This is a genomic window from Amycolatopsis sp. NPDC031561, assembly GCF_055580625.1.
This window is the reverse complement of record NZ_JBVILA010000002.1, coordinates 246,708-472,791: the sequence shown is the minus strand read 5'-3', so window position 1 is coordinate 472,791 and position 226,084 is coordinate 246,708. Positions and strand designations below refer to the sequence as shown.

Here is a 226,084-nt window from a genome sequence, read left to right as displayed (position 1 = left end):
CGCACCAAATCCTCGAGAGCCTCACGGAGGGCGTCCGGATCCTTGGCCCAGGCGCGGACGAAGACCCCGTCATCGAGCTTCAGGCCGACCTCGCCGTGCTTCTTGGGGATCGTCCAGCCGCCGCCGAGGACCCGCGCCCCGACCGGGGCTTCTTCGTCACCGAGGACCTCGGTGATCCGGGCGGCCTCCAGGGTTTCGCGGCCCTGCCGGTAGCCGTCGGCGGTGACTTCGAGCGAGAGGTACCGGCGGCGGGCGTACACCCACGGCAGGGTGATCAGCACCAGTCCCGCCGCGACCAGGATCCAGGCCAGCCAGTGGACCGGTCCACCGGTCGCCAGTTCGGCGAGCAGCCCGGCGAGCGCGAACAGCGGTGCCCACAGCAGCGCCGTCCAGCCGACGCCGGGTTCACCGTAGAGAGCCGGCTCGGGCGTCATGGCAGCTCGCGCCCGACCTTCGGGAAGTAGTCGGCGACGCTGGGCAGGTACATCAGGATCAGCGCGATCGCCGCGATCAGCGTGGCGATGACCACGAAGAGCGCGCCACCGAGGAGGAAGACCCCGACGAGCGCCAGGAAGATCGCGAGGCCGGTCAGCACCGCCCTGGCCGAACGCGTGCCCTCGCGGGCCTTGTAAGCGAAAAGGCCGAACAACAGGGCGAAGGTGATCGCTCCGACGAAGAGGTTCCTGATCAGGACATCGACGCCCTCGACGATCCGCGCCGGGTCGACCTTCAGCGCAAGGTCGGGCTGCACGGCGTTCTGCCTGGAGTACTCGTCGATCACCTGTTGCCTGCCGATCTGCAGCCAGGCGGGTCCGGCGATCAGGGTGAGACCGGTCGCGATCCACAGCCAGAACGACAGGGCGACGGGCTTCGGCACGACCCGCTTCGGCGGCTCCTGACCCGGAAGGATCGGGTCGGGCGCCCTCCCCCGCTTGCGGCGCTCGTCGTCCGTTTCGCTGTCGCTCACGCGAGGCAGCCTAGTCCAGCCAAGCAGCGGCTTCGGCCGCCCAGTAGGTGAGGATCATGTCCGCGCCCGCGCGGCGGATCGACGTCAGCACCTCGAGGATCGTGCGCTCGCGTTCGAGCCAGCCGTTCGCGGCGGCGGCTTCGACCATCGCGTACTCACCCGAGATGTTGTACGCCGCCACGGGAACCGGCGACGCTTCGGCGGCGGCCCTGATGACGTCCAAATAGGACAGTGCGGGCTTGACCATGATCATGTCCGCGCCCTCGGCGATGTCCAGCTCGATCTCGCGCAGCGCTTCACGCACGTTGCCCGGATCCTGCTGGTAGGTCTTCCTGTCGCCCTTCAGCTGCGAGTCGACGGCCTCGCGGAAGGGGCCGTAGAACGCGCTGGCGAACTTCGCCGAGTAGGCGAGGATCCCGGTGTCGGTACGCCCGGCGCGGTCGAGCGCGGCGCGGATGACGCCGACCTGACCGTCCATCATCCCGCTGGGCCCGAGCAGATGCGCGCCCGATTCAGCCTGCGCGAGACCCATTTCCGCGTACAGGCGCAGGGTCGCGTCGTTGTCGACACCGCCATCGGCGTCGAGGACGCCGCAGTGACCGTGGTCAGTGAACTCGTCGAGGCAGGTGTCGGCCATCAGGACCGTCGAGTCGCCGAGCTCGGACTTCAGATCGCGCAAGGCGACGTTGAGAATGCCGTTCGGATCGACCGCGCCGGAACCCTCCGCGTCACGCGTCTTCGGGATGCCGAACAGCATCAGTCCGCCGACACCGGCGTTGACCGCCTCGACGGCGGCTTTGCGCAGCGTGTCGCGGGTGTGCTGGACGACCCCGGGCATGCTGGAGATCGGGCGGGGCGCGTCGATGCCCTCGGCCACGAACATCGGGAGGATCAGCTGGCGCGGGCGCAGCGTCGTCTCACCGACCAGCCTGCGCATGGCCGGAGTGGTACGGAGCCTGCGGGGACGATGTTCGGGAAACACCCCTACGACGGTACTCCGGCCCGCTTGAGAACCGGTCCGCAGGCGCGATGAAAGGCGCATTGGTCCAGTCGGGCGGCGTTCCCTAAGAGACGGTAAAGAGTCATCTTCGTCCGGTTTGTACCCGCTGTGACGCGGGTTACCTTCCACCGCATGTCGAGTTCAACGGTAACCGACCAACTGGAAGAACCGCCCGTCGGCTGGCGCGCACGGCTGCGCCAGGTCGGGCCGGGAATCATGGCCGCCGCGACCGGGGTCGGCGCGGGCGACCTCGTCGCGACCATGGTGGCCGGATCGCGCTTCGGGTACACGCTGCTGTGGGCGGTACTCGTCGGGACGATCTTCAAACTCGCGCTGGCCGAGGCCGTCGGCCGCTGGCATCTGACCTCGGGCCGGACGATCCTGTCCGGCTGGCGGACGCTGGGGATCTGGGCGCTGATCTACTTCGGGATCTACGCGGTGATCTGGGGGTTCGTCTACGGCGCGACCGCGATGTCGGCGTCCGGGCTGCCGCTCAACGCGCTCTTCCCCGCGCTCCCGGTGCGGTACTGGGCGATGATCTGCGGCCTGCTCGGCTTCGCGCTGGTGTGGTTCGGCCGGTACGCGATCATCGAGAAGCTGATGACGGTGCTCACCGGCGTGATGTTCGTGACCGTGGTCGGCACGGCGATCCTCGCCATGCCGAACTTCACCGCGCTGTTCGAAGGCGCCGTCCCGACCCTGCCCGACGGCTCGCTCGTCTACGTCCTCGGCCTGGTCGGCGGTGTCGGCGGCACGATCACCCTGGCGGCCTACGGCTACTGGACGCTCGCGAAGGGCTGGCGCTCGGCGAAGTGGCTGCCGATGATGCGCACCGACAACGCCGTCGGCTACCTCATGACCGGGATCTTCGTGATCGCGATGCTGATCGTCGGCGCGGAACTGCTGCTGGGCCAGAAGATCATCTCGGGCGACAAGGGCCTGCTGTTCCTCGGTGACACGCTCGCCGCGGACTACGGGCAATGGGCGCGGATCCCGTTCCTCATCGGCTTTTTCGCGGTTTCGTTCACGTCGGTGATCGGCGTCTGGCACGGCGTGAGCCTGCTCTTCGCGGACTGGTGGCGCATCCTGCGGCTGCCCGCGGACACGACGGAAAGCGTTGAGGCGTACGAGAAAAGGCCGGGGAGCGCAGTCTCGCCTATCGGGGTTACGTGCTGTGGCTGACTTTTCCGCCGATGGCGTTGCTGTTCCTCGACCAGCCCTTCCAGCTCACGGTGATCTACGGCGTGCTGGGCTCGTTGTTCATGCCGTTCCTGGCGGCGACGTTGCTGGTGATGCTGAATACGTCGCGGGTGCCGAGGTCGGGGCGGTCCGGCTGGGTTTCGAACGGGCTGCTGGGCATCTGCCTGGCGATGTTCGCGTACCTGGCCTACACGGAGGTCGTGAAGTTCTTCAGCTGACGTTCTCGTGAGTGGTAAAGACGGTTCTAACCGTCTTTACCACTCACGAGGCCTTACAGCGGAATGGTCTTGCTGTTGCAGCCCCCGCCCCCGCAGGCCGACACGGTCAGCTGGGTCGCACCGACCGGCAGCCGGAGCACGACCCGCCGCACCCCGTCGTCGACGACGATCTGGTTGATCACGCCCGGCGGGGACACGGCGAACCGCGCGATGAGAGCCGAACCCGGTGCGCTGTCGGTCACCGTGGCGAGCAGATCTCCCCGATCGACGGTGCCCCGGACGCTTTGCACCGCGCATCCGAGCGGACTGCAGACCTCGAACTGCTTGGGAGCCGCGGCCGCCGTGCCCGCGAATCCGGCGAAACCGAGCGCCAGCACACCCAGAGCGGTGGTGGCACGAGCAAGAGCCTTCATGATCACTCCCCAGTGATTGTCGGAACCACCGACGCTACGACCCACCGCTTCGCGCGCGGTGAAGTTTCACTAAGGACCGAAAAAGCCCCCTTCCCACGCGAAACGTGAGAAGGGGGCTTCAGCGGTGATCGTCAGGAGACCAGCGTCCTACGCAAGTAGTCGACTACTTGCGTAGGGCCCAAGTACGAACCGTCAGGAGCGGCGGGCCCGCTTCGCCTTGCGCGGCGGCGGGAGCGCACCTTCGGCGCGGAGCCGCGCGGCGTGCTCGGCGAGCGCGTCGACCAGGTGCGGGACGTCGGCCTTCTCAGGCTGGACATCGACCCGCAGCCCGAACTCCACGGCGGTTTCCGCGGTCTTCGGGCCGATGCACGCGACCAGCGTGCGGGTGTGCGGCTTGCCGGCGATGCCGACGAGGTTCCGCACGGTCGAGGACGAGGTGAAGCAGACCGCGTCGAAACCGCCGGTCTTGATCATCTCGCGGGTCTCGGCTGGCGGCGGCGCGGCGCGCACCGTGCGGTACGCGGTCACGTCGTCGATCTCCCAGCCGCGTTCCCGCAGGCCGGCCGAAAGGGTTTCGGTGGCGATGTCCGCCCGCGGCAGCAGCACGCGGTCGACCGGGTCGAGGACGTCGTCGTACGGCGGGAACTCGGCGAGGAGGCCTTCCGAAGACTGCTCACCTTCCGGGATCAGCTCGGGGATGATGCCGAACGAGCGCACCTTCGCGGCGGTCGATTCGCCGACGCAGGCGATCTTCACGCCGGAGAAGGCGCGGGCGTCGAGGCCGAACTCCTCGAACTTCTCCCACACCGCGCGGACGGCGTTGGTCGAGGTGAAGACGATCCACTGGTAGCGGCCGTCGACGAGACCCTTGACCGAACGCTCCATCTGCGCGGGGCTGCGCGGCGGCTCGACCGAGATGGTCGGGACCTCGTGCGAGGTGGCGCCGTGGCCGCGAAGCCGCTCCGCCATCTCACCGGCTTGCTCCTTGGTGCGCGGCACCAGGACCTTCCAGCCGTACAGCGCGCGCGACTCCCACCACGACAGCTTCGAGCGCTGGCCGACGGCCTGGCCGATGGTCACGATCAGCGGGCCGACGAGCTCGCCCGCTTCGTTCGCGACGGTGGCCAGCGTGGTGTCCAGGGTGCGCTGGGTGTTGATGGTGCCGTTGGACGTCACCGCGACCGGGGTGCTCGACGGCAGCCCGTGCTCGGTCAGCGCGGACGCGGCCTCGGCCAAGTGCGCCGAAGTCGCGTGCAGCACGATCGGGCCCGGGGTGGCGGCCAGCGCGGCCCACTCGACGTCACCGCGGACGTCGACCTCGGTGTGTGTACCGCCGAGCGCGACACCGGCGTACGCCGGGACGGCGGCGCCCGGCGAGACGCCCGGGATGATGTCGAAGACGGCGCTGGTCCGGGAAACGGCCTGCACCTCGGCGACGACGGCGGGCTGGGTCAGCGGGTCGCCGGCGATCAGCCGGAGCACCAGCCGTCCCGCCTTGGCCTCGTTCACCAGGTCCTTGGCGACCTCGGTGGCCTCGCCGACGGCGGGGCGCACTTCGGCGCCCTCGGCGGTGAGGGCCAGGACGCCCGAAGGGACGTCCGGGTCGGTCACCACGACCTCGGCCTTGGCGAGCAGCTCCTGAGCGCGGACGGTCAGCAGACCGGCGTCACCGGGGCCCGAGCCCACGAAGGCGACACGCCCGGTGGTCTTACGCGCGGGGGTCATCTGTGCGTTCTCCTCTTGAGCGGCCGCAGTCGATCGCGGCCCTACCTTCAACGTTCTGACTCACTGGGCGGGGCCGGACAGTGCGCCGGCCCCCAGATCGAGCAGCTCGGCGGCCAGTGTCCGGCCGAGTTGTTCGGCTTCGTGCTTGTCGGCGAGCGCGGAAGCGCGCACCATGTCGACCGCTTCCCCGTCAGCTTCGACGGCGGCGGTGCCCCGCAACGAGATCCGCTCGACGACCCGGCCATCGGCGTCCAGGTCTTCGACGATCTCCGCCAGCGCTCCGACCGGTGCGCTGCACCCGGCTTCCAGCGCCGCGAGCAACGCCCGCTCGGCGGTCGCCACGGCACGGGTGCCTTCATCGTCCACTGTGGACCCGAGCAGGTGCTCGATGTCCACGTCTCCGGCCCGGCACTCCACCGCCAGCGCGCCCTGTGCGGGCGCGGGCAGCATCTGGATCGGGTCGAGGGTCTCGGTGATCTCCTCCGCCCGGCCGATCCTGGCCAGTCCGGCACGCGCCAGGACGACGGCGTCGAGCTCTCCGTCGGTCACCTTGCGCATGCGGGTGTCGATATTGCCTCGGATCGGCACGATTTCCAAACCGAGACCGAGCGCGCGCAGTTGCGCGGTGCGCCGCGGCGAGCCGGTGCCGACGGTCGAACCGGGCGGCAGCTCGCCGAGAGTGAGCCCGTCACGGGCGATCAGCGCGTCACGCGGGTCCTCGCGGAGCGGCACGGCGGCGAGCACGATGCCCGGCTCCGGCTTCGTCGGCAGATCCTTGTAGGAGTGCACGACGACGTCGACTTCCTCGCGCAGCAAGGCTTCGCGCAGCGCGGAAGTGAACACGCCGACCCCGATCGTCGGGATCGGGGCGGACGATTTGTCGCCGGGGGTCGTCACGGTGACGAGCTCGACCTCGGCCCCGGTGGCGCGCAGGGCGTCGGCGATGGTGCCGGTCTGCGCGAGGGCGAGTTTGCTGCCGCGCGTCCCGATCCGGATGACTCTGCTCACTGATGATCACTGTCTTTCGGCGTTGACGTAGGACTCGCCACGGCGGCGGGCGCCTGCGGGTCGAGGCAGAACAGCTCGCGCAGCGCGTTGGCGTAATCGGTGTCGGCCGTCTCGGCGGCCAGCTGCTTGACCCGCACCGTCGGCGCGTGCAGCAGCTTGTCGACCACGCGGCGGACCGTGCGGCCGACCTCCTCGCGGACCCCGGCTTCGAGGTCCGGCAGGCGGTTGTCCAGCCGCAGCAGTTCGGCGTCGACCACCTCGGCCGCCCGGCGCCGCAGCGCCGTCACCGTCGGGGTGACCTCGGCGCTGCGCTGACCGGCGAGGTACTCGCGCACCTCGTCGAGCACGATGCCGGTGGCCTTCGCGGTCTGGCGTTCCGTGGTCGGGGTGCCCGCTTCGCGCATGCGGCGCTGGATGGTCTCGAGGTCGACAACGGTGACGTCGGCCAGTTCGGCGACCTCGTGCTCGACGTCGCGCGGGAGTCCGAGGTCGCAGACGACCAGCGGGCGACCGGCGCGGGCCGGGACGTGCCCGGTGGTGAACACCGCGGCGTTCGCGCCGGTGCAGCAGACGACGACGTCCGCCTCGGCGACCGCGTCCGCGATCCCGCTCATCTGGACGGCTTTCGCGGGCACTCCCTGCTCGACGCTCGCGGCGGCGAGGCGGGCGGCCCTGGCTTCGGTGCGGTTGGCGATGGTGATCTCGCCGATCCCGGACTTGCGCAGCTGGGACGCGGTCAGCGCGCCCATCGACCCGGCGCCGACGATCAGCGCGCGCTTGCCCGCGATGTCCCCGGCCGCGGCCAGCGCCTCGGAGACGACCGACGCGCCGAGCTTGTCCAGCCCGGTTTCGGTGTGGACGCGTTTGCCGACGCGCAGCGTGGTCTGGATCAGCTCGTGCAGCGTGCGGCCGACGGTGCCGGCGTCGCGCGCGGTGGCGTAGGACGACCGGATCTGGCCGAGGATCTGCGTCTCGCCGACGACCATCGAGTCCAGCCCGGAGGTGACCGAGAACAGGTGCTCGATCGCGGCGCCCGCGTAGTGCACGTACAGGGAGTCGTAGAGGTCCGCGGGCTCCATCCCGGCCTGGCGGGCGAGCACGTCGGAGACGTCGTTCAAACCGCCGTGGAAGGTCTCGACGACCGCGTAGACCTCGATGCGGTTGCAGGTGGAGACGAGGATCGCCTCGCTGACGTGCTCGGCCTGCTGCAGTTCGTGGAGCACCTTGGTCACGTCGGTCGCGGGGACCGCGACGCGCTCCAGGGTGTTCAGCTCGGCACTGCGGTGCGAAAGCCCGACAGCCAACACGCTCATCTTCAGCGCACCACCATTCCGTTGCCGTGGCCGTTCACGCTGCCATTCTCGGCGCCCTTGGGGGCGGCGTCTCCTCCGCCGTTGCCGTGAGCGGCCAAATCCGCGCGGCGAGCGACGTGGAACGACAGGATCTGCAACTCGACGGCGAGATCGACCTTGCGCACCTCGATATGTGCCGGAACCTGCAGCACCACCGGGGCGAAATTCAGGATGCACTGCACGCCACCTGCGACAAGCCGGTCGCAGACCGACTGCGCGGCGGTGGGCGGAGTGGCGATGACGCCGATGGAGATCTGCCGTTCGGCGCAGACTTTGGGGATCTCGTCGAGATGGGAGACCGGGAGGCCGCCGACCGGCACGCCGACCAGGTCCGGGTCGAGGTCGAACAGGGCCTCGACCGGGAACCCACGGCCGGGGAACCCGCCGTAGTTGGCCAGCGCGTGCCCGAGGTTACCGATCCCGACCACGGCGACCTTGTGCTTGCGGGTCAGGCCGAGGATCCGCTCGATCTGGCTGACCAGGACGCTGACTTCGTAGCCGACGCCGCGGGTGCCGTACGAGCCGAGGTAGGACAGGTCCTTGCGCAGTTTCGCGGAGTTGACGCCCGCGGCCTGCGAGAGCTCCTCGCTGGAGATCGTCGTCGCGCCCTGCTCGGCCAGCCCGGAAAGGACGCGGAGGTAGACGGCGAGGCGCGCGACGGCGGCCTCGGGGATCGACTTCGCGCGGACGGCTTCCGGCTCGGCGGTGGCCTCGACGGCGGGCATCTCCGCGGTGGGCGCGTTGTCGGCGTCCGGTGTCACCCGGGTGCGCCGGCCTCGTTGCGACACCACGCTTGTCCGCTCCTCTGGTCCTGCTGAGTACATGAGTCGCCCGAACCAGGAAATCGGCTCTTGACCCGCGGCGCTGAGTCCGGTTCGATGCCGGGCGCTTTCGGAGGCGACGTATCTACGGTAGCCACTTGTGAACGCAGGCACAAAGTCACTGGTAGAGGGGATGACGCACCCCACACCCGCACAATTTCCCGCGTGAAGGCCCCCTTCCCTCGGCTGAGCCGCGTGAAGGGGGCCTTCACGCGGGTCTAGCGCGCGTTGACCGACACCGTGTGGAGTCCGGTCGCCCCGTCCGGGACGGTTCCGACCCGCGTTTCGGTCTGCGTGTAGCCGGACTGATCTGTCGCCCGGACGGCGACCTGATGCTGACCAGCGGCGACGTCCACCTCGGCCCACCACATCCGCCAGGTGTCCTTCGAGGTCTCGGCCGACAGGACGGTCTCCCGCCACGGTCCCTGGTCGACGCGGACCTCGACCTTCGCGACGCCGGTGTGCTGCGCCCACGCGATCCCGGACACGACGACCTTGCCCGCGGTCACGGCCGAACCCGGCGCGTCGATCCGCGACTGCGTCTTCACCGGCCCTTCGCGGCCCCAGCCGCGGTTGAGCCAGTACGCCTCGCGGTCCTTCCACGTGGTGATCTCCAGCTCGGTCACCCATTTCGTGGCGGACACGTAGCCGTACAGCCCGGGGATCACGATCCGCGCGGGGAAGCCGTGCTCGATCGGCAGCGGCTCGCCGTCCATGCCGATGGCGAGCATCGCGCCGCGTCCGGGATCCAGCGCGGCTTCGACCGGGGTTCCGCAGGTCCAGCCGTCGACGCTGGTCGCGAACAGCTGCTCGGCGCCGGGTTTCACGCCCGCCTCGTTCAGCAGGTCTCGCAGGTCGATACCGATCCAGCGCGCGTTGGAGATGTACGGACCGCCGACCTCGTTGGAGACGCAGCACAGCGTGACGTCGCGTTCGAGCAGCGGCCGCGAGCGGATGTCGTCATACGTATAGGTGACTTCGCGATCCACCATCCCGTGGATCCGCAGGCTCCAGTCCTCGGTGCGGACCTGCGGGACGACCAGGGCCGTGTCGATCCGATAGAAATCCTTCGATGGAGTGAGATACGGCGGGGTGCCGAACTTCACGAAGTCCGCGTCGGGCGGGGTCGGCGGCGCTGTCCTCGCCGCGACGAGCCTGCCGACGGCGGCGCGAGACTCCTCGGCGTTCTTCCGCGTTCCGACGAACTGGCCGGTCAGCGCGGCGACGCCCGCGCCCGCCGCGACGGAAGCGCCGGTGATCAGCACCTTCCGCCGGTCCGGCCCCTCGCCCTCGCGGGCGTCGAAGAACACCGGCGGGCGGAAGAACGACTGCAACCAGGTGAAGACGACGAGCCCGGCGACCGTCGCGGCCACCGGCGCCAGCAACGAGACCTGCCCGAGGTCGGTGCGCACGTAGACGGCGGCGACGCCCGCCGCGCCGAGCAGGCCGACGATCACCTGGCCGGGCAGCGGCTTACGGCGCGAAAGTTGTCCCGCGAGCAGCGCGATCAGCACCAGCACCACGGCGAGACCGATCTTGAGGATCGGCTTGTCCCACGTCTCCAGCGTCCGCTCGGCCCAGGCCACGACGGCGTGCGGACTGTGGTCGATGACGAAGTTCGCGACGGCGACGAACGGCGAGGCCGTGTACCCGACGAAGCCCGCGACGAGATGTCCGACGCCGAGCGCGGCGGCGAGAGCCAGCAGCCCGGTCAGAGCTGCTTGCGGGAAGGTGAGCCTGCGTTCGTCGTCCACGTCTCCATCTTCGCCAGGGATATCCCCGAAGATCGGCCGTTCGCCCTTACGAGTGTGTTACGCCAGCGCCTTCCGGAGCCTGTCCTCTTCGACCCGCCAGTACCCGTGCTCGGCGTCGTCGATCAGGATCACCGGCACGCGGTCGCCGTATTCGGCCCGCCATTCGGGGTCGCTGTCGACGTCTTCCGCCGACCAGGCCACGCCGAGTTCGCCGCAGATCCGCTCGATGTCCTGTTCCGCGACCTCGCACAGGTGGCAACCCGTGCGGGTCATGACGGTCACGTGGTGCGCCATACGTCAATCCTTACCTGAGCCGAAGCCTGCGCAGTTTGCCGGTGGCCGAATGCGGCAAGGACTCGGCGAACTCGACGGTGTGCGGCACCTTGTACCCGGCCAGGTGCTCCGCACAGTGCTCGACGACCTGCTGCTCCGAGAGCGAAGCGCCGGGCGCGGGGACGACGACGGCCTTCACCGCTTCGCCGGTCCGCTCGTCGACGACACCGACGACACCCGCCTCGACGACCTCGTCCAGCATCGAGATCACGTTCTCGACCTCGTGCGGGAAGACGTTGAAGCCGTTGACGATGATCAGGTCGTTGGCCCGGTCCACCAGGTGCAGGTCGCCGTCGGTGTCGAGGTAGCCGACGTCGCCGGTGCGGAACCAGCCCTCCTCGTCGGGACCGTGCGAGCCGTCGGGCCAGTAGCCGGAGAACAGGTTCGCGCCGCGGATCGACACCAGGCCGGTGCCGCCGTCCTCGTCGAAGGCGTCTCCGAGTTCGTCCGGGTCCTGCGGGACGGGCGTCGCGTCGCCGTCGCTGTCGACCAGCCGGAGCTCGACACCGGGCAGCGGCCGTCCCACCGAACCCGGCTTCGGATAGCCGGTGACCAGCGTCGTGGTGACCACGGGCGCGCACTCGGTGAGGCCGTAGCCCTCGTAGACGTCCAGCCCGGTGGCGCCGCGGAGGGAGGTGAGGATCTTGGGGTGCAGCGGTGCCGCGCCCGACGTCATCCGGCGGACGGTGGAGAGGCCCTGCCCGAGCTCGTCGGGGTCCATCGCGGCGAATTCGGCGTACATCGCGGGCACGCCGGCGATCGAGGTCACCCGGTACTCGGCGCAGTCGGCCAGCGTCCGCTCGGCGAGGAAACGCTCGGACAGGATCGCCGTCGCGCCGACCGACGCGACCTGCAGCAGGCCGGGCCCCAGTCCGTAGACGTGGAACAACGGGATGGTGATGAGCACGCGGTCGCCGTGCACGAGCGGCGTCGGGACGATCCGGCTCAGCTGGTCGAGGTTCGCCAGCAGCGCCCGGTGCGACAGCATCACGCCGCGCGGCGGGCCGGTCGTTCCGGAGGTGTACGAAATGACCGCGATGTCCTCACCGGCCCCGGCCGCCTCGACCGGTTCGGCTGCTCCATCCGAGGTAACAGGTGGTGAGAGGCTCGTCACTCCGTCGAAGAGCTCTTCGGTCGTCTCACGTTCGAGGACGAGCCGCGCGCCGCTGTGCTCCAGCAGCCCGTTCAGCTCCGCCACCGGAGCCTGCGGCGAGATCGGGACGACCACCGCGCCCGCCCGGAGCGCCCCGAACAGCGAGACGGCGAAAGCGGCCGACGTCGGCAGCCGCAACGCCACCCTGTCGCCGCGCTCGATTCCCGCGTCGAGCAGGGCGCGGGCCAGCGCGTGGGCGGCGTTGTCGAGTTCCGCCCAGGTCAGCGCGACCCCTCCGCCGGTCTCGTGGACGGCGGCCTTGCCGGGCCACTGCCGGGCGGCCTCCGCGAGCAAGGTGGGCACGCTTCCTTCGGCAACCTGCTCCGCGCTCAACTGCGAACCTCTTCCCTCGGTGAACGGCGTTGCCAGTTTGTCATCTCGGCCACCGTCATGGGTGTCACTCGCTTTCGTCGCAGTTCCGTAACCCCGGCACCGCTACCTACTTCGCGGTAACTACACGTATGCTGCTGATCGTCGTCGAGTGGTGTTGATCACTCGATGGTGAGAAAGGGAGTCCGGACGTGCAGATCTTGCAGGCCCACGCGGCGGTGGGACATGCGGGCCGGTCTTCGGAGTCCGGAACGGGAGGTGCGCCATGACCCTTCCTGCGCCGAACCCCGTCTCCATGCTGGCGGGCCACATCCTCCGGCGGAGCGGATTCCCCGCGGTTCCGTCGTCCAGGGCCAAGTCCGGCGACACGACCGAGACCACCGACGCCGCCGCCGAGGCCGCGAAGGCCGAAGCCTGGGACCTGGTGAGTGCCGCGCAAGGCGGCGACACGTCCGCTTTCGGCAGGCTCTACGACCGCTATGTCGACGTCGTCTACCGCTACGTCCTGTTCCGCCTCGGCGACCGGGACCTCGCGGAGGACGTCACCAGCGAGACCTTCCTGCGCGCGCTGCGCCGCATCACGTCGGTGAGCTACCAGGGGCGTGACGTCGGCGCCTGGTTCGTCACCATCGCGCGCAACATCATCCTCGACCACGTGAAGTCGAGCCGGTTCCGCCTCGAGGTCGTCACCGACGAGGTCGCCGAGCCGAACGGGGCGCCGATCGGGAACGTCGGCGTGCAGGCCGTCGCGGGGCCCGAACAGCAGGCCATCAGCCGCGCCACCCGCGCCGAGCTGCTGCGTTGCGTCGCCGAACTCGGTGAAGACCAGCGTGAGTGCATCGTGCTGCGGTTCATGCAGGGACTTTCGGTCGCCGAGACCGCGGCGATCATGAAGCGCAACGAAGGCGCCATCAAAGCCCTTCAACACCGCGCGGTACGCCGTTTGGCACAACTTCTGCCCACCGGATTGCGTTAAAGTCCCATATTTACTCCTGACCGGGCCTTGCCGTAACCCTTGGGCGTCCCCGCTCGTTTTCCCAGCCAGACCGGTGTCAGGACCGGGCTGAGCAGATGGAGACTTCGCCGTGGGCGTGCCGGGATGGTTCGCACGGGAGCGAGCGGACGGTGACCGCTTCGCGGACCTTGTCGACGGCACCCCACCACAGGACGACGAATTCGAGCTGGAACTCGCGCTCGTCGGCGGCCTGCGCGAACTGGGCGCCGGTGGCGCCCCCGACGCCGAAACCCGGAAGCGGATCCGCGACGAGATCGCCGGACGCCTCGCCGAAGCCGAAGCCCCGTCGAAACGCCGTGGTCACGCCATCGCCAACCTTTCCGCGGCCGCCGTCGCCCTCGTCCTCGCACTGGGCGGCATCACCCTCCTGCTGTCCAGGGACGCGTTGCCGGGCGATCCGCTCTACGGCATCAAACGAGCGGGTGAATCGGCCGCGCTCGGGCTCACGTTCGACGAGCAGGACAAGGCGAAGAAGCATCTGGAATTCGCCACGAACCGCGTCGGCGAACTCGACGAACTGACCAGGCAGGGCGCGTCCACCGGCGCGTACTTCACCGGTCTCGCCGATTTCGAGACCGATCTGCGGGCGGGCGTGTCACAGCTGACGGCGATCGTCACCGACCAAGGCGGCCAGAGCAGGCTGTCCGAACTCCGCTCTTGGGCGCGGCAGCAGTCCGACCGGCTCGGCCTCCAGGTCGGGAACGCCCCCACCGAGGCCCGCGACAAGTTCGCCGCCGCCCGTGTCCTGCTCGACAAGGTCCAGACGCGGACGACGGATCTCGGCTCGCGACTGGTCTGCTACACCATCACCACGGGCTCTTCCGACGATCTGGGCGCGCTCCCGGCCGCCGGTGACTGCGTCCGCGATCCCGGCTCCCCCAACGCCGTCGTACCGCCGGTGATCTCGCCCGCACCGTCCTCGGCACCGGCCGGCTCACCGTCGCCGACCTCGCCTCCGCCGTCATCCGGCGTGGACACCGCCGTGCCGACCGGACCGCTCGTGCCGCCTTCCGGCGGGACGCCACCGCCCGTGGTGGCGACGCCCACCCAGACGAAGACGCCGCCCCCGCCGACGACCACGACACCCCCGCCGCCGCTGATTTCGATTCCGCCGCTCATCCCGGGGTTACCGCCGATCATCATCGGCTGACGCGCTAAGTGATGAGGCAGGCGCCACACCTGGTACGACTCGGTTGAGCTCTCGCTACGCTGTGCATAGGCACCTGGGATTCCGGAGGCGGTGTGCGTGTCAGTTTGGCGGGGCAAGGATAAGAGTCAAGAGCTCGAACGGCTGGCCGAGCTGGCGGGTGAAGCGTCGGCCGAGGCCGCGATGGCGACAGCGTCCGCCGAAGCACTCGAACCACCCGCGCCACCCGCACCGCCGGACCTGACAGCGGCCGCGTTCTTCGACGTCGACAACACCATGATGATGGGCGCGTCGATCTTCTACTTCGCCCGCGGCCTGGCCGCGCGCAAGTTCTTCACCTCCGCCGATCTGGCCGGATTCGTCTGGCAGCAGGTGAAATTCCGGCTCGGCGGCCGGGAGAACAAGGAAGACATCAAAACCCACCGCGAGCGCGCACTGTCCTTTGTGGCCGGTCGCACCGTGCAGGAACTGACCGACATCAGCGAAGAGATCTACGACGAGCTGATGGCGGACAAGATCTGGTCCGGCACCAGGGCGCTCGCGCAGATGCACCTCGACGCCGGGCAGCGCGTCTGGCTCGTCACCGCGACCCCGATCGAACTCGCGGCCATCATCTCGCGGCGCCTCGGCCTCACCGGCGCACTGGGCACGGTCGCCGAGACCAAGGACGGCGTCTACACCGGCCGTCTGGTCGGCGACCTGCTCCACGGCCGCGCGAAGGCCCACGCCGTCCGGGCGCTGGCGTCACGCGAAGGGCTGAATCTCAAGCGCTGCACGGCGTATTCGGACTCGCAGAACGACGTCCCGATGCTGTCGGTCGTCGGGACCGCGGTCGCGGTGAACCCCGACGGCGGTCTCCGGGACGTCGCGCGGGCACGCGGCTGGGAGATCCGCGATTTCCGGACCGGGCGGAAGGCCGCGAAGATCGGCGTGCCTTCGGTGCTCGGCGTCGGCGCCGTGGCCGGCGCTGTGGCGGCGGGCATGGCCTACCGGCGCCGCTGACGCTTCGCCCCCGCTCCGCCGCGTTTGGTCCTCTAGTTGCGGTACCCCCTCAATGCAATGAAAGGCCCGTTACTTGCAAATTTTGCAAGTAACGGGCCTTTCCTAGCGTCCGGAAGGCGGAGCAAACCGCAACTAGAGGACTAAACGCGTGGGTGGGGGCTCAGCCCTTGAAGACGCTCTTCCGCCGCGAAAGCCGTTTGTACAGCGACTGCTGGATCGACTCCCGCACCTGGTCGGTCAGCGTGAACACCAGCATCGGGTCGTCCACGGCGTCCGCGTCGTAGGTGTCCGTGCGGATGGGCTCGCCGAACTCGATGCTCCACTTCGTCGGCAGCGGGATCGCGCCGAGCGGGCCGAGCAGCGGGAAGAACGGCGTCACCGGGAAGTACGGCAGGCCGAGCACCCGTGCGAGCAGCTTGATGTCGCCCACCTTCGGGTAGATCTCCTCCGCGCCGATGACCGACACGGGAATGATCGGCACCCCGGTCCGCAGCGCGGCGGAAACGAAACCACCGCGGCCGAACCGCTGCAGTTTGTACCGCGACGAGAACGGTTTCCCGATGCCCTTGAACCCTTCCGGCCAAACGCCGACGAGTTCTCCCTTGCGCAGCAAGCGTTCCGCGTCGGCGTTGCAGGCGAGCGTCTGCCCGGACTTGCGGGCGAAGGAGCCGACGAGCGGGACCTGGAACACCAGATCCGCGCCGAGGCCGCGCAGGTGCCTGCCGCCGGGGACGTGGTCGTGCACGGCGACGGCGGTCATCAGCGCGTCGAGCGGCAACGTGCCGGAGTGGTTCGACACCAGCAGCGCGCCGCCGTCGGCCGGCAGGTTCTCGACGCCGAAGGTGTCGACGCGGAACCACTTCTCGTACAGCGCGCGCAGCGGCGGCAGCAGCAGGGTTTCGGTGAGCTCGGCGTCGAAGCCGAACTCGTCGACGGTGTAGTCACCGGTCAGCCGGTCCCGCAGGAACCCCAGCGCCGTCCTGAGCGAGGCCGGGAGGAGGTCCGCGTCGGCCGGGCTGGTCCGGGCGGGCGAGACCCGCGTCGCCCCGGGGAACTCGACGACGGGCGCGTCGGCCCGGCGCTCCTGCTTCAGCTGCTCTTGCGCCTCTTCGGACTCGCGAAGATCCCGATCCGCCTGAGCGGCCGAGTCCGGCTTCTCTCTGCCGGGGCCGTGCAACGGGATGACCTGCGCTTCAGCGCCGCTCACGTTTTCCGCCTCGCCTTCGTGAGAGTTTTCGGGGGTGTTCTCGCGCGGCCTGCTCACCGGTGCGCCGCCTGCCCGGTCGCCGCGGCCACCAGGACCTTGCCGGCGAACCCGGCCAGCCTGCCACCGTCCACCACGGGCCTGAGCCCGCGGCCGGTGATGTAGTCGTCGAACGCCTCGCGTGTCGTCCACCGCGGGATGTAGCCGAAGTCCTTTTTGAGCTTCGTGATGTCCACGACGCGGCCGAAGTTCAGCAACCGGACCTGATCGGCGGAGAAATCGACCACCCGGGCTCCGCGCAGGACCTTGCCGACCGACGGCACGACACCGCTGGGCATCGGCAGTTCGACCCGGCCGGCTCGCCGGATCGCCTGTGAAAGGGTGAGTACCCCCTCCGAGCCGACATTGAACACGCCGGGTTTGTCGTTCAGCGTCGCCTGTTCGAAGACGGCGAGCGCGTCGGTGGCGTGGAGCAGCTGGATCCGCGCGTCGTAGCCGAAGACGGTCGGGACCACCGGCAGCGCGAAGTAGCGCGAGAGCACGGTGTCGATCTCCGGGCTGATGATGTTGGCGAACCGGAGCAGCGTCGTCGTGATGTCGGGACGGCGGCGCATGAGCCCGCGGACGTATCCCTCCATCTCGACGGCGTCCTTCGCGTAGCCGCTGGTGGAGGTGGGGATGAGCTCGGAATCCTCGGTGAAGACGGCCTGGGAGCGCGCGCCCGCGCCGTAGACCGCGGCCGTCGACTTCACCACGAGCTTGCGCACGAGCGGCGAGCGCTGGCAGGCCGCCAGCAGCCGCATCGTGCCGATGACGTTGACCTCTTTGATCGCCGTGCGGCGAGCGGGACCGGCCGGATGCGCGGTGCACGAGGCGTGCACGACGGTGTCGACCTTGGCCGTGCTGATCACCTTGGCGATCAGCGGATTGCGGATGTCGGCACGGACGTACTCAGCGCGCCCCATGCGCTGCAGAACCGACTTCTGCGGGGGCGTGGTGTCCACGCCGATCACCCGCTCGAACTCCGGATTGTTGCCGAGTCTGGCGAGCAGCTTCCCGCCAAGGTCTCCCCCGACCCCGGTCACGAGCACGATGTTCGACGGCATAGGACTCCCTGCGGCTATGGGGCGGTTCTCGGACTTCGATCACGGGGTCCTGATGACCTTGAGCACGACTTTGATCCACCGAGTGTGCGCGAACCTGCACTCATGGGAAGCATCGCGCGGCTGCCCTTGAGATGTTACCGCTCATTAGGGGTAGTCGAGCCAGCGCTTACATGCTATTAACCCGACGCTCGCAGAGGGGATCCACGTCTCACTCGAATGGGCGGAAACCGTCCACCAAATGGGAATGGCCCGTCCAGAAGCTGGACGGGCCACTCACCGGCTGTGTCTTACTTGCCGGCCTTCCTACGCTGAACGCGCGTCCGGCGCAGCAACTTCCGGTGCTTCTTCTTCGACATGCGCTTACGGCGCTTCTTGATCACAGAGCCCATCGAGAGCGCTCCTTCCTTCGTCGTCGGTCACGCTGCCCGGCGCAGCGTCCAACGGGTGGAGCGCACAGGCACGAGCGGTCTTCCAGGGTACTCGCGCCCCGGAAGACGCCCTCGGGCGGGCACGCTGTGCTCCGCGAAGCGAGCCTCAGCCCACGTCGAAGTACGCGCCCTGCAGATATTCGTGAACGGCCTTTTCGGGCACTCTGAACGACTTCCCGACGCGCACCGCGGGCAACTCGCCCGAGTGAACCAGTCGGTAGACGGTCATCTTGGAGACCCGCATCAGCGTGGCCACCTCGGCGACCGTCAGAAACTGGACCTGACCCACTGAGGGCAGATCATCCTTCTTGTTCGACGGCATGAATCACCGTGCCCTTCGACACGTGTCGCGCCACGCGGCTTCCCCACCTGTGGTATCGACACGCACGTGCTCTCCTGAGAGTAGCGGGACACGTGTGGCTAAAGCGACGCGAGTCACCGAGATGGGCCTGTCCGACTCGCAATCAGTCGGCTACTTGCGCAGGCCCAGGACGTGCGCGAGCAGGTGCCCCCGCAAGTAGAGGACTAATTGCGGGGGTCGTGCGCACGGCCCAGCTCGGTCGAGCGGTCCTTCGCGGCCTCGATGGCGGCCAGCAGCGCGGCGCGGACGCCGTGCTTCTCCAGCTCCCGGATGGCGTTGATGGTCGTTCCGGCGGGTGAGGTGACGGCTTCGCGCAGCAGCACCGGGTGCTCGTCGGACTCCGCGAGCATCTTCGCCGCCCCGACCGCCGACTGGATGATCAGCTGCCCGGCGAGCGCACGGGGAAGGCCGAGCAGGATCCCGGCGTCGATCATGGCCTCGACCAGGTAGAAGAAGTACGCCGGCCCGGATCCCGAAAGCGCCGTGACGGCGTCCTGCTGCGACTCCGGCACCTCGACGACCTGCCCGACGTGGGAGAGCAGCTCCTTCACCACCGCGACGTGCTCGGCGGTCGCGTGCGCACCCGCGGAGACCGCGCTCATCGCCTCTCCGACGAGCATCGGGGTGTTCGGCATGACCCGCACCACCGGGACGCCCTCGGCCAGCCTGCGCTCGTACAGGGCGGTCGGCAGGCCCGCGCACAGCGAGACCACCAGCGACTCCTTGCCGAGCAGCGGCGCGAGCTCGGCCAGCACCGGGTCGATGTCCTGCGGTTTGACCGCGACGACCAGCACGTCGGCCCGGCGCGCGGCGTCGGCGACGGTGACCCCGTGCACGCCGTAGCGCTCGGTCAGCTCGGCAGCGCGCGCCGGATACCGCTCGGTGAACAGCAGGTCAGCGGGGCTGTGCCCGCCGTGCAGCAGGCCCGAGAGCAGGGCCTCCCCGATCTTCCCGGCACCCAGAACCGCGATCACAGTCATGCGGTTCAGCGTGCCAAACCACCGTCAGCCCCCGGGCGCCGGGGCGAGCGCCAGCTGACGCGACTGGCAGACCAGCCTGCCTTGCGAGTCCACCACGACGGCGTCCGAATCGAACCAGGCCTCGTGCACCGACTGGGCCTGCACGATCACCCGCAGCCAGCCCGGCGCCGGGCGGGTGCGCAGCAACGCGGTCAGCTGCACGGTCGGCGCCCAGCCGACGCGGCCGAGGTTGTAGACCACCGGCGGGTTCACGTCACCCGCGAGCAGGGCGAAGTAGGGATCCGGCAGACCGTGCCGCGGCCGGACCCACAGGCGGATCTTCGGCGGGTCGCCGATCCGGCCGTGCAGGTAGCCGACGCTCGCCGGATCCAGCCGGACTTCGCAGCCCTTCGCCAGGTTGAACATGCCTTCGGACGTCTCACCGGTCATGGGCACCGCGCCGGGCGGCGGCTCGGCGGGCATGGCCGGGACGTCGGTCCACTCCGGACGCCGCATCGGCAGCCGCCCGGTGGTCACCCTGGCCTCGACGCAACTGCGGCCCCGCTGCTCCAGCAGGACCGCGACGACCGAGGCGCGCCTTCCGACCTTCCGGACGTCGGTACGCAGCAACACCGGACCCACCGCCGGGGGGTGCAGGAACTCCGCGCTGATCGCCAGCGGCTCGGATGGCGGCTCGCCGCGTTCGTGGAGGAGCGAGAGGGCGGTCCGCGCCATCAGGGCCATCAGGAAGCCGCCGTGCGGATGGCCGCCGATCGACCATTCGGTGCGCAGTACCGCCGTGAACGTGCCGTCACCCAGTGATCGAGTCGCGCATGCCGCGTCGAAGGAGGTGCCCGTTTCGTCTGCCCCGTTCACCGAGCACTAACCCAGGCCACGAGCCGATCCATCGGGGTGCGGGAGATCAACAAGCGCAGCTGGTTCACGGTCGGAACTTTACGTGTACCAGCGCCTTGGGCGCAGGCAGGAATGAATCTCCGCACCTGGAGACGATCTTTGTCACTGACCGAGGTGAAACCTCGCGAACAAGAGTGACTCCGCGAGATCTCGCGACCGCTGTGCCGCGCTCGGCGACCGGCGGGTGTTGATCTCCAGAACGATCTGTCCGGAGAAATCGCTGTTCACGAGCTTTTCGAGGAGTTCGGCGCAGGGTTCGATCCCGCGTCCGGGCACCAGATGCTCGTCCTTCGGGAGGCCGGTGCCGTCCGCCAGATGGACGTGCGTGAGCCCTTTTCCCATTCGCTCGGCGAGCGCGAGAGCGTCCATTCCGGCTGCCGCTGTATGGGACAGGTCGAGCGTGTAGTGGCGAAACCCTACGTCCGTAGGGTCGATCGACGGCCGGAAGGCCGAAACGCGCGAGGTCCGCGATCCACCGGGCGGGCGGACCTTGAACATGTTCTCGACGGCGATCTCGATGCCGCTCTCTTCTTCGAGTTCGTCGACGAGGTCCCCGAACGCGTCGCCGTAGCGGCGCTGCCACCGGAACGGCGGATGCACCACGACCGTGCGCGCGCCCAGTTCCAGTGCCGCGTCCACGGACATCCGCAGGCGCACCTCGGGATCCGGCGACCACACGCGCTGGGTGATCAGCAGCGACGGCGAGTGGATCGACAGCACCGGCACCCCGGTGCGGCGCGACCATCGGCGCAGCGCGGAGACGTCCTGGCTGACCGGGTCGGCCCAGATCATCACCTCGACGCCGTCGTAGCCGAGGTCCGCGGCCATCTCGAAGGCCACGCCCGCCTTCAACGGCCAGACGGACGCGGTGGAGACGCCTACTGGAATATCTGTCGCGCCCTTCGCGATCTCGCTGCCAGGGCGCGAGTCTCCGGGTGAACTCACGCCGAGAGCCTAAGGCGCCCTGTCATCGAGATCGCGAGCCTCCGGCGAAAGAGGGGCGCGACGGTGAAGTCTCCGTCGCGCTGGCGCGCTTCGGAGACCGTGTGGTCACCTTCGAACCGGGCACCTTTGCCTGTGGTCGTGTTGGAGCTGGTCGCGTTGCGGCTAACGCGCGACCAGCAGGAGTGCGGCCGGTGAGACCGTCACCACCAGTCCGACCAGCACCGCGAGCACCGTGGTCTGCAGATCTTCCGCCCGGCGGATCTTGCGGACGATCCACACCAGCGCGACGATCACCAGCAGCGCGGCGACCAGCGCGGCGGCGGGGATGTTCACCCACAGCCAGTTGAAGCCCAGCCAGACCCCGGCGCCGCCGACCACGCCGAGGGCGAGCTGACCGGCGAGCGCCAGCCACTGCTTCCCCGGTGAAGCGTTCTCGGCGGGCTCCTCGACCTCTTCGACGACGTCCGCGTCCCGCTCGTCGTAGTCGTCTTCGTAGTCGTCGGCGCGATAGCCGTACTCCTCGCGGCCGAAGTCCGGGCCGCCGTCGGGGTACGCCGGGTCGGCGAACTCGCGCTCGTACTCGTCGAGGTCGTCCTGCCGCTCGCGATCGTCGAGCGAATGCGGCGGCACGAACGGCATCGGCGCGGGGTGGGGCTGGTGGGACGAAGCCTGGGTCGGCGGGCCCGCGTCGAACGGGTCCGGTTCGGGATCGGCGTCCGGTTCGACAGGTGCGACCGGGGGCGGCACGGCCGGGATCCCGCCGATCTCGGTGTCCTCGGACTGCACCTTCTGCCTGCGTTTGCGCCAACCCGCGAGACCGGCGGGCGGAGCCGCGGGCTCTACGGGCGCCTCGGCTTCGGGCGCGGTGTCGTCGCCGACCGCGGCGAACTGCTCGGTGCTCGGCTCGGCCTTGGGCTGGGCGGGACGAGCGGGTGGACGACGGCGCCGCGCCGGCTGGGCGGGCGGGGTCGCGAACGCGCCACTGGCCATCGGGCCGGGCGGGTCCTGGACGTCTTCGGGCGGAGCGTCGGCCCCGCCGTCGAGTCTCGCCGAAAGTCCTGCGGACGGCGGTCCGGCGGGGGGCTCGGGACGGCGGCGGACCGGCGGCACGGCGCCACGGGTCTCCTCCGGGCCCGCGGGCCTCGGACGGCCACGCGGGGGCAGGCCCTCGGAATCCGGCGGGCGCTGCTGATAGCCGGACTGTTCCTGCGGCGGGGTCGGCCGGACGAACTGGCCCGACTGCTGAGGCGGCTGCGGCGGACGCTGCTGGTAACCGCTCTGCTCCTGCGGCGGGGTCGGCCGGACGAACTGCCCCGACTGCTGAGGCGGCTGAGGCGGCTGCGGCGGACGCTGCTGATAGCCGCTCTGCTCCTGCGGCGGGCGCACCGGCGGCGTCTGCCGGGTCGGGGTGGACGCGACGTCCGGCGGCACCGGCAGCGGCGCGGCGTCCTGCTGCGGCGGAGGCGGAACCGGACGCGCTCCGGAGTCTTGGGGTCGCGAACGGCGCGGCGGGCGCGAAGGCGGCGGCGGGGTGTCGCCGGACACCCTGTCGATGATCGCCTGCGGCGCCGTGTCGCTCACCGAGGGCTCGCGTCGGCCGCGCGGCGGCTCGGGAGCCTCGTCCTCGTCGTCGGCCGCGCGGCGTCGCCTGCGGCGCCCGCCTTCGGGCTGGGCTCCGTGCTGCGCGAGCAGCTCCGCCACGGTCTTCTGCGGCGGGCCGCTCTCTGTTTCGTCCGTCATACCGTGCTGTCCAATGCGCGCTCCAGCCGTTGCGAACCGGCACGCGACGGGGCATCGGCGGCGTCGCGCGCGCTATCCACCGTCATCCGCATTTCCGTCACCTCTTCACCGTGCCCGTTCTCCTTCGACGAAGTCCAGTCGGGCGCTGCCGCCCCCAGTCTCGTCCGCACCGTTCGAATGGTCCAGCCGTCGCAGGATGACACCTTCTCGCAGCGCCCACGGACAGATCTCCAGTTCTTCCAGGGAAAGCGCCCGCATGGTGGCTTGTGCGACGAGCGCTCCCGCCACCAGCTGATGCGACCTGCTCGCGCTGACCCCTTCGAGTTGTGCCAGGTCATGGGCGGTCATCCGGGAGATGAACGCGATGAGCTGGCGCAACGCGGTGTCGGTCAGGGTACGGCGCACATGCGGTCCGCTGGTCGACGGCGCCGCTCCGGTCAGCCGGGCGAGTGACCGGAACGTCTTCGACGTCGCCACGACACGATCGGGTTCACCCAATTTGGCGACCTTCTTCGCGAGCGGGGCGAGTTGTTCTTCGAGCCACGCCGAAGTCGCGATGAGCTCGGAGCGGGTCGGCGGGTCGTGCTGGAACCGCGTCCGGGTGGTCCGGCCCGCGCCGAGCGGGAGGGATTCGGCGAGCTCGGGTTCCTCGTCGCGGCCCATCGCGACCTCCAGCGAGCCGCCGCCGATGTCGAGCACCAGCAGCTTGCCCGCCGACCAGCCGAACCAGCGGCGGACGGCGAGGAAGGTGAGCCGGGACTCGTCGACCCCGGAAAGCACCTTCAACTCGACGCCGGTCTCTTCTTGGACCTTCGCCAGTACCTTCGGGGCGTTCTTGGCTTCGCGGACCGCGGAGGTCGCGAACGCCATGACGTCTTCACAACCGAGCCGGAGGGCCGCCGCCTTCGCGGATTCGACCGCCCGCACGAGGCTGTCCGCGCCCGCGCGGCTCAGGTCACCGTTGCGGGTGATCTGCTCGGCGAGCCGCAGGACGGCCTTTTCGGAATGCATCGGGGTCGGGTGGGCGCCACGGTGGGCGTCGACCACGAGCAGGTGGACGGTGTTGGAACCGACGTCGAGTACCCCTAGGCGCACGAGCGTCTACGGTACCCGCCCGCACGTCAGGTCACGAAACCGTAACCGTGATCTGTATCGCAACAGCCGGTGGCTGAAGGGGACTTTCCCCGCATGCGATGAGGGGAAAGCTCCCTTCACCGCGTCTTATGCGGGGAAAGTCCCCTTCAGCTCACGTCTCGAACTTGTAGCCCAGACCACGCACCGTGACCAGGTGCCGGGGCGATCCCGGGTCCGGTTCGATCTTCGACCGCAGGCGCTTCACGTGGACGTCGAGCGTCTTCGTGTCGCCGACGTAGTCCGCGCCCCACACCCGGTCGATCAGCTGCCCGCGGGTGAGCACGCGGCCCACGTTGCGCAGCAGGTACTCGAGCAGGTCGAACTCCTTCAGCGGCAAGGAGACCTCCTGGCCGTCGACGGTCACCACATGCCGCTCGACGTCCATGCGCACCGGCCCGGCGGTCAGCACGAGGGGCGCGAGGTCGCCTTCCGACCCCGGCTCACCGCCACGCCGCAGCACCGCCCGGACCCGCGCGATGAGCTCGCGGGCCGAGTACGGCTTGGTGACGTAGTCGTCGGCGCCGAGTTCCAGTCCGACGACCTTGTCGATCTCGCTGTCGCGCGCGGTCACCATGATCACGGGCACCGCGGAACGCTGCCTGAGCTGCTTGCAGACGTCGGTGCCGCTCATACCGGGGAGCATGAGGTCGAGGAGCACGATGTCAGCACCGTTGCGGTCGAACTCCTCGAGTGCCTGCTGCCCCGTCACGGCGACGGCGGCGGTGAAGCCCTCTTTGCGGAGCAAGAACGCGAGCGGGTCGGCGAACGACTCTTCGTCCTCGACGATGAGAACCCTCGTCACAGGTTTCCTCCATGGTCGGGGCTTTCTTGCCCTGTTGCCACGAGACGGGGTGTCCGCTCGGGGGTCTTCTCCGGCCGGGATGCCGGCGGAGCCTGTTTCGCGGTCGCGGCCGGTTCGGCACCGATGTGCGCGGGGATCCGCAGGGTGAACGTCGACCCGGTGCCCGGACGGCTCCAGAGGCCGACCGAACCACCGTGGTTGGCGGCCACGTGCTTGACGATCGCCAGCCCCAGCCCGGTGCCGCCGGTCGACCGCGAACGCGCCTTGTCCGACCGGAAGAACCGCTCGAAAACGCGCTGCTGCTCGTCTTCGGCGATCCCGATGCCGCGGTCGGTCACCGCGATCTCGACCTTCCCGTCGACAAGCCGCCTGCTGATCGACACCGGGCTGCCCGCCGGCGAGTACGCGACGGCGTTCTCCAGCAGGTTCGACAGCGCGGTGACCATCAGCGTGCGGTCACCTTCGATCAGCAGCCCGCTGGCCGCGTCGGTGGTGATGGTGATCTCGGCGGATTCCGCCGACAGCGTGGTCCGGCCGAGCGCCTCGCGGACGACGGCGTCGACCTCGACGACGTTCAGGTCGGGCAGCCGTTCGGCGCCCTGCAGCCGCGAAAGCGCGATCAGCTCGGTGACGAGCTGGCCGAGCCTGGTCGACTCGCGGAGGATCTTGCCGCCGAACCGGCGGACCTCCTCGACGTCCTCTGCGGCGTCGAGGACGGCCTCGGTGAGCAGCGCGATCGCGCCCACCGGCGTCTTCAGTTCGTGGCTGACGTTCGCGACGAAGTCCCGCCGGACCGCTTCGAGGCGGATCGCCTCGGAGTGATCGACGGCCTCGACCACGGTGAACCCGTCGCCCAGCGGGCGGACCTCGCCGAGGACGGCTTCGGGCTGGCGGCCCCTCGCCTCCAGCGGGGACAGGTCGATCTCCATCGGGTCGTCGGTCTCGACCACCTGCTCGGCGGCCTTGCGGGCCCGCGGATCGGCCTGGTTGACCTTCACCAGGCCCAGCTCGTAGGCCCGCGGGTTGTGCAGGACCATGTCACCGAACTTGTTGAGGACGACGACGCCGTTGTTGCTGGAACGCACGAGGCGTTCCAGCAGTTCGGCCACGGTGGGTCCGGTCGGGCGACGCTCCTCGCGGCGGGCGCGGCCCCTCGCGATCAGGAAGCCGACGACCACACCGACGATCAGTCCGCCGACGGCCAGGGCGAGTGCAACAGGCGTGGTCACAAGGGAATCGTAAGCGTGCGGGTAGCCTTTTGGCCTAGTCCCGGCCGCGTACTCGTGATGCCTATGACACCTGGGGACACCCTGTTCGCCTGCAGGTCAGACGCCGTTCACGTGGTCGACCCCTGGCCGAGATCTCCTGGGTGAGGCGGGTCACCCGAAGTGGGGACATCGACGGCGCGATGCGCCCGGATCCCTACTTTCGTCTTGACTATCCGGGCAGCGTTGTTCCGGCGCGTGGGCAAATAGCGACGTTCCCGCACGGCGGCCGGGGAATGTTGGAAGACTGTCGCCGTGGAACTCGTCAGTGACATCTCCCTCATTCGCGGAGAAGAAGAGCTGTTCGACCGGACGGCTCATCTGTTCGTCGCGGCGACCGACATCGCGTGCGCGGCCGATGACCTCTACACCTGGGCACTTTCCCGGCCGTCGCTCACGCGGCAGGGCGAACGGCTGGTGCACGACAAGCGCATCCGGAAGCTGTACCGCCCCGGCGTCCTGCTGAACGAGCAGACCGCCCAGCATCTGCACCACCTCTCCGGCCTCGGCGCGCAGATCCGGATCGGCACCGAGGAGATCAACGAGACCATCCTGCTCGACCAGCGGGTCGCGATCATGGCCGGTGACGAGGGCAAGGCGGTGCGCTCGTACAGCGTCATCTCGCGCCCGGAGCTGGTTCAGGGCATCCTGTCGCTGTTCGAAAACGCCTGGCAGGCGGCCGCGACCCTGGAGACGTTCGACGCGCGGTTCGCCGACATCCGGATGGAGGCACCTCAGATCCTCGAGTTCCTGACCACCGGCTGCAAGGACGAAAAGGCGGCGAAGAGCCTCGGCATGGGCGTGCGCACCTATCAGCGGCGCGTCTCGGAACTGCTGGTCGCGCTCGGCGTGACGTCGCGGCTCCAGGTCGACGCGCGGGCGCGGGAGCTAGGCCTGCTGTGAAGCGCTGGGCCGGGTTCGCCGTACTGCTCGCGCTCGCGGGCTGCACCACCGCGATCCCCGGCACCGCCCGGCCCGAACCGGAAACCCCGCCCTCGAACCTCGCCCTCGTCGATCCGGCGCGGACGGCGTCGGTGCTGACGGCGGTGAAGACGGCCACCGAAACGGTGTTCTCCTACGACAGCGCCGCCCTGCCCGCCTACGACAAGGCGGCAGGCGAGAACCTGACGCCGAGCGCGCGCGACGAGCTGGCGAAGCTGTTCGCCGAGGTCCGGAACTCGGCGGAACCGATCAAACTGGTCACGCGGGTGATCGTCTCGGCCGCCGTCGAGCAGACGCCGGACAAGGCGCGGGTGCTGGCCGTGCTCGACCAGAGCAGCACCAGGGCCGGGGCCACGAGCAAGGGCATCGCGTCGGTGCTGCTCGCGACGGTGCGCGAGGGTGAACGCTGGCGCATCGGCGAGATCAAGGTGAACCCGGCGGGGTCGCCGGTCGCGCCGGAGAAACCGGGCGCGGGTGACCGGGCGATCGCGAGGGTGCGGGATTCCGCCCGCGACGGCGCTCTGAGGGCCGCGGAGGCCCTGCTGAGCTTGGACCCGGCCGATCCCGAGGGCAGCTACGCCCGCTACGAGTCCGTCTCGACCGGACAGCTGCTGACGGGGTTCCAAAAGGACAAGGCGGCGCAGGTCGCCCGGCTCCGGACCGCGGGCACGAAGTCGGCGATGGATCCGAACGCGGCCGCGGCGGTCATGGAGATCGTGGACGACAAGGCGAGCGTGCTGCTCTACGCGACGACGAGCGTCACGGACGCGTCGGGCCAGGCGACCAAGAAGTACCTGCCGGTCGTCCTGCGCCTGCAGCGCCTGCCCGAGGGCTGGAAGGCCGCCGGTATCGAGACGGTCCAGGCCCTCCCCTAACGCAATTCGTCCTCTAGTTGCGGTGGTTCGAGAGCGAACTACCGCGACTAGAGGACGAAACGCGAGGAGGAACTAGCGGCCCTGGTTCGCCACGGCGGCCGCGGCTTCCTTGGCGGCCTCCGGGTCCAGGTAGGTCCCGCCGGCGGTGACCGGCTTGAGGTCGTCCGTCAGGTCGTAGCGCAGCGGGATGCCGGTCGGGATGTTGAGCCCGGCGATGGCGTCGTCGGAGATGCCGTCGAGGTGCTTCACCAGCGCGCGCAGCGAGTTGCCGTGCGCGGCGACCAGCACGGTCTTGCCCGCGCGGAGGTCCGGCACGATCTCGGTCTCCCAGTACGGCAGCAGCCGCGCGACGACGTCCTTGAGGCATTCGGTCAGCGGGGCGGAGTCGCCGAGGTCGGCGTAGCGCGCGTCGCCCGCCTGGCTGAACTCGTCGGCCGGGTCGATCGGGGGCGGCGGGGTGTCGTACGAGCGGCGCCAGAGCATGAACTGCTCCTCGCCGAACTCGTCGAGCGTCTGCTTCTTGTTCTTGCCCTGCAGCGCGCCGTAGTGCCGCTCGTTGAGGCGCCAGTCGCGCTTCACCGGGATCCAGTGCCGGTCGGCGGCGTCGAGCGCCAGGTTGGCGGTCGAGATCGCCCGGCGCATCAGCGACGTGTGGACGACGTCCGGCAGCAGACCGGACTCGGCGAGCAGCTGCCCGCCTTTACGCGCCTCCTGCTCGCCCTGCTCCGACAGCGGCACGTCCACCCAGCCGGTGAACAGGTTTTCGGCGTTCCACGTGCTCTGCCCGTGACGCAGCAGCACCAGAGTCCCAAGCTCAGCCATGGGGTTCAGCCTGCCAGAGCCGGAAGAAGCGCCGGTCAGAGGGCCGGGATTGAACCACGTTCTACGGAGAGTGCGTTACCCGCGAGTAACACTTTCACCCGTCCAGAAGACGGGTTGCCAACAAGTCCGAATCTCCGGAAAACAAGCTGCACTCCGTTATCCCGGTTTTCGAAGTTCACTCGAACAGAGTAACCAGTAGTCTTGTGATTACAGGTGGAGATCTGACAGGTTGACTACGTCCCGCGCGGCCGGATTCCACGCACTCCCCGGCTCGACGCGGGTGACGACCGCGACTCGTCTCCCCCCTGCCGAGTCGCGGCGCCCGCCGGCCCCGTTGGCATCCCCCTCGTCACCGGGTCCACCTTGGCGGGAACTTCAGCGGGGCGGCTCGAGATCGCGACTCCCCCCTCCCTCGAGCCGTCCCGCCTAGTTTTTCCGGCTCACTCCAACGGCGGAGCCGACGGCAGATCGGGGCCCGCGGCCATCACGGCGGCCGCCGGACGGCGCCGCTTGCGCAGCCACCACACCAGGGCCGCCGCGGGGATACCGAAGACCAGCAGGAACGGCGCCATCGCGCCGATCACGGTCAGCAGTCCGCCACCGAAGGTCAGGAAAGCGTCCCAGCCGTCGGTCAGCCCGCCGAAGAACCCACCGCGGGATTCCTCCGCCGCCGCGACCGTTTCCGCCTTGATCTGCACCGAAATTGTCGACATGGCAACACTTCCGGCCAAACTCTCGCGGCGCTTCTGAAGCGACTCGAGCTCGGCTTCGCGGCTTGTGAGCTCACTCTCGACCGACGTGATCTCCGAGACCGAGGTCGCCCTGGCGAGCAGCGCACGGATGCGTTCGACGCTCGCCTTCTGAGTCGCCAGCCTCGAGTCGACGTCGACCAGCTGCTCGGTCACGTCCGTCGCGGTGACCTCTCGCCGAGTCTGCTTGCCCAGCTTCCCCAGCTGGTCCAGCACGCCGTCGAGGCGCTCGGAGGGGACGACGACGTTGATCGTCGCCCGCTTCTCCTGGGTGCTCTCCTGGCCGGTGTAGCCGGCGGCACCCTGGGTGATGACGCGTACCTGCGAGATCAGGTCGGCCACGTTCGGCGTGGTGAGCTCCAGGCTCGCCGTGCGCACCAGCTTGCGGTCGGTGATCCCCGGCTGACCGGCGGGCGCCGGCGTCTTGTTCGCACCCGCCTTGCCCGTGCCGCCGGGGCCTTCCTGACTCGGCGCGCCCTGGTTCGGCGCGGCCTGCTTGCCGTCGGCCGACATCGGCATCGCGGCGGATTCGCCGCCGGAATCGGTCGCCGAGCAGCCGGCCAGTGCCAGCACGATGCCGGCGGCGGCCACCCATCTCAATCGCTTGAACATCAATCCTTCTCCCTCCAGTGCTGCGGAGAGAGACGGAGCCGGATTCAGACCCGTTGCACCGTTCGGGTCACGAGTCGGTCAAGGCTCCGGGTTCGTGCCCGTTCGCGGGCTCGACGAGGTGCTTGAACGCCTCCAGGTTCGCGAGCGATTCGCCGCGCGAGACGCGCCAGTCCCATTCGCGCCTGATCGACTCGGCGAACCCGAGTTCCAGCAGCGTGTTGAAGTCGCCGTCGGCGGCCTCCAGCACCTGCCCGAGGATCTTGTCCAATTCGGACTCGGTCACCGTGTCCAGGCCGAACTTGCCGACCAGGTAGATGTCGCCGATCGCGTCGACGGTGTAGTGCACTCCGTACAGTTTCGCGTTGCGGCGCAGCAGGAAGCGGTAAACGTCCTCATGGGACTCATCGGGACGGCGGCAGACGAAGGCCTCGACGGCGAACGCGTGGTCCCCGGCGACCAGCCAGCAGTTCGTCTGCAGTTTCTTGGTACCGGGCAACGTGACGAAGTACTTTCCCTCGCCGCGCCTGTCGTACTCCAGGCCCGCACTGTCCAAAGAGGACTTCAGGGTCTCGTCGAGCGTCAAACCGCCACCTCCGCGCGCTGTTCGAGGGCACGCCGGAACGCGCCGGTCGCCTGAGCGTACGTGTCCAGCAGACGGTCCGTCGTACGGCGCCAGGAAAAGCGCTGCGCGTGGACGACGGCGTTGGCCGAGAGTTCCGCACGCCACCCAGGCCGCAGCGCGACGTTGGCGAGCGCGGCCGCCCACTCCTTCGGATCGTGCGAAGGCACCAGCAGCCCGGAAACCCCGTGCGGGACCGCGACCGGCAGACCGCCGACCTCGGCCGCGATCACCGGCGTCCCGCAGGCCTGCGCTTCGAGCGCGACCAGCCCGAACGACTCGTTGTAACTCGGCACGGCCACGATGTCGGCCGCACGGTAGACGTTGACCAGCGATCGGCCCGGTTGCGGCGGCATGAACCGGGTCTGCTCCTCGATGCCGAGGGAGGCGGCCAGCTCGCGCAGGGCCTGCGGCTGCTCCAGCCCGGTCCCGGACGGGCCGCCGACGATCAGCACGACCAGCCGCGACGCCAGCTCCGGCCGCTCGCGCAGCATTTCGGCCGCGGCCAGCAGGAGGACGTCCGGCGCCTTCAACGGCTGGATCCGCCCCGCGAACGCCAGCACGATCGCGTCCTGCGGCAGGCCCAGCGCCCGGCGCGCGGCCTGCCGCGAACCCGGCGTGAAGCGGTCGAGGTCGACGCCCGGCGGGATGGCGTGCACGGCATGCGGGTCGGCGTCGTACAGCTCGATCAGCTCGCGAGCCTCGACGCGGGTGTTCGCGACCAGGCAGTCCGCCTCGGTGACGACCTGCTCTTCGCCGATCACGCGGGTGCGCGGTTCGGGGGTGTCCCCCTCGGCCAGCGCCGCGTTCTTGACCTTCGCCAAGGTGTGCGCGGTGTGCACCAGCGGCACGCCCCAGCGGTCGCGGGCGAGCCAGCCCGCCTGGCCGGAGAGCCAGTAGTGCGAATGGATGAGGTCGTAGTAGCCCGGCTCGTGGAACGCCTCGGCCCGCAGCACCCCGGCGGTGAACGCGCACAGCTGCGCCGGCAGCTCGTGGCGTCCCAGCGGCTCGAACGGCCCGGCCGGGATGTGCCGCACCAGCACACCGGGCGCCAGTTCGGCGACCGGAGGCTGGTCCGAGGACGTCGCCCGGGTGAACACCTCGACCTCGACGCCCCTGCGGGCCATCTCGGTGGCCGTCTGGCTCACGTAGACGTTCATCCCGCCGGCGTCGCCGGTACCCGGCTGTTCCAGCGGAGAGGTGTGCAACGACAGCACCGCGACGCGCCTGGGCGCGGCATCGAACCCGTGCAGAGGGATCGTCACCTGGTCAACACTCCCGAAGTCCTACTGATCGGCGAACCCGCGCAGCAGATCACCGAACTCATCCGCTGCTTCGGCGAACGGCAGATGCCCCACCTCAGGTAACCAACGCATGACGGCACCCTGAATCTTCCCGGCCGCGTATTCCGCGCACGTCGGATCGATCACAGCGTCCGCGAGACCATGGACGATCAGTGCCGGTTTGTCCAGATCGCGAAGAACATCCTCGCTCCCGGCGTCACGCCGGAACAGCGCGGAACGCACCGAAGGCGGCGTCGAAAGGCAGGCGCCGAGCAGGGATTGGGTGAGCGTCCCGGACACCGGCGAGGCGGTCATCCGCGCGCTGAACTGCACCAACGCGGGAATCGCGACCGCGGGGTCGTCCGACAGCACCGCCGGAATGGCCTCGCGCATCGCCGGCCCGACCTTGCCGCCCGGCCGGTTCTTGCCGATTTCTGTGATAGCGCCCACAAAGACGACGCCCTTGAGCCGCGCGGAGCCGTGTACCCGGAGGTAGTCGGTGATGACCAGCCCGCCGTAGGACCAGCCGACGACGATCGCGTCGTCACCGGCGAAGTCGAGCACGGAGGCGAGGTCCTCGGCCCAGACCCGCGGATCGTCGTAGCCCGCGGAGGGGACCTCGGAGTCCCCGTGGCCGCGTAGATCCATCGCGACCAGGCGAAACCGCCCGGACAGCGCGGGATCGGCCATCTGGGGTGCCCAGGCCTTGGCGGACTGGGCCCAGCCGTGCACGAACACGATCGGACGGGTGTTCTCGGCGCCTTCGACCCACAAGCCGATGCGGGTCCCGCCGTAGCCGACTACCTCGGTCTTCATGCCCGCACTTTATGGGCTGTCGCGGGGTGATCCCTACCCGCCGGAAGTCCGACGCACTACTTGACAGCCGAGAGGGCCTTCCAGGACTTCCAGTCGTAGAACCAGTTCTTGACGTCCGATTTCATCGGGCTGGCCAGTTTCGAACCGGTGATCTCGACCGGGTCCCCGATCATCGCCGAGTCGAAGAACTTCTTCGCGTCCGCCTCGAGCAGGTTCACGCAGCCGTGCGAGGTGTTGGCCTTGCCGATGTTCGACGCGTTGTCCTGGTTCTCGTGGATGTACTCGCCGTTGTTCGAGATCCGGCAGGCCCACTTCTTGTTGACGTTGGTGTAGCCGTAGCGCGCGTTGTCGAAGCGGGCCGTCGGCTCCTTCGTCATCACGATGAACGTGCCGTTGGGGGTGTTCCGCTGGACGTCGCCGTCGAGCCCGTTCGAGCAGGGGTAGCTCGCCGACTCCGACCCGCCGCGGTAGACCTTCATCGAGTGGTCCGGGGTGTTGACCTTGACCACCTGGTTGCGGCCGATCTTGAACTTGGTGGTGACGTCGGCCTTGCCGTACGCGCCGCCGCCGAGCGCGACGCCGTACAGCTTCGCCTCGACGTTGACCGTGATGTTCGCGGGCCAGTACTCCTTCGGCCGCCAGTCGACCTGCGTCTCCGACAGCCAGCCCCAGGAGCCCTCGACGTCCTTGTCGGTCGTCACCTTGAGCGCCTTCTCGACGGTGGCCTTGTCCTTGACCGGGGACGCGAACTTCACGCTGATCGGCATCGCGACGCCGACCTCGGCGTCGTCGGCCGGGTTCAGCGTGGCGCGAACCTCCTTGGCGGGCTTGACCGTGGTGAAGGTGCCCTTGAACTCGGCGGGCTTGTTGTCGCTGCCGGTGGCCTTCGCGGCGTAGGTGTAGGTCTTGCCGTAGCCGAGGACCTCGGAGGCCGTCCAGGTGAGACCGTCGGGCGAAAGCTCACCCTTGACGTCTTTGCCGGAATCCCCGGTGACCTTGACCTCGGTGAGCTTGCCGTCGGCGACCTTCACCACGACCGGCGTGACCACGGACGCGTCCTTGGCGTCGGCGGCGGGCTCGGCGGTGATCTTGGCCACCGGCGGCGCGGAGTTCTCCCCTTGGCCACCACTGCCTTCCGGCTTGGCGTTGCCGCCTGATTCGCTGGAGCAGGCAGCGGCCACCATGGCCGCACCCGCGGCGAGCGCGGCCTTGAACACCGTGCGCCGTTCGATCACCGTGTACCTCCCATTGGCCCCCGCGAGCTTCTACCCGCTCAGCGCTGAGGACCTCTCCGACGTTACCCGCGGCGATGGAACTCACCCTCGCCCCTCAAGGGGATAGACGCACGGGACCGGCGTGGGGTTGTTCACCACCCGCAATTCGTCCTCTAGTTGCGGTAGTTCGTGGCACAAACGACCGCAACTAGAGGACGAAACGCGGGAGAGGGCTAGAGCGAGCAGTTGATGAGCAGGGGCTCTGGGTGCAGCGAAACGCCGAAGCGAGCCTCGACGCCGTCGCGCACTTCGCGGGCCAGGGCGAGGAGATCCGCTGTCGACGCCTTACCCCGGTTGGTGAGCGCCAGCGTGTGCTTCGTCGACAGCGACACCCGGCCGCCCGGCCCCTCGTGCCCCTTCGCGAACCCGGCGCGCTCGATCAGCCAGGCCGCGGACAGCTTCGTGCCGCCGGGCGCCGGGTACCGCGGCACGCGCACGTCCTCGCCGACGACCTCCACGATCCCCGCCAGCACCTTCGCGACCTGCGCTTCCCCGATGATCGGGTTGGTGAAGAACGAGCCCGCGCTCCACGTGTCGTGGTCGTCCGCGTCCAGGACCATGCCCTTGCCGCGACGCAGTCCGAGGACCGCTTCGCGCGCTTTGTCCGCCGAGACCCGGTCACCGATCTCGACGCCGAGCGTGCGGGCGAGTTCGGCGTAGCGGATCGGGGCCGAGAGGCCGTCTTCGGTGACCTTGAAGCGCACTGTGAGCACGACGCCCGCGTCGGTCCCCTTCAGGATCGACGTGCGGTAGCCGAAGCCGAGTTCCTCCGCGGTCAGCGTGCGGAGCTCGCGAGTGGCCCGGTCGTAGAGGTCGACAGAGACCAGTGACTCGGCCACCTCGCAGCCGTACGCGCCGACGTTCTGGATCGGGGTCGCGCCGACCGAACCGGGGATGCCGGAGAGGCATTCGAGCCCGCCGACACCCTCCGCGACCAGACCCTCGACGAAACCGTCCCAGTTCTGGCCCGCCGCGACCTCGACGAGATCCCCGTCACGCGTCCAGCCGGTGTTGCCGACCTTCAGCAACGTGCCCTCGAAGCCGTCGTCGGCGACGACGAGGTTCGAGCCGCCGCCGAGCAGCAGGACCGGCTCGCCCGCTTCGTCGGCCTCGCGGACCGCGTCGACCAGGGCCTGGGCGGTCGTCGCCTCGGCGTAGCGCCGCGCCGGGCCGCCGAGCCGCAGCGTGGTGTGGTCGGCGAGGACGGCGTGCTGGGTGGGAGTTTCGGCAGTGCTCACGCCCGTGAACGGTACTGTCTGGCGCCATGGCCTCCCGTATCGAGCACCGCACAGCCTTCTCCGCCGACCTCGCGAGCGCGTGGGAAGCGGTGGCGAGCGAAGAGGCGCTGCGGGCCAGGCTGGAGCAGATCGGCGGCGACAACGCGGAGCTGCTGGAGTACGTCCCGGCCGAGGACGGCGTGCGCTACAAGCTGCGTCAGGGCATCAGCTCGGACAAGCTCCCGTCCGCCGTGCGGACGCTGCACCGGGGCGACCTCGTCGTCGAGCGCGAGCAGACCTGGAAGGCCTCCGGAGACGGCTACGCCGGCACCGCGACGGCGTCCGTGCAGGGCGTGCCCGGCGAGATCACCGCGAAGACGTCGCTGACCGGCGAAGGCGAGCAGACGACCCTGGTCAACAGCGGCGAGGTCAAGGTGCGGATCCCGTTCGTCGGCGGGAAACTGGAGAACGTGATCGCCGAACAGGTCACCAAACTGCTGGAACGCGAGGCGGAATTCGTCGCGAAGTGGCTGGCCGAGCGCTGAAGCCGGTCGGGGCACCGACACGCGGGACGACCAACCCCAACCGGCTCCGGCGAGTGGACCGGTGGCTCGCGCGCGACCCGGCCGTGACGCGGCTGCTGCGCCGCGCGGACGAGCCGCTCGTGGTCGACCTCGGCTACGGCGCCTCACCGGTGACCACGGTCGAGATGGCACGCCGGCTGCGTTCGGTCCGGCGTGACGTCCGCGTGCTCGGCCTGGAACTGGACGCCGAACGGGTCGCCGTCGCGCAGTCCGCCGTCGACAAGCCGTGGCTGGACTTCCGGCGCGGCGGCTTCGAACTCGCCGGGACCCGGCCGGTGCTGGTGCGCGCGTTCAACGTGCTGCGGCAGTACGACGAGGCCGAGGTCACCGGGGCCTGGTCGCTGATGCTGGACGCGATGGCGCCGGACGGGCTCCTGATCGAAGGCACCTGCGACGAGATCGGACGGCTGAGCACCTGGGTGGCCGTCGGGCACGACGGGCCTCGCACGCTGACCCTTTCGGTCCACCTCGCCAGCCTGGAACGTCCGTCCACAGTGGCCGAACGGCTGCCCAAGGCCCTCATCCACCGCAACGTTCCCGGCGAACGCGTCCACGAACTACTGTCCATTCTGGACACCTGCTGGGCGACGGCGGCACCGCACCAGAACTTCGGCGTCCGGGCCCGCTGGGCGCATACCGTCCACCTGCTCACCGCGCGGGGCTGGCCGGTGCTGAACCGGCCGTCGAGGTGGCGGCTCGGCGAGCTCACCGTCCCGTGGTCGTCGGTCGCTCCCGACTAGGAATTCATCGGTACAACCCCACTCCGTCACCCCGATGCGACCTGCGGTGATCACCATGGAACCGTGGAACTGCTGGAGTACGTCACCGAGCTGCTGCGGGGCTCGCTGGGATCACCCTGGCTGTGGGTGATCGTGTTCCTCGTGTCCGGGTTGGACGCGCTCCTGCCGTTCATGCCGAGTGAGACGACGGTCATCACCGTCGCCGTCCTGATCGGCCCGGACCTGCCGCAGCTGGCGCTCCTCGCGCTGGTCGCCGCGCTCGGGGCGTGGGCGGGCGACTGCCTCGGCTACACCATCGGCGCCGCGGCGGGCCCGCGAGCGCTGGCCCGTCTGCAGCGCGGTCCGGACGGGGTCCGGCGCTACGAATGGGCGAAGATCCAGGTGCGGCGCAACGCCGTCCTGCTCATCCTCGCCGCCCGCTACCTTCCCGGCGGCCGTGTCGCGAGCGGACTCGCGAACGGGAGTCTCGGCTACCCGCCGGGCAAGTTCGTCTCGCTCGACGCCCTCGGCGCGAGCGTCTGGGCGGTGTACAGCGTCCTGATCGGTCTCGTCGGCGGAGCGGCCTTCACGGACGAGCCGGAGAAGGGCCTTCTACTGTCCTTCGCGCTCGGGTTGGTGCTGGTCGCGGCGATCGAGATCGGGCGGCGGGTCCGCGTCCGCATCCTGACCCGGCGCCGTGCCGCGGCCGAGACCGGCGACAATGGCGTGTGTGTCGAACCCTGAACGCCGCTATGTGATCTCCTTCGGCTGTCCTGACCGCACCGGCATCATCGCCCGGATCTCGGGTTTCCTCGCCGAGCACGGCGGCTGGATCGTCGAAGCGGCGTACCACACGGACCCGGACACCGGCTGGTTCTTCACCCGCCAGGTCGTCCGCGCCGACTCGCTCCCGTTCGACGCCACCGAACTCCGCACGCGCTTCGCCGAAGTCGCCGAGTCGCTTTCCGCCGAGTCGAGCTGGCAGGTCAGCGACACGGGTGAGCGCCGTCGCGCCGTGATCCTCGTCTCCAAGGCCGGGCACTGTCTCTACGACCTCCTCGGCCGCGTCGCGTCGGGGGAACTGGACGTCGACGTCGCCGCGGTCATCGGCAACCACGAGTCGCTCGGCGACATCACCCGCGCCCACGGCATCCCGTTCCACCACGTCCCGTTCCCCGCCGGTGACGCCACCGCCAAGGCCCCCGCGTTCGCCGAGGTACGGAAACTGGTCGACGAGCACGACCCGCACGCCGTCGTCCTCGCCCGGTTCATGCAGGTCCTGCCCCCGGAACTGTGCGAGGCCTGGGCCGGACGGGCGCTCAACATCCACCACAGCTTCCTGCCGTCGTTCGTCGGCGCGCGGCCGTACCACCAGGCCCACGCGCGCGGGGTGAAGCTCATCGGCGCAACCTGTCACTACGTCACCGCCGACCTCGACGCGGGCCCGATCGTCGACCAGGACGTCATCCGCGTCGACCACGGCGACTCGGTCGAGGACATGGTCCGCAAGGGCCGCGACATAGAAAAGGTGACCCTGGCGCGCGGGCTGCGGTGGCACCTCGAAGGCCGCGTTCTGGTGCACGGGAACCGGACTGTCGTCTTCTGATGGTTCACTAAGGTCATGGGGACTTCAGAGATCAAGGTGATCGAGACGCGGGAAGCCCTGCGCGAGCACCTGGGGCATCCGAAAGAGACGACCAAAGGGAAGATCCTCTCCTTCGTCGACGAACACGCGCGCACGGTGATCGAGCACTCGCCGTTCCACCTGCTGGCGACGGCCTCGTCCGACGGGACCTGTGACGTCTCCCCGCGCGGCGACCCGGCCGGTTCGGTGCTGGTGCTCGACGACAAGACGCTGGTACTGGCCGACAGGCCCGGCAACAAGCTGCTGGACAGCCAGACCAACATCCTCGAGAACCCGCATGCGGGACTGTTGTTCCTGGTGCCGGGCATGAACGAGACGCTGCGGATCAACGGCCGCGCGAAACTGGTCGCGGACGCGCCGTTCTTCGACGACCTCGTGGTCAAGGGCAAGCGGCCGCAGCTGGCGATCATGGTCGAGGTCCAGGAGCTGTACCTGCACTGCGCCAAGGCGTTCCTGCGGTCCTCGCTGTGGAAGCCGGAGACCTGGCCGGACCGTTCCGGCATCCCGAGCGCCGGCCGGATGTTCCGCGACCAGATGAAGCTGGACATCTCGGCGGAGCAGCTCGACGCCGCTTTGACCGAAGGTGCCCTCACGACGCAGTACTGAGGCCCTCGCGCGTGCTATGAAAGGCCCGTTACTTGCAAATTTTGCAAGTAACGGGCCTTTCATAGCGTTTGCGGGGCGGACTCAGACGCGGACCAGCATCTTGCCGGTGTTCGCGCCGCCCAGCAGGTCCAGGAAGGCCTGCGGCGCGTTGCGGATACCGTCCACAATGGTCTCGGAGTACTTGAGCTCGCCGGAGGCAACCAGCGGAGCGACCTCCTCGACGAACTGCGGCTGCAGCGCGAAGTGGTCGCCCACCAGCATGCCGCGCATGGTGAACCGCTTCGCGATGATCGACGCGAGGTTGCGCGGCGCCGCGGCGGGTTCGGTGTTGTTGTAGACCGAGATCATCCCGCAGATCGCCATCCGGCCGTGCAGGTTGATCGAGTCGATGGCCGCTTCGAGGTGTTCGCCGCCGACGTTGTCGAAGTACACGTCGATACCCTCGGGCGCCGCCGCGGGCAGCTGCTCGATGACCGGGGCGTCCTTGTAGTTGAACGCCGCGTCGAAGCCCAGCTCGTCGGTCAGCCACTTGACCTTGTCGTCCGTGCCGGCGCTGCCGATGACGCGCTTCGCGCCCTTCAGCTTCGCCAGCTGGCCGACGACGGAACCGACCGCACCGGCCGCGCCGGACACGAAGACGGTGTCGCCCTCCTTGAACTCCGCGACGTCGAGCAGTCCTGCGTACGCGGTGAGCCCGGTCATGCCGAGGACGCCGAGGTACGCCGTGATCGGCGCGGCTTCGGGGTCCACCTTCACCGCGTGCTTCGCGGCGACGACGGCGTGGGAACGCCAGCCGAGGCCGTGCAGCACGATGTCGCCGGGCTCGAAATCGTCCACGGTGGACTCGAGCACCTCGCCGACGGCGCCGCCGTGCATGACCTTGCCGACCTCGTACGGCTCGGCGTAGGACTTCGCGTCGCTCATCCGGCCGCGCATGTACGGGTCCACGCTCAGGACCTGGTTGCGGACCAGGATCTGGCCCTCACCCGGCGTCGGGATCTCGACGTCCGCGATTTCGAAGTTCTCGAGCGTCGGGACACCGTGCGGACGGGAGGCGAGCCGGATCTCGGTTGCGTTCACGAGGTAACTCCAAGTCTGTTGCGAACCACAAGCGGGGCGATCGCCCCGTATTCACGACGGGTACAACGAGCTAACCGGGGCGACCATTCCGATTGTGGCGAGTACTACACGACCTCGGCGAGTTTGCCGAGAACGCCTTCGTAGATCCGCTTGAGGCCACCGGGCGCGAAGGTCTTCTCGAAGAAGCCTCCGATGCCGCCCGCGCCGTCCCAGGTCGTCTCGATCCGGACGAGGCTGCCCTCCGGCACCTCGCGGACGGTCCAGGTGGTGACCATGCTCGAGTTCGCGTCGGTCTCGACGATGGTGCCTTCGGACGGCTCGGTCACCGTCGCGGCGACGTCACGCACGCGCTTCGACGTCGCCTGCAGCTTCCAGCTCGCCTTCGTACCCGCGCCGACGCCGCCCTCGGTGACCTCGTAGTCGCGGTAGTGCTCCGTCAGCAGCTTCGGCCGGGTTTCCGTGTAGTCCGCGACGAGCGTCCTGACCTTGTCCGCCGGCGCCTCGATGGTGCGCTCCGCGATGGCCGTGACCTTTCCCATCCCACTCCCTTTCACCCGTGTTGCAACGACAGCGTCCACGATTCCACCGCTGCCCGCAGGGGGAACGAGCGCCCCCTCGGTCCTCCCCCGAACGCCATGAAAGGCCCGTTACTTGCGAATTTTGCAAGTAACGGGCCTTTCATGGCACGCGCGCGGGGGCTAGATGAGGGACTTCTCCTTCAGCCAGTCCTTCGCGACGTCGCCCGGCTTCTCGCCGTCCGAGTCGACGCGCTTGTTCAGCTCACGCAGCTGCACGGTGTCGAGGGCCTTGCTGACGGCGTTGACGGCGGCCGCGAAGTCGGCGCCACGCTCGTCGAGGACCTTCTTGTTCACCGCGGGCACGACGTTCTCGGTCGGCACGATGGCGAGGTCGTCCTCCAGCGCCACGAACTGCGGGTCGCCGACGAGCGGGCTCACCGAGTCGACCGGGATCACGGTGACCTTGCCGGACCGCAGCTGCTCGACGCGCGGGCCTGCCTCCTGCACGGTCTGGAAGGTGGCCTTCAGCTTGTAGACGTCCGTGAAGCCCTTGAAGCAGGGAAGCCGCTTCTCGCACTCCGGGCCACCCGCGACGATGACGTTGTCGACCTTGGACAGGTCGCTGATCTTCGCGAGACCCTTCTCCTTGGCGAGATCGGCCTTCACGATGTAGGTGTTCTTGTCCTCCGCCGGCGAGTAGTCCAGCAGGCCGACGCCGTCGGGCTCGAACAGCTTCTTGAGCTGTTCGTGCTCGCCCGCCGCGTCCTTCGCGGCGTCCTTGCCGAAGCCGGTGGTGATGGCGGCGCCCTGGTACTCCGGGATGAACTGCAGTTCGCCGGACTTGAGCGCCGGGTAGATCAGCTCGCGCGAACCGAGGTTCAGCTTGCGGGTGATCGGGTAACCCTTGGCCTCCAGCGCGTTCGCGTACAGCTCGGCGAGGACCAGGCTGTCGGTGAAGTTGAAGGAGGCGACGACGATCGGCGCCCCGCCCTTGCTCTGCGCGGCCGGGGCCGCCGCGTCTTCGCCACCCCCGCAGGCGGTCATACCGAGGACGGCGGCGGCGAGCACCGCGCCCACTCGAACATTCCGTGTCCAGCGCACGTGCACACACTCCTATGACTCGAACAGAGGATTGGACAGTATCTCCGGGTCACGACAGAATCCACATTTTGAGAGTTGCGCCCCGTGTGCTCTCAGAGAGCGGAATCTGTACGCCCGATCGGGGTAGGGTCGGCCGGTGCGAGCCTCCTCCGTGTTCCCGGTACCCGCCCAGGGCGGGCGGCCGCTGTTCGAGTGGCGGTGGGTGGACCGTCATTTCGACGAGATCCTCGATCGGCTCGGCGAGCACGTCACGCTGACAGCGGCGGCGCTCGCCATCGGACTCGTGGTGTCCATCGGTGTTTCCGTGGTTTCGCTGCGTCGCCGGTGGTTCTACGTCGTCGCGCTGAGCGCGGCCGGTTCGCTCTACGTCATCCCGAGTCTCGGCGCCTTCGCCGTCCTGGTGCCCTTCACCGGCCTGACCTCCTTCACGACCGCGGTCATCCCGTTGGCGACGTACACGTTGCTGATCCTCATCCGCAATATCGTCACCGGCGTCGAACAGGTACCCAAGGAAGTCCGCGAAGCCGCGCTGGGCATGGGTTTCACGCGTTCTCGGTTGCTGTGGCAGGTCGAGCTACCGCTCGCGCTGCCGGTGGTGATCGCGGGCCTGCGCGTCGCGGCGGTGACCACGATCGGGCTCGTGACGGTGACTTCCATGCTCGGCAAGGGCGGGCTCGGGTACTTCATCCGCGCCGGGATCCAGACCGCGACCCCGAACCCGACGTCGATCATCGTCGGGGTCGGGCTTTCCGTGGTGCTGGCCGTGGTGGTGGATCTCCTGCTGTGGGTCGGCGGGCGCGCGCTCGCGCCGTGGTCTCGGAAGGCGGCGCGATGAGCATCATCGACCAGACCATCGAGTGGTTCGGCGAACCGAACCGCTGGAGCTGGACCGACTCCGCGGGCGTGCCGTACCGGACGGTCGAGCACCTTCAGTTCTCGTTGCTGGCACTGGTGATCTCGGCCGTGCTGACGATCCCGCCCGCGTTGTGGCTCGCGCACTACCGCCGCGCGCAGTTCCTCGCGACGAGCGCGGTGAACATCGGCCGCGCGATCCCCAGCTTCGGGCTGGTGATCCTGTTCTGGTTCCTGGCTTCCCGGCTCGGAGTCGACACGACGTTCTGGCCGCTGATGCTCGCGCTGGTGGCCCTGGCGCTGCCGCCGTTGTTCACCAACACCTACGCGGGCGTCATCCAGCTGGAGCAGGAAACCGTCGACGCCGCGCGCGGAACCGGCTACCGCGAGTGGCAGATCATGCTGCGCCTGGAGTTGCCGCTCGCGTCGCCGGTCATCCTCGCGGGCGCCCGCGTCGCGTTCCTGCAACTGGTGGCGACCGTCGCGATCGGCGCGATCGTCAACGACGGCGGCGGGCTCGGACGGTACATTGTGGACGGTTTCGCGCTCGGGGATCCGGGCCACGGCGAGATCCTGGCAGGCGGCATCGCCGTCGTCGTACTGGCTTTGGTGTGCGAGGGCGTTTTCGCGCTCATCACCCGGGTGGTGACTCCGCGCGGGCTGGCGATCCAGTCCCGCGCGGAGGCCCAAGCCTGATCCCCTGACTATTCGAGCAGCCAGATCCAGTAGCGGTCACCGTCGAGAATGTGGTGACGGCCGATGAAGTCGTTCACGGTCTGCTCCATCGCCGAGAAGGTGCGCTCGGGGAGCGGCAGGACGGCGAACGACGGATTCGCCCCGGTCACGTGCCCGGGATAGCGGCCCGCCCCGTCCCTCGTGTTGTTGAACGGATACACCGCGCACTTGAGGACCAACCCGTCCGGACCGGTATGCCAGTCCGGGCCCCACCGCCGCGCGCAGTAATACTCGGAGCGCGTCTTGCTCGCGTCCTGAGCCGCTTGGTGGTGGGTCCGCGTGAGCGGGTAGCTGCGCAACGCCAAGATGTCGCCGAGCCACCCCGGAATGTGACTGCCTTCCGCGGGCCCGGGATACAACTTGTCGATGGGACTGTGGATCGCGTCCGCCACCAGTCGCCCGTAGTCCCTGATCGCCGGGTCGTGAAGATCCACGAAGAACAGGGCCGGCTTCGGGAAGACGCACTTGCTTCCTTGGACGTAGCCGGCCTCGTCGCACCGCGCTTCGGTCGAAAGCTGCGGCGCGTTCTCCACCTGGCCGTTCTCGCCCTCGACGAACAGCGTCCGGCCCAGGTTGTACCAAGTACGCTTCTCGGCCTGGATCTCCGGCGGGTCCTGGTAAATCGGAGGGCCCTCGCCGCGCATGGTGAACACCGTGTCCTCGACGGGCCTGGCCTTCCACTCCACGATGCTCTTCGTGACCTTGGCTTCGGGCACGTCGCAGTCCGCGGTCCCGGAGGTGTCCTTCGCGGCGCACGTCATGGTGGCGCCGAACCGCGTGGTGTCGGGCAGGCCGTGGAGGGAGGAGAACTGCATCCGGTGGCTGATGACGACACGACGCTGCGAAGGCACCATGTTCCGGGTGACGACCACGTAGACGACCGCCTCACCGACCAGCTGGCAGCCGGGCTCGGGACAGGCGTATTGCCGATAACGCAATTGCGTCTTCTGACAGGTGGAAAACCGATTCTTGAAGTACCCGTCCGCCGGATTCGGGCGACTGGGAGTACATTCGTCGAAAGTGACCGGCTGGGGTATGTTCCGGTCGGTGGACGGAAGGGGATTCTCCGACGGTGGCGACTCCCGCAGTATCTCCAAAGATGTTGCGAGAGAGGCGGTTTGCGTAAAACTCGTCATCGATGCGACGAGCAAGACCACCATGGAGATCATGAGCGTGCCGCGAACAGGTCTTCGACGATTCATGGGTGTCCCCATTCTCGAAATAATGTGGACCACCCAGACTAAAGGAGACCCGACGGCGAAATCGCCGTCAGAACGGCCCAAATTTCCCCGCGGAAAACGCGGCGACGAGAGCAGTCACTTCAGGCCCCAACGCCCGGTCCGTCTCCACCGGCGGCACCAACTCCCGCAGCCGCTCGTAGGTCGCCCGAAGTCCAGGCGGCTCGTTTCCGGACGCCAGCCACCGCGCCTGCGAACCCGTGATCAGCTCACAAGCCGTGATGGCGGACATCCGCGCGCAGGCGTCACGAAGCTGATTCCCGGCCGCCCAAGCGAACGCCTGCACGTCCTCTTGTCCGGCGGAAGTGTCGACGGAGCCCAACGTCGCGGGCGTGGCCAGCCGCCGCAACGCGTGCAGCTCCCCCACCGCGCGTTTGTGCAGCGGCACCAGTCCCGCCTGCGGTCCCGGAGCGGGCGCCAGCTGCGCGGGCAGGCCGCTGAACCGCTCGTCCAGCAACCGGTGCGTCCGCTGGACGCTCACTTCGCCGAGATGCACCAGCGCCGCCGTCACCGCGTCCATCCGCAGCCCGAGTTCGACGGCGTGGAAACCCGTCGTGGACACGAATTCGCCGTCCAGGAAAGCCGGCGAATCGGTCGGCATCGAGCGCCGCAAGGCCTCGTCCAGCTCGGCGGCGACCCGGGTCAGATGGGCGATCGCACGAGGCGCGACCCGGACGGAAACCGGCGCCTGCACGACCTCCGGCCGTTCGACAGACCCGTGGATCAGTCCGCTCACTTCGAGAAGCACCGAGCGGAGAACCTGATCGTCCCCCGCCAGCGCGGGACGGTAGACCGCTTGCGGCGCACCGAGGACGTCGATCGCGATCGCCGCGGCCAGCGTCTGCAGGTCCACGAGCCGCCGAGCCTCGACGAGTGCGAAGGCGGCGAGCGTCTCGGCCAGCGGCGAGCCCTGGATGAGGGTCGCGCCCTCCTTGAGACCCGGCTCGTACGGCTTCGCCAGCACCTCCGACGCGGGCGTCTCGACGCCGTCCACCAGCACGGTCCCGACGCCGAGAAAGGTCTGGAAGGCATGTGCCAGCGGGATGATCTCGCCGGCGCTGCCCAGCCCCGTCCTCGGCACGGCGGGCGTGAACCCCTCGTTCAGCCGGTCGACGAGGAACGTCACCAGCTCCGGGCTCGCGCCCGCCTCCGGCGCGAACAGATCACGCAGGCGCACCAGCAGGAGCCAGCGCACTTCCTCCGCCGAAAGCCAGGGCGGGCCGCCGACGGCCCGGCCGATCAGCAGGTTCCGCTGGTGCGCGCTCGACGCGGGTGAGGCGACTCCCGCGAGCCGCCCCATGCCGGTGTTCACGCCGTAGACAGGACGATCGTCCAGCGCGGCGAGCACGCGGGCGCGGTTCTCGCCGAGACTCGTCAACAACGCGGGATCGACCTCGAGGACCTCGGCTTCGAACGCCGAAACCAACTTGAAGTCCTTTGTGGACAGCCTCACTCGACGGGACGCGCGAGCCCGTCGATCACCTCGGCACCGGGCAGGGACGCGAGGGTCGCGCCCGAGATCAGCAGCTTGCCGCCGCGGATCCCGCTGCCGATGACCAGTTCGGGTTCGTCCGCGACGCGCTGGTCGATCAGGATCGGCCAACCCTCGGGCAGACCGACGGGGGTGATGCCGCCGTACTCCATGCCGGTGAGCGAGACGGCCTCGTCCATCGGGGCGAAGGACGCCTTGCGCACGTCGAGGCGGCGCTTGATCACGCCGTTCACGTCGGCGCGGGTGGTGGCGAGGATCATCGCGGCGGCGAAGCGGACCTCACCGGCGCGTTTGCCCGCGACCACGACACAGTTCGCGGACGCCGACAGCGGTGAGCCGTACGCCTCGCAGAAGGCGGCGGTGTCGGCCAGGTCCGCGTCGATCTCCACGACCCCGACGGCGTCGGGATCGGGAAGGGCGGCGAGCGCCTTGGCGACGGGCTCGGCGACGAGGTCCGGGCGGGAGAGGGCGGGGACGACGGTGAGGCTTCCGGCGATGGTCCAGGTAGTCACAGCGCCACGATAGCCACCGCGGTCACCAGTTGCGGCCGCCCCGCTGGACCTCGATGAGCTTGGGGCGGACGTCCACGAGGTAGACCAGGACCGCGACCAGCGCGGGCAGCCACAGGATCATGCCGCCGCCGTAGAACTTGAAGAGGGTCAGCACCACGGTGGCCCCGCCGGTGATGAGCATCCAGATGGGCTTGGTCTTGCGGTCGGCGGCCGAATACGCGTCCGCGCGCTGCAGCAGCGCGTGCACGAAGGCGAACAGCCCGGTCAGTGCGCCGCCCCAATGGATGGCGATGAGGATCCAGTCGGCAACGAACACGAAGTCAGCTTACGTCAAACCGGGCGAATGACCCGGGCCCCTGGTACCGAAGCCGGTACCAGGGGCCCTGGGTTCACGCGGACCTTACTTCTCGGTCGTCTTCGGCGCGGTGGCCGGCTTCTTCACGACCGGGCTGGTCGTGGTGCGGCGCGCGGCGGGCGACGTGGTCTTCGGCGCGGTCTTGTTGGCGACCTTGCGCGAAGCCGAACGGGTCTCGTGCGCGAGGTCGTCGCCGATCTCCTCGACCTCGTCAGCGATCTCGCCCGCGACCTCGGTCACCTTGCGGGCGGTCTTCTCGCCCACCGAGCGGGTGCCCTTGGTGACCTTGCCGAGCACGGTGTCGATGCGCTCACGGGTGTCCGCGGTCGCGTCTTCGAGCTGCTCGATGGCCTTCTTGACCTGCGGCTGCGCGGCGATCTTGTCCCACGCCTGCTCGCCGGACTCGGCCAGCTTGTTGTACAGCTTCAGCGCGGCTTCGGTGTACTCGTCGATGACCTTGCGCAGCTCGGCCGGGTCCAGCTTCTCGCGGAGGCCCTCGACGTCGTGCGGGAGCTCTTCGATGTTCTTGCGAGCGGTCTCGCCACCCTCGACGACCTTCTCGCGGGCCTTGCCGACGGCATCGATGACGGCCTGGCCCGCCAGGTTCCCGGCACCCAGCGCGGCGAGCAGCGGCGTGCGGAACTGGTCGAGGGCGGTGTTCTTGCGGTCGGTCTTGGTGGTCGTGGCCGTGGTCATGCTGACTCCTCGGTTTCGGCTTGGACTGTGGTTTCCGCCCGCGGGGGCTTCGCGGCGGCGTTCTCGCGGCGGAACGATTCGTAGACGTCGAGCAGGACCTGCTTCTGCCGCTCGGTCAACTCGGTGTCGGCGCGGATCGAATCGCCGACCGGGCCGCCCGTCGGCAGATCGAGGATTCCCGCTTGCACGTAGAGCGCCTCGGCCGAAATACGCAGGCCCTTGGCGATCTGCTGCAGGATCTCCGCGCTGGGTTTGCGGACCCCGCGCTCGATCTGACTCAAGTACGGATTGGACACGCCGGCGAGTTTCGACAGCTGCCGCAAGGAGATCTTCGCCGTGCTGCGCTGCTGGCGGATGTACTCGCCGATGTCGGAAGCGATGTCCGCGACCTTCTCCATCGGTCCGCCCGATGGGGGCTGATCCCGGTTGGTGTCTGACATCGGTCACCTCCTCGCGACGTCTTCAACGCTACGCGCGAGTGCTAGCTATTGCAAGCACTCTGCTTGCAACCATCGGGTGTGTTGGTGCTCACCCCGCTGCGACATGAAGGATTACGGTGGAGGGATGTCGAACGCGACGCGGCTGCGGCGGCGCCTCGTCGAGCATCTGCTCGCCGAGGGCGTACTGCACGACGCGCGCTGGATGACCGCGTTCCGCACCGTGCCGAGGCACGTCTTCCTGCCGCGGTTCTTCGTCCCGGCGGCGAACGGCTGGGCCGCGGTGGAGAACGGCGACGAAGAATGGCTCAGGCGCGCCTACTCACCCGAAGTGCTGGTCATCCAGCTCGACGACGATTCGGGACTCTGGGAACGGGCGCGCTATCTGGGCGCGCAGCCGGGAACGCCGACGAGTTCGTCCAGCCAGCCGTCGATCATGGCGATCATGCTCGAAGAGCTCCGGGTCGCCGACGGGCACCGCGTACTGGAGATCGGCACGGGCACCGGGTACAACGCCGCCTTGCTGTGCCATCGGCTCGGCTCCGGGCTCGTGTACACAGTGGACATTGACCCGGAACTGGTCGACGCCGCGCGCGAGCGGCTCGCGGAGGCCGGGTACGCGCCTTCGTGCGCCGCGTCCGACGGAGCCGACGGCTTCCCGGCGGGCGTCCTCTACGACCGGGTGCTGTGCACGTGTTCGGTGTCGTCGATCCCGCCCGCGTGGCTGGAGCAGACCGTTCCGGGCGGGCTGATCGTCACCACGCTGAACCGGCCGATCGGCGGCGGGCTCGTCCGGATCGTCGCGGGCGAAGGCGCGACGGGACAAGGGCGCGTGCTCGGCCGCGACGGTCGCTTCATGCCGCTGCGCGCACACCGGTTCAGGCCGTCGAAGGTGCCGGACGGCGACGTCGCCTGGCGGCCGACCCGGCTGCCGATGGGAGTCATCACCGAGGTCCGCAGCCGCTTCGAGTTCTTCGCCGGGCTCCAGCTTCCCGGCGTGACGGCCTTACGGGACGGCCAGAACACCGCGCTGGTCCATGCGGACGGCTCTTGGGTCCGGCATCGGCAGTCGGACCGCGAGTACGAAGTGGCCGAGGGCGGCCCGCGACGGCTGTGGGAGCTCGTCGAAAGCGCGCAAGAGGAATGGCTCGAACTCGGTCAGCCGTGGCGGGACCGGTTCGGACTCAGCCTCGACGGGGACGACCAGGAGATCTGGCTGGATTCCCCCGAAGGCAGGACTTGGCCGCTGTGTCCCTGAAACCGCTACGACCGTGAAAGCAGGCCGCGCACCCACGTCTCCACGTGATCGACGGCGGCGTCCACCGGGATGTGGGTGGTGTCGAACAACTCGACCGGCGGATCGAGCGACGGCGCTTCCCGTTGCAGCCACTCGTTGAACTCCAGCATCTCCTCGACCCGCTCCTCGTCCCACTCACGCCAGGCGGGCCGCGCCAGCAAGCGCTTGCGCAGCGCGTCGGGCTCGCTGACGAGCGCCAGGTAGTGGATGTCGGAGAAGAAGACGCGCTCGGGCAACTGCTCGAACTCGGGCGGCGCGACGGTGCCGCAGAGCACGACCGGGCGACCGTTCTGGTGCAGCATCGCCGCCATCCGCAGCCAGGTCGACCGGAACGCGGGATGGCCGGGGACGTCGTCGCGCAACGCCCCTGTCCACAACACGTCCTGCTCGACCACGAGCGCGAGGTCGCCCAGCCGTTCCGCCAGCCGCGGCCCGACGGTGGACTTCCCCGCCCCGCTCGGCCCGGTCAGCGCGAACAACGGGAGCCGCCGGAACGGCCACCGGTGCGCGCATTCCGCGCACACCAGCAGCCCGCTCTCGGCTTGTGGCCGTTCGGCGCGATCGCCGCAGGCCGGGCAGATCTTGAGATCGAGGACCACGGTCAGTCGAAGAGGCCCTCGAGGAAGCCACCCTTACGACGCTTGCCTTGGTGGCCGTAGCCGTGCGGGGAGTCGGCGTGGCCGCGGTACCCCTTGGGCGAGTCGGCGTAGCCGCCCCGGTAGCCCTTCGGCGAGTCGGAGTACCCGCCGCGGTGCGGCCGCGGGGAGTCCGGGCGGCCGTAGTGCGGAGCCGGCGCGTGCCCACCCCCCTGGTACGGCGGAGGCTGGTGCCCGCCGTAGTACGAGTTCTCGGCACCGGCGATGGCTTCCAGCTCGCCCCTGTCCAGGAAGATGCCGCGGCATCCCTGGCACTGGTCGATGTGGACACCGTTCTTGTCGACGGTCTTCATGGCGTTCTGGCACTTCGGACAAATCACGTATCAGAGATTACGCATTTTTCGCGTCCGAGGTCAGCAGGCGCACAGGCAAAACGGGTGTCCGGCCGGATCCGCGTACACCCGGAAGGTCTCCGGGGAGTCGTCGAGCAGCTTCGCGCCGATGGCCAGCGCGCGCTCGTGACCGGCTTCGAGGTCGGTGACGTCGAGGTCGACGTGCGCCTGCTGCGGGTTCTCCGCCGACGGCCACGCGGGCGGGCGGTAGTCCGCCACGCGCTGGAACGAGAGCCGCGCGCCGCCCTCGGGGTTCCGCAGCGTCACCCAATGGCCGTCCGTGGCGACCTCGGCCGCCTGCCAGTCGAGCAGCTCGCGGTAGAACTCCGCCAGCGCGACCGGGTCCGGGCAGTCGAGGGCCACCGCGCCGAAGGTCGGTACCGCTCCCATGGGCCATCCTCCACGATGATCGAGTAACCAGCGAAGAGAGTATGCGGGTTATCGGAGCCGATGACAACAGGTCTCGTCCGTACACTGGGCGAGGTGAACACCGACGCGTCCCTGGTGGTCGAGTTTCTGAACACGGTGAACGTCGAACGCGGCACCGACCTCCTGGACGATCTGGAGACCTGGCAACGCTGGGCCCGCGATCACCGGCTGCGCGCGGACACCCCCGCGGCCGCGCGCGAAACCCGGGACGCGCTGCGCTCGGCGATCGGCGACCCGCGGCTGCCCCGGCTCGGCCTGCGCGCACCGGCGGAGATCGTCCTCGGCTCGGAAGGCCCGCTCCTGGTCGCGGAATCGGTCAGCGAAGCGGTGATGGCCGCGTCGACCCGGCTGACCGTGCTCGGCGAGTGGATCCGGCTCAAGATCTGCCCGGCGGACGACTGCCTGTGGGCCTTCTACGACGAGTCGCGCAACCGGTCTCGGACGTGGTGCTCGATGCGGTCGTGCGGGAACCGGGAGAAGGCGCGGGCCTGGCGGGCGCGGACGGCGGACGTCTCGACCTGAGCCGAAGGGGCCTTTCCCCGCATGTCACGCGGCGAAGGACGCTTTCACCCCATCGCATGCGGGGAAAGGCCCCTTCAGCCCCCGCCCTCACGCCCGCGCGACCACAACTTCTGGGGTCACCCACCCCCGAGTTACCCCCAGGGGTTGTGCACACCGTTAGGCCAAAGACGTGAAAAGCTGTGGATAACCCTGGGGATGACTCCACTTCCTGTGGACAACTCCCGGAAGGGCCTCCGGAGTGTGGTATAAGTGCCGCCGCTCAGAAGAGCAGCTGCGCGACCGCGTAGATGACCAGACCGGCGAGCGCGCCGACCACCGTGCCGTTGATCCGGATGAACTGCAGATCCCGGCCCACCTGGAGCTCGATCTTGCGCGAGGTCTCCTCGGCGTCCCAGCGCTCCACGGTGTCGGTGATGATCGTGGTGATCTCCTGGGAGTAGTGCGTGACCAGGTAGGCCGCCGCCCCCTCCACCCAGGTGTCCACTTTGGACCGGATGTGGTCGTCGGAGACCAGCCGCTCGCCCAGCGTCTCGAGTCCGGTGCGCACCCGGCGCCGCAGCTCGCTCGACGGGTCCTCGGCGGCGTTGAGGAGCATGTCCTTCGCGGTCGCCCAGGCCGAGCCGATCAGCTTCTGCACCTCGTCGTGCCCGAGCATCTGGGACTTGACCTGCTCGGCGCGCGCCATCACCTCGGGGTTGGTCTGCAGGTCGAGGGCGAACTCACCGAGGAACTTGTCCACCGCCAGCCGCATCGGGTGGTTGACGTCGGTCTTCACCGCCCACACGAAGGACAGCACCTCGCCGTAGACCTTGTCCGCGAGCATCTCGTCGACGAACTTCGGCGACCAGCTCGGCGCCCGGTCCGAGACCACGCGCAGCATCGTCGTGTGGTTGTCCCGCACCCATTCGTAGGCGCGGTCGCACATCAGGTCCACCAGCTTGTGGTGTGCCCCGTCGGCGAACACGCCTTCCAGGATCTTGCCGAGCGGCGGGCCCCACGGCTTGTCCACGATCCGCTTGACCACGGCCTGTTCCATGATCGCCTGGACGTCTTCGTCGCGGAGCACCTTGACCGCGGCCCGGACGACGGTGGCCAGTTCGGACGTCACGCGTTCGGCGTTCTGCGGCTGCGAAAGCCACCCGCCGAGCCGCTTCGAGACCTCGACCCGGCTCAGCTTCTCGCGGATCACCGACTCGGACAGGAAGTTCGAGCCGACGAAGTCACCGAGGCTGCTGCCCAGCGCGTCCTTCTTGTTCGGGATGATCGCGGTGTGCGGGATCTTGATCCCCAGCGGATGCCGGAACAGCGCGGTCACCGCGAACCAGTCGGCGAGCGCGCCGACCATCCCGGCTTCGGCGGCGGCGCGGACGTAGCCGACCCAGCCCGGCCAGCCCGCGGCCTCGGCCCAACTGGTCAGCAGGAAGATCACCGTCGCACCGAGCAGGAACGACAGCGCGACCAGCTTCATCTTGCGCAGGCCGCGGCTCTTCTCCTCCTCGGCGGCGGTTCCACCGGGCGGATCGGCTGGGGTCACCTTGGCGGGCGTCAGTTGCTCCACAGGGCCATTGTCCGTGAGGATGGCTGATCGTGCGCGAACCTGTCCTCGTACCCCGCCTCCAGCCCTTCACGTCGACCATCTTCGCGGAGATGACGGCACTGGCCGTCCGCCACGAAGCCGTCAACCTCGGCCAGGGTTTTCCCGACACCGACGGGCCCGCCGGAATGCTCGACGCCGCCAAGAACGCGCTGTTCGGGGGCGCGAACCAGTACCCGCCGGGGCCGGGGCGCCCGGAGCTGCGCGCGGCGATCGCGCGGCACCGGCTCCGCTACGGCGTCGAGTACGACCCCGACACGGAGATCCTGGTCACCGCCGGGGCCACCGAGGCCATCGCGGCGTCGCTGATCGCGCTGACGCAGGCCGGCGACGAGGTCATCGTCATCGAGCCGTACTACGACTCGTACGCGGCCGCCGTCGCCATGGCGGGCGCGGAACGTCGCGTCGTCGGCTTGGTCGAGCGTGACGGCCGATTCGCGCTGGACATCGAGGGCCTTCGGGCCGCGGTGACCGATCGGACCAGGGCGATCCTGATCAACTCGCCGCACAACCCGACCGGCACGGTGTTCACGCGCGCCGAACTGGAAGCCGTCGCCGCGCTCTGCGTGACGCACGACCTGATCGCGATCACCGACGAGGTGTACGAGCACCTGGTCTTCGACGACGCCGAGCACTTCCCACTCGCGACCTTCCCCGGCATGCGCGACCGCACGGTCTCGATCTCCAGCGCGGGCAAGACGTTCAACTGCACCGGCTGGAAGATCGGCTGGGTCTGCGCGAGCCCCGAGCTGGTCGCGGCGGTGAAAGCGGCGAAGCAGTTCATCACCTTCGTCTCGGGCGGTCCGTTGCAACCGGCCGTCGCCCACGCGCTGGACCACGAACTGCCGTGGGCCGAAGAGCTGCGCACGAGCCTTCAGGGCAAGCGGGACCGGCTCGCCGCCGGCCTCGCGGAGGCGGGCTTCGCGGTCCGGCCGACCGCTGGGACGTACTTCATCTGCGTCGACGTCCGCCCGCTCGGCTTCGACGACGCCGCGGAACTGGCTTGGGAACTCCCCGAACGGGTGGGCGTGGCGGCCGTGCCCGTAAAGGTGTTCACCGATCACCCGGAAGAGTGGAAACACCTCCTGCGTTTCGCGTTCTGCAAGCGCAACGAGGTCATCGACGAAGCGGTCACCCGATTGCGCAAACTCCGGTGACTCGTCCGATGTTCAGGTCCAGCCGCCGACTTCGAGGGCACGCTTGAGCCGGTCCAGACACCGTCTTCGCACCCTGCCCACGCTGGCCGGGCTGATCCCCAGTTCTCCGGCGAGCTGGACGTAGGACAGCTCCGGCCGGTGGGCGAGCAGCCACATCAGCCGCCGGTGCACGTCCGGCAGGCGATCGACCGCCGCCCACAGCGCGCGGTCGCGGGCGGCCCGGACGACCTCGGTCTCCGGGGTCGTTTCCGGCCCCGGGAGCGGACGCGGCGTTTCGCGCCTGTTCCTGGTGATCATCCGGAGCGCGCGGCGCCGCGCGGTGGTCGTCAGCCATGCCCGGAGCTTCGCTTCGTCACGCAGCGCGCCAGGCGCGCGGAGCAGGTCCAGCCAAGCGTCCTGACAGACGTCCCTGGCGTCGGCTTCGCTCAGGCGATAGGTCTTCAGCACCCCGAGCACCGCCGCCGACACCGCGTTCACGTCCCACATCGCGGACTCTCCCGTCCCGGCGGCTCGCGTCCGCCACCTCGATCACCGAACGCGACTTTGACGGCACGCACCGCAGCAGGGATCCGGCTCGAGCCCCTAAAACATCAGGTCACCGAGTATTTGAGTAGTTCCACCCGGGTCCGGATAGCCGCCGGGCACACACCGAGAGTGATCAACTTCGGTACTCCAAGCACCGGAGCCGGTTGCGTCGTTCCGCCTAACGGGCTGGATCGGCGGCGGCAGAGGTGAAACACTCCCCTCCGGTGCTAAAACTGGTGCAGCCCCGGGGGAACTGCGACCTGACCGGAAGAGACCCCAAGCAAGATCGAACTCACGCGGCAAACGTGGGTTTCAGGCGCGGACGGTGGTGATTGCTGTGAGTGGTGCGGCAGTCGTACCCCGTCGCGGCCTCAAGGCCCCGAAAGCCGGCGCGCGAATCCTTTTCGCGGGTGGGCTCGCGCTCACCGGCTGGATCCTCGGCGCGGTCTTGAGCACTCCGGCTTCGGCCGACGAGCAGACCCCCGTGACGCCGGAGACCTCGGTGGTCCAGCCCGAATCCGGGAAATCGACCACACCGGAGGAGTCCACTTCGGACTCCGGCTCGGCCGAAACCACGAAACCCGTTGAAAGCACCGAAACCAAGAAGGCCGAAACCCCGAAGGAAGAGCCCGCCCCCGCGTCGAGCGAGGAGCCTGAGGCCACCGTCGAGGACAAGGCCGTTTCGAGTGCGAGCTCCGTCGAGACGTCTTCTTCGCCGGAGCCGGAAAAGAAGACCGCGAAGCCCCAGGCCTCCAACGGTTTGCTGGGCGGCCTCATCGGCGGTGTGCTGGACCTCGTCACGAACACGGTCGGCGGCGTCGTCGAAACCGTCGGCGGGGTCGTCGGCGGAATCGGCGAGCACGTCGTCGCGCCGATCGTCACGCCTAATCCGTGCTGCGGGGCGAGTCCCCCGGTGATCCTGCCGGGTACCGGCGACATGCTCGACCCCGTCTTCGGCGGCGGCTCGGGCGAGTCGGCGAGCGGCTCGGTCACCATCGCCGTCCCGGCCAAGAACATCGCGACGAACACGCCCGCGCCGAGCACCCCGGACCCGCGTCCGTTCGTCCCCGCCGAAACACCCGTTCCGGCGGCGGCGCCCCAGAACCACCGCGTCACCCTGCCGCTCCGGGTCAAGCTCGACGCCCAGCCCGCTCCGGCCGTCCCCGCCGAATCCGACACGCACGCGTCCCCGGACGGCGGCGGCTCGGGCGGCGGCGGCGGTGGCCTGCCGAACGCCCCCGTGGCCCCGCTCGCGCCCACGACGAGCGCCCAGCCCGGGCACGACCACTCCGGCGGCGGCCGCGGGCCGCTCGCCGTGCTCGACGCCGGAATCCCCGCCACGCAGCTGAAACTCCTCGGAGCAGGCTGCGATCACGAAGGCGAGCGCACCGGCCGGGAAGCCGCGCTTCCCACCACCTCCCCCGACTGACCTGACCGGGTCGCCGGGGAGAACCACGTCCAAACCAAGATCAACTTCGGTTTTCGACGTCCTCTGAAATCCCTGGCAGAAGTCGCTTTCGCCTGCCCTCGTTCAGGTAACCCCTTGTCTTTCCGAACGGCCGACCGCGCCCGGCCGGTTCGGATCCCGGCCCCGGCGCCGCACTGCCCCTGGGGCGGCGCCGGGACCAGCACCGGGTGGACTTCGGGGGCTTCTGCTCACCGCGCCGAGCAGGAGCCGGCCAAGCTCGAAGACCACCTGAACCGCGGGCGGTTCCCGGCACGTCGAGGGGCTGTGCCGGGTAACCGCCGCGGTGCCCGTCCCGAGATTCCGGTCTCGGGGCGGGCCGGATAGCCGGTGCGCTGGTCGTGCGGCGCCGATGCCCTCCCTGGAGCATCGGCCGCCCCGCCGGCGCACCGGCTATTTCCGTTTCCCCACCCCGCCGTTTTCCCACCCCGCGTTTCGTCCTCTGGTTGCGGTAGTTGGCACCACCAACTACCGCAACTAGAGGACGAAACGCGGGGGGGTGTCAGGTGACTTGGACGGCCACGGGAGCGGCCGTGGCCGGAGTAGCCGCCACCGAGGCGGCGGCCGCGCCCAGCCGCCGCACGGCCTCGAAGAGCCTGTCCGCCGGGAGCGCGTACGGCAGCCGCAGCCAGCGCTCCAGTCCACCGTGGACACCGAAACGCGAGCCCGGCGCCACCTGCACCCCGTGCCCAGCCGCCGCGACGGCCAGGCGCGTGCTCATCGGCTCCGGAAGACGGCACCAGAGCGAAAGCCCGCCGGGCGGCACGGTGAACGTCCACTCGGGGCAGTACCAGTTCAGCGCCCCGGTCAGCGCGTCGCGCAGGGCCAGCGTCTCCTCGCGACGGTGCGCCAGCGCGGCCCCGCCGTCTTCGAGCAGCTCGGCGAGGACCAGCTGCTCGAAGACCGGGGACCCCAGGTCGACGGCGAAACGGGCCGCGACCAGCCTGCCGATGACGTCCTCCGAAGCGCGGATCCAGCCGAGCCGCAGCCCCGCCCAATGCGACTTCGACGCCGAGCCGATCGTGATGCCGAGATCGCCCGCGAACGCGCCCAGCGGCGGCGGCCCGTCGGCGGGATCGCCTTCGAGATCCAGTTCGACCAGCGTCTCGTCGATGATCGCCGGCGTCCGCGCGCGGCTCAGCGCGGCCGCGAGCCGCTCCCTTCCGACGGCGTCCAGGCGCAGGCCGGTCGGGTTCTGGAAGTCCGCGACGAAGTACGCGAGCCTCGGCGCGGATTGGCGCAGCGCGGCCTCGATCCCGACGATGTCCCAGCCGGTGGCCGGGTCGAGCGGCACCGGGACCGGGATGGCGTGCGCGGCGGCGATGGCTTCGAGCGCGTTCGGATACGTCGGCTGCTCGACCAGAACCCGGTCGCCCGGACCGGCCAGCATCCGCAGGACCTGCACGAACGCGTGATGCGCGCCGTTGGTGATCATCACCTGATCGGCGTTGGTCGGCAGGCCGCGGTCGGTGTAGCGGCGGGCGATCCGCTCGCGCAGGACCCGCAGCCCGCGTACGTGATAGCCGTTCTCGCCGAGGTGATCCACCAGCGCCTTCCGCGCGGCGTCCACGGCGGGGACCAGACCGGCGATGGCGGGCGGACAGGCCTGGGCGAGGTCGATGAGGTCCTCCCCGGACGGCAGGATCGCGTCCCGCCCGCGCCCGCCGGGAGATGCGATCCAGGAGCCCGCCCCGCGACGGCTGGCGACCAGCCCGTCGGCCCGAAGCTTGTCCAGCGCGGCGCCGATCAGCGTGCGGCTGACCTCCAGCGCTTCGGCGAGCTCCCGTTCGGCCGGGAGTTTCGTGCCGAGCGGCAGCCTGCCGTCGAGGACCAGCAGCTCGACGGCCGCCGCGAGATCCGCGGCACCGTGTCGAGAACCACTCTGCCGCCAACTTCCCAGCAAAGTGGCCAATTTCAGGCCCGAAACGCGTCCAGTCAGCGGGATCAGCGGCTCCATAAGACCAATTGTTCCAGATTGGCCATGGTCAAGGTAGCCACTTACCCCTGATGGTGCATTCGTGGCACTTACACTCGATCTCCGACCCGTCGGCATCTCCCAAGACACCACCCGCCGCTCGATCCAGCTCGTCGGCGGGCTGGCCCTCTACGGCGCCAGCATGGCCATGCTGACCAGGTCGGGCCTCGGCCTCGACCCGTGGGACGTGCTGCACGAAGGCCTGATGAAGATCACCGGCCTCTCGTTCGGCACGGTCACCGCGATCGCTTCGGTCCTGGTGCTCGTGCTGTGGATCCCCCTGCGGCAGCGGCCCGGCATCGGCACCGCCGCCAACATCGTGGTCATCTCGCTCACCGTGGACCTCGTGCGGATCTTCCTGCCCGACCAGCACGTCCTCGGCTGGCAGATCGTCAACCTGGTCGCCGGCGTCGTGCTCAACGGTCTCGCCGCCGCGATCTACGTCGGCGCGCGGCTCGGGCCCGGCCCCCGCGACGGGCTGATGACCGGTCTCGCGGCCAGGACGGGCAGGTCGATCCGCCTCGTCCGGACCCTCATCGAGATCACCGTCCTCGCCGCGGGCTGGCTGCTCGGCGGCACGGTCGGTGTCGGCACGATCCTCTACGCGCTCGCCATCGGACCGCTGACGCAGGCGTTCCTGCCGTACGTCGTCTGGCGTGAGCGCGCACGGAGCTGAAGGGGACTTTCCCCGCGTCGCACGCGGCGAAGGGAGCTTTCCCCGCATGGCATGCGGGGAAAGCGTCCTTCAGCCCCCGCTAGCTGGCCGCCCGCTGCTCCAGCAGGCGCCGGACGGCGAGGTAGTCGATGCCCCGCTGCGCGAGGACGTCGGCCGCCGGGCCGGGAACGGCGGTCAGCGCCAGCAGGAGGTGCTCGGCCTCGATCCGCTTGTCGCCGACATCGATGGCTTCGCGAAGGCTCTTCTCCAGCACCTTCTTCGCCTCCTGCGTGAACGGCCGATGGCCTCGCCCGGCGCGCTGCCCCCCGGTCAGCGCGCCGGGTCCGTGAGTCTCCTCGACCCGCTCGACGATGTGCTCGACGTCGATGCCGAACCCGCTCAGCGCTTCGACATCGGCGTCGCTCATCCCGCCGCGGCGGCGGACGCGGCGGAGGTCGTCGGCCAGTTCGTCCGCCGGGCAGCCCAGCGTGGTGAGCACGCCGGTGTGCCGGGCGAGCGACGTCAGCAGGTGCAGCGGGTCGACGTTCGCGGAAGCCTCGTCCGACGCGACGTGCTGAGCCCCTATGACGACCTCGCAGAGTTCGGTGGTGAACCGTTCGAACATCAGTGCCTCCCGTACTTCTTGTGCACCGCTTGCCTGCTGACCCCCAGCTCGGCCGCGATCTCCTGCCAGGACCAGCCGTGCACCCGCGCGCTGCGGACCTGCACCGCCTCGAGTTGTTCCAACAGCCGGCGCAAAGCGGCGACGGCGCGCAACCCCACCCGGGGATCGCGGTCACCGGCTCGCGCGGCCAGATCTGTCGCTTCGGTCATGATGTCAACCTACGTTGACATGACGCCGACGTCAACCTCGGTTGACAGTTAGGGTCGGGGACATGGCCGAAATCGCAGTGGCGGAAAGGGACGGAGTAGGCGCGGACGGAGCACCGCGCCCGACCGAAGACCACGTCGCCGTACTCGACAACGCCGTGGTGATCCTCGACGGGGCGACCTCGCCGCATCCGGATCTGCCGCCCGGCGGCTGGTACGCGAGCCTGCTCGTGCGCAGCCTTTCGCAGGCGCTGAGCGCGGAACCAGAGGCGGATCTCGCGGCGCTGCTGGCCGGGTCGATCGCCGACGTCGCCCGGCGTGAAGGTCTCGAACCGGGGCACTCGCCATCGAGCACGGTCTCGATCGCGCGCTGGACGGACGACACCGTCGACGGGCTGGTGCTCGCCGACAGCCCCATCATCGCCTTCGGGCCTTCCGGCGTCGACCCGCTCACCGATGACAGGCTGGCCACGCTGCGCGACAGTGGCCAGCTCCGCACGGGGGCCGAAGTCCGCGCAAAACGCAACGCGCCGGGTGGCTTCTGGGTCGCCGAGGCGGAACCGAAAGCCGCCACGGAGGCCGTCCGCCGCAGCTGGCCGCGCTCGGAGGTCGAAGCCCTCCTGCTGGCCACGGACGGTGTCGCGATCGGTGTCGACGAGTACGGCCTGTTCGACTGGCCCGAGGTCCTCGCCATGAGCCGGAAGCGTGGTCCGGACGCGGTTCTCGACGCGGTGCGCACGGCGGAGAAACAGGACCCGGACGGCGAGCGCTGGCCCCGCGCGAAAAGGCACGATGACCAGCTACTGGTAGTGGTCGAGTTAGGGTTAGCCCCAGGGTAAAACCGGGGGCTTCCCGGATCGGAAATCCGCGGCCTCGCGAGCACGCTGGACGCATGACGTTCCCTGGGGAGAGATCGCGGGCCAAGCCTTGGCTGATCGCGTCGGGCGCGGCCATCGGCTGGGCGTTGGTCACCATGGTCGTGCTGCATCTGATCAGCTCACGCGATCCGGTTTTCGACACGCTGTCCAGCTACGCCTACGTCGACCGCGGCACGGGCATGCTCGGGGCCAGCGTGCTCTCCCTGTCCATCGGCTCGCTCACCGCGCTCGGCGCGCTGGCCGCGGCCGGGATCCCGCTCAGCCGCACCACGAAACTGCTGTTCGTGCTGTGGTCGCTGGGGCTGGCGGCGGCCGCGGTCTTCCCCGCGAGCTACCCCGAGTACCCGGACCCGGTCAGCGGCGAGATCCACCTGTACGCGTGTCTCATCGCGTTCCTCAGCCTGCCCGCCGCCGGGTTCACCCTCCGCGACAACCTGCGCGGCACCCCCGCGGCCAGGCAGGTCGGCCGCCTGGCCTGGGGCAGCGCGGCGGGGCTGATCGTCTTCGGGCTCAGCTTCATCTTCGTGCGCCTGTCCGACATCCCGTTCTTCATGACGCTGACCGACATCTTCCCGGTCGGCGTCATGCAGCGGCTTTCGCTGGTGGCGCACGTGATCCTGATCGCCGGGGTGCTGAAGGTCGCGTCAGCGGCCCACCGTGCCGGTGAATTCGGGGGCGTAACCGTACAGTCCGGGCGAACCGCCCGTGTGCAGGAAAACGACGTGCTCGTCGGCCGCGAAATGGCCTTCGGCGGCCCAATCGACCAGCGTGGCGGCCACCTTGCCGGTGTACACGGGATCGAGCGCGATCCCTTCCGTACGGCCGAAAAGCCGCACCGCGTCCCACGTCCCGGCGGTCGGGACACCATAGCCGGGGCCGATCGCGCGGTCGTCGATGCGCAGACCTTCGAGTGACGGCGGCGCGGTCCCCAACAACGCGGAGACCGCGGTGGTGAGGTCGGCGAGGTTGTCCAGGGCTTCGTCGACCGGGTGACTGACGCAGGCGACGTCGAGCGTCAGCCAGTCGAGGTCCGTCGTCCCGACGAGGAGCCCGGCCGACGTCCCGCCGCTGGCGTGCGGGACGACCAGCCGCGCCTTGGTGACACCGCGGTCGGCGAGTTGCCCGGCGATCTCCCTCGCGGCCGCCACGTACCCGAGTGCGCCGACAGCGTCGGAGCCGCCGACGGGGAACGTGGCCACCTCGCGCCCCTCGGCCGCGGCCTCGGTGATCAGCCGGTCGTAGGTCTTGCCGGTCTCCACCCCGTCGCGGCAGACGTGCACGTTCGCACCGAAGAGGTGGTCGAGCAGGACGTTGCCGGACTGTTCGTACGCGTCACCATCACGAGGAACCTTCGCGGTGAGCACGAGTTCGCACCGCAACCCGAGCTTCGCGCAGGCCGCGGCGGTCTGGCGGCCGTGATTGGTCTGCAGCGCGCCGAAGGTGATCACCGTGTCGACGCCCGCCTCGATCGCCGCGCCGAGCAGGAACTCGAGCTTGCGCAGCTTGTTGCCGCCCAGGCCGAGCGGATGCACGTCGTCCCGTTTGAGCAGCAGGTTCGGCAGGCCGAGAGCCTCGCCCAGCCGGGGTGCGGGATGCAGCGGCGTCGGACGGCCGCCGAGGTCGACGCGAGGGAAGCGATCGAAGTTCATGCAGGTCACGTAACCACACCGAGGCTACTCGGTGGTATCGTTCGTTTGAACGAACGAGACACGCAGGGGGAGTCATGACCACCTCGAAACCGGACCTCGCGTTCACCGGCCTGGCCGAACAGGCCTCGATGCTCGCCACCGGAGCCACGACTTCTGTCGAGCTCACGCGCTTGGCGCTCGAACGAGCCGAAGCCAGTCAGCCGACTCTCAACGCCTTCAAATGTCTTCGCACCGAGGAAGCCCTTCGCGAGGCCGAGGACGCCGACCGCCGGTTGGCCGGCGGCGAGACCGCTCCCCTGCTCGGCGTCCCCACCGCGATCAAGGACGACCTCGACGTCACCGGACTGCCGACGGCGTTCGGCTGCGACGGCGACTTCTCCCCCGCGACAACGGACTCCCCGCCCGTCGCCGCGCTCCGCCGGGCGGGCGCGGTGCTCATCGGCAAGACCAACACCCCGGAACTCGGCCAATGGCCGTTCACCGAAGGCCCGGCGTTCGGCGCGACCCGCAATCCGTGGGACACCGAGCGGACCCCGGGCGGTTCCTCCGGCGGCGCGGCGGCGGCCATCGCGTCGGGGGTGATCGCCGCCGCGCTGGGTTCCGACGGGGCCGGGTCGATCCGGATCCCGGCCGCGTGGACCGATCTGGTCGGGATCAAACCGCAGCGCGGCCGCGTCCCGACCGAACGCGAACTGTTCCACGGCCTGACCGTGGTCGGCCCGCTCGCGCGCACCGTCGCCGACGCGGCCCTGCTGCTCGACGTCGCGGCGGGCACCGGGACCGCGTTCCAGGCCGCCGCCCGCCGTGAACCGGGCAGGCTGCGCATCGGGTTGTCCACGCGGATCCCTTTCACCGCCACGAAAACCCGGCTCGACCCGGACGCGCACACGGCCGTCGTCCGGCTCGCGGAACGGTTCGCCGAACTCGGCCACGAGATCGTCGAGGTCGAACCCGACTACCGGTTGATCGGCCTGACCTTCCTGCCGCGGTCGCTCGTCGGCGTGCGTGACTGGTCCCGTCGCGTCCCGGACCAGGCCCGGCTCGACCCGCGCACCCGCGCCAACGCACGGCAGGGCTCGGCGCTCGCCGGTCCGGCACTGCGGCTCGCCAGGGCGACGGAACCGTTGCTGCAGCGGCAGATCGGCTCGGTGTTCGGCCGGGTGGACGTCCTGCTCACGCCGACCACCGCGACGCCACCGCCGCGGATCGGCACCTTCGACAAGCTCACCGGCTGGCAGACCGACCAGGCCATGATCGCCGCGTGCCCCTACGCTTGGCCGTGGAACGTCTTGGGCTGGCCGGGGGTCAACGTCCCCGCCGGGCTGAGCCCGGAAGGCCTGCCGCTGGGCGGGCAACTCCTCGGCCCGTCGCACGGCGAGGAACGGCTGATCTCGCTGGCCGCGCAACTGGAAGAGGTCGAACGGTGGCAGGACCGCAAACCCGAGACCGCTTGGTGAACACCCGCGAGAACATCCTCCACGCCGCGCTCAAGGTGGTCGGTGAACAGGGTGTCGGCGGGCTGACCAACCGCCGGATCGCGACCGCGGCCGCTGTCTCGCTCGGCACGCTGACCTACCACTTCCCCAGCCAGACGGCGTTGCTGCGCGAAGCGATGCTGCTGTTCGTCGAGGAAGAGACCACGAAGCTGACCGGGTTCGTCGACGCCTACCGCGAGCAGGGGTTGAGCGTCGAACAGGCCGCCTCGGTGGTCGAACAGGTCATCACGCAGCTGCCTTTCGGCACCGACGAACTCGGCGCGCACGAGCTGTACCTGCAGGCCGCGCGCGACCCCGGACTCCAGGACGCGGCCGCGCGGTGTTTCGCCGCCTACGACGAACTCGCGCTGGTGATCCTCCGGACGCTGGGTGTGCCGTCGCCGGAGCGGCTGACCGGTCCGGTCGTGGCACTGATCGCCGGGCTGCAGTTGCGCAGGCTCGCCACGGGTGACGACGGTGTCGGGGTGGCGCAGCCGTTGATGATGCTCATCCGCGGCGCGTCATGAACGGTCCGCCGATCGTCAAGGGGACGGCGGCGTGGAGGTACTTCGGCGACTTCCGTGCCGGGCTGATGGCGGGCCAGGTGCTGGTGCTGCAGGTCGCCCATCCGGTGGTCGCGGCCGGGGTCCGGGATCATTCCGACTACGTCGAGGATCCGTGGACGCGGCTGATGCGCACGGCCGCGTCGCTGTCCATCTACATCTACGGCGGCCCGGAAGGCGCGCGCTACGAAGCGGATCGGCTGCGCGCACTGCATCGCGAGTTCACCGGGGTCGACGCCGACGGCCGCCGGTACAGCGCGCTCAACCCGCACGCCTACGCCTGGGTGCACGCCACGCTCGTCATGGTTCCTGTTGACACGCAACGGTTTTACGGCACGCCGATGACCGCGTCCGAACTGGACGAGTACTACGCGCAGATGTGCGACGTCGGGCGGCTGCTCGGCCTGCGTGCGCAAGACCTGCCGCCGACGTGGCCGGAATTCGAGCGGTACTACGCGGACATGATCGACGGCTTCGGCCCGAACGAGACGATCTCGACGTTGTTCGAGACCATCCGGACGGTGAAGAAACCCTGGCGGTGGCTACCCGACAAACGGTGGACCCGGCCGCAGCGGTGGCAGTATCGAGGGCAGATGTTCGTCCTTCGCGGCACGCTGCCGCCCGCGCTGCGTGATCGACTCAGTCTACAGTGGACAGACAAGGACCAGCGCCGGTTCGACCGGTTTCGCACCGTCGTGAGGCTGATCGGCGGGCTGGTGCCGGTGACGTTGCGGTCCTCGCTGGTACGCCGGATCGGCAGGCTCAACGTGTGGTTCCGTGCGCATCCGCGCGCGTACCGTTTCCTGGGCGGCTGACTTCCAGGGTCACCCCCCACCGGCGTAAGGGCCACAGTCCCCTTTACGGGGGACCCCGGTTCACTCCGCGCCGTGACGCTTTCCCCGGCCGGCGTCGCTAACTTCAGCCGGGATGGGGAATTCACCGAGGGGGCGGCGCGCGGCGCCGTTGGTCATCGCCCGCGTGCTCGTGCTCTGCGCGCTGGCGTCCTTGCTGTTGAGCGGCACCGCGCGAGCCGACGGCGCGTCGAGCGGGGCGGACGTCCAGGTCGCGCAGACGCTCGGCACCCGGGATCTCACCGTCGTGCTGCGGCGGATGGACATCGCGCCCGGCCCGCTGCACGTCGACGTCGTCACGCACGCCGGAAGCGCGCCGGGAACGCTGAAACTGCGCGCGTCCGCCGCGGGAACGACGTTTTCCGAAACCACGGTCCAGCTGGACGGGAAACCCGGCGCCCACCCGGCGCTGCTGCGGGTCGACCAGCCGGGACCGTGGGAACTCGGCCTCGACGACGGCACGGACACCGCGTCGATCCCGTTCATCGTCCCGGCCAGGGTCATCCCGCCCTGGGAGAAGGCCACTTTCGGCGGCTTCGTGGGCGCGGGCGTGTTCCTGGTGATCGGCCTCGTCGTCGCGATGCGCGTCAAACGGCCGCAGCTCGCGCTGATCCCCGCCGGCGGGATGGTCGCCGCGCTCGCGGTCGCGGTCACCGGCGCGATGCTCTCGGCGTCGACCCCGGCGCCGCCCGCGCCGGGCGCGGCACTGGACCCGACGATCGACAACGTTCAGGACCCGTACGCGAACGCGCAGATGTCCACTGTGGACTTCTCGCGGCCTCCGGTGAACCTCGCCGTGCACTCCGCGAACCCCAAGGCGGGCAGTCTCGCCGACGTCCGGCTCGCCGTGGCCGACGGCGCGACCGGCCGCCCGGTCGACGATCTTCTGGTGCACGACAACGCTTTGATCCACCTCGTCGTCATCTCGCCGACGGGAAGGCTCTGGCATCTGCATCCGGTGCGCGTCGGCCCCGGCGACTACCGGGTGAAGTTCACGCCGCCCGAGGCCGGGACCTACGCCGTCGCCGCGGAACTCGCCCGGCGGGGCGGTGGGGTGCAACTGGTCCGCACCACCCTGCCGGTCGCGGCAGGCACCGACTCCCCTGCCGAACCCGTGCCCACCGGAGCCGGTGCGCGGGTCGTCGACGGGAATCCGGTCGACGTCGACATCAAGCCGGGTACGCCGACCACGATCACCGCGCGGTTCGGCAAGGCGGATCTCCAACCGTGGCTGGGCATGCTCGGCCACCTGATCGTCGTCGGCCCGATAACCGACGATCGCCGGGTCGGCGCGGACGCCGCTGCCGCGCCGACCTGGGCCCACGTGCACTCGATGATCCCGCAGTCGCCCGGTATGCCGGGAAAGCCCGATGAGACCGTCGCCGCGTACGGCCCCGACGTCCCGTTCACCTACACCTTCGCCGCCCCCGGCAAGTACCGGATCTGGCTGCAGGCCGAACGCGACTACCGGGTGCTGACCGTGCCCATGCAGCTCGAAGTCCCGCAAGGAGGCGCACCCCAGTGACATCCACGGTGAAATCCACAGTGGACAGACGGAGACCCGTGCTGCTCATCTCGGTGGTCGCCGTGCTCGCGGCGGCGATCGTCGCCTGGCTGGTGTGGCCGAGCGGCGGCGGGGACCAGGTACAGCGCTCGACCCGGGGTGCGTCCACGGTGGAGTTGTCGGTCACCGATCCGCACCAGGGCGGCAATGTCTTCGCGCTGACCGTCACCGGTGCCGCGCCGGACGTCGTCACCGTCGAACCGGTGATGCCGCAGATGGGGCACGCGCTCGCCCCGTCGCCCGCGCTCCCGCAGGCACCGGGCCTGTTCCGCACCGGCGACGTCCTGCTGCCGATGTCGGGGCAGTGGGAGATCACCGTTTCACTGCGCGGGCCGTCCGGCACCACGCAGCACGTTTTTCCTTTGCTGGTCAAGTAAGAGAGGGAGGTCGGGGGGTATGGATCTCACCGCGGGAGGGGCGAGGGTCGCCTCGGTGGCACGAAGTGAACGCACCGGGCTGATCCCGGCGGGCACCGTGCTGGCCGGGTCGGTGATCTCGCTGATCGGGCTGACCTGGGACATCCAGTGGCACGGCGACGTCGGCCCGGACACGTTCTTCACGTTGCCGCATCTGTTCCTGTATTCGGGCAGCGCGATCTCCGGGCTCGCGAGCCTCGTGGTCGTGCTGATGACCACGGCCGCGCGCCGGGCGGGCCGTCAGGTCGACGCCCGGGTCGGCGGCCGCGCGATCAACGTCTTCGGCAGGGTCTTCGCCGCGCCCGCCGGATACCTGGTGACCGGGACCGGTGCGGCGATGTTCCTGCTGTACGGCCTGTGGGACCAGTGGTGGCACGGCCTATACGGCTTCGACGCCGTGATCGACTCGCCGCCGCACATCGGGCTGCTGCTGTCGATCACGCTGAGCATCATCGGCACGGTCATGGTGTTCGCGGCCGCGCGGGAACATCGCTGGGGCACCCTCGGCGTCGTCGGCACCCTCGGCGTGCTGATCGCGTTCAGCACGGTCACCGTGCTGGGGCTGCAGCAGATCGACGTCGACCTGGTCGACGTCATCTCCGTGGGGATCGCGCTGCTTTCGGTGCTGCTGGTGTCGGCGGGCGCCGGATTCTGGCGGCGGCCGGGCGGAGCGGTCCGGGTGGCCGCGTCGCTGGCGGTCATCCAGGCGATCACCTGGTGGTTCTCGCCGTGGGCCGCGGAGGCGTACGCGGGCGCCGTCGGCCTGCCGATGCGGGACTACATCGACGGTGTGCCCGCGATGCCCGCGATGATGCCGATGGCGCTGCTGCCGATCGCGGCCGTGCTCGAAGCGGTCTACCTGCTTTCGCGGCGTGGCTGGTCCGCGGGCCGCGTTTCGGTACTGGCGGGCGCGATCGGCGGTCTTCTGGTCGGCGCGTCGATGCCGATCCAGAACGCGATCGTCTACGGGGCCGCCTCGGTCGACTGGCCGGTCGTGTTCGCGACGGGCGCCGTCGGCGCGGTGTTCGGGCTGCTCGGCGGGTTCGCCGGGTGGCGGTTCGGCGGGATGCTGGGGCTGCTGGCGCCGGCGAAGGAGGACAACGCGCATGCGTAAGACACTGCTGGCGCTGGCGGCGGCGATCGGGTTGCTGTTCGCGACCACCCCCGCGGCGAACGCCTACGAACCGGTGAACATCGTCCACACCGAACGGGTGCAGGTCGGCCCGTACGGGATGACGGTCGGGTTCAGCACGTGGCCGTTGCGCGCCATGCAATCGCTGGACTTCACGTTCATCCCGGACGACGGGATCGCCGGGAAGGCGGGGACGCTCGCGTTCCTCAATCCGGAGACCGGGCGGCTGGGCCGTCCGCAACCGCTGGCGAAGCATCCGCGGAAACTGGAGGTGTGGGGGCTGGACATCCGCGCCCTGCAGACCGAGGGCTCGTGGACGTTCCGGTTCGAGATCGACGGGCCCGCGGGCAAGGGCGCGGGGGAACTCCGTGATCTGACGGTGCTCGAACAGCCGGGGCCGCCGATGGCGGTGAGCTGGTCGATCAGCCTGATCCCGCTGATCGTGCTCGCCGTCCTGATCACCGTCGCCTGGCGGCGCACCAAACTCAGGCTGCGGGGCAACGGGCTCCCGGCGACGGTGTGACTCGAAGTGGCCGAAGATCGGATGGCTCGCGTGTCCCGATGGGCACGCGAGCCTTTCGTCATGGGCTCAAATCGAACTGTCCGGCCTTGACCGCCGTGAGGAAGGCGTTCCACTCACCGGCATCGAAGACGAAGACGGGACTCGCGGCCAGTTTGGTGTCACGCACTCCCACCAGGCCTTCCCTGCCCAGGTTGACCTCGACACAGTTCCCGCCGTTGGGCTCACTCGCGAAGGACTTCTCCCAAGCTGCGTCGTCGAACAGCGACACGGCCGTGGTCGGATCGTAATCCGCCGCCGATGGATAATCGGCCATTGGTCGTACCTCCGAACGTCGGTCGGGGGTGCGAGTCGCGACCTGCGCGAACCGTCACGGCCCCAGCTTCTCCCTGCCTCAACGGGACTATCCCGCACGGCCAAGTGGGTGATCAACTCTGCCCACCCTCGACATGAAGATTATTCCAGGAGTAGGATTAATCGCAGCGGCCGGGGCTCGGTTGTTGGTGAATCGCTCGCAGTATGGAACGACCTCGGCGACAGTTGTCACCGGGTGGCGTTCAGCAGGGGTTTCACCGTCCCAGCGGGGCACCGACGGCAGGTGACCGGCAGGGGCCACACCCCGCGGCGCATGACCACCCACCGCCGACCTCGTGGGGGAGGATCAGCGTGATCATTCAAGACACCATGCCGGCGACGGTACTCGCCGTCGGCAGGCTCATGGCCGGAACGGCGGGCGAAAGCCGCCGCTCCGCGCATCTTTTCGACCTGCACTCGGGGGGTTCGCACCCCGAATTCCTGCACGCCCGTTGCGGCGCGGCGATGCCTTACGACCACCTGGAATGGATCCCCGTCGGTTCGGGGATGCCCTGTGAGCGTTGTCTCGGCCTGGCCGGTTCGGCCGACCAGACGCGGTTGCCGCGGCCGAGCCGGGGGGTGTGACCGCGATGGCCGTCCGCCTCACCACGTTGTTGTTCCGCCGTGAGGACGAACGCCTGGCTTCGGCGAAGCGCCGCAACATCGGTCTCGAACTGCGTCAGCGTTTCGGGTTCAGCCTCATCCAGGCGCCGCTGCGCAAGCAGCCGCCGTGGAACTCCGAAGTGGATTTCCCCGGCAAGCGCGGCGCGCACCGGGATCTGATCAGGACCGGACGGCCGCTCGAAGGTCAGTTCGAGCTTTCGCCCTTGATCGGGCATCTGACCGGCCGGGCCTGATCACTCGGAGCACTCAGGGCTTGCGGCCCAGCCCGCCGAGACCACCGGTGAAGGTCGGGTCGTCGGTGAACCTGTCGCTCGCGCGGGACGCCGCTTCGTCCAGATGCCAGGCGGCCATCCAGTCGATCCCCGGCTCCACCATCTCCAGTCCGTCGAAGAACGAGGCGAACTCCGCGCGGGAGCGCAGGTGGAACGGCGCGCTCGTCTTCTTGTAGAGCTCCTGGACGTTCTCCCGGTTGTCGCCCTCCTTGCGGGTGACGCCGTCCTCGGTCAGATGCGAGGACAGGAAGTACGAACCCGACGGCAGCAGGTCGATGTAGCGCTGGACCATCTCGTGGACGGGTTCGTCCGGGCCGAGGAAGTACAGCAGGCCGACCAGGACCAGCCCGATCGGCTGCCGGGGGTCGAGCACCCCGGTTTCGAGGGCGCGCTTCCAGATGTCGGCGGGATCCCGCACGTCGCCCTGCAGGACCGCGTGCCGCCCGAGCAGGCCCTCACGTTCCAGGAGCAGCTGGGAATGCGCGACGGCGACCGGTTCGATGTCGATGTAGACGACGCGGGACTCCGGGTTGATCGCGCTCGCGATCTGGTGGACGTTGCCGACGGTGGGCACGCCGGAGCCGATGTCGAGGAACTGGGTGATCCCCTGGCGCGCCAGGTATCCCACGCCGCGGCCGAGGAAGTCGCGCCCGACCCTGGCGAACGTCTTGACCTCCGGGAACTGCTTGAGCACCTGCGCGCCGAACTCGCGGTCGATGGCCCAGTTGGCCGAACCGCCGAGGAACCAGTCGTACACCCTGGCCACGTTGGGTCGTTCGAGGTCGACACCTTCGGGGGCTTCGGGGTCCTGCTGCGTCGTCATACCGTCACACCTCGTCAGAAAGCGGGTTTGCGGGCGACCCCGCCGATGGCGCAGTTAAGCGTAGGCGAGCCGGGATCGTCCAGCCGCCATGCGCCGACCGGGACCAGGCCGGGCGCCACGAGGTCGAAATCCCCGAAGAAGCCGAGGATCTCCTCCTCGTCGCGGAAGGACGCCGGCGTACTCGACTGTTCGTACTGCTTCACGACGCGCTGGATCTGTTCCAGCTCGGCGCCTTCCACGCCCGACATCGTGACGTGGGAAAGACCGTAGAACGAACCGGCGGGCAGCAGTTCGCGGTACCGCGCGATGACGGGGGCCAGTCCGGGGTTCGGCACGAAATGCAGGACGGCGACGGTGAGCAGGGCGACCGGTTTCGCCGGGTCGAGCACGCCGGTGTCGAAGGCGCGTTCCCAGACGTCGTCCGCGTCGCGCAGGTCGGCGCCGATCACCGCGTGCCGGGCGGGGTCGCCGCTCTTCTCCAGCAGGATCCTGGCGTGCGCGACGGCGACCGGTTCGTTGTCGACGTACACGCAGCGGCTGTCGCCGTCGGCCTCTCCGGCGATCTCGTGGACGTTGCCGACCGTCGGCACGCCGGAGCCGAGGTCGACGAATTGGTTCACCCCGTGCTCGGCGCAGTGCCGCACCGCGCGGCCGAGGAAGGCGCGGTTGGCCCTGGCGAGGGCGCGGATGAGCGGGAAGGCCTTGACGAGTTGCTCGCCGAATTCCCTGTCCACCGCCCAGTTGGCGGTTCCGCCGAGGGCCCAGTCGTAGATCCGCGCGGCGTTGGGCCGCTCGAGGTCGACACCTTCGGGCAGGAACTGCGGGTCCACGCGCATGACCCTACCCAAGGGACGTCGTTCTTCCTCAGGATTGCATCTGATTGCGGTACAGCTCGGCGAGTTCCTTGAGGAACTGCCGGGTCTCCTGGCGTTCCAACGCGGCGCCGCGCAGACGGTCCCAAGAGTCGACGAAAATGTTGAAGTCCTTGACGTCGTCGAGGTACAACCCGCCCGCGGAGTGTTCGATGTAGACGAAATCCCTGGTGCGGTCGGGAAAACGCATAATGGTGAAGTCGTTGGGCACGGCGGCGAGCCGCGCGCCGAAGGGCAACACGTGCACGTACACGCGCGGATGCTTGTCCAGGGCCAGCAGATGCTCGACCTGGTCCAGCATCACCGCCGGGGCGGAACCGCCGGGAGCGCGGCGCAGGGCGCCTTCGCTGATGATGAACCGGTAGTAGGGCGGCTGTTGTTGCTCGAAGACGGCTTTGCGGTCCAGCCGGTTACGCACCAACGAGGTGACGTCGGTGGCGCCCGCTTCGGTGAACTGCTTGAGCATGTAGTGCTCGGACTGCAAGGGGCCGGGGATGCGCTCGCCGTGCCAGGTGAGGATCTCCGCGGCGGCGGGTTCGAGGTCGGTGAAGGTGCGGAACCAGTGCGGCACCACGGATCGGTAACCGGACCAGTGGCCGCGCTGCCCGGCCGCGGCGCGGGCCAGGTTCATCAGCGTGTCGGCCTCGTCGCCGTTGATCCCGAACGCGTTCAGCATCGATCGCACATCCCCGAGCTTGACCCCGACGGCACCGGACTCGATCTTGTTGACCTTGCCCTGGGTGCAGCCGAGAACCTCGGCGACCTGTTGCTGTGTCATCCGCGCGGCGTTGCGGGCATGCCGGAGCTCGTTCCCGAGCTGCTTCCGGCGCGAGGTGACGGTGCTGGCCATCAGCCTTGCTCTCCCGGACCACATAGCCAGGACAACGGCTCCCCGCCGTCCTGCGCGCGAATACTCGAACCCACCCAGGGTACTTCACCTTGCGGGGTTCGATGATGACATTGCGCAGCGTTCCAGGAAACGGCCGAAAACACCAGTCACCTGGTACGTCACCCTGGTGGCGGAACGATCTCGTCACATTTCGGGCACGTTCGTCGGGCATAGTGACCGGGTGGACCAATCCCCCTTCGCCCGGCAGGTCTCCGACGGTGTCTTCGGGTACGTGCAGCCCGACGGTTCGTGGTGGATCAACAACTGCGGCTTCGTCGCGGCGGGGGATCACACCGTGGTCATCGACACCTGCTCGACCGAACGGCGCACGCGAGCCCTGCTGGAAACGGCGGTGTCGACCAGGGGCGCGCCGGTGACCACTGTGGTCAACACGCATCACCACGGCGATCACACGAACGGTAATTACCTGGCGGCAGGCGCGACGATCATCGGGCACCGGAAGACGCGCGAGGTGATGGTCGCGACCGGGATCAACACCTACGGGAACGCGTTCACCGGGAGCGACTGGGGCCATCTGGAGCTGCGGCCGCCGGAGGTGCTGTTCGACGACCGGCTGACCGTGCACGCGGGCGACGTCCGGCTGGAACTGATCCATCCTGGACACGCCGCGCACACCACCAACGACGTGCTGGTCTGGCTGCCGGAGCGACGGGTGCTGTTCGTCGGAGACCTGATCTTCAACGGCGGCAGCCCGTTCGCGCTGATGGGCTCGCCAGCGGGCTGGCGGAAGGCCCTGGACCTGGTGCGCGAGCTGGAACCGGAGACGATCGTGCCGGGCCACGGCCCGGTGTGCGGGCCCGAGGCGATCGACGTCGTCGACGGTTACCTGGGTTTCCTGCAGAAACTCGCCTCACGAGGGAAGGCCGCGGGCCTGACGCCGCTCCAAGCCGCCCGGGAAGCCGATCTGGGGCCCTACGACGCACTGTCCGAACAGGAACGACTGCCCGCGAACCTGCACCGGGCCTACGCCGAACTGGACGGCCTCGAGTGGGGCGCGCCGATCGACCTGGGGGCGGCCATGGCGGACATGGTCACCTACAACGGTGCCCCGATCCGGTGCTTCTCCTGACGCGCGCCGCGCTTTCGCTCACGACCCTCTCCGCAGCGCCCCGCACTCCCGGCCCGGGATGTCGCGAAAGCCACTTTCGCGACATCTGACGTCCCGAAAGTGGCTTTCGCGACACCTCGAAAATCCCGCGCGCCCGAACCCCAGCCCCCCCACCCGTCCCTGGGGGACGGCCCCGAACCCAGCGTATCGGTGCCCACCCCCGGTGCGGGGTCGTCGAGCCGAGTTGTCCACAGGCCTGCCCACTTGTGGACAACTCGCGTTTGATCCCTTCTCGCCCCGGCGCCGTATCCCTCAACGGGGATAGGCTCGGCAAGGGAATCGAAGCGGAAGGGTGCGGATGAGCAAGAAGGCGAGCATCGGGGTCACCGGTCTGGCGGTCATGGGCCGCAACCTGGCCAGGAACCTGGCGAGGCACGGGCACACGGTGGCCCTGCACAACCGCTCCGAGAAGCGGACGAAGGAACTCGTCGAGCAGTTCGGCGACGAAGGCGACTTCATCCCGGCGTATTCGGCGCAGGCGTTCGTCGACGCGCTGGAGCGGCCGCGCCAGGTCGTGATCATGGTCAAGGCCGGTGCGCCGACGGACGCCGTGATCGACGAGTTCGTCCCGCTCCTGGAGAAGGGCGACGTGATCGTCGACGCGGGCAACGCGCACTTCGCGGACACCCGGCGCCGCGAGGCCGCGCTGCGCGAGAAGGGCATCCACTTCGTCGGCACCGGTGTGTCCGGCGGCGAGGAGGGCGCGCTGCACGGGCCGAGCATCATGCCGGGCGGGTCCAAAGAGTCGTATCAGTCGCTCGGGCCGCTGTTCGAGGACATCTCGGCGAAGGTCGACGGCGAACCGTGCTGCACGCACGTGGGCGCGGACGGCGCCGGGCACTTCGTGAAGATGGTGCACAACGGCATCGAGTACGCCGACATGCAGTTGATCGCCGAATCGTTCGATCTGCTGCGCGGCGCGGGCGGCTACTCCCCCGCCGAGATCGGCGAGGTCTTCCAGACGTGGAACTCCGGACGGCTGGACTCGTACCTGATCGAGATCACCTCGCAGGTGCTGGCCCACACCGACGCCGCCTCCGGCAAGCCGTTCGTCGATGTCGTGGCGGACCAGGCGGAGCAGAAGGGCACCGGCCGCTGGACCGTCCAAATCGGACTGGACCTGGGCGTGCCGATCAGCGGGATCGCCGAAGCCGTCTTCGCGCGGTCGCTGTCCGGTTCGTCGAACCTGCGTGAGGCCTCCCGTGGTCTCGGCGGCCCTTCGCGCACTCCGCTGACGGGGTCCGCTTTGGACACCTTCGCGGACGACGTCGAGCAGGCGCTCTACGCGTCGAAGGTGGTGGCGTACGCCCAGGGCTTCAACCAGATCCAGGCGGGCGGCGCCGAATACGGCTGGGACATCGACCTCGGCAAGGTCGCGTCCATCTGGCGCGATGGCTGCATCATCCGCGCGAAGTTCCTGAACGACATCACCGCCGCGTACGCCGAAGAGCCCGGGCTGCCGACGCTCCTGACGTCCGGCGGCTTCCGCAAGGCCGTCGAGGACGCCCAGGACTCCTGGCGTTCGGTGATCTCCACCGCGGTGCGGCTCGGCATCCCGACCCCGGGCTTCTCGACCGCGCTGGCCTACTACGACGGCCTGCGCGCGGAGCGGCTCCCCGCCGCCCTGGTGCAGGGACAGCGGGACTTCTTCGGTGCCCACACGTACCGCCGGGTCGACCGGGAAGGTTCGTTCCACACCGCTTGGGCGGCCGACGGCCGTCCCGAGTCCTCCGCCTGACGGAGCTGAAGGGACCTTTCCCCGCATCGCATGAGCTGAAGGGGCCCTTCACCGCATCGCATGCGGTGAAGGGCCCCTTCAGCTCTCCCTAGGCGTCACCCGCGAGTAGCCGCGAAAGTCGCCTTGAGATCGAACCCGTTGGCCTCCAGCGTCTCGAACCGCGGCGCCGGGTCCGCGGCGAACAGGCGCCGCGCGGCAATGTGGTCCGGCGGCCGGTTCACCGACTCGACACCGGCGAGAACGCCGTCCCGGAACGACAGGACCGAGAACTTCCCGCCCTCCCGGTCCCCGGTCACGACGACCTTTTCGGACCCGGTCAGGATCCCGGCGATCTGCAGTTTCGCGCCGAGCTGGTCGGTCCAGAACCAAGGCAGGCTGTCATACGGCGCGGGTTCGCCCGCGATGGCGGCCGCCGCGGCCCGCCCCTGGTCGACAGCGTTCTGCACCGACTCCAGCCGCGTCGCCGTCCCCGCCTGGACACACGGGAAGTTCGCGCAGTCCCCGACCGCCGAGATCTTCGGGTCGCTCGTGCGCAGGTGCTCGTCGACGACGACGCCGTTCGCCACGGCGAGCCCGGCCTCCTCGGCCAGTCGCGTCCGCGGCTCCACGCCGACCCCGACCAGGACCAGATCGGCGGGCAGCCGGGCGCCGTCGCTCAGTTCCACCTCGGTCACCCGGCCATCGCCGTGCAACGCGGCGACGCCCTTGCCGAGCAGGATCGTGTGCCCGGCTCCCTCGTGCAGGGCGGCGAAGTACGCCGAGACCTCCGGAGTCGCGACACGGGCCATCAGCCTGTCCTGCGCTTCGACGATCGTCACGGGCCGTCCGGCGTGCGCGGCGAACTCGAGCCCGATGAACCCGCCCCCGACCACGACGACGTTCTCCGCGCTTTCCAAGGCTGCACGCAAGACGTCGGCGTCGTCCTTGGTGCGCAGCGTGAACACACCGTCCAAAGTGGACCCGGGAACGGGAAGCACGCGATTGACCGCGCCCGTCGCCAGCACGAGATGGTCGTACCCGTGGGCGCTCCCGTCCTCCATCACCACCTTCGCGTCGTCGCGATCCACCGACGCGACGCGGCCAGGGATCAGTTCGATGCCCTTCTCCGCGAAGAAGTCCTCGGGCCGCAGGCGCAGCTGGGCATCGCCCGCGGTTCCGGCGAGGTAGCCCTTCGACAGCGGAGGCCGTTGGTACGGCAGGCCGGGTTCGTCACCGATCAGCACCACCCGCCCGGCGAACCCCTTGTCCCGCAGCGAGGTCGCGACTCCGAACCCGCTCTGCCCGGCCCCTACGACGAGGACGGTCTCCATCGGCGCTCCTTCCGTTGTTCCCGGTGTCCATTCAACACAGCCCCCGGCCCTTTCGACCGCCCTTTCGCACCGTGATCTTCACGCGGTGGACGCGCTACCGTCATTCCCGGCCGGTCCACTGGCGTTCCCGCACGTGAGGAGGGGGTTCCATGACCCATCCCGAGGTCCATCCGGTCGACGCCCGCCCGCCGCTGCCGAAGCTGACCCTGCTCGGCCTGCAGCACATGTCGATCATGTACGCGGGCTCGGTGGCCGTCCCGCTCGTCGTGGGCAGCGCGCTGAAACTGGACGCGGCGACGATCGCGCTGCTGGTCAACGCGGATCTGCTGGTCGCGGGGATCGCGACGCTGATACAGGCGATCGGGATCGGGAGGATCTTCGGCATCCGGCTGCCGGTGGTCGCGGGCGCGACGTTCACCGTGGTCAACCCGATGATCATGATCGCGTCCCAGTACGGCATGCAGGCCGTCTACGGCGCGATGCTCGCGTCGGGTGTGTTCGGGCTGCTCATCGCGAAGCCGTTCGCGAAGATGATCCGGTTCTTCCCGCCGCTGGTTTCGGGCACGCTGCTGGTCGTCATCGGCATCTCGCTCATCGCCCCCGGCGTCGGCCTGATCGCCGGCCACGACACCGGATCGCCGGACTACGCGAAACCCGCCAACATCGCGCTCGCGTTCGGCGTGATCACGGTGATCGTGCTGTTCACGCGGGTCTTGCGCGGCTTCGCGAACCAGATCGGACCGCTGCTGGCACTGCTGATCGGCCTGGTCGCGGCCGTTCCGATGGGCCTGGTGAGCTTCAAGGGCATCGCCGACGCCGACTGGTTCGGCCTCGCGTCGCCGTTCCACTTCGGCCCGCCGACCTTCCCGATCGCGGCCGTGCTCTCGATGTGTGTCGTGATGCTGGTGACCTACACCGAATCCACCGCGGACCTGGTCGCGGTCGGTGAGATCACCGGACGGCCGCCGACCGACTCCGACCTCGCGCGCGGTCTCGCCACCGACGGCCTCTCGGCCATTCTCAGTGGCGCGATGAACTCGTTCCCGGACACGGCTTTCGCCCAGAACGTCGGCCTCGTACAGATGACCGGGGTGCGCAGCCGCTGGGTGGTCGCGATGACGGGCGGCCTGCTCGTGCTGATGGGCCTGGTGCCGAAGGTCGGCGCGTTCGTCGCAGCCGTGCCGGAACCGGTGATCGGCGCGGTCGCGGTGGTCATGTTCGCGATGGTCGCCGTGGTCGGCGTGCAGAACCTGAAGAAGGTGGAGTTCTCCGGAAACCACAACACCTTCATCGTCGCGGTGTCGTTCGGCGTCGGCCTGCTGCCCGCCTTCTCGACGAACCGTTTCGGCAACTCGATCTTCTTCCAGCACTTCCCGGCGTGGTTGCAGACCATCTGCGGCAGCCCGATCACGGTCGCCGCGATCGTCGCGTTCACCCTCAACCTGCTGTTCAACCACCTCGGCAGGCGACGGGAGCCGGATCTACTGAAAGCGCCCTAACACCAGAGCCACTTCGGCCACAGGTTGCACTCTTCGGTAGGCGTCGTGGACGGCGGCGTCGGCGGATTCGGGTTGGGCGGCTGCGGGGCCCCCGTGGACCCGGTCGTGCGCGGCGGGTCCGCCGGCTCGTTCGAGGAAGTCGGTGTCTTCGTCGGATCGTCGCGCGTGTCGGAGGTCGGCGTGGCCGAACTCGACGTACGACGGCTGGACGTCGTCCTGCTGGGCTGCGACGAAGTCCCTCCGTCACCACCCTCACCGGTTTCGACCGTCTCGGTGGACGGGACCGCGGACGTCGCGTCGGCCCCCCGGTTTTCCGAAGGGCGTTTCGGCATCTCGATGACGCTGATGTTGTTCGGCTGCGCATTCTGTTCGGGATCCGGGTCGAACCCGACGAGAACAGCGGCCGTGCCACAGGCGACGACCACGGCGATCACCACCGCGATCACTCTCCAGCGTGACTTTGCCCGTGACTCCTCGTGGTCGTCCCAGCCCTCGCGAATGAGCAGGTCGGCGACCGAAACGTCGTCGTCATCCACTAGCTGAGACCTTTCACGCCGGGAACGAGCGGACAGTAGTTTTACCGCAACTCACCGCCGAATGGGTGAAGTTAACCAAAAATTATTCACCCGATGGAACACCTTAGCGCGTGCCAGTCACACAGCGTGTATTCATATGCTTTTGCGCATATCTGCGGTGGTCGCGCTTCGGTTCGCGTATACAGCGCTCTCCGCGGGTGGTGTAATCGACGGTGCCAGCACCGGAAGAGGGGGTTCGGACGGATCATGGAGGCTGACGCCCTCGCCGTGCCGGGGGCCGGAAATTCCGGTCATCCGACAGGTACACCGCTCGGGAACGAGCCGGTCGGCGATCTCGGCCTCGCGGGCGACCAAGCCGCCATCTGGTCGTACGACTTCGGGGGCGAGACGCTGTCCTGGCTGCCCGGACTGGAGAACCTGCTGGGTGGAACCGGTCTCACCGAAGCCGAGATCGAAGCCCGACTGGCCGATCTCGTGGCGCCGCTGACCTCCGGCACCCGCACTTCCCCGCCTTGGCGCGAATTCGAACTCGAGCAGTCGTTCCGGAATCCGGCGGGCGAACTCCGCTGGGTCCGCTTGCGCGCCCGCACCATCGGCGACGAGAACGGCTCGTCGGGGCTGCTCGGGATCGCCACCGACGTGACCGACGTCCGCGAGAATCGGCAAGCCCTCGAGGATCTCACTGACCGTTACCGGCTTTTGGTGGAACTCAGTCCCGACGCGGTCTGTGTCCACGAAGCCGGCGTCGTCACGTACGTGAACAGAGCCGCTGTCACCGCGCTGGGGGCCTCCTCGACCGCCGAGCTGATCGGGCGGCCGATCATGGACTTCGTCGCCGACGAGTCGCTCCCCGCCCTCCTGGACAGGATCGCCTCGCTCCATCGCCAGGGCGCGTCGACCGACCCCACCGACACCGTCATGCTCCGCCTCGACGGCGCGAAATACCTGGTACAGAGCATTTCCGTGCGGACGACCTGGGAGGGCAGGCCCGCTTTCCAGGTCATCATGCGCGACATCAGCGCACAGAAGGCCGCCGAAGCGACGCTTCGCTACCAGGCCGCGCTGATCAGCCACGTCAGCGACGCGATCATCGCGACCAGCGGCGCCGGCGTGGTGACCAGCTGGAACCCCGCCGCGGAGAACGTCTACGGCTGGACGGCGAGCGAAGCGATCGGGGGCACGGTCAGTGACCTCGTCGGCGCCTCGCTCGCCCCGGAAGCGGTGCTGCGCAAGGGCGGCGTCATGCAGACGACCCACCGTCACCGCAACGGCTCGACCCTGGCCATCCGCATCTCGGCCGCTGAGATGACCAACGGGTTCGTCCTGGTCTGCGCCGACGAGACGGCCCGGCGGCGTGCCGAGCAGCACTACAGCACCGTGGTCGCGTCGCTCGACGAAGGCGTTGTCGTGATCGGTCCCGGCGGGCTCGTCGAATCGGCCAACCCCGCCGCGTGCCGGATCATCGGCGTCGGCCACGACGATCTCATCGGCATCCCGTGCGTGACGCTGGAGCTGTACGACGAGCAGGGCCGCCTCCCACCGGCCCGGATGCCGTCGGTGATCACCCGGCGCACCCGTGTCACGCAGAACGGCCTCGTGCTGCGGCTGCGCAGGCCCGACGGCGCCGACGTCTGGATCTCGCTGACCTCGCGGCTGCTGACCCCCGAGGATCCGTCGGCCACCGCGGTGGTCACCTCGTTCACCGACATCACCGAACGCCGCGCCATCGGCGAGCGGCTCGCCCACGAAGCGACGCACGATCCGCTCACCGAACTCGCGAACCGGACGCTGGTGCTGGACAGTCTCGCCGAGGCGCTGTCCGGCGCGGGCCGCGCCGAGCTGACCACGCTGCTGTTCATCGATCTCGACAAGTTCAAGGTGATCAACGATTCGCTCGGGCATTCCGTCGGTGACAAGGTGCTCCGCATCGCGGGCGAGCGGCTGCGCCGGGGAATCGGCGAGAGCGACCTCGTCGGCAGGCTCGGCGGCGACGAATTCGTCGTCGTCACCGCGGAGATCACCGAACCGGGCGAGATCAAGGCGCTGGCCGAGTATCTGCGCGAGGCGCTGACCGAACCGATCACCGTCAACGGCAGGCAGCTGCACATCGACGCCAGCATCGGCATCGTCACCGCGGCCAACGACGACACGCGGACCGCCGAAGATCTGCTGCGGGACGCGGATGTCGCGATGTATCAGGCGAAAACGCTCGGCCGCGCGCGGTACGAGTTCTTCGACGTCGAGCTGCGCGAGCGGATGCAGCGGCGGCTCCGCATGGAGCAGGATCTGCGCGACGCCCTGCAGAACGAGGAACTCTGGACGGCGTACCAGCCTGTCGTGGACATCGAATCCGGCGAGATGGTCGCCGTGGAAGCGTTGCTGCGCTGGAAACATCCCGCGCACGGCACGATCTCGCCCGCCGAGTTCATCCCGCTGGCCGAGGAAAGCGACCTGATCAACCTGATCGGCAAGCACGTCCTGCGCACGACCACGCGCGAAATCGCCAAACGCCGCGAGCAGCTCGGCATCGACCTGAACCTCAAGGTCAACCTGTCGGCCCGGCAGCTGGACGACCCGCATTTGGTACCCACCGTGCAGGACGCGCTGAAGACCACGGGGCTCCCGCCGCACGCGCTGACCCTGGAAGTCACCGAAAGCGCGCTGATGCGTGACCAGGCCGCGGCCGCCGAAGTCCTCACGTCGTTGCGCGATCTCGGTGTCTCGCTCGCGATCGACGACTTCGGCACCGGCTATTCGTCGCTCGCGCAGTTGCAACGGCTCCCGCTCGACACGCTCAAGATCGACCGCACCTTCGTCACCGGCATCGCGGAATCGCGCGACGCGGCCGCGATCGTCAAGAGCATCATCGCGATGGCGCACGCCGTCGACCTGATCGTCGTCGCCGAAGGTGTCGAAGACGAAGATCAGCTCACCGTCCTGCGTGAGCTGAACTGTGACCAGGCGCAGGGCTTCCACCTCGGCCGCCCCGCGCCCCCTGACGACCTTTTCGGAGCCCTTGAATGAGTGTCGAGATCAAGTCCGGAGAAGACCGCTACGACATCGTCGTGGACGGGAAAACCGCCGGGTTCCTGGAAACCCGTACGCGACCGGACGCCATTCTGTTCCTGCACACCGAGATCTCGGACGACTTCGCGGGCCAGGGCCTGGCGGGCAAGCTCGTGACCGCGGCGCTCGACGACGTCCGGGCGCAGGGCAGGTTTGTCCTGCCCTACTGCCCGTACGTGCGCTCGTTCATCGCGAAGCACCGCGAGTACGAGGATCTCGTCCCCGAGGACAAGCGCGCGGAATTCGAACTCTGACCGCTCATCCCGGGTAGATCGTCAGCAGCTTCGCGAGTTCGTCCTCGGTCAGGACGACGTCCAGCTCGCGCAGTGTCGCGTCGAGCCGGCCGGCCGGGATCTTGGTGGTCTCCTTGGTCCCGTCCGGACGCTCGACGATGAACTCTTCGCCGACCAGCTTGCGGCTGAGCCCTTCCGCCAGGCGCATGATCACCAGCTGGCCGGTGAACGGCGACCGCGGATGCGTCGACGTGTAATGGTGGTACACCTCGTAGTCGATCCGGTGCATCGGCGTGAGTGTGAAGGCGTGCAGGTCGGTCCAGTCGTCGCCCTCCTGCTTCTGCAGGCGCCACCAGTCGCCGTCCTGAACCAGCCGGTGCGGCCAGCCAGCCTGATCCACCACGGCGCCGTCGATGAGCGGCATCGGCACCAGCATCCCGGCGCCGAAACCGACGTCGACCAGGTGCTGGACGCCGTCGGCCTCGATCGCGAGCGTCATATGCGTGTACGGCCCGTTCCGCTGTGGCTGCACCCTCGCCACGAGACGGCGCACGGTGTAGCCGAGTTGCTCGGCGGCCGCGGCGAAGAGGCTTCCGTGCTCGTAGCAGTAGCCGCCGCGATGACGGCGGACGAGCTTGCCGATCACGTCGTCGAGCGCGATCCCTTTGTGCTGTCCCAAAACCACGTCGACGTTCTCGAACGGAACGGCCAGGATGTGCGCCTTGGCCAGTTCACGCAACGCGCCGGCGGAAGGCTTCGCCCGGTCCTGGCCGATCCGGCCGAGGTACGCGTCGAGGTCGAGGGTGTCGACGGTCCATTCGTCGACCTGCTCAGCTGCGAGTGTCATACCCCGAGCCTGACACCTCCACCTGACTCGAGGTCAAGATCAGCGACCCGCCTCTCTTGCTTCAGGTCGGACAGCTTGCCCGCCCGGCTGCCCTTGGCCGTTCGGCGTCACGGCCTGCCGGGCGGGCGCCGGAGCCGACCCGAACGCCACGTGCGTCCAAGCACCGCCGGCGAACACGGCCGCCAGCACGACCAGCCCGGCCAGCACCTGCGTCGCCCGGGAGAACGGCCGCGCGGCGCGGCGCATCTCGCCGTGGAGGTCACCGGTCACCGCCGGGCCGGAGACGATCTCCTCCGCGGTCGGTTCTGTTGACGACATCGGAACTCCTATTCGTGCCGCAAGGCGTCGATCGGCCGCAGCTTCGCGGCCCGGTTCGCTGGGAAGACCCCGAAGAACAGCCCGATCAGGGCGGAGACCGCGAAAGCCAGGAAGATCGAGGACGGCACCACGACCGGCTGGATCCCGGAAATGGTGAACCGACTGCCGATCAGCCCGATCGCGACGCCGAGCAGCCCGCCGAACAGGCTGAGCATGGTCGCCTCGGCGAGGAACTGGCCGAGAATGGCCGATCGCGGAGCCCCGACCGCCTTGCGGATGCCGATCTCGCGGATCCGCTCGGTCACGGTCACCAGCATGATGTTGGTGACGCCGATCCCGCCGACCAGCAGCGAGATCGCCGCGACGGCGGCGAGCAGCACGGTGAACGTGTCGGTGGCCGACGTCCGGGTCGCGAGCAGTTGTTCGGAGTTCTGGATCTGGTAGTCGGCGGTGCCGCCCGCGCGGATCCCGTGCCGCGCGTCGAGGATCGCGGTGATTTCGGCCTGGGCGAGGGAAACGGAGTCCGCGCCGGTCGCCTGTACGGCGATCTGGCTCAGGCTTCCGTAGCCCGCCAAGGAGTTCTGCACCGCGGAGATCGGCGCGATGGCGACGTCGTCGGCGTTCTGCGGCCCGGTGCTCCCCTGGGCCTTCAGCACTCCGGCGACGGTGAACTGGATACCGTCGAGCAGCACGTTCCCGCCGACCGGCTCGGCCGTGCCGAAGATCGACTGCGCCGTCGTGGCACCGAGGACGACGACCTTCCGCGCGGCCGTGACGTCCTCGGCGGTGAACAGCGCGCCGTCGGCGATCTCCTTGTTGGTCGTGGTGAAGTACGCGGGTTCGGTGCCCACGACGCTCTGGATGTCGTACGACGTCTGCCCGCGGGTCGCGGTGGCCGTCGTGGTCACCACGGGCGACGCCGCCTTGACGTCCGGCGCGCCGATCGGGTCGGCGAGCGCGTGCGCGTCCTGCACCGTCAACGGGCGCGCCGTCGCGCTCTGGCCGCCGCCGCGCGCCGGGGAGACGTTGACGACGTTGGTACCGAGCCCCTGGATACTCGCCGCGATGGCGGCGGAGGCGCCGTTTCCCACCGCGACGAGCAGGATCACCGCCGCGACGCCGATGGTGATCCCGAGCGTCGTGAGCGCCGACCGCAGTTTGTTCGCGGTGAGACCGCGGATCGCGAAACGCAGGATCTCCAGGAAGTTCACGACGCCGCCCCCACGACGCCGGTCATCTCGTCGGAGACGATCAGCCCGTCGTCGACGCGGACCACGCGGCGCGCGTGCGCGGCGACCTCGTCCTCGTGCGTGATCACCACGATGGTGCGGCCGAGCCGGTTCAACCGGTCGAACACCCCGAGGACGTCCGCCGTGCTGCGGCGGTCGAGGTTGCCGGTGGGCTCGTCGGCCAGCAGCATCGCGGGCCCGGTGACCAGCGCCCGCGCCACGGCGACGCGCTGGATCTGCCCGCCGGACAGCTCGCTCGGCAGATGCTTGGCACGATCGGACAGGCCGACCATCTCCAGCGCGGCGAGCGCGCGCCTGCGTCGCACCGATCGTCGAAGTCCACTGTAGACCAATGGAAGCTCCACATTGGACACGGAGGACGTCCGCGGGACCAGGTTGAACGACTGGAAGACGAAGCCGATCTTGCGATTGCGCAGCAATGCCAGCTGGCGTTCGTTGAGCTCGCCGACACCGAAACCGTCGAGCAGGTACTCCCCCGAGGTCGGCACGTCCAGGCAGCCGAGCATGTTCAGCAGCGTCGACTTGCCGGAACCGGACGCGCCCATGATCGCGACGTACTCACCCGGCAGGATGGCGAGGTCGACGCCGCGCAACGCGTGCACGGCGGTTTCCCCTTCCCCGTAAGTCTTGCGCAGTCCGGAAACCGCGATCACCGGGTTCATCCCCGACCGCCGAATCCGCCCCCGGCACCGGTGCCGCGCTGGCCGCCGCCGGGGAAGCCCCCGGTCCCGCCCGTCCGCCCGGTACCGGCTGTGCCGCTGGCGGCCGTCGCGGTCAGCACGACGTTCTCCCCCTCGGTCAGCCCCGAGGTGATCTGGACCGTCGATTCGCCGCGGAGGCCGACCTGCACCCGACGCTGGACGTTCTGGCCGTTCTCCTGCACGGTGACGACGTTCCCCCGCACCGCGGCGGCGGGCACGCTCAGCGCGTTCTGCGCCTCCGCGACGGCGACCACGACGCTCGCCGACTGACCGGGCCGCAGTCCTTCCGGCGGATCGGCCAGCGCCAGCTTCGCGCGGTAGGAGACGACACTGCCGCTGGTCGTCGGCGTCAGGTCGACGCTGGAGACGGTCGCCTGGACCGGCTTGTCCGGCGACGAGTTCAGCGTCACCGTCGCCTTCTGGCCCGCCTTGACCTTGCTGACGTCGATCTCGGCGATCGAGGTGTCGACGACCAGATCGGTCATGTTCGTGATGGTGATGAACCCGGTGCCGCTGGAAGTGGACGACGTCGTGGCGCTGGAATTCCCGCCCTGGGTGGACGGTTGCGAGCTTGCCGAAGAGCCGCTGGAAGACTGCTGCCCGACGGTGCCATTGATCGCGGTGACCGTCCCCGCGCCGGGCGCGTGCAGGGTGGTGTTGTCGAGCGCTGTCTGCGCGTTCTGGACGTCAAGCTCGGCCTGATCCACCTTGGCCTGTGCTGAAGCGACACTGTTCTGAGTGCTTTGGGCGTTCTGGCCGGTGCTGGGGGTGTCCTCCGCCGTCTCGGCGGTATCGAGGTTGTCCCGGGCGACCGAGAGGTTCGCCTTCGCGACCTGAAGCTCCTTCGCGGCCTGAGCGCTCTCGATGGTCGCGAGCTTCTGGCCCACCGACACGACGTCGCCCACCTTCACGTCGATCGACGCGACCTTGCCCGCCGTCGCGAAGTTCGCGGTGCCGGTGTAGCCGCTGGCGAGCGTCCCGGCGGCGGAGACGGTCTCGGTGACCGTGGCCCGGCGGACCGGCGTGCTGCGGGTCTGGGCCTCCGCCGTGTTCTGTTCGGGACTGAATGCCTGATATATCCCAAAACCTGCTCCGGCCAGCAGCACGATCAGGGCACCGTTGATCACCCAGGCCTTGGAGGGGCGAACTCGCGTCATGCGGCGACCCTGCTGCCACTGGTTGGCAATGACCTGTTGATTGGCTGTGTGTCAGCTGTGTATCCCCGGGCGACGCGATCCCGAGCCCGGGCATGAAAAAACCGCCTCGATATGCATCGAGGCGGTTCTGCGAGCGGTGGCCAGGGCCGGGGTCGAACCGGCGACCTTCCGCTTTTCAGGCGGACGCTCGTACCAACTGAGCTACCTGGCCGGGAACGCCGGCAAGTAGCCGAACGATCTTGCGACCCTGACGGGACTCGAACCCGCGACCTTCGCCGTGACAGGGCGACGCGCTAACCAACTGCGCCACAGGGCCTTGCATACTGCTTTGTAACTGTACTGCGTACTCCCAACGGGATTCGAACCCGCGTTGCCGCCTTGAAAGGGCGGAGTCCTAGGCCGCTGGACGATGGGAGCCCGGTTCGGTTTCGGCGAACCGATCCGACCCGCGCTCTCCGGTGTCCCCGGGAGCGAACATAACTATAGGACACGCTCGTTTCAGCTCCCGCACAGGGGGTCCTCTAGTTGTTCACAGGGCTGGGACCTGCGAGAACGCGGTGACTTCAGGACATCAGGGCCAAGGTGTCCCGCAGGGTGCCGAGACGCCGCCGGAGCTCGTCTCGCTCGTCATCCGTGAGGGTGACGGCGAGGAGTTCGGTCACGCGCTGGTCGGTCAGGTCCTCGGCGTACCGCCACCGCTGCCGCAGATCTCCCTTGGCCTCGGCCGCGGCGATCAGCGCGTCCGCGGCCTCCTCGGGCCACGCGGTGCGCAGGAGGCGGCCGCGGCCGCCTTCCGGGTCCGCGATGACGGCCTCGGGCACCGTCAGGCCCACCGCGCGAAGGGCGGCGAAATGGACGCCGCCGCGGAACTCGCGGAAGACCATGAGCGCGAACGCCAGGCGCTCGACGGTGTCTTCCGGGCGTTCGGCGAGTTGCCATCCGGCGAACAACGCGAGACCGCTCGCGTCCGCCGCGTCCACGAGACGAAAGAGCAGATCCGCCGTACGGCCGGGGTCGTCGGCGTCCGAAAGGCTGACGTGCGCCCACTTCGCCGATGACCGCGAGTAGGCACGGACCGCGGAAGCCGCGTCGAGAGCCGCCATCGCGGGCGGCAAGGCGAACTCGAAGAGCCACCGCGGGAAGATCCCGAACAGCTCCGCGACGACCTTCGGCGGCGGGTCGCCCAGCACCGCCGAACGCCCTCGCAGATAGAGCGTCCGCGGCGGCAAGCCCACCTCGGCTTCGACCTCGGCGAGCTCAGGGGAGGTCATGAACTTCCCGCCCAACACCTGCACCACGTCCCGGATTTCCCGCGCCGCCTCGTCACCCATACCGCTCACGCCTTCCCGCCAGTTGAATAATAACAGTGTTACACAACTGGCGGATCCCTCGTCAAGCGCAAACGAAAGCCCGGCCCCGCGGCGAACACACCGCGCGACCGGGCCTTGCGGACGAACTCAGCGCTGGACGGGCGCCTGCCCGTCCTGGTCCAGCGTCAACCCCAGCATGTCCAGCAACTGGACACAGTCATCGACGCCCAGCGCCCCGTTGGCCACCGCCAGCCGGGCACGCCGCACCTGGTCGTCGGACACCCGCTGGGTGTCCCCCTGACCCGTGCGCTGCGCCGGCAGACCACCGGCCAACGTCGTCGAGCTTCCCCCATCGGCACCTTCGTACCGAAGGAGGAACTGTCGCACTTCCACAGACCCACCCATGGTTCCTCCAGACGGCCAACGAACAGCTTGGCCGCGAGGCTAGCCAGAGCCGGCCGCGACACACAGCCCCCCGGAGAGTGAACCTGTCGCCACGCTCCGCACAACGCAGAGCAATCACGTGCACACCGGCGCCACATGAACCACAGACGAACCAGAGGTGGCGCCGCGACCGGGAATTCTGCCCGCGCCCACTCGCCCTTCTCAGCAAACCGTGCGACAATCGATTTGCTGACACACCCCCGGTCAGCGCCTGTGGAGATCCCCTCCGACCCCCGCGTTCCTCCCCCTGGCGCGGGGGTCGCTCCGTGTTTTGGGGGGCCACCCCCCAAACCCCCAGGGTCCGTTCCGTGGCGGTTGGCGGGCCCGGACTCGGTCCGATTGAGAGACCAGGCGGCGCTGCGCGAATGGTTTTCTTAGAGTGTTGTGGTTGCGTTTAGTGATCACGGCCGTGTTGGGCTTTGGGGGGCTGGGCCATTCGAGACAAATTATTGGGTGTGTCGTGGCTCACTGTGGTTGGTTTGCCGAGACCGAACCGTTATCGTGGCCCGGTGCCCCTTCCTTCCTTGAGCCGTCGTAGCGGCAGCCGCACGAACTTGAAGCCGGTCAACCCCGGTCGTCACCGCAACTCCTCCACCAAGGAGGCCGAAGCGGTCGTCGAAGACACGGAGCTCACCAGCTACCTTCGTGCCCTCGCCCCCGACAACGACCCGGAAAGCACCGGCACCGGCAAGCGCTTCGGTGAAGCGCAGGTGTTCCAGCTGCGGATGAACCTCATCGCGATGGAGCAGCTCAAAGACGCCGCCCAGGAACGCAACCTGTCGCCGCAGGCGCTGGCGCAGGAGTGGATCCTCGAACGCCTCTCGTGGGAGTCGCAGGCCAACTCGGCCCAGCAGCGCCGCCACGAGGAAGCCCACACGGACGAGTTCCGCTTCGACGCCAACACGTGGGAGCAGCCCGTCCCCCGCTGACCCCGTCGACCGCGGAACGGAACAGCACATCCGAAGAAGCTTTCAAAGCCATAGAAAAGGCCCCCGGCGAGAACGCCGGGGGCCTTTCTGATCAGTCTGAGCAACGCCGAATGGGCGGACTCAGATCGCGCGGACCTTTTGGGCCTGCGGGCCCTTCTGACCCTGACCGACTTCGAACTCCACTCGCTGATTCTCCTCGAGAGTGCGGAAACCGCGCCCCTCGATTTCCGAGTAGTGCACGAAGACGTCGCCCTCGCCGCCATCCTGCGCGATGAAGCCGAAGCCCTTCTCCGCGTTGAACCACTTCACAGTGCCTTGCGCCACCGCTGTACTCCTCGTTGCACATCCGCTTCGAGTGCCTCCGAAGCGACACCCAGACCGTCCCGGGCGGTTCCAACGAGTCGAGCGAAGAGCGCGTCACCGGCTCATGGCTCGCGTCAGAAGTTCCGCGAGTGTGAAGCCACGAACACGCAAAACGACGGCCTGATGGCAGAGTACCGGGATCTGGCCATATTTGAAGCCCGTGATCGGACTCTGGGCACCCCCAAGTACCAAGGTCACCGGAACGTCGTATAGCGCTCCGGCTTCTGTCGGACCCTCTCGCTACCCTGTCGCCGCACGCCGACCTCAGCTCATCGCCGGACACGGACCGAAGTCGGCCATGCCCCGATCGTGAACTATGATCCACCCGATTGTGACTCGCATCACTCCCGGTGGGATCAACTTCAGGGGCGGTCCGGACGTCATGGTCGGTGTACAGGGGAGCAAAGGGGAAGCTTTGAGGTTCACTGAAACCGCACGCCGCCGCGCGGCGATCGCGGCACTGGGGTTGGTCGCCGTTCTGACGCTGGGGGCGTGCAGCAGCGAGCCGACCGTGTCGGCCAGCGGGCCGGACGGCGGCGGCCCGATCAGCAGCGAGACCGGCGGGAAGGCCGCCGCGCCCGCCAAGCTGACGTACGAGCCGGCCGCGGGCGCGCAGGACGTCGCGCCCGGCCAGCCGATCAGGGTCAGCGTCGCCGACGGCACGCTCGATCAGGTCGTCCTGACCAATCCGGAGGGCAAGCAGGTCGCGGGCCAGCCGTCCGAAGACAAGAAGAGCTGGTCCACCACCGAACAGCTCGGCTACGGCAAGGCCTACACGTGGTCCGGCAAGGCCACCGGCACCGACGGCAAGCCCGCCGAGGTCGGCGGGGCCTTCACCACGGTCAAACCGCGCAAGCAGGTGGGCGCGAACATCAACGTCTTCGACGGGCAGACCTACGGCATCGCGATGCCGATCACGCTGACCTTCCCGAGCAAGGTCACCGACAAGGCCTCGGTCGAGAAGGCGCTGTCGGTCGAGACCACGCCGAAGACCGAGGGCTCCTGGGCCTGGGTCCACGACGACACCTCGGTGCACTGGCGGCCGAAGGCCTACTGGCAGCCCGGCACCACGGTGAAGTTCAACGCCAAGATCTACGGCGTCAAGATCGGCGATGGCGTGTACGGCAAGGAAGACCGGTCGGCGAGCTTCACGATCGGGCGTTCGCAGGTCGTCAAGGGCAACACCCAGACCCACCGGCTCCTGGTGATCCGTGACGGTCAGCAGATCGCGGACTACGCCGCCAGCTATGGCCTCGACGCCGATCAGGGCCGGGTCACCCCGAGTGGCACGCACGTGGTGATGTCCAAGCACGACACGTACTCGATGACCAACGAGCGCTACAACTACGAGAACATCGTCGTGCCGTCCGCGGTGCGGTTCTCGACCAACGGCGAGTTCATCCACGGCTACGGGCCCTCGATCTGGGCCCAGGGCAAGAAGAACATCTCGCACGGCTGCGTGAACCTCGCTCCGGTGAACGCCAAGGAGTACATGGCGGGCGCGCTCGTCGGGGACCCCGTCGAGATCGAGGGCAGCACGGTCAAGATCAACCGGGCGCGTGACTACAGCGACTGGACCTACTCCTGGGACGAGTGGACGAAGCTGTCCGCTCTCGGGAGCTGAAGTACTTCCACGAAACCGGGCGGCCGGAGACCCTGTGGTCTCCGGCCGTTCGTGCTTGACCGAGAGTATGTCTTCCGGGAGCGCGTCAGCGCGACGGAAGACTTCACCCCGCGCGCCGCTGACCTGCGGTCGAGCGCCCGGCGGAATATTTCCGTCAGCGCGCGGAAAAGTCGCTGCAACCCCAGGGTGGGCGGGACGCATGTCTAACGACGTAAGGCGCCGCGGCCAATGAGCGGCGCCCGGATCGAGGAGACACCCTTGCGTACTCGTATCGCTCTTTCCCTCGGCGCGCTGCTGCTCGCGGGCGGCGCCGCCTTCGCGACCACGTCGCTGGCGTCGGCCGACCAGAGCGCCCCGTCGCCCACGGTCACTCAGGCACCGACCCAGGCGCCGGCCCCGGCTCCCACCACCACCAAGCCGGGCGAACCGCCCCGCGTCACCACCGCCCCGCGGCCCGCCCAGAAGACCCCGTCGGTCGCCGCTCCGGGCGAGCACCGTGTGCCCAAGGCCGTCCCGGCCGGGCCGACCGGGGACCTGAACCTCCCCGCCGTCGTCGAAGGAGCCGGTAACTAGGTGTCGTTGAGCCGCTCGTCGAAGACCGGGACGGGCTCGCCGTGGGACGGCGAGTTCGCCCGGTACTTCGGCGAGCGCGCGCACAGCCTGCGTGCCACCGCGTACCTCCTGTGCGGGGACTGGCACCAGGCTGAAGACATCACCCAGGCCGCGCTGCTGAAGCTGTATCTGGCTTGGCCGAAGCTCTCCCGGCACGACGCGCTCGACGGCTACGCGCGCAAGATCGTGCTGCGGACGTTCCTCTCCGAGCATCGGCGCGTTTGGCGCAAACGGGAGAAGCTCACCGACGCCCTTCCCGAAGTCCCGAGCGAAACGGGCGGTACGGAACAGGAGATGCTGGTCAGGCACGCCCTGTCCGGCATCGCCCCGAAGCAGCGGGCGGTACTGGTGCTGCGCTACTTCGAAGATCTCAGCGTCGAGGAGACGGCCGCGGCGCTGGGCTGCAGCACCGGGAACGTGAAGAGTCAGGGCTCGCGGGGTCTGGCGACCCTGCGCAAGCGGCTCGGACCGCATTTCAGCGAACTGGCCTTGAGCGGAGCGCACGACGATGGGAGGTGAGGAGATGGACGAGGACATCAAAGGCGTGCTTTCGCACGGGGTGAGCGGTCCTCCGCTGGGCATCCGGGCGGCGGACATCATCGAGCAGGGTGGCCGGATCCGGCGACGACGCAAGCGGCTGGCCGTCGCGGGGAGTTCGGTGGCGACGGTCGCGGTGATCGTGCTCGGCGCGATCGCCGTCGGCGGTCGTGGCGGCGAGGGGTCCGCGCCGGTCCAGCCCGCCGGGCCGGGCCTGTCGACCATCTCCCCGGCACCAGACCCGGTCCCGGTCTCGCCCGCGCCTTCCGGGGCGACCCCCGGGCCGGAAGTCACCACCCAGCAGCCTGGTGCCTCGAGGCCCAGCCAGGCACGCTCGACGCCCAGGCCTCCGCAGCCGGGCCGGACGACGGTGGCGCCGCCTCGCGCGCCCACCTCGACCAGCGCGTCGAAGGAGCCGAGCGAGCCGCCGACGGCGGGTACGACTCGCTGAGTTCCCGCCCGGAACGTCCGGATTCCCGATCGATTACGCAAAGTAGTCGGAAATTCCCTGATATCGGCTGCACCTGGTGGTTCGTCACCGGTTTGGGGGAACGGCACCCCCGCGATCGGCCCGAATCGCTGAGCCCGGACGTTTGAACACCTACGGTCGAGGGAACAAACCCTCGTCGATGGGTAAGTAAACGGGTGGGTCGGGAGGTCAAACCCATGGCCGAAGAGGCGCTGAGCGCGTCACATCAGGAAAAAGGGGAACCCGCGGAGGCCCCACCTGAGCAGATCAGAAAGGCCGTCGCCGGAGCGGCGATGGGTAACTGCATCGAGTGGTACGACTTCGGTGTTTTCGGCTTCATGCCCGCCATCCTGGGGCAGGTTTTCTTCAACGCTTCCAGCACTTCCGAAGGCGCACTGGCGACCTTCGCGGTGCTGGCGATCACTTTCATCGTGCGGCCGTTCGGCAGCTTCGTGTTCGGTCCGCTGGGGGACAAGATCGGGCGCCAGAAGGTCCTCGCGCTGACGATCATCCTGATGTCGGGCTCGACGTTCGTCATCGGCCTGCTGCCGTCCTACGCCACGATCGGACCCGCCGCGGCGGTCGCGCTGATCCTGTTGCGCATGATCCAGGGCTTCTCGGCGGGTGGTGAGTACGGCGGGGCGGCGACGTTCATCGCCGAGTACGCCCCCGCCCGGCGCCGGGGTTTCTGGGGCAGCTGGCTGGAGTTCGGCACGCTCGTCGGGTTCGCGATGGGTGCCGGCTTCGTCACGATCTTCACCGTGGTCCTCGGCGACGACGCCATGCGCGAATGGGGCTGGCGCCTGCCGTTCCTGATCGCCGGACCGCTCGGCATCGTCGGTCTCTACCTGCGGAACAAGCTGGAGGACACTCCGCTGTTCCAGGAGATCGAGAAGAAGCAGCAGGTCGAGAAGTCGCCGCTGAAGGCTCTGCTCAAGAAGCATTGGACGTCGATCCTGCACCTGATCGGCATCGTGGTGATGCTGAACGTCGCCGACTACATCGTGATCACCTACCTCGAGACCTATCTCAAGGACGTGGTCGGGTTCAGCGGGCATACGCCGTTGCTGATCATCCTGGCGACCATCGCGCTGATGCTGATCCTGATCGTGCCGGTCGGCATACTGTCCGACCGGATCGGGCGAAAACCCATCCTGATCGCGAGTTGCGCGAGCTTCCTGGTGTTGCCGATCCCGGCGTTCTCGCTGATGGGCGCTGCCGCGGACGACCAGAACGCCTGGCAGCTCATGCTCGGCCTGCTGATGATCGCGGTGCCGCTGGTCCTGATCCTCGCGGTGCTGGCGGCGACGCTGCCGGCGATGTTCCCGACGCAGGAGCGCTACGGCGGCTTCTCCATCGGGTACAGCGTCTCCACCGCCGCCTTCGGTGGCACGGCGTCGTACGTCATCGGCAGCCTGGTGGACAAGACCGGCGACAACCTGTGGCCCGCGTACTACCTGATGGGCGCGGCGGCGATCGCGGCCATTCCGATCCTGCTGCTGCCGGAAACCGCCGGAGTCTCGTTGCGCGGCATCGTGAATTCGCGGATCGCGCGACGCCGGAAGCCGGAATCGGTCAGTCCCGGCGGCGCCTCGGAGCTACCGGCGAGTTAACGTCTCTCCATGAGCCGTATCTCGCAGCCGTGGCCGCCGGTCGAAGTCGAACCGGCGACCGTCCACCCGGAAGCCCCGCAGCCGGGCAGCCACCTTGGCATCCACTTCGGTGAGTGTTTCGGGTGCGGCGACGAGATCGAGGCCGGGCTCCACCTGCACTCGACGGTGGGCGAAGGAACGACGGTGTACTCCAAGTTCACCGTCACCTCCGCCCACCAGGGTGCGCCCGGCCTCGCCCATGGCGGCCTGCTGGCTTGCGCCTTCGACGAGGCGCTCGGCGCGACCGTCGGCAACCTGCTGCGTCGTCCCGCCGTCACCGGGAAGCTGGAGACGGACTTCCTGCGGCCGGTCCCGGTCGGCTCGACCCTTTACATCGCCGCGAAACTGGACGGCATCGCCGGCCGGAAGATCTACGTGAGCGCCGACGGACGGCTCGACGCCGAAGACGGCCCGGTCGCGGTGCGCGCGCGGGCGTTGTTCGTGCGGGTCGAGTTCGAGCACTTCAGCAAGCACGGGGATCCCGAGGCGCTGCAAAAGCTCGCCGCCGCGCACGAGAAGGCCGAACGCGCACGCGAGTGGGAAATCAACCCTTGAGCGTTCAGTCCTCTGGATGCGGTGGTTCGGCATGCGAACTACCGCATCCAGAGGACTGAACGCGTGCTCAGGTAAGGGTCCTTGGCCTTATCGCGTTGGCCTTGTCGACGAGTTCGACGCGCTGGTCGACGGTCCCGGCCAGGCGGGCGAGGGTCCGATAACAGCGCTCGAGCCCGAACCGCAGGTCTCGCTCGTCCAGGGCACAGCCCAGCACCTTCGCACCCGGCGTCGGCCGGTTCTGCGAGTTGAGCCAGCCGTACGCCGCTTCGAGAACCTCCGCCGACAACCGCGTGCGGCGTTCGGCGTCGAGCTGCAGTCGCTCGAGCCGCGTCGAGGCGTCGACGAGATCCCGCTCGGACACCTGCACCGGATCCTTGCCGCCGCCGTTGATCCTCGTCTTGATCTTGATCGCGGCCACCTGCGCGGCGACGTAGTGCGTGGACGACGCCGGGACGGCCTCCAGCACCTCGATCGCGCTGGCACGGGCGCCCTGCGCGAGATACACGCGAGCGAGCCCGAAGGCCGCGCTGACGTACGACCGGTCCGTTCGCCACACCAGCTCGTAGTAGCGCGCGGCGCCGAAGTAGTCCCCGACGCCCTCCGCGCTGACGGCCAAGGCCAGCTTCGGCGCGATCTCGCCGGGAAGGTCGTCGTACACCGCCTCGAACGCGACGTGCGCGACGCGGGAGCGGCCGCCCGCGAGCTCGATCAGGCCGCGGTACCAGTCGATCCGCCAGTCGTGCGGGAAACCGGCCTTGATCGCGAGGTACTGCCCGGCCTGCAACTGCCGCTGCGCCTCGACCAGCTCACCGAGCTCGATCCGGGCGCGGACGATGCGCAACCGGACCTCGATCGACTCGCGCGGCGCCCCGGCCAATGACTCGATCGCGCCCGCGGGATCGAGTGCGACGGTCGAGGCGAGCATGCCCGCCGCCGGGTCGTCCGTGTCGACCTGCGGGATCGGCAGGCCCGAGACCACTTCGCCGGGATCCGGCAGCGGCACGCTCCCGCCGTGCTCCGGGACGACCAGGTCGACGCCGAACGTGCGGGTCTCCGGGCCGAAGACGGTCGATGCGCCGGGACGCGGCTTCCCGGTGCCCAGCGCCATGATCTCGCGGAGCACGCCGGTCAGCTGGTCGCCCATCTCCTCGGCCGCGATGAACCGGCGGTCCGGGTCGGTGTGCGTCGCGCGCCGCAGGAAGCGGTAGTACGAACCGAAGAGCGCGAACAGCGGGACGACGTCCGGGCCGGGCAAGGTCGCCTTGTACTTGCTGGTGTACCCGGAGAATTCGAAGCTGAGGACGGCGAGCGTGCGGCCGACCGTGTACAGATCCGATGCCACCGAAGCGCCGTGGGTCGCCAGCTCGGGAGCGCTGTAGCCGGTGGTGAAGAACAGCGGGCTCTCGTAGTCGTCGATGCGGCGGACCGCGCCGAGGTCGATCAGCTTGAGCTGTTCGTGCGTCTGGATGACGTTGTCGGGCTTGAGGTCGCAGTACAGCAGGTTCTGGCTGTGCAGGTAGCCCATGGCGGGCAGGATCTCGAGCCCGTAGGCGATCACCTGGCCGATCGGCAGCGGCTCCGGGCGCTTCGTCTCGCGGTGGTGCGCGAGCGCGAGCTGGCGCAACGACTGGCCACCGACGTACTCCATGACGATGTAGCCGACCGAGTTGCCGGTGTCGCCGTCCGGATGCTGCACGAAGTTGTGGATCTTGACGATGTTCGGGTGCTCGACCTCGGCGAGGAACCGCTGCTCGTTGGCGGCGGCCGCCATCGCGGTGGCATCACCTGTGTCGATCAGGCCCTTGAGCACCACCCAGCGATCGCTGACGTTGTGGTCCTGCGCGAGATAGATCCAGCCGAGCCCGCCGTACGCGAGCGCGCCGAGCACCTCGTACTGGCCGCCGACGATCTCGTTCGGGCGCAGCTTCGGGACGAAGGAGAACGGGTTCCCGCACTTCTCGCAGTTGCCCTCGGGCGAACCGGGCCGGCCGTCCTTGCCGCGACCGACCTTGGCGCTGCAGTTGCCGCAGAAGCGCTTCTCTTCCGACACCATCGGGTTGTCGAGGACGGCGGACGCCGGGTCGCGGTACGGCACCTGCGGGACGTCGACGAGCCCCGCGCCCAGACGGCCGCGGCGAGACGTGCGCGACGACGTCCGGCGTGCGGTGCCGGGGAACGAACCCGTTCCGGTGCCGGTGCCCCGGCTGCCCGATCCGGTCCCGGTTCCGTGGCTTTCGCTGGAACGTTCGGGGAGGACGCTTTCCGTGCCCGGGTCCGGCAGCTGCCCGGGGCCGGGGTCGACGCGCGGCGCCGGCGGCATGATGCTCTGCGTCTCCGGGGTGGGCGACGAGAGCACGCTGGTCGGCTGCGGCGCGTCCGCGGGCGCCTGCCACGCGGGGCGGACGACCTGGGTCTGCGGGCTCACCGGGGCCATCTCCCCCGGTGGGCGCGTCGGGTCCTCGGCGCCGGGGATCGGCCGCTGCTGGCCGCGCGGCGGGGTCTGCGGACGCTGCTGGACCGGCGCGTGGAAGATCGTGCGTTCGGCGTCCGTCTCCGGCGCGGCTTTCCGCTTCGGCGGCTCGGAGGAATCGAGCCTGCCGGAAATCGACGGTTCAGGCGTCTCCCAGCGGACCGGTGCCGGCGGCGTCCAGGACGCGGACTCGGCCTCTTGGTCCGGCTTGGTGTCGTCCGGCGCTGCGTGCCGAGGACGGCGCGGCTCTTCCGACACAGGTACCTCCCGAAATCCCCGCGACCACGTCGGACTCAGTCTAGGGGTGACCAGGCAGGTCGTGTCCGCGCCGGGTCGAACCCGCTACGGTGCGAGAGAGAACCGATTCAGCAGGTGATGAGGGGGAGGCCGAGTGCCTGCGTCATTTTCGATGTCGATGGCCCAGCTCGACGTCGTACTCGAAGAACTCGGGCTCGGCAGATTCGTGCTGCCGTTCGAAATCCCGACCGTCGGTACCACCATCACCGAACGCGAGCGGCACTGCGCGGAAGTCTGGGCCGACCTGGCCGACCGAGGCTTCGCGCGCGGCCGCGAACTCCTGCGCGACTACGAGCAGGCGCTCCGGCTCTGGGCCACGGGGGACTTCGTCGTCACCCTGGAGGCGCACGAAGTCGAGCAGAACGCCGAATACCTCTATCGAGGTTGCTGGGACCGTCGCTTGGGCGTCGTGAGCCAGCAGCGCGGATTCGACATCCTCTTCGAGACGGTTTACCCCGAACAGGTCACCGCCGCCCTGCTCGGCAACTTGCCGTCACTACAGCCGTTCCCCGCACGGGTGACGACGTCCAGCACTCTCCCCCCGTCCAAACGACCGGACGACCCGTTCGACGAGGACCCCGGCAATCTCCGGCTGGGGGCGGCAGGCCGGTTCTTCGAATTCCCGCTCGCGAGGCTCGGCACGATCGGCGTCACCCTGCGCGACGATCGGGGTAAACCGCAGCAGAAGAGCGTCCAGTGGTTCGACAGCGTCCAGGGCCGCTTCATGCTCACCACCGACCGCTTCCCCGACGGCGAAGTCCGCCGCACGTTCACCCCGACGAGCGGCTCTCACCTGGCACGATGGATCCACGACCTGGTCGAAGCCGCCCGCGTCGGCAGCGCGTGATCCTCAGCGGAAGGCGGCCTTTCGGTCCTCTTCCGCTGATATCGTGACCTGACGAGCGCTACGAGTAACCGGGACTTGGTACAGGGGAGAGACCATGACTGACGGCACCGGCGGACCGCCGGGCAACTTCTCGCAGATGCTGGGCGATTTCTCGGCGCAGGCCGACGCGATGGTGAAGGCGGCGAACGAGGGGCGGTTCGCGGTCAGCCCGGAGATGGGCGAGGCGTACAAGACGGCGCTGCGCGCGTACTTGGAGGACTGGGCAAACAACAAACAGGACTTCACTCACCTCGCCCAGCAGCCCGAGCTGGGAACCAGCCCTTACGCAGCAGAAATCGGCCGACACGCTGTCCTGGTCGCAGACGGCGACGATCAATCGGCGAAAACTCAGCTGGAGGCCCTGAAGGCCATCGTGGAGCGAGCCGAAGAGGCGATCAAGACAGCGATAAGCAAGTACCGAAGCCAAGATTCCGAAAACGCTAGCACCTTGAATTCGCTGGAACGGAACTGAGTCAGACACATGCGCAATATCCGCCTAACGATCACCGCCGCAGCGGGCATAGTCGTCGGTATTTTCCTGGCAGGCTGCACCAACAGCAATGGCGGGACGCCGCAGCCGGCGCCGCCCAACTCGCAGTCACCTGGCACAACAGCGTCCAATTCACCCCAGGGCACCTTCGGCGACCTCAAGGCGTGCGATCTCTTCCAACCAGTCACCGAATCCCAGGGCTTCGAGGCTCCCAAAGAAGTGAAATTCGAAAGCGACAATGGATGCCAGGCCCGGAAGTCCGGGGTGGGAACCGCGAGCATGTATCTCGTCAACGCTGGGATCGACAAGCTTGAAGATCTCGGCGGCACCAGAAGCACGGCGAGTATCGCCGGCAAGGATTCGGTCATCATCGCGGGCGCCGGCGGCAGCAGCAGCTGCTTCATCGGAATGGCAGTCGGGGCAAGCGCACGAGCGACCGTGAGCATGACGCTCGCAAGCGGGTCCAACGAAGAAGCATGTGATTCAGCGCGGTCCATTGCCGAGCAGATCGCACCCAGGCTGCCCAGAGGGAACTGAACGGATCGGGAGGGGACCATGGCGGAGAACACCGGTCAGGACAACTTCGAGTCAGTGCTGAGCGCCGACGGCAAGGCCCACCGCACGTACGAGGGCAAGCGCTACGCGGAGACCTACGACGAGACCAACCGGGGTCCCGGCGGCAACGACCTCACCGCGCGGCTGACGGCAGAACAGAAGGCCGGCCAGTATTCGGGCGAGCAGGCCGCGGCTCTCACCCAGGGACAGGAGTTCCGGGCCGGGCTCGGGCCGTCGGGTCAGCGGTACGAGGGCAACTCGCACGGCGACCTGATCGGCATGGTGACCGACAATCTCTCCGCCGAGAAGATCGATCAAAAGGGCGAGATCTGGAACAACCAGGGCAACGCGCTGAACACCTTCAGCAGCGCCCTCTCCTCCGCCGCCAACAAGGAGGGCGCTCACTGGCAGGGGCCCTCCGCGGAGGCCGCGCATGGGTTCTTCAAGAACCTGGGCAAGTGGGCCGACACCGCGGGTGACGGCGCTTACCTCGCGTCCAACCGCTTCTCCCAGTCGGCCGCCGCGGCCACCACCGCGAAGAACTCCATGCCCGAAGAGGTCCCCTTCGATCGCAACACCGAGTACAAGAACGCGATGCAGCAGCTCTCGACCGGGAACTTCGCGGGCGCGGTGGAGACGGTCGGCAACATCTCGGCCAAGCAGGAGCAGTCGTTCCAGGCGCATCAGCAGGCCGCGCAGGTGATGCACACCTACGACCAGTCGCTCTTCGACGTCAATTCCAAGCAGCCCACCTTCGCCCCGCCGCCGGAAATGGGCGATTCGACGACGGCGTCCGGGTTTTCCGGGGGCACCGAGGTCAAGGGCTTCAGCGGAGGGCCAGGACAAGGCCCCGGCCCCGGGGGACCCGGTCCGGGCTACTCGGGCGGACCAGGGCCGACATCGGGGCCGGGGCCGGGGCCGGGAATCACGACGGGCGGCGGGCACACCGGGGTTCCGGGGCCGGGGCAGTCGCTCAGCGGGCCGCCCGGGTCGTTCCGGCCCGGGCCGACGCCGGGGCTGGCGGCCATGAACGGTCCTGGTCCCAGCGGTCTCGGACGGCTGGGCAGCGAGCAGTACCGCGGCAAGCCGGGCCGGACGACGAGCGGGCCGGGTGGCAGCGCGGCGAGCCGGTTGACCGGTGGCGGTAGTGGCGGCGGCTTCGGGCGCAACGGCGGGTCGGGCAACGTCGCCGAGCGGCTCGCGGGCGGCAAGGTGTCGGCCGGTGAGGCCGAGAAGCTGGCAGGCAAGGGCGGCGGGTCCGGGGCGGGCAAGCTGCCCGAGGAGCGGGTGACGCGGGGTGGCGCGGCCGCGGCGGGCAAGGGCGGCGGCCAGGGTCCGATGGGCGGCGGTGCTCCCGGCGGTAAGGGGCAGAAGGAAGAAGACAAGGAAAAGAAGGCCCCGAACTACCTGCAGGAAGAGGACGCCGACGTCTTGTTCGGCGGCTACGACGGCGACATGAAGCCGGTGCCGCCGGTGATCGGCGAGAAGTCCCCCTGAGACGAAGCGGGCCGTTCGGGAGCGATCCCGAACGGCCCGTTCTCACTTGTACTGCGCCGAGGGCGGCGTCCCGCCTTCGAGTTTGTTCCCGATCCACTTCGCGTAGCTCGTCTGCCACGCGCCACCGCGCACGTTCTCCAGCACGGCGTTCACGTACCGCACCATGTCCTCGTTCTCCTTCGGGACACCGATGCCGTAGTTCTCCTCGGTGAACCGGTCGCCCACGATCTTCAGCGTCGGGTCCTGCGCGAGCATCCCGGCGAGGATGACGTCGTCCGTCGAAACGGCCTCGACCTGCTTCTGCTGCAGCATCACCAGGCAGTCCGACCAGTTGTCCACGGAAACCGGCACCGGCTTCGAGGGATCCGCCGCGATCTTCAGCAGCGAGGTCGACGTCTTGGTCGCGCAGACCCGGCGTCCGGCGAGGTCCGAGAGCTGGGCGACCTTCGAGCCCGCTTCGACCAGGATCCGTTGCCCCGCCTTGTAGTACGCCGTCGAGAAGCCGACCTTCTGAAGCCGGCTGCAGGTGATGCTGTAGGTCCGCACCACGATGTCGACCTGCTTCTTCTGGAGTACCTCTTCCCGCAGTTTCGACGGGATCGCCCGGAACTGCACCCGGCCTTCCGCACTGCCGAAGATCGCCTTCGCGACTTCGTTGACCATGTCGATGTCGAAACCTTCGAGCTGGCCCGACGTCGGATTGCGGAAACCGAACAGGAACGTCGTCTGGTCGACGCCGGCGATCAGTTTGCCGTTCTCCTTGATCTTCGCCATCGTCGATCCGCTGGTGATCGACGTGCCGTTGGTCGGCCGCAGACTCGCGAGCGGGTTGCAGCTCGTGTCGGCCGTCCCGCCGCCGGCGTTGTCGGCACCGCCGACGTTCGCGGGCAACGGCGGCGCGACCTCGCCGACCGGGGCCGGGTCGACCGGCGCCCCCGCGCTGCCACAAGCCGTCGCCAGCACCAAGACGGCGCCGAGCACGGCCGCCCGCAGACCGTTCCGCATCACCGGTACTCCCTCAGCCGTTCACGGATTCCCAACGCGGACCCCGCCGCCGCGATCAGCGCCAGTACCGCGATCCCCGGCGCGAGCAGGGTCAGCGCGCGCTCGGCGCCACGGGTGTCGTCGAGGAACTCCTGCCGTCCCACGTTGATCGCGGCCACCAGGTTCTCGTCGAGGCGCAGGAACGCCCCCGCCGCGCCGTCCTTCTTGTCGTCACGGATCGCCGTGTCGACGGCGTCCTGGTAGAAGCCGTCGTCGTCGAGGCGCCGCACCTCACCGTGCGCCTTGAACCACGCCGACGCCGCTTGGATCGCCGCGTCCACCTTCCCTGCGGCCGCGCCGCCCGCCGCGAGGCCCTTGGCCTCGCCCAGCAGGCCGCCTTGGCCGTCCGTCCCGCCGAATTGCCCGGCGAGGTTACGGAAGTCCTGTTCATAGGCCGCACCGTCGCCGCGCGCGACGAGGGTCAGCGTTTCGTCGGCTCGTGCCTGCAGTGCCGCGATCCGGGCGCGCACGAGGACGTCCACCTGGTGCGAGCCGTCCTCCTCGCCACCACCGACGAGGCTGCTCTGCACGATCAGCGCCACCGCGCCCCACAGCAGGGCGACCACCACCGAAGCGGACGCGACGACGAGCCCGACGTTCAGCAGCCGGTTGGTCTTCCGGGTCAGGTGCACCTGCGTGACGATGAGCGCCGCGAGCAGGGCGAGCAGCAAAGCCGTTGCCAGCCAAGGGAATCCGGTCGCGTCATCCTGTTCGGCGGTGAGCCTGTCGGTGTCGATGCGGTACAGATCCTGTGCGGCGGGAAGGATTTTCGTCCGCATCAGCTCGGAGGCTTCACGCAGATACGAGGCGCCGACGGGATATCCCTGCCGGTTGTAGGTGCGCGCGGTCTCGATCAGTCCTGTGTAGACAGGGATCTCGCGGCCGAGGATGTTGATCTGTTCGGCCGCGTCGTCGACGCCGGAAGAGTCCGACGCCGCCTTCGCGAGCGCCGCGCCCGCCTCCGCGACGTCGCGTTCGTAGCGCTGGCGCATCGGGAGCGGCTCGGTGCCGATCGAGAGGAACGAACTCGCCGCTGTCGCGTCGGCGTCCGAAAGCGCGCGGTAGACCTGTTGCGCGGCGGCCGCGAGGGGTTCGCGGTGGTCGATCAGGCCGTTGATCGTGTCTTTCTTGTCCTGCGCGGCCAGCGTGCCGAACAGGCCCGCGACCAGCGACAGCAGGACGAGCCCGATCGCGATCACCGACAGTCTGCCCGGCGTGGTCGCCGCGGACCGGACGATCGCGCGGATCCCGTTCCCCGGCAGTTCGAGCACTCCGGCGATCCCGCCTCGGCCCCCGGGAGCCGGGGGCGGCACGGGTGCGGCAGGACCCCCCGGCGGCCCCGGCCGGGTCACAGTGCTCGTCATCGCCGTTCCTCCCCATTGGCTCTACCCGCAAAGAAGGTATCCGAGTCGGGATCAGCGCAGCCAGTGACACCGGCGTGTGTCATCGGCACGTGATCTCCCAGCAGCGTCAGAGGCCTTTTTCCAGGCCGTAGCGCACGGCCTCCGCACGATTGCGCACACCGATCTTCGCGAAAGCGTGGTTGATATGGCTTTTCACGGTGGCGTCGCCGATGAACAACTCGGCGGCGATTTCCGGATTCGACAACCCGCGCGCGATGAGGCCGAGCACTTCCGCCTCGCGTGTGGTGAGCCCGTCCGGGAGCTCGGTCTTGGCCCGGGTGACCGTTCTCGCGTTGGCTTCGAGGCAAGTTTTCCCGCCGAGAACCCGTCCACACAGCGCGGCGGCGAGCCTGTCGGAGACTTCGGCGGCGAAGACGGCCTGCCCGTTGGCGGCGGAGCGGACGGCCGCCCCGATCTCGGCGCGGCCCGCGTCCTTGGTCAGGTAGCCGCGGGCCCCGGCACGCACCGCGTCGGCGATCGAAGTGTCGTCCGCGTACGTCGTCAGGACCACGACCGCGACGTCCGGGTGATCCCGTTTGAGCAGCCTGGTCGCGGCCACCCCGTCCAGGACGGGCATGCGCAGATCCATCAGCACGACGTCCGCCGCGGTGGTGCCGAGCAGGTCGAGCGCCTGCCGCCCGTCACCCGCGGAGCCCGCGACCTCGACGCCGTCGATCAGCCCGAGCAGCGCGACGAGCCCTTCGCGCATGACCTGCTGGTCATCGACGACGACCACCCGGATCACGTCCTCACCACCGCCTCCACCGTCCAGTGCCCGCCGTCCGGGCCCGCGGTCAGCGTGCCACCGGCGAGCGCGAGCCGCTCCCTCATCCCGGTGAGACCGAACCCGCCGGCGTCCTCCGATCGGACGCTGTCGCCGAGGTCGTTCCACACCCGCAAGCGGACCTCCGATGGGGTGAAGCGCAGCAGGAGCGACACCGGCCGCCCTGGGGCGTGCTTGGCCGCGTTGGTCAGCGCCTCCCGCGCGACCCCGACCAGCGAGACCACCGCGGCGGACGGCAGTGGCGGCTCATCGCCCGATGCCTCGAACGAGACGCCGTCGTGATGCGCGTCCGCCAGCAGCCGCAAGGCTTCGGCCAGCGACGGGACGTCGCTGCGTAAGGCGGCGACAGCGTCGCGAGCCTCGGCGAGCCCGTCCGCGGCCAGCCGCCGTGACAACCGGACCCTGCCGAGCGCACCGTCCACATCGGACTTCTCGGCCAGCAGCGCCTCGGCGACCTCCAGGTGGATCCCCAGCGCCCCCAGCGAATGCGCGAGGACGTCATGGATCTCCCTGGCGATCCGGGTGCGCTCGTCGAGCGCGGCGGCCCGCGCGTGTTCGCTCTGCGCCAGCTTGGTCTGCTCCAGCAGCGCGGCCGCCTGCGCCGCCTGCACCTCGTACTGCCGCCGGTTCAGTCCCAGCAGCATCAGCACGAGCAGCACGCCGACGTTGCCGAACACGAGCGGCGCGGACGCGCCCGCGACCAGGCCGGTGACCGCCGCGAGGCTCGCGTCGAGCCCCACCACCCCCAAGATGGCGGCCACCGACGGCTCGGTCAGGGTGGCGAACCGGCTGACCGTGACCACCGCCAGCACGATGGCGGAGGAGTCCTCCGCCCAGCCGAGCGCGATCGACGGCGCGACGCTCGACACCGCGAGCAGGACGGTCGCCACCCGGGGGAACCGCGGGGAGGCCGCCACGAAGCCCAGCCAGCAGGCCCCGCAAACGCCGTACGCCGTCCAGATCCAGGCACTGGACTCGCTCGCGGTCAGCAGCACCACCACGACCGCGGCCGTGCCGAGCAGCTGGACGACCAGCCAGCTCGGCGCGATCGTGTCCGGCAGGAGCGGCCTTTCCCGTTTCCCCATTTCTCCCCTCAGTGATCACTCAGCCGCGTGATCATCTCCACCAGGATCAGCCGGTAGGCCAGGAACCCGAGCAGGACGACGACACCTATCACTACCAGCCCCAACAGGCCTTTCACGGTCATTTTTCCCATGACACGGACGTTAGGCACGCCGACGGGTGGAGCGGGACCGTCGCCGGGTGGAGCCGGGGGTGGAGGTTCAGCCGCGGACCGCGGGCGCGACGGAGTACGGGAGGACGTCGCCACCGTCGGCAGGCCGTTCGACGACGACCTCGACGTCGTCGGCGAACCGGTACGGCCTGCCCAGCAGGATCCCGCCGAAATGACGCCGCATCCTGGACATCTCCGCGCGGACGGTGACGGTGCGGCCGGGGACTCCGAACAGGTCGAGCGACAGTTCCGAGGCCGACCTTCCCTCCCGATGCAGCGCGAGGACGTACAGCATCTCCGCGTGACGCGGGCTCAGCCGGTGCGTCCAGGTCCCCGCCGGGCCCGAGGCGCGCAGCGTGCTCTCCCGTGACGACCTCAGATCGAGCACGACGCGGGTCGGCGGCGTGTCCTCCTCTTCGGTGAGCCGGACGAGCCAGCCGCCGGGCAGCGGCTCCAGCAGGCAGTTCCCGTAGGCGGGCAGCCGGTTCCGGCCCGGGGCCGCGTCGTTCGGCAAGGCGATCCGGCCGACCGGGACGAGACCGGCCGACGCCGCGATCCAGCCGTGCGGATCGGCGATCACCGCCCGGCCCTTCACCTTGGTCAGCAGGGGCGAAGCGAGCCCTCGCAGCCGCTCGAGTTCCGAAAGGTGGGCGGTGCGCAAATGCGCTTCGGCGAGCTTCGCGACCGCGTCGACCAGGGCGAGGGTCGTCGGGTGCACGGTCGAAGCCGGGCCGGAGAGGTCGACGACGCCGAGCAGCCTGCCGTCCCGCGGATCGTGCAGCGGCGCGGCGGCGCAGGTCCAGTCGTGCTGGTTACGGACGTAGTGCTCGGCGGAGTAGACCTGGACCGGATGCCGGGTGACCAGCGCTGTGCCGATGGCGTTGGTACCGGCCGAGTTCTCGTGCCAGTCGACCCCCTCGACGAACCCGAGCGCGTCGGCCCGGCGGCGGACCGCGGTGCTGCCGTCGCGCCAGAGGACGCGGCCGTCGGCGTCGACGACGGCCATGATGTGCGCGGCCTGCTCGGCCAGGCTGATCAGGCCGCCCCGCAGGGCGGGCAGGACTGCGGCGAGGCCACTCCCGCGACGACGGGCCTCCAACTGCTCCGGGCCGAGCACGGGCACCGGCGCGCCTCGATCGGGGTCCAGGCCGAGACGGCGCATGCGCTGCCAGGACGCTCCGATGACCGCGCGCGGGTGGCCGGGGAGCGCGTTACCCGCGAGGGCGGCTTCGTGCACCTTGGCGAGGGCGCGCGCGTGCCGCCGCGGATCCGCGCCGACCGGCAACGCCGCCTCCAGCTGCACCTGGCCCACTCCTCTGGTCCGTTTCGGCCAGTGTGCCCGGGGATCACGGTGTTCGGAAGGTCTCTGTGACCTGGGCGGGTTTACGCGGTGAAGGGCGCATCCACCAGGTGGGACGCGGGAAAAGCCCCCTGCGGCTTCCGCCCGAGCAGCAGGCCGGTCCTGGTGGCCTCGGCCATCACGGCGCGGACGTCGACGCACCACGGGCCGTCGGGCTTCAACTCGACGAAAGCGCTCTCTCCCGGCTTGAGCACGAAGTGCGGTTGCCCGTCCAGCGCGATCGAGCCGCCGGCGGCGGCGAGGTCGACACGCACCCCGGCGTCCAGCACACTCCAGCCCCGGACACCCACCGCCCGGACCTCGCCGGGCGCGATCGGCGCCTGCACCACGTAGGGCGTCTCGTCGACCGGCCCGAGCGAGACCGCAACACCGTCCACAGTGGACTTCGGACTGGGGCACAGCCTGCCGGGGATGCTCGACAGGCCGATTCCGTCCGGTACGGCGAACGTGCAGTACAGCTCGGTCAGCGACGCCGGGTCCCACCGGCTCTCCGAACACACGCTGACGTCGTTCAGCGCGATCTCCCGGCGGGCCTTGGTGACGACCTCGAGGATGGTCGCGCGGTTCGTGACCAGGTCAGCGTCCACCTGATGGGTGGCCAGCAGCCCGGCGGCGAGCCCGGCGACGGTGGGCTCGGGAAGCGCGTCGGTGCTCCCCGACGGCAGCATGAGCAGCGGGACGTCACCGCAGGCGGCCGCGGCGGCCCGCATCATGCCGTCGTCACCCAGGCAGATGAGCACGCTCGCTCCCGCGTCCACCATCCGCCGGACGGTGCCGATGATCTTCCCGGCCTCCGTCCACACCATCACCCGTCCGACCCCCGCCACGCGGAGTGCCGAACGCAGGCTCTGGATGTCACGCTCCGAAGCGGGGTTCGCCACGATCCCCGCAACCGCTTCGCCCACATGTCCTCCGCTGCCGCGCCAAGTCCTACTAGGAAACGACGCCGGGGCCGGGAAAGAAAGAGTTGCACGAGGTTGCATCGCCCTTTCCTGTGCCGATGCGGCCGTATTGGTCACCCCGTGGCGGACTCCGGCTGTCCCCCACGGCGGGATGTGCGCTGGTCGTGGCCTCGCTAGCGTCGACTCATGGACTCGCTGGGGTGGGCGCTCTTCACCGGGCACGACGCCGATCTCGAACCGCCTTCGGCCTGGTGGCGCGGGCCGGCCTGGGTCAAGGGCGTCCTCACCGCCTCGGCACTCACCGTGCTGGTGGGCCTGACCTACGGCTCTTGGGCGCGCTACCTCGGCTCGGAGAGCTTGCCGCTGGTCTTCTTCCTGCTGCTCCTGCAGCTCGTGCCACCGCTACTGGTCGTGCGGTTCCCGCTGACCGCCGTCCGGGTGGCGGCGGTGGGCATGGCGGCCGCCACCATCGCCACCCTCTTCCCCACGCGCCATCCGCCGTTCGGTACGACGCTGTCCGACTGGCCGTTGCAGACCCACGTCCTCCCGTACCTCCCGGTGCTGGCGCTGACCCTCGCCAGGACGAAACCCGGGCAGGGCACGGGGATCTCGATCATCGCGGTGGTGCTCACCACCGCGGTCGGCCTCGCCCAGCTCCCGCGCGGGGGGACGAAGACACTGGTGTCGTCACTGATCGTGGTGACCGTGACCATCGTCGCCGGGTACGGCATGCAGCAGCGCCGGCGGGCGCTGACGCAGGCCGACACGGCCGAGCGGACGGCGGTCGAGGAGCGGACGAAACGCACGGCGCTGCAGGAACGCGCGCTGATCGCCAGGGAACTGCACGACATCATCGGCCACCACCTGTCGCTGATCGCCCTGCGCACCGACAGCGCGCGCTACCGTCTCCCGGACGTGAACGAGGCCACCGCGGAGGAGTTCCGCGCGCTCGGTGTCGCGGCCCGTGAGGCGCTGGACGAGGCCCGGCGGCTGGTCGGCGTGCTGCGGGACGACGACACCGAACCGGAACACGAACCGCAGCCGGGGCTCGCCGAGGTCCCCGGACTGCTCGACGGCTGCCGGGCGTCCGGGATCGACGTCCGCTCCCGGATCACCGGCGGCGACGGCGTCCCGGCCATGATCGCCCTTGCCGCGTACCGGATCTTGCAGGAGGCGCTGAGCAACGCGGCCCGGCACAGCCCTGGGTCCATTGTGGACGTCGACGTCCGGCGGGAGCGGGACGCGCTCGTGATCCTCGTCGAGAACGGGCCCGCCACGCGGATTCCGGCGCCCTCGGCCGACGACGGCACGGGCCTGGCCGGGATAGCCGAACGCGTTACGCTGATCGGGGGCACTTGCGAGACCGGCCCGAGGCCCGGCGGCGGTTTCCGGGTGGCCGTCACACTGGAACTCACGGGGGAAGCGTGACGACGCTGTTCATCGTCGACGACCAGGCCATGGTGCGGGAGAGCTTCGCGAGCCTGCTGGACGCGCAGCCCGGGCTCGACGTCGTGGGCCAGGCAGGTGACGGACTGGCCGCGCTGGCGGGCATCTCCGCCCTGACCAGGCCACCGGACGTCGTCCTGATGGACATCCGGATGCCGGTGATGGACGGTCTCGAAGCGACGCGGCGACTGCTCGAAGGCGACGGCGAGAAGCCGAAGGTGATCGTCTTGACCACTTTCCATTTGGACGAGTACGTCTACGAAGCGCTACGGGCGGGCGCGAGCGGGTTCCTGTTGAAGGACGCGCCGTCGGCCGAACTGGTGAACGCCATCGACGTGGTCGCCGCCGGGGACGCGCTGCTCTCCCCCGCCGTCACGAAACGGCTGATCGCGAGTTTCGTCGCCAGTGCGCCCGTTCCGAGACCTTCGCCGTCGCGGTTCGACGTGCTCACCGAACGCGAACGCGAGGTGCTGCGGCTGATCGCGAAAGGACGGTCCAATCCGGAGATCGCGGCGGACTTGGTGCTTTCGGCGCAGACCGTTAAGACATACGTGGGCCGGATCCTCGCGAAGCTCTCGCTCCGTGACCGGGCGCAGGCGATCGTGCTGGCCTACGAGATCGGACTCGTCGGCCCCGGCTGAAACGAACGACCCCTGGCTGTAATACCCCTGAAAAAGCAGCAGGGCCGCCTCCCCGAGGGGATGACGGCCCTGCTTGGAAAACCTGGATCAGATCACGTTGACCGAGGTGGCCTGCGGACCCTTCGCGCCCTGCCCGATCTCGAACTCCACGCGGGCGTTCTCCTCGAGGGTACGGAAGCCGTTGCCCTTGATCTCGCTGTAGTGCACGAAGACGTCGCCGCCGCCGTTGTCGGGAGTGATGAAGCCGAACCCCTTCTCGGAGTTGAACCACTTCACAGTGCCCTGAGTCATAAAATCTCCATATGCAACACAAACAAACAGGAAGCCACGTCGGCAGCCCGGGTCATGACCAGACGGTTTGCTTCCCCGGAAACACGAGGAGACACTGCGCCCGCTGAGTTCTGCGAGCGTGAACCAACACGAACACAAAAATCGAGACCTGGAGCAGTAAAGCACACCTCACGCAGGCCGACAAGCGTGATCACCCGGGTGTGCGCGGCCGCACGGTGCCCTTTTCAGGGGGGCTATTCGCCGCTCGCCGCGCGCAGTGGTACGTCGGCGCCGAACGGCGAACGGCGCAACACCTCCCGGTTCGTGGCCATGACGGCCACATCGTGGGTCTCCGCGTCCGCGCTGAACTGCACCGGCACCACGCCGGAAACGGACTTGTCCTGTGGCTTCGTCTCGTCAGCCATGTTTTCTCCCCTGTGTCAACACAACGCTCGTAGTACTGCGCAAGACACTGCGTGCCAACAACTCACCGGCGAACGGTCGCGGACCCGATGGCCGCTCCGGTCCATATCGGACTCTCGGTGTTGCGGCGATTGTGCCACGACCGACCGACAAAATCCGGTCTCCGCGACCGAAACTCGGCCGAGTCGTCACCACATTCCCACCCTTTGGAGCAGGTGAAGGCGGCACCACAAGGGTTTCTGTGTATCCCCTGAGAAAACGTACCGCCCGGTAATCGCCCTACTGGCCGCCCTGCTGCGGCCTCGCGGCGCCCAGCAGGCTCGTCAGCCGGATGTCCGGGGTCACCACGTCCGGATCCGTCCTGATGTCGATCACACACGGCCGTTGCCGCACCAGCGCGCTCGCGATGATCGGTTCCAGTTCCTCGCGGTCGTCCACGGTGTACCCGGCGGCGCCGAGCCCTCGTGCCCACGACGCGAAGTCGGTGATGGGGACTGTAACCCCCGAGAGCCTGCCGTGCTTGCGCGCCTGGTGCACGGCGAGCGGACCGTGCAGGCCGTTCTGGAACACCAGGACGGTCACCGGCACCCGGTAACGGACGGCCGTCTCGATCTCCTGCCCCGTCATCAGCGCGCCGCCGTCGCCCGCCATCGCGATCACCGTCCGGCGCGGCTCGGCGAGTTTCGCCGCGACCGCCGCGGGGACCGCGTAGCCCATGGCCGCGTTGCTCGGGCCGAGCTGGCTGCGCGGCGCGGTGAAGCACCAGTAGCGGTGCATGAACTGGGCGAAGTTGCCCGCGTCGCTGGTCACGATCGCGTCTTCGGGCGCAAGTTTGCGCACCGCGCGGATGACGTCGGCGGGATGGACGCGGGTGGCGCCGCTGGTGTCGGGTGGCGTCATGAAGGTGTGCACGGCGGCGTTCGCGGCCGACGCGCGGCGGGTCCGCGGCGAGGCGACGTTGCGCAGTTCGCGCAGGAACGGCTCGACCTCGGAGTCGACCCGGAAGGTCAGGCCGCCGCGCCGGGCGGGCTCGATCCCGGTGCCGACCAGTACCAGCGTCTGCGACGGCGTCGGGTAGCGGAAGGACTGCGTGGTGACTTCGTCGAGCTGCGTGCCGAGCGCGAGCACGAGGTCGGCACGCTCCAGCGCGTCGAGCTGCCGCGCGGGGATGCCGATGCCGAGATGGCCGGCGTAGCGCGCGTGGTTCTCGGGGAAGGCGTCCTGACGGCGGAACGCGTTGTACACCGGGAGCGCGAGTTCGTCGGCGACGGCGATCAGCTCTTCCCGCCCCGCGCGGGCCCGGCCACCGACGATGACCACCGGGTACCGGGCCTCGTCGACCAGCTGCGCGACCGCCTCGGCGGTCCGGCCGAGCGCGCCGGTGGCGGGCGGCTTCACGGCGGCGACCGGTTTGGCGGAGTCGAACGGGACGCCCCAGAAGTCGGCGGGGACGGCGACGACGGTGGGCCCGGGCCGCCCTTCGCGGCAGCGGGTCAGCGCCTCGACCAGCAGGCCGGGGACCTCGTCCGGGGACTCCGCGCGGCCGAGCCACTTGACGAGGGGCTCGAACATCGCCGTCAGGTCCGCGGTGGGCAGTTCGCTGGTCGGGCCGGGGCTGGACGGCGGGTTCTCCAGCAGGACGACCATCGGGCTCTCGTCCTGGTACGCCGTGGAGACGCCGATCGCGAGGTTCGCCGCGCTCGGGCCGCGGCCCGCGAGCAGGACCGCCGGATGCTCGGTGAGCTTGCCTTCGGCCTCGGCCATGAAGGCCGCGCCGGAATCGTGTCTCGCCGAGACGTAGGTGATCGACCGCTCGCGTTGCAGCGCGTCGAGCAGATCCAGGAAGGACTCACCGGCCACCGCGTACACGCGGTGGATCTGCGCCTCGGTCAGGATCCGTACGGCCGTCTGGGCGACGGACGCTCCTGGTTGGTATCTAATGAGTACGAGCTTAGGCGGGCGGTGATCGGTGCCGTCAAGCGATCTTTCGATTCCGGCAACCCCGGGGCGGCAGAATGTCCGATATCGGAGCGTGTTCGAGCAAGGGAGCACGAAAACGTGACCTCAGCCACCGCTGGACGTGAAACAGTTTTCACTTACGGCGCACCGGCCTTGAAATACGGTGCCGGGTCGAGCGATGAGATCGGCTACGACCTCACCCAGTACGGCGCCCGGCGGGTGCTCGTATTGACCGACGCGGGTGTCGCCGCGACGGGCTGGCCACAACGGATCGCCGAAGGCATCGAGACCTACGGCATCGAGGCGGTCGTCTTCGACGGCGTGCACGTCGAGCCGACCGACGTCAGCATGCGGAAGGCCGTCGACTTCGCCAGAGGACAGGGCGAGTGGGACGCCTTCGTCGCCGTCGGCGGCGGATCGGCCATCGACACCGCGAAGGCGGTGAACCTGTTGACCAGCAACGACGGTGACCTGCTGGACTACGTCAACGCGCCGGTCGGCGGCGGCCGCGCGCCGAGCGCGCCACTGAAACCGCTGGTCGCGGTGCCGACCACCACCGGGACCGGTTCGGAGAGCACCACCGTCTGCGTGCTGGACGTGTTGTCACTGCGGGTGAAGAGCGGCATCAGCCATCTACGGCTGCGGCCGAGTCTCGCCGTCGTCGACCCGAGGCTGACGGTTTCCCAGCCGCCGGAGGTGACCGCCGCGAGCGGGATGGACATCCTTTGCCACGCCGCGGAAAGCTACACGGCCAAGCCGTACACCGAGTTCGACCGCAAACGCCCGGAGGACCGGGTTCCTTACTGTGGCGCGAATCCGCTGGCCGACATGTTCGCCGAGCAGTCGCTGCGGCTGCTGTCGTGGGCGCTGCCCGCGGCCGTGCGGGACGGTTCGGACATGAAGGCGCGCGAGGCGATGGCGCTCGCGGCGACCTTCGCCGGGCTCGGGTTCGGCAACGCGGGGGTGCACATCCCGCACGCCAACGCGTATCCGATCGCCGGGCAGGTACGAGAATTCCATCCCGGCGGCTATCCGGGTGACGAGCCGATGGTGCCGCACGGGATGGCGGTGTCTTTGACGGCACCCGCGGCGTTCCGCTTCACCTTCGACGCGGCGCCGGACAGGCACCTGCGGGTGGCCCGGCTGCTCGCGCCGGACTACGAATGGCCGGGTGATCTGCAGGACCACCTGCCCGCGGTGCTGCGGCAGATCATGCGGGAGATCGGGATCCCCAACGGGATCGGCGACGTCGGCTACACCGAGTCCGATGTGGACTCCTTGGTTTCCGGTACGGTGAAACAACAACGACTGCTGGCGACGGCGCCGCGCGTGGCGTCCGAAGAGGACCTCGCCGGGATCCTGCGGGATTCGGTGACGCTGTGGTGAACGCCGAGTACCCGCACTGGCAGACGGTTCCGTTGCGGTGGAAGGACAACGACGTCTACGGGCACGTCAACAACGTCGTCCACTATTCGGTGATGGACACCGTGATCAACACCTGGCTGATCGAACGCGGCGGGCTCGACATCGAAACCGGCGGGGTCATCGGGCTGTGCGTGGAATCGCAGTGCAAGTACCACGCTTCGGTGTCGTTCCCTGGAGAACTCGAGGTCGGCCTGCGGGTGGGGCATCTCGGCCGGTCGAGTGTCCGCTACGAGGTCGGGATGTACTCGAAGGAGACGGTGATCGCGGAGGGCACCTTCGTGCACGTCTTCGTCGATCGCGAGTCCCGGCGCCCGGTCGCCGTCGACGGCCTACTCAGGAGCGCGCTGGAAGAACTGCGCACTGGGCTGGGGTAACCGCGGCGACCACGCGTGCATGAGCTGGGCGTAGCGCGTGGACCGGTCCATCAGTTCGAGATGGGTGCCGAGGGCGGTTTCCTTGCCGTCCATCACCAGGACCCGGTCCGCGCGCAGCGCCGACGTCAGCCGGTGCGCGATCACCACCAGCACCCCGCCCCGCTCGGCGAACGCCCGTTCCGCGCGGGCTTCGGCGGGCGGGTCGAGGTGCGACGTCGCCTCGTCGAGGACGACGATGCCCGCGTCGCTCGCGTACACCCGCGCTAGCGCGATCAGCTGCGCCTCACCGGCGGACAGCGTCCCGTGCCCGATCTCGCCGTCGAGCCCGCCCAGCCGCGTCACCAGCGGTTCCGCGCCGACGGCCGCCACCGCCGCCCGCAGTTCGCCGTCCATCGCGGCCTGCGCGAACAGGCCGACGTTGTCCCGCACGGACCCCGCGAAGACGTAGGCCTCCTGCGGGATCAGCGCGACCATCCGGTGCCGCAGCGCCGCCGGGACCTCCCGGACCGGGACCCCGCCGAGCAGCACCCGTCCCGCCTGCGGTTCGAGCATCCCGGTCAGGAGCCCGGCCAGTGTCGACTTGCCGATTCCGCTCGGTCCCACCACCGCGAGCCGCTCGCCGGGCCGCAGATGCAGGTCGAGACCGCGCACCACCGGTTCCGCCGCCGCGCCCCAGCTGAAGGTCAGGTCGCGCACGTAGATCGCGGTCCCGTCCGGTTCGGCCGTGCCGTCGGCCTCCGGCTCGGCCTCCGCGGTCTCCGCCAGCCGCCGCAGCGCGACGATCAGCCGCAGCACCACGGTGCTCGCGGTCGCGGCCAAGCCCCGCAACGCCGGCTGCATCGTCGTCGCCAGGTAGACCAGCGCGCCGAGCGCGGCCCCGGCCGTGAGCGAGCCGTCCTTGACCATGCCCGGCGCCACCAGCAACGCCAGCAGCAGCGGCACGAACGCGCCGGTCGCGATCACCACCGACCGGGCCGCCCCGGACCGCGCCACCCGCACGGCCGCCTTCGCCTGTGTGTCGATGGCGTCGTAGAACTCAAGCGCGGCAAGAGGTTCCGCGCCGCAGGCGACGACGTCGCGCATACCGGACAGCGACGCGCCCGCGACCTCGGCGGTCCGCTCGTCGGCCAGCGCGAGCGCGCGCTGACGGCGGGCCAGCGAAGGCAGCAAGCAGGCGAACACGAGGATCGCGACCACCACCGGGATCGCGACGATCAGCGCGAGCGAACCGGCGACGGTGAACAGGCCGGCCAGCGCCGCCACCGTCGTCACGATCATCCCGCGCGCCTGCACCAGGAGCCCGGCCGTGGCGTCGCGGACCACTTCGACGTGCTGGGTGATGCGGGCGACGCCGCTGGCGTCCGGCTGGTTCCGCGGTGGTGCCGGATCGCGCAGGACCCCACGCACGACGGCGGTCACCAGCGCGTCGCGCAACGGCTCGACGACCTTGCCGAGCTGATGCCACACCAGCCGCGAACCGAGCGCGCCGATCACCGCGACCAGGCCGAAGATCGCGAGCCAACGCAGTCCGGTGCCTGGCCGATCCGCGGCAAACCCCTCGTCAACCGCGAGTTCGACCAGGCGCCCGGACAAGAACGCGGGCGCGCTCTCCAGTACGGAGCAGGCCAGCAGGACCAGCCCGCCTCTCCACTGCCCGGCCAGCGCCGAACGGTAGAGACCCCAGACGCTCACTGCGCGCCCTCGGTGAAAACTGCTTGATAAGCCGGATCTCGCCACAGCTCGGCGTGCGTACCGACCGCGCGGACCCGGCCGTCTTCCAGCCACACCACCGCGTCCGCCCGCGAGGCGGTGGCCGCGCGATGCGTCACCACCACCCGGGTCCGGCCGGGCAGGGTGCGTTCGATCGCCTCTTCGACGGCGGCTTCGGTGACCGTGTCGAGGCTGGCGGTGGCGTCGTCGAGGATGAGCACCCGCGGCGCGTGCGCTATCGCACGCGCCAGCCCGATGCGCTGCGCCTCCCCGCCGGACAGCGGCGTCTCCGAAAGCGGCGTCCGGTATCCGTTCGGCAGCCGGACGATCAGGTCGTCGACCTGCGCGGACTGACAGGCGCCGCGCACGGCGGCCTCACCGGCCCACGAGCCGTACCCGACGGCGTCGCCGATGGTCGCGCCGAGCAGCGCGGGACGTTCGAAGGCGAACCCGACGACCGCGCGGAGCTCGTACGGCCGCAGCTTCTCCAGCGGACGGCCGTCGAGCACCGCCGTCCCCTCGTCCGGGGTCACCAGCCCGCCGAGGACGTTGACCAGCACGGACTTCCCGGCGCCGGAGCGCCCGACGACCGCGGTGAACCGGCCGCCCCGCACGAGCAGGTCGACATCCCGCAGCGCGCCTTCGACGGTGACGCCGCGCAGTTCGAGCGTGCCCCGCCCGGGGACGACGCCCAGGTCACCCGGTTCGGGGACCGGCGATTCCCGCACCGCGCTGATCCGCTCCGCGCACGACCGCGCGCGGGAAAGTGTGGTGAGCAAAGGGATCTGGGTGATCAGGCCCATGCCGAGCGCGACGTAGCCGAGCGCCGCGAGGACCTGTCCGACGGACAGCCTGCCCTCCATCACGCCGAAACCGGCGGCGGCCAGCACCGCGAGTTCCGCCGCGGGCAGCAGCAGGCCCGAGCGCCACACCATCTTGGCCTGCGTGCGCCACATCCCCAGACCGGCGAGGCTCAGTTTCGGCAGTGGCCGCAGCACGCGTTCGGCCTCGCGGTCGGCGGTGCCCGACGCGGCGATCGTGCGGAGCCCGGCGACGGCGTCGATCATCCTCGCCGCCAGTTCGCCGGAGACCTCTTGATAGGTCAGGACGTCGTCGGCGGTGTTCTTCAGATGCGTGCGCGCCAGCATCAGCCCGAACGGGATGCTGGCGAGGAAGACGAGCGCGAGCCGCCAGTCCATCAGCGCGAGCAGGACGACGGATCCGCCGGAGATCAGGGTGGTCGACCCGAGCTGGACGACGACCGAGGCGACCATTCCGGCACCGGTGCAGTCACTGGTGAGCCTGCTGATCGCGTCGCCGTCGGCGAAGGCCGAGCGGGTGCCGAGCGCGAGATAGCGGTCGGTGAGTTCGCGACGCAGCCACGCGGTCGCGTAGGCCGTCATCCGCGCGGTCAGGATCCCGCCGATCAGGCCGACCGCGATCTCGGTGACACCGAGGACGATCAGCCAGGAGACCTCGGGGAGGCTGGGGCGTCCGGCCACCACGGCGTCGACCGCCTCGGCCAGTGCGCCGGGCAGGAGCAGGCCCGCCGCGGTCCCGGCGAGCGCGCAGAAGATCAGCGCGATCAGGCGGGGACGATCGAGCGCGGTCACCGAGACCAGCAGCCGATCGGCGGACCCCGCCATTCCACTCCTCAATCCGTGATCCCATCGAGACGAACCGGAAGGCAAAATGAAAGCGCGGGAGCGGCGCACTTGGCCTGTGCCGCTCCCGCACCTTCAGTGATCAGCTAGCGATGTGCCGGAGATCAGTGGCAGGTCAGCAGGCTGATGGTGCTGTTGTTGCAGGAAGCGAGCAGGCTCAGGTTGCTGCCCCCGCCGCCGCCGCCGTGGCCACCTTCGAGAACCTCGGGGGCTTCCAGGGCCTGCAAGTCGAGAACCAGTTCCATGGTGTTCCCTTTCATCGGTTACTTATTTCCGCCGGCCATCAGTGGCCGGTGGTCCTGGGGGACAGGAAAGGCAGCAAGGCCTTCCCGTCGAGGGTCGCGGCGAGGGCGAGGAGCACGCCCGCGCCGCCGGTGACGACGTCCATCGACAGCCGGAGCAGCTGGTTGCCGGGGAACGCCAGGCCGCCCTTGTACGGCATCGCGTACCAGGCCAGCCGGGAAAGATGCAGGTCGATGGTGTCGAGGACGCGTTGTTCCCGTTCGGCACCCATCGAGAGCGCGGTCATCAGCCCGCATCGGCCGAAGAAGAGGCCGGGATGGATGACGAACTCGCCACGACAAGCTTCACGAAGGCCGGGCAGGCTCTTCAGCGACTTCGCGTCCGGGCGGTACTTCGCCAGCTCCTCGGCGACCATGAGGATCCCCGCGCCGCCGACACCCACGTAGGGCAGCGTCCTGGACTCGCCGTCGCGGACCTGCAAGGAGCCGTCGTCGGACTCGGCGCACTCCTCGATGTCCCGCTCCAGCGCCTGGTCGGCGAAGGACAGCCAGCCCTCTTCACGGGTGCGCTCGAACAGCCGGACGAACAGCAGCGCCGGCCCGGACCACCCGTTGAGCAGGCCTGCCCTGGCGAACTTGCCGGGCGGGGCGGCGGTCTCGAGCGCCTCGGCGAGCCGGACCGCGGTGGCGAGCGCCTGCCTGCCGAACTCGTTGTCCTTGCGGGTCACCGCGAAGTGCAGCTGAGTGAGCCCGATGCCGGACAGGCCGCCTTCGAGGCTGTGGTCGGTGGTCTGTTCGACCAGCGTCGCCGACGACGCCAGCAGCTTGGTGGCCTCGTCGCGATACCCGAGCTCTTCGAGCACGTACGCGATTCCGTACGAGCCGTCGTAGAACCCCGGGCGATCCGGCGGATCGCGGCGGATCGAGTCCAGCAGCCAGCGTTCGTGATCGGGATGCCGCTCCCCGCCGACCGCGTTCAGGACGTGGAGGACACCGGCCGCGCCGTACCCGAAGCAGGCACCACCGACGCGGAACTGCTCGATGTCGCCGGGGAAGAGCCGATCGGTGCGCTCGGGGGTCGCGGAGGCGAGGATCCCCTCGGTGATCTGCTTGCGGACCAGTGCCCAGTCGGGCTTCTCCTGGTCGAGCTCGGTCGACGCGCTCTGAGGCGGAGCGTTCCGCGGCGCGAGCTCGGCGACGATCGAGTCGGCGTAGCCCTCCGGAACGTCGAAACGCCGCTGGACGAAGTCCGCGAGCCCGCGCAGCTTCGCCGGGGCGAGCTCGAGGAGCGTGGTGAGCGGCAAGAAGATCCACAGCTTCAGCACGGCGATCGCGTAGTCGTCGATCTCGAACCCGTTCCGGTCCCGCGGGGCGCGGAACCCGGGTGCGCCGAGCGCCGGCCGTTTGCCGCTGTCGGCGTCCGTGGCCATCTCGAAGTCGATCAGCCCGATCTTGTCGTCGTCGCCGTCGACCAGGATGTTCATCGAGTGCAGATCGCCGAAGACGATCCTCCGGTCGTGCACCTCGTCGACCATCCGTGCCACGCGGTCGACCAGCGCCAAGGCGCGTTCGGTGTAGGCGACGATGTCGTCCTCGGTGCAGTCCCGCCGGGTGAGCGGGTAGTTGCGGGCGAGCCAGCTGCCGAGGGAAACGCCCGGCATGTACTCCATGGCGAGGAAGTGGTGCTCCCAAACGGTGAACCGGTCGTAGGTCGCGGGGATGCCCTCGATGCCCTTCAGCCGCTCCAGCACCTCGTGCTCCCAGCGGAGGCGGTCGACGGCGTCGATCTCGTCGCGGTCGAGGCCGGCGAACGGCCTGGCCTCCTTGAGGACCACCTCTTCGCCGTCGTCCTTCCGGTCGGCGAGGTATACGCCGCCACCGTTCGAGAAGTGCAGTGAACTTTTCACCTGATAGGGGAACCGATCCGCGCCGCCGGCCTTGCGAGCTGCGAGATGAGGCGCGAGGAACTCCGGAATCGTCACCCAGTCGGGTACCGAGAAGGTCGGCTCGCGCTTGTCCGGGACCAACGTTCCGTCCGGTTTGCGCACCGCCAGGACACGTTTTCCGTCGAGTTCGACCCACTGTTCGGCGAATCCGCCGTAGCGGACGTAGAGCGGCCCGGCACCATACCGGAGATCACTGAGAATGTACGCACCGGGCTCCCCGTCGAGCTTCGCGGACAACTCGGCGAGAACGCGCTCGAGCTCGTTGTTGTCAGCTGGATAAAGAGTCAGTAACTTGCCGCTTCCGTCACGCGGGGCATATTTGGAATTTCGGGCCAGCAGGGTGCTCCGCGAACGCAGGTGCTTGTACGACAGATTGTGCTCAAGACAATGCTCATGCACCTTCACGAGCACTCGCTCAGCGTTGCCCAATCCTGCTGAAACGTGGATTTTCCAGCCCTGCAAGGGAAGGTTTCGAGCAAGAGGGTGCATCATGCGCCACACTCCGCGCACCCCGGTCCGCCAGCCCGACTCGGGAGCGGGCAGCAGGGAGGCGAAATCGTCGGCGGCGTCCCCGGTTTCGCGCTGCTCATCGAAGAACAGGGGATCGGCGAAGCAATACGCTTCGTATCGGACGTCCATCGAGCACCCCCTCCTTCGCACCAATCGGATGGGCCATGTGCACCATCGCGATGGGGAATATTCCACCCGCCGGACAGCAAACGGCCAATCCGCCATACCGGGGGTTCGGATGGGCTGTTCAGGGACGTGAATTCGAAACCTACCGAATGGTAGGGGTACCCAGGGTGAGATCAACACGGATTTCAACCACCCGGTCGGTGTGTAACAGGAACGTACGTGCGACGTAATCCCTGGTCCCGACACCGATCACAATAATGCGCGACCGAATTGGCCGAACGCCAATCGAGCGCGCTTCGTGATCTATTCACCTGAGGTCTGGACCACTGGTCGCCTCCGTGGTCTCCGCCACGCACCCCACCGGTCGCCCGTCGGGCGCGACCCGTCCGGAGGTACGTTGTCGCCGGTGGAGCGGGTAAGGAGGCGGGCGTGATCACAGGCTTCGCGGTGACCGTCGCGATCTGCGCGACGTTGGTCGCGGTATGGAGTTTCGTGCAGTCCGCGCGCAGGAAACTGCCGGACAACCCGCTGCTCGCCGGCTTGGCCGTCGTCGAACTCCTCCTGGTGGTCCAGCTCGTCATCGGCGTCGTGCTGCTGATCGACGGCGGCCGCCCAGGCAGCATGGCCACCTATCTCGCCTACCTGATCGGCTCCCTGGTCGTGCTCCCGCTCGGGACGTTCTGGGCACTGGCCGAGCGCACGCGGTCGAGCACCGCGATCCTCGGGATCGCCTGCCTCGCCATCCCGGTGATGGTGCTCCGGCTGCACGAGGTGTGGGCGGGCGCGAGTGCCTGAAGAAACCGAGGAGAACACGGTGGACACCGCTACCGACACCCGTACGGACAAGGCCTCCGGCCCGGGACGCGTCCTGGTGGCCGTCTACGCGATCTTCGCGCTGGCGGCGACGTCACGCGCCGCCGTGCAGATCAGCACCAAGTTCGGTGAGGCCCCGCTGGCCTACGCCCTCTCCGCCTTCGCGGCCGTCGTCTATCTCCTGGCCACCGTCGCCCTGGCCCGCCGCGGCGCGGGATGGTGGCGGATCGCGCTGGTCGCCTGCGGGATCGAACTGCTCGGCGTGCTGACCGTCGGGACGTTCAGCCTCTTCGACCGCGAGGCCTTCCCGCACGCGACCGTGTGGTCGGTGTACGGGCAGGGCTATCTGTTCATCCCGCTGGTGCTGCCGGTGGTCGGGCTGTTCTGGCTGCGGCGGACGAAGCCCTGACGATCGGGTCGGCCGATCCTCACGCGACCGCGTCGCGATCGATGCCCCCAATGCCACATTGGGAACATCCGCCGCCCACCCTCTTCCTCCGGTCGAGCGTCTAGCGACTGGCAGGGACGGTCATTGAGGGGTACGGCAACGGTGACGTGACCCTCACGCCCCACAGGGGTTCCCAATGTCGCATTTGAGGCGCTCAGCGTCTCAAATGCGACATTGGGAACATCGGCCGGTGAGAGACCCACCGCCCTTACCACTCACGAGGTGAGTCACTTCTCGAAGCAGCCCTTCTCGTTGATCGGGCCGAACGACGGCAGGACGAGCCCGCACAGGTAGCCGTCGATCCAGTGCCCGTTGCCCGCGACGTTGGTGAGCACGCGGATCGCCGGAGCGAACGCGGCGATGCCCTTGGCCAGCGAGTCCTGGTTGCGCTGGAGCATCGACGTCAGCCGGTCGAGTTGCTCGAGAACCGGCCCGAGTTGCCCGTCGTTGTCGGCGATGATGCCGTCGAGGGCGGTCGCGAGCCGTTTCGATCCGTCGAGCAGGTCCTTGATCGCCTGCTGCCGGGTGGAAATCGCGCGCAGCAGCGCGTTGCCGTCCTGGATCAGCCGCTGGGCCTCGGTGTCGCGGTCGACGAGGGTCTGCGAGACCTGCCGCGTGTTCGCCACCAGTGTCCGGAGTTGCCGGTCGCGGGAGGCGATGGTGCCGGACAGCTTCGAAATCCCGTCGAGTGCGGCGCGGACGTCGGCGGGCGTGTCGGCGAAAGTGGCCGAGATGGCGTCGAAACTCTTGGCGAGCTGGTCGACATCGATGGCGTCGACGGTTTTCGACAGATCCCGAAACGCTTCAAGGACGTCGTACGGCGCGGTGGTTCGCCGCAGCGGGATCGGTTCGCCAGGATCGAGGACCGCTTCACCGCGTGGGTCGAGCGCCAAGTACTTCTGCCCCAGGACGTTCTTGATCCGGATGGACGCGCTCGTGGCGTCGCCGAGCCACGCGTCCTTCACCCGGAACGAGACGCGCACACGATCGCCTTCGAGGTCGATCTCGGACACTTTGCCGACCTTGACCCCGGCGACCCGGACGTCGTTGTCCTCGTGCAGCCCGCCCGCGTCGGAGAATTCGGCCGAATAAGTGGTGCCGCCGCCGATCACCGGCAGGGCGTCGGCGTTGAGCGCCGCCGCCATCCCGAGTGCCATCGTGGTGAGTCCCGCGAGCGCCATCTTGACCGGATCCACCGCGCCGAAGGACCTCATCGCCTCACCTCGCAGGTCACAAGCGGGAGAGCCTAGGGGCCGCCACGACCGATAGCCAGGCGAAACGTTGCACCGATCGGGTGGCGTCGTCTGTCCATTGTGGACACATCAGCGCCAGAGATCGCTAGCGGTCCCCCGCGCGACATGCTCCTCGTAAACCTCGACCTTCCTGCTGATCAACTCCAGGCAGTCGGCCAGTTCGGCGATCCGGTCGCGGACGGTGTTCTGGTGCTCCCGCAGCAGGTCCAGCCGCTTTTCCTCGTTACCCGGCCCCTGCCGGACGAGCTCGGCGAACTCGCGGATCGTGGCGAGCGGCATCCCGGACGCCCGGAACTTCGTGCAGTTCAGGATCCATTCGACGTCGTGCTCGGTGTACACGCGGCGGCCGTTCGCATCCCGTTTCACCGGCCCCGCGAGCAGCCCTTCCTTCTCGTAGAAGCGAAGCGCGTGCACGCTGAGGCCCGTCCGGTCGGTGACCTTGCCGATCGCGAGTTCCGTCACGTGGCCGACGATAGCGTTTGACCTAGAGAGCCCTCTAGCTCCTAGCGTTCGCCGCATGACCACCTCACAGCACAAGATCGGCTCCGGCTTCGGCGCCCGCAGCACCGCCGAAGAGGTCCTGCGCGGAATCGACCTCTCCGGCAGGCTAGCCATCGTCACCGGCGGATATTCGGGGCTGGGCTTGGAAACCACGCGCGCCTTGGCGAACGCCGGAGCGCACGTGGTCGTCCCCGCCCGCCGTCCGGCCGACGCGGAGGCGGCCCTCGCGGGGATCTCCGGTACCGAGGTCGGCGAGCTCGACCTCGCCGACCTGACGAGTGTCGAGACCTTCGCCCGCCGGTTCCTCGGCACCGGACGTTCCGTCGACATCCTGATCGCGAACGCCGGGATCATGGCCGCGCCGGAACGGCGGGTCGGCCCCGGCTGGGAGTCGCATTTCGCGATCAACCACCTCGGCCACTTCGCCCTGGTGAACCGGCTCTGGCCGGCGCTGACGGCGGACGGCGGCGCCCGGGTCGTCATGGTGGCCTCCTCCGGTCACCACTCGTCCCCGATGCGCTGGGACGATGTCCAGTTCGAGGGCGGCTACGACCGCTGGCTCGCCTACGGCCAGGCCAAGACCGCGAACGTGCTGTTCTCGGTGCATCTGGACGCGATCGGCGCCGAGCACGGGATCCGCGCGTTCAGCCTGCATCCGGGCGCGATCCTCACTCCCCTGCAGCGTCATCTGCGGCAGGAGGAGATGGTCGGGTTCGGCTGGATCGACGAGAACGGAGACCAGGCCGACCCGGACTTCAAGTCGCCGGAGCAGGGCGCCGCCACCCAGGTCTGGGCGGCGACGTCACCACAATTGGCCGGCATGGGCGGGCTCTACTGCGAGGACTGCGACGTCGCCGAGATCGCCGCCGAAGAGGGCGAGTGGGTGGGAGTGCGCCCCTTCGCGATCGACGCCGGTGAGGCCGCGCGGCTCTGGCAGGTTTCCACCGGCCTCACCGGGGTCGGTTCCAGAACTTGATCTCGGGGTTGCCCGCCACCAGTCCGTCCAGCAACGGCTGACGTCCGCCACGCAGGTTCTTGTCGAAGAAGGCGAAGATGTAAGCCCTGGTCAGTGCCAATCCGCGGTCGCCGCCGAGGGTGCCGGGCGGAGCGAGGCCCAGCTGCTCGCCGAGCGGGCCGACGTCGGTGAAGGACGCGTGCCCGGCCGTCGCGACACTGATCCAGCGCTTCCAGCCGGTGAGGTTCGGCCAACTGCCCGCCCAGGTTGTGTCCGGACCGGCCGGGGTGTACTCGCTTTCGCGGCCGAGCAGCAGGAACGGCCGGTCGATCCCGGACGCGGGGACCGGTGACCACAGCCTGCCGTCCAGGTCGGCGCCGGCGCGGATCCGCTGGTCGGCGACCATCGCCGTGGGCGTGCTGTAGCCGCCGATGGAGTGCCCGGCCATGCCGATCCGCGCTCGGTCGATCAGCCGGGACCACGGCGACGAGGGCTTGGTCAGCGTGTCGAGGACGAACGAGACGTCCGCGGATCGGATCGGCGGGATCAGCGTGGACTCGGATCCGCACGCGGCGCATTCGGTGACGCGCCCGTCCGGGAAGGCCGTGCCGTGGGATTCGTAGTTGTGGCCGATCAGCGCGACCACGAAACCCTTGCTCGCCAGCTCTTCCGCCAGCCCGGTGAGCGTGATGCGCGGTTTGCCGAATCCCGGCGACAGGACGACCAGCGCGCGCTTTCCCGGCAGGGGCGGGGCGTCGACCCGCGCGCTGGTCCGGATCCCGGAGAGCCGCGCGGGATCGACGTCGGGGACGCCGGATTCGGTCAGGAACGCCTTGGCCTCGGCCAACGTGAGGTACGGGCGTTTCGGGCCGAACGGCAGCGCCGGGTAGAACAGCGACACCATCAGCTCGCGCGGCCCCGTCGGCACCCACGGGTCCTGACGCACGGAGTCGACCAAGTGCAGATCAGTGGAGCCGACCGGATGCGGACCGGTCGGCGGCGGCAACGTCAAGGACGCCGCGGCCGCCGAAGCCGGGCTCGCCAAGGGCACCATGGCGGCGAGGGCGACCAGCGCGACGAGAAGCCTTCTCATGAGGATTCCGTTTCTGTCGAGGATCTTCCGCCACCAGCCTGCGACCCGGCGCCGTATTCGCGCGTCTGTCGCAGGTCGTATGCCGGGGTCTGCCGCGAGGTGGATCCGCTCCGTCCGATCCGGGATTACGCTCGGCTGGTGCTCGCCATCCTCAGGAGTCACCCGAAGGCCGTGGACCTCGGACTGACCGTACTCATCGGACTGTCCACTGTGGTCACCGCCGATGACCCCGAGGGTTTCGAGTGGTGGCTTGCCTCCTTGGTGTCCTTGGCTTCTTTGCTGATCCGGCACCGCAGCCCCACGATCACGTTCGCGGCCGGGGCGACGGTCTCCCTCCTGCATCTGGCCATGGGCAACGATCTCCGCCCGGTCGACTTCGTGGCGTTGATCGGTCTCTTCTCCGTCGCGGCGTGGGGGTCGCGACGGCTTTCCCTCGCTCTGCTGGCGGCGGGCCTGCTCGTCGCCGGAGCGTGGTCGTTCCATGCCGCCGAAACGAACTCGCGGACGTCGGATCCGGAACCGCCGCGGATCATCATCATCGATCGGCTGGCACCACCCACCGACCTCGACGACGACCATCGCCAGGTCCAGGACTGGGGCGGGTTCGCAGGCATCGGCCTCTCGCTCGCGGTGGCTTGGCTGGCCGGATTGAACACGCGGCAGCGCCGGATCCGGCTCTCGGTCCTGGAGCAGCGGGCCGCCGATCTCGAGCGCGAGCGCGACACCCAGGCCGCGCTGGCCGTCGCCGCCGAACGCGGGCGGATCAGCCGCGAACTGCACGACGTCGTCGCGCACGCGCTTTCGGTGGTGGTGCTGCAGGCCCAAGGCGCCCAGGCGGAGCTGGAGCGGCGGCCCGAGCGAGCGCGGGAGGCGCTGGACGCCATCGTCGGCACCGGGCGGACCGCCTTGAGCGAGATCCGGCGGCTGCTCGGCGCGCTCGGCGACGACACGCCGGACTGGGAACCCCAGCCGGGCGCGGAACGCCTGCCGCGGCTGGCCGCCGACATCCGCGCCGCGGGTACGCCAGTCGAGTTCGTGGTCGAAGGGGCACCCCGGCCACTTCCGTCCACTGTGGACTTGGCGGCCTATCGGATCGTGCAGGAGGCACTGACGAACGTGCTGAAACACGCCGGTCCGGACGCGTCGGTGACTATCGTGATGCGCTACGGACCCGGCGCGCTGGACATCGAGGTGACCGATGACGGCGTCGCGGCGGTACCACCGTCCGGCACCGGGCACGGCCTCGAAGGAATGCGGGAACGAGTGAACGTACTGGGCGGCACCTTCGACGCGGGACCGCGTCCGGACCACGGCTTCGCCGTCCGCGCGAGCCTGCCGTCATGACTATCCGGGTGGTCATCGCCGACGACCAGACGCTCGTGCGCACCGGCCTGCGGATGATCCTGGACAACGCCGACGACATCGACGTCGTCGGCGAGGCAGGCGACGGCGCGGAGGCCGTCAGGATGGTGGCGGACGTCGATCCCGACGTCGTGCTCATGGACATCCGGATGCCCGAGATGGACGGCGTCGAGGCCACCGCCGCGATCGCCGCGGCCCACCGCGCCCGCGTCCTGGTGCTGACCACCTTCGACCTGGACGAGTACGTCTACGCCGCGCTCCAGGCGGGGGCCAGCGGTTTCCTGCTCAAGGACGCGCTGGCGCCGGACCTGATCTCCGGCGTCCGCGTCGTCGCCGCCGGAGAAGCCACGCTCGCGCCCACCGTCACCCGTCGGCTGCTCGACCGCGTGGTCACCGGCCTGCCCGCGCCGTCGCCGGACGCCAGGCTCGCCCTGCTCACCGGCCGCGAACACGAAGTGCTCGAGCAGCTGGCCCGCGGTCTGTCCAACGCCGAGATCGCCGGGCTGCTGTACCTCTCGCAGGGGACCGTGAAGACCCACGTCGGCCGCATCCTCACGAAACTCGGCCTCCGCGACCGCGTCCAGGCGGTCGTCTTCGCCTACGAGTCCGGGATGATCAGCCGCTGACCGTGGCGGGCGCGCGCCAGTGCTTGCCGCGGCGGGGCCGCCGGTGCTGACCGCGCCGTCCGAGGTCGTCCGAGCCGTCGGAGGGGCGGGCGGCGAATTCCTCGGCCGTGATCCCCATCCGGACCAGGTACTTGATCTCGCCGCGCACCACTTCGGTGTCGCGCAGCCTGCCTTCCTCGCGGAAGCCCAGACCGCCGTGCAGCGAAAGGGACGCCAGGTTGCCGCCGTACACGCTGACCTCGCATTTACGGAAGCCGCGTTGCTCGAACATATGCGCCAGGAGAACGGTGATCGCGTCCGTGGCGTAGCCGCAGCGCTGGTGGCGAGGGGCGATCCCGATGCCGTAGCCGAACAGGCCGGTCACCGGGTCCGCGCCGATGGTGCAGACCGAGCCGACCAGCATCCGCCCGCGCACCGTCTCGATGCCGAAGTGAATATCGTCACCCGCCGAACCCGAACGGTGCGAGGCCCAATGGCGGTGCCCGCCACCGATCAGCGGCGTCGCCTCACGGGCCATGTCGCGGTCGAAGCCCATCAGGACCCGGCGGTCGCGGAGGCCGACCTCGCGCAGCCGCACCTTCCGACCGACCTGTTCCGGCTCCGTGGCGGAGCGGCTCACCGTGTCCGGCCGCACGCGTGCTCACGAACGATCACAAGCATCCCTTGACGATATCGGTAGCCGGAACACGAGCTCCAGAGCCCGTCGTCCAGCCCGCGGATGAGCCTGGACACACTCCCGGGCAGACGTCCCCGACCACCTGAAACGCCCGAAGGCCCCCACCCGGAGAGGGTAGGGGCCTTCGGTGTGAAAAAACGTCAGATGGCGACGACGCGCTGGGCCTGGGGGCCCTTCTGACCTTGGCCGATCTCGAATTCGACGCGCTGCCCTTCGTCCAGGGACTTGAAGCCGTTGCCCTGAATCTCCGAGTAGTGCACGAAAACGTCCGGTCCACCGTCGTCCTGAGCGATGAAGCCGAAGCCCTTTTCGCCGTTGAACCACTTAACGCTGCCCTGAGCCATACTTTTTACCTGCTCTTCATAGCGAGTCTGAGCCCATTCGATGCCCCGATCTCACTGGTAATTATCGCAGGTCTTCCCGAGCCGCACACGTCGTGTCCCGGAAAAGTTTGGTGGAGGGTCATCTTTCCGCAGGTCAGGCCAAAGATCTCGACCCGAAGCCTTGACCTTGACCCAGCGTCAGGGCCGGAGGCTTCCCACATGACGAACGACAGCACTTCCCCGGCCCGGTTCGCGCCGCCGATCGGGGGCTTCCAGGAGCTCGACGGCCGCCGCCTCTTCTTGCACCGATCGGGTGACGGCGGACCGGCCGTCGTGTTCCTTCCGGGCGCCAGTGCGGTCGGCCTGGACTACCTCGGGGTCCAGCAGGAGGTCGCGCGGTTCACCACCGCCGTGGTCTACGACCGCGGCGGCACGGGCTACAGCGATCCCCTCCCGCTGCCGCGCACTGCCGCCGAGGTGGCCACAGAGCTCCACGAACTGCTGCTCGCCCTGGACATCCCCGGCCCGTACGTCCTGGCGGCGCACTCCCTCGGAGGCCTCTACGCGCACGGGTTCGCGCAGCTTCACCCGCGAGAGGTGGCGGGACTGGTCTGGTTGGACGCCCTCCACCCCGCCTGGGACGACTTCATGCCTCCCTCGGCGAGCCTGGCCGAGGCCGAGCGGACGGCACCCGATCTCGACCGGCTGGACGAGCTGCGTCCGGTCCTCCGCGAGACGTACGCCGAGTTGCGCACCGGCTATCCGGACCACGTACGAGAGGCCCTGATAGAGGCCAAGGTGAGCGACGACTGGCTCCGCGCCGGCGTCGCCGAACGCACCGGCCTGGTCGAACTCGCCGCCGAGCTCCGAGCCGGGCCGGATCTGCCCGACGTCCCTGTGATCGCGCTCACCGTCGTGGGCACCGACCCCGCCCAGCCGGAACAGCTGTCCCGGGAGCTGCACGACGGCAAGACGAAAATGGACGCGGCCCTGGTGAGCAGGGTCTCCCGCGGCGAGCAGCGCGTCCTCACCGACACCTTGCACCACCGGCTCTGCTTCGACCGTCCCGATGCCGTGGCCCAGGCGATCCGCGATGTCGTCGACCGCTCCTAGACTCGGCGGCGGTTTCCGGCGACAGGGAGAACGGGTGCTCACGATCGGCCAGCTCGCGGCGACCGCCGGGGTGACCGTGCGTGCCGTCCGTCACTATCACCACGTCGGCCTGCTGCCCGAGCCCGGACGCGACGCCTCCGGCTATCGCCGGTACAGCGCGCAGGCGGCGGTGGACCTCATCCGGATCAGGACCCTCGCCGACGCCGGGGTGCCGCTGGCCCGGATCGACGCGCTGCTGCACGCCCGGCCCGCCGAGTTCGCCGCCGCCATCGCCGACATCGACGCCGAGCTGCGGCGCAAGATCGACCAGCTCGCCGAAAACCGCCTCCGGATCGCCGAACTGGCCGTCGGCGAACGGCTGGTCCTGCCTCCGGGCGTGGTCGCCCTCCTGGACCGGATGCGCGATCTGGGGGTCAGCGAACAGCGGGTCCTGCTCGAACGCGACGCGTGGATCCTGATGCGCGCGTTGGACCCGCACGTCGTGCCGGAGCGGCTACGGGAGAAGAACGCCGCCTTCGACGACCCCGAGACGCTGCGCGTCTATCTCGCCTGTGACCAGGCGATCGGCTGGGATCCGCGCGATCCGCGCCTCGACCGGCTCATCGACGACCTGGACGCCTGGGAGATCGATCACAAGGGCGATGGCGGGCGGCCGGGCTACCTCGAACTGGTCGTTTCCCGGATCTCCGAGGCGTCACCGGCGTGGCAGCGCGTCGTCGGTGAGCTCACTCACCGAGCCCGGCTGCGAAAGCGCAGGTGAGTAGCGGCCCCCGCGACGGGTTCACCCTGCGGGATCAGCTCGCCGAGACGTCAGCCGAACAGGCCGGTTCCCTGCCCCAGCACCACGGGGGCGAGGTGGAGGTGGACTTCGTCGAGCAGTCCCGCGGCGAGCACCTGCCCGGCGACGTCCTCACCCATCACCAGGACGTCCTTGTCGCCCGCGGCGGCCTTGGCACGCCGGAGCGCGGTCTCCAGCCCGCAGAAAGCGAACGTGCCGCCGTTGTCGCCGAAGAGGTGAACGCGAGGGTCGGGGCCACCGTCGACACGTCCAGCACCACCTTGCTCATCGCAAGGCCTCCTTCGCTTCGGTGGCGCCGCCGTCCGGCGCTCTCACCGAAGGGTCGGAGCCGCTCCGGACGTCTCGACATCCCGCAGCGCGCGTGGACAGCGAAAGGCCCGGGTACGGGTGTACCCGGGCCTCTGGTCCGCAATGAATCCTGGCGAGCGCTACTTACGGAGCAGGTTCTCCGCCGGACCGGTCAGTTGCTGCGCCAAACCGCCTTGGGACAACGAGCCGAGCACGGGCAAGTTGCCGCTCGTTCCTGTATTCGCGGGAAGGAGCCCACCGAGCACGGGCAAGTTGCCGCTCGTGCCCGTGTGCGCGGGAAGGAGCCCGCCGACCAGAGGAAGCTCGGAATCGGCCTTGTCTGCGCGCTGAGGCTGGCCCGGCACGGCGGTCATCGCCGGCATCGGCGTCGGGCGAGGGGCCTCGTTCGTGTTCGCGACCTGCGGCGCCTCTGCGTGGACGGCGGTCACCCGGGTGCCGGAGTCGGCGTTGAGCGGGTCGGAGGCGACGGTGCCGCTCAACGGAACGAGCGGAACCGCCAGTTCACTTTGGACGGGGATGGCCGGCTCGTGCCCCGCGAGCGCGTCCTCGACGTGCTCCACGCGAGGGAGGACCGGCAGGACAGGCAGCTGGGTCGCGCTCAGCTCGGCACCGAGCGGCTTGTACAGGTCCGGCTCCGGCAGGTCTTCGGCGACCTTGGTGACCTTGGGCGGCAGGAGGTCCAGCAGGTCCGCGGGCACCGGGTAGACCGGTCCGACCGGGGTCGTCGTGGGAGGCACCGCGGCCGGGACGTCGGTGACCATCGTGTCCACGGCGGGCCGCACCGAGTCCTGCGCCGCCGTGTCCAGCTGACGCAAGGCCTCGGACAGGCCGCTCGTCACCGGAGCGGTGGTCTGCTGGTCCAGCGGGGATGCCGGCAGGTCGGGGTTGACGTTCTCGGTCGCCGAGGCGATGCCCGTACCCAGCATCAGCAGGCCACCACTGGCAAGGGTGGCCTGAAGGATGTACTTAACCCAGTTCTGCATGACGAATACTCCTTTGAGCATAAGAAAAAGTGGTTCGTGGCCGGAATCCGGCGAAGGCCGATGCCGCGACAGCAGGGAGAAACCCGATGAGAAGGGTCGCGGCGCGATCAGCCGGGTGTGACGCCCGGCCGGATCGACACGGCTCGGACGGCCTGGTGCCCGAAGTCGCGGCACCCCGGCGAAAGCGGGATGCCCCAGGCCACACGGCCCGGTAGGACGGCGCAACCCATGTGGTCGCCACCGGACGCGGTGGTGACGCTCGTCGCTGTTCCCAAGGCTGACATCGGCGACCACGGCGGATTCGGTATCGACGCGTCGTGATCGGAAGGTGGCGGGGACGTCACCGGAGCCGGAGCCGGATGCTCGACGGCGGTCTCACACCGGCACGGCGAGCCGGACGGTTCAGCCGTGTCGGCGAAGACCGTGGCGGGGACCAATGCGGTCACAGAACTGTCGACGGGCGAAGCGGTGACGGGGCCGGGAACGACCTCGGGCGTCGGCCGCAGGATGACAATGTCGAACGGCGTTTCCGTCACGCGCTCGGTTGTCGCCGTTACGACGCCCATCGCGGGCTTCAGTATTCCGGCGAGATCATCCGACGGACCGGCAACGCGACTGACAACGTCGCTGACTTTGTCGACGGTTCCCTGCGTGATAGGGGAAGCCTGGTCGATTTCACCGATCGCCGTCGGGAGATCGAAACCGGTCGGCACGGTGTCGGCGCTCGCGGAAGCGTCGCCGGCGAGCCATGCCGCGACGACACCGCCCATCACGGCGAGCGCGCGAGCCACGAAACGACCGGCGCGCGCCGCGTCGATCGTCTGGGCTCCCACGTCCGTCACAGCGATTGGCTCCGATTACTCGTCGAGTTGGGGCACGGCCGGCATCAGCGATTCGGTGCCGTGAAAAGACCATAACCACGCACTTCGACAGGCACCTCGCACCCCTGGCCGAAATACGCCCCCTTCGACGAAACAAGCAGCCATCTTCGCGCTCTGACCAGCAGTTATCCAGTTCGAGTCAGCGCGATACCCCGGTCAATACACACAAGGCGGATCCACTCGAATTGACCACACGCGAGCGATAAAGCGATGTGCCCGCGTAACACGATCGCGCGAACAGTTTCCCGCGAGATCAGAGTTCACCTGCCCGCTCGTACAGGTTCCGCACGGGCTCCGTGAAAGCGGCGCCACTCAGATCCGTGGTCGTCCCGTCCTCGGTCATCGTCCCTCGGCTGGTGACGCTGAAGATCGTCCCCTTGCCGGTGGCGGGATCGAAGTTCCGCAGCCACGGCCCGCCGCTGGAACCGCCCGCCAGATCGCAATCCGTTTTCCACGTCGTGTTGACCGAGTTGACCTCGCGTTCGGCGGGCCGCACGCAGGAGAACAACGCTTCACCGGCGGCGGCTTGGGAGACGGGGTATCCGAGCATGGTCGTGTCCACAGTGGACGGTAGCTCTCCGAACGAGATGTCCTGAGTGCCCGCGACATCGGCGACGTGGTGACCACCGACCGGATCCAGCGCGATCACCGCGTCGTCGTCCGTCCCGCTCATCGGCCCCGGATAGGTACCCGACCAGGCGAACGCCCGGGCCGCGAACACCCCGTGCGGTGCCGCGCCGCGGTCGTAACCCGGCACGAACACGACGTTGACGATCTTGATCGGGTTGTCGTAGCGGTCCAGCCCGCCGTTCACGCAATGCCCGGCGGTGAACGCCACATCCTTGCTGGAACTGGGAACCACCGTCGCCGTGCAGGATCCGTCGACACCGGGCTCGGCGGTGAAGAACAGCCGTCCGACCCCCGGCGGCACCGGCCCCTCCCACACGCGGCCGATCTTCTCGGCGGGCGGCAGCCATTCCTCGCCCACCCACTGACGCATCCGCTCCGGCGTCCAGTGAGCCAGCGCCGCCACCCGGTCGTCGACCGCGGACGCAGGGGTGGCCACGACCACCAGTGCGGCAGTGAAGGCCGCGGACAGGGCGACGACTCGGCGGGATACGCGCTTCAGGTCCATGATCAAGAGACGCCCCGACGCCGGAGAGGTTGTTCCGCGTCAGGACATCCGGCTGTACAACGGGTTCACCAGACGCGCATTACCGCACGGGCCGCCTCTTCGACATCTTCGCCACCGAGGTGAGCGGCCAACACGGCCTGGAGAACGGACACCGTCTGCGCGAAGATCATTTCCGAGGAGTTCATCAGATCAAAGCCTGCCCGGTCGATCGTCAGTGTTCCTGGCGGAAGCCGAGTTCCCTCGCCCAGGGCCTTCGCCACCGGTCCGGCGAATTCGCCCGGCAGGCCGATGGTGAACGGCTGGCTCCAGAGTCCACTGGGGCAGGTCGGCTCGTCATCGGCGTCGAACAGCCCGAAACCCGCCACGCCGACACTGATTTCCGTCCGGTCGCCGGGGCCGGGAACGAACTGCCCGCCGATGAGGGCGCGTGGAGCGAGTCCTCCGAACCTGCGCAACGACTCGACATGGATCCGGATGGGCATCACCGGCCGGGACGTGGCTGATGCTGTTCGCGAGGACTTCAGCCATTCCGTTGCTTTGTACGCCGCGGCATGGTCGCCCTCGCCGATCGCGACCATGCCGTGACGCTCGACGTTCACGACGCTCATCGTGGCCCCAATCCGTTCATTTTCCGCCACCAGGGACCGAACTCCGGCGATTGATCGATCACGTCGGGATCATAGTTCTTGCCTGGAGGATGAGACTTCAACGCCTCCGCGTGTGCCTCGTCGTAGCCCATTCCGTCGTCCATCAGTTTCGCTTCGACTGTTTCGTGGCGCATGAAGTTCGTCTGCGCCTCGGACAACGGTCTTCCTTCGGCCAATGCCTTGTCGATGCGGTCCAGCATCACGTTGTTCGCTTCGAAGGGGTCGAGTTCGGGTCGCGATAGATGCCGCCTGCCCCGTGTAGCGTCGGTCGGCGCGAAACTCGTCGGCATGTCCGGCGAGCCACCGTCCACATGCGACCCGACGCCGGGTTCGTCATCGCCGTGCTTCCGGAGACCGTCCTTGATCAGTTTGCCGGCGCCCAGTGTGGTCGCGGCGATCATGAAGTCGGCGGTGATCTTGCCCAGTGCGCGGTCTCCGCGGCCGTTGGCCCAGTCGTCCCACGCGACCATGGATTTCAGGGTGTCCACCGGATGCGCGATGTTGTGCGCCATCGCGGCGACAGTGCCGCCCGGGTCGCTGATCGCACCCCATACGCCTTCGGCAAGGCCTTGGAGGCTGTCCAGCATGCCACCGTAGAAGTTCGCATCTGACTGCTTCGACGAATCCTGGGGCGCTACGGCGGCTTCATAGCGCAGTGCGTCAGCCGTCAGGTTGCCCACATTGGCCAGTTGACGACGGGCGCGGCCAAGGATGTCTCTAGCCGCTTGGAGCTTCGCTTCACCCGGGTCGGTGAACGGAGAGGCCTGCACCACCGTCGGGTCGCCCCTCTGGGCGTTCGCTCTCGTCTGTGCTTCGGCCTCGGCCACTGCGTTGCCGTGAGCTTCCTTGGCCTGTCGGGTTTCGGCGTCGCCCTGCTGCCATCGAGCGATCGCCTCCGTGGCCTGGCCTTGCGCCCAGACAAGACAATTCGCGAAGTCGGCCAACGCCGATGCCGCGTTTTCCAAGGAGTCGCCGGCGCCGCCCCAGCGCGGCACCTCGGTCTGGTGGTCCTCATGAAACCGGTTCGACGCGGGCCCTTGCCATGCCCCGGTGTCGATCCGCTGCAGCGCGCCACCCGCGGCCAGCGCATCCCGTGCTCGCTCGTGCAGCACCCGGGCGTTCTCGAACACCGCGTCCGGATTGCCGGGCACCAGCGCCTTCGGATCGGTCGTCTGCCCCAACTCGGCGGTCATCGGATCGGCCCGGACGACGCCCGATCCGGGGCGATCGGTTCCAGACCAGGATCGCCCTTCAACGCATCGAGATTGGCGTGCTCGACCTCGCGGTATGCCTTCGCTGCTTTACCCAGTAGATCGCCCAGATCGCGGGCACGGTCGGACAACGCGTCGAGCCCGATGCTCCACCGGCCGCAGAATTCCGCCAACGCGTCATGGACACCGTCGTGGCCGTACATCGGGGTGTCGCCGCACAACCCTCGCAGCTCGAAGCTGTCTTGGTCATACACGATCTCGCCCATACTTTTCGAAGCACTTTCCAGTACCTCGATCTCGACATGGAACCCTGGACCATCCACCTTTCATTCCCCCTCCACCAACGCAGACCTCGTACCGATCAGACGGTCGCCCTGCCCTGCCGTGCGGTGAACTTCCGCGCCCAGGCCCGCGTGACCACATCCGGCGCCATCCGGGACAGGACAGGAAACCGGTGCTCATCCCCAGGGTCGACCATGAGACCGACACCCGGAGGGATCAGTTCCAGCAGATCCGCGCCCGTCGTCGAGAAGTAGTCACACTCACCCGCATAGGCGGCCAAACGTTCGATGGTCGAGAAGGCGACCGTCCAGCGCCCCTGGTCACCAAGGCCGGTCACCAGCAACGCGGGCCGTTCCGGGCGCTGCGAGAACACCACCGTTCCGGCGAACGTGTCCATGAAGTCACGAGGGCCGCGGCTCCCAGCCCATACCTGCCGAGCCACTACCACCAACCGCGACGCAGTCTCCCCCTGGTCACAGTGCACACTCGGCACCGTACTCGGAGTGACATCCGGCCTCAACCGTCCAGCAGCCCGACCTCAAACCCGGGGATAAACCGGGGAGATGATGTCGCCCTGAGCGGCCCACGAAGGTGGACCAGGCGAAAGAGTGGGCCGCCTGGGGCTCGAACCCAGAACCTACGGATTAAAAGTTTGCGGCTACCCGGTGTCGCCGAGTGCCACTCAATGTCACTCCGCATCGCTAGCGCAGGTTGACACGAGAGGCGTTCACCTTCGAGTGCCGTCTAGTGCCTGCCTGTGCCGGGCAATGCTTCGGCACAGGAGCACCCGGGGAGCGCCCTGCGGCGGGTGCGCAGATGCCGGTCGCGAGGCCGCCGGGCTCGTCGAGGTGCAGACCATCGTTGCACGAACACGCCGGCGTGTCCCGCCGCACGCATCTGATCAGACCTTCCGTCAGCGCTGGGCCTTCGGCAGAAAACACGGTGTGCTGAAGGACAAGGAGAGTCCGTGGTCGAACCGGGTCAAATCGCCCTCGATGCGGGCTCCTTCCGGGGATGTCCATACGAATCCAGGTGGTTGCGGATCGTTCGGGCCTGTCCGCCGGTGGCTCGGCGGGCCGGTGAAACCATATTGTCCGGCGACCTCCCGGAGCGCAGACTCGAGAGCGGTCCACTGTGGCTCGGTAATTACCGTGTATCCGGCGGTGGAGGCGCTACCGGTGCCGCGGTAGCCACGGCCGTGCGGAGTGTCCCGGTCGCACCCACTACGGCTCCCGTCGAGCAGAGCGTCCTCAGCTGGCCAACTTAAGCCTGGCACAGCGGCGGCCGCCGCGTCAGCAAGCTGTTGGTGCATCTGCCGGTAGCGGGCCTTGACGGTCTCGAAGTCCGGTCGTGCCCGCATCGCCACGATCCGCTGTTCCCGATCCGCCGCCGTCTTCGCGTTCCGTGCCGCGGTATCCGGCTCGGCGCTGAGGACGGAACAGGAATACCCGCACCCGGCGAACACCAACAGCCACGCACCAAGAACCCACGGCCCCGACCTACGCCGGCGACGGAGCGCGATCCCCCCGCCGATCCCGGCGCCCACCACACCAACGATCGTCGCGACCATCGGCATGTACGCGACCAGATCTTGTTTGCCGCAGATCGCCTCGAAGCTCTCGCACGGGAACGGGATCACCGCCACCGCGAGCGTCATGATCAAGGTCGCCACGACACCGAAGCCCAGCAAGGCCACCAAACCGCAGCCCAGCCTCGAAGCCCGGAGGCCAGTCCGCGGAAGCTCAACCGCTTCCTTGTCGTGCTGAATACCCACCCGGACGACAGTAAGATCATCCACAGGCCGCGCCAAGCGGGAAACTACTCAACCACCCCGAGTTCAGACCCCCACTGCAATTGCATCAACCCGAGCTTGCGGAAACGGTCCCAGCGGCATGTCGCCTTCGCCCATGAACTGGCACCGGGTCGTGGCCGGAATGTGAGTGACTGGGAGGGTAGGTCTTGCCGTACGCCGTGTGGCTGGAACTGACTGCACCGGAGCCGATGAGTGACGCGGCCGCCGCGGAGCACTTGCCGGACCTGATCGTCGAGCTGCTGAAGGCAGGCTGGGACGTCCCGTGGTGCCAAGCCTCGACGACGAGGATGCTCCTCCCGCCCTCGACGAGGACGAAGACACCGGCCCCGGCCTTCTCGATATGCGCGTGCTGGGATACCCGACGAGATCGCGGACACCAGCCTGTTGCGCTATCTGGACGTTGTGCTCTGGATGCGTGCAGCACGTTCGTAAGTTGCTTCCGGTGATACCGATCAGGCTCGATAGGCCATACTACGCGGCGTGACGAAACTTTCAAGAGATGTGACTCAGCGCGAGCTGGACTCGAGGCCGATCCGGCAGGTAGCGTGAGTCGAGCTACATACTGCTTGGCCCCGGGAATGAACGCTCCGATTGGGAACCGACCGGGCTCGCCAACGCTGCTGTCCACCTACGGCGAGTATCCCAGGGCGAACGTCTTCACAACTCGACCCCTGCGCAACAGATTGGGCTGAGCGGATTCCGTCTTCGGGACAAGTCGGCAGCACCGTCCCCCACCGAGCTGGGCGAACCGCTCGCGCGGGCAGCTTCACCCGCACCAGGTGGATTTCGCTGCGAATCTCGACCTCGGTCTCCCGCAACGGTGATGTCGCCCTCGTACCGAACAACTACATGCTCGCGAATGCCGTCGTCACTACCGCCACGGGCCGCAGCTGGCCGATACGCCCGTCCTGGCCAGCGCGCCCGTGACGAAGCCCGCCGCTCCAGGTGGAGCACTCCAGTACAGCGAGAACGAACGACTGTCAGCGGCCAGCTCAAATTTCCCACGGACGGCCAGTTGCGAGGTCACTCTTCGTAGCTGCCGCGGCTTCGGGAACCCGTCCGCATGACCAGGAAAACAGGATGATCTGTTCCTGATCTGCGCGCACGATGGCGGCATGCTTGTCGATCACTTCCCGCTGCTTGGGCTGAGGCTGACGACGCCACGGCTGGAACTGCGCCTGCCTTCGCCCGAGGAACTCGGCGCCTTGGCCGACCTGGCAGCCAGCGGCGTCCATGGCTCGGATGTCATGCCGTTTGTCGTGCCGTGGACTGACCAGTCACCGGACAAGGTTGCGCTGAGCGTCGTCCAGCACCACTGGCGGCAACTGGGTAGCTGGACCCCGCACGACGACTGGTCGCTCAACCTCACGGTGTTTGATGCCGATCTCGTCGTCGGACAGCAGAGCATCGGAGCCCGCGACCTGGCCATTACGCGAGAAGTGCACACGGGCTCCTGGCTCGGGCAGCGCTACCAGGGGCAGGGAATCGGCACCGAGATGCGCGCCGCGGTGCTGCACCTCGCGTTCGCCGGACTCGATGCGGACGAGGCGATCTCGGCCGCTTTCGAGCACAACCTCGCTTCCCTGGCGGTGTCGCGCAAACTCGGCTACCAACCCGACGGCGTTCAACGCCGCGCCGTCGGTGGCCGATTGTCGATCGAGCATCGACTACGCCTAACCCGAGCGAGGTGGGAGCAGCACCGCACCATCCCGATCGGCATGGAGGGGCTTGTCCGGTGCCTGCCCCTGCTCGGACTTGACGCTCCGTAACTACTGGTGGACAGACAGCACCCCGCCAACTGGCCGTCGGCGGGGAATTTCAACTGGCCACTAACAAACGACCCGGACCAGCAGCCAGTAGCGGCAGCAATCAGCCGCTCGGACGGCCTGGTGCCGTCGGCAGTCGCGGACATTGATCATGCTCGGCGCCCCTCCGGCGCCATCGGTTTCGCGATCAGGTGTCGTCGGAAGTCGCGGACGTAGCCCGCTGCTCTGGAAGCACGCCTACTGGGCGTCCAGGTCCGGCGCTCGTGCCCGAAGATGCGGCGCGGCTCCTGCGTCGTATCGGTAGATCTCACGCACGGCCGGTGTCGTGCCGGACGCGGTTGATGGCGCCGTCAACGTCTCGGCTGTCGACGTCGCGACGTTTTCGACAACGTCCAGACCGACGCCGCAAAGGTTGCCGGGCTGGTCATGCCACAGCACGGCGGCGACATGCGCGAGCCCGCCTCGCGGACCTTCCAATCAGTTCCTACCGGCACGAACACGTCAACCACACGAAGTCGCTACCTGGCTTCGGTCGCGAACCATAGACACCCCACCCGGTAGGGAACAGGCTGGGAAGCTCCTGCGCGAAGTCGAACATCCTGTGCTGGTGGCGGCGCCATGCACCCCGGACGCCGCTCGACGGCGGTCCTCGTCACTGATCGCCGGCCGGTGGGTCACGTGAGCCGGCGTGCCCCAGACGGCATTGACGAACGCGGCGTCCACCGTCAACTGCACAGTGGCGCACGACGTTGTTCCGGCACAGCCGGTCTCCACCCGCAACATGGTCCACTGGCTGTCGGCGATGTCCCACACCACACGAGCGGCGCGGCGCGCGTGCCTCGGCCGCCGTCCACTGCCAGGGAGGTGAACCGCAGCCGGAGGTAGTAGGACACTGGGTGAACCCGTCGCCGCCGGATCCAACGTCACGCTCGTAGCGCCAGGAACAGCCACAGCAAGCGCCTGACCGGTCACGGCGACACCCCTCGGGGTAATCGAGTCCTGCTCACCACACTCGACATCACCCAAGCCCGCCACAACGATCGTGGCGACCAGACCCGCCTTGGCGCACCTCATCAGTCCAGCGCGCAGTACCTGCCACCGGCCGCATCCGTAGAACTACTCCTGCCAGGCAATGCAGAGAACTGAACGCGCCGGCGACGTCCTACACGCACCACACCATCCAGCCTCGGCAAACCACGAAAGACCGCGTGACCTGCGAAAATTGTGGGCCGCCCGGGGCTCGAACCCGGAACCTATGGATTAAAAGTCCACAGCTCTACCAATTGAGCTAACGGCCCGTGACCATGAGCATAGCGAGGGCTCGGGGGTCCCTTGCATTCCGGGTCGTCCGCCGCTGCGGAACGAATGTGATCGCCTACCTGGCCCACGCGCGTGCATCGTGGCGGACAGACGAGCCGGAAGGCCCGGCTGAAGTTCACCTGGCGGCGGGGACACCGAGCTGCCTGTTCCCGGCGGAGTGATGGGAACGAGACACGGATCTGCGGTTTCGACTACGCTGACCGCTCGGCCGATTACGCTCGCGAGTTGATCGTGGCGATGCGGTCGGGCCGTGGGGGCGACTGGTAGGGGTATGTCGGGCGACGGGGAGGGCGAGCCGGCGTGTCATTGAACGTGGCGAGGTTGCAGCAGCAAGCTGGTGAGCTTGATGCCGAGCTGGAGCAGGCCCGGTTCACCGGGAGATCGGCTGACGGTATTGCGTCGGCGGTGGTGACTGGTCAGGGCAAGCTGGTGGATCTGATGATCGCCGATCATGTGATCCGGAGTACGCATCCGCAGCGGCTGGGGCCTGCGGTGATCGAGGCGGTGTCCGCGGCTCGGCGTGAGGCTGCGCAGGCCGGTGTCGCCAAGGTGCGCGCGGTGGTGGACAAGGACCAGGAGTGGGTGCCCGAACCCGCCCGCGGATCGGCACCTGGACGGCAGGAGGACACTGTTCCGCCGCCTGCTCCCCGAGCCGGGATGACGGCCGAGCCTCGTGCAGTCCGCCGAGATCCCGAAGAGGTCGAGGACGAGAGTTTCGATCAGCTCGATTTCTTGGACGACGATCTCGAGGATGAGGGGCGGGATCGCTGGTGAGCTACGAGAACGAGCTGTATCACCTGGCGCGGGAGATCGACGCGACGGTGGCCGCGGTCGAGCAGGCCGCGATCGGTGCGGCGCGGGATCGTGTCACGTGGACGTTGCCGGGTGAGCTGGGGTCGGTGACGGTGACCGGCGCTGGTGAGCTGGTCGATGTGTCGGTGGGTGTGGCCGCGATGAAGGCCTACAGCGCGGCGAGTTTGTCGCGGCAGCTGCTGCTGGGGATCCAGCGGGCAGAGGAGACCGCGGCCCAGCGGTATGAGGCGGCGATCGCTGCCGTTCGGGATGAGGAGCGGCTGGTATGAGCTTTCTGGATCCGTTCGACCCCGGTCCCGGTCAGGGCTATCACGTCTACCCGGAGAAGCTGCGAGCCGCGGCCGACACGATCGAGGAGGCGGCAGGACTGCTGCAGAACTTCGCGATCGTGGACCTGGCGAACGTCGCGCTCGGACCCTACGACCTGGGTTTGCCGGGGACGGCGACGAACCTGATGCCCGGGCTCAACGGACTAGGGACGGTGGACCGGTACAACGCGGCCATCGACGCGATTCAGCGGATCACGGCCGAGAACTCGACCCAGCTCGCCGTGCTGAGCGCGGCCTTGGGCAAGGCTGCGAACCATTATGAGCAGCTGGATCAGGAAGCGTATGAGCGGATGAAGAAGCTGGAGGGTGAGATCAAGTGACCACCTCCGACCCGGGCCAGGCGGCGGCGGAACTCGCCACCATGCGCTATCCGGAGGCCGCGGATCAGAAGGTCCGGGAGTACGCGGACCTGATCGGTGCGTACGGGATTATCGGGCTGCTCGACAAGCTCCGCGTGTTCGTCGCCGGCGACCTGCAGAAAACGCTGGATCTCGCGGACGCGTTCGCCAGGCAGAACAAGTTGAAGGATGCGGCCGAGAAGGTCAATGACGCCAAGCTTTCGCTCAATGCCGCGTGGCACGGTGACGCGTTCGACCAGTACTCCATGTATTCCGGGATGGTTGTCGACGGCCTGAACAAGGGCCAGGCCTCCGTCACGAGTCTGACCAAAACGGTGAGCACGGTCGCCGCGACGGTGATCAGCACGTACAAGAACTTGTTGCTCGCGCTCGGGAACTGTGCGGCGAATCTGGCGCAGCTGAGCGGGAAGTTCGCGATCGTCATGGGGTCGCTGCTTGTCCCGCCGTTGGCTGCGTTGTCGGCCAAGGATTTCGTGGACGCAATGAATTCGGCGTTCGAGAAGTTCTGGCGTGACTGCAACACGCTCCTCGCCAGCATGATCACCGACATCGGAGCGCTGGTCGGAAGCGGTCTCGAGCTGACTGCCATCGAAACCACCTTTCCCAAGATCCCGGATGTCGGCACGAGCGTCGAGGTAGTCGGGGAACCCCGCCGCTGGCGGATCAAACCGGGAGCCGATCCTTCGTGAAACCACGTCTGTCCCGAGGGCTCGCCATGCTGATGGCGGGCGGGCTGGTGGTGCTGGCCGGCTGCGGCACGAGCCCGCCGCCTCCGCCACCGGAACCGTCGGTGTCGGTCCCTCCGATCCCCGCACAGTTGAACGGCGCCAAGTTCAAGGCAGATCCGTGCACGGCGATCGCCGTGGAACAGTTGCAGGGCATCGGCTTCGGCGACAACGGCACCGTGCAGCGGGGCAGGGATGGAGAATGTTTCATCGCGTTCGGCCGGTCGGTCGAGGTGACCGCATCGTGGCATCCGGTGCTGGAGGACAACATCAGCACGCTGTATCGCGATCATGCTCGGGGCCGGCACAACCCGAAAAACTGGGAAGAAGTCACGATCAACGGCTACCCAGGGGTGATCACGGAGATCGAGGAGAACATCCCGCCGAAGAAGGACGAGGGACCTCTGGCGTGCAAGCTGGCTCTCGGCGTCGACGACGCCACACTGGTGTACATCGGCGCCAACACACGCGGCCGTGCGGAAGCCGGTCCCTGGCGGAACGATCCCTGCGGCGCGGCCAAGAAGATCTCCGAGTTCGTCATCGACAACCTGCGCGGCTAGGAGAGGACTGCATGGCTGAACAGAGCACCGTCGGCGACGACTTCTCTTTGGCGGGACTGAACTTCTTCGTCGCCGACGATCTCAACAGGGCCGGTTCTGCGGGTGGCTTCACTCTGAGCCGCGAGGACATGACCGCGGAGCTGGAGAACCTGAGGCGCCTTCATAACCGGATCGAGATCCATCGAAGGCGCGCCGCTCCTCTGTGGTCGGTCGTGTCGCCCGGGAGCGATCCGGCCTCCGTGCGTAACACCACCGCCAGCAACGCCTCTGGAGAGTCTTACGATGATCTCCTTACCCGGCAGAGCCAGTTTGTGGCGACCATCATCGGCAAGATCGAGGCCGCTCTGGGGATGACACAGCGGCACGACGAGCAGGCTGCCGCAGAGATCGGCAACGTGTCGATGGAGGGCCCTTCTGATGCGGTACATGGCCTTGACGGTGCTGGCGACGGCATCGGTCCTGCTGCTGGCCGGATGCACTGAGAAGCCGGAGACACCCCCGGCCACCAGCTCGGGACCATCGTCGACAGCGGCTCTGCCGTACGCGGACGCGCCGAAGGTCGACAACCCCATGCCGCCTTCGGTGATCCAGCGTGATCCGTGCGAGGTCCTGACCCCGGCGCAGATTTCGTCGCTGTTCCAACGCCAGCCGGAGGTCCAGCCGGCACGCGACACCGGGATCGCGCAGGACTGCCGCTGGGCCGACATCAGCCGCGGTTCGAGTATCGGCATTCAGATGCTGTACGCGGCGCGGCACGGCCTGAGCCAGTTCTACGCGAACAAGCAGAGATATAGGTTGTGGGAGCCTCTGGAGCCGGTGCAGGGGTACCCAGTCGTGGCCTACGCGGGAAACGACAGACGCTGGGGGATTGCGCGGTGCTGGTCGGGATCGCGGACAACGCTGCTTTCGAAGTCGATGTGAACGTCGTGGACTCGAAGGTGGGGACGCGTGATCCCTGTGCGGATGCCCGGATGGTGGCGGATCTGGCCATGACGACGTTGAAGAGCGGTGCCTGATGAGTTTCGCGCCGACCGAGGCCATGATGGCCTACCTGCAGAAGCTGCAGGCCGAAGGCAAGCTGATCGTGCCCGCCGACCTCGTCCGCACGGTCAAGACCGGGCCCGGCACCGCCAGCCTCGGCGAGGCCCAGCGCGCGGGGGCACTGCAGGCCCAGGAACAGCAAGGTATTGAGGCGGACACGCTGGCGGCGGTCGCGCGGCTGGAGAACGCCTGGACGGGACAAGGCGGCGACGCGGCCCGGGCTGGGTTGCGGCCGCTCGCGCAGGCCGCGACCGAGGCCTCCGCCGCGTTGCATGGCAGCCAGAACACGCTGGCCGATCAGGATCACGCGTTTCAGGCGACGCGGGATTCGATGGTAGAGATCTCGGATACGCCACCTCAGCGGAACGTCCTCGACGTCGCGAGCCCGTGGGATACCGACACGGAGATCCAGCTCAACGAGCGCAACGCCGCGATCCAGCGGAACAACGAGATCTACAACAGCTTCACCCGCACCAGCGACGGCCACGCTCAGGCGATGCCGATCCAGTTCGGCCAGATCGCCGGCGAGTCCGACGGGGCCTTCTCCGTCGGCCAGGCGCCCGGCGCTGGTGGCGCCGTAGAGAAGCGGGAGATCGCGGGACCCGGCCGAGAATCCGACGGCGAACCCATCGGCGTCACCGGCCGCGCCGTCCAAGCCGATCATCGCCCAGGTGCAGGACCAGGGCCCGACGGGGAAGTGTCGTCGGATCGGGCAGTGGGCGGGCCGCGGCCAGATGGAGCTTCTGTGGGGCAGGGCGCGGCAGATGGGACCGAGGCCGCTGGGTTCGTGCGCCCGGCTCCGCCGGGCATCGACGTCCCGAACTTGCCGGGACCGGGCTTGACGAACCTTCCAGCCGCAGGCGGCGGCGCGGACACACTGAACTACGTGACGGGACCGGACCCGCCTGGTAACGGCCCGGTAGTGCCGCCCTACGGCCGGCCTGGGGCGCCCAGCGCCGGCGGGCCGGTGGCCCGGGCCGGTCGGTGGGGTCGGGTCCCCTGGGGCAGGGGAATGAGCCTGCCGACCGGGCTGGTGCGAGCGGCCAGCCTGGCGCGGGGACCCGAGGCACCGGGGCCGGGCCGGTCGTACCGGCGGCCGCGCGAGGCAAAGGCAAGGACGAGGACAAGGAGAAGAAGTCCCCGGACTATCTGCAGGAGTCGGACCCGCAAGGGCTGTTCGGCTACACCGGGCGGGTACCGCCGCCGGTGATCGGAAAGTAGAACCCGCAGAGGGAGACAAAGAGTGCTCGACGAGCCGGTGACGGTACCGCGCCGTCGGACAATGGCTTGAGACCTGGCTTGCAGGGAGGAAGAAACTCCGGGGCGGCACCAAACGCTCCTACAGCAGCCACATCCAGCTCTGGCTGACCCCGCACCTCGGGCACTACCGGCTCGACGAACTCACCATCGACCACATCTCCCGCATGTTCGACGCGATGGCCGAACGCAACGACCGCATCGAAGAAGCCCGCGCCAGCGACGACCCGGAAATCCGCGCCACCGTCTACGGCCTGCGCACCATGGGCGCCGCCACCATGCAGCGCTACCGCGCCACCCTGCGCGCCGCACTCAACGCCGCCATCCGCCTCAAACGCGGACGCAAAGCCGTCCCGCTGATCACCTTCAACCCCGCCTCCTACGTCGAGCTGCCCTCCGGCAAACGCCCCAAAGCGCTGCTGTGGACACCCCAGCGGGTCCGCCGCTGGAAGGAGACAGGGAAGAAGCCGTCCCGGGTGATGGTGTGGATGCCCGAGCAGGTCGGCGAATTCCTCGACCACGCCTACGGCCACCCCTACTACCCGCTCTACCACCTCATCGCCTACCGGGGCCTCCGCCGCGGTGAAGCCTGCGGCCTGCCCTGGGCGGAAACCGACCTGGACACCCAGGACATCACCATCTCCTCCGCGCTGGTCCAGATCGGCTGGAACGTCGAGTTCGGTGAACCCAAATCCGAAGCCTCCGGCCGGATCGTGGCCCTCGACAACGCCACCACCGAGACACTGACCGAGCACAAGCAGCACCAAGACCAGCAACGGCTCGCAGCAGGAGACGACTGGCAGGAATCGGGGCTAGTGGTCACCAACCCCGACGGCACACCCGTGCACCCGGCCAAGGTCACCGACGCCTTCCAAGAACTCGCCGACGCCGCCGGACTCCCCCCCCGATCCGGCTGCACGACCTCCGCCACGCCGCCGCCACCATCGCACTCGCCGCCGGAGCCAGCCTCAAAGAAGTACAGGCACTGCTCGGGCACTCCAGCATCACCATCACCGCCGACACCTACGCCCACATCCTGCCCGAACTCGCCCGCGGAACCGCCGAAGCCACCGCCGCACTCGTCCCCCGCAAAACCCGCCAGCAACCGCCCGCCGCCTGACGCAGCACCCCCGCACCACGACAGGCCCAGCTCCCTCTGCAAGGGGCCAGGCCTGGCTTGGTCGGGAACTACGGCGCTGGGTGGTAACCCACAAGCGAGCAGGGCCGTGGGGGCAGGGACGCAGGACCGCGCCGTGAGCTCGGTAGTCCGCGCCTCCCGAGAGACGCACCACGGTCATTCCGTTGCGGCTGTTGAATCTTCAGGGGGTGTCAGTTCCGCGCGAGTGGCGCGGCCGGTCCGTCTGCTTCCTACACGAGCTTGCCGCCGCAGCGAAGACCGCCGATCTCCTCATCCTTGGCCGCGACCGCGATGGACTCGGTCCGAAAGCCTCGGCGACGCCACCCGCTTCGTCGTCGATCACGCCCCATGCCCGGTGCTGCTCGTCTGGTGATCCATCCAGATCGGGGCGACGCCGCGCGGCTCGGCTCATTGGCCTGCCCGGATCTCCAGCGCTGGCAGGGCGTCGACGACCCGCATCGTTTCGAGGCTCACCGTCACGACCCGAGCGAGCAGGTCGAGGTTGCAGCGCGGATCGTCGCTCTCGCGGGCCCAGGCGTTGGGATCGTTGACGATTCCGGAATCCTTGTCTGTCTTGACGTAGTAGCGGTCGATGATCCACTCGATGGCCGAGCGTGATCCGAGTTGGTAGCGGTACGCCTCCTGCGGGATACCGCCCACCGTGATCCGGTCGTTGTAGTGGATGACGCTCCGGTCGACCTTCTCTCCAGCCGCCTTCAGCTCAGGAGTGGGCTTCCCGAAGCGCATCCTCTTGTTGGCGACCGCGTAGAAGGCATACGCAGCGTCGCCATCCGGCGCATCGGTCGGGTGCAGGCCGTCCAACGGATACGGCTCCACGAACTCGTACCCCACGTGCAGGTCGCACAGCGTTCTGCCCGCATCGACGAATGCCTGGGCATCAGCCGCATCAGCCACCAGTGGGATCCGGGGGAGCATCTTCTTCAGATCTGCCGCGTATGTCTGACGATAGTCCGGCGAGTGCAGCAGCCCGTAGCAGTAGTAGAAGACGTCGTCCTTCGTCCACTCGTCGCCATAGGCCGCGACGAAGAGTCGCTGTGCCTCGTCGGTGATGTTGTCGACCCGACGGTACCCGTCAATGACCTCGCCCTCGTCACCGAAGTCGAAGCCCTGATCTTCCACCTGCTGCCAAGTCCACCGGGGGAAGAACTGGCTCGTGTCAAGCAGATGAAGGTCCGGCAGGGCATCAGCGGCAAGCAGGCAGAAGTCGAAGTGCGACGCTGGTCCGGTCAAGCTGAAACCAAGGTTCCCATGGGCTGCGGTGGGGAAGAGTCGCGGCTGCTGGTACAGCATCGCATTCATAGCCTGGTCGAAGTACGAACGCTGCTTCGTAAACGGGCGATAGGCACTGGTGCGCCAACCCGCATCGCGGACTTCGTGGTGCCGACCTTTTGCAAAGTCGGCTTCGAGATTCCGGTTCCAGCTGATGTCCATAGGTTGTCGTGCAGGCGAATAGTTCGGCGCGGTGTTTCGTTTGTCGACCTCAGCGTTGTAGTTGGTCAGCATCCTCCGCACGTTTTCCTCAAGGGCCATCCGGGAGTAGTTATAGGCCCAAGCGTCCCGGCCGGTAGCGAGTCCTAGCGAGAACCGGCCAAACACGGCCGCACCGCCCGCCTTGTCTCCGATAGGAAGGAAGGTCGCGAAGTCGTCGCGCCGTTGGTTCAACCAGTCGCCGTGCGCGTTGGGTGTGAGTGCCTTTGCTTCGGTTCCGAAGACAGATCCGGCCGCGACGATCTCTGCTACCTTCTCGTGCGCCGTGGTGTAGTCCCCGACCTGGGCATAGTGAACCTGACAAGGTGTCGTGACTTCGGGGTTTTTCACCAGCACGATGACAGCGATCCCCGCGATGGATCCACCTGCCCCCTTGGCGAACGCCTCGAAGATGGGCCGCCCTTCAGCCCCGGCGTTCCTGCGATTGCCCCGCAGATTGAAGACGTGGATAGTCGAGAATTCCGACGCGAGGCTCTTGCGCATGCCATCGGCGGTGTTGGCTTCTAGGAAACCGCCGTTGGTGACGAAAGCGATGACACCGCGGTCCTGGATGCGTAGGCTCGCCCATTTGATGGCGCGGATGTAAGAGTCGTAGAGAGTCCTGGTACTTCTGGCGCTCGAGAGCGCCGCATACGTGTCTCGGATCGCGGAGTCGATGGTGGGGTACTTCGCGTTCTGGTTGTCGTCGTTCGCGGAGTCCTGTCCGACCGAGTACGGCGGGTTACCAACGATGACGGTGATCGGGAGCTGCCGCTGGCGTTCGATGCGCTCATTGTTGGCCGGGAAGATGTTCAGGTCGTCGCGGTCACCGTCCTCGTAGGACTGGAACGTGTCGGTCAGGACGAGTCCCGCGAAGGGCTCGTAGCTGGAACCACCCTCGACCTCGCTGTGAGCGAGGGCGGCGTAGGTGGTCTCGATGTTGACTGCGGCGATGTAGTAGGCGAGCAGCAGCATCTCGTTGGCATGCAGCTCGGTGGCGTACTTGCGAGCCAGGTCGTGCGGGGTGATTAGCCCGGACTGGAGAAGCCGCACGATGAAGGTGCCGGTGCCGGTGAAGCCATCCAGGATGTGCACACCTTCATCGGTCAGTCCCTTACCGAACTCCTGACGGAGGACGTCGTCGGCGGAGCGCAGGATGAAGTCGACGATCTCAATGGGCGTGTAGACGATGCCGAGCCGGTCGACGGTCTTCTTGAACGCGGTCGCGAAGAACTTGTCATAGAGCTCGACGATGACGCGTTGCTTGCCCTCGGCGTCCCGCACGCCCTCGACCCGGCGACGGACTGAGGCGTAGAACCGGTCCAGGGACTGCTGCTCGGCCTCGAGGTTGTGCTCGTCCAGGCTGGCGAGCATCAACTCCATGGTCTGCGCCACGGGGTTGTTGGCCGCGAAGTCGTAGCCTACGAAGAGGGCCTCGAAGATCGGCCGAGTAATCAGGTGCTGAGCGAGCATCTCGATCGCCTCGTCAGCGGTGATGCCCTCGTTGAGGTTGCCGCGCAGACCGTCGAGGAACGCCTCGAACTCGCGTGCCGGTACGGACTCGGGGTCCGCGAGCAAGCCCCTGATCCGGGTGATGTGCGCCTGTGCGATGTCGGCGACGTCCTTGGCCCACGTCTCCCAGTACTTGCGCTCGCCGACGTTCTTGACGATCCGGGCGAACATCGCGTCGCGGTAGGCGTCGATGTCGAACGAGAGTGTCAGCTGCTCGTGGCGCGCGCGCTCTGTCTGGTCGCCGTCTCCGGAGATGCCGTCCGGTGTCTCCGTTTCGGGGTAGGGGGTGACGTCGTCGACGATCAGCCGGTCGGAGTGGCCCTTGTTGAGCTCAATCTGGTTGATCATCGCGTGGAAGCGGTCGTCGTGAGAACGCAGCGCCTGCAGCACCTGCCAGACCACCTTGTAGCGCTCGTTGTCGCGGAGCGCGTCCTCCGGCGCCATACCGGAGGGCACGACCACCGGCAGGATGATGTAGCCCAGTTCCTTCCCCGGCGCCTTGCGCATCACACGGCCCACGGACTGCACCACGTCGACCTGGGAGCCGCGCGGGGTCAGGAACATCACCGCGTCCAAAGCCGGCACGTCCACGCCCTCGGACAGACAGCGGGCGTTTGTGAGCACCCGGCACACGCCGTCCGGGGCGTCCGCGGACAACCACGCGAGGTGCTTGTTGCGCTCCTGGACGCCCATGGTGCCGTCCACGTGTGCGGCCTGGACGAGCGGTGCATGCCGCCGTGGCTGCTCGCCGTCTCCGTCGCTGTCGATGGCGCGTTCGACCAGTGTCGGGAACGACATAGAGGCTTGTTTGGAGGCCTTGATGTCCTTGGCGAACGCGAGCGCGCGCCGCATCGGCGCCGGGTTCGGCTCGACCTCCCCGCGCGCGGGGTCACCGAAGTTCTTGGCCAGGCCGTTCCAGCAACCGATCAGCTTGGCCGCGTCGCCGAGCGGGATCTCCCCGGAGGCCGCCATCTCCTTCTGGAAGTTCTCCGCGACGTACTGCTCGTCGATCGCGAGCACCAGCACCTTGTAGTCGGTGAGCAGATCGGCCTCGACCGCCTCACCGAAGCCGAGCCGGTGCAACTCCGGACCGAACGAGCTCTCGTCATTCATATCGGCCAGCACGGCATCGGCGTCCGCGGCCTTGCGGCGGACAGCCTCACCGAACACCCGAGGGGTCGCGGTCATGTACAGGCGCTTCTTAGCGCTGATGACGTCGTTGTCGTGGACCTTGACGAAGTGGGACTCGTCGGTGTCCGCGAGGGTCACCCCGGTGGTGCGGTGCGCCTCGTCGCAGATCACCAGGTCGAACTCACCAAGACCCAGCCGCTGAGCCTCAGCGATCACGTCGATGGACTGATAAGTGGAGAACACCACCGTCATCCGCGGGGTGGCGTGGCGTCCGGCCGAGATCCGGGCGACGAGAGTGGCCGCATCGGTGGTAGCCGGCTCGGCCAGATCGATGGTGGACATGCCGCCGTCGTCGGACACCTTGCGGCCGACCCGGACGTCGGAGCACACCGCGAACGGGCGGAGATCGACCTCGGCCTCCTGCATCCACTCACGCAGGCTCTGGCTGAGCAACTGGATCGAGGGGACCAGGAACAGGACCGTGCCGTCGGCGCCGACCAGTTTTTCGGCGATCTTGAGGCTGGTGAACGTCTTCCCGGTGCCGCATGCGCGGATCATCTTGCCCCGGTCGTAGACCGCCAGGCCCTCACAGACCTCTTTGAGCGCGCGCTCCTGATCCAGGCGCAGCCGCTTCGGCCCGACCGGGACCAGCACCTCCGGGGTGGACCAGGAGAACCGCGACCAGTCGACCTTCGCTCCGTCCAAGTAGGCCAGGTCAACCCGCTGCACCGGCACCGCCTGGTGGAGCGCGGTCTCCAGCGCGTTGCTGTTCCAGTTGTCCGCAGTGTCGAAGAAGTACCGGCTGACGAACTCGCGGCCGCCGGAGGCGGACAGGAAAGTGTCCAGGTCGCCTTTCGACACCCGGTGAGCGGGGTCGTAGAACTTGCACTGGATCGCGGCGTACCCCTCGCGGTCCCGGTGCGTGGCGACCAGGTCGATGCCGGTGTCCGGGCGGCCGTCCCGACCTGGCCACTCCGACCACAGCCACACATCGGAGAACCGGTTCACCCATTCCGGCTCGGTCCGCAGCAGGTTGAGCACGAGGCGCTCGAACTTGTCGCCCTTGTCGCGTTCGTCTAGCGCGGTCCCGCGGAGACCTTCGAGCACGTCGTGGATGGAGGCAGGCATGGGTCAATCCTGCCCGACGCGCTTCTCGCGCGCCGCAGACGTCGGCGACATGACGTCCGCAAGGACACTCAGCCCTGGTGACACGGCTGCCGCACCGGCTGGACTACTCGTCGGCCGCAACGCAAACATCGAGAGGTGAACCCAGGCATAACCGAGCCCTCGTAGTACTCCTCGGCGTCGAAATCACCGTTCGGCCAGGCCAGCAGTGGCCGACCGAGGGCGCGCAGCGCCTCCTCGGTCACCGTGCCGGTCGGTGACACCCACGGCATGGCCCACTTCGGGGACGTTCACCCGCGGAAGTAATCCAGCGGACTCGACCGCGTCGGGCGAGGTCCGCGTGTGGCATCCGCAGGGCCGGGCTCCGCAAGTGCGGCCTGACCTGCAAAGACACGCTAAAGCATGGTAGTTGCTGGAGAACACTGGAACTCTGGTACGGTCTCGTCCATGGCAGAGCCCCTGGAGGAACTCGAGCGTCGCATCGAGGGTCTGCGGACTGAGGTGCGGCGCGCGGCCCTGTCCGGCGACCCGGCGCGAGCGCGCGAGCTGCGGGCCGACCTGCGCAGGGCGGAACGCGCCTGGGATGAAACGCTGGCCGCCCTGACCACGCCCGAGCCGGAACCGGAGCCGGTCCTGCGCTCGGGGCCACTGCTGCCAATTCGCGACCAGGTCCACCGGGCGCTCACCCTGCTCACCGTGCCGGCCGCGCCCAAGTTGATCGTCGCCGTGCACAGTGCGTTCTTCTCGGGCGAGTTGGCCGGGGCGCAGTTGACCAGTCTGCGCCGCGACGAGGAGCGTTCGTTCCGATCGTCGCCACACGCCCGCCCGTACTACTTGTGCAGCGCCCTGACCGCGGATCGGCTCGTGCCTGCCCGCGGGCTGCAAGCGGTCTCGACATGGCCCACGTCTCGCCGCGTGGTCGGCCCGCTCAGCGCGCGCGTCGACTTCCTCACCGCAGCCATCCAACTGTCAGACCAAGTCGACAGGATGACCGAGCCACCCTTACCCGCATTGAGTTTGCTGTGGCGATTCGCCACCAACGTCCCCGGTGCCGCCGAGTCTTTCGACACCATGACGCCGGCCATGGTCGCCGACGCGGCGCGAGCAGAACTAGCAATCCACCACGAAGCCGACCTAGCACACCGCGAGGCGGCAGCAACACGAGCACGGACCCAACTTGATGAGATCCATCAACTGTTCGGCTCGTCCCTGAAACTCGTCCCACGCGCCACAAACAAAGCATAAGCGGACTTCTGTCCGCGCTTCCCCCGCGAAAGAAGACAGTTGAACGACACCGACACACGCCTCGACGCAATACGAGGGTCGGCCGAGCCGCGAAAGCACAATGCGAGGACCATCGCCGCGTTGACCAGCAACCCCGGCTGCGCCCGCCGAAGCATCCTCGACGCGGCCTCCGTTGACAAGCAGGCCCTCGCCGAGCACATCGGCTACCCCGCCGCATTCGGCATGTCCAGCTTCGCCATCGCCCGCGGCAACGCCTTCGAGGCACACGTCAAGGCCAACGGTTGCGCGGAACTGCTGCGACTACTGCGCGACCACATCGACCTGCCGCTTCCCGAGGTGTCCTACGACGACCTCAACACCGTTGCTGGACATGAGTCCCTCGAAGCGCGTCACCGCCGATCCCGCCAGCTGTTGGCAAACGCTGCCCACTCCGACCAGGACTCCGGCACTCTGTTCGATCACCCGTTGCTGCGTATGAACATCGGCGGCCGAGAGGTGTACCTGGAGCCCGATCTCATCGCGTTTCGGCTGCGCGACCGCTTCCACGTGGTGGAGATCAAGTCTTTTCCGGTGATCGACCATCGGGCCGATTCCCGCAAGGTCGCCTCGGCAGCGATCCAGTCTGCCGTGTACGTCCTGGCCATGCGCCAGCTCGTGGAGCAACTCGGGGGCGACCCGACACTGGTGTCGCACGAGGTATTCCTGGTCTGCCCTGAGGACTTCTCCAACCGGCCGACGGCCGCCCTGATCGACGTGCGCAAGCAACTAACCGTGGTGCAGCGCCAGCTCACGCGACTCGCGGACCTCGGCACGATCGTGTCGACGTTGCCGGCGAGCCTGACTCTCGATCTTCGACTCAACGAGTCAGGCGTCGCAACGCGGTCGGTTGACGACGTGCTCAGCGCGCTGGGGCAGATCGAAGCACGCTACGCGCCGGAATGCCTTGCCACCTGCGAGATGGCGTACTTCTGCCGAACCGGCGCCAGCGGTCACACCGCCGCACTCGGGCGAACCGTCCAGGAAGACCTCGGTGGAATCGACACGATCGCCGCGGCGATCGGCCTGGCCACCGACACGCTCACTCCCGGCGAGCATCAGGTCGAAGCGACCCAGGTGTTGCGTATGGCCGAATACCTACGCCGCGAATGTCTCGGCGGTGCGGCATGAGCACACTTACCTCGTTGGCGCGGGCGTACGCCGTTCAGCGCGGCCGCGCCCAGCCGATCACCACCGTCCGGCACGTCCACGTCAGCGAGCGCCCCCTGGTCTGCGTGCCGCTGGCGATGGCGGGCGAGGCGAACGCGCCACTGGCCTTCATTGTCGGCCAGGACCGCAACGCGCCTCGACTGCTGATCGTTCCGCAACCCCGCAACCGAGGTCAGCGCTTTGAGGCAGCCCACTCGTTGGCCTTGATCCTGCTGCACTATTTCGCGACGTTCGCGGGCACGACGGAGCCCGCGTCCACTCGGCCCGGCGGGGTGTCCAAACCTCGCGCCACCGACGCGCCACAGGTATGGGTGCCCAACCGTGGCGGCATCGACTTTCTCCGGCTATTCGGGCGTTCCACGCGGTTTCGCTCCACCACCGGCCCCTACGCGGTCTCCGTCTCTGTGCCCACACTGGGCAAATGGCTGACCTTCCTCGCTGAGCGTGCTGAGTATCCGGGTTCGTCGCTGTTGATGGCCGCTACGGACGTCCTGGCTCAGCATTGGGCCACCGGTCAAAGCGCGGTCGAAGACGCCAACCTCGCCGCCCTTCTCGGCTGGATCGAACCGCCGCAGGGCTCGGTCGGTGCGCAGGCCGCACTCGCCGCTGAGGATCCCATCCTGTGCCCGCCTGCCGGGCCAGCCACCGACCCGACGTTCGACCGGGAGGTCCTGGAACCCGGCATCGTCGAGTACGACCGCGCAGCCGGTAACCCCGAGCGGCAGCGCCGCGCCATTACCCGGCTGGAAACCGCGCTGCGCAGTCAACTCGAACCCACCTGGCACCTCATGTGGCGATCCATCGACCAGCTTCGGCAACTGTCGCAAGGAGACCACGTCGCAACCCGCTGGGACCAGGACAAGGACGCCTACCTTCGTTTCAACACCCACATCGCCACCGGCGGCCACCCGCAACCCAAACGGGACAGCGCCGTAGCCGCGGCGATGCGACTCAATCAGCTCGAACGACACCAGGCCGAGTACGACGCGCAACGCGCTTTCGACGACCCGCTCGTCATGGCCGAGCACCGGCTCACCGGTGACGCCTTCGTCGGCACGGTCACCTCCACCGAGCCGAATCGGCGCCTCGGTACCGGCCGCAGCGCCGTACTCCGGCCCTTGATCACGGTCTCGACTCAGGATCCTGTGCGGCTTGCCCCCAACGACGCCACGGTGACCGACCGGACACGACCCAGGCAGCGAGCCGAGATCCTCACCATGACCGAGGCACCCGACGGTCTGGAGATCACACTCGAACTCGCCGGTGGAATGGGTCGCGGCAGAACACCACCCGCCGGCACCATCCCCGCGGTCGGCGACCACGTCTGCTTCAGCACCCTGACCGACGACTACCAACCGCGCGGGGCCTTCCCCGCCCGGGAGAACACGCCATGGACGCACGGCGGCCCGCCAGTCCAACCGGTCCCCACCCGTGACGACGCGAAGGAGGAGTGGTCGTGACTTCCTCCGAAGCCACCGCCGAGGTGGAACACGTCATCACCGCGGCATTGTCCGACTTCACCACGAGTACCCACCGTGGCGTCGTTGTGGACTCACCGCCGGGAGCTGGCAAATCAACCCTCGTTGTCCGTGCTGCCACCCAGATCGCGCGCGGGGACGAGCCGGTCATGGTCATCGCCCAGACCAACGAACAGGTCGACGATCTTGTCGAGAGGATGGCGCGCGAGGCTCCCACGGTGCGCATCGGCAGGCTGTCCGCCCAAGGCTACGTTCCCACGACACGAGTCGACCACCCCAACGTCATCGTCGCTGATCGAGTCTCGGGCCTCGATGACTCCCAGATCACCATTGGCACGGCGGCGAAATGGGTGCACGTCACCGAGGGGCCGTGGCCCTGGGCGATCATCGACGAGGCATACCAGATGCGGTCGGACATGCTGCTGCGCGTAGCGGCGCGGTTCGAGCAAGCCCTCTTCGTCGGCGACCCCGGCCAACTGGACCCGTTCTCGACCGTGGACGTCGACCGCTGGACTGGGCTGACCTGGGACCCCATGCAAAGCGCGGTCGCGGCGATGCTCCGCAACAACCCCGATCTGCCCGTGCACCAGCTGCCCTTGTCGTGGCGCCTGTCCGCATCGGCGGCATCACCGGTGTCCGATGCTTTTTACCCTTTCACCGGCTTTCGAGCGGCCACCGCCGCCGACCAACGACGGCTGACTTACCAAACGCGGGGGTTCGGCGGACCCGTCGATGACACGTTGGAGATGGCCGCGCAGACCGGTTGGGCGTTACACGAACTCCCCGCACGACACGCGCTACGCACCGACACCCAAGCGGTTCAGGCGATCACCGACCTTGCCCTGCGGGTGATCCAACGCGGGGCTGTCGCCCAGTCCGAGCGTAACCCGGAGGGAACACCTGTCACGGCGAGCCGGATCGCGATTGGTGCCGCACACCGTGACCAGGTCGCGGCGATTCGCTACGCACTGCACGACCGTGGCGGCGAGGCGATCAAGGTTGACACCGCCAATCGCCTGCAAGGCAGCGAATACGATCTGGTTCTGGTGCTGCACCCGCTGTCGGGGCGTCGTGATGCGACGGCATTCCATCTCGAATCAGGTCGGCTATGCGTCCTCACCTCCCGGCATCGGCACGCCTGCATCGTGGTGACGAGGGCCGGCATTCAGGAACTGCTCGACGCGCATCCGCCCAGCGAACCGATGCACCTGGGCGTTCCGGCGAAGTTCCCCGACGGCTGGGAAGCAAACCAAGCCATGCTCGCGCATCTGGGCGCACATCGAGTGGCGGCGCCGTAGAGGCGAAGCACGGAGTCCGCGCAAGCCAGCACACCCGCGAGACGACGAAACCCAGTAATACCACCAGCATCGGCGGATATCTTCATCAGCTCAACCATGATGATCACCCCGCCAGCCGACCCTGCGAGGAATAATGAGAGTTCTCCACGTATCCGACTGGCACCTCGGTCGGGTCACCTACAACGAATCCCGCTCCGTTGACCACGACACCGTCCTGAACGAGATCGTCGCCGTGGCCCGCAGTGAAAAGCCGGAACTGATTGTGCACTCGGGCGATCTCTTCGACCATGCTCGACCGTCCTATCCAGACATGAGTAAGGCCACGACAGTCCTCAAGGAGCTCGCGGCCGTCGCGCCCGTGGTCGTCGTCTGCGGCAACCATGACTCCCCGCTGCTGTTTCAGTTCTTGGCCCTGGCCCTTGGCCCTGACAGCGGGATTCACTTCATCGACAAACCCCGTGATCCCGACAAGGGTGGTGTCCTCCGATTCCACGGAGCCGATGACACCGTGCTGCGACTCGCGGTACTGCCGTTCGTGCACTCAAACCGGGCCATCGACGCCTTCGACGACACCCACCATTGGCGCACCGCGTACGCCGAACGCATCGGAAGGATGGAGAGGGCGCTCGCAACCGAGTTGTTGAGCGACTTCGACGACCGCCGCGACATCGCGATGTTCGCCGCGCACCTGCACGTCGGCGGCGCCAACTTCGCCGGGAGTGAGCGCCCGGTACATGCCTCGGACTACTACGCGACCAACGCCGAGGACCTGCCCGCGGTCGGCTACGCGGCCTTCGGCCATATCCACAAGCCCCAGAAGCTGCCCAGCGCCCAGGTGGCCGGTCGTTACGCCGGATCCCCGATCCAGCTCGACTTCGGCGAAGTCGGGGAACGCAAGAGCGTCGTCCTGGTCGACCTACGGCCCGGCCAGGCGGCCAACATCGACATCGTCGGTTTGAGTGGCGGCCGGCAACTGCGGCGATTCGAGGGCACCGTGGACGATCTGCGCGCGCTCGCACCGTCAGTCGGACGGGACCTGTGCCTGGTCACCGTGCACACACAGACACACCAGCCAGCCCTGTCTGAGCAGGTTCGAGACCTCCTGTCAGACGCCGTTGTCCTCCAGGTCAACGAGGTATGCGCGGATCAGAAGCTGGAAGTCCTTACCCAGGACGCGGGCGCTGGCGACGGCGAGCCCGACATGCGCCGACTTTTCTGCGACTACCTGGCCGACCAGGGCAGCACCACGGTCGCGGCCGACCGCGTCATGACGACATTCGCGAGCGTGCTGACCGCTGTGGAAGAACAGCGACCTGCTGTGCTACCAGAGGAGTCGCTACTCGCCGAGCCCTTGGAGTCTGACCAGCCCGTGGCTCCCCTGGAGGTGTCCCAGTGAGGCCCCTAACCTTGAAGTTCACCGGACTGCGTTCCTACCGCGCCGAGCAGGAGATCAACTTCACGGACATCAGCCTGATGGCGGTCGTCGGCGACACCGGTGCTGGCAAGTCCTCGCTCCTGGAGGCGCTGTGTTTCGCGCTCTACGGAGGCTGTACGTGGGATGCCCGAGGCGGCAAGAGGCTGATCGCCGACGGTGGCGACGGAACCCTCCGCGTCGAGCTGACCTTCCAAGCCAGGGGCAAGACCTGGCGAGTGACTCGGACAACCTCCGCCGGAAATTATCCTCCGTCGACGCATCGGCTTGAGTGTCTGGACGACGGCTCTGAGGTCGACGGCTCCCGCGCGGTCGATGACGCCATCTGCAAGCTTGTCGGGCTCGAGTATGCGGCGTTCCTCAAAGCGGTGGTCCTGCCGCAGGGACGATTCCAAGAACTGCTCCAGACACGGGAAGCGGACCGCACGGCGATACTCAAAAGCGTCCTCGGGCTCGACCAGATCACCGAGGTCCGCAAACAAGCCTCGACCTTGCATGATCGACTGCACCCGCTCCTGCACGAGGTGGAGTTGCGCCGCGCGAAACTGCTGCCCAATCCAGTGGCCACCATCGGCGACGCCGGTCAGCGGCTGGTCACAGCGCAGGGGCAAGTCGCGAAGCTGGAGCACATCAAGGATGTGACTGCCAAGGTTCAGAAAGCCCAGGATGACGCCACTCGTCGAGCACACGAGCATCGGAGGGCGGCGCAACAGTTGTCGACGAAGATTCCGGACGACATCGAGGAGCAGTACCGCCACCTGATCGAGCTCGACTCCCGACTTACCGATGACCTCGCCACCGTGGGCGGTCAACTTCACAAAGCCGATGAACACGAAGCCGGCCTCAAGGCAGTCCTCGTCAGCGCAGACGCCGAGGGAACAGGAATATCAGGAATCGCGTCGGTGCTGGCCACGCTCCAGGCGTTGTTGGACCAGATTCCGGGAATCGACGACGACGAGCGCAATCTCACCGAAGAACGCGAAGCTATTGACGCCGAGCGCACCACCCTTCAGGCCCGCACGACAGCCCAGGCCGAGCTCATCGACAAGGCCGAGCTGGCTCAAGCCAACGCGGGCACCGCAGACGCCACCCACACGGCCGCGACGAAGAAACTCGAACGATGCCGCACCCTGCTCACCGAAGCCAGACGTACCGTCGGAGTGGCATCGACCGCCTCCGAAACGGTCGAGAAGCTTCGAGAAGAGTTGGACCAGCGCACGCACGATGCCGCCGAAGCACAGCGAGTCGCTACCGAAGCGGACAACGATCTCGACGACGCCACAGAGCGGCTGGAGACCATGCTCCGGGCGAATGCGGCTGCCCATGCGGCATCCGCCAGTCACCCCGGAGAACCCTGCCCCATCTGCGTTCGCCCCCTTCCCGACGACTTCACGGCACCCATCACCGCCGAGACGAAACAAGCCACGACCGCCCGGTCGGGCGCCCAGAAGCGCGCCAAGGCTCTGGCGACCAAGCTCGCCGCGGCGACGGAGTCACGCAAGACCAGGCAAACCGCGCTCGACGAGTCCATCGAAGCGCTCGACACGGCACTCGCCGGGCGCGACCAGGCACGTAACGCTGCCTCCGAAGTACTGGCTCACCTGGATCTCGACTGGGACGACGAGACCATCCTGGCCGGCGTCCACGACGCTGTTCGCCAGACCTCCGGCGCCAAGGAGACGGCCGCCGCGGACGCGCAGGTGGCGCATGACGCGATGACCAGTGATATCGCCGAGCTGCGTCAAGCCGAGCGCACGCTCGCCGGCCGCGAGACCGCCCTGACCACAGCACAGCGAGCGCTCACACGGCGAAAAGACAAGATCACGAAGGCGCACGGCGCGCTACCTGAGCCGTACAGGGTCCGTACAGAACTGACCACTGCGGCCATTGACAGCAGCAAGGAGAAGGCCCAGCAGCGCCAGACCGAACTGGAGGGCATCGCGCAAGAGCTCGACGAATCCCATAAGCAGCTCAAGCTGTTGCGCGACGAGAAGGAACGACTTGGCAGCGAGCACCGGACCACCGTCGAGCAACCCGCGACGCGACTGACCCAGCTCGTCCAAACTCTGGCAGACCATTCCGTCGCCGCCACACAGCTGACCGGACTGCCAGCGGTGCAGGACCGCCCGACGCCTCCGTCGATCGCCGAGGACGCCGAGTGGGCACGTGAGGTGCTGACCACCGTAGAAACGATCACCGAACGCTGCCTCCGCGAGGCGTCCACACAGGACGACCGTGCCGCGACGGCCCGCGCTGACGCCGCAGAAGCGCTCGCCGCGGCCGACATCGCTGACGATGCCACACTGGCGACGCTCCTGACCGAGGCCACGGCAGACTGGCGCATGGCCGAGCGCGACCGTAACAACGCAATCGCGCAGCAACCCGTTTGCGCCGAACTGGACAGCCGCATCTCGGCCGCCAAACCCATGGTCGACAGCTTGCGCGAACTCGGCAGCCTTCTCGCCGACGGGAAGTTCCTGGCCGCGGTCGTCAAGCGTCGGCAGCGGGCGTTGCTGGGCATAGCGTCGGAGTTGTTCCAGTCGATGACCCAAGACCGGTTCGCGTTCTCCGACGATTTCCGCATCGTCGACGGCCACTCTGGGCAGCCACGCGATGCCAAAACCCTTTCAGGTGGCGAGACGTTCCTGGCCAGCTTGGCGCTGGCCTTGGCACTGGTGGAACTCACCTCTCGGGGTGGCGGGCGAGTCGAAGCGCTGTTCCTCGATGAAGGATTCGGCTCCCTGGACGCCAACGTCCTCGGTGATGCGTTGGAAGCACTCACCCACCAAGCCAGCGGCGGTCGGCTGGTCGCCGTGATCAGCCACATGCGTGACGTCGCGGAGAACTTCGACAACGTCCTCCTGGTCACCAAGACCCTGGGCGGTAGCCAGGCACGCTGGCTAACCCCTGCCGAGCGCGACCAACTCGTCACCGACGAACTGACGGCTGGGCTGCTCACGTAAGGCCACCACCGGCCGCGCGGCAGAGAAGTTGAGGGGACGGCGGCGGAGACCACCATTCGGGGGATTTGGCGGCCAGCGAGACTTGAGCGCGCCACAGACGTCGACCCCAAAGTCGGCCCGCGCCGCCGCGTTGATCACCGCACTGGCGTAGCGAGGCTCTATGCGACACCTGAATGGCCCAATTGTTCTGTCACACAACGTGATTCGAACGCAGGTTCTAGCGCCGGGGTGTCGGTGCGCCTGCCTACAGTCGAACGCGAGACCGGCTCGTGCCGAAGTCAGGATGGGCTTCGCTCGCACCGGGTGTGCGAGCGAAGGACATCCGTGCCTACACCGAGATAGGGGGCATCGCCGTGACGGAAGACCAAGCAGAGCTGACTTTGGACGACCTCGCGGGCGAAGCCGCGGTGTTGCGGGTCTACCGCCAGGTCTTCGCAATACTCGCCCGCGAGGCGGGAGCGATGATCGTGGACCCGACGACGATCGATGTCGATGAAGCGATCCTGGAAGCCTTCGCCGAGGCGGGTAGTGAGGGGTTGACCGTCGAGCAGGCCGTCGCCGCGTGCCGAGCGTGGACCGCGCAGATGGTGGGCCGACGGTTTGAGGTGCTGCGTGACTACGGTGCCATCAGCAAAGTCGTCGACCGGCCGAACGAGCGCTACCACCGGGCGGCGTTCGCGCCCTACGTGATGCTGCTGTTCTTGCGACGCATGGCCGAGCAAGGCGGCCAGTCGGAGCTGCACCAACTTCTGACCCTGGAGCAGCTCAACGTCAAGAGTGCCAATGCCACGTCCACGGACGGCGCGGCTTCAGTGCGGCGGCTGACGAAAGTCTTCCGGTTGCTGGGCAGCGAACTGGCCATTCTGGCGGCCGGCAGCACGGCCGAGACCTTGGGCGACAACGCCCAAATGCTGTGGGGCAACCAGTCGCTGATCGATCAGGCCAAGGACGTCCACGCCGTCGTACTGGGAAGATGGCCCGAACTCGATCGCGACTGCGCGGGGTTGCGGATCGCGCTCGCCGCCTACGCGGACGCGATCGACGCGGCGGCGGGCCGCTTGATCGCGCAGGCCGGCACAACCCGCGCGTTGGGGCTACTACCGGTGGAAGCATGGCGCACCTTCGCCCGCGACTCGAGCACCGAGGTGTTGGCCGCGGTCCTGGACCGGTTCGTCTTCGATGCCCCCGCGCCGTGGTTCTCACCGCAGACCTTGATCGAGGCCGTGGAGGCGGGCCGCCAAGTCAGCACCGCGAGAGTGCCTCCTCCGCGCCCGGATAACGCCGAGCCACCACCTGACGCCGATACCGGCGTCGCTGACGACGTCGAGGAACTCAGGGCCATCGCGGAGCGGCTACTGGCTGACGCGGACTCGGTCAGCGTCGTCGACGTGCTCGATGACGCCGGGGACTGGATGTCGGCACGTCGCGTGCTCGCCGAGGTCACCGCCATCCACCACCACCCGGACCTCGACTACGAGCTCGCGTGGCGTGACGGACTACGCATCGACGTCGCGACCAGCCCATCGTGGACCTCACATGGGCAGTTCCGCCGCAGCAACCTTGCGTGGGGAGATGAGGAGTGAACGAGGCGGAAACGGCACTGTGGTGGGCACGCGTCCGCGCCGCCGGCCCCCAACGGGTAGTGCCGAGCAGCGCCTTTCCCGCGGGGATGCTTCGCCTGGTCGAACCCGATGTCACGGCTGTGTGGCTGCTTCCGGTGGTTCCCGACGGCGCGAGACCCAGCGTGGCCGAAGAGCTGGGACTGCCCGTGCTTGCCGTCGAACAGCCCAACGACACCGCTCGCGTTCTCGCCGCCTGCCTGCGGTGCTGCTGGGCGGAACCGACGGGACCGATGTGGCCAGGGGCACCCGCGTCCAAGGACCAGGTAGCAGCCGTGTTCGGGGAGATCACCAACCGGGACGAGACCGCGTCCAACAGAGCCCTGATCGGAGCCATCCGGCGCCTGGCCGGCGCCGGATGGCTGCTGTGGGACGAGCCCGGCCAGACGGTGCGGCTCGGGCCGCGAGTCGCGGCCTGGGGGTCAGCGGAACTGAGCGCCCTGCGCGAGCTGTGGCGCATGTTGCCCTCCGCCACCGACATCAGTCATAGCGATGCCGATGCAGAGGGGCCGCGATGACCGACACGAACGCAGCGCACCCGGTCTTCGAGCCCATCCTCGCCGAATTGAGCGAACAGCACCGCGACGAGGTTCTTGCCGCGTTCGCCGCCGTCGAACACAGCGCCCACCCGGTGCCCGAGGTGCAACTCCTGGCGTTGCGCGATGCGACACTGCGCCGGGACCTGCAGCGGTTGCTGCATCGAGCCGGACGGACCCTGATCGCCGTGGGCGGCACTGCGTGGACATCGGGATACCGCGACGACATCGCCGCCGAACTGACCGCCTCGGGCTGGCACGGACTCCCGGCCATCGACAGGGCCGTGCTGGTACTGATCTTGATCCACTCGGTTGCGATTCCGCGCAGCAAGGGAATACTCAGCGGCGACTCCTGGACCTCGGCACAACCCACACCGGCCGACGAGTTGCTTCGCTACGCGCAGCTAGGGAAAGGCGACGTCCGAACCGCCCTGCAGAGACTCCGCGCTGCCGGACTCGTGCAGCTCGCACCTACTCGTGGCCGAGGCTCAATCGGCGGGACCGCGTACCTGCCCGGTCCCCAACTGCACCGGCTGACACCCCTGTCCCGCAGAGCGTTGCAACAAGAGCTGATCCTGGCCGCCGCACCCCACAGCCCTCTGGCCGTCGCGATACGCGCCCGTCGCGCACATCCTCGAGGAGAACAGTGAGCACCGCCCGAACCTGGTCTGCCGCAGGCGGCGATTCCGGCCCGTTCGACGTTGTCGGCGAACGGGTACTGGTCGGCGTCCAGGTGGTCAACATCTCCCGGCTGTCCACGCACCCGATACCGATGGTCAGCCAGGGGCTGGTCACGGTCGCGGGTCAAGGTCCGAAGGATTCCAACGGCGCCGGGAAGTCCTCGCTGATCGCCGCGGTGAGTCTGCTGCACGCCGATGAGCAATGGCGGCTGGCCAGTGGCGCAGCAGGGGCGGCTGAATTGCTGTTCACCGCCGAACTCGCCGCGCAAGAAGGCCGGTGGTCCAACGTCGACTGGGGATATGTGATCGGCGTGTTCGCCGACCCCCGCGCCGCCACGGCCGACGAGCTGTCGGCCAGCACGGTGACGGTATGGCTGCGGATCAACCGCAAGGCATCGCACGTGCACCTGCGGTGGAGCGACGGACTCTACGTCCCCTACGGCGTGACCGAGTCCGAACGTGCCGCGGGAGTCGACTCGCTGTGGGACGGGCTCCCGAACAGCAACGGGCGCACCGACTTCCACGCGAACCGGCTCGCCTCCGTCCTCTACGGCAGCCATGTTCGGTGCGTGTCGTTCCTGTCGACCTCGGTCCGCTCCAGCCCGGCGGCCAACCTGCTCGCCCAACCCCTTAACGACCTGGACCCCCGAAGGATCTTCGACGCTATCGCCACGCTGACCGGGCTGGACCGCGAACTCGAACAAGAGCAAGCCCTCCGGTCGGCTGAGCACACCCACCGCAACAACGTGCGGGACGCGGAAGGGGATCTCGAAAGCTGGGAACACGAAATGGCGGTGGTCGAGGCCGGCATCGCCAAACGAGGCGAAGCTCGCCACCTGCTGGGGAACGCTCAGGCGTCCTGGCAAACCCGCTGCGCCAGGCGTTTCGTCGATGGGGTCGACCGCGCCGAGGAGATCCGCGTCGAGCTCGGCTCACTTGACATCCGCAACACGGAACTGCGGTCGCAGCTGGACACCGTGGAAGAGGATCTTTCCGGGCTGACCGATGACGAGGAGTTCAAACGCAATTTCCACGAGGCCGAAGGGCGGTGGAATGAACTCAGCGGGCGAGACCAGAGCCTGGACACCGAGCATCAGGTCGCCGCCCAGACTCTGGAAAACCTGGCCACGAAACATCGCGAACTGTCCGACAAGGCGCGCGCCGCCGACGGGCGCAGTGTCGAGACTGCCCAGAGTGAGGAGGCTGACGCGCGCACGGCCTTGGAGCAGGCGCTCGGGACCAAGGGTGCTGCCGACGCCGCCGAGAAAAAGGCGCGTGCTCTGCTGGCCGCCGCCGAGTCCGGCGAGGACGTCGCTGCCGACGAGCTACAGACCCTGCGGGCGGAGGGCATACCCGCCGCCGCGTTGCTGGATATCGTCCAGCTCAACCCCGACCAGCGAAGCAACTGGGAACCCCGCCTCGTGCCCTACCGTGGCGCCGTCGTTGTACCTCGCGCGCACGCCGCGGATGCCCAGCAGAAATTGCCCGGACGGGCAGGAGCGATGCTGGTCATCGCCGACCCACCGAGGACACCAGCGCCCACCCATAACACCGATATGCCGGCGAGCGCCGACGCAAGGTTCGACCTCACCACGTTTTTGGCCGCGATCGCCGAACGCGCGGGCACCACGCCCGCCGACGTCGACGTGGCGGCAGGAGTGATCGTGCTTGGCGAGTTCGGCGAACCGCTCACCGGGCGAGCCGCGCGCATCGCAGCCGCACGCACCGAACACCGCACGAAGGCCGACCTCCTCACCACAGCCGACACGCTCCTCACCACCGCTCGACACACGCTAACCCGAGCAACAACCCGCAAGGAAGCAGCCGTCGCCGGCGACGAGGCACACACCATCGACCAAAAGATGACAGATCTGCGGAAGGCCAACGCCGAACGACAGAAACGACGCGACGCACTGAAGCCACTGCTGGACTCCGCCCGCAACGCGTACACCGACGCACTCGGCGCGGGACGAGCACGCGAGGAACGAATCACGAACCTCCGCGGCACCAAACGTCGCCTCGACGGCGAGCTGACCGACCAGGACGAGAAAACTACCAAGCTGACCGATGAGCAGCTGGCACTGGACCTACCCGGTCGGGAGGCAGTCTGGGGCGACTCACCACAATCAGCCCAGCGGTTCCTGCTCGCCCTCGACGCCGAGCAGCAGGCCCGCACCACCGCGGCATGGAACGAGGAAGCCTGCTACCAGGTCAACGAGGTCGTCCGGCGTTGTTTCCCCAACGGCACACCTCACGACGAGATGACCGCCGAGATCAGGGAACTACTCATCGAACAACGCTGGCAACGCGGCGGCCTGGACATTCGCGTCAGCCTCGTTCCCGCACTCATCCGTGCTCTTCGTACCCACCTGACCCAGACCGAGCAACACGACCTCTACCAGCAGCAACAAATCGCCACCCAACGCATGCAGCGCACCGGTGACCTGGACGCGGCCCGACAAGGCTTGAGCGAAGCCGAGCAGACCTCCCAGGCACACCGAGCCTCGCTTGCCTTGGGAATCAAGGCGAAGCTCAAGAAAGTCAGCGAGGAATTCGACCGCCTCGATCAGCAGTACGGCGGCTACGGCGCCGGCCTGGACTATCCGGAACCCGAACCGCCGTCAGAACCCGATCGGCCGTGGAAGTGGACCGTCACTCCCAAGTGGCGGCGCGCCGAGGGACAACGCATGTCCGGCTACAACCTTCGCAGCAACACCGCCCAAATGGACGAGAAGGCCGTCAAGCTGGTCTGCGCCGCCGCACTCGCCGGCGGAGGGAACCGGCCCTTGCTGCTCGTGCTCGACGAACTCGGCCGCAACCTCGGCAAGCAGCACCGCCGTGAGGCGGTCGCGCTCTTCGAGCAAATCGGGAAAGACCGCAACATCACCGTCATCGGTGCGCTGCAAGACGACATGGAGCGCTACGCCATCGAAGCATCCGGGCTCTACATCAAACTGCGCCGACGCTCCGACAGCCTGCCCTACAACGAAGCTCCCGTCATCGTCGGAGACGAAACCAACCACGCCCGCGTCGAACTACTCCGAGAATGGCTCGCCTCCTACCGGCCTACCGCAGACCTAGCCGATGACTCCGACGAGGACGTGGCGTGACCGAACTGTCCCCCACATCAGGGGAATTTCCCATGCCCGGTCACCCCGGCGTGCCCGAAGGACTTCGCGCCTACGCACAACCAACGCACGCCGACGGCACCTTCGACCACGACCGCGCCAGCCGCCCCAAAGTCCGGCGAGTACACCTGCGCGCGCATCCACCCACTCCACCACAGCGGCCAGCTGGACTCGTCAACGACGCCGACTGGACCTGGGCCACGAGTGCGCCTCGCCGATGGAACACCATCACGACCAAGCTCCACGATCGCGCCAGCGACGTGGCGCTTGCCTTGGCCCGCGCAGGATGCGTGGCCCTCGACCACGACTACCGCTCCGGCGCGATCTGCCATCCACCCCGAGGCTGGATCCCGCACCCTGACCTTGCTGATCATCACGCCACCGGGAAGCAAACCCGACAGGCCGCCCGACAAGAGCTACTCGACCGTGCCGGAGAACTCCACGACGTCCTGATCGGTGAATGGCCAGGAGCCGCCGCAGCCTTGACCGCACCCGCGACAGACCCCCGCCTGGTATGGCTTGTCCGCGCCGCTGAAGACCTTGCCGCCGAACGCAGCCACGACGGGCCACGGGCGTTCGTGCAGCACCACGCCAAGAACACCAAGGCACGCGAGGACTTGCCCCGGTTGCTCACGGACGCCGGATTCGAAGCCGAAGCGCTCGTCCTCCTCGGTGTCAACCGCAACCCCTACATCGGCCTTGGCGGCCCGATCCGCGCCCACCACGACGGACGAACCTTGGACTGGACCGGCTGGCCAGGCCCCCACGACATCCGCCTACCCGCCCACCGCACCATCACCCTCGATGTCACCCCAGGCACCCGTGTGCTGCTCATCATCGAAAACCGGCAGGCAGCCGAAACCATTTGCGACACCCACCCCGGCGTCGCGGTGATCTGGTGCCACGGCCAGCCACCGGACCCTCTCCTCCACTTGATCAACCAAGCCGCCATCGGCGTCAACGACGTCGTGATCTGCCCCGACGCAGACCTCGGCGGAATCCGCATCGCAGCTCGAATCCACGACCACCTCCCGCCGGACACCCGTCGCGTGATCGTCGACATCGGCACCGGCGAGCACGATCAAGGCGAACCCTTCAGCACCATCACCCGCGACCGAATCGCCACGACAGCGGAACGCACCGACGCGGTGGGAGTTCTCGCCCGCAACTGCCTTGCGCGCGGGTACGCCGTCGAACAAGAAGCCCCGACCCGCGCCACTCTGCACCCTCTCCTGTAACCCGCACACAGCACGACGAACCTGTGTGATTCCTGTCCGCCCCGGCCACGATCTCACCCGAAGAATCGCACGTCGCCAAGAACGGGTATGTTCGGCTGGCGATCTCGGGCTGATCATGTTTACCAGTTGCGGGTGCGCGGCGAATCCACCGCACCCATTCGGGCGCCCACCCAGTTCCGCCTTATGGCTGTGATCAGCTAGTGACATCGACAGCAGCAAGTCGACGCCGTCCAATCGCCACGGTGCCATCGCGGTGTTTGTGTTCGAACGAGCGGACGATCTACGTCGTGGTCGTCAATACACCTAGGGACCGGTTGCCGACGTACTCGGCTAGCGTACTCACCACCTATGATGCGATGGTCGAAGGCGAGTTCGTCAGTCTGCTCGATCCCACACCCGGACACGGGCACCGTCACTCAAACCGGAGGCCGTAGCTGTGCCTGACCAATTGGACAGCCTCTACGCCGCGGCTAAGCGTGTCCTTGATGCTGGCCTTGCCAGCAATGACTCCGCCTTCACCCCTGGGCGTTCGGTATGGACGAAGGCTACTGCGGACGATCTGTACCGGCGGTTCGTGGAGGCGCCAGAGCTCGGGCGCGCGAGCTTCGCCGAGAAACTGGGACGCCAGCTCGCCGACGCTCAGCCTGAGACGATCCAGCTGGCCGCTGAGCTGATGTACATGCATCTGCTGGCACCTAACGACTTTGGTGGCACGGCCAAGCGTGATCTGCTGTCGATGGTTCTGGCGATCGCACCTCAACCGGTCGAGGTGCCGCCTGAATTGGACGCCGCCTTGGACGGCGGGATTGGCCGAGCGGGCACGGCGTATCGCACCTACCGCGACCGACAGCTCGCCTGGCTCATCCGATTCGTCGTAGCGTGGAAGGCGCTGCCCCCCGATGCCCAGCAGCACGCTTTAACCGACCCTTGGGCGTTTCGAGACGTCGCTGACTCAATCCCGATCAACAGCGCCTACAGCCAACGGAATGTCCTGCTGCATCTGGCATTTCCCGACACCTTCGAGCGCATCGCATCGCGCCGCCATAAGCAGGAGATCATCGCGGGGCTCGCTGCGGACCTGCCGAGCCCGACCGGCGACGAGGACCGCGACCTGGCAGCCTTGCGGGCCACGTTGGAACAACAGCACGGCGGCCCCATTGACTTCTACGACAGCGACGTTGAGCGGCGGTGGCGCCCCCGCTCGAGCTCCGGCGACGTTGAGCCGGAACTGCGCGGTTGGCTCGTGCGAGGGGCGAACGTACACGGCCGCAACCTGATCCCCGAGTGGCTGGCTGAGGGCTACTGCTCATTGGCCTATCCCGAGCTAGGCGGGCTGCCAACCGGCTGCACCCGATCGCAGATCGATGCCCAGCTTGCCGAGATGCAGCCGGATCTCACGAGCAAGCAACGCTCCATCCATGTCGGCGTCCTCGATCGGTTCCTTAATCAGATGCAGACCGGCGACATCGCCGTCACAGTCGATGGCGCCAAGGTCTATGTCGGCACGATCACCGGCCCGGCCACGTGGACCGAGACACCCGAGCATCTGAACAGCCGCCGACGCGCGATCCGGTGGGCCAACGCGGACACCCCGTTCACCCGCGACCAGCTTTCCGATCCACCCAAAGATCGCCTCTCTGGACAGATGACCGTCAGTTCACTCGGCGCCGAGGTCGCGGAGTTCGCCGCGCTCGCGGGGATCGATCCTGACCTGGATCCCACCGAAGACACCCCGGAACCGCCGGTCAGCGAACCCGTCGTGCTGCCCGAGCCCACTGCCGAACTCGCCACTGAGCTGTTCGTCGACCTCGAGTGGCTGTCCGAGACAGTTGATCTGATGCGAGAACAGAAGCAGATCATCCTGTACGGACCGCCGGGGACCGGCAAGACCTACCTCGCCCAGGAATTGGCCGAGTTCCTCACCGAACAGACCGGTGGTGAACATCGCCTCGTGCAGTTCCACCCCTCCTACTCCTACGAGGACTTCTTCGAAGGCTTCCGCCCGCAACGCGGTGCCACACCCGGCACCGTGGCGTTCGAGCTGGACGACGGACCGCTGAAATTGCTCGTCAATGAAGCCAACAAGGACGTCACCCGCGCCTACGTGCTGATCATCGATGAGATCAACCGCGCCAACCTCGCCAAGGTGTTCGGCGAGCTTTACTTCCTCCTGGAGTACCGCAGCCGTTCGGTACAGCTGCAGTACTCGCCAACGGTGGACTTCCGGCTACCGCCCAACCTCTACCTCATCGGCACCATGAACACCGCGGACCGGTCCATCGCACTCGTCGACTCGGCTATGCGTCGCCGGTTCGCCTGGCAGGGACTGTTTCCCGGCGAGGTACCCGTCGCCGACATGCTTCGCCGTTGGCTCCACACGCATGGCCTGCCAGCCGATCGTGCCGACCTGCTGGATGCCCTCAATGACCGGGTCGCCGATCGTGACGCGACCATCGGTCCGTCATATCTGATGAACCCGCGCGTGGGCACCGAGGCCGGACTTGCCCGCATTTGGAAACATCACATTATGCCGCTACTGGAGGAGCGGCATATCGGTGACAACGTCGACCTTCAGGCTCTCTATGGCCTGGCAGCCCTCCGCGGCGGGAGCACCCCGCCTGACCGGACGCTCGAAGTTTCCGTACCGGCCGAGGAGACCGGCGAGTCGTCGGCGTGAGACGGCTAACCCTGCCCGAACACAAGGTCTGTGCGTTCAGGCCGATCGCCCGGCCGATTGCCGACGCCCTGGCTGCCACGGGCGCCGTCAAAGTCAGCGCAGACCTTGATGGCCGGACCGTGCTCACAGCATCCTCGCAGGTCGGCGTGCTCCAATGTGGTGACTTGGAACTCCGCATCACTCCGAAGATCGGCATCCACCGGCTGCTGTGGCTTCTCGGTCACGCTCGCGACCCCGACGGCTGGCGCGACGACGAGATCGTCAACCTCACCACTGTTGACGATCTCGTGACCGCGGTGGCCGTGTCGTTCCATGCCGCGACTCGCAGAGCCCTTGCACACGGCGTCCTCCAGGGCTACCGCACTGTCGAAGAAGCACTCCCACTGCTGCGTGGCCGCCTGCGCGAGGGAGATCAGCTCCGCCGCCGTCTCGGCCTCGCTGTGCCACTGGAGGTCCGTTACGACGATTACACCGTTGATATCCCCGAGAACCGGATCCTTCTGACAGCGGCCCGCCGGCTGCTTCGCATCCCTGCGCTGCCGTCGGCAACTCATGCCGGCCTGCGGAAACTACTGACCACCCTGGCTGACGTCACCCCACTCGTCGCCGGTGACAGGCCACCGGACACCACACAGACCAGGCTGACCCGCCACTACCAACCCGCACTGCGCCTGGCTCGTATCGTTCTCGCCGGACGCAGCATCGACCAGCCGCCCGGATCCACATCGGCCAGCGGATTCCTCTTCGACCTCAACAAGGCATTCGAAGACTGGCTCACCGCCACGCTTCGACGCGCCCTCGAACCACGAGGTGGAGGCCAGCTCCGCGACCAGTACCGCAGTCACCTCGACACGGGGCGCCGAATCCGTATCCGCCCCGACCTCGTCTGGGAGCGGCAAGCCCGCCCAACGGCTGTCGTCGACGCCAAGTACAAACGAGTACAAGACGCCAATCGACCCCATGCGGACCTTTATCAAATGCTGGCTTACTGCACCGCACTGGGCTTGCCCGAAGGGCACCTGGTGTACGCGTCGGGCAACGCACCCAGCGTCCACACGGTGCGCGAAGCGGGCATCCGACTCAACACCTGGGTACTGGATTTGTCCCAGCCGACGAAAGAGATCTTGGAGCAAGTCGACAAGATCGCCGACGCCGTTGCTAGTACAGGACGTTCGAGGCCAACGGAGGTTCTCGCCGTACCAGCGCACCCCAGCCCTGCTCGTTGATCAAATCGGCAGGAAGCGTGGAAGTTGACCTCGTCCTGGAAGAGCCCTTGGAGCCACGTCCGCCGACCGACGCCGCGTGTTCCGCAGCCGCTAGATCGGATCGAAGGGCTCATTGCCCGAATCCGAGGTTTGGATGGCAATAGCGGCGCAGACGACGCTGACGTCCTCCTCGACCTGCGGCGCACAGTCTGCTGCGGCCACGCTGTGCCAGCAAAGTGGCTGGCTCGGCCTGGTCGGGCTCGCGATGCTCGCTCGTTGATGGCTCAGTCGATGGCTGGGATCTCGCTGAGGCCTGCCCGAAGTAGTGCAGGCCTTGAGGTGCTGCGCATAGGCGAAGGTCCCGGCGCGCGAGGGAGAGGGCGCCGGGACCAACTCTCAAAGCCAGGGCCGAGATGGGTCATCTGCATTGCTTGCTGCGACCACTTCGCCCAATCAGCGTGAGCTGCGGGTCGGCGATGTCGGTCGAGTGAGGTGCATGCACGTGTTGTGGCACGCTTCGGCAGTCCTAGGCAGACGGGTGGCCGTCGGTTGTTAGGTCAGATATTCATGTGCTGGACGAGCCACTCGACCAACGCACGGGCGAGACCTGAGATGAGGCCGTTCAGCGTGCTCTGGACGAGTGGGCGAGGCCTGTGACGGCGGGAATTTGGCATGGGGGTGGCTCCTTTGTGGTTGGCGGGTGTTCGAGAGTGCGGACTTGCGGATGACCACGATGCGGCACTAGGCCGTTCAGGTGAGTCATTTCGGTTCGCTCCCGGAAACGGCCTGGTGGTCGCGACCGGTGAAGCTAGGTTTCCGGTATCCGGAGTTCGGACGATTCCGAACGCGGAGAAGGGGTACGACAAGTGGGGATGGATCCGCGAGTCCGGTTGGTCGATCAACTCACGCAGCTCCGAGCGATGGCCGGTGAGCCGTCGTTGGCCGAGCTGGCAGCGAGGAATCGAGCACTGCTGGCAAAGACGACGATCTCGGAACTGTTAAACGGCCGGTTCACCCGACCGCCCCGATGGGAACGCGTTGCCGCGTTCATCACTGCGTGTGTCGAGATCGGCAAGCTCAACGGCTTGAGGCTCCCACCAGCGGAATCGCTCCTCGAGCAAGCCCGGTTTCATCACGGTGCGCTCGTCACCCTGGACACGGCGGACAGGCGCCGCCGATCAATCCGAGACAGCGACCAAGGGATCACGGCCAGACCGTGGCCGATAGCCGCGTCAGGGCGCCGCCTCATCGGTGCCTTGCCGCGCCGTGCCGCCGTGTTTCAGACTCGAGCGGCCGTGCCGACCTTGGAACGAGCCGTCAGTGACGGCAACCCGGCCGTTCCAACCGGATCCCGCAACACCTCAACCACTGTGCTGACCGGCCTCGGCGGAGCTGGCAAGACGCAGCTGGCGGCCGACTACGCCCAGACAGCGTGGGACGCGGACCGGGTCGACGTGCTGATGTGGATCTCCGCCCACAGCCGGGACGCCATCATTTCCGCATATGCCGATGCGGCGGCAGAGCTACTCGACATTGACCCCGCCCAAACCGAGCAGGCCGTTCGACGACTCCTGTCCTGGTTTGCCGAGACAGACCACAGATGGCTGGTCGTGCTGGACGACTTGCAACAACCCAGCGACCTCACCGGCTTGTGGCCACCACACTCCGCGACAGGCCAGGTGGTCGTGACCACTCGACGCCGGGACGCCACACTCGTCACCCCCGACCGCGCTGGGATCGAGGTCAGCGTCTTCACTCCCGACGAGTCACTCGCGTACCTCGAGGCCGCGCTCGCCGGCCGTTGCGACCTGCTCGACGATGATGCGGCCGGACTCGTCGATGACCTGGGGCACCTCCCGCTCGCGCTCGCGCAAGTCGCGGCCTATCTCATCGATCGTGGTCTTAGCTGCACCAAATACCGGATTCGGCTAGCCGACCACCAACGAGATCTGCAAGACGTTCTCCCCACCGCCGACGAGCTACCTGACGATCACCGGGACACGGTGGCCGCGATCTGGTCACTCTCGATCGACCTCGCCGACCGGCTCCGCCCTGTGGGGTTCGCCCGGCACCTGCTGGAGGCTGCGTCGCTACTGGACCCCAACGGGATTCCGGACGCTTTGTTCACCACGTCGCCTTTCCTCGGCTACCTTGCTGATCTCCTCGACAGCGCAGTCAGCAGCGATGACGTCCAGGACGCCCTGCATCTGCTACACAGGCTCAACCTCATCACCCTCGACATGACCGAACCACACCGAGCAGTCCGCGTCCATCAGCTCGTACAGCGCACGACCCGAGAGTCGCTCGCTTCTACCCGCTGGGGTCGGCTAGCCCGCATGTGTGGAAACGGGCTCCTGGAGATCTGGCCGGAGATCGAACTAAGTGCCCCGCTGGTGCAGGCACTACGCGCCAACACCAAGGCTCTCCACCGCACCGCAGACGATCATCTCTGGGACTCCGGCGTGCACGCTGTTCTCTTCCAAGCTGGTCACAGCCTCGGCATGTCTGGGCTGCTGAACAGCGCCATCGGCCACTACCAGCTTCTTCTCACGTCCGCGCAGCAACGACTGCCGCCGGAGCACCCCGACGTCCTGACCATTCGCGCCAACCTCGCCACCTGGCACGGTGAGGCAGGCGACCCGGCCGCGGCGGCCGCTGCCACAGAGGAGGTGCTAGCCGACCGCATTCGTCTCCTCGGCCCTCACCATCCTGACACTTTCAGCAGCCGGTATCACCTCGCGCGCTGGCGCGGTGAGGCAGGCGACCCGGCTGCGGCGGTGGCCGCTACCGAGGAGGTTCTGGCTGACCGCATTCGTCTACTCGGTTCCGACGATCTCGACACTCTGACTGCTCAACACAACCTCGCCCGTTGGCGCGCGTCCGCTGGTGACCACGCTGGCGCTGCCGCCGCACTGGAACAAGTGCTAGCCGCCCGCATTCGTCTCCTCGGCAACGACCATCCCGACAACCTCGCGACCCGCAGCATGCTTGCTGTTCTACGCGGAGTTCCTGGCAACCTGGATGCCACGGCCAAAGCCCTTGAGCGAGTGCTGGCTGACCACATTCGTCTTCTCGGCAACGACCACCCCAGCACGCTGAAGGCTGGTCACACCCTCGCCATCTGGCGTATGGCGGGCGAGAAGCCGGCCGGAGCAGGTGCCGATTTCGGGGAACTGCTGGGCGAACACGTCCGTGTACTCGGCCCTGACCACCCTGAAACCCTAGCGGTCCGCGGCAGCATCGCTACTTGGAAAGGTGAGGCTGGTGATCCGGCCGGAGCGGTTGTTGCTTTCCAGGATGTGCTGGCCGACCATGTTCGTCTCCTTGGCTCCGACCACCCCGCCACCCTTGCCACCCACGGCAAACTTGCCCACTGGCTAGGCGAGGCCGGCAATCCAGCCGCAGCGATCGCCGCTCATGAAGCCGTGCTGGCTGACCACATTCGTATCCTCGGCCACGACCATCCGCAGACACTATGGATGCGCTGCGATGCCGCTCGCTGGCGGGGCGAGGGCGGTGATCCAGCAGGTGCCGCAGACGAGTTCGAGGCACTGTTGACCGACCTGCTCCGGGTACACGGTCCCGATCATCTTGAGACCCTGAAGACACGGGCCGAAATCATCCGATGGCGCGAAGAGGCCGACGGGCCAATGAGCACAGCAATAATTGGCAACTGGCTAGATGATATTCACCGCGTGACCGGGATCGATCCCCGACGTGCACCCGACACGTCCTATAGGCCGAAAAACGACGATTCCAGCGCATTGTGACGAGCGCATGGCGGGACTTCTCAGCGACAACCCACGCGGAGGAGTCCTCTGTCAACCGGATGGAATGATCCCAGCTGTCGGCGGACAACGAAACAGATGACCGTTGATGCCAGACAATTCTGGTGCGGCTGACACGTTGACTGAATCGAGCGCAACCCGAACTAACCAACCACAGTGGCACCGTAGGCGGGGACGCCCGCCACCTCGACTGATACGCCACCAGCGCAGACCGACCAACAACCAGATACAGCAACACGAATTAGGTACGCCCGCATGCCGTGAGCTCGTCCAGCACCCCGTCGACACAGGAGCACCGACGGAGCACCGCGCGGGTGCAATACCGGCCGATCGGCATGACAGATCCAAGAAAACAGCAGGTAGAACGCCTACTGTTAGGAAGGCACCCATGAAGGCGCAAGATAGACCTACGGATTAAAAGTCCGCAGCTCTACCAATTGAGCTAACGGCCCGTGCCGACGAGTCTAGTAGATCGCCGCCGACCACCAGGATGGCGGGGCCGCCGCCGGAGCGCCACGGAATTGTCGGGGGTGTCTGCCATGGTCGGGGCCATGGACACGATCCCCGAGGAGAACTACTCCCCCAAGTGGTCCGGCGACCGGCCGGAAGCGCCGCGACTGGCGGATGAGCGCGAGATCTTGACGTCCACGCTCGATTGGCATCGTCGCACCTTCGAGCTGAAGTGCCAGGGTCTGACGCCGGAGCAGATGGCCGAGCGGGCGGTGGGGCCGTCGACGATGTCGCTGCACGGGCTGCTCAGGCACCTCACGGGGGTCGAGCGCTGGTGGTTCCGCATCCAGTTCGCGGGCGAGGACGTCCCGATGCTCTATTACTCCGACGAGCGCCCGGAGCAGGACTTCGAGGACACCGGCGGCGACGTCGAGGCGGCTTGGGCGGCGTGGCATGAGGAGTGTGAGCGCTCGCGGGCGATCGTCGCGAAGGCGACGCTCGAGGACACGGGCAGGACTCATGGCAGCGGTGAGCCGTTCTCTCTGCGGTGGCTGCTGACCCATCACATCGCCGAGTACGCCCGCCACGACGGCCACGCCGACCTGCTGCGCGAGAGCATCGACGGCAGGACCGGCCACTGACGAACGGAGGTGCGATGCTGGGCCGATGAACGCCGATCCCGATTCCGGCCTCCTCTCCCCGGTCCGCGCCGGCACGCCCGCCGAGGCCGCGACGGGTGATCTCGCCTGGCTTCGGGCCTTGCTCGACACGGAGGCCGCGCTCGCCAGGGCGCAGGCCAGTACCGGGCTGATCCCGCGGGCGGCGGCCGACGCGATCACCGAGGCGGCCGCGTCGGCCGAGATCGACGTGGTCGCGCTGGCGAGGGCGGCGCGTGAGACGGCGAACCCGGTCGTGGGGCTGATCAAGGAGCTGACCGAGGAGGCCGGGACGGAGTACGTCCATCGCGGCTCGACCAGCCAGGACATCTTCGACACCGCGATGATGCTGGTCGCCGCGCGGACCAGGGTCCTCCTCACGGCCGACCTCGAGGCGACGGCGGACGCGCTGGAGGGCCTCGCCCGCGCGCATCGCGACACGACCATGGCCGGGCGCACCCTCACCGCCCACGCAGTCCCGACGACGTTCGGGCTCAAGGCGGCGGGCTGGCGTCAGCTGACGCTCGACGCGCTCGACAGGCTGAACCGCGTCGTCCTGCCGGTCTCGCTCGGTGGCGCGGCCGGGACGCGGGCCGCGTACGCCGAGTACGCGCGCCTCGCCGGGCTGCCCGACGGCTATCCGCAACGGCTTCAGACGGCCTTCGCCGAAGAGACCGGCCTTGCCGAGACCACGCTCCCCTGGCACACCCTCCGCACCCCGACGGCCGACCTCGCGGCCGCCCTCGCGTTCACCGCCGCGGCACTCGGCAAGATCGCGGTCGACGTCCAATTCCTGACGCGCACCGAGGTCGGCGAGGTCACCGAACCCGCGGGCGCGGGCCGTGGCGGTTCTTCGGCGATGCCGCACAAGCGCAATCCGGTGCTGGCGACGCTGATCCGGTCCGCCGCCCTCCAGGTCCCGGTGCTGGCCACGGGCGTCACCCAGGCCCTGATGTCCGAGGACGAGCGGTCCGCGGGCGCGTGGCACGCCGAGTGGCAGTTGCTGCGCGAATGCCTGCGCCTGACCGGCGGTGCCGCGCACACGGCGGCCGAGCTCGCCCGCGGCCTGGTCGTCAACGACGAGCGCCTGCGCGAGAACCTCGGTCTCACGCACGGCCAGATCGTCTCCGAGCGGCTCTCGACCGTGCTCGCCCCGCTGCTGGGCAAGGCGCGGGCCAAGGAGGTCCTCGGGCACGCGTCCGGACTCGCCCTGGCGCAGGGCCGGGCCCTCGGTGAGGTTCTTTCCGACCTGCCGGAGATAACCGGAGTCCTCCCCGCCGAATCCCTCGCCGACCTGCTGGATCCCGCGAACTACACCGGCTCGGCCGGGGTGCTCACCGACGCCGCGCTGGAGACCCGGGAAGAAAATCCGGGAACTCCTTGAACCGGTCCCGCACAGGGCCCGTGTAGGGGGTACAAGCTCACCGCGCCAAGCCGCGGAACCCCTACGAACAAGGAGAAATCCCATGCTTCGCAAGCGTTTCGTCGTCGCAGCGGCGTCCGCGGCCGCGGGCCTGGTGGTGCTGTCGGCCTGCTCCGGTGGCACCGAGGCAGCCGCACCCGCCGTCGCACCCGCCGCGGCGGTCGCCGGAGCGGGCGGGAACGCCCCCGCGGCCAAGGGTGAGACCAAGTTGGCCGTGGCCGAAGCCGGGGAGCTCGGTCAGGTGCTCGTCGACAAGGACGGGTTCACCTTGTACCGCTTCGACAAGGACAGCGCGAAGCCGCCGAAGTCCAATTGCGACGGTGACTGCGCGAAGACCTGGCCGCCGATGCTCGCCGACGGCGACGTGCAGATCGAGGGCGTGGACCAGGCCCTGGTCGGTGAACTGACCCGCGCCGACGGCCGCAAGCAGGTCACCGTCGGTGGCTGGGCGCTCTACCGCTACGCCAAGGACGCCAAGGCCGGCGAGGTGAAGGGCCAGGGTGTCGGCAGCACTTGGTACGCCGCGAACGCCAAGGGCGCCAAGGCGGGCCAGGCGGCCAAGGAAGCCAAAGAGGCTCCGGCCGCGGAGAAGGCGGACGGCGCGAAGAAGCTGGTCGCGACCGAGGTCGACGGCATCGGACCGGCCATTGTGGACCAGGAGGGCTTCACCCTCTACATGTTCACCAAGGACAAGAAGAACAAGCAGCCGACCTGCAACGGTGACTGCGCGAAGACCTGGCCCCCGATGCTCGCCGAGGGCGACGTCCAGCTCGAAGGCATCGACTCGAAGCTGCTCGGCACGGTGAAGCGCGCGGACGGCACCACTCAGGTCACCGTCGGCGGCTGGGCCGTCTACCGCTACGCCAAGGACGCCAACGCCGGTGAGGCGAACGGTCACGGCGTCGGCGGCACCTGGTTCGTCATCGAGCCCGCCGGGTGCAAGAGCACCGCGCCGGTGAAGAACAAGGCGGCCCAGAGCGGGAACGCCGCCCCCAAGAAGGAGGAAGGCGCTCCCGCCGAGTCCGGTGGTTCGGAGTACGGCTACTGAGCTTCAGCAGACCTAGTGGGCGAGGCCCGGCGGACGCTCTTCGCGAGCGATGGCCGGGCTTTTCTCATGCTTCGGCCGTCCCGAACCGTCCGCGACGGGTTCGACGACCGTGGCACTGTCGGCCCGATCCGCCACCACGGTTTCCTCTTCGTCCTCCGGCAGCAGCACCTTGTGCCGCGCGGGCAGGAACGCGATCACCAGCCCGAGCGCGGCGAGGCCGAGGTGCAGCCAGTTGTCCGGCCCGTTGAGGTTGAACGGGTTGCCCGCCTGTGAGACCGGGTTCGTCGAAACGGTCCCCGTGATCATCAGACCCCAGACGAACAGCGCCCCGAAGGCCGCGAACGTCAGAAGACCGAAGACCCGGGACCGGCCCGAACCGAAGGTCAGCAGCAGACCGATCGCGCCCAGCAGGACGAACCCGAGGTTGTAGAGCGGGTTCACTGAGAACCCGAGAACGGTCTCGTCGCTCCGGCCGATGAAGTCGGCGAACCCGGTCCTGGTGAAGCCCACGATCCCGAACACCAGGAATGCCAGGCTCGCCAGTCCGGCCAGGACCTGCGCGGGCTGGATTCCCGCCGTCCGGATACGAGCGCGTTGTACACGTGCCATTGCTCCGCCTTCCAGAGTTGGCCACCTAAATTCACGCTGGGGGTCACATACCCCGGCGGCCTCCCGGACAAACCGGAAAGACGCTCCCCGGCCACACCCCGCGTTCACGACGTCACAGAACTCGAGGTCAGCCGAGATCTGCACCACCCGAATGGCCTAGTCACGAACACGAACGAGTGATTCGGCCAACAAGTCGTGTGGGCAAGGTGAGCGGTGTCTTCCTCTTGGTGGGGCTGTGCGTGGGAGCCGTCGTCGCGATGCTGCTGGTTCCGCCGTCGCGTTCCGGCCCGTCGGCGGTCGCTGTCGCGGCGGCGACGGCCACGGAGATGACCGTCGAAACCGAAGCGAAGCCGGCCTCGGCGCCGCCGGAGCCGTCTGTGCCCGGCACGCCGCCGGTGGACGACGTCGACACGAAGGCCCTCGCGGGACTCGTCGACGGCGGCCAGGTGAGCGTGGCCGTCTACGACCGCACCACCAAGAAGAGCACGGTTTCCCTTAAACCAGACCGTTCTTATACCTCGGCGTCGCTTGTGAAGCTCCTCATCGCACTCGAAGCGCTTCGCGTGGGCACACCGCCGAGCACCGTGCAGCGGATGCTCTCGTCCAGCGATGACGACATCGCGAGCAGACTGTGGACCGCTCACCGCGGCCCCGCCATCGTCACCCGCTGGGCGGCCGAGATCGGTCTCGGCGACACCCATCCGCCCGAAGATCCCGGCCGCTGGGGCGACACCCGGATCACCGCGGCGGACATCACGAAGATCTACCGCTACGTGCTGGAGCGGGCGAGCGCGGGGACACGGACGACGATCATGCGGGCGTTGAGCGGCGCGACGGAGAGCGGTTCCGACGGGATCCGGCAGTATTTCGGCATTCCGGACGCCGTCGGCTCCCTTCCCTGGTCCATCAAGCAGGGCTGGGCGTGCTGCCGCGGCTCACGGATCCTGCACAGTTCCGGTGTGGTCGGGAAGAACGACCGCTACATCGTCGTCGTGTTGACCTCCCAACCGACGTCGACCACCTACGCCAGTGGCGGCAAACGGGTGACCGACGTGGTGAAGGCACTGCTTCCCGCTATTGGCGACCTGTAACACAGTGGGCGCGGGAGCGCGTTGCTGCTGCAGGTCGCGCATCCGGGGCGGGAACGTACTGACGCTCTGCGCCACCGGCTTGCCGCCCTCGGTCCTGCGCGACCGGTTGAGTCTCAAGTGGACAGACGAAGACCGCGCCTAGCTACTCGACGACGTCGACCAGCGCGCCCTTCGCACCTGTATTGGGCAGGGGCCACGGCGCGACCCCGCCGTTGGAGACGATCTTCTTGTCCTGCGGCGCGCACGGCGGCACGGTCCGCGCGCCGATCCACGCCAGCACGTCGGGAACCTGCGCCTTGAAGGTGTTCATGTTGTGCCCGGCGTCCGGGATCCGCCACGACGAGAGCGTCGCGGGCGCGCGTACGGCGGCCTGGAGCTGGTCGATCGAGAAACTCTCGAAGCTTTCCTTGTCCCCGGCGATCGCGAGGATGTCGACCGGCGACGGATGCTTCTTCATGTTCACCGTGATCGTGTTCGCGTCGACGATGTCCTGCCTGCCCTTGAACAGGTTCTCCGTCTCCGCGTCCACCGAAGCCTTGTAGTACCCGCTGACGCTCGCCGCCTGGCCGTACCACTGCGGGTGCCGGGTCACCAGGTTCATCGCGCAATATCCGCCCGAAGACCAGCCCGCCATCGTCCACGCCTTGCGCTGCGGGTTGGCGCCGAGTTTCTCGATCGCCCAGTCGCGGATGTCGGCGCTCAGGTAGGTGTCGTTGGCGGTCCCGTTCACCTGGTCGATGCATTCGGTGTCGTGGCCGACCTTCGGCTTCCCGGTCGGGTCCGGGATGATCACCAGGGTCGGCGGGAGCACGTGCTTCGCGATGGCCGCGTCCAGTTTGGCGGGCAGTTCGTAGGGCCCGGTGACCACTTCCGGCCCGGACGGGTAGTTCGGGATCCATTCGATGACCGGGAACTTGAGCGCCCGGTACGCGGGATCGTAGTACTGGGGCGGGAAGTAGACCGAGACGTCACGCGTGAGCCCGGTGCGCTTGCCGGTCACCGTCATGTGCACGACGGAGCCCTTGCCCTCCTTGGCCCGCATCGCCCCGGCGTCACGCAGCTTGTCGAGGTCCGAACCGTTCTCACCCGCGACGGCGTCGACGCTTTCTCCCGAGTACACGCCGGTGCCGAACAGCGCACCGACCGTCGGGAAGAACTTGCCGATCATGTTCCCGCCCATCCCGGTGCTGACCACGATCAGCACCACCGCGACGAGGATCGTGCTGCTGCGGCCGATCACCTTGCGGCGCCAGCGTTCCCAGAGGAACGGCACGGCGATGATCGCGAGCAGCGTCAGCACCACGACGATGACGAGGTTCAGCGTGGAATCGAGCCGGATGGCACTCAGTCCCAGTCCCATGGCGATCGTGTCCCTCTCCGGCCGCGGCACGCCCCCGCACCGCACTTCCCACATCTGGATCAAGAGACGTGCGACCACCGGGAAGTGTTGTCCAGGGTGACGCGTGTCACCCTGGACAAACTGTGTCCTGGGCTACTCAGCCCGCGAGAGCGGTGCGCAACGCCTCGATCGCCTGCTTGATCGCGGCCTCCGCGGCGTGCGTTTCGCGCAGCGTGTTGAGCATGACGAAGTCGTGGACGATGCCCTGGTAGCGCACGGCCGTCACCGGCACTCCGGCCTGACGCAGCTTGGCGGCGTACGCCTCGCCCTCGTCGCGCAGGACGTCGGCCTCTCCGGTGATGACCAGCGCGGGCGGCAGGCCCGACAGCTCGTCGAGGCTCGCCCGCAACGGCGACGCGGTGATCTCCGCGCGCTGCGCCGGGTCGGTCGTGTACTGGTCCCAGAACCACTTCATGCCGTCGAGGGCGAGGAAGTAGCCCTCGGCGAACTGCCGGTAGGACTCGGTGTCGAAGTTCGCGTCGGTGACCGGGTAGAAGAGGACCTGCTGGCGGAAGGTGACGTCGCCGCGTTGTTTCGCGAGCAGGGTGAGCGCGGCGGTCATGTTCCCCCCGACGGAGTCACCCGCGATGGCGATTTTCGTGCTGTCGAGCCCGTTCTCGGCGCCGTGCTCGGCGACCCACTTCGCCACGGCGTAGTTCTGCTCGATGGCGACCGGGTAGCGCGCCTCCGGCGAGCGGTCGTACTCGGGGAAGACGACGGCCGCGCCGGTGCCGACGGCGAGTTCGCGGACCAGGCGCTCGTGGGTGTGGAAGTTCCCGAAGACCCAGCCGGCGCCGTGGATGTAGACGATCACGGGCAGCGGACCGGTGGCGCCCGGCGGGCGGACGATGCGGACCTCGACGCCGTCGACGTGCGTGGTCTCGACGTCCGCGGCGGGCAGTTCGACCTCGCCACCCTGGACCTCGTCGACGGCCTTGCGCCCTTCCTCGGGCGGCAGCTGGAAGAGGAACGGCGGGGTGGCGGTGGCTTCGACGAAGGCCTGTGCGGCCGGTTCGAGGACCAGCTTGTGCGGGTTGGCGGTCATTTCTGCCTCCTGGAGTCCGAAGTCGGTGATCTGAAGGTAGCCCCCAACTAAGTTGTGCACAACTAAAATGTCCCCAAGGAGATTTAGCCCACTGAAGTGGCGCGCTGAGGCATGATCGGCACACCATGGGATGAGGAGGACCGATGCCAACGGACAACACCGGATCGCTGTGCCTGGACGATCAACTGTGCTTCGGGCTCTACGCGGCATCGCGGGCCGTGACCGCGCTCTATCGCGTGGTGCTCGAAGATCTGGGCCTGACCTATCCCCAGTACTTGGTGATGCTCGCGCTCTGGGAGAAGGACGAGCGGCTGGTCAAAGAGCTCGGCACCCTGCTGAACCTCGACTCCGGGACGCTGTCGCCGCTGCTCAAGCGGCTGGAGAAGTCCGGACTGGTCCGGCGTGACCGGCGGGCCGACGACGAGCGGTCCGTTCGCATCAGCCTGACCGAGGACGGCGCCCGGCTCCGGGACCGCGCGAGCGGGATCCCGGAGATCATCGGCGACGCGATGGGCCTCGACGCGGCCGGGCTCACCCGCACCCGCGCGGAACTCGATCGCTTGACCGAATCCGTGAACGCCTACCGCGAGACCTACGTTCCCGCCGGTTAGCATGGGATTTCCGGCGCGGACAAAGGGATGACGATGATCGATCACGACGCGGCGCTCAAGGCCGTCGAGAACAGCTTGGACCGGCCGTCCGCGGCCCGGGTCTACGACTACTTCATCGGCGGCGACACGCACTACGCCATCGACCGCGAGTTCGCCGAGAAGGTGCGCAAACGCCTGCCGCTCATGGGCGACTACTGCCTGACCAGCAGGCAGTTCCTCGGCCGGGCCGTGTGGCACTGCGCCGAACTGGGCATCCGGCAGTTCGTCGACATCGGCTCCGGCCTGCCGACGGCGGGCAACGTGCACGAGGTCGCCGACGAGGCACGGCCGGAGGAGGACACCCACGTCCTCTACATCGACAACGAGCCGATCGCGCTCGCGCACTCGACCCTGCTGCTCGCCGACACCGCCGACCCGGACCGGCACCACGCCATCGCCGCGGACCTGTTCGACCCCGAGGGCCTCTGGGAGCGGGTGATGGACTCCGGCATCATCGATGTCCGGCAACCCATGGCGCTGGTGATCAACGCGGTCATGCACTTCATCAAGGACGAGCAGGACCCCGACGCGCTGCTGGACTTCTACCGCGACCGGCTCGCGCCGGGCTCGCTGCTGGTGATCTCGCAGATGACCAACGAGAACCCGGCCAACGACGAGGAGCGGCAGGCGCTGCTCGACATCCTCGAGTACTACGAGACCACGACGAACCCCGGTTTCCTGCGCACGATGGACGAGTTCCGGCGGTTCTTCGGCGGCTGGCCGCTGCTGGAGCCGGGACTGGTCTACGCGCCGGCGTGGCACCCGGACGAGAAGACGGTCTTCGCCGGTGCACCCTCGGAATCCCGAGTCATCGGCGGCATCGCCCGCAAGCCGTAGTCTTTCCCGCGTGAAGGCCCCCTTCCCTCGGCTCAGCCGCGTGAAGGGGGCCTTCACGCGCGTGTGACGCGTGTCGCCTTGCAGTGCAACTAGGTGCATATGAAACTAGGTGCATGGCATTGGAGCACGCGATCCTGGTTTCGCTGTCCGAGCGGTCCGGCTCGGGCTATGAGCTGGCGCGTCGCTTCGAGAAGTCCATCGGGCTGTGGTGGAGCGCCACCCACCAGCAGATCTACCGGGTCCTGAAGCGCATGGAGGACGCCGGCTGGATCGCCGTCGACCACGTCGCGCAGTCCGGGAAGCCCGACAAGAAGGTCTACACCGTCGGCGACGCGGGCCGGGCCGAACTGGCCCGCTGGCTCGCCGAGCCCGATCCCGCCGCCACCGCCAGGGAGCTCGCCGTGAAGATCCGCGGCGCGACCCTCGGCGAGCCCGGCGCCGTCGCCGCCGAAGTCACCCGGCATCGCGACGCGCACGCGGCCCAGCTCGACGCCTACCTGCTGATCGAGAAGCGCGACTTCCCCGACCCGAGCGTCCTCAGTGGACAGTCGTTGCACCAGTTCCTCGTGCTGCGTGGAGGAATCCGAACCGAACAGGGCCACGTCGAGTGGCTCGAGGAAGTCCTCCAGGCATTCCACCACGATGCGTAAGGACCCAGCGATGAGCCAGTACCCGAACCTGCTGTCCCCACTCGATCTCGGCTTCACCACCCTGCGCAACAGGGTGATCATGGGCTCGATGCACACCGGCCTCGAGGACAAGGAAGCGCACTTCCCGCAACTGGCCGAGTACTACGCCGAACGCGCCCGGGGTGGCGTCGGGCTGATCGTCACCGGCGGGTTCGCGCCGAACCGGACGGGCTGGCTCCTGCCGCTGGCGTCGAAGCTTTCGACCCGCGCGGAAGCCAAGGCGCACAAGCAACTCACGGATCCCGTGCACGAGGCGGGTGGCAAGATCGCGTTGCAGATCCTGCACGCGGGCCGGTATTCCTACCATCCGCTGAGCGTTTCGGCGTCGGGGATCAAGGCACCGATCAACCCCTTCAAGCCGCGGTCCCTTTCCGGGTACGGCGTGCTGCGGCAGATCCGCGCGTTCGCCGATTGCGCCTTCCTGGCCAAGGAAGCGGGCTACGACGGCGTCGAGATCATGGGGTCCGAGGGCTACTTCATCAACCAGTTCCTCGCCGAGCGGACCAACAAGCGCACCGACAAATGGGGCGGCAGCGCGGAAAACCGGCGGCGGATCGCCGTCGAGATCGTGCGCCGCACGCGTGAGGCGGTCGGCGAGGACTTCATCATCGTCTACCGGCTGTCCATGCTGGACCTCGTCGAAGGCGGCCAAAGCTGGGAAGACGTCGTCACCCTGGCCAAGGAGGTCGAAGAGGCGGGCGCGACGATCATCAACACCGGCATCGGCTGGCACGAGGCGCGGGTGCCGACGATCGTGACGTCCGTGCCGCGCGCGGCCTTCACCTGGGTGACCGGGAAGCTCAAGCCGCACGTCGGGATCCCGGTCGTCACGTCGAACCGGATCAACATGCCCGAGGTCGCCGAGGAGGCGCTGGCCGGTGGCGACGCGGATCTGGTGTCGATGGCGCGGCCGTTCCTCGCCGATCCCGAATGGATCCGCAAGGCCGAGACCGGGCGCGAGGACGAGATCAACACCTGCATCGCCTGCAACCAGGCCTGCCTCGACCACGCGTTCAAGCGGAAACTCGTTTCCTGCATGGTCAATCCGCGTGCGGGCCACGAGACCACGTTGACCCTGTCGCCCACCCGGAAGACCAAACGCGTCGCCGTCGTCGGCGCGGGCCCCGCCGGGCTCGCGGCCGCGACCAGCCTCGCCGAACGGGGGCACGCCGTCGAACTGTTCGAGGCCGAGGACGAGATCGGCGGCCAGTTCGGGATCGCGCGGAAGATCCCCGGCAAGGAGGAGTTCGCGGAGACCATCCGGTACTACACGCGACGGCTGGAGGTCACCGGCGTCAAGGTCCACCTCGGCACCCGCGCGACCGCCGCCGGGCTCGTGGACGCCGGATTCGACGAGGTCGTGCTGGCCACCGGCGTGACCCCCCGGGTGCCGTCGCTTCCCGGTATCGACCATCCCAAGGTGCTGTCCTATGTGGACGTCGTCCGGCACGGGAAACCGGTGGGCGGCAAGGTCGCGGTGATCGGCGCGGGCGGCATCGGCGTGGACGTCAGTGAGTTCCTGACGCACACCACCTCCCCCGCGCTCGACCTGGGCGCGTGGATGGCCGAATGGGGCGTCACCGATCCCGAGCAGGCTCCGGGCGGGCTGACCGAGCGGAAGGTCGAGCCGTCACCGCGGCAGGTCTTCCTGCTGCAGCGCAAGAAGTCCGGCATCGGCGCGGGGCTGGGCAAGACCAGCGGCTGGGTGCACCGGGCCGCGCTGAAGGCCAAGCGCGTCGAGCAGCTCACCGGGGTCACCTACGACCGGATCGACGACGACGGCCTGCACATCACCGTCGGTGACAAGCCGCGCGTGCTCGATGTGGACACCGTCGTCGTCTGCGCGGGTCAGGAGCCGGTGCGTGACCTCGCCGACGGCCTGCGGACGGCCGGATTGCCGGTGCACCTGATCGGCGGTGCCGACGTCGCGGCGGAACTGGACGCCAAACGGGCCATCGATCAGGGAACGCGCCTCGCCGCCGTTCTCTGACGAGTGGGCCCGCAGATGGCAGGATGAGCACTTGTGCGAGACGTATGCGTGATCGGGCTCGGGTTGATCGGCGGTTCGCTGCTGCGCGCGGCGCATTCGATCGGCCGCACCACGTTCGGGGCGGCGATCTCCGAACGCGACGCGGACGCGGCCAGCAGAGCTGGTTACGACGTGACCACGCAGGTCGAAGCGGCACTGAGCAAGGCGGCGGAGCGGGACGCGATGATCGTGCTCGCGGTACCGCTGCCCGCGGTCGAGGATGTGCTCCGGACAGTCTCGCGGGTGGCGGGGCACTGCGTGCTCACCGACGTCACCAGCGTGAAGGGCCCGGTGCTCGACACCGTCCGGCGCCGGGCGCCGTACGCGAAGTTCGTCGGCGGGCATCCGATGGCGGGGACGGCGGACTCGGGCTGGAAGGCGAGCAACCCGGCGCTGTTCGGCGGCGCCGCGTGGGTGCTGGGCGTCGAGCACGACACCGATCTGACGGCGTGGGCCGAGGTCGCGCAGCTGGTGCTGGACGTCGGCGCGCACGTCGTGCCACTGCCCGCGGACTCGCACGACGAGACTGTCGCGCGGATCTCGCATCTGCCGCACATCTTCGCGGCCATCCTGGCCACGATCGGCGCGCAGGGCGGGCCGCTGGCGATGTCGCTGGCCGCCGGGTCCTACACGGACGGCACGCGGGTGGCCGGGTCGAGCCCGGCGCTGGTGCGGGCGATGACCGAGGGCAACCGGGACGCGCTGCTGCCGATCGTCGACGAAGCGCTCGGACGGCTGGGCGCCGCCCGGGGTTCGCTGGCCTCGACGGGCGGCCTCGCGGTGACGGTCAACGCCGGTTACGAGGGTGCGCAAGCGTTTGCGACCAGCAAGGACGCGGAACGGGCCGGAGTGCGTGTCAGCCTCACCGCCCCGGACGCGCGGGACGGCCTGATCGCCCTCGGCGAGCGCGGTGGCCGGATCACGGCGATCGACGGCGACACCGCTCTCGGCGAGGCCTCCTGACGCGTTTCGTCCTCTAGTTGCGGTAGTTGCGCGTGCAAGGACCGCAACTAGAGGACTACTTGCGAGGGGTTACTGGCCCTGCGGCGGTTGCTGGTTCGGCTGCTGCTGGTCCTGGGGCGGGTTGTCCGGGGTGTCGTCGAACTTGTTGATGAACCCCTTCGCCTTGTCCACGCCGGAGTCGATCTGGGAGTCGTGACCGGAGAACTTCGACTTGGCGAAGCCCGCCGCCTTGTCCAGGCCGCCCTCGATCTTGTCGTTGTGCTCGCGGAGAGCGTCGGTGGCCTTGTTCTTCAATTCATCGAAGTTGATGCCCATGACCTCATCGTCACACAGGTACCGGGCAACCCGCCCGCACGATCACCCGTCGCGGGGACACGCTCAGAACGGCCGGTCACCCACGATGGCGACACGTTCGGCGACCCGCGCGTGCGGGTGGTAGTCGTTGACGGCGTAGTGCTGCGTGGCGCGGTTGTCCCAGAAGGCCACCGAACCGGGCCGCCAGGTGAAACGCACCTGGAACTCGGGGATGTGCGCGCGGCTGAACAGGTACCGCAGGAGCCTGTCGCTCTCGTCGCGGTCGATGCCGGTGATACGGGTAGTGAAGGCCTGGTTCACGAAGAGGGTGCGGCGCCCGGTTTCCGGATGCGTGCGGACGACCGGATGCTGGACCGGCGGGAAGGCGTCCTGGTGACGCAACAGCACTTCCGGATCGGAGAAGCGGTCGAAGCCGGGGATGAAGTCGTGGACCGCTGTCAGCCCGTCGATACGTTCACGGATGTCTTCCGGCAGGTTGTCGTAGGCGGCGGCCATGTCGGCCCACATCGTGTCGCCGCCGAACGGCGGGACCTCGATCAGCCGCAGGACCGAGCCGAGCGCCGGCGCGTGCCGGAACGTGACGTCCACGTGCCAGATGTTCTCGAACGCGGGCATGCTCGCCGACCTGGTGAACCGGGTGGTGTCCTCGGTCTCGCCCTGGGGGATGAACGGGTTCGTCTCCAGTTCACCCCAGTTGGCGGCGAACGCGCGCTGGTGCGCCGAAGTGATGTCCTGGTCGCGGAAGAACAGCACCTTCCACTCCAGCAGGGCGCGGTTCAGCTCCGTGTGGAGGGCGGGCGTCAGCGGCCGGGCGAGGTCGACGCCGCCGATCTCGGCACCGATCACCCGGCCCAGCGGGCGCAGCGCGAAAAGTTCGTACGGACGTTCTTCCGCGCCCTCCGGCAGGCGCCGCAGCACGCGCGGTCCTTCGAGGATGCCGCCGTCGGGGACGGTCGCGGGGCGGAGGCGGACACGGTCGGGCAGCTCTACGGACATGTTCGGGCTCCAGGGTTTCCGATTTCCGGGGACGACGAAGACGGCCACCTTCACGGATGGCCTTCGCGGGGAAATGCGGTTACGCGGGCGGCGAGCCCAGCCGTCCACGGCGCAGGAGCAGTGCGGCGACGCCTTCACCCACCGTGCGGTGGGGCGCGAACTCCCAGGTGACGGACACCACGCCATAGTGGGCGCGTTCTGGCGCTTGGTCAACACCGTCCAGAGGACGGGACGATCATCGTCTGCGCTCGTAGGGGAAGCTGCCCGACCAAGCGTTCCGCTCCTCGCGCGGCCGCAACGCCTCCGCCAGCACCCATTGCGAATGCGTCGTGCCGCCCCGCCCGATCGGGCCGAGCTGGAAGGTGACCCAGCCGACCCAGTGCGCCGTCGTCGTCGCCCGCCACATCCCCAGCAGCCCGGGGACGGTGGCCGTCAGGTCCAAGCCGTCTGGCAGGCGGATCTTCGACGCGCTGACCGGGTACACCAGCTTCAGGTCGACCCAAACGGGCTGGTTGGGCCGGACCATGTGCAGGTGACGCGGCCCCGGCGGCAGCGTGTCACCAGTGTCGAGCATGCTTCGATTATGCGTGAAAACTCGAACATTCGTTCGAGACTATGCTCACCCTCCCCCGGACGGGTGGGGATCATCGTCCTTTGTCGACAGACGCCGCGACGGCCAGTAACGCGGCGAACACCGCAGACCGCGCACGAGCTGCACCGGCGCCTGCCCGGCAGTGTCCTGTCCGATCCCAAGATCGCGGGTTTCGGTCTGCAACGGATGATGCCGCCACGACTTCCAGGACCTCTCCGCGTGGCGCCGGGCTCGGCGAGCTGCGGAGGCGCGGGCACGACGTCCGCCACTTCGCGTTGCTGGCCGAACGTGAGACCGTGCTGCGGCGGCTGAGTGAGCGCGGCATCGTCCATTCCTTGCGGCGCAAGGGGATGCCGCCGAAACGCGAGAGTTTCGCGGTGTCGAAGCTCGACCTCTGCCTGGAACGGCTGAGCGGCGCGGAGTTCGGCGAGCACATCCACACGGACAGCGCGCTGCGGGGATTCGTCCGTCGCAAGTGGACGAGCGTCAAGCACATCCGGTTCGGCTGATCCTCAGGCGCGGCGGTGGTACGGCAGGAATCGCCGGACCAGCCGCAGCGGCGCGCGTTCGACGAGGTCGGGACCGCGCACGGCGTCGAAGGCCGCGCCGATCTGGTCGACGACGCCGGACAGCTGTTCGTTGTCGGGCATCGGCATCTCCGCCGGCTCCCGTTCCTCCCGGACGGCGGCGGCGAGTTCGGCGAGCGCGGCCGTCAGCAGGGCGATGTCGGCCTCGTCCGGAGCCGGGGCGCCACGGCCCAGGGTGACGCCGACTTCGGTGACGGCGTCCGCGACGCGTTCGAGCCCGGCGATGACCGGCCACCAGGCGACGGCCTGGCGCCCGGCGGCGGAAGGTTCGACGACGACCTGTTGGAACGCGGTCCGGAGGTCGGCCAGTGCGCGGTAGGCACGGCGACGGGCGCGTGAGCGGTCCAGTCGCGCTTCGCCCGACGGCGCGAGCACGAGCCCTTTGTCGACGTATTCCACCAGGCTGTCGAGGCTGTCGGCGAGCCGTCCGCCGATCTGCGGGCGACGGCTGCCCGGCCAGAGCAGGTAGCCGAAGAGCAGGACGATCGCGCAGCCGAGCACGGTGTCGACGAGCCGCGCGAGCACGACGTCCCAGCTTCCGGTGCTGGCGAGGTCCATCTGCAGGATGATCAACGGGGTCACGAAGGCGCTGAGGATGCCGTAGTTGCGGACCTTGCCGACCGCGACGCCGCCGGCGAACACGGCGATCAGCAGGACCAGCAGCCAGCCCTCGCCGCCCGCGGCGAGCACGGCCGCGCCGATGCCCACGCCGATCACCGTGCCGATGCCGCGCAGGACCGCGCGGCCGAACACCGAGCCGAAGTCCGGTTTGAGGACGATGCCGACGGTGAGCGTGATCCAGTAGGAGCGTTCGAACGGGACGAACAGGGCGACGACTTCGGCGATCGCGACGCACAGCGTGAGGCGGAGCGCGGCGAACCAGGTGAGCGGGCCGGAGATGAGCGAACCCGCCCAGCCGCGGAGGCGCTTGTGCCACGGCTGGACCTCGCGCCGTTTCCGGTTGTCGCCCTTGCCGATCCGGGCGAGCCCGGCGTAGAGGGCGGCGAGGACCGGGTCAGCGTCGTCGGGTGCCTCGGGTGGTTCCGGCGGTTCCTGGTTGGCGAGCACGGCGGCCGAGGTGGCGATGAAGTGGCCGATCACGTCGTCCGGGGCCCGGCGGCCGGCGTTGACCATGGCGACCGACGCCTCGACGGCGGGGGTGCTGGCCGAGAGCAGGTTGAGCAGCTGGCGGTAGGTGGCGTCGCGGCCCGACAGCCAGGATCGCGCGGTGAGCAGCCGGTCGTACGCGGTGTTCATCGCGGTCGTGAGCTGGTGGCGCGCGACGCGGGAGGTGGCTTCGTCGGTCGCGGACAGCATCGCGGCGAGTTCGACGTAGACGTGCGCGACGGCGCCGCGTTCCGGGCTGGTGGCGCGGAAGGTCCAGGTGGCGAGCGCGATGAGCAGGCTCCACGCGGCGCCGATGCAGAAGTAACCGAGGAGGATTTCGACGCGCAGGCCGGTGACGTGCTGGCCGGTGCCGAGTACGCAGAAGACGAACATCTGCAGTCCGGCGACCGACGCGTTGCTGCCCGCCGCGCTGATCAGCGCGGACACCGCCGCGACTCCGACGACGACCGGGATGGACGCGGCCGGGATGCCGCCGGTGATCAGCCCGGCGAAGTAACCGAGGGCGGCGGCCGCGGTGGCGCCGCCGAGCCGCCGGGCGCGGTAGCGGTACGGGCCGGCGGATTCGGACAGGACGGTGGGCAGGGCGCCGGTGGAGACGAGCGCGCCGACGCCGATGTCGCCGAGCGCGTACCCGACGGCCAGCGGCACGGCGAGCGCGAGGACGGCGCGGGCGACCATGTTCCACGGGATGGGAACCGGCGTGCTGCGGAGCAGCTGCACCAGCCAATGTGGTGCGGCGATCTCGCGGCGCGTCGTGCTCACACCCCTATCTTGACTTATCCGTCGCGGCTGGAGCGGTTATCGTCGCCACATGGGCAAGACGTACTCCTTCGAGATCAACCGGACGAGCAGCGCCTCGCCCGCTTCCCTTTTCGCCCTGGAGGCCGACGGTTCCCGGTGGTCGGAATGGGCGAAGCCGGTGGTGTTCCACTCGCGCTGGGCGCGGGAACCGGGCGAGGACGGGGTGGGCGCCGTCCGGGCCGTCGGCCTGTGGCCGGTGTATCTCCACGAAGAGACACTGGAGTACGAACAGGACCGAAAGCACGTCTACGGCTTCGCGGGCCTCAAGCTGATCAAGGACTACCGCGCCGAAGTCTCGTTCACGCCGAACGCTTCCGGCGGCACGGACCTGCGCTGGACGGGCCGGTTCACCGAACCGCTGCCCGGCACCGGCGCCGCCGTCCGCACGGCCCTGCGCACCGTCGTCTCACTCCTGGCCACCCGCCTGGTGAAACACGCCGAACGCCCCTGACCCCACCCCCCGCCCGTCCCAGGGGGGCGACCCCGAGTCCAGTCTATCGGTGGTGGGGGCCGGAAGTGGCTGCTCAGCGGAGTTGTCCACAGGTGACGGTGATTGTGGACAACTCCTGTGGGTTACTGGGGAGAGCTGAAGGACGCCATAGCCGCGTAGGACGCGGTGAAGGGAGCCTTCGCTGCGTGTGACGCGGGGAAAGGCCCCTTCAGCCCGCGCCGAGGCACAGGAAGGGACGCCGCAGCGGATCCGCGGCCGTCGCTTCGGCGAGCGCCAACGCGGGCGCGGTCCCCGAGGCCAGCCGCCGGTGCAGATCGGCCATCGCGTCGGCGGCGGCCTTGTCACCGACCCGCGCGATCGCGCCGATGACCGTCCGCGAGCCACTGGCGAGCAGCGTCCCGGCGAACCCGAGCGCTTCCTCACCGGGCCGGATGTGACTCATCGCGAGTTCGCAAGCGGCCAGCACCACCCGTTCCGGCGGCTTCGCGAGCCGGGCGGTTTCGTGCGCGTACAACGGGCCACCGACGAGTTCCAGCCGCGAGAAGAGCGCGTTCGCCGGTTCGTGCGCGCCGTGCGCGACCAGGTGCGCCATCCCCGAACCGTCCAAAGCGGACAGTACGGCGTCGCTGGTCGCGTCCTGCCCGTCGACGAGCAGGGCGTCCGGGTAGACCGTCCGCAGGTTCCGCACCTCACCGACCGAACCCGGCACCCCCGGCCCGCCGGCGAGCAGGACCGGCCCCTCGCTCCGCCGCCCGGACGCGGTCACCCAGGCCGTCGCCGACGGCGCGATCGACACCGGATGCCCGTGCAGTGACGGCAAAGCGCCCCAAGGCAACGCGTACAGCGAACCGATCGGCACGATGATCAGCTCGCGGTTCTCCAGCGTCTTCGCCAGCGACGCGGAGATCAGCTTGTCCAGTTTGTCCGCCCGGCGCCGGGCGGACCCGGTGACGACCTCGACCAGCGGCGCGGGCAGGTTGTCCGGGGCCAGCGCGTCGAGGTCCGCGTGCAACTGCCGCGCGGTTTCGACGATCTCCCCGAGCGGACCCAGCTTCACGAGCCGGAACCGGCCGCGGTCGACGACCACCGCGTACAAGGTGTCGCGATACCCCATCAGGCTGACCAGCACGCGATCCCCGAGCTGCTCGACCACCTCTTCGGGTGCCGAGACCGGCCGGGGCCGACCCCATTGGCTGGTGTACCACCCGAGCCGGGTCGCCTCCTGCTGCAGCCGGTCGTAGCGCTCCTCGAGTTTTCCGACCGGTTCGCCGGACAGCCTCCGCGCCTGGATCGTCCCCTGCACGTGCCGCATTTCGTTGATGTGCCGGGCGAGCGCGGGGTCCTCGATGACGGGGAGCGGTTCGTACCGGTACACCTGCGCGCGCGTGCGTTCCAGCCACGCGAACAGGCTCTTCGCGCCGGCACCGCTGCGCCTCGCCTTCTTGAGCACCAGCGTCAGCGCGAGTTTGCCCAGCTCCTCGCCGTGTGCCGCCGTCCCGCAGACGAGGTCGAGCCCGCCCATGCGATCGCGGATCTGCCCGAGCTCCGCCAGTCCGGCCCGTGCCTGCGCGAGCGCCGAACGCGGCCGGTGGGACGCCACCGCGAGTTCGGCCCGGCACAGCCGCAGCAGCATCCGGTGGTCGATCGGCGTGGTCTGCCGCGGTTTCGGCACCTGCGCCAGGAGAACCTGCGCGGCGGCCGTCTCGTCGCGACGGATCAGCAGCCGCACCGCGAACATCCTGGCCGCGCCCACTTCGTCGCGCAGGCCGAGTTCGGCCAGCCGGATCGCTAGGTCGGCCAGTCGTTCCGGCAGTTTCGCGGACGGCTTCTTTTCCCGGTCCGCCAGCACCTTCACCGCGTCCGCGCGCAGCCTGGTCAACTCGGCGATCTCCGCCCACCGGCCGTTGCCACGCCGCAAGAAGCTCCGCCGCGCGGACGTCGCGAGCTTCTTCGCCAGTACGTGGTCACCCTCCAGGATGGCCGCGCCCGCTCGCGCGACCTCCGCTTCCGCGACGACGTGGTGCGCGCCGTTGCCGCGGAGTTCGGGGATCGCTTCGTCGAGATGTCGCGCCGCTTCTTCGGCGAGCCCGGCGGTGAGCAGGGCCTTCGCCTGGTCGAGCCGGACGAGCGGCAGCGAGCCGGGTCCTTCGGTGACGAAGATCGAGGCCGCCTGCTCGTAGTGCCGGAGCGCTTCGGGGATGTCGCCAAGCAACTGGGCGTGATCTCCCAGGTTGTGCCGGATCTTCCCTTCGAGACGGCGATGGCCGTACTTGACCGCGATGTCCAGCGCGCCCATCAGATCCGTGTAGGCGCCGTCGGGATTGGTCATCTGCAGATGCAGCCACGCCCGGTTCATCATGTTCCGGGTCAGGAGCAGGCTGTGGTCTTCCACCTCGTCGACCAGGCTGGGAAGCACCGCGTCGTAGAGCGCGAGCGCTTCCTCCAGCCGCCAGACCCGCATCAGGACGACGGCGCGTTGCAGCACCACGGTGAACCGGAGCAATCGCCGGGTTTCGCCTTCCGGCAGCGAAAGCCGCACTCGCTCCGCTTCGTCCAGCCGAGCGAATCCGTCCTTTTGGGACAGGACCTCGGCCTCGGCCGCGGCGAGGCTGATCAGCACTCTGGCCCGGATCTCCAGCCTGTCCGGCCCGGCGGCCTCAAGCGGCCCGAGGCAGGTCAAAGCGCGCAGCAGCAACTTGATCGCGGCGCCCGGACCGTGATCGGCGGCGGCGGCCATCGCCTGACGATGGAGCTCCGCGGCCTCGGCTACGGGATCGGCGACAGGAGGAGACGACGCGGGCACACGCACTATGGGAGCACACCCACGCCGCATAACGGAACAGCCGTCCGGTTAGAGCACCACTGTCGGGGTCACGACGGTCCGCCGGCACGTCACGTCACCGAGGTGGATCACGATCTGGGTGGTTCCCTGGGGGACGTTGTCCAGCACGAACCGGCCTCCTTCGTCGGCGGTGGTGGAACTCGTCCCGTGCTCGGCGACGCGAACCTCCACTCCGTACTCTCCGGCGGGCACGAGCCAGCCGTCGATCCGGTGCTTCTTGCCGATCTTGGTGAGGTTGATCATCACGGTCAGATCGCTGACGGTGAAGGTGATCGTGCCGGTGTCGCTGCCGCGAACGCCGGCCGTGGCGTCCATCCGTTCCCAGCGGGCGACCTCGACATCGAGGTTTTCGAGCGCGAGCGCGAACTGAACCCGCTGCACCAGATCTCCCGGTGGCGGGTCCAATTCGTCCATGAAGCGCCCGATATCGGCGAGCAAGGCCTCATCGCCCGGGGAGGTCATCTCCCCCGGCGTCCCGAGGTCGTTCATCGGCTTCCCCCTTCGTGGGCCAGTAGGTCGCGCATCGATTCGAGGCAACGGCCCCTGGTCGGGCCGACACTTCCGCGCGGCATGCGGAGTGCTTCGGCGACCAGTTGGTATTCGGCCCGCCCGGCGAGCACGGTCAGCCGAAGGAGCTGCTGACAACGGTGCGGCAAGCGGAGGAAGGCGCGCCAGACCCGGCGATCCCGGTCGGCGCGGACGGCTTCCTCCTCGGGAGCCGGGTGGGTGCTCTCCATGCTTTCGGCCAGCTCGTCGGTCAGCGGGACGGGCTGAGCGCGGCGGCCGAAGGGATGCTGTGCTTCGCGTCTGGTGGTGGTGATCAACCAGGCGGCGAGCGCCTTGGGGTCACGAAGCTTGTCGAGCTGGCTGAACAGGGCGAGCCATACCGTCTGGACCACGTCCTCGGCGGTCAGGCGATCGAGCCCGTTCGCACGCGCGACATGCCACACGAGCGGGGTCAGCTCGTGCACAAGTCTGTCCATCGCCTGGCGGTCACCGGCCCGCGCCGCGCGCATGCAGGCGGCATGCAGGTCGGCACCGGTCAGTCCTTCCCACGGCGGGTCTACCTCGGTCGTTTGCACGTCGGTCACCGTATCTGCCCCACTTCGGACGTGTCTTCGTGTCGGCGCTGGCAGTATCGCGGGCCCTTCGGGGAGAAGGAGCGTGCAAGAGGCTCTGGGATACATCAAGTCACTAACTTTTTTGTGGGATTCGGTCGTCCCCCTCGGTCAGGTGGTGAAGGGCAAAGGCACCGGCCGGCGCGAGCAGGTGTGAACTGCGCACCGGCCGGTCCTTTTTTCCCTCCCCCCGGGCCCGCTCCCCAACGGGCCCGCGTCCGGGCGTCCCCCTCCCCCGAAGGAGCGCCCGGAGGTGATGCCCGGAGGCCCCCTCGGCCTCCGGACATCACCTGTCCGTGTTCGTTCAGTTCACCGGCGGCTTGGTGCCGTTCGGTTCCCAGTTGCCGTCCGGCCTCGTGCCGGGACGCGGCGGGACGGGTGCCGTGATCGGACCCGGCTTCGGGGTTTCCTCGAGGTCCTCGGTGGCCTTGGCCTCGTCCTCGACGGGTGCGGTGTTGGTCTCGGTAGTCATCGGGTGCCCTCATTTCCTCGACTGCTCCATAGGACGCAACGAGGCTGCCACCAGATACACGCAGAGCCAGCTTTTTCGCAGAAATTTCTTAATCTGTGGCAGGCGAGTGACCTGATCAGCGCTTTTCCGGCCTGATCGTGTCGCTGAGTAGTTGACGGCTCACGTCAGCGAGTTGTTCGGCCCAGCGCCGGTAGCCCTCGGGACCGGGATGGAAGCGGTCCTCGGCGAAGGTCGCGGGGTCCAGCATCGCGGCGGGCATCGGGACGTGGACGACGCCGGGCAGCAACGCCAGCCGCGCGGCCGCGGCGTCGAGGACGGCCGACCGCGCGCCGAGGACGTCCCGCAGCGGACGCGGCAGTGCGGGGAAACGGTCCATGGGCGGCACGCCTGCCAGCACCACCGGGACCCGTCCGGCCCGGCGTCGCAGGGAGACGATCAGATCGAGCAGGTCACGCCGGTAGCGCGCGGCCGAATGCAGTTCGATCGTGTCGTTGACGCCCAGCGCGATCACCACGAGGTCGGCGGGTTCGAGCAGCGGCAGCAGTTCCTCGCGCACCACCTTGGCGTTGGCGCCGGTCTTGCCGACGGCCTGCCAGGCGACCGCGCGGCCGTCCCGCGCGAGTTCGTCCGCGAGCCGTCCGGTCAGTGCCTCGGCGTGTGTCGCCGCGCCGACGCCGTCCACAGTGGACTCGCCGAGTACCGCGAGCCGCAACGGGCGGCCGTCGCCCGCCACGAGGCCGCTGACCGGTCCGGTCGCGCCCGGCAGCCGCGGCGTCGTACGGCGCACCCGGACCGCCTGCGCGAGGAGGATCGGGGCGAGCATCACCGCACGACTGATCACCGGGCGACTCTACTTCCGCGTTTCGTCCTCTGGTTGCGATCGTTGCGCACGCAACAACCGCAAGTAGAGGACTAATCGCGGGCGGCCCGCATCACGTGCCACTTCGCGTACATGTCGTTGAGCTCCTTGATCATGAAGCTCAGGAAGTCCCGCATCTCGGCGACCCGCTCGCCCGCGGGCGTGTCCGACCCCAGCGCCGCGACACCCTCGTCGGCGGCGTCGCGCCACAAGGTGATCATGCGGTCGCGTTTCATGAAGGTGGCGTACCAGAGGTCGTCGAAGAGCCGGTAGTGGTCACGGCGCGAGCCCGGTTCGCGTTCCTTGGCGACCAGCCCGATCTGCTCCAGCCAGCGGACGGCCCCCGAGATCGCCGCGGGGCTCACCGAAAGCTGTTCGGCCAGTTCGGCGGCGGTCAGGCGACCGGCGTCGGTGGTCATCAGGGCGGCGAACACCCTGGCCGGCATCCGCTGCATCCCGATCTGGGAGAGCGTGATGCCCAGGTGCTCCACGTAACGGCGGACGGCGTCCTCGTCTCTCTGGGTGCTCGAGGCACGCTCAGGCGTCGTCATGAGTACATCCTCTCGTACAACCCCCAGAGTGATCACACCGTCCATACGTTTTCTTAACTTCACAACTTCGTGAATTCACTGTACCTTCAGTGGCATGGAAAACGCCATCTCCATCTCCGGCCTCCACAAATCCTTCGGCCGGACCAAGGCTTTGGACGGCCTTGACCTGCAGGTACCCGCTGGGGAGGTGCACGGCTTCCTCGGTCCGAACGGCGCGGGGAAGTCGACCACCGTCCGGGTCCTGCTCGGCCTGCTCCACGCAGACTCGGGCGACGTCCGCCTGCTCGGCGGCGACCCCTGGAAGGACGCGGCGAGCCTGCACCGGCGCCTCGCCTACGTCCCCGGCGACGTGAACCTCTGGCCCAACCTCTCCGGCGGCGAGGTGATCGATCTGCTGGGGCGGCTGCGGGGCGGGCTCGACCAGCGCCGCCGCAAGGACCTCATCGAGCGGTTCGACCTCGACCCCAAGAAGAAGGGGCGCACCTACTCCAAGGGCAACCGGCAGAAGGTCGCGATCGTGGCCGCGCTCGCCTCGCACGTGGACCTGCTGATCCTCGACGAGCCGACCTCCGGCCTCGATCCGCTGATGGAGGCCACCTTCCAGTACGCGATCCAGGAGGAACGCGAGCAGGGCCGCACGGTGCTGCTGTCGAGCCACATCCTCGCCGAGGTCGAGGCGCTCTGCGACAAGGTCAGCATCATCCGCAACGGGCACACCGTCGAGACCGGCACGCTGGCCGAACTCCGGCATCTCACCAGGACGTCGATCTCGGCCGAGCTCGCCGGCCCGCCGAACGGGCTGTCGAAACTGGAGAACATCCACGACCTCAAGGTCGACGGCAACCGGGTCCGCTTCGACGTCGAAACCCGGTCCCTCGACGACGCGCTGCGCCGGCTCACCCAGGTCGGCGTCCGCAGCCTGACCAGCCAGCCGCCGACGCTGGAAGAACTGTTCCTCCGTCACTACACCACCGAAGCGAGCGCGAAATGACCGCGACGCCGGATCGCCCGGCGGCCGTCTCCGGTCCGTCGCACGGGCTGGTCGGCACCTGGCAGCTGACCAGGCTGGCGCTGCGGCGGGACAGGATCGTCCTGCCGATCTGGATCATCCTGCTCGGGATCATGCCCTCGACGTCCTCGGGAACGTTCGAAACGCTGTACCCGACGGCCGCCGAACGAGCGGGGCTCACCGCGAGCATGGGCGCGAACCCGTCGCTTTCGCTGATCTACGGCCCGGCCTTCGACCTCTCGACCGCGGGCGGGTTCACCGCGTGGCGGCTCGGCGGGTTCCTCGCCCTGATCGTCGGGCTGATGGCGGTCTTCACCGTCACCCGGCACACCCGCGCCGAGGAGGACACGGGCCGCGCGGAACTGCTGGCTTCCGCGGTGGTCGGCCGGTACGCGCTGCTGAGCGCCGGCGTCCTGGTGTCCGCCGGGGCGAGTGTCCTCATCGGACTCGTCGAGGTCGGGCTGATGATCGGCGCGAAGCTGCCCGTCGCGGGGTCGTTCGCGCTCGGCGGCGCCACCGCGGCGACCGGGCTGGTCTTCACGGCGGTCGCGGCGGTCGCCGTCCAGGTGGCCGAGTATGCGAGAACGGCCAACGGGATCGGTGCCACCGCCGTCGGGGTCGCGTTCCTGCTGCGCGCGGTCGGCGACTCGACGACGGACGCGACCTGGGTCTCCTGGCTGTCCCCGATCGGCTGGACGCAGCAGATCCGGCCGTTCGCCGACGAGCGCTGGTGGGTCTTCCTGCTGCCGCTGGCCGCGACCGTGGTCGTCGGCGCCGCCGGGTACGCGCTGCTCCCGCGGCGTGACGTCGGCACCGGCATCATCCCGCCGCGGCCGGGGCCCGCCGAAGCGGTGACGTCGCTGCGCAGCCCGTTCGCGCTGGCGTGGCGGCTGCACCGCGGTCCGTTGATCGGCTGGCTGATCGGCACGGCGGTCTGCGCCGCGGTGTTCGGCTCGGTCGCGAGCGGGATCGGCGACGTCGTCGGGGAGAGTGAGCAGGCGAAGGAGATCTTCCAGCGCCTCGGCGGCACGGACGGGCTGATCGACGCCTTCATGGCGGCGATGACCGGCCTGTTCGCCATGGTCATCGCGCTCTACGGAGTGCAGGCCGCGCTGCGGATCCGCGCCGAGGAGACCGCCATCCGGGTCGAGCCGCTGCTCGCGACGAGCGTGGGCAGGCTGCGGCTGCTGGGCAGCCACCTCGTGTTCGCGTTCGCGGGCACCGCGCTGATGATGGTGGTCAGCGGTGTCCTCTTGGGACTGTCGAACGGGATGCGGTCGGGCGGCGTCGGCGGCTCCGTCGGGGACATGGTGGTCGCTTCGCTGGCGCAGCTTCCGGCGGTGTGGGTGATCGTCGGCCTCGCCGTGACACTGTTCGGCCTGGCCCCGAAGCTCTCGACGGCGGCGTGGGCGATCGCCGGGCTGGCGTTGCTGCTCAGCCTGTTCGGCCCGGTGCTGAACCTGCCGCAGGTGCTGATCGACGCCTCGCCGTTCTCGCACGTTCCGAAACTGCCCGCCGCGGAGTTCACCGCGACACCGCTGCTCTGGTTGACCGGGGTCGCCGTGGTCGCGCTCGTGGCCGGGCTCATGGGCTGGCGGCGTCGCGACGTCGGCTAGCCACAAGGGGAAACCGTGAAGGCCGCTCCTCGGGGAGGGCGGCCTTCACGGTTCTTGCCGTACGTCGCCGCCGGGCGTGACGATCAGCTTCGCGACCGGCACCCCGCCTCCGCACTCTTCGCCCGCCGGGTACGCGATCGCCGGTGTCACGACGAGGAAGTGCGGTTTCCTGTCGTCGAAGGTCACCGTGGTCTTGACCGGCGTGGTCGGCAGACCCTGGAGCGGGACGAAGATGTGCTCGCCACCGGGCGCGGATTCGGTCACGCAGTCACCGGCCCAGCACAACTCCAGCGACACGCGCTCGAGCCCGGCGGCCACTTCCCGTGGGATGTCGAGCGAGATCCCCGGCGACAGGGCGATGGCCGGGCAGGCCTTGTCGCCGGATTGGCCGCACGCGGTCAAAGTCGCGAACAGGAGCACGAAAACGGGGAGCCGCCGCATACCGGGCAGACGACGCGAGAGGCCGTTCAGGTTGCATCAATCGCTTCGGTATCCCGTGACCGAGGTGGGCGGGAGCACCGTCGAGGTGGTCGACGGCGTCACGGTGCGGGTCACCGTGCGGGGCGCGGGCGTGCTGGTGCGCGTGATGATGAGCGGTTCCGGGATGACCGCGGGCAAGGTCACCGTGACCGGCCCGACCGAACGGGAGGTCGACGTCGGTGAAGGGGTCGTACTGACGTCTTGGACGCGGGGCTGTGGCTCGCGACCGGCCACCAAGAGGGCGGCGACGAGCAGTCCGGTGGCGAGCCCAGCGAGGGCCGCGACCGTGACGGAACCGGTGGTGGGACCTTGACCGAACATCCGGCACCCCCTCGCCATGCGAAGCGCAGGTACGAGGACTTCTCGCGTTGATCTTACTTTTTGTTACGCAGCGTGCAAGTTGAGTCGAATGTCCGCAAGCCGTCGATCAGGATCCGCACCAGGTGGCGGTCCGGGCGCGAATACCGTTCCGCGGCGAGGCACCCGGCGATCAGGGCGCGCAGATCTTCGCCGTCGATGTCCTCGCGGACCACTCCCGCGGCCTGCGCCCGTGTCAGCAACGCCTGCAGCGCCGAGCGGAAATCGGTGCCCGCGCTCGCTTTGAAACCCAGCCCCGTCGTCTCCGCGAGCGCGTCGCACAGGGCCCGGTTGAGGGATGCCTGCTTGACGACGCGTTTGAAGAAGTCAAAGAACGCTTCGCCGGGGTCTTCGGCGGTCAGCAGTTCGCGTGCTTCCCGCGCGAACTGCTCCAGGCGCTCCAGGACGACGGCCTGGAAAAGTGCTTCCTTGCTGGGGAAATGCCGATAGACCGTACCCGCGCCGACGCCGGCGAGGCGGGCGATCTCGTCGAGGGGAACGGCGAGGCCGTCAAGGGCGAAGGCCTCTTCGGCCGCTGCGAGCACCTTCGCTCGGTTACGCCGCGCGTCGGCGCGCAGCACGGGCTTGTCCACTGTTCTCCCCTCAACCGGGTCCGGCGTTCCGATTCAACGCCGCCGGCGGCGGGGGCATTCCTCACTGCACCGCGGTCTGCGTCCCGTCCGGTGTGAGCAGGCTCTGGACCGTGGTGAACAGGTACTCCCAGACACCCGGGATCAGCACCACCGCGGCGACCGCGAACACCGGGAAGATCAGCCGGTTCTCCACGTTCTTGCCGGTGCGGAACCGCAGCGGCTTCGGCGGCCGGATCTCGTACCAGGTCTCGCCCGCGATCGGGATCGGGAACAGGAACGGGCAACCGGACTCGGTCAGCGCGTCCCCGAGGCAGTGCACGAAGCACCCGGCCGCGACGGCGATGCCGAGCCAGCCGGAGATCTCCGCGAGCTGCGCCGCCTTGTCCGGCGGGGCGGTCCACACCCACCACGCGACCGCGGCGCCGCTGACCGGAAGCAGCCAGTCGCCGAGCGCGCCTTCCGCGAGCAGCAGCCCGAGGACGACGACGCCGAACACCGCCCACGGTCCGCCTTCGGTGGTACCCCAGGAGGTCAGGAAGCCGAGACCGACGGCGAACAGCACGGTGTGCGAGAGGTGCCGGTGCTTACCGGTGACCTTCTCGTCCCGGGGTCCCTTGGTCAGCGCGTAGAGAGCCGCCGAAACCCGGCGAAGCAACCAGGAGATCGCTCCGGTGAACCAGCCGAGCAGCTTCGACGCGCGAGCGCCCGGATGGTCGAGGTCGGGCAGGAGGGCGAAACCGGCCGTGGTCGCGGCGAACACGACCGCCTGGTGCACCGTGCCCGCTCCGACGGCGGGCGCGAGCGCGAGGCCCGCGCACCAGCCTGTCAGGGCATGCGTCCGCCCCATCATCGTGCTGCTTCCCCCAGGTGTCGCGGATCACGAGCCCACGACCGTAGCGGGGGATCAGGCGGGGGGCTCTTCCGACACGCTGAGGTGCTCGGCGACGCCGGTGAGCTCGATCACTCGGCTCACCTGCGGGCTGGGCACGACTTCGAGCTCGACGGCCTTCTCGGCGGCCTGACGCTGTGCCTGGAGCACCACGTTCAGCGCCGAGGAGTCGAAGAAGGTCACGCCGGTCAGGTCGGCGACGACCCGGCCCGACGGTTTGTCCGTGATCAGTGCCCCGAGGGTCTCCTGGAGCTGCGGGCTCGTCAGCAGGTCGAGCTCACCGGTGACCACCACACGCGGTACAGAAGCGTCGGCGTCCAGCGTGATGCTGAAACCGGGCGGCGTGGTGTTCTGGTCCGCTGCGGGCATGCACATTCTCCTCATCAGGTGAGAACCGACGCTCGGCGCCGGAGCTCGCCTGTGGTCTCAAGCTACGGCCACGTCCAGTCCGGACACGGACGCACGCTCTTCTTCGGCGGGTAGGCGTGGCTGTCCCCGCAACGACAGTCCCAACCCTAACCCAGTCCGGACGGGGCGCCACGATCGCCGTCACGCGCGTCGCCGACCGGTGCCCAGGGCGCGCTCAATGTGCCGTCAAGGCCTTGCGCCCCGCGCGGCGTTCCCGGAGGAACAGCTCGCGGCGCTCGATCTCGCCGAGGCCACCCCAGATGCCGTACGGCTCCTGGACGGCCAATGCGTGCTTGCGGCACTGCGCCAGCACGGGGCAGGCCTGGCAGATCGCCTTGGCGCGGGATTCGCGCCGCTCACGGGCCGAACCGCGCTCGTTGTCCGTGTGGAAGAACAAGCTGCTGTCGGCGCCTCGGCACGACCCACGGAGCTGCCAATCCCACTCTTCCGCCACCACGTTCGGCAGCCGGCTCACGTCAGCCATGTCGGTCCCCGCCCTTTCCAGGAGATCGTTTGTCGCGGGTTACATGCCCGCCGCCTGCGCGAGTCAAACGTGGGTTTGGTTTGCTCACACTCAGGGCATCTGACGAGTCGGCAGTGCAGCTTGAGAGAGGAACACACGTGGTGGACAACACCCCGCCCAATGGGGAGGGCGCTCAACTCATCGAGGTACGCACGGCCGCGGTACCGCATGTGGTGCCGACCCTCCGGACGATCGTCGCGGACATCGCGATGCGTCAGGACTTCGATCTGGACGCGGTCGAAGATCTCCGGATGGCGGTGGACGAGGCCTGTTCGATGCTGCTTCCCGTAGCCTCCGACGGCCACCTGACCTGCGTTTTCTCGTGGAAAGACGGACGGATCGAGGTGACCGTCTCGGTGCTCTCGGACTCCCCGGAACACGACGACGAGACCGGTCTGTCCTGGCAGCTGCTCACCGCGCTGGCGACGTCCGCGCGACGGAGTGTCACCCCGGCCGACGGCGGCTACCTGTCGAGGGTGGAGCTCATCCGGGAGAGCGAGGCGGCCCGGCCGTGACCGAACCCGTCGAGCAAGACGGCGCGGACGTCCCGGCCCTGTTCGAGCGCATGTGCGCGCTGCCACAGGAAGCACCCGAACGTGAACGGCTTCGGGACGAACTGGTGCGCGCGCATCTGGAGCTCGCGCGCAACCTGGCGCGCAAGTTCCGCAACCGGGACGAGTCGATGGAGGACCTGGTCCAGATCGCGACGATCGGGCTGATCCACGCCGTCGATCGCTTCGATCCCACTCAAGGCAGTGACTTCCTTGCCTTCGCGGTCCCGACCGTCTCCGGCGAACTGCGGCACCACTTCCGCGACAACAGCTGGTCGGTCCGGGTCCCGCGGCGGCTCAAGGAGCTGAACGCGAACATCTCGGCCGTGCGAGAAGAGCTGACCGTGCGGCTCTCCCGCGCGCCGAAGCCCAGTGAGATCGCCGCCCATCTCGGCGTCCCCATCGACGAGGTCTACGAGGGTCTCCGCGCCGGCCAGGGCCGGTACGGGGCCTCGCTGGACAACCTCCTGGAGAACTCGGCGCACACCCGCTTCGGCGAGGCGGACGCCAACCTGAGCCAGGCGGAGCTCCGTGAGGCGCTGCGGCCGATGCTGGAACGGCTGCCCGATCGCGAGCGCAAGATCGTCGCGCTGCGGTTCGGGTCCGGGATGAGCCAGTCGGACATCGCCCGCCGTGTCGGGGTTTCCCAGATGCAGGTGTCACGTTTGCTGGCCTCCACCCTCAAGAAACTGCGTGAAGGATTGACCGAGACAGAACTCACCGACGGAGTTTGATTCGACCTTCACCCTTGTGGGTATCCGGTAGACGAACAGCGGATCTGGGAGTCTCTCGCGAGGGGAGGTGCGGAACCATGACGATGTCCAAGACGCGATCGGAGGGCTCGTTGCCGGTGGTCTCCCTGCCCCTGCCGGTCGATGTGACGGCCCCGGCCGTCGCGCGGCAGGCGGTGCGGACGACTCTGGCGAGCCTCGGCCTCGACGGCCCTGCCGTCGACGACGTCCTGCTCGCGACCTCCGAACTGGTCACCAACGCTTTCGAACACGGTGAGAAGCCGGACAGGCTCGAGGTCGAGTACGCCGAGGGCAGGCTCACCCTGCGGGTCTTCGACTCAGGCTCGGACTGGCCGAAGCTGAAGGAGCCGTCGCCGATGGCGGCGCGCAGCCGCGGCCTGCAGCTGGTGCACGCGTTGTCCGACGACTGGGGCCACGAGCCGTGCGCCGGCGGGAAGTACGTCTGGGCCGTGTTCAGTCTTGATCGGGCCGACGCCCGATCCTGAGCGCGGCGTCCGTTTCGGCGATGCGGTCGCGGAGCGATTTCCGCTCCAGGGCCTCGACGGCGGCGACCAGGACCTCCCTCAGCGGGTACGGCAGTTCGGTTTCCAGCTGTTCGGCCGCGGCCTGGGTCGCCGCCCATTCGGCTTCGAGCGTCGGCATCAGCCGTCGCGTCTTCTCGGTCAGGGAAACGATTCTCTGCCGGGCGTCCCTCCCCGGCCTCAGCGAGACGAGGTCCTGGCGCGCCATCTGCGCGACGGTCTGACTCGCGGCGGAATGCGTGACACCGACTTCCGCGGCGAGGTCGCGGATGGGCATCGGCCCGCGTGCGACGATCGCGCGGACGATCGGGGTGAACCGCGGACGGTAGTCCCCCAGCCCGATGTCCTCGAAGAACGCGGAGACGTCCGCCTCGGTCAATTCGAGGACGTGGCGAAGCAAGGTACCCATCCCTCGTTCGCGCGGCGGCCTCCCCACCAGCGGATCATAACGACATAATCTTCGGATGACGCCCGAAGAGCTGCTGACGACCACTCGAACCGTCCGCAAACGACTGGACCTGACCCGTCCGGTCCCCCTCGAACTGGTGAAACACGCCCTGCAGGTCGCACTGCAGGCGCCGAGCGGGTCGAACACCCAGCGCTGGCACTGGCTCGTGATCACCGATCCCGGGCAGCGGGCCGAACTCGGCAAGCTCTATCAGCGGGCCTGCCGCGAGTACCTGGATTCGCCGAACGCGGCCGGGAAACTGTTCGCGGACGACCCAGCGCGTTCGAAGGTGCAGAAGCGCGTCGGCACCAGCGTCGAGTACCTGGCCGACAAGATGGGCGAAGTGCCGGTGCACGTCATCCCGTGCCTGGAGACGAAGACCGCCGATCTGCCCGCCGGCAACCAGGCCGGGCTGTGGGGCAACCTGCTGCCCGCCGTGTGGAGCTACATGCTCGCGGCGCGGGCGGTCACGCTCGGCACGGCGTGGACGACGCTGCACCTCGCGTACGAGAAGGAAGCCGCGGAGATCCTCGGCCTGCCGGAGAACGTGCACCAGGCCGCGCTCATCCCGACGGCGTTCTACACCGGCGACACCTTTCAGCCCGCCGCGCGTCAGCCGCTCGAAGAGGTCATGCGCCTGGATCGCTGGTGAGGTAGGACTCCAGCCGGTCCGCCAGGACCTTGGGGTGGCTCAACGGCACGGAGTGCGAGCCCTCGATCTCGTCGGGCGCGAAGCCGAACCGGTCCTGGACGACCCGGCGCTGGAACTCAGGCGTGAAGAAGCGGTCTTCGCGCGCGATGAGCACCTTCGTCGGGACGTCCGGCCACTTCTCCAGCGGCCACGGCTCGCCCCATTCGGCGCTGACCTGGTTACGGCCGTGCGAGCCCGCCTCCGCGACGAGGTCCGCCGGAACGCCGTTGAAGAACTTCTCCTCGTCGCTGAGGTCCTGGTTGTCCGCGAAACCCGTGTTGCCCCACCAGTCCCCCGGTGACTCGCCCGGCTTCGGGATCATCGCGGTCAGCAGCACGAGCAGCCGCGCCGAGTGCTTCGCGGCGACCAGCGGCGCGGTGAAACCGCCGTAGGAATGCCCGAGCACCACCAAGTCGCCGCGGTCGCCGATCGCCTTGGTGACGGTGTCGACGTGCTCGGCGAAGCCCGCCTTCTCGTCTTCGATCGGCAGGTTCACCGCGACCACGTCGTGTCCGCGGCCGGTCAGTTCCGCCTCGAGGAGGTGGAAGTCCCAGGCGCTGCCGCCACCGCCGTGGATCAGTACGAAGGTCGCCATCGCCCCAGCCAACCCGAAGCCGGGGAGATCAGCAACGACCGAGCATGTCGCCGAGCGCGCTCTTCTCCGCCGTAGTGATCGTGAGGCCGTAGTAGTGCTTCACGGTGATCCAGTCCGTGGCGTAGGTGCACCAGAACGAGACGAGCGGCGGCTTCCACTGGTCCGGCGCCTTGTCGCTCTTCTCCTGGTTGACGTTGTCGGTGACGGCGAACAGCTGCGGCCGCGTCAGGTCGTTCGCGAACTGGCGGCGCTTCTCGTCTGTCCAGGACTTCGCGCCGCTGACCCAGCTCTGGGCGAGCGGGACCATGTGGTCGATGTCGACGTCTGTCGGGCTCGTCCAGGTGTCGCCGTCGTAGATGCTGGTCCAGCTGCCGGAGGTCGGGGCGCAGTCGGAACCGGCCTTGACGTCCTTGCCGTCGCGCTTGAGCACGAACTCGCGCGTGTTGCAGTTGTTCCCCTGGTTGTCCCAGTGCGGGTACTTCTTGCGGTCGTAGCCGTCCATCGAACCGCGCGGCGCGACGGCGAGCTCGTCCAGCTGCTTGCGCGCGTCCGCCGCGCTGGCGGTGTTGGCGGGCTTCGGTTGCAGCGCGTCGCCCTTGCCGCTGACGAACCAGAACACCGCGAGAACGACGGCGGCGAGGGTGATCAGCAGGAGCAGTCGCTGAGCCGTGGTCATCTGCCGCGTACGCGTGGCCACCGCGCGATTCCTCTCGACGGGGATGGGGAGCGACCCAGTATCACCGGGCCCCGCGGGGAAACCGGGAGCGACACGGCGATGACAGCAGGTAGTTGTTGTCACATCGGGGCTCTGATCAGCGACTACCCCTGGGACGCTGCCGGAAGGAGCGGGCTTGTGGGCGCCGAAAAACGCAAATGGAACACCAAGGTCGACGACTATCTGAACCGGAAGGCGGCGGAACGCGGACACGTGATCGCCATGGCACGTATGGGATCCACCGCGCTGGAGCGCGGCGATCCCGACGAGGCCGAGGCTTGGTTCCGCAAGGCCGCCGCGGGCGGGGACCGGGTCGCGATGGGCAACCTGGCGCATCTCCTGCGCGAACGCGGCGCGCCCGAACAGGCCGAACGCTGGTACCGCGAAGCCGCGACCGCCGGTGATTCGCATGCCATGTCGCAGCTGGGAAATCTCTGTGCGCAACGGGGCAGCCTCGACGACGCCGAGGACTGGTGGCGCCGCGCCGCCGAGGAGGGCCGCGTCGAAGCGATGGCCGAGCTCGGACGGTTGCTGCACCGGCGCGGTGAGCTCCGGCAGGCCGAGGGCTGGGCGGGCCAGGCCGCGGAGGCGGGCAACGTCGAAGGGATGATCACGCTCGGCGCCGTGCTGTGCGACACCGGCCGGGCGCGTGAAGCGGAACCGTGGTGGCGCAGGGCGGGCGAAGAAGGCGACGCTTCCGCCCTCTGCAAACTCGGCCTCAAGGCCGAACGGCGGAACGACCTCGCGCGAGCCGAAAGCTGCTACCACGCGGCCGCGGCCGCCGGCGCCCCCGAAGCCGCCGTCCGTCTCGGTCTGGTGCTGCACCGGCGCGGTGAGGTCGAAGCCGCCGAACGCTGGTACCTGAAGGCCGCCAAACGCGGCGACGCCGCGGCGATGACCAACCTCGGCGTCCTCGCCAACGACCGGAACGACCCCGGCGAGGCCACCGCCTGGTACCGGAAGGCCGCCGAACTCGGCAGCGTCCCCGCGTACACCAATCTCGGCAGGCTCGCCGCCGACCACGGGAACTTCCAAGAGGCCGAACACTGGTTCCGCGCGGCCGCCGACACCGGTGATCAGGCGGGGCAACGGGATCTGGAGGAGCTGTACCGCAACCGGCAGCGGTTCTAGGCTTTCCAGTTCCTCATCGCCGCGAAGCCTTCGCGCAACCGCTGGAGCTTGCGGCTGCGGTACGGGTCCTCGCCGTCGTCGAACCGCCACCGCTCCTCGACGCCGGCGCGGAACACCGCGAGCCCCTCGAAGCCGAGCCCGGCGGTGAAGTCCGCGATGCTCACGTCGACGCGACCGGATCCGTCGAGATCAAGCCGTAGCAACCACTCCGCGAGCTCCTTGGGCTCCGGCGGCGAGTCCGCGCAGGCCTCCGCGTACAACGCGAGCGCGCCCCTGACCTCTTCGGCGAGCGCGCCGAACGAGTCTTCGACGAAGTCCAGGGCCTCCACCACCAGCTCGACGATGCGGCACAGCAGCGGTCCGTCCATCACTTCCCTGGCGGTGGCGAGCACCTCGCGGACCTTCCCGGTGTACGCGACCGTGCCCTGGAAGCCGACGAAACCGCGCAACCGCAACGTCCCCTCGACATGACGCCGCAACGCGTCGAGGTCTTCGCGACCAGCCCTGAGCGAGAGTTTGCGGAACAGGGCGGGATCCTCGTTCGCGTGCCCGACGAGCAGTTCGACCAGCTCTTCGCGAGCGAGGGTTTCGACGTACCCGCGGATGTCGACCGCGCCCCCGTCCGCCGCGCCCTCAAGGACCAGCAGGCCGACGGCCACGCAGTGCTTGCAGAAGAACCCGTCCGCCGCGTGCGGGCAGGAACACTCGCCCACCAGCTCGCCGTCGACGTCGCGCAACCGGACCGTGTACCGGTCGGTGCCGCTGACCACCGCCGTGACCCCGCCCGCGACGTCGTCCAGCGTCTCCACCGACTCCAGGTACTTGGCCCCGCGCGCGAAGGAGACGTCACCGGCCTGCCTGCGGAGTTCGTCCTCGCTGAACCACGTCACCGGCCCATTGAACCCCCTCAGGTCCGCGGACCGAGGAACAACCCGCCGCTCGCGTCGAGGACCTGCCCGGTCACCCACCGGGCGTCGTCGGAGGCGAGGAACGCGACGACGTCCGCTATGTCGTCTTGGTCCCCGAGCCTTTGGTGTGCGGTGAGGCTGGTGATCGCGTTTGTCGACTCGGGCGTGAAGACCCGGCTGTTCGATTCGGTCTTCGTGGCGCCCGGCGCGACGACGTTGACCGTGATCCCGCGCGGCCCGAGCTGCTGGGCGAGGGTGCGGCTCATCGTCTCGAGCGCGCCCTTGGTCATCGCGAAGGACGTCTGCGCCGGGTTGGCCATGCGCGTGGCGACCGAGGAGATGTTGATGATGCGGCCGCCGTCGTTGATCCGGGCTCGTTGGATGAGGAAGTACGGCGCTCTCACGTTCACCGCCATCAGATGGTCGAAGCTCTCGGGCGTGTCGGTCTCGATCGGTCCTGCCGGTGACGCGGCCGCGTTGTTGACCAGGATGTCGAGGCTGCCGAGGCCTTCCAGGGCTTTGTCGACACCCTCCATGGTCGACAAGTCGGCCTGACTGCTGTCATGCCTTCGGACTTTGACGCCGTCTCTCTCGAGCCTCCGCGCGATCGCCGCCCCGATCCCCCTGGACGCTCCGGTCACCAATGCCCTTTTCATGCGCACCCCAGATGTTAGTGACTAACACTTTGATAGTGTCTACCACGTGAGCCTGCGAGATCGCCAGCGCGCCGAGACCCGGTCTCTGGTGCAGACGCACGCCGTCCGCCTCTTCACCGACGTCGGTTACGCCGCGACCACCGTCGCCGACGTCGCCGCGGCGGCCGGCGTCTCGGCGATGACGGTGTATCGGCACTTCCCGACGAAGGAGGACCTGGTCCTCTACGACGAATACGACCCGGTGACCGCTTCTGCCGTCGCTGCCCAGCCGGCCTCTCTTCGGCTTTCCGCTCGGATCGGTCGCGCGCTTTCGGAGACGGCCGCTCACGGGACCTCGTCGGAGAAGGCGTTCCTGCTGGCGCGGCTGCGGCTGATGATCTCGGTGTCCGCGCTGCGGGCGCGGCATCTGGACAGCCAGTACGCGACGGCGGATGCGATCGTGGCCGCTCTTTGTGGGCCTGCGCCGGAGCCCGAGGAGGAGTTTCGGGTGCGGGCTACGGCGATGGCTTGCCTGGGGGCGGCGCATGTGGCGCTGATCCGGTGGGCTGAGACGGACGGGGAGGCGGATCTGGCGGGGTTGATCCGACAAGCCCTCGGCAGCGTGTTCGAGCACTAGCCCTCAGAATTGACCTTACGAGTAGTGCTCTCGGTGGTAATCGAGATGCTTTTCGTCAATTTGATGATCAACATGCTGGCGCAGCTCACCCACCACGTCACCATCCACCAGCACCTTCATGTCAACACTGATTACCATCGCCCCATAGTCAAAAAGCACATGACAGTTAGGGCATAGACAGAGAACGTTCGAATAGACATCTGGACCATGGTGCGGACGTCCAAGGCCTCGAATATGAGCCCCTTCAGAATAGGCCCTGTCACCGATCTTAAGTCGCACACCACAAGTTTGACACACGTCGTCGTGCACCTTCTTCACATAGTTGACTACCTGAGTAGACCTAATCAAGCGTTGAACCTTGGTCGCAATCCGTGCAGGTGCATCGTTACCCGCCGGGATCGGCATCAGCGCATGGGTTTGCGGCTCAGCAGCCACAACGGTTCCAACGGTCAGCTTCATCATGCGAAACTGGCAAACCATGAAGCCATCTGCTCCTGGCTGACGCCACGCCTCAGCGACCCGATAGAGCCCGTCGTATCGCAGACCTGAATCTGGCGCATAGGACGACTTCTTGTCTGCGCCACGAATTACTCGAACGGGCTCACCGGTAGTACTACTAGTAACCAATGCGGCGTTCCCACTAGCAGTGAAACTTTGATCTTCAACTTGTTTACCCGACTTGCCCCGACCACCATGGCCGGTATAAATAATCTCGTCACCAAAGTCTTTGTCATCCGAGTACCCGCCAGAGACAACAATAGACCTCGCGCCAGTTTCACCAGTCCCAGAAATACCAGCCTGAAGCTGCCTATGGACTCCACGATCGAAAGCGTCTCGCCTGTTGACGAACGTAGTCCCCGCCGGAACGCCAGGGATCTCCCCGAACCCTTCTCCGCCAACAGCCAGCTGATGAGTTTCGACGTTCTTGAACTCGAACCCAAGGCGCCCCAGGCACGCAACCAGCTTTTCTTCTGCTGGGCCAAAATCAGCCATGCCGAGGTCCGCGCCAACTACTGAGCGGTGCGCTGACGCCACGAGCGCTTTCGCGTCGTACTCCAGCCCCTCATGCATCACGACGTAGCGAGATGCACGCGTCAAACCCATCAGGCGCTTGAAGCGCTCAGCGCCAACGTTGTCGTGCTCAGCGATCGCTGCAAGCACCGCTTCCCGAGAGATCTCTTTCAGGCCCACAAGGAGACGCTAGGCCAACTTGCGGTCGCGCAACACCCTCAAACCGGCGAACATCAACTTCGCCTTCGCCTCGCAGATGCACGCGCGCCGAGCGCCCGCTATAGGTCCGCGCTACTTACCTAAGGAGCAGGATCGATAAATAGCGTTGCAATACACTGATTCATCAGCCATAGTTAGGGAACTCAACCAGGCACAGGAGCAGCCATGACGAACATGCACGAGCGAAAGACGCAGCGCCAGCATCCGGCCGTCGCGTCCATCGCCGTATGTCTGTCACCCTGTCCCCGGCGACGTTCATGGCCATCTGACCAGCGGGTTTCTGGTCGACGAGGGCTCCCATCATGACGCGATAGCACGCGTGATGCCAGGGAGCCGCCCATCGGGAAACCGATTCGGGCGGCTTCTCTTTTTGGTATGCCCAAAGCAATTCTTTATCGGCGAACTTGGGAAGCGGAACGGCTTCCAAAACCGTATCCAGGGGGTTCGACTCCCTCCGCCGGTGCTCGCCGCTGCCCATTTCAGCGCGAACCTTGATAATCGAAGACTTTTCTCCAAGCTCGTCCCCGTCGCCGAAAGAGGCAGCCAGGACGAGCGCCGGTGGAGGCGTGCACTCGTCTCCACCTCGCCCTTGTAGCTCAGATGGACAGAGCGCCGCACTACGAATGCGGAGGTCCCAGGTTCGAGTCCTGGCAGGGGTACTGGTCGGCGTATCGGAGGGGGATACGCCGGTCGACGGATGTGAGGGGCACTGGCGACCCCGCCTGATTTGGGATCAGGAGTCACCGCGTTCGACTCGCGGACGTCCGACTAAGCAGCGAAGCAAGGAGGATTGGCCGAGCCCGGCAAGGCAACCGTCTTGAAAACGGTGGTCGGCGTGAGAGCGCCGCGCAGGTTCGAATCCTGCATCCTCCGCAAGCCCTCGTGGTCCAACGGATACGACGCCGGCGTCCGAAGCCGGGAACGCAGGTTCGACTCCTGCCGGGGGCACGGCGACCCGAACTTGACCCACTTCACGGCGGTCGTGCGGCGGCCTGCAAAGCCGTTGGACTCCGGGTTCGACTCCCAGGTGGGTCTCCACAGCAACCCCAAACCAGGTGACCGGGTCGCGCGCACGGCACCAGAGTTCCACTGTCGCAAGTCCATGCGATACCTTCGGACATATGTTCGAACGGGAGGTCTTGTGTCCCTGAAGAAGCTCACGAGTAGCGACGCGGTGGTCGAGGTGTTGCGGCGACCCGATGTGGTCGACCTTGAGGCATCTGTGCCTTGGGCCGGCTCACTTGGGGGCTACCTCCTCGAGTTCGAAGGCAAGTACTACCACCTAGAGAAGATCGCTAGCGCCGCCTACGGCGTCCAATTTCCAAACCACGGCATCCTCCCTCCTGCCAAGTTCGACAAGACTGCAGCCAACATCGCGCTTCTCTTCGAGCGGCTGGGCTTCACAATCACCACGACAGCCAGATTGCGGCCGCCGAAGGTCGGAGACGAGTACCCCCAGCGGACCGCCATCTACAACACCTACGGCGGCAACAACGTCGCAGGAATCATCAAATTTCCGCGTGACAATGTCGTCAACGCCTTCTCGGACGAAGAGGGGCCGTATGCGGACGAGCCGCCAAGCATGGTGGCGCCGTTCGAGTACCGCGGCGAGGGACAGTCTGGCGACCAAGGGCTGGAAGTATCGGGCAACAAGATGCTCGATGAAGCCCGCAAGGATCGTCGCGCAGTGCGCTATTGGTATCGCCCCTCGGGCGGCTCGTTCAAGTTCGTCACGTGGGTGGCGGTTCTCAACCGCGCGCAGGTGTGGTCTCCAGACAAGAACAAAGAACTACGCCTCGAGTACACGTTTCAGATGATGGCGGTCCCGAGCCCCGAACCGAGCACGTGGCCGCCCGAGGTGCACGCATTGCTCGACGATCGGGAGATCAAGGACACTTCTCTGCCGAGACCGCCAGCACCGGGTGCCAGCAAGAAGGATCGGCAGAAGACTTATCAGGAGTACCTTCGGACTATCGGCGATCCGCCGACAGATGAAGAGGGCGAGTCCGGACCAACTAAGCGAAGTCGCAACCACTACCGCCGCAGCGTCAGGTCACGCCTAGCAGTGCTCGCTCGCGCCAACAATGAGTGCGAAAACGACCGGTGCACAGGCAAGCCAGGTGACACTAAGCCCAACGGCGACGCGATCCTCGAAGTTGACCATCTTGACGACCGCGCGCTCGGTGGCTCTGATCACCCCACAGACATGATCGCCCTGTGCCCCAACTGTCACGCCTCGAAAACCTATGGGCTTAATCGGGCGTCCCTCAAGAGGCACCTTCGGGCCAGGATCGATGCACTGCACCGCTAAACAGCACGACGTCCACACTGGACAGACAAAAAGGCCCTCCCGCGAACGGGAGGGCCTTAGTGCTGTCTCAACCAGACGTGCGCCCGAAGGGATTCGAACCCCTGACCTTCTGATCCGTAGTCAGATGCTCTATCCAGCTGAGCTACGGGCGCTTGTTCAGTTTTTAATCTAGCACCTGCCGGAACAGGTGCCAGCGGAGGCTCCGGGATTTGAACCCGGGAGGGGGGGTTACCCCCAACCGCATTAGCAGTGCGGCGCCATAGACCAGACTAGGCGAAGCCTCCCAGGTCGAACGACCACTGCCCAGATAGGTTACACACCCCGCGAACCCCCGCGAAAGGGACCCCCCTTAGATCCGTTGCAACGCCCTGAGCAGCAGCGGAGAGCGTCCGCCGAGTCCTTCGGCTTCGAAGACGGCGATGCCGACGCGGGGTAGGTCGCGGGCCGAGGGGTACGCCAGGTAGCGCGGGACCCAGCGGGGCTGGAACTTCGCGTTGAAGCGGTAGAGGGTCTCGATCTGGATCCAACGTGAGAAGAATCGCAGCGTCCGGGCGGACAGGCGGGCGACGGGGCCGGCGCCGATGCGTTGGCCTTGTTCCAGGACGGCGCGGAAGGCGGCGAAGTTCAGGGAGACGTGGTCGGCGGGGGTCGTCAGGAGCAGTTCGGAGATCATCAGCTCGTTGACGCCGTTGTCCGCGGTCCGGTCGCGGCGCATGACGTCCATCGAGAGGCCTTTCTCGCCCCACGGGACGAACTGAAGCAAGCCGCGAACGCGACCCTCGTGCTCGGCGGTGACCAGGACCGAGCCCGGATCGCCCATGCGGCCCAGCGCCATCGAGAAGCCGCGTTCGGTGTCGGTGCCGCGCCAGGTGGCGGCTAGGGCGCGGAGTTCGTCGAGTTCTGCGGGAGGCAGGTCTTCGGCCTTGCGGACGCGGACGGCGTACCCGGCTCGCTTCGTGCGCGAGACGGCTTGGCGGACGCCGCGCATGACGCGGCCTTCCAGGGTGAAGGTGCCGGTGTCGACGACGGCTTCGTCGCCGATCTCCAGCACCTCAAGGCCGAAGCGGGCCCAGACGGTCGCGCCCAGTTCCGAGCAGCCCATGGTCGCCGGGGTCCAGGCGTAGCGACGGCAGACGTCGAGGTACTCCTCGATCGCGCCCGGCCACGCTTCCGGGTCACCGAGAGGGTCCGCCGAGCACAGCGCGACACCGGCGATCACGCGATAGGTCACCGCGGCCTTCCCCGACTTCGAGAAGACCACGAACTTGTCCCTGCGTAGCGCGAAGTACCCCAGCGAGTCCCGTTCGCCCACCAGCGCCCTGAGCCGCTCGATCTCGTCATCGGTCAGCTCCGGCGCGGGTTCGGCCGAGCGAAGCAGGAAGTACGCGGCCAGCAGGACCGCGCCGATGCCGAACAGCAGGCCGACCGCGGCCGACAGGTCCTCCAGCCACAGCGCGTGGAACACCGCTGGGCCGCTGACGCCGACCAGGGCCAGGACCGACTGGGCGAGCCTGTCGCCCACGTCCAGGGGATTCAGCGCCTTGGCGACCGACAGCAGCACGAAGTTGATCGCGACCCCGGCCACCGTCAGCTGCAGGAAGACCCGGACCGCGCGCCACCGTCCAGTGACAGGATCGGGGAGCGCGATGAAGTGGCGCCGCGTCGCGATCAGGGCGATCAGCAGCGCGAGCGACACGAGGCCGGCGCCGAGTACGTGGCGCAGGCCGAGGTGCGACACGGTCAACAAGACCGCGGCGGCGACCGCCAGTTGCCAGGCTCGTCGCTTCCGCCGCTTGAGGCCGGCGGCGAGCAACACGAGCAGGACACCGGTCACCAGCGCGACCGTCGCCGCGCCGACCGTGGCCTCGTGCGGCAGTTCCAGCCATTCGGCGACGTGCCCGCGCAGGGTGCGCCGCCCGGCCGGGACCAGCACCGAGACCAGGGCCAGCAGTCCGGCCAGCCGCGTCACCCAGGTGACCACCACCACCGAGGTGGCACCCGCCACCCGCCACGCGCCCGCCAAGTCCCGCCCCTACGTTCAGCTCCTTGCCAGCTCCACGAACGGTACAAGGGCGTCGGGGTTCAGCAGCGCATCCCGGCTGACGGCGCGGTCAGGTGAAACCCCCGAAAGGATCTTCTTGACCGGAACCTCGCATTTCTTGCCGTTGAGCGTGCGGGGTACCTCGGTCACCTGGACGAACCGGTCGGGCACGTGCCGCGGCGAGAGGGCCCCTCGCAGCTCCTTGCGCAAGGCGGGCTCGACCTCGTCGAGCGAGACGCCGTCGGCCAGGACCAGGAAGCACAGCAGCTGCCCGTCCTCGTTGCCCGCCGCCGAAGTGTCGATCACCAGCGAGTCCGCGACCTGGTCGAAAGCCTCGACGACCCGGTAGAACTCGGCCGTGCCCATCCGGACGCCGCCGCGGTTGAGCGTCGAGTCGCTGCGCCCGTAGATGACCGCGGAGCCGCGGCCGGTGATCCGGATCCAGTCGCCGTGCCGCCAGATCCCCGGGTACATCTCGAAGTACGCCTCGCGCAGCCGCGAGCCGTCCGGGTCGTTCCAGAAGAACACCGGCATCGACGGCATCGGCTCGGTGATCACCAGTTCGCCGACCGTCTCCACCACCGGTTTCCCCTGCTCGTCGAAGGCGGCGACGGCGGCGCCGAGCGCGCGGACCGAAAGCTCGCCCAGCCAGACCGGGACGTCCGGGGCCGACGTGACGAACGCCGCGCACAGGTCCGTGCCGCCGGACACCGAGCAGATCTGGACGCGTTTGCCGACCTCGTCGACGATCCACCGGAAGCCCTCGACGCTCAACGGCGCTCCGGTGGATCCCAAGGCGCGCAACGCGGTGAGGTCGTAGCGTTCGGCCGGTTTGATCCCGGCCTTCAGACAGCTCTGGATGTACGGCGCCGACGTGCCGAAGTAGGTGACGCGGTGCTGTTCGGCCAGATGCCACAGCACGTTGAGGTCCGGGCTGCCGGGACTGCCGTCGAAGAGCACGATCGTCGTCCCGGTCAGCAGGCCGGAGATGAGGAAGTTCCACATCATCCAGCCGGTGGTGGTGAACCAGAAGAACCGGTCGCCCGGGCCGAGATCGCTTTGCAGGGCAAGGGCTTTGAGGTGTTCGAGGGTGATCCCGCCGTGCCCGTGGACGATGCCCTTCGGCAGCCCGGTGGTCCCCGAGGAGTACAGGACCCACAGCGGGTGGGCGAATTCGACGGGCTCGAAGGCGAGTTCCGCGCCCACGTTGTCGGCGAGCAGCGTGTCCCAGTCGAGGGTGCCGTCGAGGCGGCCGCCCGCGTAGTCGACGAGCACGGTCGCTTCGAGCGTGGGGATCTCGTCCCGCAACGAGTTCACCGTCGAACGGCTGTCGAACCACCGTCCATTGTAGACGTACCCGTTGACCGCGATCAGTACCTTCGGCTCGATCTGCGCGAAGCGGTCGGTGATCGCGCGGACCCCGAAGTCCGGCGAGCAAGACGACCAGACGGCGCCGAGGCTCGCGGTGGCGAGGAAGGCGATCAGCGTCTGCGGGCAGTTCGGCGCCAGCGCGACGACTCTGTCCCCTTTGGACACTCCCAACTTCCGCAGGCCCTCCCTCGCGGAAGCGACGGCGGAACGCAAGGCGCCGTACGTCAGTTGTGACGAGAGGCCGTCTTCGCGGTGGAAGATCACGGCGATCTCGTCGTCGGCCTTCGCGGCGCCCGCGACGCCGGGCATGAGCGAGTGCTCGGCGTAGTTCAGCGTGCCGCCCTCGAACCACCGGGCGTTCGGCATCTCGCCGGTGAGCACCTCGCCGGGCTGGTCGTGCCAGCGCAGGCCGAGGAATTCGCCGACGGCCGACCAGAACTCCGGTCCGCGCCGCACGGAGAACTCCCACAACTCGTTGTAGTCGTCGACTTCCACGCCGCGTTCGGTGCGCAGCCACTGGCGGAACGCGTCGATCTTGGTGTCGGGCAGGCGGCTCGGCTCGGGGCGCCAGAGCACTTCTGGGGCGTCGGCGGTGTGCGTCACCCCGCGATGTTAACCCTCGTTAACCTACTTGGCGAGCCCCCGTGAACAGCTCGTACGCCATCGTCTTGAGGCGCGCCGCATCGAGCGGGGTGACTGTCAGCCACCCTCGATCGCGGCGGAGCCCGTAGCGGCCATCGGGGGTGTCCACCCAGGTCAGCGTGCCTTCTCCACGCACCCAGCGGCCCTCCCACGACTTCCTGGTCGCCCCGAGGCGTCCGCTGCCGATCCGCTGCGTCGCGATCCGCACCATCACGATGACCTCGGGTTCGCGCAGCCCGGCGTCGCGCAGGACATCGGAGAACGCCGGCTGCCCGCCGCGCTCCCCCGCCTCACAGGCCGCTGCGTAGTCGTCGACGCGCAGGTTGACCGAGAGGCCCCGCCCCTGCTCGCATGGCGGCAACGCCTGCAGCAGGGTCGCGGCGACGAGGGGTTCCCGCAGCGCGGACAGCTCGACGTCGGTGCCCGCAACGCCGATCGCGACCGCACCGCGATCGGACACGCAGCCGACGGCCCGGTACGCGGGATCGCCGTCGAGCCGCAGGTCCAGCGTCAGTTCGCTGTTCGCGAGGGTGTGCAGCAGCCCCACCAGTTCCGGCGCGGGGGCCTCCACCGTGCCGAGACCGCGTTCCGACAGCGTCCGGCTCGCCGTGTCGACCAGTTCGGCGCGGAACTCCGGTGTCCGCCCGACGTGCGGAACCTCCAGTACCGCGGGCAGTTCGTCGCGCCCGTGCGCCGACCACAGGAGGAAGAGCTCGCCGATGTGCAGGCGGATCCAGTCCATCAGCGGCCACCTCTCGGGTCTTCGCCGATGACCGGCGGGGTCACCTGCCCGCTGAGACCCCAGATATCCGCGTCCTCGACGAGGTAGTCCGGCGCCTTGTGGTCTTCTTCGCCCTGACGTCCTTGCTGAGGCGCCATCCCCATCGGCATCCCGCCGAAGCCGCCCATGCCCGCGGCCGCGGCCCGTGTCCCGGCCACCTGCCCGGGTTGCCCCGACGGCCCGAAGCCGCCGGCGCCGGATCGGCCGCCCTGCCCGAGCTGCTCTTGGGTTCCGCCGGAGGTTCCGGGCGGCGACGGTACGAAGGTGCCGCTGCTCGCGCCGGGCCCGCGCGGCGCCTCGGCGGGCTCCCGCACCTGGATCGGGGCGACGTCGTCGGTGCCGCTGCTGCGGGTCGAGTCGTCCGGTGGTGGCGCCGGCTCCGGTTCGGGTTTCGGCGTCGGCTTCGGCTCTTCGGGCGTCTTGAGGAGCTGCGGCTGCTTACCGTACGAAGTGAAGCGGGGGACGTTCTCGTAGACCTCGCCGGAGCTCTGCTGCATCCGCGTCATCACGTCGGCGGCCTGACGGTGCGAGTCCTGCGAGCTCTCGTCGGTCGGTTCGGCGACGATCCGCCCGGCCTCGGCGAAACCGGGATTCGAGGGCGCCGACGCCGACATGGCCTGCGTCGAATCGGAGACCGGGATCGGACGGCGTCGCGGCGGCTCCGGCACCTTCGGCCGGGGAGTGGCTCCCGGCGGCTCGGGCATCGTGCGCCGCGCGGTTTCGGCGATGTCCGCCTGGCGGCGTACGCAGTTCGCGACGTTCTCCGCGCGCCAGCCGGTCTCGTCGGCCCAGTCGACGAGCTTGATCGCGGCGTCACGGGCCCTGTCGGCACCCTCGCCCGTCCAGCCGTCGGCGGTGGCGACGATGGCCGCCTTGAGCTCGGAAGCGGCCCTGTCCAGGAACGCGCCGATCTTCGCCCACTGCGCGGCGACGGCTTCCGCGCTCGCCAGGTCCAGCTCGTTGTGGACCATCTCGTAGAGCTCGCGGTGCGAGTAGCTCATCCAGTCGATGTCGGCGCGCAGATGATCGGGGCCGGGCTGCGGCTCGGGCTCGGGCGGCGGCCACGGCGAGGGCAGGATGCGCATCAGCGCTCGTCCTTCCGCTCGGGTTCGACCATGTCCTCGAGGTCGAACCGGCGAGCGACCCGTTCGAGCTGCTCCTGGCCTTCCTCGTCCGCGGCGACGTACATCTTGCGCGCCGCCATCACGGTGAGCTGGAGGTCTTTGAGCACCACCGCGAAGTCCTTGAGGACGGGCAGGGCCGCTTCGGTCCCCTCGGTCGCCGCGCCCTGGAAACGTTCGCTCATCGTGTGCCCGACGAAGTTGTCGCCCAGTTTCAAGGGCGCCTTGAACTCCGTCGAGTCCTTGATCAACGCGTTGAGCTCGTGACGCGCTTTCAGCAGCGCGTCGACGAGCTTCTTGGCGGCGTCCTCGGTGACCTTGACGGTCCCCTTTTTGGCATCGGTCTTGGTGTCCCGGATCTGACCCGCCACCGGCGCCAAGGCCGGCGCCGAAGCTCCGAACGCGGCCTGTGGCGTCACGGGCACCTTGGGTGACTGTGCCATTCGACCCTCCCCTGTCACATCTCAGGGGGATGTTAGCGCGAATGGAGTCAGCGTAGGTGGGCGTCGAACCAATTCAACGTGCGCTGCCAGGCCTCCGCGGCCGCGTCCGGGTCGGCGTCGAAGCGGTGATTGGCGCCCGGGTAGTGGACGACGTTCGTCGCGACGCTCGCCGTCGCCGCCGCGTCACGCAGCTGTTCGACCTCGGCGCCTCCGGCCTCGTCGCCCGAGTCGCCGTACATGCCGAGCCACGGGCTGGTGAGCCGTCCCGCAATCTCGACGAGGACCGGCAACCCGGTGACCCCCTGCCCGCCGACGCTGACCGCCGCGCCCAGCCTGCGGTTCGACGCCACGACCAGAGCCGCCGTCCCGCCGAGGTCGAAACCGACGACACCGACGAGATCCGCCTGGACACCGCGATCGCCGAGCCAGGCGAGCGTCGCGTCGGTGGCTTCGAGCAGGTCCTGCTGTGTGAGGTTGTCGCGATCGAGATGCGGGGTGACGGTGAGCCAGCCTTCGCCCGCGAGACCCGCCAGGAGCAGGCTCAAACCCTCTTCGACCTCTTCGGCCTCTTCATGCAACACCACGAGTCCGCCGCGGACGACGCCTTCCGGTTCGGCGAAGGTCAGGCGCAGCGTGTGGCCGTCGGCGTGCTGGTGTTCCACGGTGGTCGTCAGGGTCATTCCTCCATCAGACCACTCTTAGGTAAATATTCGGGGCTTGCCGTTGCGCGGGAGGATACGGTGTCGGTGCCGTCCCCCAGACGTAGGAGCGCCGAAGATGTCCCCTGTTTCGCCGCGTGCGGATCTCGAATCGTTGCCGAAGTACGTCCCTGGCCGGACAATCCAGGGCGCGATCAAGCTTGCGAGCAACGAGGTCCCCGGCGGGCCGTTGCCGAGTGTGGCGCAGGCCATAGCCGAGACGGCACAGGGCATCAACCGGTACCCGGACATCACGGCGTCCGCGCTCGTCGAGCGGCTGGCCCGCGAACTGAACGAGCCGGTCGAGCGGATCGCCATCGGCTGCGGCTCGGTTTCCCTTTGCCAGCAAATGATCCAGGCCCTGTGCGAACCGGGTGACGAGGTCGTCTTCCCGTGGCGTTCGTTCGAGGCGTACCCGATCGTCACGCAGGTCGCGAACGCCGTCAGCGTGAAGGTGCCGCTGACGGCCGGGCACGGGTTGGATCTCGACGCGATGCTCGCCGCGATCACGCCGAAGACGCGGCTGGTCTTCGTGTGCAACCCCAACAACCCGACGGGGACCGTCTTGCGGCGCGCGGAACTGGAGCGCTTCCTCGACGCCGTGCCGCCGGGCGTGCTCGTCGTGCTCGACGAGGCGTACAAGGAGTTCGTGACCGACGTCGAGGTGCCGGACGGCGTCGAACTGGCGCGTGGCAGGGACAACGTCGCGGTGCTTCGGACTTTCTCGAAGGCGTACGGCCTCGCCGGCCTCCGCGTGGGTTACGCGGTGGCGCCGGAAGCGATCACCGTCGCGCTGAAGCAGGTGTACGTCGCGTTCTCGGTGAACCTGATCGCCCAGGCCGCGGCCATCGCGTCCCTCGACGCGGCCGATGAACTGCTGGAGCGCTGCAAGGAGATCATCTCGGAGCGGACCCGCGTGCGGGATGCGCTGGTGGCCAAGGGTTACGAGGTTCCGGAGACGCAGGCGAACTTCGTCTGGCTGCCGCTGGGCGAGCGGACGACGGAATTCGCGGAGCACGCGCTGGAGCGGAAGCTGATCGTGCGCCCGTTCGCGGGCGAAGGCGCGCGAGTGACCATCGGAACGCCCGAGGAGAACGACACCTTCCTCGAAGCGGCTGCGGCTTTCCCGCGCTGACGCACACTTCGGGACAGCCCGTACTCCGTTCGCGGGGTGCGGGCTTTCCTATTTGAGGAGCAGCTGCACCATCGCGGCGAGACCGACCACGACGATCACCGCGCGCAGCACGGTCGGCGAGAGCTTGCGGCCGATCTTCGCGCCGAGCTGGCCACCGATCGTCGACCCGACCGCGAGCAGCGCGACCACGGGCCAGCTGATCGGCGCGGTGAAGGCGTAGATCGCGCCGGCGACGATGTTCACGACGGCGGAGAGCGCGTTCTTGACGCCGTTGAGCCGCTGCAGCGATTCGGACATCAGCATGCCCATCACGGCGACCATCATCACGCCCTGCGCGGCCGTGAAGTATCCGCCGTAGATGCCGATCAGGAAGATCAGGAACAGCAGGAGCGGCCCGATCTTGTGGACCTTCCCGTTCTCCTCGCGGCGCTTCGCGACCCAGGCGGCCACTCGCGGCTGGACGATCACCAGCACCACCGCGAGCCCGACCAGCGCGGGCACGACCGTCTCGAAGGCGTCCTTCGGCAGCGAGAGCAGCAGGATCGTCCCGCAGATCGCGCCGAGGAACGACGCGACGGCGAGTTTCACGACCTCGGGCCAGTAGCCCTTGAGCTCATGGCGATACCCGATCGCCCCGC

Annotated in this window: 224 protein-coding genes, 11 tRNA genes and 2 pseudogenes (3 of these 237 cut by a window edge); 107 read left to right on the top strand and 130 right to left on the bottom strand. The window is 68.4% G+C overall.

From position 1 onward, the window contains the following. Position 1: a 1-nt sliver of a hypothetical protein gene (locus ACZ5IK_RS07845; protein WP_101612022.1), read on the bottom strand. Its footprint begins 374 nt before the window's first position; a 1-nt sliver of its 375-nt coding sequence is all that appears in the window; its start codon straddles the left edge of the window (only 1 of its three bases is visible, at position 1); its stop codon lies off the left edge, out of view. Then, positions 1-434, bottom strand: the 5' portion of a protein-coding gene (locus ACZ5IK_RS07840; RefSeq protein ID WP_465487060.1) for a hypothetical protein. It extends 22 nt beyond the left edge of the window; only the first 434 of its 456 coding nucleotides appear in the window; the start codon lies at positions 432-434; the stop codon falls past the left edge of the window. The genes ACZ5IK_RS07845 and ACZ5IK_RS07840 overlap by 23 nt, the downstream gene beginning before the upstream one ends. Continuing rightward, positions 431-967 (bottom strand): hypothetical protein, encoded by a 537-nt coding sequence (locus ACZ5IK_RS07835; RefSeq protein WP_465487059.1) that lies wholly within the window; start codon positions 965-967, stop codon positions 431-433. The genes ACZ5IK_RS07840 and ACZ5IK_RS07835 overlap by 4 nt, the downstream gene beginning before the upstream one ends. Before the next feature lie 10 nt (positions 968-977). Continuing rightward, entirely contained in the window at positions 978-1,949 is a 972-nt protein-coding gene (hemB, locus tag ACZ5IK_RS07830) for a porphobilinogen synthase (protein WP_465487058.1), read from the bottom strand. A 150-nt stretch (positions 1,950-2,099) separates the two neighbouring features. On the opposite strand from hemB, the pseudogene ACZ5IK_RS07825 reads away from it, so the two are divergent. Beyond that, positions 2,100-3,385 (top strand): annotated as a pseudogene (locus tag ACZ5IK_RS07825) (Nramp family divalent metal transporter). 53 nt (positions 3,386-3,438) lie between these two features. On the opposite strand, the gene ACZ5IK_RS07820 reads toward ACZ5IK_RS07825, so the two are convergent. The 8 genes from ACZ5IK_RS07820 to ACZ5IK_RS07785 form a co-directional block, all read right to left on the bottom strand. Further along, on the bottom strand, positions 3,439-3,798 hold the full coding sequence (locus ACZ5IK_RS07820; protein ID WP_465487057.1) for a hypothetical protein: 360 nt from the start codon (positions 3,796-3,798) through the stop codon (positions 3,439-3,441). A gap of 192 nt (positions 3,799-3,990) precedes the next feature. Beyond that, positions 3,991-5,523, bottom strand: coding sequence for a bifunctional uroporphyrinogen-III C-methyltransferase/uroporphyrinogen-III synthase (locus tag ACZ5IK_RS07815; RefSeq protein WP_184898723.1), 1,533 nt, complete (start codon positions 5,521-5,523; stop codon positions 3,991-3,993). Positions 5,524-5,583: 60 nt separating this feature from the next. Further along, positions 5,584-6,531, bottom strand: a complete 948-nt coding sequence (gene hemC / locus ACZ5IK_RS07810) for a hydroxymethylbilane synthase (RefSeq protein ID WP_168214476.1) — start codon at positions 6,529-6,531, stop codon at positions 5,584-5,586. Next, positions 6,528-7,844 (bottom strand): glutamyl-tRNA reductase, encoded by a 1,317-nt coding sequence (locus ACZ5IK_RS07805; protein WP_465487056.1) that lies wholly within the window; start codon positions 7,842-7,844, stop codon positions 6,528-6,530. Before ACZ5IK_RS07805 ends, hemC begins: the two co-directional genes overlap by 4 nt. Positions 7,845-7,846: 2 nt before the next feature. Next, the gene (locus ACZ5IK_RS07800) at positions 7,847-8,674 is read right to left on the bottom strand and encodes a redox-sensing transcriptional repressor Rex (RefSeq protein WP_369862300.1); all 828 of its coding nucleotides are present in this window, start codon (positions 8,672-8,674) and stop codon (positions 7,847-7,849) included. 248 nt (positions 8,675-8,922) lie between these two features. After that, entirely contained in the window at positions 8,923-10,458 is a 1,536-nt protein-coding gene (locus ACZ5IK_RS07795) for a molybdopterin-dependent oxidoreductase (RefSeq protein ID WP_465487055.1), read from the bottom strand. Between the two features lie 57 nt (positions 10,459-10,515). Further along, the gene (locus tag ACZ5IK_RS07790; protein WP_400948413.1) at positions 10,516-10,752 is read right to left on the bottom strand and encodes a glutaredoxin family protein; all 237 of its coding nucleotides are present in this window, start codon (positions 10,750-10,752) and stop codon (positions 10,516-10,518) included. Positions 10,753-10,762: 10 nt separating this feature from the next. Continuing rightward, positions 10,763-12,247, bottom strand: a complete 1,485-nt coding sequence (locus ACZ5IK_RS07785) for an AMP-binding protein (RefSeq protein ID WP_465487054.1) — start codon at positions 12,245-12,247, stop codon at positions 10,763-10,765. A 292-nt stretch (positions 12,248-12,539) separates the two neighbouring features. Here ACZ5IK_RS07785 and ACZ5IK_RS07780 point away from each other — a divergent pair, with 292 nt between their 5' ends. The 3 genes from ACZ5IK_RS07780 to ACZ5IK_RS07770 all read left to right on the top strand — a co-directional run bounded on the left by ACZ5IK_RS07780 (position 12,540) and on the right by ACZ5IK_RS07770 (position 15,438). Continuing rightward, positions 12,540-13,250: a sigma-70 family RNA polymerase sigma factor gene (locus ACZ5IK_RS07780; RefSeq protein WP_465487053.1), complete on the top strand. Its 711-nt coding sequence runs from the start codon at positions 12,540-12,542 to the stop codon at positions 13,248-13,250. A gap of 109 nt (positions 13,251-13,359) precedes the next feature. Then, a complete protein-coding gene (locus ACZ5IK_RS07775; RefSeq protein WP_465487052.1) occupies positions 13,360-14,439 on the top strand; it encodes a DUF5667 domain-containing protein in 1,080 nt (359 codons plus the stop codon). A 96-nt stretch (positions 14,440-14,535) separates the two neighbouring features. Next, positions 14,536-15,438, top strand: a complete 903-nt coding sequence (locus ACZ5IK_RS07770; protein ID WP_005151723.1) for an HAD family hydrolase — start codon at positions 14,536-14,538, stop codon at positions 15,436-15,438. Positions 15,439-15,598: 160 nt separating this feature from the next. On the opposite strand, the gene ACZ5IK_RS07765 is transcribed toward ACZ5IK_RS07770, so the two are convergent. From ACZ5IK_RS07765 to ACZ5IK_RS07715, 11 genes are all read right to left on the bottom strand, one after another. Continuing rightward, a complete protein-coding gene (locus tag ACZ5IK_RS07765; protein WP_465487051.1) occupies positions 15,599-16,702 on the bottom strand; it encodes a lysophospholipid acyltransferase family protein in 1,104 nt (367 codons plus the stop codon). Beyond that, positions 16,699-17,748 (bottom strand): NAD-dependent epimerase/dehydratase family protein, encoded by a 1,050-nt coding sequence (locus ACZ5IK_RS07760; RefSeq protein WP_101612008.1) that lies wholly within the window; start codon positions 17,746-17,748, stop codon positions 16,699-16,701. The genes ACZ5IK_RS07765 and ACZ5IK_RS07760 overlap by 4 nt, the downstream gene beginning before the upstream one ends. A gap of 287 nt (positions 17,749-18,035) precedes the next feature. Further along, a complete protein-coding gene (locus ACZ5IK_RS07755) occupies positions 18,036-18,137 on the bottom strand; it encodes a 30S ribosomal protein bS22 (RefSeq protein WP_007030867.1) in 102 nt (33 codons plus the stop codon). A 145-nt stretch (positions 18,138-18,282) separates the two neighbouring features. After that, entirely contained in the window at positions 18,283-18,498 is a 216-nt protein-coding gene (locus ACZ5IK_RS07750; RefSeq protein ID WP_076164244.1) for a helix-turn-helix domain-containing protein, read from the bottom strand. A 203-nt stretch (positions 18,499-18,701) separates the two neighbouring features. Next, positions 18,702-19,517 carry a pyrroline-5-carboxylate reductase gene (gene proC / locus ACZ5IK_RS07745; protein ID WP_465487050.1) on the bottom strand — a complete coding sequence of 272 codons (816 nt, stop codon included), beginning with the start codon at positions 19,515-19,517 and terminating at the stop codon, positions 18,702-18,704. Positions 19,518-19,541: 24 nt separating this feature from the next. After that, positions 19,542-20,372: a thioesterase family protein gene (locus ACZ5IK_RS07740; protein ID WP_465487049.1), complete on the bottom strand. Its 831-nt coding sequence runs from the start codon at positions 20,370-20,372 to the stop codon at positions 19,542-19,544. A 141-nt stretch (positions 20,373-20,513) separates the two neighbouring features. After that, positions 20,514-21,239, bottom strand: coding sequence for a sugar phosphate isomerase/epimerase family protein (locus ACZ5IK_RS07735; RefSeq protein WP_465487248.1), 726 nt, complete (start codon positions 21,237-21,239; stop codon positions 20,514-20,516). Positions 21,240-21,518: 279 nt separating this feature from the next. Then, positions 21,519-23,096 (bottom strand): hypothetical protein, encoded by a 1,578-nt coding sequence (locus ACZ5IK_RS07730; protein WP_465487048.1) that lies wholly within the window; start codon positions 23,094-23,096, stop codon positions 21,519-21,521. A gap of 105 nt (positions 23,097-23,201) precedes the next feature. Then, positions 23,202-24,191 carry a Ppx/GppA family phosphatase gene (locus ACZ5IK_RS07725; RefSeq protein WP_465487047.1) on the bottom strand — a complete coding sequence of 330 codons (990 nt, stop codon included), beginning with the start codon at positions 24,189-24,191 and terminating at the stop codon, positions 23,202-23,204. A gap of 151 nt (positions 24,192-24,342) precedes the next feature. After that, positions 24,343-25,032 carry a response regulator transcription factor gene (locus tag ACZ5IK_RS07720; protein ID WP_005167072.1) on the bottom strand — a complete coding sequence of 230 codons (690 nt, stop codon included), beginning with the start codon at positions 25,030-25,032 and terminating at the stop codon, positions 24,343-24,345. Further along, complete coding sequence (locus ACZ5IK_RS07715) at positions 25,029-26,261, bottom strand: sensor histidine kinase (RefSeq protein WP_465487046.1); 1,233 nt, start codon at positions 26,259-26,261, stop codon at positions 25,029-25,031. Before ACZ5IK_RS07715 ends, ACZ5IK_RS07720 begins: the two co-directional genes overlap by 4 nt. Before the next feature lie 291 nt (positions 26,262-26,552). Here ACZ5IK_RS07715 and ACZ5IK_RS07710 point away from each other — a divergent pair, with 291 nt between their 5' ends. Together ACZ5IK_RS07710 and ACZ5IK_RS07705 are read left to right on the top strand one after the other, a co-directional pair. Continuing rightward, positions 26,553-27,200: a DNA-binding response regulator gene (locus tag ACZ5IK_RS07710; RefSeq protein WP_465487045.1), complete on the top strand. Its 648-nt coding sequence runs from the start codon at positions 26,553-26,555 to the stop codon at positions 27,198-27,200. Then, entirely contained in the window at positions 27,197-28,114 is a 918-nt protein-coding gene (locus ACZ5IK_RS07705) for a hypothetical protein (RefSeq protein WP_465487044.1), read from the top strand. The genes ACZ5IK_RS07710 and ACZ5IK_RS07705 overlap by 4 nt, the downstream gene beginning before the upstream one ends. Before the next feature lie 72 nt (positions 28,115-28,186). On the opposite strand, the gene ACZ5IK_RS07700 is transcribed toward ACZ5IK_RS07705, so the two are convergent. From ACZ5IK_RS07700 to ACZ5IK_RS07670, 7 genes are all read right to left on the bottom strand, one after another. Further along, a complete protein-coding gene (locus tag ACZ5IK_RS07700; RefSeq protein ID WP_465487043.1) occupies positions 28,187-28,936 on the bottom strand; it encodes a phosphoglyceromutase in 750 nt (249 codons plus the stop codon). Between the two features lie 440 nt (positions 28,937-29,376). Further along, positions 29,377-30,297, bottom strand: coding sequence for a DUF4349 domain-containing protein (locus ACZ5IK_RS07695; protein WP_465487042.1), 921 nt, complete (start codon positions 30,295-30,297; stop codon positions 29,377-29,379). 67 nt (positions 30,298-30,364) lie between these two features. After that, positions 30,365-30,880: a type III secretion system chaperone family protein gene (locus ACZ5IK_RS07690; RefSeq protein WP_465487041.1), complete on the bottom strand. Its 516-nt coding sequence runs from the start codon at positions 30,878-30,880 to the stop codon at positions 30,365-30,367. Then, positions 30,877-32,181, bottom strand: a complete 1,305-nt coding sequence (gene mshA / locus ACZ5IK_RS07685) for a D-inositol-3-phosphate glycosyltransferase (protein ID WP_465487040.1) — start codon at positions 32,179-32,181, stop codon at positions 30,877-30,879. The genes ACZ5IK_RS07690 and mshA overlap by 4 nt, the downstream gene beginning before the upstream one ends. 21 nt (positions 32,182-32,202) lie before the next feature. After that, positions 32,203-33,015: an alpha/beta fold hydrolase gene (locus ACZ5IK_RS07680; protein WP_465487039.1), complete on the bottom strand. Its 813-nt coding sequence runs from the start codon at positions 33,013-33,015 to the stop codon at positions 32,203-32,205. Positions 33,016-33,071: 56 nt separating this feature from the next. Continuing rightward, on the bottom strand, positions 33,072-34,250 hold the full coding sequence (locus ACZ5IK_RS07675) for a L,D-transpeptidase (protein ID WP_465487038.1): 1,179 nt from the start codon (positions 34,248-34,250) through the stop codon (positions 33,072-33,074). 212 nt (positions 34,251-34,462) lie between these two features. Continuing rightward, positions 34,463-35,527 (bottom strand): UDP-N-acetylmuramate dehydrogenase, encoded by a 1,065-nt coding sequence (locus ACZ5IK_RS07670; RefSeq protein WP_465487037.1) that lies wholly within the window; start codon positions 35,525-35,527, stop codon positions 34,463-34,465. 26 nt (positions 35,528-35,553) lie between these two features. Here ACZ5IK_RS07670 and ACZ5IK_RS07665 point away from each other — a divergent pair, with 26 nt between their 5' ends. From ACZ5IK_RS07665 to ACZ5IK_RS07645, 5 genes are all read left to right on the top strand, one after another. Next, the gene (locus tag ACZ5IK_RS07665) at positions 35,554-36,051 is read left to right on the top strand and encodes a DUF2505 domain-containing protein (protein WP_465487036.1); all 498 of its coding nucleotides are present in this window, start codon (positions 35,554-35,556) and stop codon (positions 36,049-36,051) included. Further along, positions 36,033-36,830: a class I SAM-dependent methyltransferase gene (locus ACZ5IK_RS07660; RefSeq protein ID WP_465487035.1), complete on the top strand. Its 798-nt coding sequence runs from the start codon at positions 36,033-36,035 to the stop codon at positions 36,828-36,830. Before ACZ5IK_RS07665 ends, ACZ5IK_RS07660 begins: the two co-directional genes overlap by 19 nt. 63 nt (positions 36,831-36,893) lie before the next feature. Then, positions 36,894-37,553: a DedA family protein gene (locus ACZ5IK_RS07655; protein ID WP_465487034.1), complete on the top strand. Its 660-nt coding sequence runs from the start codon at positions 36,894-36,896 to the stop codon at positions 37,551-37,553. Continuing rightward, positions 37,531-38,415: a formyltetrahydrofolate deformylase gene (purU, locus tag ACZ5IK_RS07650; protein WP_174720501.1), complete on the top strand. Its 885-nt coding sequence runs from the start codon at positions 37,531-37,533 to the stop codon at positions 38,413-38,415. The genes ACZ5IK_RS07655 and purU overlap by 23 nt, the downstream gene beginning before the upstream one ends. Before the next feature lie 15 nt (positions 38,416-38,430). After that, positions 38,431-39,060 carry a pyridoxamine 5'-phosphate oxidase family protein gene (locus tag ACZ5IK_RS07645; RefSeq protein WP_101611991.1) on the top strand — a complete coding sequence of 210 codons (630 nt, stop codon included), beginning with the start codon at positions 38,431-38,433 and terminating at the stop codon, positions 39,058-39,060. A gap of 81 nt (positions 39,061-39,141) precedes the next feature. On the opposite strand, the gene ACZ5IK_RS07640 is transcribed toward ACZ5IK_RS07645, so the two are convergent. The 3 genes from ACZ5IK_RS07640 to ACZ5IK_RS07630 form a co-directional block, all read right to left on the bottom strand. Next, positions 39,142-40,140: an NADP-dependent oxidoreductase gene (locus tag ACZ5IK_RS07640; RefSeq protein ID WP_465487033.1), complete on the bottom strand. Its 999-nt coding sequence runs from the start codon at positions 40,138-40,140 to the stop codon at positions 39,142-39,144. 104 nt (positions 40,141-40,244) lie between these two features. Next, positions 40,245-40,679: an SRPBCC family protein gene (locus ACZ5IK_RS07635; protein ID WP_465487032.1), complete on the bottom strand. Its 435-nt coding sequence runs from the start codon at positions 40,677-40,679 to the stop codon at positions 40,245-40,247. Between the two features lie 159 nt (positions 40,680-40,838). Beyond that, a complete protein-coding gene (locus ACZ5IK_RS07630; RefSeq protein ID WP_465487247.1) occupies positions 40,839-41,735 on the bottom strand; it encodes an ABC transporter substrate-binding protein in 897 nt (298 codons plus the stop codon). A gap of 175 nt (positions 41,736-41,910) precedes the next feature. Between ACZ5IK_RS07630 and ACZ5IK_RS07625 the strand changes: the two genes are divergently transcribed. Together ACZ5IK_RS07625 and ACZ5IK_RS07620 are read left to right on the top strand one after the other, a co-directional pair. After that, positions 41,911-42,594 carry an ABC transporter permease gene (locus tag ACZ5IK_RS07625; protein WP_465487246.1) on the top strand — a complete coding sequence of 228 codons (684 nt, stop codon included), beginning with the start codon at positions 41,911-41,913 and terminating at the stop codon, positions 42,592-42,594. Beyond that, positions 42,591-43,307 (top strand): ABC transporter permease, encoded by a 717-nt coding sequence (locus tag ACZ5IK_RS07620; RefSeq protein WP_101613679.1) that lies wholly within the window; start codon positions 42,591-42,593, stop codon positions 43,305-43,307. The genes ACZ5IK_RS07625 and ACZ5IK_RS07620 overlap by 4 nt, the downstream gene beginning before the upstream one ends. Positions 43,308-43,315: 8 nt before the next feature. On the opposite strand, the gene ACZ5IK_RS07615 is transcribed toward ACZ5IK_RS07620, so the two are convergent. The 6 genes from ACZ5IK_RS07615 to ACZ5IK_RS07590 all read right to left on the bottom strand — a co-directional run bounded on the left by ACZ5IK_RS07615 (position 43,316) and on the right by ACZ5IK_RS07590 (position 48,037). Continuing rightward, a complete protein-coding gene (locus tag ACZ5IK_RS07615) occupies positions 43,316-44,284 on the bottom strand; it encodes a transporter (RefSeq protein ID WP_465487031.1) in 969 nt (322 codons plus the stop codon). A 331-nt stretch (positions 44,285-44,615) separates the two neighbouring features. Continuing rightward, positions 44,616-46,037, bottom strand: coding sequence for an aromatic amino acid lyase (locus ACZ5IK_RS07610; RefSeq protein WP_465487030.1), 1,422 nt, complete (start codon positions 46,035-46,037; stop codon positions 44,616-44,618). Further along, positions 46,034-46,588: a YbaK/EbsC family protein gene (locus ACZ5IK_RS07605; RefSeq protein WP_465487029.1), complete on the bottom strand. Its 555-nt coding sequence runs from the start codon at positions 46,586-46,588 to the stop codon at positions 46,034-46,036. Before ACZ5IK_RS07605 ends, ACZ5IK_RS07610 begins: the two co-directional genes overlap by 4 nt. A 22-nt stretch (positions 46,589-46,610) precedes the next feature. Further along, positions 46,611-46,904 carry a DUF2516 family protein gene (locus tag ACZ5IK_RS07600; RefSeq protein ID WP_465487028.1) on the bottom strand — a complete coding sequence of 98 codons (294 nt, stop codon included), beginning with the start codon at positions 46,902-46,904 and terminating at the stop codon, positions 46,611-46,613. Positions 46,905-46,988: 84 nt separating this feature from the next. After that, on the bottom strand, positions 46,989-47,639 hold the full coding sequence (locus tag ACZ5IK_RS07595; RefSeq protein WP_465487027.1) for a hypothetical protein: 651 nt from the start codon (positions 47,637-47,639) through the stop codon (positions 46,989-46,991). Beyond that, positions 47,636-48,037, bottom strand: coding sequence for a helix-turn-helix domain-containing protein (locus ACZ5IK_RS07590; RefSeq protein ID WP_101613678.1), 402 nt, complete (start codon positions 48,035-48,037; stop codon positions 47,636-47,638). The genes ACZ5IK_RS07595 and ACZ5IK_RS07590 overlap by 4 nt, the downstream gene beginning before the upstream one ends. 166 nt (positions 48,038-48,203) lie before the next feature. Between ACZ5IK_RS07590 and ACZ5IK_RS07585 the strand changes: the two genes are divergently transcribed. Continuing rightward, a complete protein-coding gene (locus ACZ5IK_RS07585; RefSeq protein WP_465487026.1) occupies positions 48,204-49,334 on the top strand; it encodes a methyltransferase domain-containing protein in 1,131 nt (376 codons plus the stop codon). Positions 49,335-49,339: 5 nt separating this feature from the next. On the opposite strand, the gene ACZ5IK_RS07580 is transcribed toward ACZ5IK_RS07585, so the two are convergent. Genes ACZ5IK_RS07580 through ACZ5IK_RS07570 form a run of 3 tightly spaced genes read right to left on the bottom strand, consistent with a single transcriptional unit; the run spans position 49,340 to position 50,751 of the window. After that, positions 49,340-49,972: a P-loop nucleotide/nucleoside kinase family protein gene (locus tag ACZ5IK_RS07580; RefSeq protein WP_465487025.1), complete on the bottom strand. Its 633-nt coding sequence runs from the start codon at positions 49,970-49,972 to the stop codon at positions 49,340-49,342. Positions 49,973-49,974: 2 nt separating this feature from the next. Further along, complete coding sequence (locus ACZ5IK_RS07575; RefSeq protein WP_101611979.1) at positions 49,975-50,349, bottom strand: TFIIB-type zinc ribbon-containing protein; 375 nt, start codon at positions 50,347-50,349, stop codon at positions 49,975-49,977. Positions 50,350-50,382: 33 nt separating this feature from the next. Continuing rightward, on the bottom strand, positions 50,383-50,751 hold the full coding sequence (locus ACZ5IK_RS07570) for a VOC family protein (protein WP_465487024.1): 369 nt from the start codon (positions 50,749-50,751) through the stop codon (positions 50,383-50,385). A 60-nt stretch (positions 50,752-50,811) separates the two neighbouring features. Between ACZ5IK_RS07570 and ACZ5IK_RS07565 the strand changes: the two genes are divergently transcribed. Further along, positions 50,812-51,312: a CGNR zinc finger domain-containing protein gene (locus ACZ5IK_RS07565; protein WP_465487023.1), complete on the top strand. Its 501-nt coding sequence runs from the start codon at positions 50,812-50,814 to the stop codon at positions 51,310-51,312. Positions 51,313-51,571: 259 nt separating this feature from the next. On the opposite strand, the gene ACZ5IK_RS07560 is transcribed toward ACZ5IK_RS07565, so the two are convergent. Further along, positions 51,572-52,870: a DUF445 domain-containing protein gene (locus ACZ5IK_RS07560; protein ID WP_465487022.1), complete on the bottom strand. Its 1,299-nt coding sequence runs from the start codon at positions 52,868-52,870 to the stop codon at positions 51,572-51,574. A 29-nt stretch (positions 52,871-52,899) separates the two neighbouring features. Here ACZ5IK_RS07560 and ACZ5IK_RS07555 point away from each other — a divergent pair, with 29 nt between their 5' ends. Then, a complete protein-coding gene (locus tag ACZ5IK_RS07555; RefSeq protein ID WP_465487021.1) occupies positions 52,900-54,063 on the top strand; it encodes a pyridoxal phosphate-dependent aminotransferase in 1,164 nt (387 codons plus the stop codon). A gap of 12 nt (positions 54,064-54,075) precedes the next feature. On the opposite strand, the gene ACZ5IK_RS07550 is transcribed toward ACZ5IK_RS07555, so the two are convergent. Beyond that, on the bottom strand, positions 54,076-54,549 hold the full coding sequence (locus tag ACZ5IK_RS07550; protein ID WP_465487020.1) for a sigma-70 family RNA polymerase sigma factor: 474 nt from the start codon (positions 54,547-54,549) through the stop codon (positions 54,076-54,078). A 376-nt stretch (positions 54,550-54,925) separates the two neighbouring features. Here ACZ5IK_RS07550 and ACZ5IK_RS07545 point away from each other — a divergent pair, with 376 nt between their 5' ends. Further along, the gene (locus ACZ5IK_RS07545; RefSeq protein WP_465487019.1) at positions 54,926-56,017 is read left to right on the top strand and encodes a hypothetical protein; all 1,092 of its coding nucleotides are present in this window, start codon (positions 54,926-54,928) and stop codon (positions 56,015-56,017) included. A gap of 538 nt (positions 56,018-56,555) precedes the next feature. On the opposite strand, the gene yczR is transcribed toward ACZ5IK_RS07545, so the two are convergent. Then, entirely contained in the window at positions 56,556-58,010 is a 1,455-nt protein-coding gene (gene yczR / locus ACZ5IK_RS07540; protein WP_465487018.1) for a MocR-like transcription factor YczR, read from the bottom strand. A gap of 61 nt (positions 58,011-58,071) precedes the next feature. Between yczR and yczE the strand changes: the two genes are divergently transcribed. Beyond that, on the top strand, positions 58,072-58,704 hold the full coding sequence (gene yczE / locus ACZ5IK_RS07535) for a membrane protein YczE (RefSeq protein ID WP_465487017.1): 633 nt from the start codon (positions 58,072-58,074) through the stop codon (positions 58,702-58,704). Between the two features lie 79 nt (positions 58,705-58,783). Here yczE and ACZ5IK_RS07530 read toward each other — a convergent pair whose 3' ends face one another. Beyond that, positions 58,784-59,308 (bottom strand): Clp protease N-terminal domain-containing protein, encoded by a 525-nt coding sequence (locus ACZ5IK_RS07530; protein ID WP_465487016.1) that lies wholly within the window; start codon positions 59,306-59,308, stop codon positions 58,784-58,786. Beyond that, on the bottom strand, positions 59,308-59,517 hold the full coding sequence (locus ACZ5IK_RS07525; protein ID WP_004559389.1) for a sigma factor-like helix-turn-helix DNA-binding protein: 210 nt from the start codon (positions 59,515-59,517) through the stop codon (positions 59,308-59,310). Before ACZ5IK_RS07525 ends, ACZ5IK_RS07530 begins: the two co-directional genes overlap by 1 nt. A gap of 62 nt (positions 59,518-59,579) precedes the next feature. Here ACZ5IK_RS07525 and ACZ5IK_RS07520 point away from each other — a divergent pair, with 62 nt between their 5' ends. Further along, positions 59,580-60,353, top strand: a complete 774-nt coding sequence (locus ACZ5IK_RS07520) for a hypothetical protein (protein WP_465487015.1) — start codon at positions 59,580-59,582, stop codon at positions 60,351-60,353. Positions 60,354-60,406: 53 nt separating this feature from the next. Further along, positions 60,407-60,961: pseudogene (locus ACZ5IK_RS07515) on the top strand (DUF998 domain-containing protein); the annotation flags it as partial. A gap of 75 nt (positions 60,962-61,036) precedes the next feature. Here ACZ5IK_RS07515 and ACZ5IK_RS07510 read toward each other — a convergent pair. Beyond that, entirely contained in the window at positions 61,037-62,041 is a 1,005-nt protein-coding gene (locus ACZ5IK_RS07510) for a D-cysteine desulfhydrase family protein (protein WP_465487014.1), read from the bottom strand. A 74-nt stretch (positions 62,042-62,115) separates the two neighbouring features. On the opposite strand from ACZ5IK_RS07510, the gene ACZ5IK_RS07505 reads away from it, so the two are divergent. The 7 genes from ACZ5IK_RS07505 (at position 62,116) to ACZ5IK_RS07475 (ending at position 68,565) form a co-directional block, all read left to right on the top strand. Next, positions 62,116-63,498, top strand: coding sequence for an amidase (locus ACZ5IK_RS07505; RefSeq protein ID WP_465487013.1), 1,383 nt, complete (start codon positions 62,116-62,118; stop codon positions 63,496-63,498). After that, positions 63,495-64,043 carry a TetR/AcrR family transcriptional regulator gene (locus ACZ5IK_RS07500; protein WP_465487245.1) on the top strand — a complete coding sequence of 183 codons (549 nt, stop codon included), beginning with the start codon at positions 63,495-63,497 and terminating at the stop codon, positions 64,041-64,043. The genes ACZ5IK_RS07505 and ACZ5IK_RS07500 overlap by 4 nt, the downstream gene beginning before the upstream one ends. Beyond that, a complete protein-coding gene (locus tag ACZ5IK_RS07495; protein WP_465487012.1) occupies positions 64,040-64,894 on the top strand; it encodes an oxygenase MpaB family protein in 855 nt (284 codons plus the stop codon). The genes ACZ5IK_RS07500 and ACZ5IK_RS07495 overlap by 4 nt, the downstream gene beginning before the upstream one ends. A 112-nt stretch (positions 64,895-65,006) precedes the next feature. Then, the gene (locus tag ACZ5IK_RS07490) at positions 65,007-66,455 is read left to right on the top strand and encodes a hypothetical protein (protein WP_465487011.1); all 1,449 of its coding nucleotides are present in this window, start codon (positions 65,007-65,009) and stop codon (positions 66,453-66,455) included. Further along, positions 66,452-66,871 carry a FixH family protein gene (locus tag ACZ5IK_RS07485; RefSeq protein ID WP_465487010.1) on the top strand — a complete coding sequence of 140 codons (420 nt, stop codon included), beginning with the start codon at positions 66,452-66,454 and terminating at the stop codon, positions 66,869-66,871. The genes ACZ5IK_RS07490 and ACZ5IK_RS07485 overlap by 4 nt, the downstream gene beginning before the upstream one ends. A gap of 19 nt (positions 66,872-66,890) precedes the next feature. After that, entirely contained in the window at positions 66,891-68,024 is a 1,134-nt protein-coding gene (locus tag ACZ5IK_RS07480; protein ID WP_465487009.1) for a hypothetical protein, read from the top strand. Then, positions 68,017-68,565, top strand: coding sequence for a hypothetical protein (locus ACZ5IK_RS07475; protein ID WP_465487008.1), 549 nt, complete (start codon positions 68,017-68,019; stop codon positions 68,563-68,565). The genes ACZ5IK_RS07480 and ACZ5IK_RS07475 overlap by 8 nt, the downstream gene beginning before the upstream one ends. A gap of 58 nt (positions 68,566-68,623) precedes the next feature. Here ACZ5IK_RS07475 and ACZ5IK_RS07470 read toward each other — a convergent pair whose 3' ends face one another. Continuing rightward, a complete protein-coding gene (locus ACZ5IK_RS07470; protein ID WP_101611960.1) occupies positions 68,624-68,878 on the bottom strand; it encodes a DUF397 domain-containing protein in 255 nt (84 codons plus the stop codon). Between the two features lie 350 nt (positions 68,879-69,228). Here ACZ5IK_RS07470 and ACZ5IK_RS07465 point away from each other — a divergent pair, with 350 nt between their 5' ends. Both ACZ5IK_RS07465 and ACZ5IK_RS07460 read left to right on the top strand, forming a co-directional pair. Further along, entirely contained in the window at positions 69,229-69,501 is a 273-nt protein-coding gene (locus tag ACZ5IK_RS07465; RefSeq protein WP_101611959.1) for a hypothetical protein, read from the top strand. 5 nt (positions 69,502-69,506) lie between these two features. Beyond that, positions 69,507-69,773 (top strand): hypothetical protein, encoded by a 267-nt coding sequence (locus ACZ5IK_RS07460; RefSeq protein ID WP_168214472.1) that lies wholly within the window; start codon positions 69,507-69,509, stop codon positions 69,771-69,773. A 13-nt stretch (positions 69,774-69,786) separates the two neighbouring features. Here the strand turns inward: ACZ5IK_RS07460 and ACZ5IK_RS07455 are convergent, their stop codons facing one another. Genes ACZ5IK_RS07455 through ACZ5IK_RS07445 form a run of 3 tightly spaced genes read right to left on the bottom strand, consistent with a single transcriptional unit; the run spans position 69,787 to position 72,357 of the window. Continuing rightward, on the bottom strand, positions 69,787-70,635 hold the full coding sequence (locus ACZ5IK_RS07455; protein WP_465487007.1) for an SAM-dependent methyltransferase: 849 nt from the start codon (positions 70,633-70,635) through the stop codon (positions 69,787-69,789). Between the two features lie 14 nt (positions 70,636-70,649). Next, complete coding sequence (locus ACZ5IK_RS07450; protein ID WP_465487006.1) at positions 70,650-71,471, bottom strand: SAM-dependent methyltransferase; 822 nt, start codon at positions 71,469-71,471, stop codon at positions 70,650-70,652. A gap of 28 nt (positions 71,472-71,499) precedes the next feature. Continuing rightward, a complete protein-coding gene (locus ACZ5IK_RS07445; RefSeq protein ID WP_005163455.1) occupies positions 71,500-72,357 on the bottom strand; it encodes a helix-turn-helix domain-containing protein in 858 nt (285 codons plus the stop codon). A gap of 220 nt (positions 72,358-72,577) precedes the next feature. On the opposite strand from ACZ5IK_RS07445, the gene ACZ5IK_RS07440 reads away from it, so the two are divergent. Together ACZ5IK_RS07440 and gndA are read left to right on the top strand one after the other, a co-directional pair. Beyond that, a complete protein-coding gene (locus ACZ5IK_RS07440) occupies positions 72,578-73,486 on the top strand; it encodes an MBL fold metallo-hydrolase (RefSeq protein ID WP_465487005.1) in 909 nt (302 codons plus the stop codon). A 337-nt stretch (positions 73,487-73,823) separates the two neighbouring features. Then, a complete protein-coding gene (gene gndA / locus ACZ5IK_RS07435) occupies positions 73,824-75,263 on the top strand; it encodes an NADP-dependent phosphogluconate dehydrogenase (RefSeq protein WP_465487004.1) in 1,440 nt (479 codons plus the stop codon). 95 nt (positions 75,264-75,358) lie between these two features. Here gndA and ACZ5IK_RS07430 read toward each other — a convergent pair whose 3' ends face one another. Beyond that, complete coding sequence (locus ACZ5IK_RS07430; protein WP_465487003.1) at positions 75,359-76,573, bottom strand: NAD(P)/FAD-dependent oxidoreductase; 1,215 nt, start codon at positions 76,571-76,573, stop codon at positions 75,359-75,361. 149 nt (positions 76,574-76,722) lie between these two features. Between ACZ5IK_RS07430 and ACZ5IK_RS07425 the strand changes: the two genes are divergently transcribed. Further along, positions 76,723-78,072 carry a nucleobase:cation symporter-2 family protein gene (locus ACZ5IK_RS07425; RefSeq protein ID WP_465487002.1) on the top strand — a complete coding sequence of 450 codons (1,350 nt, stop codon included), beginning with the start codon at positions 76,723-76,725 and terminating at the stop codon, positions 78,070-78,072. On the opposite strand, the gene ACZ5IK_RS07420 is transcribed toward ACZ5IK_RS07425, so the two are convergent. Further along, positions 78,069-78,608 carry a serine/threonine protein kinase gene (locus ACZ5IK_RS07420; RefSeq protein ID WP_465487001.1) on the bottom strand — a complete coding sequence of 180 codons (540 nt, stop codon included), beginning with the start codon at positions 78,606-78,608 and terminating at the stop codon, positions 78,069-78,071. The two genes, ACZ5IK_RS07425 and ACZ5IK_RS07420, sit on opposite strands and share 4 nt — an antisense overlap. Positions 78,609-78,854: 246 nt before the next feature. On the opposite strand from ACZ5IK_RS07420, the gene ACZ5IK_RS07415 reads away from it, so the two are divergent. Both ACZ5IK_RS07415 and ACZ5IK_RS07410 read left to right on the top strand, forming a co-directional pair. Next, positions 78,855-81,632 (top strand): sensor domain-containing protein, encoded by a 2,778-nt coding sequence (locus tag ACZ5IK_RS07415; RefSeq protein WP_465487000.1) that lies wholly within the window; start codon positions 78,855-78,857, stop codon positions 81,630-81,632. Further along, positions 81,629-81,928, top strand: a complete 300-nt coding sequence (locus tag ACZ5IK_RS07410; protein ID WP_410664466.1) for a GNAT family N-acetyltransferase — start codon at positions 81,629-81,631, stop codon at positions 81,926-81,928. Before ACZ5IK_RS07415 ends, ACZ5IK_RS07410 begins: the two co-directional genes overlap by 4 nt. 4 nt (positions 81,929-81,932) lie before the next feature. On the opposite strand, the gene ACZ5IK_RS07405 is transcribed toward ACZ5IK_RS07410, so the two are convergent. From ACZ5IK_RS07405 to ACZ5IK_RS07360, 10 genes are all read right to left on the bottom strand, one after another. After that, positions 81,933-82,754, bottom strand: coding sequence for an arylamine N-acetyltransferase family protein (locus tag ACZ5IK_RS07405; RefSeq protein ID WP_465486999.1), 822 nt, complete (start codon positions 82,752-82,754; stop codon positions 81,933-81,935). A gap of 39 nt (positions 82,755-82,793) precedes the next feature. After that, on the bottom strand, positions 82,794-83,072 hold the full coding sequence (locus tag ACZ5IK_RS07400) for a hypothetical protein (protein ID WP_465486998.1): 279 nt from the start codon (positions 83,070-83,072) through the stop codon (positions 82,794-82,796). Between the two features lie 8 nt (positions 83,073-83,080). After that, the gene (locus ACZ5IK_RS07395; RefSeq protein ID WP_465486997.1) at positions 83,081-84,283 is read right to left on the bottom strand and encodes an ABC transporter permease; all 1,203 of its coding nucleotides are present in this window, start codon (positions 84,281-84,283) and stop codon (positions 83,081-83,083) included. Beyond that, positions 84,280-84,984, bottom strand: coding sequence for an ABC transporter ATP-binding protein (locus tag ACZ5IK_RS07390; RefSeq protein ID WP_465486996.1), 705 nt, complete (start codon positions 84,982-84,984; stop codon positions 84,280-84,282). Before ACZ5IK_RS07390 ends, ACZ5IK_RS07395 begins: the two co-directional genes overlap by 4 nt. After that, complete coding sequence (locus tag ACZ5IK_RS07385; RefSeq protein WP_465486995.1) at positions 84,981-86,180, bottom strand: efflux RND transporter periplasmic adaptor subunit; 1,200 nt, start codon at positions 86,178-86,180, stop codon at positions 84,981-84,983. The genes ACZ5IK_RS07390 and ACZ5IK_RS07385 overlap by 4 nt, the downstream gene beginning before the upstream one ends. 137 nt (positions 86,181-86,317) lie before the next feature. Next, positions 86,318-86,391, bottom strand: a tRNA-Phe gene (locus ACZ5IK_RS07380). A 31-nt stretch (positions 86,392-86,422) separates the two neighbouring features. Next, positions 86,423-86,496 (bottom strand) — tRNA-Asp (locus ACZ5IK_RS07375). A 28-nt stretch (positions 86,497-86,524) separates the two neighbouring features. Further along, positions 86,525-86,597 (bottom strand) — tRNA-Glu (locus ACZ5IK_RS07370). Positions 86,598-86,743: 146 nt separating this feature from the next. Then, positions 86,744-87,511 carry an SCO6745 family protein gene (locus ACZ5IK_RS07365; RefSeq protein WP_465486994.1) on the bottom strand — a complete coding sequence of 256 codons (768 nt, stop codon included), beginning with the start codon at positions 87,509-87,511 and terminating at the stop codon, positions 86,744-86,746. Between the two features lie 126 nt (positions 87,512-87,637). Then, entirely contained in the window at positions 87,638-87,895 is a 258-nt protein-coding gene (locus ACZ5IK_RS07360) for a hypothetical protein (protein ID WP_101611942.1), read from the bottom strand. A 548-nt stretch (positions 87,896-88,443) separates the two neighbouring features. Here ACZ5IK_RS07360 and ACZ5IK_RS07355 point away from each other — a divergent pair. Beyond that, the gene (locus ACZ5IK_RS07355; RefSeq protein ID WP_465486993.1) at positions 88,444-88,863 is read left to right on the top strand and encodes a hypothetical protein; all 420 of its coding nucleotides are present in this window, start codon (positions 88,444-88,446) and stop codon (positions 88,861-88,863) included. A gap of 120 nt (positions 88,864-88,983) precedes the next feature. Here the strand turns inward: ACZ5IK_RS07355 and ACZ5IK_RS07350 are convergent, their stop codons facing one another. Continuing rightward, positions 88,984-89,187: a cold-shock protein gene (locus tag ACZ5IK_RS07350; RefSeq protein ID WP_003097368.1), complete on the bottom strand. Its 204-nt coding sequence runs from the start codon at positions 89,185-89,187 to the stop codon at positions 88,984-88,986. Between the two features lie 421 nt (positions 89,188-89,608). Here ACZ5IK_RS07350 and ACZ5IK_RS07345 point away from each other — a divergent pair, with 421 nt between their 5' ends. The 6 genes from ACZ5IK_RS07345 (at position 89,609) to ACZ5IK_RS07320 (ending at position 94,675) form a co-directional block, all read left to right on the top strand. After that, complete coding sequence (locus ACZ5IK_RS07345) at positions 89,609-90,850, top strand: L,D-transpeptidase (protein ID WP_465486992.1); 1,242 nt, start codon at positions 89,609-89,611, stop codon at positions 90,848-90,850. 228 nt (positions 90,851-91,078) lie between these two features. Further along, positions 91,079-91,423, top strand: coding sequence for a hypothetical protein (locus ACZ5IK_RS07340; protein ID WP_465486991.1), 345 nt, complete (start codon positions 91,079-91,081; stop codon positions 91,421-91,423). Beyond that, positions 91,424-91,981: a SigE family RNA polymerase sigma factor gene (locus ACZ5IK_RS07335; RefSeq protein ID WP_465486990.1), complete on the top strand. Its 558-nt coding sequence runs from the start codon at positions 91,424-91,426 to the stop codon at positions 91,979-91,981. Between the two features lie 4 nt (positions 91,982-91,985). Continuing rightward, positions 91,986-92,450 (top strand): hypothetical protein, encoded by a 465-nt coding sequence (locus ACZ5IK_RS07330; protein ID WP_465486989.1) that lies wholly within the window; start codon positions 91,986-91,988, stop codon positions 92,448-92,450. 215 nt (positions 92,451-92,665) lie between these two features. Continuing rightward, positions 92,666-94,081 (top strand): MFS transporter, encoded by a 1,416-nt coding sequence (locus tag ACZ5IK_RS07325; protein WP_465486988.1) that lies wholly within the window; start codon positions 92,666-92,668, stop codon positions 94,079-94,081. Positions 94,082-94,090: 9 nt separating this feature from the next. Beyond that, the gene (locus ACZ5IK_RS07320; protein WP_465486987.1) at positions 94,091-94,675 is read left to right on the top strand and encodes a PaaI family thioesterase; all 585 of its coding nucleotides are present in this window, start codon (positions 94,091-94,093) and stop codon (positions 94,673-94,675) included. A 67-nt stretch (positions 94,676-94,742) separates the two neighbouring features. On the opposite strand, the gene ACZ5IK_RS07315 is transcribed toward ACZ5IK_RS07320, so the two are convergent. Further along, complete coding sequence (locus tag ACZ5IK_RS07315) at positions 94,743-97,403, bottom strand: serine/threonine-protein kinase (protein WP_465486986.1); 2,661 nt, start codon at positions 97,401-97,403, stop codon at positions 94,743-94,745. A 133-nt stretch (positions 97,404-97,536) separates the two neighbouring features. Between ACZ5IK_RS07315 and ACZ5IK_RS07310 the strand changes: the two genes are divergently transcribed. From ACZ5IK_RS07310 to ACZ5IK_RS07295, 4 genes are all read left to right on the top strand, one after another. After that, complete coding sequence (locus ACZ5IK_RS07310; RefSeq protein WP_465486985.1) at positions 97,537-98,289, top strand: ESX secretion-associated protein EspG; 753 nt, start codon at positions 97,537-97,539, stop codon at positions 98,287-98,289. Between the two features lie 94 nt (positions 98,290-98,383). Continuing rightward, positions 98,384-98,800, top strand: a complete 417-nt coding sequence (locus tag ACZ5IK_RS07305; protein ID WP_101611933.1) for a hypothetical protein — start codon at positions 98,384-98,386, stop codon at positions 98,798-98,800. A gap of 9 nt (positions 98,801-98,809) precedes the next feature. Beyond that, entirely contained in the window at positions 98,810-99,355 is a 546-nt protein-coding gene (locus ACZ5IK_RS07300; protein ID WP_465486984.1) for a DUF3558 family protein, read from the top strand. An 18-nt stretch (positions 99,356-99,373) separates the two neighbouring features. Next, the gene (locus ACZ5IK_RS07295; protein WP_465486983.1) at positions 99,374-100,870 is read left to right on the top strand and encodes a hypothetical protein; all 1,497 of its coding nucleotides are present in this window, start codon (positions 99,374-99,376) and stop codon (positions 100,868-100,870) included. Positions 100,871-100,912: 42 nt separating this feature from the next. Here the strand turns inward: ACZ5IK_RS07295 and ACZ5IK_RS07290 are convergent, their stop codons facing one another. The 7 genes from ACZ5IK_RS07290 to ACZ5IK_RS07260 form a co-directional block, all read right to left on the bottom strand. Further along, positions 100,913-101,875 carry a glutamate ABC transporter substrate-binding protein gene (locus ACZ5IK_RS07290; protein ID WP_465487244.1) on the bottom strand — a complete coding sequence of 321 codons (963 nt, stop codon included), beginning with the start codon at positions 101,873-101,875 and terminating at the stop codon, positions 100,913-100,915. Beyond that, positions 101,875-103,278, bottom strand: coding sequence for a hypothetical protein (locus tag ACZ5IK_RS07285; protein ID WP_465486982.1), 1,404 nt, complete (start codon positions 103,276-103,278; stop codon positions 101,875-101,877). Before ACZ5IK_RS07285 ends, ACZ5IK_RS07290 begins: the two co-directional genes overlap by 1 nt. Before the next feature lie 106 nt (positions 103,279-103,384). After that, positions 103,385-104,062 (bottom strand): response regulator, encoded by a 678-nt coding sequence (locus ACZ5IK_RS07280; protein ID WP_465486981.1) that lies wholly within the window; start codon positions 104,060-104,062, stop codon positions 103,385-103,387. Beyond that, positions 104,059-105,186: a sensor histidine kinase gene (locus ACZ5IK_RS07275; RefSeq protein WP_465486980.1), complete on the bottom strand. Its 1,128-nt coding sequence runs from the start codon at positions 105,184-105,186 to the stop codon at positions 104,059-104,061. Before ACZ5IK_RS07275 ends, ACZ5IK_RS07280 begins: the two co-directional genes overlap by 4 nt. A gap of 8 nt (positions 105,187-105,194) precedes the next feature. Next, on the bottom strand, positions 105,195-105,317 hold the full coding sequence (locus tag ACZ5IK_RS07270; protein WP_465486979.1) for a hypothetical protein: 123 nt from the start codon (positions 105,315-105,317) through the stop codon (positions 105,195-105,197). A gap of 67 nt (positions 105,318-105,384) precedes the next feature. Next, a complete protein-coding gene (locus ACZ5IK_RS07265; protein WP_465486978.1) occupies positions 105,385-106,647 on the bottom strand; it encodes a GAF domain-containing protein in 1,263 nt (420 codons plus the stop codon). A gap of 71 nt (positions 106,648-106,718) precedes the next feature. After that, on the bottom strand, positions 106,719-107,600 hold the full coding sequence (locus ACZ5IK_RS07260) for an NAD(+)/NADH kinase (protein WP_101611926.1): 882 nt from the start codon (positions 107,598-107,600) through the stop codon (positions 106,719-106,721). 183 nt (positions 107,601-107,783) lie between these two features. On the opposite strand from ACZ5IK_RS07260, the gene ACZ5IK_RS07255 reads away from it, so the two are divergent. Next, positions 107,784-109,025 (top strand): sensor histidine kinase, encoded by a 1,242-nt coding sequence (locus ACZ5IK_RS07255; RefSeq protein ID WP_465486977.1) that lies wholly within the window; start codon positions 107,784-107,786, stop codon positions 109,023-109,025. After that, a complete protein-coding gene (locus ACZ5IK_RS07250) occupies positions 109,022-109,684 on the top strand; it encodes a response regulator (protein ID WP_465486976.1) in 663 nt (220 codons plus the stop codon). Before ACZ5IK_RS07255 ends, ACZ5IK_RS07250 begins: the two co-directional genes overlap by 4 nt. Positions 109,685-109,771: 87 nt before the next feature. Here ACZ5IK_RS07250 and ACZ5IK_RS07245 read toward each other — a convergent pair whose 3' ends face one another. The 3 genes from ACZ5IK_RS07245 to ACZ5IK_RS07235 all read right to left on the bottom strand — a co-directional run bounded on the left by ACZ5IK_RS07245 (position 109,772) and on the right by ACZ5IK_RS07235 (position 112,318). Then, complete coding sequence (locus ACZ5IK_RS07245) at positions 109,772-109,975, bottom strand: cold-shock protein (protein ID WP_037319152.1); 204 nt, start codon at positions 109,973-109,975, stop codon at positions 109,772-109,774. Positions 109,976-110,208: 233 nt separating this feature from the next. Next, positions 110,209-110,379 carry a hypothetical protein gene (locus ACZ5IK_RS07240; protein ID WP_168214470.1) on the bottom strand — a complete coding sequence of 57 codons (171 nt, stop codon included), beginning with the start codon at positions 110,377-110,379 and terminating at the stop codon, positions 110,209-110,211. Between the two features lie 277 nt (positions 110,380-110,656). After that, complete coding sequence (locus ACZ5IK_RS07235) at positions 110,657-112,318, bottom strand: thiamine pyrophosphate-binding protein (protein WP_465487243.1); 1,662 nt, start codon at positions 112,316-112,318, stop codon at positions 110,657-110,659. 117 nt (positions 112,319-112,435) lie between these two features. Here ACZ5IK_RS07235 and ACZ5IK_RS07230 point away from each other — a divergent pair, with 117 nt between their 5' ends. Then, positions 112,436-113,722 carry a hydroxyacid-oxoacid transhydrogenase gene (locus tag ACZ5IK_RS07230; protein ID WP_465486975.1) on the top strand — a complete coding sequence of 429 codons (1,287 nt, stop codon included), beginning with the start codon at positions 112,436-112,438 and terminating at the stop codon, positions 113,720-113,722. Beyond that, a complete protein-coding gene (locus ACZ5IK_RS07225) occupies positions 113,716-114,135 on the top strand; it encodes an acyl-CoA thioesterase (protein WP_465486974.1) in 420 nt (139 codons plus the stop codon). Before ACZ5IK_RS07230 ends, ACZ5IK_RS07225 begins: the two co-directional genes overlap by 7 nt. Here the strand turns inward: ACZ5IK_RS07225 and ACZ5IK_RS07220 are convergent. The 4 genes from ACZ5IK_RS07220 to lanKC form a co-directional block, all read right to left on the bottom strand. Beyond that, positions 114,091-115,827 carry an ABC transporter ATP-binding protein gene (locus ACZ5IK_RS07220; RefSeq protein WP_465486973.1) on the bottom strand — a complete coding sequence of 579 codons (1,737 nt, stop codon included), beginning with the start codon at positions 115,825-115,827 and terminating at the stop codon, positions 114,091-114,093. The genes ACZ5IK_RS07225 and ACZ5IK_RS07220 overlap by 45 nt on opposite strands. Beyond that, a complete protein-coding gene (locus tag ACZ5IK_RS07215; RefSeq protein WP_465486972.1) occupies positions 115,824-117,491 on the bottom strand; it encodes an ABC transporter ATP-binding protein in 1,668 nt (555 codons plus the stop codon). The genes ACZ5IK_RS07220 and ACZ5IK_RS07215 overlap by 4 nt, the downstream gene beginning before the upstream one ends. 122 nt (positions 117,492-117,613) lie before the next feature. Further along, complete coding sequence (locus ACZ5IK_RS07210) at positions 117,614-117,754, bottom strand: SapB/AmfS family lanthipeptide (protein WP_101613675.1); 141 nt, start codon at positions 117,752-117,754, stop codon at positions 117,614-117,616. Positions 117,755-117,792: 38 nt separating this feature from the next. Continuing rightward, complete coding sequence (lanKC, locus tag ACZ5IK_RS07205; protein WP_465486971.1) at positions 117,793-120,336, bottom strand: class III lanthionine synthetase LanKC; 2,544 nt, start codon at positions 120,334-120,336, stop codon at positions 117,793-117,795. Between the two features lie 426 nt (positions 120,337-120,762). Here lanKC and ACZ5IK_RS07200 point away from each other — a divergent pair, with 426 nt between their 5' ends. Together ACZ5IK_RS07200 and ACZ5IK_RS07195 are read left to right on the top strand one after the other, a co-directional pair. Beyond that, positions 120,763-121,128 carry a hypothetical protein gene (locus tag ACZ5IK_RS07200; protein ID WP_465486970.1) on the top strand — a complete coding sequence of 122 codons (366 nt, stop codon included), beginning with the start codon at positions 120,763-120,765 and terminating at the stop codon, positions 121,126-121,128. Then, positions 121,121-121,555 carry a hypothetical protein gene (locus ACZ5IK_RS07195; RefSeq protein WP_465486969.1) on the top strand — a complete coding sequence of 145 codons (435 nt, stop codon included), beginning with the start codon at positions 121,121-121,123 and terminating at the stop codon, positions 121,553-121,555. The genes ACZ5IK_RS07200 and ACZ5IK_RS07195 overlap by 8 nt, the downstream gene beginning before the upstream one ends. Before the next feature lie 266 nt (positions 121,556-121,821). Here ACZ5IK_RS07195 and ACZ5IK_RS07190 read toward each other — a convergent pair whose 3' ends face one another. Together ACZ5IK_RS07190 and ACZ5IK_RS07185 are read right to left on the bottom strand one after the other, a co-directional pair. Beyond that, a complete protein-coding gene (locus ACZ5IK_RS07190; protein ID WP_465486968.1) occupies positions 121,822-122,808 on the bottom strand; it encodes an MCE family protein in 987 nt (328 codons plus the stop codon). A gap of 108 nt (positions 122,809-122,916) precedes the next feature. Then, the gene (locus tag ACZ5IK_RS07185) at positions 122,917-123,309 is read right to left on the bottom strand and encodes a MerR family transcriptional regulator (RefSeq protein WP_465486967.1); all 393 of its coding nucleotides are present in this window, start codon (positions 123,307-123,309) and stop codon (positions 122,917-122,919) included. 55 nt (positions 123,310-123,364) lie between these two features. Between ACZ5IK_RS07185 and ACZ5IK_RS07180 the strand changes: the two genes are divergently transcribed. After that, positions 123,365-124,324, top strand: coding sequence for an SDR family NAD(P)-dependent oxidoreductase (locus tag ACZ5IK_RS07180; RefSeq protein ID WP_465486966.1), 960 nt, complete (start codon positions 123,365-123,367; stop codon positions 124,322-124,324). On the opposite strand, the gene ACZ5IK_RS07175 is transcribed toward ACZ5IK_RS07180, so the two are convergent. Next, positions 124,299-125,396, bottom strand: a complete 1,098-nt coding sequence (locus ACZ5IK_RS07175) for an alpha/beta hydrolase family protein (RefSeq protein ID WP_465486965.1) — start codon at positions 125,394-125,396, stop codon at positions 124,299-124,301. The genes ACZ5IK_RS07180 and ACZ5IK_RS07175 overlap by 26 nt on opposite strands. 138 nt (positions 125,397-125,534) lie before the next feature. Between ACZ5IK_RS07175 and ACZ5IK_RS07170 the strand changes: the two genes are divergently transcribed. Beyond that, positions 125,535-126,740, top strand: coding sequence for a sensor histidine kinase (locus ACZ5IK_RS07170; protein WP_465486964.1), 1,206 nt, complete (start codon positions 125,535-125,537; stop codon positions 126,738-126,740). Beyond that, positions 126,737-127,384 carry a response regulator gene (locus ACZ5IK_RS07165; RefSeq protein WP_465486963.1) on the top strand — a complete coding sequence of 216 codons (648 nt, stop codon included), beginning with the start codon at positions 126,737-126,739 and terminating at the stop codon, positions 127,382-127,384. Before ACZ5IK_RS07170 ends, ACZ5IK_RS07165 begins: the two co-directional genes overlap by 4 nt. Here ACZ5IK_RS07165 and ACZ5IK_RS07160 read toward each other — a convergent pair. Together ACZ5IK_RS07160 and ACZ5IK_RS07155 are read right to left on the bottom strand one after the other, a co-directional pair. Then, complete coding sequence (locus ACZ5IK_RS07160) at positions 127,374-128,018, bottom strand: GNAT family N-acetyltransferase (protein ID WP_465486962.1); 645 nt, start codon at positions 128,016-128,018, stop codon at positions 127,374-127,376. The two genes, ACZ5IK_RS07165 and ACZ5IK_RS07160, sit on opposite strands and share 11 nt — an antisense overlap. 182 nt (positions 128,019-128,200) lie before the next feature. Continuing rightward, complete coding sequence (locus ACZ5IK_RS07155) at positions 128,201-128,404, bottom strand: cold-shock protein (RefSeq protein ID WP_037319102.1); 204 nt, start codon at positions 128,402-128,404, stop codon at positions 128,201-128,203. Positions 128,405-128,602: 198 nt separating this feature from the next. On the opposite strand from ACZ5IK_RS07155, the gene ACZ5IK_RS07150 reads away from it, so the two are divergent. After that, positions 128,603-129,496: an alpha/beta hydrolase gene (locus ACZ5IK_RS07150; protein ID WP_465486961.1), complete on the top strand. Its 894-nt coding sequence runs from the start codon at positions 128,603-128,605 to the stop codon at positions 129,494-129,496. A 34-nt stretch (positions 129,497-129,530) separates the two neighbouring features. Then, positions 129,531-130,256 (top strand): MerR family transcriptional regulator, encoded by a 726-nt coding sequence (locus ACZ5IK_RS07145; RefSeq protein ID WP_465486960.1) that lies wholly within the window; start codon positions 129,531-129,533, stop codon positions 130,254-130,256. A 50-nt stretch (positions 130,257-130,306) separates the two neighbouring features. Here the strand turns inward: ACZ5IK_RS07145 and ACZ5IK_RS07140 are convergent, their stop codons facing one another. From ACZ5IK_RS07140 to ACZ5IK_RS07100, 9 genes are all read right to left on the bottom strand, one after another. Further along, positions 130,307-130,471, bottom strand: a complete 165-nt coding sequence (locus ACZ5IK_RS07140) for a dihydrofolate reductase family protein (RefSeq protein ID WP_465487242.1) — start codon at positions 130,469-130,471, stop codon at positions 130,307-130,309. Between the two features lie 252 nt (positions 130,472-130,723). Next, positions 130,724-131,587 (bottom strand): hypothetical protein, encoded by an 864-nt coding sequence (locus ACZ5IK_RS07135; RefSeq protein ID WP_465486959.1) that lies wholly within the window; start codon positions 131,585-131,587, stop codon positions 130,724-130,726. A 107-nt stretch (positions 131,588-131,694) separates the two neighbouring features. Beyond that, positions 131,695-132,429, bottom strand: a complete 735-nt coding sequence (locus tag ACZ5IK_RS07130) for a hypothetical protein (protein ID WP_465486958.1) — start codon at positions 132,427-132,429, stop codon at positions 131,695-131,697. Positions 132,430-132,721: 292 nt separating this feature from the next. Further along, a complete protein-coding gene (locus ACZ5IK_RS07125; protein ID WP_465486957.1) occupies positions 132,722-133,603 on the bottom strand; it encodes a trypsin-like serine peptidase in 882 nt (293 codons plus the stop codon). 65 nt (positions 133,604-133,668) lie between these two features. Further along, positions 133,669-134,202 (bottom strand): hypothetical protein, encoded by a 534-nt coding sequence (locus ACZ5IK_RS07120; RefSeq protein WP_465486956.1) that lies wholly within the window; start codon positions 134,200-134,202, stop codon positions 133,669-133,671. 5 nt (positions 134,203-134,207) lie between these two features. Further along, positions 134,208-135,443, bottom strand: a complete 1,236-nt coding sequence (locus tag ACZ5IK_RS07115) for a putative T7SS-secreted protein (protein ID WP_465486955.1) — start codon at positions 135,441-135,443, stop codon at positions 134,208-134,210. Continuing rightward, positions 135,440-135,727 carry a hypothetical protein gene (locus ACZ5IK_RS07110; RefSeq protein ID WP_465486954.1) on the bottom strand — a complete coding sequence of 96 codons (288 nt, stop codon included), beginning with the start codon at positions 135,725-135,727 and terminating at the stop codon, positions 135,440-135,442. The genes ACZ5IK_RS07115 and ACZ5IK_RS07110 overlap by 4 nt, the downstream gene beginning before the upstream one ends. Before the next feature lie 95 nt (positions 135,728-135,822). Continuing rightward, positions 135,823-136,140: an SseB family protein gene (locus ACZ5IK_RS07105; protein WP_465486953.1), complete on the bottom strand. Its 318-nt coding sequence runs from the start codon at positions 136,138-136,140 to the stop codon at positions 135,823-135,825. Between the two features lie 516 nt (positions 136,141-136,656). Continuing rightward, positions 136,657-137,517 (bottom strand): LppA family lipoprotein, encoded by an 861-nt coding sequence (locus tag ACZ5IK_RS07100; protein WP_465486952.1) that lies wholly within the window; start codon positions 137,515-137,517, stop codon positions 136,657-136,659. A gap of 1,154 nt (positions 137,518-138,671) precedes the next feature. On the opposite strand from ACZ5IK_RS07100, the gene ACZ5IK_RS07095 reads away from it, so the two are divergent. Next, the gene (locus tag ACZ5IK_RS07095; RefSeq protein WP_465486951.1) at positions 138,672-139,325 is read left to right on the top strand and encodes a GNAT family N-acetyltransferase; all 654 of its coding nucleotides are present in this window, start codon (positions 138,672-138,674) and stop codon (positions 139,323-139,325) included. A 234-nt stretch (positions 139,326-139,559) separates the two neighbouring features. On the opposite strand, the gene ACZ5IK_RS07090 is transcribed toward ACZ5IK_RS07095, so the two are convergent. Together ACZ5IK_RS07090 and ACZ5IK_RS07085 are read right to left on the bottom strand one after the other, a co-directional pair. After that, positions 139,560-139,799, bottom strand: coding sequence for a hypothetical protein (locus ACZ5IK_RS07090; RefSeq protein WP_465486950.1), 240 nt, complete (start codon positions 139,797-139,799; stop codon positions 139,560-139,562). A 748-nt stretch (positions 139,800-140,547) separates the two neighbouring features. Beyond that, positions 140,548-140,620: transfer RNA gene (locus ACZ5IK_RS07085), tRNA-Lys, on the bottom strand. Between the two features lie 334 nt (positions 140,621-140,954). Between ACZ5IK_RS07085 and ACZ5IK_RS07080 the strand changes: the two genes are divergently transcribed. From ACZ5IK_RS07080 to ACZ5IK_RS07040, 9 genes are all read left to right on the top strand, one after another. After that, the gene (locus ACZ5IK_RS07080; RefSeq protein ID WP_465486949.1) at positions 140,955-141,416 is read left to right on the top strand and encodes a YbaB/EbfC family nucleoid-associated protein; all 462 of its coding nucleotides are present in this window, start codon (positions 140,955-140,957) and stop codon (positions 141,414-141,416) included. Further along, entirely contained in the window at positions 141,413-141,724 is a 312-nt protein-coding gene (locus tag ACZ5IK_RS07075; RefSeq protein WP_465486948.1) for a hypothetical protein, read from the top strand. The genes ACZ5IK_RS07080 and ACZ5IK_RS07075 overlap by 4 nt, the downstream gene beginning before the upstream one ends. Continuing rightward, positions 141,721-142,104, top strand: a complete 384-nt coding sequence (locus tag ACZ5IK_RS07070) for a hypothetical protein (RefSeq protein ID WP_465486947.1) — start codon at positions 141,721-141,723, stop codon at positions 142,102-142,104. Before ACZ5IK_RS07075 ends, ACZ5IK_RS07070 begins: the two co-directional genes overlap by 4 nt. A 41-nt stretch (positions 142,105-142,145) precedes the next feature. Then, entirely contained in the window at positions 142,146-142,832 is a 687-nt protein-coding gene (locus tag ACZ5IK_RS07065; RefSeq protein ID WP_465486946.1) for a hypothetical protein, read from the top strand. Next, entirely contained in the window at positions 142,829-143,428 is a 600-nt protein-coding gene (locus ACZ5IK_RS07060) for a DUF3558 domain-containing protein (protein ID WP_465486945.1), read from the top strand. The genes ACZ5IK_RS07065 and ACZ5IK_RS07060 overlap by 4 nt, the downstream gene beginning before the upstream one ends. Positions 143,429-143,439: 11 nt before the next feature. Further along, a complete protein-coding gene (locus ACZ5IK_RS07055) occupies positions 143,440-143,910 on the top strand; it encodes a hypothetical protein (protein ID WP_465486944.1) in 471 nt (156 codons plus the stop codon). After that, positions 143,855-144,349 carry a DUF3558 family protein gene (locus ACZ5IK_RS07050; RefSeq protein ID WP_465486943.1) on the top strand — a complete coding sequence of 165 codons (495 nt, stop codon included), beginning with the start codon at positions 143,855-143,857 and terminating at the stop codon, positions 144,347-144,349. Before ACZ5IK_RS07055 ends, ACZ5IK_RS07050 begins: the two co-directional genes overlap by 56 nt. Before the next feature lie 94 nt (positions 144,350-144,443). Continuing rightward, positions 144,444-145,679 carry a hypothetical protein gene (locus ACZ5IK_RS07045; RefSeq protein WP_465486942.1) on the top strand — a complete coding sequence of 412 codons (1,236 nt, stop codon included), beginning with the start codon at positions 144,444-144,446 and terminating at the stop codon, positions 145,677-145,679. A 226-nt stretch (positions 145,680-145,905) separates the two neighbouring features. Next, on the top strand, positions 145,906-147,237 hold the full coding sequence (locus ACZ5IK_RS07040; protein WP_465486941.1) for a site-specific integrase: 1,332 nt from the start codon (positions 145,906-145,908) through the stop codon (positions 147,235-147,237). A 35-nt stretch (positions 147,238-147,272) separates the two neighbouring features. On the opposite strand, the gene ACZ5IK_RS07035 is transcribed toward ACZ5IK_RS07040, so the two are convergent. Then, positions 147,273-152,123, bottom strand: coding sequence for a DEAD/DEAH box helicase (locus ACZ5IK_RS07035; protein ID WP_465486940.1), 4,851 nt, complete (start codon positions 152,121-152,123; stop codon positions 147,273-147,275). Between the two features lie 444 nt (positions 152,124-152,567). Here ACZ5IK_RS07035 and ACZ5IK_RS07030 point away from each other — a divergent pair, with 444 nt between their 5' ends. From ACZ5IK_RS07030 to ACZ5IK_RS06950, 17 genes are all read left to right on the top strand, one after another. Next, a complete protein-coding gene (locus ACZ5IK_RS07030) occupies positions 152,568-153,365 on the top strand; it encodes a serine/threonine-protein kinase (protein ID WP_465486939.1) in 798 nt (265 codons plus the stop codon). Between the two features lie 39 nt (positions 153,366-153,404). Then, positions 153,405-154,532 carry a hypothetical protein gene (locus tag ACZ5IK_RS07025; RefSeq protein ID WP_465486938.1) on the top strand — a complete coding sequence of 376 codons (1,128 nt, stop codon included), beginning with the start codon at positions 153,405-153,407 and terminating at the stop codon, positions 154,530-154,532. Further along, entirely contained in the window at positions 154,529-156,031 is a 1,503-nt protein-coding gene (locus ACZ5IK_RS07020; RefSeq protein WP_465486937.1) for a hypothetical protein, read from the top strand. The genes ACZ5IK_RS07025 and ACZ5IK_RS07020 overlap by 4 nt, the downstream gene beginning before the upstream one ends. After that, positions 156,028-157,347 (top strand): AAA family ATPase, encoded by a 1,320-nt coding sequence (locus tag ACZ5IK_RS07015; protein ID WP_465486936.1) that lies wholly within the window; start codon positions 156,028-156,030, stop codon positions 157,345-157,347. The genes ACZ5IK_RS07020 and ACZ5IK_RS07015 overlap by 4 nt, the downstream gene beginning before the upstream one ends. Positions 157,348-157,480: 133 nt before the next feature. Continuing rightward, positions 157,481-158,743, top strand: a complete 1,263-nt coding sequence (locus ACZ5IK_RS07010; protein ID WP_465486935.1) for a metallophosphoesterase family protein — start codon at positions 157,481-157,483, stop codon at positions 158,741-158,743. A gap of 11 nt (positions 158,744-158,754) precedes the next feature. Continuing rightward, positions 158,755-161,742, top strand: coding sequence for an AAA family ATPase (locus ACZ5IK_RS07005; protein WP_465486934.1), 2,988 nt, complete (start codon positions 158,755-158,757; stop codon positions 161,740-161,742). 305 nt (positions 161,743-162,047) lie between these two features. Then, the gene (locus tag ACZ5IK_RS07000; RefSeq protein ID WP_465486933.1) at positions 162,048-163,325 is read left to right on the top strand and encodes a hypothetical protein; all 1,278 of its coding nucleotides are present in this window, start codon (positions 162,048-162,050) and stop codon (positions 163,323-163,325) included. Then, positions 163,322-163,879 (top strand): hypothetical protein, encoded by a 558-nt coding sequence (locus ACZ5IK_RS06995; protein ID WP_465486932.1) that lies wholly within the window; start codon positions 163,322-163,324, stop codon positions 163,877-163,879. Before ACZ5IK_RS07000 ends, ACZ5IK_RS06995 begins: the two co-directional genes overlap by 4 nt. Next, positions 163,876-164,547 carry a hypothetical protein gene (locus ACZ5IK_RS06990; RefSeq protein WP_465486931.1) on the top strand — a complete coding sequence of 224 codons (672 nt, stop codon included), beginning with the start codon at positions 163,876-163,878 and terminating at the stop codon, positions 164,545-164,547. Before ACZ5IK_RS06995 ends, ACZ5IK_RS06990 begins: the two co-directional genes overlap by 4 nt. Then, a complete protein-coding gene (locus ACZ5IK_RS06985; protein WP_465486930.1) occupies positions 164,544-167,687 on the top strand; it encodes a coiled-coil domain-containing protein in 3,144 nt (1,047 codons plus the stop codon). The genes ACZ5IK_RS06990 and ACZ5IK_RS06985 overlap by 4 nt, the downstream gene beginning before the upstream one ends. A 32-nt stretch (positions 167,688-167,719) precedes the next feature. Then, positions 167,720-168,943, top strand: a complete 1,224-nt coding sequence (locus ACZ5IK_RS06980) for a hypothetical protein (protein WP_465486929.1) — start codon at positions 167,720-167,722, stop codon at positions 168,941-168,943. Between the two features lie 448 nt (positions 168,944-169,391). Beyond that, positions 169,392-171,620 (top strand): McrB family protein, encoded by a 2,229-nt coding sequence (locus ACZ5IK_RS06975; RefSeq protein WP_465486928.1) that lies wholly within the window; start codon positions 169,392-169,394, stop codon positions 171,618-171,620. After that, positions 171,617-172,846: an McrC family protein gene (locus ACZ5IK_RS06970; protein ID WP_465486927.1), complete on the top strand. Its 1,230-nt coding sequence runs from the start codon at positions 171,617-171,619 to the stop codon at positions 172,844-172,846. Before ACZ5IK_RS06975 ends, ACZ5IK_RS06970 begins: the two co-directional genes overlap by 4 nt. 917 nt (positions 172,847-173,763) lie before the next feature. After that, entirely contained in the window at positions 173,764-176,595 is a 2,832-nt protein-coding gene (gene fxsT / locus ACZ5IK_RS06965) for an FxSxx-COOH system tetratricopeptide repeat protein (protein WP_465486926.1), read from the top strand. Between the two features lie 569 nt (positions 176,596-177,164). Continuing rightward, positions 177,165-177,704, top strand: a complete 540-nt coding sequence (locus ACZ5IK_RS06960) for a DinB family protein (protein WP_465486925.1) — start codon at positions 177,165-177,167, stop codon at positions 177,702-177,704. 25 nt (positions 177,705-177,729) lie between these two features. Then, positions 177,730-179,103 (top strand): nitrosuccinate lyase, encoded by a 1,374-nt coding sequence (locus ACZ5IK_RS06955; RefSeq protein ID WP_465486924.1) that lies wholly within the window; start codon positions 177,730-177,732, stop codon positions 179,101-179,103. Positions 179,104-179,185: 82 nt separating this feature from the next. Continuing rightward, a complete protein-coding gene (locus tag ACZ5IK_RS06950; RefSeq protein ID WP_465486923.1) occupies positions 179,186-180,190 on the top strand; it encodes an SCO0930 family lipoprotein in 1,005 nt (334 codons plus the stop codon). 12 nt (positions 180,191-180,202) lie between these two features. Here the strand turns inward: ACZ5IK_RS06950 and ACZ5IK_RS06945 are convergent, their stop codons facing one another. Next, positions 180,203-180,799, bottom strand: a complete 597-nt coding sequence (locus ACZ5IK_RS06945) for a DUF4383 domain-containing protein (RefSeq protein WP_101611891.1) — start codon at positions 180,797-180,799, stop codon at positions 180,203-180,205. A 197-nt stretch (positions 180,800-180,996) separates the two neighbouring features. Here ACZ5IK_RS06945 and ACZ5IK_RS06940 point away from each other — a divergent pair, with 197 nt between their 5' ends. Then, positions 180,997-181,890: a serine hydrolase gene (locus ACZ5IK_RS06940; protein ID WP_465486922.1), complete on the top strand. Its 894-nt coding sequence runs from the start codon at positions 180,997-180,999 to the stop codon at positions 181,888-181,890. Between the two features lie 142 nt (positions 181,891-182,032). Here the strand turns inward: ACZ5IK_RS06940 and ACZ5IK_RS06935 are convergent, their stop codons facing one another. Together ACZ5IK_RS06935 and ACZ5IK_RS06930 are read right to left on the bottom strand one after the other, a co-directional pair. Further along, positions 182,033-183,250, bottom strand: a complete 1,218-nt coding sequence (locus tag ACZ5IK_RS06935; RefSeq protein WP_465487241.1) for an alpha/beta hydrolase — start codon at positions 183,248-183,250, stop codon at positions 182,033-182,035. A gap of 136 nt (positions 183,251-183,386) precedes the next feature. Then, a complete protein-coding gene (locus tag ACZ5IK_RS06930; RefSeq protein ID WP_465486921.1) occupies positions 183,387-184,334 on the bottom strand; it encodes an alpha/beta hydrolase in 948 nt (315 codons plus the stop codon). 143 nt (positions 184,335-184,477) lie between these two features. On the opposite strand from ACZ5IK_RS06930, the gene ACZ5IK_RS06925 reads away from it, so the two are divergent. The 5 genes from ACZ5IK_RS06925 to ACZ5IK_RS06905 all read left to right on the top strand — a co-directional run bounded on the left by ACZ5IK_RS06925 (position 184,478) and on the right by ACZ5IK_RS06905 (position 189,502). Next, complete coding sequence (locus tag ACZ5IK_RS06925; RefSeq protein WP_465486920.1) at positions 184,478-184,945, top strand: MarR family winged helix-turn-helix transcriptional regulator; 468 nt, start codon at positions 184,478-184,480, stop codon at positions 184,943-184,945. Positions 184,946-184,972: 27 nt separating this feature from the next. Beyond that, positions 184,973-185,821, top strand: coding sequence for an SAM-dependent methyltransferase (locus tag ACZ5IK_RS06920; protein WP_465486919.1), 849 nt, complete (start codon positions 184,973-184,975; stop codon positions 185,819-185,821). Positions 185,822-185,934: 113 nt separating this feature from the next. After that, positions 185,935-186,471 (top strand): PadR family transcriptional regulator, encoded by a 537-nt coding sequence (locus ACZ5IK_RS06915; protein ID WP_465486918.1) that lies wholly within the window; start codon positions 185,935-185,937, stop codon positions 186,469-186,471. Between the two features lie 10 nt (positions 186,472-186,481). Then, positions 186,482-188,500: an oxidoreductase gene (locus tag ACZ5IK_RS06910; RefSeq protein ID WP_465486917.1), complete on the top strand. Its 2,019-nt coding sequence runs from the start codon at positions 186,482-186,484 to the stop codon at positions 188,498-188,500. Between the two features lie 48 nt (positions 188,501-188,548). Next, complete coding sequence (locus ACZ5IK_RS06905) at positions 188,549-189,502, top strand: prephenate dehydrogenase (protein ID WP_465487240.1); 954 nt, start codon at positions 188,549-188,551, stop codon at positions 189,500-189,502. A gap of 69 nt (positions 189,503-189,571) precedes the next feature. Here ACZ5IK_RS06905 and ACZ5IK_RS06900 read toward each other — a convergent pair whose 3' ends face one another. The 3 genes from ACZ5IK_RS06900 to ACZ5IK_RS06890 form a co-directional block, all read right to left on the bottom strand. Continuing rightward, on the bottom strand, positions 189,572-189,817 hold the full coding sequence (locus tag ACZ5IK_RS06900; protein ID WP_101611883.1) for an antitoxin: 246 nt from the start codon (positions 189,815-189,817) through the stop codon (positions 189,572-189,574). Positions 189,818-189,880: 63 nt separating this feature from the next. Beyond that, positions 189,881-190,813 (bottom strand): TauD/TfdA dioxygenase family protein, encoded by a 933-nt coding sequence (locus ACZ5IK_RS06895; RefSeq protein WP_465486916.1) that lies wholly within the window; start codon positions 190,811-190,813, stop codon positions 189,881-189,883. 235 nt (positions 190,814-191,048) lie between these two features. Continuing rightward, complete coding sequence (locus ACZ5IK_RS06890) at positions 191,049-191,387, bottom strand: hypothetical protein (RefSeq protein WP_101611878.1); 339 nt, start codon at positions 191,385-191,387, stop codon at positions 191,049-191,051. Between the two features lie 293 nt (positions 191,388-191,680). On the opposite strand from ACZ5IK_RS06890, the gene ACZ5IK_RS06885 reads away from it, so the two are divergent. Beyond that, positions 191,681-191,914 carry a hypothetical protein gene (locus ACZ5IK_RS06885; protein WP_465486915.1) on the top strand — a complete coding sequence of 78 codons (234 nt, stop codon included), beginning with the start codon at positions 191,681-191,683 and terminating at the stop codon, positions 191,912-191,914. A 3-nt stretch (positions 191,915-191,917) separates the two neighbouring features. Here ACZ5IK_RS06885 and ACZ5IK_RS06880 read toward each other — a convergent pair whose 3' ends face one another. Further along, a complete protein-coding gene (locus ACZ5IK_RS06880; RefSeq protein ID WP_465486914.1) occupies positions 191,918-193,882 on the bottom strand; it encodes an FUSC family protein in 1,965 nt (654 codons plus the stop codon). Positions 193,883-193,931: 49 nt separating this feature from the next. On the opposite strand from ACZ5IK_RS06880, the gene ACZ5IK_RS06875 reads away from it, so the two are divergent. Continuing rightward, positions 193,932-194,372, top strand: coding sequence for an SRPBCC family protein (locus ACZ5IK_RS06875; protein WP_465486913.1), 441 nt, complete (start codon positions 193,932-193,934; stop codon positions 194,370-194,372). 208 nt (positions 194,373-194,580) lie between these two features. Here ACZ5IK_RS06875 and ACZ5IK_RS06870 read toward each other — a convergent pair whose 3' ends face one another. From ACZ5IK_RS06870 to ACZ5IK_RS06845, 6 genes are all read right to left on the bottom strand, one after another. After that, positions 194,581-197,109 carry a CHAT domain-containing protein gene (locus tag ACZ5IK_RS06870; RefSeq protein ID WP_465486912.1) on the bottom strand — a complete coding sequence of 843 codons (2,529 nt, stop codon included), beginning with the start codon at positions 197,107-197,109 and terminating at the stop codon, positions 194,581-194,583. 114 nt (positions 197,110-197,223) lie between these two features. Continuing rightward, positions 197,224-197,703 carry a hypothetical protein gene (locus ACZ5IK_RS06865; RefSeq protein WP_007030725.1) on the bottom strand — a complete coding sequence of 160 codons (480 nt, stop codon included), beginning with the start codon at positions 197,701-197,703 and terminating at the stop codon, positions 197,224-197,226. After that, on the bottom strand, positions 197,700-198,305 hold the full coding sequence (locus ACZ5IK_RS06860) for an RNA polymerase sigma factor (protein WP_101611873.1): 606 nt from the start codon (positions 198,303-198,305) through the stop codon (positions 197,700-197,702). Before ACZ5IK_RS06860 ends, ACZ5IK_RS06865 begins: the two co-directional genes overlap by 4 nt. 331 nt (positions 198,306-198,636) lie before the next feature. Next, complete coding sequence (locus ACZ5IK_RS06855) at positions 198,637-198,804, bottom strand: hypothetical protein (protein WP_168214467.1); 168 nt, start codon at positions 198,802-198,804, stop codon at positions 198,637-198,639. 115 nt (positions 198,805-198,919) lie between these two features. Next, a complete protein-coding gene (locus ACZ5IK_RS06850) occupies positions 198,920-199,645 on the bottom strand; it encodes an SGNH/GDSL hydrolase family protein (protein ID WP_410664426.1) in 726 nt (241 codons plus the stop codon). A gap of 71 nt (positions 199,646-199,716) precedes the next feature. Further along, a complete protein-coding gene (locus ACZ5IK_RS06845) occupies positions 199,717-200,214 on the bottom strand; it encodes a GbsR/MarR family transcriptional regulator (RefSeq protein ID WP_465486911.1) in 498 nt (165 codons plus the stop codon). A 94-nt stretch (positions 200,215-200,308) separates the two neighbouring features. Between ACZ5IK_RS06845 and ACZ5IK_RS06840 the strand changes: the two genes are divergently transcribed. After that, entirely contained in the window at positions 200,309-201,205 is an 897-nt protein-coding gene (locus ACZ5IK_RS06840) for an ABC transporter ATP-binding protein (protein WP_465486910.1), read from the top strand. Then, entirely contained in the window at positions 201,202-202,839 is a 1,638-nt protein-coding gene (locus ACZ5IK_RS06835) for an ABC transporter permease (RefSeq protein WP_465486909.1), read from the top strand. Before ACZ5IK_RS06840 ends, ACZ5IK_RS06835 begins: the two co-directional genes overlap by 4 nt. Positions 202,840-202,884: 45 nt before the next feature. On the opposite strand, the gene ACZ5IK_RS06830 is transcribed toward ACZ5IK_RS06835, so the two are convergent. Further along, positions 202,885-203,280, bottom strand: a complete 396-nt coding sequence (locus tag ACZ5IK_RS06830) for a hypothetical protein (protein ID WP_465486908.1) — start codon at positions 203,278-203,280, stop codon at positions 202,885-202,887. A gap of 55 nt (positions 203,281-203,335) precedes the next feature. Between ACZ5IK_RS06830 and ACZ5IK_RS06825 the strand changes: the two genes are divergently transcribed. Next, positions 203,336-203,632 carry a hypothetical protein gene (locus ACZ5IK_RS06825; RefSeq protein WP_465486907.1) on the top strand — a complete coding sequence of 99 codons (297 nt, stop codon included), beginning with the start codon at positions 203,336-203,338 and terminating at the stop codon, positions 203,630-203,632. A gap of 61 nt (positions 203,633-203,693) precedes the next feature. Here the strand turns inward: ACZ5IK_RS06825 and ACZ5IK_RS06820 are convergent, their stop codons facing one another. From ACZ5IK_RS06820 to ACZ5IK_RS06805, 4 genes are all read right to left on the bottom strand, one after another. After that, positions 203,694-204,269 carry a TetR/AcrR family transcriptional regulator gene (locus ACZ5IK_RS06820; RefSeq protein ID WP_465486906.1) on the bottom strand — a complete coding sequence of 192 codons (576 nt, stop codon included), beginning with the start codon at positions 204,267-204,269 and terminating at the stop codon, positions 203,694-203,696. 61 nt (positions 204,270-204,330) lie between these two features. Further along, positions 204,331-205,116: a metal-dependent hydrolase gene (locus ACZ5IK_RS06815; RefSeq protein WP_465486905.1), complete on the bottom strand. Its 786-nt coding sequence runs from the start codon at positions 205,114-205,116 to the stop codon at positions 204,331-204,333. A 57-nt stretch (positions 205,117-205,173) separates the two neighbouring features. Continuing rightward, positions 205,174-205,527, bottom strand: a complete 354-nt coding sequence (locus ACZ5IK_RS06810; protein WP_101611865.1) for an STAS domain-containing protein — start codon at positions 205,525-205,527, stop codon at positions 205,174-205,176. Positions 205,528-205,741: 214 nt separating this feature from the next. Continuing rightward, on the bottom strand, positions 205,742-206,050 hold the full coding sequence (locus tag ACZ5IK_RS06805; RefSeq protein ID WP_101611864.1) for a WhiB family transcriptional regulator: 309 nt from the start codon (positions 206,048-206,050) through the stop codon (positions 205,742-205,744). 137 nt (positions 206,051-206,187) lie between these two features. On the opposite strand from ACZ5IK_RS06805, the gene ACZ5IK_RS06800 reads away from it, so the two are divergent. From ACZ5IK_RS06800 to ACZ5IK_RS06790, 3 genes are all read left to right on the top strand, one after another. Further along, positions 206,188-206,604 carry an anti-sigma factor gene (locus ACZ5IK_RS06800; RefSeq protein WP_465486904.1) on the top strand — a complete coding sequence of 139 codons (417 nt, stop codon included), beginning with the start codon at positions 206,188-206,190 and terminating at the stop codon, positions 206,602-206,604. Continuing rightward, positions 206,601-207,374 (top strand): SigB/SigF/SigG family RNA polymerase sigma factor, encoded by a 774-nt coding sequence (locus ACZ5IK_RS06795; RefSeq protein ID WP_465486903.1) that lies wholly within the window; start codon positions 206,601-206,603, stop codon positions 207,372-207,374. The genes ACZ5IK_RS06800 and ACZ5IK_RS06795 overlap by 4 nt, the downstream gene beginning before the upstream one ends. A gap of 77 nt (positions 207,375-207,451) precedes the next feature. Continuing rightward, positions 207,452-207,877, top strand: a complete 426-nt coding sequence (locus ACZ5IK_RS06790; protein ID WP_465486902.1) for an ATP-binding protein — start codon at positions 207,452-207,454, stop codon at positions 207,875-207,877. On the opposite strand, the gene ACZ5IK_RS06785 is transcribed toward ACZ5IK_RS06790, so the two are convergent. Further along, positions 207,846-208,322, bottom strand: coding sequence for a MarR family transcriptional regulator (locus tag ACZ5IK_RS06785; RefSeq protein ID WP_465486901.1), 477 nt, complete (start codon positions 208,320-208,322; stop codon positions 207,846-207,848). The genes ACZ5IK_RS06790 and ACZ5IK_RS06785 overlap by 32 nt on opposite strands. Before the next feature lie 55 nt (positions 208,323-208,377). Here ACZ5IK_RS06785 and ACZ5IK_RS06780 point away from each other — a divergent pair, with 55 nt between their 5' ends. After that, on the top strand, positions 208,378-209,013 hold the full coding sequence (locus tag ACZ5IK_RS06780; RefSeq protein ID WP_465486900.1) for a nitroreductase family protein: 636 nt from the start codon (positions 208,378-208,380) through the stop codon (positions 209,011-209,013). Here the strand turns inward: ACZ5IK_RS06780 and ACZ5IK_RS06775 are convergent. Together ACZ5IK_RS06775 and ACZ5IK_RS06770 are read right to left on the bottom strand one after the other, a co-directional pair. After that, positions 208,991-209,647 (bottom strand): alpha/beta fold hydrolase, encoded by a 657-nt coding sequence (locus ACZ5IK_RS06775; protein WP_465486899.1) that lies wholly within the window; start codon positions 209,645-209,647, stop codon positions 208,991-208,993. The two genes, ACZ5IK_RS06780 and ACZ5IK_RS06775, sit on opposite strands and share 23 nt — an antisense overlap. Before the next feature lie 28 nt (positions 209,648-209,675). Further along, positions 209,676-210,344, bottom strand: coding sequence for an HNH endonuclease family protein (locus ACZ5IK_RS06770; RefSeq protein WP_101611858.1), 669 nt, complete (start codon positions 210,342-210,344; stop codon positions 209,676-209,678). A gap of 156 nt (positions 210,345-210,500) precedes the next feature. Here ACZ5IK_RS06770 and ACZ5IK_RS06765 point away from each other — a divergent pair, with 156 nt between their 5' ends. Further along, positions 210,501-211,493: a tetratricopeptide repeat protein gene (locus tag ACZ5IK_RS06765; protein WP_465486898.1), complete on the top strand. Its 993-nt coding sequence runs from the start codon at positions 210,501-210,503 to the stop codon at positions 211,491-211,493. Here ACZ5IK_RS06765 and ACZ5IK_RS06760 read toward each other — a convergent pair. Beyond that, positions 211,490-212,383 carry an SWIM zinc finger family protein gene (locus ACZ5IK_RS06760; RefSeq protein WP_465486897.1) on the bottom strand — a complete coding sequence of 298 codons (894 nt, stop codon included), beginning with the start codon at positions 212,381-212,383 and terminating at the stop codon, positions 211,490-211,492. The genes ACZ5IK_RS06765 and ACZ5IK_RS06760 overlap by 4 nt on opposite strands. Positions 212,384-212,400: 17 nt before the next feature. Next, on the bottom strand, positions 212,401-213,057 hold the full coding sequence (locus ACZ5IK_RS06755; RefSeq protein ID WP_465486896.1) for an SDR family oxidoreductase: 657 nt from the start codon (positions 213,055-213,057) through the stop codon (positions 212,401-212,403). 46 nt (positions 213,058-213,103) lie between these two features. On the opposite strand from ACZ5IK_RS06755, the gene ACZ5IK_RS06750 reads away from it, so the two are divergent. Beyond that, positions 213,104-213,673 carry a TetR family transcriptional regulator gene (locus ACZ5IK_RS06750; RefSeq protein WP_465486895.1) on the top strand — a complete coding sequence of 190 codons (570 nt, stop codon included), beginning with the start codon at positions 213,104-213,106 and terminating at the stop codon, positions 213,671-213,673. A 15-nt stretch (positions 213,674-213,688) separates the two neighbouring features. Here ACZ5IK_RS06750 and ACZ5IK_RS06745 read toward each other — a convergent pair whose 3' ends face one another. Next, the gene (locus ACZ5IK_RS06745; RefSeq protein WP_465486894.1) at positions 213,689-214,864 is read right to left on the bottom strand and encodes a YDG/SRA domain-containing protein; all 1,176 of its coding nucleotides are present in this window, start codon (positions 214,862-214,864) and stop codon (positions 213,689-213,691) included. Between the two features lie 624 nt (positions 214,865-215,488). Here ACZ5IK_RS06745 and ACZ5IK_RS06740 point away from each other — a divergent pair. The 6 genes from ACZ5IK_RS06740 to ACZ5IK_RS06715 all read left to right on the top strand — a co-directional run bounded on the left by ACZ5IK_RS06740 (position 215,489) and on the right by ACZ5IK_RS06715 (position 217,214). After that, positions 215,489-215,562: transfer RNA gene (locus ACZ5IK_RS06740), tRNA-Arg, on the top strand. 35 nt (positions 215,563-215,597) lie between these two features. Further along, positions 215,598-215,671: transfer RNA gene (locus tag ACZ5IK_RS06735), tRNA-Pro, on the top strand. A gap of 16 nt (positions 215,672-215,687) precedes the next feature. Next, positions 215,688-215,776, top strand: a tRNA-Ser gene (locus ACZ5IK_RS06730). Between the two features lie 3 nt (positions 215,777-215,779). Next, positions 215,780-215,851: transfer RNA gene (locus ACZ5IK_RS06725), tRNA-Arg, on the top strand. Positions 215,852-215,866: 15 nt separating this feature from the next. Further along, positions 215,867-215,941 (top strand) — tRNA-Cys (locus tag ACZ5IK_RS06720). 103 nt (positions 215,942-216,044) lie between these two features. Further along, positions 216,045-217,214: an HNH endonuclease gene (locus ACZ5IK_RS06715; RefSeq protein ID WP_465486893.1), complete on the top strand. Its 1,170-nt coding sequence runs from the start codon at positions 216,045-216,047 to the stop codon at positions 217,212-217,214. A 78-nt stretch (positions 217,215-217,292) separates the two neighbouring features. Here ACZ5IK_RS06715 and ACZ5IK_RS06710 read toward each other — a convergent pair. The 8 genes from ACZ5IK_RS06710 to ACZ5IK_RS06675 form a co-directional block, all read right to left on the bottom strand. Continuing rightward, a tRNA-Arg gene (locus ACZ5IK_RS06710) sits at positions 217,293-217,366 on the bottom strand. 42 nt (positions 217,367-217,408) lie between these two features. Then, positions 217,409-217,498, bottom strand: a tRNA-Ser gene (locus ACZ5IK_RS06705). A 65-nt stretch (positions 217,499-217,563) separates the two neighbouring features. Continuing rightward, positions 217,564-219,219: a phosphatidylglycerol lysyltransferase domain-containing protein gene (locus ACZ5IK_RS06700; RefSeq protein WP_465487239.1), complete on the bottom strand. Its 1,656-nt coding sequence runs from the start codon at positions 219,217-219,219 to the stop codon at positions 217,564-217,566. A gap of 33 nt (positions 219,220-219,252) precedes the next feature. Further along, the gene (locus ACZ5IK_RS06695; protein WP_465486892.1) at positions 219,253-221,229 is read right to left on the bottom strand and encodes an acetoacetate--CoA ligase; all 1,977 of its coding nucleotides are present in this window, start codon (positions 221,227-221,229) and stop codon (positions 219,253-219,255) included. A 19-nt stretch (positions 221,230-221,248) separates the two neighbouring features. Beyond that, the gene (locus tag ACZ5IK_RS06690; RefSeq protein ID WP_465486891.1) at positions 221,249-222,010 is read right to left on the bottom strand and encodes an ESX secretion-associated protein EspG; all 762 of its coding nucleotides are present in this window, start codon (positions 222,008-222,010) and stop codon (positions 221,249-221,251) included. Continuing rightward, a complete protein-coding gene (locus ACZ5IK_RS06685) occupies positions 222,010-223,134 on the bottom strand; it encodes a PPE domain-containing protein (RefSeq protein ID WP_465486890.1) in 1,125 nt (374 codons plus the stop codon). Before ACZ5IK_RS06685 ends, ACZ5IK_RS06690 begins: the two co-directional genes overlap by 1 nt. After that, positions 223,134-223,613 carry a hypothetical protein gene (locus ACZ5IK_RS06680; RefSeq protein WP_465486889.1) on the bottom strand — a complete coding sequence of 160 codons (480 nt, stop codon included), beginning with the start codon at positions 223,611-223,613 and terminating at the stop codon, positions 223,134-223,136. Before ACZ5IK_RS06680 ends, ACZ5IK_RS06685 begins: the two co-directional genes overlap by 1 nt. A 47-nt stretch (positions 223,614-223,660) precedes the next feature. Beyond that, entirely contained in the window at positions 223,661-224,293 is a 633-nt protein-coding gene (locus ACZ5IK_RS06675) for a dienelactone hydrolase family protein (protein WP_101611841.1), read from the bottom strand. 97 nt (positions 224,294-224,390) lie between these two features. Here ACZ5IK_RS06675 and hisC point away from each other — a divergent pair, with 97 nt between their 5' ends. Next, a complete protein-coding gene (gene hisC, locus ACZ5IK_RS06670) occupies positions 224,391-225,446 on the top strand; it encodes a histidinol-phosphate transaminase (RefSeq protein ID WP_465486888.1) in 1,056 nt (351 codons plus the stop codon). A gap of 48 nt (positions 225,447-225,494) precedes the next feature. Here hisC and ACZ5IK_RS06665 read toward each other — a convergent pair whose 3' ends face one another. Continuing rightward, positions 225,495-226,084: the 3' portion of a sulfite exporter TauE/SafE family protein gene (locus ACZ5IK_RS06665; RefSeq protein WP_101611839.1), read on the bottom strand. The gene runs 172 nt beyond the window's last position; 590 of the gene's 762 nt are visible here — the last part of the coding sequence; the start codon falls outside the window, past its right edge; the stop codon is at positions 225,495-225,497.

Coding starts and splice junctions, on each gene's coding strand:
- ACZ5IK_RS07820 (WP_465487057.1), bottom strand. CDS start 3,798: ATGAAGGCTCTTGCTCGTGCCACCACCGCTCTGGGTGTGCTGGCGCTC.
- ACZ5IK_RS07815 (WP_184898723.1), bottom strand. CDS start 5,523: ATGACCCCCGCGCGTAAGACCACCGGGCGTGTCGCCTTCGTGGGCTCG.
- ACZ5IK_RS07805 (WP_465487056.1), bottom strand. CDS start 7,844: ATGAGCGTGTTGGCTGTCGGGCTTTCGCACCGCAGTGCCGAGCTGAAC.
- ACZ5IK_RS07790 (WP_400948413.1), bottom strand. CDS start 10,752: ATGGCGCACCACGTGACCGTCATGACCCGCACGGGTTGCCACCTGTGC.
- ACZ5IK_RS07780 (WP_465487053.1), top strand. CDS start 12,540: ATGACCCTTCCTGCGCCGAACCCCGTCTCCATGCTGGCGGGCCACATC.
- ACZ5IK_RS07760 (WP_101612008.1), bottom strand. CDS start 17,748: ATGCCGTCGAACATCGTGCTCGTGACCGGGGTCGGGGGAGACCTTGGC.
- ACZ5IK_RS07755 (WP_007030867.1), bottom strand. CDS start 18,137: ATGGGCTCTGTGATCAAGAAGCGCCGTAAGCGCATGTCGAAGAAGAAG.
- ACZ5IK_RS07750 (WP_076164244.1), bottom strand. CDS start 18,498: ATGCCGTCGAACAAGAAGGATGATCTGCCCTCAGTGGGTCAGGTCCAG.
- proC (WP_465487050.1), bottom strand. CDS start 19,517: ATGACTGTGATCGCGGTTCTGGGTGCCGGGAAGATCGGGGAGGCCCTG.
- ACZ5IK_RS07735 (WP_465487248.1), bottom strand. CDS start 21,239: ATGGCCGCGGACCTCGGCTACGACGGCGTCGAGGTGATGATCTGGGCC.
- ACZ5IK_RS07730 (WP_465487048.1), bottom strand. CDS start 23,096: ATGACGGACGAAACAGAGAGCGGCCCGCCGCAGAAGACCGTGGCGGAG.
- ACZ5IK_RS07700 (WP_465487043.1), bottom strand. CDS start 28,936: ATGGCTGAGCTTGGGACTCTGGTGCTGCTGCGTCACGGGCAGAGCACG.
- ACZ5IK_RS07695 (WP_465487042.1), bottom strand. CDS start 30,297: ATGTTCAAGCGATTGAGATGGGTGGCCGCCGCCGGCATCGTGCTGGCA.
- ACZ5IK_RS07680 (WP_465487039.1), bottom strand. CDS start 33,015: ATGAAGACCGAGGTAGTCGGCTACGGCGGGACCCGCATCGGCTTGTGG.
- ACZ5IK_RS07665 (WP_465487036.1), top strand. CDS start 35,554: ATGGCCTCCCGTATCGAGCACCGCACAGCCTTCTCCGCCGACCTCGCG.
- purU (WP_174720501.1), top strand. CDS start 37,531: ATGGCGTGTGTGTCGAACCCTGAACGCCGCTATGTGATCTCCTTCGGC.
- ACZ5IK_RS07645 (WP_101611991.1), top strand. CDS start 38,431: ATGGGGACTTCAGAGATCAAGGTGATCGAGACGCGGGAAGCCCTGCGC.
- ACZ5IK_RS07635 (WP_465487032.1), bottom strand. CDS start 40,679: ATGGGAAAGGTCACGGCCATCGCGGAGCGCACCATCGAGGCGCCGGCG.
- ACZ5IK_RS07620 (WP_101613679.1), top strand. CDS start 42,591: ATGAGCATCATCGACCAGACCATCGAGTGGTTCGGCGAACCGAACCGC.
- ACZ5IK_RS07595 (WP_465487027.1), bottom strand. CDS start 47,639: ATGACCACGGCCACGACCACCAAGACCGACCGCAAGAACACCGCCCTC.
- ACZ5IK_RS07590 (WP_101613678.1), bottom strand. CDS start 48,037: ATGGAGAAGGTCGCGGACATCGCTTCCGACATCGGCGAGTACATCCGC.
- ACZ5IK_RS07585 (WP_465487026.1), top strand. CDS start 48,204: ATGTCGAACGCGACGCGGCTGCGGCGGCGCCTCGTCGAGCATCTGCTC.
- ACZ5IK_RS07570 (WP_465487024.1), bottom strand. CDS start 50,751: ATGGGAGCGGTACCGACCTTCGGCGCGGTGGCCCTCGACTGCCCGGAC.
- ACZ5IK_RS07565 (WP_465487023.1), top strand. CDS start 50,812: ATGACAACAGGTCTCGTCCGTACACTGGGCGAGGTGAACACCGACGCG.
- ACZ5IK_RS07550 (WP_465487020.1), bottom strand. CDS start 54,549: ATGTGGGACGTGAACGCGGTGTCGGCGGCGGTGCTCGGGGTGCTGAAG.
- yczR (WP_465487018.1), bottom strand. CDS start 58,010: ATGGAGCCGCTGATCCCGCTGACTGGACGCGTTTCGGGCCTGAAATTG.
- ACZ5IK_RS07530 (WP_465487016.1), bottom strand. CDS start 59,308: ATGTTCGAACGGTTCACCACCGAACTCTGCGAGGTCGTCATAGGGGCT.
- ACZ5IK_RS07525 (WP_004559389.1), bottom strand. CDS start 59,517: ATGACCGAAGCGACAGATCTGGCCGCGCGAGCCGGTGACCGCGATCCC.
- ACZ5IK_RS07520 (WP_465487015.1), top strand. CDS start 59,580: ATGGCCGAAATCGCAGTGGCGGAAAGGGACGGAGTAGGCGCGGACGGA.
- ACZ5IK_RS07510 (WP_465487014.1), bottom strand. CDS start 62,041: ATGAACTTCGATCGCTTCCCTCGCGTCGACCTCGGCGGCCGTCCGACG.
- ACZ5IK_RS07505 (WP_465487013.1), top strand. CDS start 62,116: ATGACCACCTCGAAACCGGACCTCGCGTTCACCGGCCTGGCCGAACAG.
- ACZ5IK_RS07495 (WP_465487012.1), top strand. CDS start 64,040: ATGAACGGTCCGCCGATCGTCAAGGGGACGGCGGCGTGGAGGTACTTC.
- ACZ5IK_RS07490 (WP_465487011.1), top strand. CDS start 65,007: ATGGGGAATTCACCGAGGGGGCGGCGCGCGGCGCCGTTGGTCATCGCC.
- ACZ5IK_RS07480 (WP_465487009.1), top strand. CDS start 66,891: ATGGATCTCACCGCGGGAGGGGCGAGGGTCGCCTCGGTGGCACGAAGT.
- ACZ5IK_RS07475 (WP_465487008.1), top strand. CDS start 68,017: ATGCGTAAGACACTGCTGGCGCTGGCGGCGGCGATCGGGTTGCTGTTC.
- ACZ5IK_RS07470 (WP_101611960.1), bottom strand. CDS start 68,878: ATGGCCGATTATCCATCGGCGGCGGATTACGATCCGACCACGGCCGTG.
- ACZ5IK_RS07460 (WP_168214472.1), top strand. CDS start 69,507: ATGGCCGTCCGCCTCACCACGTTGTTGTTCCGCCGTGAGGACGAACGC.
- ACZ5IK_RS07455 (WP_465487007.1), bottom strand. CDS start 70,635: ATGACGACGCAGCAGGACCCCGAAGCCCCCGAAGGTGTCGACCTCGAA.
- ACZ5IK_RS07450 (WP_465487006.1), bottom strand. CDS start 71,471: ATGCGCGTGGACCCGCAGTTCCTGCCCGAAGGTGTCGACCTCGAGCGG.
- ACZ5IK_RS07445 (WP_005163455.1), bottom strand. CDS start 72,357: ATGGCCAGCACCGTCACCTCGCGCCGGAAGCAGCTCGGGAACGAGCTC.
- gndA (WP_465487004.1), top strand. CDS start 73,824: ATGAGCAAGAAGGCGAGCATCGGGGTCACCGGTCTGGCGGTCATGGGC.
- ACZ5IK_RS07430 (WP_465487003.1), bottom strand. CDS start 76,573: ATGGAGACCGTCCTCGTCGTAGGGGCCGGGCAGAGCGGGTTCGGAGTC.
- ACZ5IK_RS07425 (WP_465487002.1), top strand. CDS start 76,723: ATGACCCATCCCGAGGTCCATCCGGTCGACGCCCGCCCGCCGCTGCCG.
- ACZ5IK_RS07415 (WP_465487000.1), top strand. CDS start 78,855: ATGGAGGCTGACGCCCTCGCCGTGCCGGGGGCCGGAAATTCCGGTCAT.
- ACZ5IK_RS07410 (WP_410664466.1), top strand. CDS start 81,629: ATGAGTGTCGAGATCAAGTCCGGAGAAGACCGCTACGACATCGTCGTG.
- ACZ5IK_RS07405 (WP_465486999.1), bottom strand. CDS start 82,754: ATGACACTCGCAGCTGAGCAGGTCGACGAATGGACCGTCGACACCCTC.
- ACZ5IK_RS07400 (WP_465486998.1), bottom strand. CDS start 83,072: ATGTCGTCAACAGAACCGACCGCGGAGGAGATCGTCTCCGGCCCGGCG.
- ACZ5IK_RS07390 (WP_465486996.1), bottom strand. CDS start 84,984: ATGAACCCGGTGATCGCGGTTTCCGGACTGCGCAAGACTTACGGGGAA.
- ACZ5IK_RS07385 (WP_465486995.1), bottom strand. CDS start 86,180: ATGACGCGAGTTCGCCCCTCCAAGGCCTGGGTGATCAACGGTGCCCTG.
- ACZ5IK_RS07365 (WP_465486994.1), bottom strand. CDS start 87,511: ATGGGTGACGAGGCGGCGCGGGAAATCCGGGACGTGGTGCAGGTGTTG.
- ACZ5IK_RS07360 (WP_101611942.1), bottom strand. CDS start 87,895: ATGGGTGGGTCTGTGGAAGTGCGACAGTTCCTCCTTCGGTACGAAGGT.
- ACZ5IK_RS07345 (WP_465486992.1), top strand. CDS start 89,609: ATGGTCGGTGTACAGGGGAGCAAAGGGGAAGCTTTGAGGTTCACTGAA.
- ACZ5IK_RS07340 (WP_465486991.1), top strand. CDS start 91,079: ATGAGCGGCGCCCGGATCGAGGAGACACCCTTGCGTACTCGTATCGCT.
- ACZ5IK_RS07330 (WP_465486989.1), top strand. CDS start 91,986: ATGGACGAGGACATCAAAGGCGTGCTTTCGCACGGGGTGAGCGGTCCT.
- ACZ5IK_RS07325 (WP_465486988.1), top strand. CDS start 92,666: ATGGCCGAAGAGGCGCTGAGCGCGTCACATCAGGAAAAAGGGGAACCC.
- ACZ5IK_RS07320 (WP_465486987.1), top strand. CDS start 94,091: ATGAGCCGTATCTCGCAGCCGTGGCCGCCGGTCGAAGTCGAACCGGCG.
- ACZ5IK_RS07305 (WP_101611933.1), top strand. CDS start 98,384: ATGACTGACGGCACCGGCGGACCGCCGGGCAACTTCTCGCAGATGCTG.
- ACZ5IK_RS07300 (WP_465486984.1), top strand. CDS start 98,810: ATGCGCAATATCCGCCTAACGATCACCGCCGCAGCGGGCATAGTCGTC.
- ACZ5IK_RS07295 (WP_465486983.1), top strand. CDS start 99,374: ATGGCGGAGAACACCGGTCAGGACAACTTCGAGTCAGTGCTGAGCGCC.
- ACZ5IK_RS07290 (WP_465487244.1), bottom strand. CDS start 101,875: ATGCGGAACGGTCTGCGGGCGGCCGTGCTCGGCGCCGTCTTGGTGCTG.
- ACZ5IK_RS07285 (WP_465486982.1), bottom strand. CDS start 103,278: ATGACGAGCACTGTGACCCGGCCGGGGCCGCCGGGGGGTCCTGCCGCA.
- ACZ5IK_RS07275 (WP_465486980.1), bottom strand. CDS start 105,186: ATGGGGAAACGGGAAAGGCCGCTCCTGCCGGACACGATCGCGCCGAGC.
- ACZ5IK_RS07270 (WP_465486979.1), bottom strand. CDS start 105,317: ATGGGAAAAATGACCGTGAAAGGCCTGTTGGGGCTGGTAGTGATAGGT.
- ACZ5IK_RS07255 (WP_465486977.1), top strand. CDS start 107,784: ATGGACTCGCTGGGGTGGGCGCTCTTCACCGGGCACGACGCCGATCTC.
- ACZ5IK_RS07245 (WP_037319152.1), bottom strand. CDS start 109,975: ATGACTCAGGGCACTGTGAAGTGGTTCAACTCCGAGAAGGGGTTCGGC.
- ACZ5IK_RS07240 (WP_168214470.1), bottom strand. CDS start 110,379: ATGGCTGACGAGACGAAGCCACAGGACAAGTCCGTTTCCGGCGTGGTG.
- ACZ5IK_RS07215 (WP_465486972.1), bottom strand. CDS start 117,491: ATGGCGGGGTCCGCCGATCGGCTGCTGGTCTCGGTGACCGCGCTCGAT.
- ACZ5IK_RS07210 (WP_101613675.1), bottom strand. CDS start 117,754: ATGGAACTGGTTCTCGACTTGCAGGCCCTGGAAGCCCCCGAGGTTCTC.
- lanKC (WP_465486971.1), bottom strand. CDS start 120,336: ATGGACGTCCGATACGAAGCGTATTGCTTCGCCGATCCCCTGTTCTTC.
- ACZ5IK_RS07190 (WP_465486968.1), bottom strand. CDS start 122,808: ATGAGGTCCTTCGGCGCGGTGGATCCGGTCAAGATGGCGCTCGCGGGA.
- ACZ5IK_RS07180 (WP_465486966.1), top strand. CDS start 123,365: ATGACCACCTCACAGCACAAGATCGGCTCCGGCTTCGGCGCCCGCAGC.
- ACZ5IK_RS07175 (WP_465486965.1), bottom strand. CDS start 125,396: ATGAGAAGGCTTCTCGTCGCGCTGGTCGCCCTCGCCGCCATGGTGCCC.
- ACZ5IK_RS07165 (WP_465486963.1), top strand. CDS start 126,737: ATGACTATCCGGGTGGTCATCGCCGACGACCAGACGCTCGTGCGCACC.
- ACZ5IK_RS07155 (WP_037319102.1), bottom strand. CDS start 128,404: ATGGCTCAGGGCAGCGTTAAGTGGTTCAACGGCGAAAAGGGCTTCGGC.
- ACZ5IK_RS07150 (WP_465486961.1), top strand. CDS start 128,603: ATGACGAACGACAGCACTTCCCCGGCCCGGTTCGCGCCGCCGATCGGG.
- ACZ5IK_RS07135 (WP_465486959.1), bottom strand. CDS start 131,587: ATGCAGAACTGGGTTAAGTACATCCTTCAGGCCACCCTTGCCAGTGGT.
- ACZ5IK_RS07125 (WP_465486957.1), bottom strand. CDS start 133,603: ATGGACCTGAAGCGCGTATCCCGCCGAGTCGTCGCCCTGTCCGCGGCC.
- ACZ5IK_RS07115 (WP_465486955.1), bottom strand. CDS start 135,443: ATGACCGCCGAGTTGGGGCAGACGACCGATCCGAAGGCGCTGGTGCCC.
- ACZ5IK_RS07110 (WP_465486954.1), bottom strand. CDS start 135,727: ATGGGCGAGATCGTGTATGACCAAGACAGCTTCGAGCTGCGAGGGTTG.
- ACZ5IK_RS07105 (WP_465486953.1), bottom strand. CDS start 136,140: ATGGACACGTTCGCCGGAACGGTGGTGTTCTCGCAGCGCCCGGAACGG.
- ACZ5IK_RS07095 (WP_465486951.1), top strand. CDS start 138,672: ATGCTTGTCGATCACTTCCCGCTGCTTGGGCTGAGGCTGACGACGCCA.
- ACZ5IK_RS07070 (WP_465486947.1), top strand. CDS start 141,721: ATGAGCTTTCTGGATCCGTTCGACCCCGGTCCCGGTCAGGGCTATCAC.
- ACZ5IK_RS07065 (WP_465486946.1), top strand. CDS start 142,146: ATGCGCTATCCGGAGGCCGCGGATCAGAAGGTCCGGGAGTACGCGGAC.
- ACZ5IK_RS07055 (WP_465486944.1), top strand. CDS start 143,440: ATGGCTGAACAGAGCACCGTCGGCGACGACTTCTCTTTGGCGGGACTG.
- ACZ5IK_RS07050 (WP_465486943.1), top strand. CDS start 143,855: ATGGCCTTGACGGTGCTGGCGACGGCATCGGTCCTGCTGCTGGCCGGA.
- ACZ5IK_RS07045 (WP_465486942.1), top strand. CDS start 144,444: ATGAGTTTCGCGCCGACCGAGGCCATGATGGCCTACCTGCAGAAGCTG.
- ACZ5IK_RS07040 (WP_465486941.1), top strand. CDS start 145,906: ATGGCCGAACGCAACGACCGCATCGAAGAAGCCCGCGCCAGCGACGAC.
- ACZ5IK_RS07035 (WP_465486940.1), bottom strand. CDS start 152,123: ATGCCTGCCTCCATCCACGACGTGCTCGAAGGTCTCCGCGGGACCGCG.
- ACZ5IK_RS07030 (WP_465486939.1), top strand. CDS start 152,568: ATGGCAGAGCCCCTGGAGGAACTCGAGCGTCGCATCGAGGGTCTGCGG.
- ACZ5IK_RS07020 (WP_465486937.1), top strand. CDS start 154,529: ATGAGCACACTTACCTCGTTGGCGCGGGCGTACGCCGTTCAGCGCGGC.
- ACZ5IK_RS07010 (WP_465486935.1), top strand. CDS start 157,481: ATGAGAGTTCTCCACGTATCCGACTGGCACCTCGGTCGGGTCACCTAC.
- ACZ5IK_RS06990 (WP_465486931.1), top strand. CDS start 163,876: ATGACCGACACGAACGCAGCGCACCCGGTCTTCGAGCCCATCCTCGCC.
- ACZ5IK_RS06980 (WP_465486929.1), top strand. CDS start 167,720: ATGCCCGGTCACCCCGGCGTGCCCGAAGGACTTCGCGCCTACGCACAA.
- ACZ5IK_RS06960 (WP_465486925.1), top strand. CDS start 177,165: ATGGACACGATCCCCGAGGAGAACTACTCCCCCAAGTGGTCCGGCGAC.
- ACZ5IK_RS06955 (WP_465486924.1), top strand. CDS start 177,730: ATGAACGCCGATCCCGATTCCGGCCTCCTCTCCCCGGTCCGCGCCGGC.
- ACZ5IK_RS06950 (WP_465486923.1), top strand. CDS start 179,186: ATGCTTCGCAAGCGTTTCGTCGTCGCAGCGGCGTCCGCGGCCGCGGGC.
- ACZ5IK_RS06945 (WP_101611891.1), bottom strand. CDS start 180,799: ATGGCACGTGTACAACGCGCTCGTATCCGGACGGCGGGAATCCAGCCC.
- ACZ5IK_RS06935 (WP_465487241.1), bottom strand. CDS start 183,250: ATGGGACTGGGACTGAGTGCCATCCGGCTCGATTCCACGCTGAACCTC.
- ACZ5IK_RS06930 (WP_465486921.1), bottom strand. CDS start 184,334: ATGACCGCCAACCCGCACAAGCTGGTCCTCGAACCGGCCGCACAGGCC.
- ACZ5IK_RS06925 (WP_465486920.1), top strand. CDS start 184,478: ATGCCAACGGACAACACCGGATCGCTGTGCCTGGACGATCAACTGTGC.
- ACZ5IK_RS06920 (WP_465486919.1), top strand. CDS start 184,973: ATGACGATGATCGATCACGACGCGGCGCTCAAGGCCGTCGAGAACAGC.
- ACZ5IK_RS06915 (WP_465486918.1), top strand. CDS start 185,935: ATGGCATTGGAGCACGCGATCCTGGTTTCGCTGTCCGAGCGGTCCGGC.
- ACZ5IK_RS06910 (WP_465486917.1), top strand. CDS start 186,482: ATGAGCCAGTACCCGAACCTGCTGTCCCCACTCGATCTCGGCTTCACC.
- ACZ5IK_RS06900 (WP_101611883.1), bottom strand. CDS start 189,817: ATGGGCATCAACTTCGATGAATTGAAGAACAAGGCCACCGACGCTCTC.
- ACZ5IK_RS06895 (WP_465486916.1), bottom strand. CDS start 190,813: ATGTCCGTAGAGCTGCCCGACCGTGTCCGCCTCCGCCCCGCGACCGTC.
- ACZ5IK_RS06890 (WP_101611878.1), bottom strand. CDS start 191,387: ATGCTCGACACTGGTGACACGCTGCCGCCGGGGCCGCGTCACCTGCAC.
- ACZ5IK_RS06875 (WP_465486913.1), top strand. CDS start 193,932: ATGGGCAAGACGTACTCCTTCGAGATCAACCGGACGAGCAGCGCCTCG.
- ACZ5IK_RS06870 (WP_465486912.1), bottom strand. CDS start 197,109: ATGGCCGCCGCCGCCGATCACGGTCCGGGCGCCGCGATCAAGTTGCTG.
- ACZ5IK_RS06865 (WP_007030725.1), bottom strand. CDS start 197,703: ATGAACGACCTCGGGACGCCGGGGGAGATGACCTCCCCGGGCGATGAG.
- ACZ5IK_RS06855 (WP_168214467.1), bottom strand. CDS start 198,804: ATGACTACCGAGACCAACACCGCACCCGTCGAGGACGAGGCCAAGGCC.
- ACZ5IK_RS06845 (WP_465486911.1), bottom strand. CDS start 200,214: ATGACGACGCCTGAGCGTGCCTCGAGCACCCAGAGAGACGAGGACGCC.
- ACZ5IK_RS06840 (WP_465486910.1), top strand. CDS start 200,309: ATGGAAAACGCCATCTCCATCTCCGGCCTCCACAAATCCTTCGGCCGG.
- ACZ5IK_RS06835 (WP_465486909.1), top strand. CDS start 201,202: ATGACCGCGACGCCGGATCGCCCGGCGGCCGTCTCCGGTCCGTCGCAC.
- ACZ5IK_RS06830 (WP_465486908.1), bottom strand. CDS start 203,280: ATGCGGCGGCTCCCCGTTTTCGTGCTCCTGTTCGCGACTTTGACCGCG.
- ACZ5IK_RS06815 (WP_465486905.1), bottom strand. CDS start 205,116: ATGGGGCGGACGCATGCCCTGACAGGCTGGTGCGCGGGCCTCGCGCTC.
- ACZ5IK_RS06810 (WP_101611865.1), bottom strand. CDS start 205,527: ATGCCCGCAGCGGACCAGAACACCACGCCGCCCGGTTTCAGCATCACG.
- ACZ5IK_RS06805 (WP_101611864.1), bottom strand. CDS start 206,050: ATGGCTGACGTGAGCCGGCTGCCGAACGTGGTGGCGGAAGAGTGGGAT.
- ACZ5IK_RS06790 (WP_465486902.1), top strand. CDS start 207,452: ATGACGATGTCCAAGACGCGATCGGAGGGCTCGTTGCCGGTGGTCTCC.
- ACZ5IK_RS06785 (WP_465486901.1), bottom strand. CDS start 208,322: ATGGGTACCTTGCTTCGCCACGTCCTCGAATTGACCGAGGCGGACGTC.
- ACZ5IK_RS06780 (WP_465486900.1), top strand. CDS start 208,378: ATGACGCCCGAAGAGCTGCTGACGACCACTCGAACCGTCCGCAAACGA.
- ACZ5IK_RS06775 (WP_465486899.1), bottom strand. CDS start 209,647: ATGGCGACCTTCGTACTGATCCACGGCGGTGGCGGCAGCGCCTGGGAC.
- ACZ5IK_RS06755 (WP_465486896.1), bottom strand. CDS start 213,057: ATGAAAAGGGCATTGGTGACCGGAGCGTCCAGGGGGATCGGGGCGGCG.
- ACZ5IK_RS06690 (WP_465486891.1), bottom strand. CDS start 222,010: ATGGACTGGATCCGCCTGCACATCGGCGAGCTCTTCCTCCTGTGGTCG.
- ACZ5IK_RS06685 (WP_465486890.1), bottom strand. CDS start 223,134: ATGCGCATCCTGCCCTCGCCGTGGCCGCCGCCCGAGCCCGAGCCGCAG.
- ACZ5IK_RS06680 (WP_465486889.1), bottom strand. CDS start 223,613: ATGGCACAGTCACCCAAGGTGCCCGTGACGCCACAGGCCGCGTTCGGA.
- ACZ5IK_RS06675 (WP_101611841.1), bottom strand. CDS start 224,293: ATGACCCTGACGACCACCGTGGAACACCAGCACGCCGACGGCCACACG.
- hisC (WP_465486888.1), top strand. CDS start 224,391: ATGTCCCCTGTTTCGCCGCGTGCGGATCTCGAATCGTTGCCGAAGTAC.